The organism is Pseudorhizobium marinum (genome assembly GCF_000705355.1).
In the GTDB taxonomy this organism is placed as follows: domain Bacteria; phylum Pseudomonadota; class Alphaproteobacteria; order Rhizobiales; family Rhizobiaceae; genus Neorhizobium; species Neorhizobium pelagicum.
The window spans coordinates 111,599-336,632 of sequence record NZ_JMQK01000001.1; the positions used below are offsets into that span (position 1 = coordinate 111,599).

General features: G+C 63.9%; 217 protein-coding genes, 3 tRNA genes, 1 other RNA gene and 2 pseudogenes (2 of these 223 cut by a window edge). 117 read left to right on the forward strand and 106 right to left on the reverse strand.

All coding sequences use genetic code 11. The features are described 5' to 3' along the window. From EO99_RS0100560 to EO99_RS0100570, 3 genes are all read right to left on the reverse strand, one after another. On the reverse strand, positions 1–183 hold the 5' end (the start) of the coding sequence (locus EO99_RS0100560; RefSeq protein ID WP_029616705.1) for a transglutaminase family protein. The gene continues 693 nt to the left of window position 1, outside the view; only the first 183 of its 876 coding nucleotides appear in the window; the start codon lies at positions 181–183; the stop codon falls past the left edge of the window. Positions 184–188: 5 nt separating this feature from the next. Further along, positions 189–2,603, reverse strand: a complete 2,415-nt coding sequence (locus tag EO99_RS0100565) for a circularly permuted type 2 ATP-grasp protein (RefSeq protein WP_029616706.1) — start codon at positions 2,601–2,603, stop codon at positions 189–191. A gap of 191 nt (positions 2,604–2,794) precedes the next feature. Next, entirely contained in the window at positions 2,795–4,222 is a 1,428-nt protein-coding gene (locus tag EO99_RS0100570; protein ID WP_029616707.1) for a mannose-1-phosphate guanylyltransferase/mannose-6-phosphate isomerase, read from the reverse strand. Positions 4,223–4,418: 196 nt separating this feature from the next. Between EO99_RS0100570 and EO99_RS0100575 the strand changes: the two genes are divergently transcribed. Further along, positions 4,419–5,153: a DUF1003 domain-containing protein gene (locus EO99_RS0100575; RefSeq protein ID WP_029616708.1), complete on the forward strand. Its 735-nt coding sequence runs from the start codon at positions 4,419–4,421 to the stop codon at positions 5,151–5,153. Positions 5,154–5,238: 85 nt separating this feature from the next. On the opposite strand, the gene EO99_RS0100580 is transcribed toward EO99_RS0100575, so the two are convergent. Both EO99_RS0100580 and cpdR1 read right to left on the reverse strand, forming a co-directional pair. Then, a tRNA-Val gene (locus EO99_RS0100580) sits at positions 5,239–5,313 on the reverse strand. Between the two features lie 102 nt (positions 5,314–5,415). Then, complete coding sequence (cpdR1, locus tag EO99_RS0100585) at positions 5,416–5,781, reverse strand: response regulator CpdR1 (RefSeq protein ID WP_029616709.1); 366 nt, start codon at positions 5,779–5,781, stop codon at positions 5,416–5,418. 174 nt (positions 5,782–5,955) lie between these two features. Here cpdR1 and EO99_RS0100590 point away from each other — a divergent pair, with 174 nt between their 5' ends. Both EO99_RS0100590 and hisN read left to right on the forward strand, forming a co-directional pair. Then, entirely contained in the window at positions 5,956–6,840 is an 885-nt protein-coding gene (locus EO99_RS0100590) for an N-formylglutamate amidohydrolase (RefSeq protein WP_029616710.1), read from the forward strand. Positions 6,841–7,091: 251 nt separating this feature from the next. Further along, positions 7,092–7,868, forward strand: a complete 777-nt coding sequence (gene hisN / locus EO99_RS0100595; protein WP_029616711.1) for a histidinol-phosphatase — start codon at positions 7,092–7,094, stop codon at positions 7,866–7,868. A 3-nt stretch (positions 7,869–7,871) separates the two neighbouring features. Here hisN and EO99_RS0100600 read toward each other — a convergent pair whose 3' ends face one another. Next, entirely contained in the window at positions 7,872–8,840 is a 969-nt protein-coding gene (locus EO99_RS0100600) for an alpha/beta fold hydrolase (RefSeq protein ID WP_029616712.1), read from the reverse strand. Positions 8,841–9,230: 390 nt separating this feature from the next. Between EO99_RS0100600 and EO99_RS0100605 the strand changes: the two genes are divergently transcribed. Continuing rightward, positions 9,231–9,713: an Hsp20 family protein gene (locus EO99_RS0100605; RefSeq protein ID WP_029616713.1), complete on the forward strand. Its 483-nt coding sequence runs from the start codon at positions 9,231–9,233 to the stop codon at positions 9,711–9,713. Between the two features lie 70 nt (positions 9,714–9,783). Here the strand turns inward: EO99_RS0100605 and EO99_RS0100610 are convergent, their stop codons facing one another. Then, positions 9,784–10,830 carry a threonine aldolase family protein gene (locus EO99_RS0100610; protein ID WP_029616714.1) on the reverse strand — a complete coding sequence of 349 codons (1,047 nt, stop codon included), beginning with the start codon at positions 10,828–10,830 and terminating at the stop codon, positions 9,784–9,786. A gap of 386 nt (positions 10,831–11,216) precedes the next feature. On the opposite strand from EO99_RS0100610, the gene gltB reads away from it, so the two are divergent. The 3 genes from gltB (at position 11,217) to EO99_RS0100630 (ending at position 18,198) form a co-directional block, all read left to right on the forward strand. After that, positions 11,217–15,941, forward strand: a complete 4,725-nt coding sequence (gltB, locus tag EO99_RS0100615) for a glutamate synthase large subunit (RefSeq protein ID WP_029616715.1) — start codon at positions 11,217–11,219, stop codon at positions 15,939–15,941. Between the two features lie 177 nt (positions 15,942–16,118). Next, positions 16,119–17,573: a glutamate synthase subunit beta gene (locus EO99_RS0100625; protein WP_029616716.1), complete on the forward strand. Its 1,455-nt coding sequence runs from the start codon at positions 16,119–16,121 to the stop codon at positions 17,571–17,573. A 106-nt stretch (positions 17,574–17,679) separates the two neighbouring features. Continuing rightward, positions 17,680–18,198, forward strand: a complete 519-nt coding sequence (locus tag EO99_RS0100630) for a hypothetical protein (protein ID WP_037110852.1) — start codon at positions 17,680–17,682, stop codon at positions 18,196–18,198. Here EO99_RS0100630 and EO99_RS0100635 read toward each other — a convergent pair. Both EO99_RS0100635 and EO99_RS0100640 read right to left on the reverse strand, forming a co-directional pair. Next, on the reverse strand, positions 18,174–19,394 hold the full coding sequence (locus EO99_RS0100635) for an SGNH/GDSL hydrolase family protein (protein WP_235776730.1): 1,221 nt from the start codon (positions 19,392–19,394) through the stop codon (positions 18,174–18,176). The two genes, EO99_RS0100630 and EO99_RS0100635, sit on opposite strands and share 25 nt — an antisense overlap. Before the next feature lie 66 nt (positions 19,395–19,460). Further along, positions 19,461–20,681: a lytic murein transglycosylase gene (locus EO99_RS0100640; protein ID WP_029616719.1), complete on the reverse strand. Its 1,221-nt coding sequence runs from the start codon at positions 20,679–20,681 to the stop codon at positions 19,461–19,463. A 199-nt stretch (positions 20,682–20,880) separates the two neighbouring features. Between EO99_RS0100640 and galU the strand changes: the two genes are divergently transcribed. Further along, positions 20,881–21,765 (forward strand): UTP--glucose-1-phosphate uridylyltransferase GalU, encoded by an 885-nt coding sequence (galU, locus tag EO99_RS0100645; RefSeq protein ID WP_029616720.1) that lies wholly within the window; start codon positions 20,881–20,883, stop codon positions 21,763–21,765. A gap of 54 nt (positions 21,766–21,819) precedes the next feature. Here the strand turns inward: galU and EO99_RS0100650 are convergent, their stop codons facing one another. Beyond that, on the reverse strand, positions 21,820–23,445 hold the full coding sequence (locus EO99_RS0100650) for an outer membrane beta-barrel protein (RefSeq protein ID WP_051679629.1): 1,626 nt from the start codon (positions 23,443–23,445) through the stop codon (positions 21,820–21,822). 133 nt (positions 23,446–23,578) lie between these two features. Between EO99_RS0100650 and EO99_RS0100655 the strand changes: the two genes are divergently transcribed. After that, positions 23,579–24,574: a KpsF/GutQ family sugar-phosphate isomerase gene (locus tag EO99_RS0100655; protein WP_029616722.1), complete on the forward strand. Its 996-nt coding sequence runs from the start codon at positions 23,579–23,581 to the stop codon at positions 24,572–24,574. On the opposite strand, the gene EO99_RS0100660 is transcribed toward EO99_RS0100655, so the two are convergent. From EO99_RS0100660 to EO99_RS0100695, 7 genes are all read right to left on the reverse strand, one after another. Then, positions 24,575–25,030, reverse strand: a complete 456-nt coding sequence (locus EO99_RS0100660; protein WP_029616723.1) for an NfeD family protein — start codon at positions 25,028–25,030, stop codon at positions 24,575–24,577. A 3-nt stretch (positions 25,031–25,033) separates the two neighbouring features. Next, positions 25,034–26,089, reverse strand: a complete 1,056-nt coding sequence (locus tag EO99_RS0100665; RefSeq protein WP_029616724.1) for an SPFH domain-containing protein — start codon at positions 26,087–26,089, stop codon at positions 25,034–25,036. Positions 26,090–26,170: 81 nt separating this feature from the next. Then, complete coding sequence (hemH, locus tag EO99_RS0100670) at positions 26,171–27,205, reverse strand: ferrochelatase (protein WP_029616725.1); 1,035 nt, start codon at positions 27,203–27,205, stop codon at positions 26,171–26,173. 121 nt (positions 27,206–27,326) lie between these two features. Beyond that, positions 27,327–29,357: a 5'-nucleotidase C-terminal domain-containing protein gene (locus tag EO99_RS0100675; RefSeq protein ID WP_029616726.1), complete on the reverse strand. Its 2,031-nt coding sequence runs from the start codon at positions 29,355–29,357 to the stop codon at positions 27,327–27,329. Between the two features lie 216 nt (positions 29,358–29,573). Further along, the gene (omp10, locus tag EO99_RS0100680; RefSeq protein ID WP_029616727.1) at positions 29,574–29,942 is read right to left on the reverse strand and encodes an outer membrane lipoprotein Omp10; all 369 of its coding nucleotides are present in this window, start codon (positions 29,940–29,942) and stop codon (positions 29,574–29,576) included. Between the two features lie 157 nt (positions 29,943–30,099). Continuing rightward, a complete protein-coding gene (locus EO99_RS0100685) occupies positions 30,100–31,542 on the reverse strand; it encodes a homospermidine synthase (RefSeq protein ID WP_029616728.1) in 1,443 nt (480 codons plus the stop codon). Between the two features lie 136 nt (positions 31,543–31,678). Then, a complete protein-coding gene (locus tag EO99_RS0100695) occupies positions 31,679–32,575 on the reverse strand; it encodes a LysR family transcriptional regulator (protein WP_029616729.1) in 897 nt (298 codons plus the stop codon). A gap of 109 nt (positions 32,576–32,684) precedes the next feature. On the opposite strand from EO99_RS0100695, the gene EO99_RS0100700 reads away from it, so the two are divergent. Then, positions 32,685–33,407, forward strand: a complete 723-nt coding sequence (locus tag EO99_RS0100700) for an SDR family oxidoreductase (protein WP_029616730.1) — start codon at positions 32,685–32,687, stop codon at positions 33,405–33,407. Between the two features lie 11 nt (positions 33,408–33,418). After that, complete coding sequence (locus EO99_RS0100705) at positions 33,419–33,760, forward strand: Atu4866 domain-containing protein (protein WP_029616731.1); 342 nt, start codon at positions 33,419–33,421, stop codon at positions 33,758–33,760. A 7-nt stretch (positions 33,761–33,767) separates the two neighbouring features. Here EO99_RS0100705 and EO99_RS0100710 read toward each other — a convergent pair whose 3' ends face one another. The 3 genes from EO99_RS0100710 to EO99_RS0100720 all read right to left on the reverse strand — a co-directional run bounded on the left by EO99_RS0100710 (position 33,768) and on the right by EO99_RS0100720 (position 37,570). Then, positions 33,768–34,427, reverse strand: coding sequence for an aminotransferase class IV family protein (locus EO99_RS0100710; RefSeq protein WP_029616732.1), 660 nt, complete (start codon positions 34,425–34,427; stop codon positions 33,768–33,770). Continuing rightward, positions 34,376–35,536 carry an aminodeoxychorismate synthase component I gene (locus tag EO99_RS0100715; protein WP_029616733.1) on the reverse strand — a complete coding sequence of 387 codons (1,161 nt, stop codon included), beginning with the start codon at positions 35,534–35,536 and terminating at the stop codon, positions 34,376–34,378. Before EO99_RS0100715 ends, EO99_RS0100710 begins: the two co-directional genes overlap by 52 nt. Positions 35,537–35,716: 180 nt before the next feature. Beyond that, positions 35,717–37,570 carry a M3 family oligoendopeptidase gene (locus tag EO99_RS0100720; RefSeq protein ID WP_029616734.1) on the reverse strand — a complete coding sequence of 618 codons (1,854 nt, stop codon included), beginning with the start codon at positions 37,568–37,570 and terminating at the stop codon, positions 35,717–35,719. 163 nt (positions 37,571–37,733) lie between these two features. On the opposite strand from EO99_RS0100720, the gene EO99_RS0100725 reads away from it, so the two are divergent. Next, positions 37,734–39,311, forward strand: coding sequence for a sigma-54-dependent transcriptional regulator (locus EO99_RS0100725; protein WP_029616735.1), 1,578 nt, complete (start codon positions 37,734–37,736; stop codon positions 39,309–39,311). 189 nt (positions 39,312–39,500) lie between these two features. Beyond that, positions 39,501–41,348, forward strand: a complete 1,848-nt coding sequence (locus EO99_RS0100730) for a DUF882 domain-containing protein (protein WP_408002854.1) — start codon at positions 39,501–39,503, stop codon at positions 41,346–41,348. 70 nt (positions 41,349–41,418) lie between these two features. On the opposite strand, the gene EO99_RS0100735 is transcribed toward EO99_RS0100730, so the two are convergent. The 3 genes from EO99_RS0100735 to EO99_RS0100745 all read right to left on the reverse strand — a co-directional run bounded on the left by EO99_RS0100735 (position 41,419) and on the right by EO99_RS0100745 (position 42,906). Then, the gene (locus EO99_RS0100735; RefSeq protein WP_029616737.1) at positions 41,419–41,697 is read right to left on the reverse strand and encodes a DUF2312 domain-containing protein; all 279 of its coding nucleotides are present in this window, start codon (positions 41,695–41,697) and stop codon (positions 41,419–41,421) included. A gap of 85 nt (positions 41,698–41,782) precedes the next feature. Further along, complete coding sequence (locus EO99_RS0100740; protein ID WP_029616738.1) at positions 41,783–42,091, reverse strand: DUF1244 domain-containing protein; 309 nt, start codon at positions 42,089–42,091, stop codon at positions 41,783–41,785. Further along, the gene (locus tag EO99_RS0100745; protein WP_029616739.1) at positions 42,091–42,906 is read right to left on the reverse strand and encodes an N-formylglutamate amidohydrolase; all 816 of its coding nucleotides are present in this window, start codon (positions 42,904–42,906) and stop codon (positions 42,091–42,093) included. The genes EO99_RS0100740 and EO99_RS0100745 overlap by 1 nt, the downstream gene beginning before the upstream one ends. Before the next feature lie 270 nt (positions 42,907–43,176). Here EO99_RS0100745 and EO99_RS0100750 point away from each other — a divergent pair. Next, positions 43,177–43,569: pseudogene (locus tag EO99_RS0100750) on the forward strand (DUF1036 domain-containing protein); the annotation flags it as partial. After that, positions 43,569–45,008: a pyruvate kinase gene (pyk, locus tag EO99_RS0100755; protein WP_029616741.1), complete on the forward strand. Its 1,440-nt coding sequence runs from the start codon at positions 43,569–43,571 to the stop codon at positions 45,006–45,008. The pseudogene EO99_RS0100750 and the gene pyk, both read left to right, overlap by 1 nt. Positions 45,009–45,042: 34 nt before the next feature. Here the strand turns inward: pyk and EO99_RS0100760 are convergent, their stop codons facing one another. The 6 genes from EO99_RS0100760 to EO99_RS0100785 all read right to left on the reverse strand — a co-directional run bounded on the left by EO99_RS0100760 (position 45,043) and on the right by EO99_RS0100785 (position 48,803). After that, a complete protein-coding gene (locus tag EO99_RS0100760) occupies positions 45,043–46,041 on the reverse strand; it encodes an alpha/beta fold hydrolase (RefSeq protein WP_051679660.1) in 999 nt (332 codons plus the stop codon). A 14-nt stretch (positions 46,042–46,055) separates the two neighbouring features. Then, positions 46,056–46,649, reverse strand: a complete 594-nt coding sequence (locus EO99_RS0100765; protein WP_029616743.1) for a tetratricopeptide repeat protein — start codon at positions 46,647–46,649, stop codon at positions 46,056–46,058. Positions 46,650–46,753: 104 nt separating this feature from the next. Beyond that, on the reverse strand, positions 46,754–46,879 hold the full coding sequence (gene ykgO / locus EO99_RS0100770; protein ID WP_007607121.1) for a type B 50S ribosomal protein L36: 126 nt from the start codon (positions 46,877–46,879) through the stop codon (positions 46,754–46,756). A gap of 130 nt (positions 46,880–47,009) precedes the next feature. Then, positions 47,010–48,089 carry a 5-(carboxyamino)imidazole ribonucleotide synthase gene (locus tag EO99_RS0100775; protein ID WP_029616744.1) on the reverse strand — a complete coding sequence of 360 codons (1,080 nt, stop codon included), beginning with the start codon at positions 48,087–48,089 and terminating at the stop codon, positions 47,010–47,012. Next, positions 48,089–48,586, reverse strand: coding sequence for a 5-(carboxyamino)imidazole ribonucleotide mutase (gene purE, locus EO99_RS0100780; protein WP_029616745.1), 498 nt, complete (start codon positions 48,584–48,586; stop codon positions 48,089–48,091). Before purE ends, EO99_RS0100775 begins: the two co-directional genes overlap by 1 nt. A gap of 13 nt (positions 48,587–48,599) precedes the next feature. Then, a complete protein-coding gene (locus tag EO99_RS0100785) occupies positions 48,600–48,803 on the reverse strand; it encodes a YdcH family protein (RefSeq protein ID WP_029616746.1) in 204 nt (67 codons plus the stop codon). 230 nt (positions 48,804–49,033) lie between these two features. On the opposite strand from EO99_RS0100785, the gene EO99_RS26520 reads away from it, so the two are divergent. Further along, on the forward strand, positions 49,034–49,210 hold the full coding sequence (locus EO99_RS26520; protein ID WP_037110801.1) for a YdcH family protein: 177 nt from the start codon (positions 49,034–49,036) through the stop codon (positions 49,208–49,210). A 101-nt stretch (positions 49,211–49,311) separates the two neighbouring features. On the opposite strand, the gene EO99_RS0100795 is transcribed toward EO99_RS26520, so the two are convergent. Further along, complete coding sequence (locus tag EO99_RS0100795; RefSeq protein WP_029616747.1) at positions 49,312–49,572, reverse strand: ArsR/SmtB family transcription factor; 261 nt, start codon at positions 49,570–49,572, stop codon at positions 49,312–49,314. An 81-nt stretch (positions 49,573–49,653) separates the two neighbouring features. Then, positions 49,654–50,415, reverse strand: coding sequence for a sulfite exporter TauE/SafE family protein (locus EO99_RS0100800; protein ID WP_029616748.1), 762 nt, complete (start codon positions 50,413–50,415; stop codon positions 49,654–49,656). A 93-nt stretch (positions 50,416–50,508) separates the two neighbouring features. On the opposite strand from EO99_RS0100800, the gene EO99_RS0100805 reads away from it, so the two are divergent. From EO99_RS0100805 to EO99_RS0100825, 5 genes are all read left to right on the forward strand, one after another. After that, a complete protein-coding gene (locus EO99_RS0100805; RefSeq protein ID WP_029616749.1) occupies positions 50,509–51,162 on the forward strand; it encodes a thiamine phosphate synthase in 654 nt (217 codons plus the stop codon). A gap of 8 nt (positions 51,163–51,170) precedes the next feature. Next, the gene (locus EO99_RS0100810; RefSeq protein WP_408002855.1) at positions 51,171–52,277 is read left to right on the forward strand and encodes a tetratricopeptide repeat protein; all 1,107 of its coding nucleotides are present in this window, start codon (positions 51,171–51,173) and stop codon (positions 52,275–52,277) included. A gap of 216 nt (positions 52,278–52,493) precedes the next feature. Then, on the forward strand, positions 52,494–53,294 hold the full coding sequence (locus EO99_RS0100815) for an inositol monophosphatase family protein (RefSeq protein ID WP_029616751.1): 801 nt from the start codon (positions 52,494–52,496) through the stop codon (positions 53,292–53,294). Between the two features lie 107 nt (positions 53,295–53,401). Continuing rightward, positions 53,402–54,451 (forward strand): hypothetical protein, encoded by a 1,050-nt coding sequence (locus tag EO99_RS0100820; RefSeq protein WP_029616752.1) that lies wholly within the window; start codon positions 53,402–53,404, stop codon positions 54,449–54,451. Between the two features lie 3 nt (positions 54,452–54,454). Next, positions 54,455–55,486, forward strand: a complete 1,032-nt coding sequence (locus EO99_RS0100825; RefSeq protein ID WP_029616753.1) for a peptidoglycan -binding protein — start codon at positions 54,455–54,457, stop codon at positions 55,484–55,486. On the opposite strand, the gene EO99_RS0100830 is transcribed toward EO99_RS0100825, so the two are convergent. Then, positions 55,473–57,269, reverse strand: coding sequence for an ABC transporter transmembrane domain-containing protein (locus tag EO99_RS0100830; protein WP_029616754.1), 1,797 nt, complete (start codon positions 57,267–57,269; stop codon positions 55,473–55,475). The genes EO99_RS0100825 and EO99_RS0100830 overlap by 14 nt on opposite strands. Before the next feature lie 182 nt (positions 57,270–57,451). Between EO99_RS0100830 and rpmE the strand changes: the two genes are divergently transcribed. Beyond that, positions 57,452–57,673, forward strand: coding sequence for a 50S ribosomal protein L31 (gene rpmE / locus EO99_RS0100835; protein ID WP_029616755.1), 222 nt, complete (start codon positions 57,452–57,454; stop codon positions 57,671–57,673). Between the two features lie 138 nt (positions 57,674–57,811). On the opposite strand, the gene rcdA is transcribed toward rpmE, so the two are convergent. The 3 genes from rcdA to EO99_RS0100850 form a co-directional block, all read right to left on the reverse strand. Next, positions 57,812–58,324 (reverse strand): protease adaptor protein RcdA, encoded by a 513-nt coding sequence (gene rcdA / locus EO99_RS0100840; protein ID WP_029616756.1) that lies wholly within the window; start codon positions 58,322–58,324, stop codon positions 57,812–57,814. A 339-nt stretch (positions 58,325–58,663) separates the two neighbouring features. Next, positions 58,664–58,852: a DUF1192 domain-containing protein gene (locus tag EO99_RS0100845; protein ID WP_081851946.1), complete on the reverse strand. Its 189-nt coding sequence runs from the start codon at positions 58,850–58,852 to the stop codon at positions 58,664–58,666. After that, entirely contained in the window at positions 58,852–60,129 is a 1,278-nt protein-coding gene (locus EO99_RS0100850; protein WP_029616757.1) for an MFS transporter, read from the reverse strand. The genes EO99_RS0100845 and EO99_RS0100850 overlap by 1 nt, the downstream gene beginning before the upstream one ends. Before the next feature lie 198 nt (positions 60,130–60,327). Between EO99_RS0100850 and EO99_RS27965 the strand changes: the two genes are divergently transcribed. Then, positions 60,328–60,489, forward strand: coding sequence for a hypothetical protein (locus EO99_RS27965; RefSeq protein ID WP_173425131.1), 162 nt, complete (start codon positions 60,328–60,330; stop codon positions 60,487–60,489). 121 nt (positions 60,490–60,610) lie between these two features. On the opposite strand, the gene EO99_RS0100865 is transcribed toward EO99_RS27965, so the two are convergent. The 5 genes from EO99_RS0100865 to tkt form a co-directional block, all read right to left on the reverse strand. Next, positions 60,611–61,507: a fructose bisphosphate aldolase gene (locus EO99_RS0100865; RefSeq protein ID WP_029616758.1), complete on the reverse strand. Its 897-nt coding sequence runs from the start codon at positions 61,505–61,507 to the stop codon at positions 60,611–60,613. A gap of 294 nt (positions 61,508–61,801) precedes the next feature. Beyond that, entirely contained in the window at positions 61,802–63,001 is a 1,200-nt protein-coding gene (locus EO99_RS0100870; RefSeq protein ID WP_029616759.1) for a phosphoglycerate kinase, read from the reverse strand. Between the two features lie 108 nt (positions 63,002–63,109). After that, positions 63,110–64,954 (reverse strand): potassium/proton antiporter, encoded by a 1,845-nt coding sequence (locus tag EO99_RS0100875; protein ID WP_173425132.1) that lies wholly within the window; start codon positions 64,952–64,954, stop codon positions 63,110–63,112. Positions 64,955–65,188: 234 nt separating this feature from the next. Further along, the gene (gene gap, locus EO99_RS0100880) at positions 65,189–66,193 is read right to left on the reverse strand and encodes a type I glyceraldehyde-3-phosphate dehydrogenase (protein WP_029616761.1); all 1,005 of its coding nucleotides are present in this window, start codon (positions 66,191–66,193) and stop codon (positions 65,189–65,191) included. 66 nt (positions 66,194–66,259) lie between these two features. Then, positions 66,260–68,242 (reverse strand): transketolase, encoded by a 1,983-nt coding sequence (gene tkt / locus EO99_RS0100885; RefSeq protein WP_029616762.1) that lies wholly within the window; start codon positions 68,240–68,242, stop codon positions 66,260–66,262. Positions 68,243–68,551: 309 nt separating this feature from the next. Between tkt and EO99_RS0100890 the strand changes: the two genes are divergently transcribed. The 11 genes from EO99_RS0100890 (at position 68,552) to EO99_RS0100935 (ending at position 77,235) form a co-directional block, all read left to right on the forward strand. After that, a complete protein-coding gene (locus tag EO99_RS0100890) occupies positions 68,552–68,824 on the forward strand; it encodes a DUF4164 domain-containing protein (RefSeq protein WP_029616763.1) in 273 nt (90 codons plus the stop codon). An 18-nt stretch (positions 68,825–68,842) separates the two neighbouring features. Further along, positions 68,843–69,217: a cell division protein ZapA gene (locus tag EO99_RS0100895; protein ID WP_029616764.1), complete on the forward strand. Its 375-nt coding sequence runs from the start codon at positions 68,843–68,845 to the stop codon at positions 69,215–69,217. Positions 69,218–69,272: 55 nt separating this feature from the next. Continuing rightward, positions 69,273–69,431, forward strand: a non-coding RNA gene (ssrS, locus tag EO99_RS26525) — 6S RNA. Positions 69,432–69,522: 91 nt separating this feature from the next. Then, positions 69,523–71,022 carry a sensor histidine kinase gene (locus tag EO99_RS0100900; protein ID WP_029616765.1) on the forward strand — a complete coding sequence of 500 codons (1,500 nt, stop codon included), beginning with the start codon at positions 69,523–69,525 and terminating at the stop codon, positions 71,020–71,022. After that, positions 71,019–71,462 carry a response regulator gene (locus EO99_RS0100905; protein WP_029616766.1) on the forward strand — a complete coding sequence of 148 codons (444 nt, stop codon included), beginning with the start codon at positions 71,019–71,021 and terminating at the stop codon, positions 71,460–71,462. The genes EO99_RS0100900 and EO99_RS0100905 overlap by 4 nt, the downstream gene beginning before the upstream one ends. A 9-nt stretch (positions 71,463–71,471) precedes the next feature. Further along, positions 71,472–72,506 (forward strand): sensor histidine kinase, encoded by a 1,035-nt coding sequence (locus EO99_RS0100910; RefSeq protein WP_029616767.1) that lies wholly within the window; start codon positions 71,472–71,474, stop codon positions 72,504–72,506. Between the two features lie 209 nt (positions 72,507–72,715). Next, positions 72,716–74,005: a hemolysin family protein gene (locus tag EO99_RS0100915; protein WP_029616768.1), complete on the forward strand. Its 1,290-nt coding sequence runs from the start codon at positions 72,716–72,718 to the stop codon at positions 74,003–74,005. Next, positions 74,005–74,592: a 5-formyltetrahydrofolate cyclo-ligase gene (locus EO99_RS0100920; protein WP_029616769.1), complete on the forward strand. Its 588-nt coding sequence runs from the start codon at positions 74,005–74,007 to the stop codon at positions 74,590–74,592. Before EO99_RS0100915 ends, EO99_RS0100920 begins: the two co-directional genes overlap by 1 nt. A gap of 2 nt (positions 74,593–74,594) precedes the next feature. Further along, a complete protein-coding gene (locus EO99_RS0100925; RefSeq protein ID WP_029616770.1) occupies positions 74,595–75,419 on the forward strand; it encodes a TIGR00282 family metallophosphoesterase in 825 nt (274 codons plus the stop codon). A 104-nt stretch (positions 75,420–75,523) separates the two neighbouring features. After that, positions 75,524–76,378 carry an MBL fold metallo-hydrolase gene (locus tag EO99_RS0100930; protein ID WP_029616771.1) on the forward strand — a complete coding sequence of 285 codons (855 nt, stop codon included), beginning with the start codon at positions 75,524–75,526 and terminating at the stop codon, positions 76,376–76,378. A gap of 110 nt (positions 76,379–76,488) precedes the next feature. Further along, positions 76,489–77,235, forward strand: a complete 747-nt coding sequence (locus tag EO99_RS0100935; RefSeq protein WP_029616772.1) for a YebC/PmpR family DNA-binding transcriptional regulator — start codon at positions 76,489–76,491, stop codon at positions 77,233–77,235. A 19-nt stretch (positions 77,236–77,254) separates the two neighbouring features. On the opposite strand, the gene EO99_RS0100940 is transcribed toward EO99_RS0100935, so the two are convergent. Together EO99_RS0100940 and EO99_RS0100945 are read right to left on the reverse strand one after the other, a co-directional pair. Next, positions 77,255–78,253 (reverse strand): LLM class flavin-dependent oxidoreductase, encoded by a 999-nt coding sequence (locus EO99_RS0100940; RefSeq protein ID WP_029616773.1) that lies wholly within the window; start codon positions 78,251–78,253, stop codon positions 77,255–77,257. 91 nt (positions 78,254–78,344) lie between these two features. Continuing rightward, positions 78,345–79,361 (reverse strand): methyl-accepting chemotaxis protein, encoded by a 1,017-nt coding sequence (locus EO99_RS0100945; protein ID WP_029616774.1) that lies wholly within the window; start codon positions 79,359–79,361, stop codon positions 78,345–78,347. A 185-nt stretch (positions 79,362–79,546) separates the two neighbouring features. On the opposite strand from EO99_RS0100945, the gene ruvC reads away from it, so the two are divergent. The 7 genes from ruvC to EO99_RS0100980 all read left to right on the forward strand — a co-directional run bounded on the left by ruvC (position 79,547) and on the right by EO99_RS0100980 (position 83,684). Continuing rightward, positions 79,547–80,059 carry a crossover junction endodeoxyribonuclease RuvC gene (gene ruvC, locus EO99_RS0100950; protein WP_029616775.1) on the forward strand — a complete coding sequence of 171 codons (513 nt, stop codon included), beginning with the start codon at positions 79,547–79,549 and terminating at the stop codon, positions 80,057–80,059. 58 nt (positions 80,060–80,117) lie between these two features. Next, a complete protein-coding gene (locus EO99_RS0100955) occupies positions 80,118–80,369 on the forward strand; it encodes an AbrB/MazE/SpoVT family DNA-binding domain-containing protein (RefSeq protein ID WP_029616776.1) in 252 nt (83 codons plus the stop codon). A 1-nt stretch (position 80,370) separates the two neighbouring features. Then, on the forward strand, positions 80,371–80,784 hold the full coding sequence (locus EO99_RS0100960; protein WP_029616777.1) for a type II toxin-antitoxin system VapC family toxin: 414 nt from the start codon (positions 80,371–80,373) through the stop codon (positions 80,782–80,784). A 10-nt stretch (positions 80,785–80,794) separates the two neighbouring features. After that, positions 80,795–81,412 carry a Holliday junction branch migration protein RuvA gene (gene ruvA, locus EO99_RS0100965; protein ID WP_029616778.1) on the forward strand — a complete coding sequence of 206 codons (618 nt, stop codon included), beginning with the start codon at positions 80,795–80,797 and terminating at the stop codon, positions 81,410–81,412. A 71-nt stretch (positions 81,413–81,483) separates the two neighbouring features. After that, positions 81,484–82,527: a Holliday junction branch migration DNA helicase RuvB gene (ruvB, locus tag EO99_RS0100970; RefSeq protein WP_029616779.1), complete on the forward strand. Its 1,044-nt coding sequence runs from the start codon at positions 81,484–81,486 to the stop codon at positions 82,525–82,527. Further along, the gene (locus EO99_RS0100975; RefSeq protein WP_029616780.1) at positions 82,524–83,438 is read left to right on the forward strand and encodes a metallophosphoesterase; all 915 of its coding nucleotides are present in this window, start codon (positions 82,524–82,526) and stop codon (positions 83,436–83,438) included. Before ruvB ends, EO99_RS0100975 begins: the two co-directional genes overlap by 4 nt. Positions 83,439–83,468: 30 nt before the next feature. Next, entirely contained in the window at positions 83,469–83,684 is a 216-nt protein-coding gene (locus tag EO99_RS0100980) for a hypervirulence associated TUDOR domain-containing protein (RefSeq protein ID WP_029616781.1), read from the forward strand. 62 nt (positions 83,685–83,746) lie between these two features. Here EO99_RS0100980 and EO99_RS0100985 read toward each other — a convergent pair whose 3' ends face one another. From EO99_RS0100985 to EO99_RS0101000, 4 genes are all read right to left on the reverse strand, one after another. Then, the gene (locus EO99_RS0100985) at positions 83,747–84,988 is read right to left on the reverse strand and encodes a hypothetical protein (protein WP_162179293.1); all 1,242 of its coding nucleotides are present in this window, start codon (positions 84,986–84,988) and stop codon (positions 83,747–83,749) included. Positions 84,989–85,066: 78 nt separating this feature from the next. After that, complete coding sequence (locus EO99_RS0100990) at positions 85,067–85,963, reverse strand: NAD-dependent epimerase/dehydratase family protein (protein WP_029616783.1); 897 nt, start codon at positions 85,961–85,963, stop codon at positions 85,067–85,069. Further along, positions 85,960–86,823: a glycosyltransferase gene (locus tag EO99_RS0100995; RefSeq protein ID WP_029616784.1), complete on the reverse strand. Its 864-nt coding sequence runs from the start codon at positions 86,821–86,823 to the stop codon at positions 85,960–85,962. Before EO99_RS0100995 ends, EO99_RS0100990 begins: the two co-directional genes overlap by 4 nt. Then, complete coding sequence (locus tag EO99_RS0101000; RefSeq protein ID WP_029616785.1) at positions 86,823–88,043, reverse strand: NAD-dependent epimerase/dehydratase family protein; 1,221 nt, start codon at positions 88,041–88,043, stop codon at positions 86,823–86,825. Before EO99_RS0101000 ends, EO99_RS0100995 begins: the two co-directional genes overlap by 1 nt. A gap of 123 nt (positions 88,044–88,166) precedes the next feature. Between EO99_RS0101000 and ybgC the strand changes: the two genes are divergently transcribed. The 14 genes from ybgC to EO99_RS0101070 all read left to right on the forward strand — a co-directional run bounded on the left by ybgC (position 88,167) and on the right by EO99_RS0101070 (position 104,572). Beyond that, on the forward strand, positions 88,167–88,616 hold the full coding sequence (gene ybgC / locus EO99_RS0101005; protein ID WP_029616786.1) for a tol-pal system-associated acyl-CoA thioesterase: 450 nt from the start codon (positions 88,167–88,169) through the stop codon (positions 88,614–88,616). A 232-nt stretch (positions 88,617–88,848) separates the two neighbouring features. After that, complete coding sequence (gene tolQ, locus EO99_RS0101010; protein ID WP_029616787.1) at positions 88,849–89,568, forward strand: protein TolQ; 720 nt, start codon at positions 88,849–88,851, stop codon at positions 89,566–89,568. 24 nt (positions 89,569–89,592) lie between these two features. Next, positions 89,593–90,048 (forward strand): protein TolR, encoded by a 456-nt coding sequence (gene tolR / locus EO99_RS0101015; RefSeq protein ID WP_029616788.1) that lies wholly within the window; start codon positions 89,593–89,595, stop codon positions 90,046–90,048. Between the two features lie 10 nt (positions 90,049–90,058). Continuing rightward, positions 90,059–91,180, forward strand: coding sequence for a hypothetical protein (locus EO99_RS0101020; protein ID WP_029616789.1), 1,122 nt, complete (start codon positions 90,059–90,061; stop codon positions 91,178–91,180). 20 nt (positions 91,181–91,200) lie between these two features. Beyond that, positions 91,201–92,505, forward strand: coding sequence for a Tol-Pal system beta propeller repeat protein TolB (gene tolB / locus EO99_RS0101025; RefSeq protein WP_029616790.1), 1,305 nt, complete (start codon positions 91,201–91,203; stop codon positions 92,503–92,505). 171 nt (positions 92,506–92,676) lie between these two features. Further along, positions 92,677–93,219, forward strand: coding sequence for a peptidoglycan-associated lipoprotein Pal (pal, locus tag EO99_RS0101030; RefSeq protein ID WP_029616791.1), 543 nt, complete (start codon positions 92,677–92,679; stop codon positions 93,217–93,219). A gap of 175 nt (positions 93,220–93,394) precedes the next feature. After that, complete coding sequence (ybgF, locus tag EO99_RS0101035) at positions 93,395–94,402, forward strand: tol-pal system protein YbgF (protein ID WP_029616792.1); 1,008 nt, start codon at positions 93,395–93,397, stop codon at positions 94,400–94,402. Between the two features lie 10 nt (positions 94,403–94,412). Then, a complete protein-coding gene (gene tilS, locus EO99_RS0101040) occupies positions 94,413–95,714 on the forward strand; it encodes a tRNA lysidine(34) synthetase TilS (protein WP_077067021.1) in 1,302 nt (433 codons plus the stop codon). A 99-nt stretch (positions 95,715–95,813) separates the two neighbouring features. After that, positions 95,814–97,751, forward strand: a complete 1,938-nt coding sequence (gene ftsH, locus EO99_RS0101045) for an ATP-dependent zinc metalloprotease FtsH (RefSeq protein ID WP_029616794.1) — start codon at positions 95,814–95,816, stop codon at positions 97,749–97,751. A 208-nt stretch (positions 97,752–97,959) separates the two neighbouring features. After that, entirely contained in the window at positions 97,960–99,312 is a 1,353-nt protein-coding gene (glmM, locus tag EO99_RS0101050; RefSeq protein WP_029616795.1) for a phosphoglucosamine mutase, read from the forward strand. Positions 99,313–99,482: 170 nt separating this feature from the next. Beyond that, on the forward strand, positions 99,483–100,322 hold the full coding sequence (locus EO99_RS0101055) for an outer membrane protein (protein WP_029616796.1): 840 nt from the start codon (positions 99,483–99,485) through the stop codon (positions 100,320–100,322). Positions 100,323–100,507: 185 nt separating this feature from the next. Beyond that, a complete protein-coding gene (locus tag EO99_RS0101060) occupies positions 100,508–101,686 on the forward strand; it encodes a phosphoserine transaminase (protein WP_029616797.1) in 1,179 nt (392 codons plus the stop codon). 78 nt (positions 101,687–101,764) lie between these two features. Next, positions 101,765–103,360, forward strand: a complete 1,596-nt coding sequence (gene serA, locus EO99_RS0101065) for a phosphoglycerate dehydrogenase (protein WP_029616798.1) — start codon at positions 101,765–101,767, stop codon at positions 103,358–103,360. A gap of 207 nt (positions 103,361–103,567) precedes the next feature. Next, on the forward strand, positions 103,568–104,572 hold the full coding sequence (locus EO99_RS0101070; RefSeq protein ID WP_029616799.1) for a TIM44-like domain-containing protein: 1,005 nt from the start codon (positions 103,568–103,570) through the stop codon (positions 104,570–104,572). Here EO99_RS0101070 and EO99_RS0101075 read toward each other — a convergent pair. Continuing rightward, positions 104,569–105,000, reverse strand: a complete 432-nt coding sequence (locus EO99_RS0101075) for a DUF1810 domain-containing protein (RefSeq protein WP_029616800.1) — start codon at positions 104,998–105,000, stop codon at positions 104,569–104,571. The genes EO99_RS0101070 and EO99_RS0101075 overlap by 4 nt on opposite strands. A gap of 105 nt (positions 105,001–105,105) precedes the next feature. Here EO99_RS0101075 and EO99_RS0101080 point away from each other — a divergent pair, with 105 nt between their 5' ends. From EO99_RS0101080 to EO99_RS0101095, 4 genes are all read left to right on the forward strand, one after another. Further along, positions 105,106–106,233, forward strand: coding sequence for a mechanosensitive ion channel family protein (locus tag EO99_RS0101080; protein ID WP_037110807.1), 1,128 nt, complete (start codon positions 105,106–105,108; stop codon positions 106,231–106,233). A gap of 133 nt (positions 106,234–106,366) precedes the next feature. After that, positions 106,367–107,563 carry a tRNA 2-thiouridine(34) synthase MnmA gene (mnmA, locus tag EO99_RS0101085; RefSeq protein ID WP_029616802.1) on the forward strand — a complete coding sequence of 399 codons (1,197 nt, stop codon included), beginning with the start codon at positions 106,367–106,369 and terminating at the stop codon, positions 107,561–107,563. A gap of 145 nt (positions 107,564–107,708) precedes the next feature. Continuing rightward, positions 107,709–107,785 (forward strand) — tRNA-Met (locus EO99_RS0101090). A 312-nt stretch (positions 107,786–108,097) separates the two neighbouring features. After that, positions 108,098–109,066, forward strand: coding sequence for a FecR domain-containing protein (locus EO99_RS0101095; RefSeq protein ID WP_029616803.1), 969 nt, complete (start codon positions 108,098–108,100; stop codon positions 109,064–109,066). Between the two features lie 408 nt (positions 109,067–109,474). Here EO99_RS0101095 and EO99_RS0101105 read toward each other — a convergent pair whose 3' ends face one another. From EO99_RS0101105 to EO99_RS26530, 3 genes and pseudogenes are all read right to left on the reverse strand, one after another. After that, the gene (locus EO99_RS0101105) at positions 109,475–109,960 is read right to left on the reverse strand and encodes a DUF421 domain-containing protein (protein WP_029616804.1); all 486 of its coding nucleotides are present in this window, start codon (positions 109,958–109,960) and stop codon (positions 109,475–109,477) included. Positions 109,961–110,143: 183 nt separating this feature from the next. Continuing rightward, complete coding sequence (locus EO99_RS25515; RefSeq protein WP_037110809.1) at positions 110,144–110,353, reverse strand: hypothetical protein; 210 nt, start codon at positions 110,351–110,353, stop codon at positions 110,144–110,146. 135 nt (positions 110,354–110,488) lie between these two features. Further along, a pseudogene (locus tag EO99_RS26530) lies at positions 110,489–111,285 on the reverse strand (CBS domain-containing protein). A gap of 223 nt (positions 111,286–111,508) precedes the next feature. Between EO99_RS26530 and EO99_RS0101120 the strand changes: the two are divergent. Beyond that, a complete protein-coding gene (locus EO99_RS0101120; RefSeq protein ID WP_077067022.1) occupies positions 111,509–112,450 on the forward strand; it encodes an NAD(P)/FAD-dependent oxidoreductase in 942 nt (313 codons plus the stop codon). Between the two features lie 66 nt (positions 112,451–112,516). Beyond that, entirely contained in the window at positions 112,517–112,798 is a 282-nt protein-coding gene (locus tag EO99_RS0101125) for a hypothetical protein (RefSeq protein ID WP_029616806.1), read from the forward strand. Between the two features lie 39 nt (positions 112,799–112,837). Here the strand turns inward: EO99_RS0101125 and EO99_RS0101130 are convergent, their stop codons facing one another. Then, positions 112,838–113,635, reverse strand: coding sequence for an SDR family NAD(P)-dependent oxidoreductase (locus EO99_RS0101130; RefSeq protein WP_029616807.1), 798 nt, complete (start codon positions 113,633–113,635; stop codon positions 112,838–112,840). A gap of 173 nt (positions 113,636–113,808) precedes the next feature. Between EO99_RS0101130 and EO99_RS0101135 the strand changes: the two genes are divergently transcribed. Then, the gene (locus EO99_RS0101135; RefSeq protein ID WP_029616808.1) at positions 113,809–114,243 is read left to right on the forward strand and encodes a DUF983 domain-containing protein; all 435 of its coding nucleotides are present in this window, start codon (positions 113,809–113,811) and stop codon (positions 114,241–114,243) included. A 54-nt stretch (positions 114,244–114,297) separates the two neighbouring features. Next, positions 114,298–114,549 carry a hypothetical protein gene (locus EO99_RS0101140; protein ID WP_029616809.1) on the forward strand — a complete coding sequence of 84 codons (252 nt, stop codon included), beginning with the start codon at positions 114,298–114,300 and terminating at the stop codon, positions 114,547–114,549. 77 nt (positions 114,550–114,626) lie between these two features. Here the strand turns inward: EO99_RS0101140 and EO99_RS0101145 are convergent, their stop codons facing one another. After that, on the reverse strand, positions 114,627–116,006 hold the full coding sequence (locus tag EO99_RS0101145; protein WP_051679632.1) for a UDP-glucose dehydrogenase family protein: 1,380 nt from the start codon (positions 116,004–116,006) through the stop codon (positions 114,627–114,629). 224 nt (positions 116,007–116,230) lie between these two features. Here EO99_RS0101145 and EO99_RS0101150 point away from each other — a divergent pair, with 224 nt between their 5' ends. Further along, positions 116,231–117,091, forward strand: a complete 861-nt coding sequence (locus EO99_RS0101150; RefSeq protein WP_029616811.1) for an SDR family oxidoreductase — start codon at positions 116,231–116,233, stop codon at positions 117,089–117,091. A gap of 18 nt (positions 117,092–117,109) precedes the next feature. Here EO99_RS0101150 and EO99_RS0101155 read toward each other — a convergent pair whose 3' ends face one another. From EO99_RS0101155 to EO99_RS0101195, 9 genes are all read right to left on the reverse strand, one after another. After that, positions 117,110–118,384, reverse strand: coding sequence for a cytochrome P450 (locus EO99_RS0101155; RefSeq protein WP_029616812.1), 1,275 nt, complete (start codon positions 118,382–118,384; stop codon positions 117,110–117,112). Positions 118,385–118,393: 9 nt separating this feature from the next. Continuing rightward, positions 118,394–118,678 (reverse strand): hypothetical protein, encoded by a 285-nt coding sequence (locus EO99_RS0101160; RefSeq protein WP_029616813.1) that lies wholly within the window; start codon positions 118,676–118,678, stop codon positions 118,394–118,396. Next, entirely contained in the window at positions 118,675–119,997 is a 1,323-nt protein-coding gene (locus tag EO99_RS0101165; protein WP_051679633.1) for an NAD(P)/FAD-dependent oxidoreductase, read from the reverse strand. Before EO99_RS0101165 ends, EO99_RS0101160 begins: the two co-directional genes overlap by 4 nt. A gap of 398 nt (positions 119,998–120,395) precedes the next feature. After that, a complete protein-coding gene (gene treY / locus EO99_RS0101170) occupies positions 120,396–122,930 on the reverse strand; it encodes a malto-oligosyltrehalose synthase (RefSeq protein WP_029616815.1) in 2,535 nt (844 codons plus the stop codon). Then, positions 122,927–124,756 carry a malto-oligosyltrehalose trehalohydrolase gene (gene treZ / locus EO99_RS0101175; protein WP_037110813.1) on the reverse strand — a complete coding sequence of 610 codons (1,830 nt, stop codon included), beginning with the start codon at positions 124,754–124,756 and terminating at the stop codon, positions 122,927–122,929. Before treZ ends, treY begins: the two co-directional genes overlap by 4 nt. A gap of 127 nt (positions 124,757–124,883) precedes the next feature. Continuing rightward, a complete protein-coding gene (locus EO99_RS27280) occupies positions 124,884–125,024 on the reverse strand; it encodes a hypothetical protein (RefSeq protein ID WP_156034591.1) in 141 nt (46 codons plus the stop codon). Between the two features lie 50 nt (positions 125,025–125,074). Further along, a complete protein-coding gene (locus tag EO99_RS0101185; RefSeq protein WP_029616817.1) occupies positions 125,075–125,761 on the reverse strand; it encodes a metallophosphoesterase family protein in 687 nt (228 codons plus the stop codon). 65 nt (positions 125,762–125,826) lie between these two features. Continuing rightward, positions 125,827–126,621: a nucleotidyltransferase family protein gene (locus EO99_RS0101190; RefSeq protein WP_051679663.1), complete on the reverse strand. Its 795-nt coding sequence runs from the start codon at positions 126,619–126,621 to the stop codon at positions 125,827–125,829. 168 nt (positions 126,622–126,789) lie between these two features. Continuing rightward, positions 126,790–127,050: a hypothetical protein gene (locus EO99_RS0101195; RefSeq protein ID WP_029616819.1), complete on the reverse strand. Its 261-nt coding sequence runs from the start codon at positions 127,048–127,050 to the stop codon at positions 126,790–126,792. Between the two features lie 125 nt (positions 127,051–127,175). Here EO99_RS0101195 and EO99_RS0101200 point away from each other — a divergent pair, with 125 nt between their 5' ends. Next, entirely contained in the window at positions 127,176–127,361 is a 186-nt protein-coding gene (locus EO99_RS0101200; RefSeq protein WP_029616820.1) for a DUF3008 family protein, read from the forward strand. 126 nt (positions 127,362–127,487) lie between these two features. Next, positions 127,488–127,718 (forward strand): hypothetical protein, encoded by a 231-nt coding sequence (locus tag EO99_RS0101205; RefSeq protein WP_029616821.1) that lies wholly within the window; start codon positions 127,488–127,490, stop codon positions 127,716–127,718. A gap of 33 nt (positions 127,719–127,751) precedes the next feature. Here EO99_RS0101205 and hutX read toward each other — a convergent pair whose 3' ends face one another. Continuing rightward, complete coding sequence (hutX, locus tag EO99_RS0101210) at positions 127,752–128,273, reverse strand: heme utilization cystosolic carrier protein HutX (RefSeq protein WP_029616822.1); 522 nt, start codon at positions 128,271–128,273, stop codon at positions 127,752–127,754. A 7-nt stretch (positions 128,274–128,280) separates the two neighbouring features. Then, entirely contained in the window at positions 128,281–128,628 is a 348-nt protein-coding gene (locus tag EO99_RS0101215) for an antibiotic biosynthesis monooxygenase family protein (RefSeq protein WP_029616823.1), read from the reverse strand. A 198-nt stretch (positions 128,629–128,826) separates the two neighbouring features. On the opposite strand from EO99_RS0101215, the gene EO99_RS0101220 reads away from it, so the two are divergent. From EO99_RS0101220 to EO99_RS0101230, 3 genes are read left to right on the forward strand one after another with little or no spacing between them, the layout of a single operon-like run. Continuing rightward, a complete protein-coding gene (locus tag EO99_RS0101220) occupies positions 128,827–129,648 on the forward strand; it encodes a heme/hemin ABC transporter substrate-binding protein (RefSeq protein ID WP_235776740.1) in 822 nt (273 codons plus the stop codon). Continuing rightward, complete coding sequence (locus EO99_RS0101225) at positions 129,645–130,733, forward strand: FecCD family ABC transporter permease (protein WP_051679635.1); 1,089 nt, start codon at positions 129,645–129,647, stop codon at positions 130,731–130,733. The genes EO99_RS0101220 and EO99_RS0101225 overlap by 4 nt, the downstream gene beginning before the upstream one ends. Beyond that, positions 130,730–131,512 (forward strand): heme ABC transporter ATP-binding protein, encoded by a 783-nt coding sequence (locus EO99_RS0101230; RefSeq protein ID WP_029616826.1) that lies wholly within the window; start codon positions 130,730–130,732, stop codon positions 131,510–131,512. The genes EO99_RS0101225 and EO99_RS0101230 overlap by 4 nt, the downstream gene beginning before the upstream one ends. A gap of 7 nt (positions 131,513–131,519) precedes the next feature. Here the strand turns inward: EO99_RS0101230 and EO99_RS0101235 are convergent, their stop codons facing one another. After that, on the reverse strand, positions 131,520–131,882 hold the full coding sequence (locus EO99_RS0101235) for a YbaN family protein (RefSeq protein ID WP_029616827.1): 363 nt from the start codon (positions 131,880–131,882) through the stop codon (positions 131,520–131,522). A 211-nt stretch (positions 131,883–132,093) separates the two neighbouring features. Here EO99_RS0101235 and EO99_RS0101240 point away from each other — a divergent pair, with 211 nt between their 5' ends. From EO99_RS0101240 to EO99_RS0101255, 4 genes are all read left to right on the forward strand, one after another. Then, entirely contained in the window at positions 132,094–132,489 is a 396-nt protein-coding gene (locus tag EO99_RS0101240; protein WP_029616828.1) for a VOC family protein, read from the forward strand. Between the two features lie 10 nt (positions 132,490–132,499). Further along, the gene (gene ung / locus EO99_RS0101245) at positions 132,500–133,189 is read left to right on the forward strand and encodes a uracil-DNA glycosylase (protein WP_029616829.1); all 690 of its coding nucleotides are present in this window, start codon (positions 132,500–132,502) and stop codon (positions 133,187–133,189) included. Between the two features lie 132 nt (positions 133,190–133,321). Next, complete coding sequence (locus tag EO99_RS0101250; RefSeq protein WP_029616830.1) at positions 133,322–134,254, forward strand: VOC family protein; 933 nt, start codon at positions 133,322–133,324, stop codon at positions 134,252–134,254. A gap of 27 nt (positions 134,255–134,281) precedes the next feature. Next, positions 134,282–134,893 (forward strand): alpha/beta hydrolase, encoded by a 612-nt coding sequence (locus tag EO99_RS0101255; RefSeq protein WP_029616831.1) that lies wholly within the window; start codon positions 134,282–134,284, stop codon positions 134,891–134,893. A 112-nt stretch (positions 134,894–135,005) separates the two neighbouring features. Here EO99_RS0101255 and EO99_RS0101260 read toward each other — a convergent pair whose 3' ends face one another. Continuing rightward, the gene (locus EO99_RS0101260) at positions 135,006–136,532 is read right to left on the reverse strand and encodes a pyruvate kinase (protein WP_051679636.1); all 1,527 of its coding nucleotides are present in this window, start codon (positions 136,530–136,532) and stop codon (positions 135,006–135,008) included. A gap of 150 nt (positions 136,533–136,682) precedes the next feature. After that, complete coding sequence (locus EO99_RS0101265; protein ID WP_029616833.1) at positions 136,683–137,255, reverse strand: transglycosylase SLT domain-containing protein; 573 nt, start codon at positions 137,253–137,255, stop codon at positions 136,683–136,685. 285 nt (positions 137,256–137,540) lie between these two features. Between EO99_RS0101265 and EO99_RS0101270 the strand changes: the two genes are divergently transcribed. Continuing rightward, entirely contained in the window at positions 137,541–138,104 is a 564-nt protein-coding gene (locus EO99_RS0101270; protein ID WP_162179294.1) for a transglutaminase-like cysteine peptidase, read from the forward strand. Between the two features lie 30 nt (positions 138,105–138,134). On the opposite strand, the gene EO99_RS0101275 is transcribed toward EO99_RS0101270, so the two are convergent. Beyond that, positions 138,135–139,022, reverse strand: a complete 888-nt coding sequence (locus tag EO99_RS0101275; RefSeq protein ID WP_029616835.1) for a DMT family transporter — start codon at positions 139,020–139,022, stop codon at positions 138,135–138,137. Between the two features lie 186 nt (positions 139,023–139,208). On the opposite strand from EO99_RS0101275, the gene EO99_RS0101280 reads away from it, so the two are divergent. Together EO99_RS0101280 and EO99_RS0101285 are read left to right on the forward strand one after the other, a co-directional pair. After that, positions 139,209–140,507: an adenylosuccinate synthase gene (locus EO99_RS0101280; protein ID WP_029616836.1), complete on the forward strand. Its 1,299-nt coding sequence runs from the start codon at positions 139,209–139,211 to the stop codon at positions 140,505–140,507. 59 nt (positions 140,508–140,566) lie between these two features. Beyond that, complete coding sequence (locus EO99_RS0101285) at positions 140,567–142,930, forward strand: hypothetical protein (RefSeq protein ID WP_029616837.1); 2,364 nt, start codon at positions 140,567–140,569, stop codon at positions 142,928–142,930. A 58-nt stretch (positions 142,931–142,988) separates the two neighbouring features. Here the strand turns inward: EO99_RS0101285 and rpoH are convergent, their stop codons facing one another. Together rpoH and EO99_RS0101295 are read right to left on the reverse strand one after the other, a co-directional pair. After that, positions 142,989–143,891 (reverse strand): RNA polymerase sigma factor RpoH, encoded by a 903-nt coding sequence (gene rpoH, locus EO99_RS0101290; RefSeq protein ID WP_029616838.1) that lies wholly within the window; start codon positions 143,889–143,891, stop codon positions 142,989–142,991. Positions 143,892–144,103: 212 nt separating this feature from the next. Continuing rightward, positions 144,104–145,126: an RluA family pseudouridine synthase gene (locus tag EO99_RS0101295; RefSeq protein WP_029616839.1), complete on the reverse strand. Its 1,023-nt coding sequence runs from the start codon at positions 145,124–145,126 to the stop codon at positions 144,104–144,106. Positions 145,127–145,159: 33 nt separating this feature from the next. Between EO99_RS0101295 and EO99_RS0101300 the strand changes: the two genes are divergently transcribed. Both EO99_RS0101300 and EO99_RS0101305 read left to right on the forward strand, forming a co-directional pair. Continuing rightward, the gene (locus EO99_RS0101300) at positions 145,160–145,540 is read left to right on the forward strand and encodes a hypothetical protein (protein WP_029616840.1); all 381 of its coding nucleotides are present in this window, start codon (positions 145,160–145,162) and stop codon (positions 145,538–145,540) included. Next, positions 145,541–146,404, forward strand: coding sequence for a TrmH family RNA methyltransferase (locus EO99_RS0101305; protein ID WP_029616841.1), 864 nt, complete (start codon positions 145,541–145,543; stop codon positions 146,402–146,404). It begins immediately after the preceding gene. Here the strand turns inward: EO99_RS0101305 and EO99_RS0101310 are convergent. Further along, positions 146,377–147,588, reverse strand: a complete 1,212-nt coding sequence (locus tag EO99_RS0101310) for a coiled-coil domain-containing protein (RefSeq protein ID WP_051679638.1) — start codon at positions 147,586–147,588, stop codon at positions 146,377–146,379. The two genes, EO99_RS0101305 and EO99_RS0101310, sit on opposite strands and share 28 nt — an antisense overlap. A 151-nt stretch (positions 147,589–147,739) precedes the next feature. After that, positions 147,740–148,330, reverse strand: a complete 591-nt coding sequence (locus tag EO99_RS0101315) for a DUF1134 domain-containing protein (RefSeq protein ID WP_029616843.1) — start codon at positions 148,328–148,330, stop codon at positions 147,740–147,742. 168 nt (positions 148,331–148,498) lie between these two features. Here EO99_RS0101315 and chpT point away from each other — a divergent pair, with 168 nt between their 5' ends. Beyond that, positions 148,499–149,155 carry a histidine phosphotransferase ChpT gene (gene chpT / locus EO99_RS0101320; RefSeq protein WP_029616844.1) on the forward strand — a complete coding sequence of 219 codons (657 nt, stop codon included), beginning with the start codon at positions 148,499–148,501 and terminating at the stop codon, positions 149,153–149,155. 94 nt (positions 149,156–149,249) lie between these two features. Next, a complete protein-coding gene (locus tag EO99_RS0101325) occupies positions 149,250–149,615 on the forward strand; it encodes a response regulator (RefSeq protein WP_029616845.1) in 366 nt (121 codons plus the stop codon). A 136-nt stretch (positions 149,616–149,751) separates the two neighbouring features. Here EO99_RS0101325 and ctrA read toward each other — a convergent pair whose 3' ends face one another. Then, a complete protein-coding gene (gene ctrA, locus EO99_RS0101330; protein ID WP_029616846.1) occupies positions 149,752–150,450 on the reverse strand; it encodes a response regulator transcription factor CtrA in 699 nt (232 codons plus the stop codon). 419 nt (positions 150,451–150,869) lie between these two features. Here ctrA and EO99_RS0101335 point away from each other — a divergent pair, with 419 nt between their 5' ends. Continuing rightward, positions 150,870–151,220, forward strand: coding sequence for a hypothetical protein (locus EO99_RS0101335; protein ID WP_029616847.1), 351 nt, complete (start codon positions 150,870–150,872; stop codon positions 151,218–151,220). Positions 151,221–151,305: 85 nt separating this feature from the next. On the opposite strand, the gene EO99_RS0101340 is transcribed toward EO99_RS0101335, so the two are convergent. The 4 genes from EO99_RS0101340 to EO99_RS0101355 form a co-directional block, all read right to left on the reverse strand. Beyond that, entirely contained in the window at positions 151,306–151,587 is a 282-nt protein-coding gene (locus EO99_RS0101340; RefSeq protein WP_029616848.1) for a GNAT family N-acetyltransferase, read from the reverse strand. Positions 151,588–151,805: 218 nt separating this feature from the next. Further along, positions 151,806–152,081: a CtrA inhibitor SciP gene (gene sciP, locus EO99_RS0101345; RefSeq protein ID WP_018327815.1), complete on the reverse strand. Its 276-nt coding sequence runs from the start codon at positions 152,079–152,081 to the stop codon at positions 151,806–151,808. Between the two features lie 163 nt (positions 152,082–152,244). After that, entirely contained in the window at positions 152,245–152,964 is a 720-nt protein-coding gene (locus tag EO99_RS0101350; RefSeq protein ID WP_081851949.1) for a sugar transferase, read from the reverse strand. 139 nt (positions 152,965–153,103) lie between these two features. Beyond that, on the reverse strand, positions 153,104–154,120 hold the full coding sequence (locus tag EO99_RS0101355) for a DUF2793 domain-containing protein (protein WP_029616850.1): 1,017 nt from the start codon (positions 154,118–154,120) through the stop codon (positions 153,104–153,106). Positions 154,121–154,542: 422 nt separating this feature from the next. Here EO99_RS0101355 and EO99_RS0101360 point away from each other — a divergent pair, with 422 nt between their 5' ends. From EO99_RS0101360 to EO99_RS0101390, 7 genes are all read left to right on the forward strand, one after another. Continuing rightward, complete coding sequence (locus tag EO99_RS0101360; protein ID WP_029616851.1) at positions 154,543–155,445, forward strand: branched-chain amino acid ABC transporter permease; 903 nt, start codon at positions 154,543–154,545, stop codon at positions 155,443–155,445. 1 nt (position 155,446) lies between these two features. Continuing rightward, positions 155,447–156,829, forward strand: coding sequence for a high-affinity branched-chain amino acid ABC transporter permease LivM (livM, locus tag EO99_RS0101365; protein WP_029616852.1), 1,383 nt, complete (start codon positions 155,447–155,449; stop codon positions 156,827–156,829). After that, positions 156,829–157,695 carry an ABC transporter ATP-binding protein gene (locus EO99_RS0101370; protein WP_029616853.1) on the forward strand — a complete coding sequence of 289 codons (867 nt, stop codon included), beginning with the start codon at positions 156,829–156,831 and terminating at the stop codon, positions 157,693–157,695. The genes livM and EO99_RS0101370 overlap by 1 nt, the downstream gene beginning before the upstream one ends. Next, positions 157,695–158,423: an ABC transporter ATP-binding protein gene (locus EO99_RS0101375; RefSeq protein ID WP_029616854.1), complete on the forward strand. Its 729-nt coding sequence runs from the start codon at positions 157,695–157,697 to the stop codon at positions 158,421–158,423. Before EO99_RS0101370 ends, EO99_RS0101375 begins: the two co-directional genes overlap by 1 nt. 24 nt (positions 158,424–158,447) lie before the next feature. Further along, positions 158,448–158,801 carry a DUF6867 family protein gene (locus EO99_RS0101380; RefSeq protein ID WP_029616855.1) on the forward strand — a complete coding sequence of 118 codons (354 nt, stop codon included), beginning with the start codon at positions 158,448–158,450 and terminating at the stop codon, positions 158,799–158,801. A 139-nt stretch (positions 158,802–158,940) separates the two neighbouring features. Then, the gene (locus EO99_RS0101385; RefSeq protein ID WP_029616856.1) at positions 158,941–160,059 is read left to right on the forward strand and encodes a branched-chain amino acid ABC transporter substrate-binding protein; all 1,119 of its coding nucleotides are present in this window, start codon (positions 158,941–158,943) and stop codon (positions 160,057–160,059) included. Positions 160,060–160,245: 186 nt separating this feature from the next. Further along, complete coding sequence (locus EO99_RS0101390) at positions 160,246–161,538, forward strand: MFS transporter (RefSeq protein WP_029616857.1); 1,293 nt, start codon at positions 160,246–160,248, stop codon at positions 161,536–161,538. A gap of 80 nt (positions 161,539–161,618) precedes the next feature. Here EO99_RS0101390 and EO99_RS0101395 read toward each other — a convergent pair whose 3' ends face one another. The 3 genes from EO99_RS0101395 to EO99_RS0101405 all read right to left on the reverse strand — a co-directional run bounded on the left by EO99_RS0101395 (position 161,619) and on the right by EO99_RS0101405 (position 166,439). After that, positions 161,619–162,542, reverse strand: coding sequence for a response regulator transcription factor (locus tag EO99_RS0101395; RefSeq protein ID WP_029616858.1), 924 nt, complete (start codon positions 162,540–162,542; stop codon positions 161,619–161,621). Beyond that, positions 162,535–165,912 carry a hybrid sensor histidine kinase/response regulator gene (locus tag EO99_RS0101400; protein WP_029616859.1) on the reverse strand — a complete coding sequence of 1,126 codons (3,378 nt, stop codon included), beginning with the start codon at positions 165,910–165,912 and terminating at the stop codon, positions 162,535–162,537. The genes EO99_RS0101395 and EO99_RS0101400 overlap by 8 nt, the downstream gene beginning before the upstream one ends. A gap of 89 nt (positions 165,913–166,001) precedes the next feature. After that, positions 166,002–166,439: a DUF488 domain-containing protein gene (locus EO99_RS0101405; protein ID WP_029616860.1), complete on the reverse strand. Its 438-nt coding sequence runs from the start codon at positions 166,437–166,439 to the stop codon at positions 166,002–166,004. Positions 166,440–166,648: 209 nt separating this feature from the next. On the opposite strand from EO99_RS0101405, the gene urtA reads away from it, so the two are divergent. The 15 genes from urtA to ureG all read left to right on the forward strand — a co-directional run bounded on the left by urtA (position 166,649) and on the right by ureG (position 179,791). Continuing rightward, positions 166,649–167,938, forward strand: coding sequence for an urea ABC transporter substrate-binding protein (gene urtA, locus EO99_RS0101410; protein ID WP_029616861.1), 1,290 nt, complete (start codon positions 166,649–166,651; stop codon positions 167,936–167,938). Positions 167,939–168,162: 224 nt separating this feature from the next. Next, positions 168,163–169,776: an urea ABC transporter permease subunit UrtB gene (urtB, locus tag EO99_RS0101415; RefSeq protein WP_029616862.1), complete on the forward strand. Its 1,614-nt coding sequence runs from the start codon at positions 168,163–168,165 to the stop codon at positions 169,774–169,776. Then, positions 169,773–170,933: an urea ABC transporter permease subunit UrtC gene (gene urtC / locus EO99_RS0101420; protein ID WP_029616863.1), complete on the forward strand. Its 1,161-nt coding sequence runs from the start codon at positions 169,773–169,775 to the stop codon at positions 170,931–170,933. The genes urtB and urtC overlap by 4 nt, the downstream gene beginning before the upstream one ends. 4 nt (positions 170,934–170,937) lie before the next feature. Beyond that, a complete protein-coding gene (gene urtD, locus EO99_RS0101425; protein ID WP_029616864.1) occupies positions 170,938–171,699 on the forward strand; it encodes an urea ABC transporter ATP-binding protein UrtD in 762 nt (253 codons plus the stop codon). Between the two features lie 2 nt (positions 171,700–171,701). Further along, entirely contained in the window at positions 171,702–172,397 is a 696-nt protein-coding gene (urtE, locus tag EO99_RS0101430; RefSeq protein WP_029616865.1) for an urea ABC transporter ATP-binding subunit UrtE, read from the forward strand. Between the two features lie 131 nt (positions 172,398–172,528). Further along, positions 172,529–173,728 carry an alpha/beta hydrolase family esterase gene (locus EO99_RS25525; protein WP_051679639.1) on the forward strand — a complete coding sequence of 400 codons (1,200 nt, stop codon included), beginning with the start codon at positions 172,529–172,531 and terminating at the stop codon, positions 173,726–173,728. Then, a complete protein-coding gene (locus tag EO99_RS0101440) occupies positions 173,662–174,489 on the forward strand; it encodes an urease accessory protein UreD (protein WP_029616867.1) in 828 nt (275 codons plus the stop codon). The genes EO99_RS25525 and EO99_RS0101440 overlap by 67 nt, the downstream gene beginning before the upstream one ends. Before the next feature lie 16 nt (positions 174,490–174,505). Beyond that, the gene (locus tag EO99_RS0101445; RefSeq protein WP_029616868.1) at positions 174,506–174,808 is read left to right on the forward strand and encodes an urease subunit gamma; all 303 of its coding nucleotides are present in this window, start codon (positions 174,506–174,508) and stop codon (positions 174,806–174,808) included. Positions 174,809–174,827: 19 nt separating this feature from the next. Then, a complete protein-coding gene (locus EO99_RS0101450; protein WP_029616869.1) occupies positions 174,828–175,133 on the forward strand; it encodes an urease subunit beta in 306 nt (101 codons plus the stop codon). 17 nt (positions 175,134–175,150) lie between these two features. Next, complete coding sequence (locus EO99_RS0101455; RefSeq protein WP_029616870.1) at positions 175,151–175,537, forward strand: lysozyme inhibitor LprI family protein; 387 nt, start codon at positions 175,151–175,153, stop codon at positions 175,535–175,537. Positions 175,538–175,591: 54 nt separating this feature from the next. After that, positions 175,592–177,298, forward strand: coding sequence for an urease subunit alpha (gene ureC, locus EO99_RS0101460; RefSeq protein ID WP_029616871.1), 1,707 nt, complete (start codon positions 175,592–175,594; stop codon positions 177,296–177,298). A gap of 28 nt (positions 177,299–177,326) precedes the next feature. Further along, positions 177,327–177,998 carry a TIGR02117 family protein gene (locus tag EO99_RS0101465; protein ID WP_029616872.1) on the forward strand — a complete coding sequence of 224 codons (672 nt, stop codon included), beginning with the start codon at positions 177,327–177,329 and terminating at the stop codon, positions 177,996–177,998. Between the two features lie 12 nt (positions 177,999–178,010). Further along, positions 178,011–178,472 carry an urease accessory protein UreE gene (ureE, locus tag EO99_RS0101470; RefSeq protein ID WP_029616873.1) on the forward strand — a complete coding sequence of 154 codons (462 nt, stop codon included), beginning with the start codon at positions 178,011–178,013 and terminating at the stop codon, positions 178,470–178,472. 5 nt (positions 178,473–178,477) lie between these two features. After that, positions 178,478–179,149: an urease accessory protein UreF gene (locus EO99_RS0101475; RefSeq protein ID WP_029616874.1), complete on the forward strand. Its 672-nt coding sequence runs from the start codon at positions 178,478–178,480 to the stop codon at positions 179,147–179,149. A gap of 30 nt (positions 179,150–179,179) precedes the next feature. Next, entirely contained in the window at positions 179,180–179,791 is a 612-nt protein-coding gene (gene ureG, locus EO99_RS0101480) for an urease accessory protein UreG (protein WP_029616875.1), read from the forward strand. A gap of 9 nt (positions 179,792–179,800) precedes the next feature. Here ureG and EO99_RS0101485 read toward each other — a convergent pair whose 3' ends face one another. The 8 genes from EO99_RS0101485 to EO99_RS0101520 all read right to left on the reverse strand — a co-directional run bounded on the left by EO99_RS0101485 (position 179,801) and on the right by EO99_RS0101520 (position 189,887). Then, positions 179,801–180,505: a Crp/Fnr family transcriptional regulator gene (locus tag EO99_RS0101485; RefSeq protein WP_235776731.1), complete on the reverse strand. Its 705-nt coding sequence runs from the start codon at positions 180,503–180,505 to the stop codon at positions 179,801–179,803. 162 nt (positions 180,506–180,667) lie between these two features. Beyond that, a complete protein-coding gene (locus EO99_RS0101490; RefSeq protein WP_029616877.1) occupies positions 180,668–184,009 on the reverse strand; it encodes an efflux RND transporter permease subunit in 3,342 nt (1,113 codons plus the stop codon). 13 nt (positions 184,010–184,022) lie between these two features. Continuing rightward, on the reverse strand, positions 184,023–185,204 hold the full coding sequence (locus EO99_RS0101495; RefSeq protein ID WP_029616878.1) for an efflux RND transporter periplasmic adaptor subunit: 1,182 nt from the start codon (positions 185,202–185,204) through the stop codon (positions 184,023–184,025). A 274-nt stretch (positions 185,205–185,478) separates the two neighbouring features. Beyond that, positions 185,479–186,450 (reverse strand): ABC transporter substrate-binding protein, encoded by a 972-nt coding sequence (locus tag EO99_RS0101500; protein WP_029616879.1) that lies wholly within the window; start codon positions 186,448–186,450, stop codon positions 185,479–185,481. 60 nt (positions 186,451–186,510) lie between these two features. After that, complete coding sequence (locus EO99_RS0101505) at positions 186,511–187,638, reverse strand: ABC transporter permease (RefSeq protein ID WP_029616880.1); 1,128 nt, start codon at positions 187,636–187,638, stop codon at positions 186,511–186,513. Beyond that, entirely contained in the window at positions 187,635–188,519 is an 885-nt protein-coding gene (locus EO99_RS0101510; RefSeq protein ID WP_029616881.1) for an ABC transporter permease, read from the reverse strand. The genes EO99_RS0101505 and EO99_RS0101510 overlap by 4 nt, the downstream gene beginning before the upstream one ends. Further along, the gene (locus EO99_RS0101515; protein ID WP_037110822.1) at positions 188,516–188,896 is read right to left on the reverse strand and encodes an endonuclease domain-containing protein; all 381 of its coding nucleotides are present in this window, start codon (positions 188,894–188,896) and stop codon (positions 188,516–188,518) included. The genes EO99_RS0101510 and EO99_RS0101515 overlap by 4 nt, the downstream gene beginning before the upstream one ends. Positions 188,897–189,095: 199 nt before the next feature. Further along, the gene (locus tag EO99_RS0101520; protein ID WP_029616883.1) at positions 189,096–189,887 is read right to left on the reverse strand and encodes an ABC transporter ATP-binding protein; all 792 of its coding nucleotides are present in this window, start codon (positions 189,885–189,887) and stop codon (positions 189,096–189,098) included. Positions 189,888–190,011: 124 nt separating this feature from the next. Between EO99_RS0101520 and EO99_RS0101525 the strand changes: the two genes are divergently transcribed. Further along, positions 190,012–190,425, forward strand: coding sequence for a cupin domain-containing protein (locus EO99_RS0101525; RefSeq protein ID WP_029616884.1), 414 nt, complete (start codon positions 190,012–190,014; stop codon positions 190,423–190,425). 158 nt (positions 190,426–190,583) lie between these two features. Here EO99_RS0101525 and hydA read toward each other — a convergent pair whose 3' ends face one another. The 4 genes from hydA to EO99_RS0101545 all read right to left on the reverse strand — a co-directional run bounded on the left by hydA (position 190,584) and on the right by EO99_RS0101545 (position 193,978). Continuing rightward, positions 190,584–192,038, reverse strand: a complete 1,455-nt coding sequence (hydA, locus tag EO99_RS0101530) for a dihydropyrimidinase (protein WP_029616885.1) — start codon at positions 192,036–192,038, stop codon at positions 190,584–190,586. Between the two features lie 104 nt (positions 192,039–192,142). Continuing rightward, positions 192,143–192,370, reverse strand: coding sequence for a hypothetical protein (locus EO99_RS0101535; protein WP_029616886.1), 228 nt, complete (start codon positions 192,368–192,370; stop codon positions 192,143–192,145). A gap of 101 nt (positions 192,371–192,471) precedes the next feature. After that, positions 192,472–192,675: a hypothetical protein gene (locus tag EO99_RS0101540; protein WP_029616887.1), complete on the reverse strand. Its 204-nt coding sequence runs from the start codon at positions 192,673–192,675 to the stop codon at positions 192,472–192,474. Positions 192,676–192,724: 49 nt separating this feature from the next. Continuing rightward, entirely contained in the window at positions 192,725–193,978 is a 1,254-nt protein-coding gene (locus EO99_RS0101545; RefSeq protein WP_029616888.1) for a Zn-dependent hydrolase, read from the reverse strand. A gap of 265 nt (positions 193,979–194,243) precedes the next feature. On the opposite strand from EO99_RS0101545, the gene EO99_RS0101550 reads away from it, so the two are divergent. Further along, complete coding sequence (locus EO99_RS0101550) at positions 194,244–194,888, forward strand: TetR family transcriptional regulator C-terminal domain-containing protein (RefSeq protein ID WP_029616889.1); 645 nt, start codon at positions 194,244–194,246, stop codon at positions 194,886–194,888. Positions 194,889–194,895: 7 nt separating this feature from the next. On the opposite strand, the gene EO99_RS0101555 is transcribed toward EO99_RS0101550, so the two are convergent. Then, the gene (locus tag EO99_RS0101555) at positions 194,896–195,921 is read right to left on the reverse strand and encodes a YeiH family protein (protein WP_051679642.1); all 1,026 of its coding nucleotides are present in this window, start codon (positions 195,919–195,921) and stop codon (positions 194,896–194,898) included. Between the two features lie 106 nt (positions 195,922–196,027). Between EO99_RS0101555 and EO99_RS0101560 the strand changes: the two genes are divergently transcribed. Continuing rightward, positions 196,028–196,924, forward strand: a complete 897-nt coding sequence (locus EO99_RS0101560; RefSeq protein WP_029616891.1) for a LysR family transcriptional regulator — start codon at positions 196,028–196,030, stop codon at positions 196,922–196,924. Positions 196,925–196,930: 6 nt separating this feature from the next. Here the strand turns inward: EO99_RS0101560 and EO99_RS0101565 are convergent, their stop codons facing one another. From EO99_RS0101565 to EO99_RS0101580, 4 genes are all read right to left on the reverse strand, one after another. Then, entirely contained in the window at positions 196,931–198,592 is a 1,662-nt protein-coding gene (locus EO99_RS0101565) for an alpha-amylase family protein (RefSeq protein ID WP_029616892.1), read from the reverse strand. 172 nt (positions 198,593–198,764) lie between these two features. Continuing rightward, positions 198,765–200,672, reverse strand: a complete 1,908-nt coding sequence (locus EO99_RS0101570; protein WP_051679643.1) for a methyl-accepting chemotaxis protein — start codon at positions 200,670–200,672, stop codon at positions 198,765–198,767. Between the two features lie 207 nt (positions 200,673–200,879). After that, positions 200,880–202,196: an NAD-dependent dihydropyrimidine dehydrogenase subunit PreA gene (gene preA, locus EO99_RS0101575; RefSeq protein WP_029616894.1), complete on the reverse strand. Its 1,317-nt coding sequence runs from the start codon at positions 202,194–202,196 to the stop codon at positions 200,880–200,882. 12 nt (positions 202,197–202,208) lie between these two features. Then, positions 202,209–203,570, reverse strand: a complete 1,362-nt coding sequence (locus tag EO99_RS0101580) for an NAD(P)-dependent oxidoreductase (protein ID WP_029616895.1) — start codon at positions 203,568–203,570, stop codon at positions 202,209–202,211. Positions 203,571–203,822: 252 nt separating this feature from the next. Between EO99_RS0101580 and EO99_RS0101585 the strand changes: the two genes are divergently transcribed. The 4 genes from EO99_RS0101585 (at position 203,823) to EO99_RS25530 (ending at position 205,570) form a co-directional block, all read left to right on the forward strand. After that, complete coding sequence (locus tag EO99_RS0101585; RefSeq protein WP_029616896.1) at positions 203,823–204,257, forward strand: hypothetical protein; 435 nt, start codon at positions 203,823–203,825, stop codon at positions 204,255–204,257. Positions 204,258–204,393: 136 nt separating this feature from the next. Next, complete coding sequence (locus tag EO99_RS0101590; RefSeq protein WP_081851950.1) at positions 204,394–204,837, forward strand: FliM/FliN family flagellar motor switch protein; 444 nt, start codon at positions 204,394–204,396, stop codon at positions 204,835–204,837. Between the two features lie 123 nt (positions 204,838–204,960). Further along, positions 204,961–205,374, forward strand: coding sequence for a DUF2325 domain-containing protein (locus EO99_RS0101595; RefSeq protein WP_029616898.1), 414 nt, complete (start codon positions 204,961–204,963; stop codon positions 205,372–205,374). Further along, on the forward strand, positions 205,355–205,570 hold the full coding sequence (locus EO99_RS25530) for a hypothetical protein (protein WP_037110827.1): 216 nt from the start codon (positions 205,355–205,357) through the stop codon (positions 205,568–205,570). Before EO99_RS0101595 ends, EO99_RS25530 begins: the two co-directional genes overlap by 20 nt. Positions 205,571–205,573: 3 nt before the next feature. Here EO99_RS25530 and EO99_RS0101605 read toward each other — a convergent pair whose 3' ends face one another. From EO99_RS0101605 to EO99_RS0101615, 3 genes are all read right to left on the reverse strand, one after another. Further along, a complete protein-coding gene (locus EO99_RS0101605) occupies positions 205,574–205,951 on the reverse strand; it encodes a DUF423 domain-containing protein (RefSeq protein ID WP_029616899.1) in 378 nt (125 codons plus the stop codon). Positions 205,952–205,955: 4 nt separating this feature from the next. Next, on the reverse strand, positions 205,956–206,345 hold the full coding sequence (locus tag EO99_RS0101610; protein WP_029616900.1) for a group II truncated hemoglobin: 390 nt from the start codon (positions 206,343–206,345) through the stop codon (positions 205,956–205,958). A gap of 75 nt (positions 206,346–206,420) precedes the next feature. Next, complete coding sequence (locus EO99_RS0101615) at positions 206,421–206,612, reverse strand: hypothetical protein (RefSeq protein WP_029616901.1); 192 nt, start codon at positions 206,610–206,612, stop codon at positions 206,421–206,423. Between the two features lie 255 nt (positions 206,613–206,867). Here EO99_RS0101615 and EO99_RS0101620 point away from each other — a divergent pair, with 255 nt between their 5' ends. Both EO99_RS0101620 and EO99_RS0101625 read left to right on the forward strand, forming a co-directional pair. Further along, positions 206,868–207,233, forward strand: coding sequence for a response regulator (locus tag EO99_RS0101620; RefSeq protein WP_029616902.1), 366 nt, complete (start codon positions 206,868–206,870; stop codon positions 207,231–207,233). Positions 207,234–207,437: 204 nt separating this feature from the next. Next, positions 207,438–209,399, forward strand: coding sequence for a putative bifunctional diguanylate cyclase/phosphodiesterase (locus EO99_RS0101625; protein ID WP_051679645.1), 1,962 nt, complete (start codon positions 207,438–207,440; stop codon positions 209,397–209,399). Positions 209,400–209,442: 43 nt separating this feature from the next. Here the strand turns inward: EO99_RS0101625 and EO99_RS0101630 are convergent, their stop codons facing one another. Next, the gene (locus EO99_RS0101630) at positions 209,443–211,491 is read right to left on the reverse strand and encodes an O-linked N-acetylglucosamine transferase, SPINDLY family protein (RefSeq protein WP_029616904.1); all 2,049 of its coding nucleotides are present in this window, start codon (positions 211,489–211,491) and stop codon (positions 209,443–209,445) included. A gap of 880 nt (positions 211,492–212,371) precedes the next feature. Here EO99_RS0101630 and EO99_RS0101635 point away from each other — a divergent pair. After that, positions 212,372–216,694: a beta strand repeat-containing protein gene (locus EO99_RS0101635; protein WP_051679646.1), complete on the forward strand. Its 4,323-nt coding sequence runs from the start codon at positions 212,372–212,374 to the stop codon at positions 216,692–216,694. 152 nt (positions 216,695–216,846) lie between these two features. Here the strand turns inward: EO99_RS0101635 and EO99_RS0101640 are convergent, their stop codons facing one another. Continuing rightward, positions 216,847–217,272 carry a VOC family protein gene (locus tag EO99_RS0101640; protein WP_029616906.1) on the reverse strand — a complete coding sequence of 142 codons (426 nt, stop codon included), beginning with the start codon at positions 217,270–217,272 and terminating at the stop codon, positions 216,847–216,849. A 425-nt stretch (positions 217,273–217,697) separates the two neighbouring features. Here EO99_RS0101640 and EO99_RS0101645 point away from each other — a divergent pair, with 425 nt between their 5' ends. Further along, a complete protein-coding gene (locus tag EO99_RS0101645) occupies positions 217,698–218,165 on the forward strand; it encodes a hypothetical protein (protein ID WP_029616907.1) in 468 nt (155 codons plus the stop codon). A 166-nt stretch (positions 218,166–218,331) separates the two neighbouring features. Here EO99_RS0101645 and EO99_RS0101650 read toward each other — a convergent pair whose 3' ends face one another. Then, entirely contained in the window at positions 218,332–219,075 is a 744-nt protein-coding gene (locus EO99_RS0101650) for an SDR family oxidoreductase (RefSeq protein WP_029616908.1), read from the reverse strand. Positions 219,076–219,173: 98 nt separating this feature from the next. Here EO99_RS0101650 and EO99_RS0101655 point away from each other — a divergent pair, with 98 nt between their 5' ends. Further along, positions 219,174–220,094 carry an AraC family transcriptional regulator gene (locus EO99_RS0101655; RefSeq protein ID WP_051679647.1) on the forward strand — a complete coding sequence of 307 codons (921 nt, stop codon included), beginning with the start codon at positions 219,174–219,176 and terminating at the stop codon, positions 220,092–220,094. A gap of 21 nt (positions 220,095–220,115) precedes the next feature. On the opposite strand, the gene EO99_RS0101660 is transcribed toward EO99_RS0101655, so the two are convergent. Beyond that, a tRNA-Arg gene (locus EO99_RS0101660) sits at positions 220,116–220,192 on the reverse strand. A 169-nt stretch (positions 220,193–220,361) separates the two neighbouring features. On the opposite strand from EO99_RS0101660, the gene EO99_RS0101665 reads away from it, so the two are divergent. Next, a complete protein-coding gene (locus EO99_RS0101665) occupies positions 220,362–221,060 on the forward strand; it encodes an SDR family NAD(P)-dependent oxidoreductase (protein WP_029616910.1) in 699 nt (232 codons plus the stop codon). A 66-nt stretch (positions 221,061–221,126) separates the two neighbouring features. Here the strand turns inward: EO99_RS0101665 and EO99_RS0101670 are convergent, their stop codons facing one another. From EO99_RS0101670 to xylF, 3 genes are all read right to left on the reverse strand, one after another. Continuing rightward, on the reverse strand, positions 221,127–221,912 hold the full coding sequence (locus EO99_RS0101670; protein ID WP_029616911.1) for an ATP-binding cassette domain-containing protein: 786 nt from the start codon (positions 221,910–221,912) through the stop codon (positions 221,127–221,129). Between the two features lie 14 nt (positions 221,913–221,926). Continuing rightward, positions 221,927–223,240, reverse strand: coding sequence for a sugar ABC transporter permease (locus EO99_RS0101675; protein ID WP_029616912.1), 1,314 nt, complete (start codon positions 223,238–223,240; stop codon positions 221,927–221,929). A gap of 170 nt (positions 223,241–223,410) precedes the next feature. Continuing rightward, positions 223,411–224,451, reverse strand: a complete 1,041-nt coding sequence (xylF, locus tag EO99_RS0101680; RefSeq protein ID WP_029616913.1) for a D-xylose ABC transporter substrate-binding protein — start codon at positions 224,449–224,451, stop codon at positions 223,411–223,413. 204 nt (positions 224,452–224,655) lie between these two features. Here xylF and EO99_RS0101685 point away from each other — a divergent pair, with 204 nt between their 5' ends. Then, positions 224,656–225,034, forward strand: partial view of an ROK family transcriptional regulator gene (locus EO99_RS0101685; RefSeq protein ID WP_029616914.1) — the 5' portion only. 839 nt of this gene lie beyond the right edge of the window; 379 of the gene's 1,218 nt are visible here — the first part of the coding sequence; its start codon is at positions 224,656–224,658; the stop codon falls past the right edge of the window.

Here is a 225,034-nt window from a genome sequence, read left to right on the forward strand (position 1 = left end):
CGGCTGCCCGAAGAAATCGGCGAAGGTGTTGCGTTCCTCGGGCGATGGCGTGAAGTCCAGCGAGCCCGCGATCAGCTCCTGGCGGCCGGGGATGGCGAGCGGCATCAGCCGGATCACATGCCGGGCGTTGGAGGCCGGGGCATCATAGGCGTAGAGCATGTGGAGCGAGATGTCGTAGAGCATGTGGTTTACGCCAGATACGTGCGGGCGAGCGTTTCGGACAGATGCCCCAGATCCCGCTCGAGCTTCAGGTAGACCGCCGGGGTCATATCCTCGGCGGTCATGACGACGAGGCCGGACTGGAGCCGCATGACCTCGCGAAACAGTGGCGACATCTGCCCGTCCGCATAGGCATTCGGCAGTTGCTCTACCTCGGTGCGCAGTTCGTTCAGCTGGAACAGGATGGAGCGCGGGTTCATCGGGTCGAGCGCCAGCAGGTCGGTCACCGTCAGCCGGGTCGTGTTGACGTTGTAGCGGCGGCGATGGGTCATGACGTTGTCGCCGATCTCCAGCAGCATGTCGAAGGCGCCATCGGGGGGCTCGCGCCCGGACATGTGACCGAGCAGCCGCGTCATGTGCAGGGCGCGCTCGATGTAGCGACCGATCGACAGGAAGCGCCAGCCGGTGAAGCGGTACATGTTCTCGTGGACGAGGCCCGCAAAGCCCGCAAGCTTGCGCAGGAGGACGGTCATGGCATGGGCGGCGTCATCTCCGGGATTGACGGTGTCGTGAAAGCGGCGGGCGGTCTTGGCGAGATCGTTCAGCGCCAGCCAGCCATCGGGGGAAAAGCGGTCGCGGATGTTGCCGGCCGCATAGGTGGCGCTTTCGATGCTGCGCAGCAGCGGCGCGGGAATGCCGGCGGCCGGGTCCATGCCGACGCCTTCATGGAGATAGCGCGCGACATCGGCCAGTAGCGGCTGGTTGGGATCGGCGGCCTCGGCGTAGCGCTGGTGCCAGGCGCGGGTGATGCGCAGGGCGCCCTCGGCCCGTTCCGTGTAGCGGCCGAGCCAGAACAGGTTGTCGGCGGCACGGCTCGGCAGGCTGCCGGCCGCCGCGCGGGCGAAGGTCCCCTCCGGCGACAGCAGCGTCGGCGTTGCCACCGGCTGCTGGCTGACGACCCAGACGTCGGCGGCGGTTCCGCCCGCCTGCATGGCGATTGCCGCCACGTCGTCTCCCGCGCCGATCCGGGCAAAGCCGCCGGGCATGATCTGCCAGCCGCTTTCGGTACGGGCTGCGAAGACGCGCAGCGACATGGGCCGGGGCACCAGCTTTCCATCGACATAGGCCGGCGTCGTCGACAGCGTCACGACCTCCTGGCCGACGAGTTTGGCGCCGTCGCTGGCAAGCCATGTGCTGATCGAGTCGCGGGCGGAATCGCGCAGCGACAGGCCGAGCACGGACTGGCTGTCGTCGTCGAAGAAGGGGCGGGTGGAGAAGGCCGGTCCGATGACCATGCGCTCGATGTTGCGCGTCACATGCTCGCGCTCGGCGCCCTGGCCGCACCACCAGGTGGCGATCGAGGGCAGTTTCAGCTTCTCGCCGAGCAGGTGTCGCGCGATGGCGGGCGTGAAGGCGAGGAGCGCGCGGGTTTCCAGAATGCCGGAGCCCAGGGCGTTGACGAGCGTGACGGAGCCGGACCGCAGTGCCTCGACCATGCCGGGCGTGCCGATGTGGGAGGTCTGGTCGAGCTCGAGGGGATCGGCATAGGAGGAGTCCAGGCGGCGCCAGAGCACGCCGAGCGGCTTCAGGCCGGCGACCGTGCGCACCATCAGCTGCCGGTCCACCACCGCCAGATCCTCGCCCTCCAGAAGCATGAAGCCGAGGTAGCGGGCGATATAGGCGTGCTCAAAATAGGTTTCGTTGGCAGGACCCGGGGTGAGGACGGCGATGCGGTCGTCCGGCGACTTCCGGCGTGCCTGCAGCGCGTCGCGGAAGCTGCCGAAGAAGGAGGCCAGCCGATGGACGTGCATCTCGGCGTAGATGTCGGAGAAGGAACGGGTCGTGGCGACGCGGTTTTCCAGCGCGAAACCGGCGCCCGAGGGCGCCTGGGTGCGGTCCGCCAGCACCCACCAGGTGCCGTCCGGGCCGCGGCCGATCTCGAAGGCGCAGAAGTGCAGGTAATGGCCGCCCGCCGGCCTGACGCCGACCAGCGGCCGCAGGAACTCCGGATTGGAGGCGATCAGGGCCGGCGGCACGAAGCCTTCCGTCACCAGCCGGTTCTCGCCGTAAATGTCGGCCAGGACCGCTTCCATCAGATCGGCGCGCTGGACGAGGCCTTCGGAGACCTCCGCCCACTCCTTCTCGTCGATCAGCACCGGAATATGGGAGAGCGGCCAGCTGCGCTCTGCGGTTTCCCCGGATGCATAGGATCGGTAAAAGACGCCGGCGTCGCGCAGATAGCGGGAGGCGCGGGAAAAACGTTCCTGCAGCTCGCCGTCGGGCATGCCCCGCAAGGCTGCAACGAACTGCTGCCAGACCGGACGGATGTTGCCGTCGGCGTCCACCATCTCGTCGGCGATGCCGGGGAGGGCGCTGTAGCCCAGGAGCGGATCGACGCCGCCCGGTGCTGCCTGCCCGAGGTTCGCTGCCGGTGCCTTTGCCATATCCTCTTTCAGCTCCTTGCTGCCGGCGCAGAATGAACGCGTCGGAGTGTGTGCAATGCAGAAGGGGAAAGCAAGGTGGCGCCGGCACATTCGCCCGGCAATCGGCAGTCAGCCGGAAGCGACGGCGTCAGGCGTCTTGGGGAAGGCCGGCTGCCGCAGGGGCGCCGGCCTTCAAACCCGGTGTTGCCGGATCAGCTGCGGCCGAACTCATCGACGATGCGGATGATGTCGTCCTCGCCGAGATAGGAACCGGTCTGCACCTCGATCATCTCCAGGAGGATCTTGCCGGGGTTGGCCAGGCGATGGACCTCGCCCTGCGGGATGTAGACGGATTCGTTTTCGCGCACCGTCTTCACCTCGTCGCCGACGGTCACTTCGGCGGTGCCCTTGACGCAGATCCAGTGCTCGGAGCGATGATGGTGCTTCTGCAGCGAGAGCTTCTTGCCGGGCAGCACGAAGAGACGCTTCACCTGGAAGCGGTCGCCGTTCAGCACCGAGGTGTAGCCGCCCCAGGGGCGGTAGGACGTGGGATGCGTCTTCGTCAGCGCCGAGGTCGCCTTGCCCGCAGCAAGCAGTTTGACCAGCTGGCCGACGTTCTGGCTGTCTTCCAGGCGGCCGATGTAGACGGCGTCTTCGCTGGCGATCACCGCGACATTGTCCAGGCCCTGGACCGCCAGATGGCTGGTGCGCGACATCACCAGCGAGTTGCGGGTGTCGATAAGCGTGGCATTGCCGGAGACGACGTTGCCGGCCTCGTCGCGGGTGCCGAGCTTCCACACGGCGTCCCAGCTGCCGAGGTCGGACCAGGTGAAGGAGGCGGGAACGACCGCGGCCTTCTTCGTCTTTTCCATGATCGCGTAGTCGATGGAGATGTCCGGGCTTCTGGCGAAGGCGCCGGCGTCGAGGCGGACGAAGTCGAGATCGGCGACCGCCTTGTCGACCGATTCGCGCGCTGCCGCGGCGACGTCAGGCGCAAATGTCTCCATCTCGCTCAGCACCTGGCTCGCCACGAACATGAAGATGCCGGAGTTCCAGTAGAAGCCACCGGCGGCCAGCATGCGCTCGGCTTCGGCCAGGACCGGCTTCTCGACGAAGCGCTTGACGGCGTGGGCGCCGGTCGGAAGGGCGTCGCCGCTCTCGATGTAGCCGTAGCCGGTGGCGGGCTCCGATGGGTTGATGCCGAAGGTGACGAGCTTTCCGGCAAGGGCAGTCTCGCGGGCGATCCGGATCGCGTCGAAGTAGCGCTCGTCTGCAACGATCTCATGGTCGGAGGCGAGAACCTGCAGGATCGCGTCCTCACCGGCGCGATCGGCCACGAAGGCTGCCGCTGCCGCAACCGCTGCCGCGGTGTTGCGCGCCATGGGCTCCAGCAGCGTGGCCGCCAGCGTGATGCCGAGCTCGCGTGCCTGCTCGGCGACGAGGAAGCGGAAGTCTTCATTGGTAACGACAACCGGCGGTTCGTAGAGATCCGGGTTGGAGACGCGCGACAGTGTCGCCTGGAACAGCGTCTGGTCGCCGACGAACTGGATGAACTGCTTCGGCGCACTTGCCCGTGACAGGGGCCACAGACGCGTGCCCTTGCCGCCCGCCATGATCACGGGAGTAATCTTCTGAACCATATCCGTCCGCCCCTGAAAAACGCTTGTCGATCGACCAATTTGCCGCCTTCGCAACCCTATAGCGGCTCATTTCAACAGCGAGAAGTCAGACGATGAAAATCTAGAAAAATCAAGTGGGGAGGAAGGCGCTGGAAGTCGATTCCGACAGTCGGCGCAATTATACTCCGTGATCAGAAATCAAAGAAAGTCGCATTCCATGAATACTTCATCTGTCGATGATACGTCTTCTGCCGTCCGCTGTGTCGTCTGCGGAAAGTCTTATCCGGCCCGAAAAATGCACAAGGTGGAGGATCTGAAGCCTTCGCTCCGGGCGATGATCGCCGAGGATGTAAGCGGGATCACGGATCCAATGATCTGCGATGACGATCTTGCGCGCTGCCGGCGCAGTTATGTGGAGAAGCTTCTGAACGACGAGCGGGGAGAGCTTTCCGAACTCGACCGCCGGGTGCTCGACAGCATCGAGAAGGGGGCCTCGACGGTGCAGTCGAGCGCCGAGCTGGCGCTGGAGCCGTCGCGATCCTTCGGCGAACGGGCGGCCGATGCGGTCGCCTCCTTCGGTGGCTCCTGGAGCTTCATCGGCACGTTCGGCGTCGTCCTTATCCTCTGGATGCTCGTCAATGCGTCCGGGATGCTGTCCACGGCGTTCGATCCCTATCCGTTCATCCTGCTCAATCTCGTGCTTTCCTGCATCGCCGCCCTGCAGGCGCCGATCATCATGATGAGCCAGAAGCGGCAGGAATATAAGGACCGGCAACGGGCCGAAAGCGACTATATGGTCAACCTTCGGGCGGAACTGGAGATCCGCCAGCTGCACGAAAAGATCGACCACCAGATGGCGCGCCAGTGGAACCGGCTGGCCGAGCTGCAGCAGATCCAGATCGAACTTCTGGAGCGTAACGGCGGATGGAGGGACGATGGCGGGAAATCATGAGGCGGCGCGAACCGGCCGAAGAGCTGCCCAGACATGAAAAAGGCTCCCTGCGGAGCCTCAACATCTTGATAAACAAGGGATCGGATGGTGGGCGTGACAGGGATTGAACCTGTGACCCCTACGATGTCAACGTAGTGCTCTCCCGCTGAGCTACACGCCCATCCGACGACGGCGCATAGACCACAAGGTCGCGGGGTCGTCAACTGGTTTTGCGGCCGAATGCGAAGCTTTTTTGAACAGCTCCGCGTCCGGCCCTTGTGGGTCAGGCGGCGGCGAGCATCTTGTTGACCTCATTGACGAGATCACGCAGGTGGAAGGGCTTGGAAAGCACCTTGGCGTCCTTGGGAGCCTTCGAATCAGCGTTGAGGGCAACGGCCGCAAAACCGGTAATGAACATCACCTTGAGGTCGGGATCGAGTTCGGTGGCGCGGCGTGCGAGTTCGATGCCGTCCATCTCGGGCATGACGATATCGGTCAAGAGCAGCGAGAAGGGCTCTTCGCGCAGCCGATCGTAGGCGCTGGCGCCGTTGTCGAAGGACGAGACCTGATAGCCCGCCTTTTCCAGCGCCTTCACCAGAAATCGGCGCATGTCGTTGTCATCTTCAGCGAGAAGAATTTTTTGTATCATCCGGGGTCGTCATCCATCACGAGAAATTTCAAGCGTCCAGCCTAGCCAAAATGCGTTAAGGGCCCATTTAATGGCGGCGGACGCAGATCCTTATAACACACAGATAGTATGGACTTCACCATGGGCAACTGGCAACATGCCGCTTATGGAAGTTCGTGACATGGTAAAGGCTAGATGGATTGCGTGACGGGCGATTTCGAGCACTTCGAGATAAGGGAACCGACCGCTCACACCATCCCATTCGTCTACAATTCGCCCCATAGCGGCAACCGGTACCCACCCTCATTTCTCAATGATGCACGGCTTGATTCGGTCGCCATACGGCGCTCTGCCGATCATTATGTGGACGAGCTCTTCGCCGCGGCGCCGGAGCTCGGCGCGCCGCTTCTGGCGGCCCATTTCCCGCGCGCCTATCTCGACGTCAACCGCGAGCCCTACGAACTGGATCCGAAGATGTTCGACGGGGCCTTGCCGCCCTTTGCCAACATCAATTCGCTGCGGGTGGCCGGCGGGCTCGGCACCATTCCCCGGATTGTCGCGGAGAACATGGAGATCTACCGGCGGCGGCTCAGTGTCGAGGAGGGGCTGTCGCGCATCGACGCGCTCTACAAGCCCTACCACGCCGCTTTGCGCAGGCTGATTGCCCGCACGCATACGCGCTTCGGTTTCAGCATCCTGATCGACTGCCATTCGATGCCCGGCAACATCCGGATCGCCGGATCGGAGATCCGGCCGGACTTCATCATCGGCGACCGATTCGGCACGAGTGCTTCGGCGGATCTGTCGCGCGCGGCCATCAGCTTCCTCACCGACCTCGGCTTCTCGGCGGCGCGCAACAAGCCCTATGCGGGCGGCTTCATTACCGAGCATTATGGACGGCCGGTGCGGGGTCTGCATGCACTGCAGATCGAGATCAACCGGGCGCTCTATGTGGACGAGGTGACGCTCGAGAAGCGGCCGGAGTTCGAGGCCGTTGCCGGCGCGCTGTCCTGCTTCATGCGGCTGATGGCGGAATTTGCCGATGAATTCGGCAGCACCACCGCGCTGGCGGCGGAATGACCTCTCGAATCACCCGCAACGTTTCGGCTTTCCCTCGGGCAAAAAAAACCGCGCCGAAGCGCGGCTAGTCTAGGGAGGAAACACCCAAGGAGGGCATTACAGTCAAAGACTGCACTGTCACGCTACTTTCACATTGCACAAACGTCAAGCATGGTCCTCCGCTGGCTAAATATTGAACAGTTGTGTTGCATCTCTCCCACATTGCCTCGTGAGCCGGCTGAGTGCCCCGAGGTTTCCATTCCGAGGTTTCCATGCTTCCCGATCGCGCCTTCTTCAACACACTCGCCGATGCCGCAAAGGCGGAGACACTGCCGCGGTTTCGCACCGGCGCCTCCATCACCAACAAGCTGGCAGGCGGCTTCGATCCGGTCACGGAGGGCGACCGTGCAGCCGAGAGCGCCATCCGGGCGCTGATCGAGGCGCGGTTTCCGGGGCACGGCATTCTCGGCGAAGAACACGACGACATCGGTCTCGACCGCGAGCACATCTGGGTCATCGATCCGATCGACGGTACGCGCGCCTTCATCTCGGGCGTGCCGATGTGGGGAACGCTGATCGGCTTCCAGAGCGGCGGCCGGTCGGTCATGGGAATGATGGACCAGCCATTTACCGGAGAGCGCTATTTCGCCGACGGCGAGCGCGCCTGGTACAGCGGTCCGGACGGGAAGCGGCAGATTGCGACGCGGGCCTGCAAGGATCTTTCCGACGCGATCCTCTTCACCACCTCGCCGCACATCTTCCTCGAAGAGGAGGCGGAGCGTTATCATGCGGTTGAGCGGCACGTGCGGCTCTTCCGCTACGGGACGGACTGCTACGCCTATGCGCTTCTCGCTGCCGGGCATGTGGATCTGGTGATCGAAAGCAGTCTCAAGCCCTACGACGTCGGGGCGCTGATCCCGCTGATCGAACAGGCGGGCGGCATCATCACCACCTGGGACGGCGGGAGACCCGAATCAGGCGGCAACATCGTTGCTGCCGGCACGGCCGAACTGCATGCGCAGGCGATCAGCATCCTGGGCAATAGCTGACGGTCAGGCTGCGCTTTCCGAAAGGTCCATGCCGCCGTCGAGACCGGGCATGAAGGCCTCGATGGCGGCCAGTGCCTGCGCACGGTAGATATCGCGTTCCTGGAAGAGCTCGTGGCGGGCGCCGTTGATCGTCACCAGCTGGCCGGCGCGGAAGTTGCGCGACAGCTCTTCCTGCGCGGCATAGGGGATCACGCCGTCGAGAACCGGCGCCAGGATCAGCGTCGGGATGTGGATGCGCGTCAGGTGGTCCTGAGTAGATACACGTGTGGCCGCCCGCAGCGTCTCGTGCAGCCAGCGGAAGGTGGGCGCCCCGACCGTCAGCTCCGGATGCGCCGCGATGATGTTGGCGTTGCGGGCGAAGCGTTCAGCCGAGGATGTCAGGGGATTGCCGGCGAAGGGGCGGGCGCTGCGGTCGCCGCCGGTGGACACTCGACCGAAGCCGGTCCAACTGGCAACCGCCGCAAGTGGGCGGATGATCCCGGTCGGGAGCCGTTCATGGCGCAGCCCGACGTAAGGGGCGGCGAGCGCCATGCGGCTGACGCGGTTGGCCAGCCGTGGCGCGGCCGACAGCGCGACGAGCGCGCCGGTGGAATGGGCGACGAGGAAGAAGGGCAGGCGGGTATCGGGCAGGACGATGTGCTCGAGGAAGATTTCCAGGTCGCGCTCGTAGTCGGGCAGGCGCCGGACATGGCCCTTGCGGCTGTTCTTCAGGAGGCGATCCGAGCCGCCCTGGCCGCGCAGGTCGAAGGTGGCGACCCAGAGACCCATGGCGTTGAGGTCGCGGATCGTCTCGAAATACTTCTCGATGAACTCGTTGCGGCCCTGGACCAGCACGACCGTCCCCCTGGCGGGCGAAATCTCCGACCGGAAGATCGCGTAGCGCAGGCGCGCGCCCTTGTGGCCGGTGAAGTAGCCTGCGGTGCAATTGGCGGGCGGCGGATTGTCCGGCGTGAGGTGAAGGATGTCGTCCATCGGTCCGAGAAGGGCAGGAGGGATTTTCTCCAGCGATAGGCCCTGGGGCTGCAAGGTCAAGGAAAAAAGCCGGAGCAGGGGGCCGATTGGCCCTCTGCTCCGGCAGTCTGACTGAAGAGAAGGGACGTGGCTCCAGTCAGCGACGGACTTGCGTCCGCCGGTGAGCGAGGGTTTATCCGCCGGGGCGTGAACCCCACCGGAACCGCGCATTCATGCGGTGTTCAGCAGCCTGTCAGGCGTGCGCGACCGCAGGTCTTGACGCGGAAAAATCCAGTTCCCATCTAATTCCTGCGGGCGCCAGAACGGGCCCGTTGACCGGCCGCCGCATCGCCGAACGGGGTGCGGACGGCCATCTGAAAAATCGCAACGTCGCTTCCCAGGAGGACACACATGCGTAACGTCGACTTCGCCCCCCTTTATCGCTCGACCGTCGGTTTCGACCGTCTCTTCAATCTTCTCGACACCCGCGGACAGCCGGAGCAGGCCCAGACCTATCCGCCCTACAACATCGAACGCACCGGCGATAACACCTACCGGATTACCATGGCCGTCGCCGGCTTCGACGAGCAGGAGCTCAGCATCGAAGCGCATGCCCATGTGCTGACGGTGAAGGGTGAAAAGAACGAGGAAGAGAGCGCCGGCGAGAGCGAATATCTCTACCGCGGCATCGCCAAGCGTGCCTTCGAGCGCCGCTTCCAGCTGGCCGACCACGTCGAGGTCCAGACCGCCTCGCTGAAGAACGGGCTGCTGCACATCGACCTTCTCCGGAACATCCCTGAAGCCATGAAGCCGCGCCGCATCGCGATCGCTGCCGAGGGCAACGACACGGCGAAGACCATCGAGGCGCAGGTCGCCCCGCAGCAGATCAACTAACGGTCTCGATTCTGCCCAGAGATCAGGCGGCTCCTCCTTGCGGAGGGGCCGCCTTTCGTTTGCGTGGCGCCTAGGCGATCGCGTCTAGGAAGGCGTCGACGTCTTCCGCGGTGGTCGCGAAGCTGGTGACGAGGCGGATCAGGGTTTCATCGTCGGAAACCGTATCCTGCATGTTGCTCGGCTGCAGCCAGTCGTAGAACTTCGCGCCCTTGTCAGCGGCGGCCTTCGCGGATGCTTTCGGGACGATGGCGAAGACCTCGTTCGATTGCGTCGGCCATGCCTGGCGGGCGCTGTTGGAGGCGCGCAGGCCCTCGCGCAGGCGGTCGGCCATGGCGTTGGCATGGGCGGCGAGTTCCAGCCACAGGCCATCCTTCAGGTAGGCATCGAACTGGGCGGCGATGAAGCGGGACTTGGAAAAGAGCTGCGCCGTCCGCTTGCGGATGAAGGGCAGTTCTTTCGCCATGGCCGGATCGAAGAAGACGATCGCCTCGGCGCACCAGCAGCCGTTCTTGGTGCCGCCGAAGGAGAGGATGTCGACGCCGCGTTGCCACGTCATGTCCGCCGGCGTCGTGTCGAGCCCGATCAGGGCATTGGCGAAGCGGGCGCCATCCATGTGCAGCGGCAGGCTTCCGGCCTTGGCAATGCTGGAAATGGCCTTGATCTCGTCGAGGCTGTAGATGCTGCCGACCTCGGTTGCCTGGGTCAGGGTGATGGCCGCGGCACGGCCGTGATGGACCGCGTCCTGGGGGTAGCGCGCCATCCGGGCCTTCAGGTTGAGGGGGTTCATCTTTCCCTCGCCGCCGTCCACTGGTATCATGCGCATGCCGCTGAAGAAGTCGGGAGCGCCACATTCGTCTTCGATGACGTGCGCTTCGGTATGGGCGAAGACGACGCCCCCCGGCCGTTCGACGCTGGCAAGCGCCAGCGAGTTTGCCGCCGTACCGGTGGCGACGAAGAAGACGGCGACTTCACGCTCGAAGAGGTCGTTGAAGCGCTGCTCAATGGAGCGGTCGAGTTCGCTCGTTCCATAGGCAGCCGCAAATCGGGTCGACTCACGCATGAGCCGCTCGTTGATGGCGGGATGGGCACCGGCCCAGTTGTCTGACGCGAAGAACATGGATGCTTCCTTAGGCTTGGGAGAGAGGCGACCTTAGTGGTTTTGCCTTCAGGATCAATCCGGGGCTCGCGATGTTGGGTGGTGAGCAAGAAGCGGGCAGCGCCAGCGCGCGATCCGGACATAAAATGTCTGCTCAAGCGACATGGGCGGCAATCTTCTGTCGGCGTTGACTTGCAAGGTGTTAACGCGGCCCCTTGCGGCGGGGTGAGAACTATGCGATAGAAAACGCAGGAATAGGTCATATATGTTGTCCTATTTTGCTCGATAACGCGTTTAATCCGCCGTGCCGTTCCGAACAGGGAAGGCAGAGGCGGTGTCCGCGCGGCGGGTATCGAGCCAACCGATTGCCAACCACCTTGTCCTGCGGGACCAAAGGAGGAAAGACGATGACGAAGACTGTCGAGACGCATGCTGCCGGCATCCTGGATGACGCGAGCAAGACTGCGGAAACGCGCCCAGCCTTCGTGGCGTCCGGCCTGCCGGCGGCGCAGGGGCTTTATGATCCGCGCAACGAGCACGATGCCTGCGGCGTCGGCTTCATCGCCCACATGAAGGGCCAGAAGTCGCACCAGATCGTCAAGGACGGCCTCTTCATCCTCGAGAACCTGACCCATCGCGGCGCCGTCGGTGCCGATCCGCTGATGGGCGACGGCGCGGGCCTGCTGGTGCAGATCCCGGACCGCTTCTTCCGCGAGGAGATGGCGAAGCAGGGCGTGACGCTGCCGAAGGCCGGGGAATATGCCGCCGGCCACATCTTCATGCCGCGCGACCCGGCGCAGATCGAGCATTTCAAGAAGGTGATCGTCGAGGTGATCGCGGAGGAGGGACAGCAGTTCCTCGGCTTCCGCGACGTGCCGGTCGACAATTCGTCGCTGTCGAAGGCGCCCGAGATTGCCGCCACCGAGCCGCATCACGTGCAGGTCTTCATCGGCGCGGGACGCGACGCTGCGACCAACCATGATTTCGAGCGCAAGCTGTTTACCCTGCGCAAGGTGATCTCGAACCGCATCTACGACGCCTTCGGCGGCCAGGAGACCGGCTTCTATCCCGTGTCGCTGTCGTCCTCGACGATCGTCTACAAGGGCATGTTCCTCGCCTATCAGGTCGGCGCCTACTACAAGGACCTGTCCGATCCGCGGTTTGAATCGGCGGTCGCGCTGGTACACCAGCGCTTCTCCACCAATACCTTCCCGTCCTGGAAGCTCGCCCACCCGTACCGGATGGTCGCCCATAACGGCGAGATCAACACGCTGCGCGGCAACGTCAACTGGATGGCTGCACGCCAGGCGTCGGTGTCTTCGCCGCTCTTCGGCGAGGACATTTCCAAGCTCTGGCCGATTTCCTACGAGGGCCAGTCGGACACCGCCTGCTTCGACAACGCGCTCGAATTCCTGACGCGCGGCGGCTATTCGCTGGCGCATGCGGTGATGATGTTGATCCCGGAGGCCTGGGCCGGCAACCAGTCGATGTCGCCTGAGCGCAAGGCATTCTACGAATACCACGCGGCCCTGATGGAGCCGTGGGACGGCCCGGCGGCTGTCGCCTTCACCGACGGCAAGCAGATCGGCGCGACGCTCGACCGCAACGGCCTGCGCCCGGCCCGCTACGTCGTGACCTCGGACGACCGCGTCATCATGGCCTCGGAAGCCGGCGTGCTGCCCGTGCCGGAAGAGACGATCATCAAGAAGTGGCGCCTGCAGCCGGGCAAGATGCTGCTGATCGACATGGAAAAGGGCCGCATCGTCTCCGACGAGGAGGTCAAGCGCGAGCTGGCCACCAAGCATCCCTACCGCAGGTGGCTCAACAACACGCAGCTGATCCTGGAAGAGCTGAAGCCGGTGGAGCCGCGGGCGCTGCGCCGCGACGTGTCGCTGCTCGACCGCCAGCAGGCCTTCGGCTACACCTCGGAAGATACCCGCATCCTGATGTCGCCGATGGCCACCACCGGCCAGGAGGCAATCGGTTCGATGGGCACGGACACGCCGATTTCGGCGATGTCGATGAAGTCGAAGCTGCTCTACACCTATTTCAAGCAGAATTTCGCGCAGGTGACCAACCCGCCGATCGATCCGATCCGCGAAGAACTGGTGATGAGCCTCGTCTCCTTCATCGGACCGCGGCCGAACATCCTCGACCACGAGGGTGCTGCGCGGGCCAAGCGGCTGGAAGTGCGCCAGCCGATCCTGACGAACGGCGACCTGGAGAAGATCCGCTCCATCGGTCACACGGAGGACCTGTTCGACACCAAGACGCTCGACTTCACCTATGACATCGAGCGCGGTGCCGAAGGCATGCCGGAAATGCTCGATCGCCTCTGCGAGCGGGCGGAAGCAGCCGTCAAGGGCGGCTACAACATCATCGTGCTGTCCGACCGCCAGGTCGGGCCGGACCGCATCGCCATTCCGGCGCTGCTGGCGACGGCGGCCGTCCACCACCACCTGATCCGCAAGGGGCTTCGCACCTCCGTCGGCCTCGTCGTGGAGACGGGCGAGCCGCGCGAAATCCACCATTTCTGCTGTCTCGCCGGTTTCGGCGCGGAAGCCATCAACCCCTATCTCGCCTTCGATACGCTCATCGACATGCACACCCGTGGCGAGTTCCCGAAGGAAGTCGATGCCAGCGAGGTCGTGACCCGCTACATCAAGGCGGTCGGCAAGGGCATGCTGAAGGTCATGTCCAAGATGGGCATCTCGACCTACCAGTCCTATTGCGGCGCGCAGATCTTCGACGCCATCGGCCTGTCGACCGAGCTCGTCAACAAGTACTTCTTCGGCACGGCGACCACCATCGAGGGCGTCGGCCTGGCCGAGATCGCCCAGGAGACGGTGACACGTCACCGGGCCGCCTTCGGCAAGGATCCGGTGCTGGCCCGCACGCTCGACATCGGCGGCGAATATGCCTACCGCATCCGCGGCGAAAGCCATGCCTGGACGCCGGATGCGGTGGCCTCGCTGCAGCACGCCGTGCGCGGCAACAGCCAGGAGCGCTACCGCGAATTCTCGGCGATGGTCAACGAGACCGCGATCCGGATGAACACCATCCGCGGCCTGTTCAAGATCAAGTCGGCAGAGGATATCGGTCGCAAGCCGGTGTCTGTCGACGAGGTCGAGTCTGCGGTCGACATCGTCAAGCGCTTCTCGACGGGCGCCATGTCCTTCGGCTCGATCAGCCGCGAGGCGCATACGACGCTCGCCATCGCCATGAACCGGATCGGCGGCAAGTCGAACACCGGCGAGGGCGGCGAGGAGAGCGACCGCTACTTCCCGCTGCCGGACGGCTCGCAGAACCCCGAGCGTTCGGCCATCAAGCAGATCGCCTCGGGCCGCTTCGGCGTGACGACCGAATACCTGGTCAATGCCGACATGCTGCAGATCAAGGTGGCGCAGGGTGCCAAGCCCGGCGAGGGCGGCCAGCTGCCCGGCCACAAGGTGGATGCGACGGTTGCCAAGACCCGGCATTCGACGCCGGGCGTCGGCCTGATCTCGCCGCCGCCGCACCATGACATCTATTCGATCGAGGATCTGGCACAGCTGATCTACGACCTGAAGAACGTCAATCCGGAAGCGGATGTCTCGGTCAAGCTCGTCTCGGAAGTCGGCGTCGGCACGGTGGCCGCGGGCGTCGCCAAGGCGCGCGCCGATCACATCACGATCGCCGGCTTCGACGGCGGCACGGGTGCCTCGCCGCTGACGTCGCTGAAGCACGCCGGTTCCCCCTGGGAGATCGGCCTTGCGGAGACGCAGCAGACGCTGGTGCTGAACGGGCTGCGGTCGCGCATCGCGCTGCAGGTCGACGGCGGCCTGAAGACCGGCCGCGACGTCATCATCGGGGCGCTGCTCGGTGCCGACGAGTTCGGCTTCGCGACGGCCCCGCTGATTGCCGCCGGCTGCATCATGATGCGCAAGTGCCACCTCAACACCTGTCCGGTGGGCGTGGCGACGCAGGATCCGGTCCTGCGCAAGCGCTTCAAGGGTACGCCGGAGCATGTCATCAACTACTTCTTCTTCGTGGCGGAAGAAGTGCGCGAGATGCTGGCAGCCCTCGGCTACACCAGGCTCGATGACATCATCGGCATGTCGGAGCTTCTCTCCAAGGACGAGATGATCGCCCACTGGAAGTCCGAGGGTCTCGACTTCTCCAAGATCTTCCACAAGGTGGATGCACCGAAGGAAGCGACTTACTGGACCGAGCGGCAGAAGCACCCGATCGACGACGTCCTCGACCGCAAGCTGATCGAGAAGTCGATGCCGGCCCTGGAAAACAAGGAGCCGGTGGTCTTCGAAGTGCCGATCAAGAACGTCGACCGGTCCGCGGGCGCGATGCTCTCGGGTGCGCTGGCCAAGCGCTGGGGCCACAAGGGGCTGAAGGACGACACCATCCACGTGACGCTGCGCGGCACGGCCGGCCAGTCGTTCGGGGCCTTCCTTGCCCGCGGCATCACCTTCGATCTGGTGGGTGACGGCAACGACTACGTCGGCAAGGGCCTGTCGGGCGGCCGCATCATCGTGCGCCCGCCGGAAAACTCGAGGCTGAAGGCGGAAGAGGCGATCATCGTCGGCAATACCGTGCTCTACGGCGCCATCACCGGGGAATGCTACTTCCGCGGCGTGGCCGGCGAACGCTTTGCCGTGCGCAACTCCGGGGCGCTGGCCGTCGTCGAGGGCGTCGGCGACCATGGCTGCGAGTACATGACCGGCGGCATCGTCGTCGTGCTCGGCGAGACGGGCCGCAACTTCGCGGCCGGCATGTCGGGCGGCGTGGCCTATGTGCTCGACGAGATCGGCGATTTCGCCAAGCGCTGCAATATGGCGATGGTCGAGCTCGAGCCGGTTCCGGAAGAGGACGACATGCTGGAGAAACTGCACCACCACGGCGGCGACCTCATGCACAAGGGACGCGTCGACGTGTCCGAGGACATGACGCGCCACGACGAGGAGCGGCTCTACCAGATGATCTCCAACCATCTGCATTACACGGGTTCGGAGCGGGCCAAGGAGATCCTCGACCGCTGGACCGAATTCCGGCCGAAGTTCCGCAAGGTCATGCCGGTGGAATACCGGCGTGCGCTGGAGGAGATGGAGCGGATGCGCATGGGCGTTGCCGCGGAGTGAACCGCCTGCGCCTCATTCATCGGCTGCTTGCCGTGGGTATAGCGGTCGCCGTTCCGGCGGCTGCCTTCGTCGCAAGTGGTATTATCGGAATCGAATTGTTTGTACTGGGGGCGGCCTTGGGCTTCGCCTACTGGTACTGGGGGCCGACAGGCACCCTGCTTTAATAGGGGACGACACATGGGCAAGGTTACAGGTTTCATGGAAATCGACCGGCAGGTGATGAAATACCAGCCAGCGTCGGACCGTATCCGCCATTTCCGTGAATTCACCATTCCGATGTCGGATGCCGAGGTCACCAAGCAGGCGGCGCGCTGCATGGATTGCGGCATTCCCTATTGCCATGGGCCGACTGGCTGCCCGGTTCACAACCAGATTCCGGACTGGAACGACCTCGTCTACAGCGGCAAGTGGGAAGAGGCGATCCGCAACCTGCATTCGACCAACAACTTCCCCGAGTTCACCGGCCGCGTCTGCCCGGCCCCTTGCGAGGAAGCCTGCACGCTGAACCTCGAGGACTCGCCGGTCGCGATCAAGACGATCGAGCAGGCGATTGCCGACAAGGCCTATGAACTTGGCCTGGTCGGCCCGCAACCGGCGACGGAAAAGACCGGCCGCAAGGTCGCCGTCATCGGATCCGGTCCCGCCGGCCTGGCCGCGGCGCAGCAGCTTGGCCGCGCCGGCCACGACGTGCATGTCTACGAGCGCGAGAGCAAGCCCGGCGGGCTGCTGCGTTACGGCATCCCGGACTTCAAGCTGGAGAAGAACTTCATCGACCGCCGCGTCGAGCAGATGAAGGGCGAGGGCGTCACCTTCCATTGCGGCGTCAACGTCGGCGTCGACATGCCGGTCGAGCAGATGCTCGCCGAGCATGATGCGGTGCTCTACTGCGGCGGGTCGGAAACGCCTCGCGCCGCCGGCATTCCCGGCGTCGACCTGCAGGGCGTCCATGACGCCATGCCCTATCTGGTGCAGCAGAACCGTCGCGTCGGGCGCGAGAACATCGACAGCGTCGGCTGGCCGGCCGACCCGATCCTGGCGGGCGCCAAGCACGTGGTGGTCGTCGGTGGCGGCGACACGGCCTCCGACTGCGTCGGCACCGCCTTTCGCCAGGGGGCCGTCAAGGTCACCCAGCTCGACATCCGCCCGCAGCCGCCGGAGAAGGAAGACAAGCTCGCCGTCTGGCCGTTCTGGGCCACCAAGATGCGCACCTCGTCGAGCCAGGCCGAAGGCGCGATGCGCGAATTCCAAGTCGCGACGCTGGAGTTCGTTGGCGAGGACGGGCATCTGACCGGCGTACGCTGCTGCGAGGTCGACGACCGCCGCCAGCCGATCGCGGGGACCGACTTCATCATCAAGGCGGATCTCGCCTTCATCGCCATCGGCTTCTCCGGGCCGCTGCAGGAGGGTCCCCTCAGCGAGCTCGACGGCAAGCTGACGCTCAACGTCGACCGCCGCGGCTCGACCAACGTCGTTGCCAACGACCGCGACTACAAGACCTCGGTGGAGAAGTTCTGGGTGGCCGGCGATGTGCGTCGCGGCCAGTCGCTGGTGGTCTGGGCGATCCGCGAAGGCCGCCAGGCGGCGCGCGCCATCGACGAGGCGCTGATGGGCGCCTCGGTGCTGCCGGCCTGACGATACAAGGCTTAGGATGTGCCCTTTCCCATGATGGATGGGGGAGAGGGCACATCGTCATCATCGCTGTTTGACGTGCATGTGGAATCGGATCAAGCATGCCTCAATGTACATCCTGAAGCACGGTATCAAAAAAGATCCGGTAAGGCGCTGGGCGCTGCCTGATCGTATCTTCTTCGGCTATGGTGCATGTCACATCCTCGCCGGTGTGTTTCTACGGCAGCCGCCCTTGCCCGGCTTTTACGCTGAGCGGATCATTCCGGCCGAGGGGTTTTCCGGTGGACATGCATATGTCACGAACGGGATAATCACCTTCGACTTCCACGGGTACAGCAGCCGGGAAAACTTGCTAGCGCACCATTGCAAGGGCTGGGCCGGACGGAGTCCGGGTTGGCATTGTAGTCTAGAACGAGTGGATTTCGATCTGCTCGATACGGCTGCACTCAATCAACGCAAGATGCTTGGGCCGGACCAGTATCTTCAGGATGTACGTCCGAGAGCGCAGAACTTCATTGATCGCATCGACCACCATACGGCCGCGGAAAGAGCCTTCAAGACCGTGTTTTGGAAAGGCTGCCGGCCTGACGGCAGCACCATCGGTCACTGGGTTGATGGCAGAGCGTAGTCGTCGATCCGGCCCTTGGGCGCCGGCGGAAGTTCGCCGCGCCGGACGAGCATGTCGCGCGGTGTCTCGATGAGCTGAGCGGGCGGCGGGGCGCCGCCCAGGAGCACGCTGCCGCCATCCAGCTCCGGATCCGTCAGGCTGATCGGCTGAACGGGGACGGCAGCGCTCGGCGAAGGCGGCAGGATCTGCAGTTCCGGCAGGCTGCTGGCGTCGAGCGTCACCAGTTCGGGGCTTGCCATCTCGCCGAGGTGGCGACGGGCGTATTTCTCCACATAGAAGGCCAGCTTGCGCTTGCCGGCGGTGGTGAAATTGATGCCGTCGGAGCCGCGCAGGCGCGCCTGCTGGCCGTTCATGTCGGAACCGGTGACGATGAATTTGCCGTCCTCGTCGACGAAGCCATCCCAGATGTCGACGAATTCGCCGCCGATCTTGGCGATCTCGGAGCGATAGACACCGTTCAGCTTGACGGCGTCCCGCATCAGGGATGGTGACTGGAAGGACGGCAGGCCGACCCACAGCAGCGGTATCTTGCGGCTGGTGACGATCGTGCCGAAGTCGCGCACGCGCTTCTCGTATTCCTTGAACCAGGCGTCACTTGGGAAATCGACGCGCCCGCTGCCGGTCTGCATCTCCTGCCGGTCGTTGGCGCCGATCATGACCACCACAAGCGCCGGCTTGACCTCGTCGATGAGAGCGGGAAGCTGGCCGGGCCAGTTGTAGTAATCCTGGCGCACCAGACCGGAGGAGCCGTTGCTCCGCTCGGTGATGGCAACGCCTGGGGATTCTTCGAAGGCGGTCTTCAGCTCGTCTCCGAGGCCACCGGCAAGGAAGTCGCCCACCACGAGGATCTGACGGGCGTTCTCGAGCTTTGCGACCGGATCGGGTTTGGCGGGAGCGGCAGGCGCTGCCGGGCGGGGGGCGGAGGCGCGGGCCGTCGGCGCGCGATTGCGCCGCGGCTGCGACTGTTCGCGCTGCCGCTGACGCGGGCGCCGGGGTGCGACTTCCCGGACCGGAGGCGGCGGATCGATATAGCGCCGACCGCCGCCGAAGATCATGTCGAGGAGGTTGCGGCGCGGAAGGGGTTCCTGTGCGGCCGCCGGGGCCCACTGCAGGGGCCATGCCAGCAGCAGGGTGAGGATCATCACCGTGCACCGGCTGAATAAGCGTCCGCCGCCCATGGTCTGCAAAACCTTCATGCTTTTGCCGTGTGCTCTCGCCCCAAGCCGTTCAGAAGAGCGATTTGGGGCGAGAGACTGTTCTTGTCAACGAAGCGCCCGCAAAAGGTTGTGCGAGGGTTCGCCGTCCGCCGGCATGCCGAGCCTTTGCTGGATGGCCTGGACGGCGGCCTTGGAGCCTGAACCGAAGTTGCCGTCGATCTCGCCCTCGTAATAGCCGAGCTGCTTGAGCTTCGTCTGCAGCTCGAACTTTTCCACCATGTCGAGCGTGCCGTCCGGCCGCGGCCAGCGCTGCTGCATGCCGCCGTAGCCGGCGATCTGGTCCGCGAGCAGGCCAACGCCGAGGGCATAGCTGTCTGCGGCGTTATACCGCTTGGTGACGAAGAAGTTGCGCATCATCAGGAACGCCGGGCCATTGGCACCCGCCATCAGCTTCAGCTCCGCCCGGTCGCCCGGGCGCGGGAAGGGCTTGCCGTTCGGCCGCGAGAAGCCGAGAGCGGCCCACTGCGCAAGCGTCTTCGTCTGACCATCGTATTTGGCTGCTCCGCCCGGCAGGACGGCCTCATAGCCCCATGTCTTGCCGGTCTGCCAGCCGTTCTTGGCCAAGAGGTTGGCGGCGGTCGCCAGGGCATCGGGGATGGAATCCCAGATGTCGGCATTGCCGTTGCCGTCGGCGTCGACCTTGTAGAGAAGATAGCTCGACGGGATGAACTGCGTGTGGCCCATGGCGCCGGCCCAGGAGCCGGTGAGGTGATCCGGCGTGATTTCCCCCGACTGGAGGATCTTCAGGGCCGAGATCAACTGGGTGCGGGCGAATTTGCCCCGCTTGGGGTCGCCCCAGGCAAGCGTCGCCAGGGCCTGCGGCACATGGTGCAGGCGATCCCGCTTTTCCAGAACCGCGCCGTAGTTGGACTCCATCGACCAGATGGCCAGCAGGACGTGCTTGTCGACGCCGAAATGATTTTCCAGCGCGGACAGGGTGCGGCCGTGTTTCGACAGCATCTCCTGGCCGATCTTGACGGTATAGGGGTTCACGCGGGAATCCAGGTAGTCCCAGATCTGCGACTTGAACTCCGGCTGGTAGGCGGCCTTTTCGAGGACCCGCTTGTCGGGGCCGTCGACACCGGCGAAGGCCTTCTGGTAGGTCGAGCGGCTGATGCCACTTTTAGCGGCGGTGGCGTAGAAATCTGCAACCCAAGTCTTGAAACCCGTGTCGGCACGGGCATTTATCGGGTTGGTCGCGAGGGCTGCCCCTGCGATCAGGGCAAAGGCAAATCCGCGAAAGCGATTGATGGTGGATATTGTCATCGGCAGTCGTGTCCGTTGCTCTTAAAGTTCATACTTCACCGAGCATGGTGTCCGGCTTAACGAATGGATAATACATCAGAGTCAACAAACTCTTTACCATATCGAGGCAGGCGACGTCACCGGTTGTTAAACGGTAGCAAATCAGGGTTAAATAACCGCATTGTGATTGGCACCATGATGTGTGCTTCAGGAGGTGTGCGTGGCACAGACGAAAATTCGTAAGGCTGTATTTCCCGTTGCTGGACTTGGGACCCGGTTCCTGCCGGCAACGAAGGCGGTGCCGAAGGAAATGCTGACGGTGGTCGACAAGCCCGTCATCCAATACGTCGTCGACGAGGCGGCGGAAGCGGGGATCGAGCACTTCGTGTTCGTCACCGGACGCGGCAAGGGCGTCATCGAGGACTATTTCGATATCCAGTTCGAGCTGGAGCAGATGCTGCGCGAGCGCAACAAGAACGCCGAGCTCAGCCTGCTGGCGGACCTCCTGCCGACAGCCGGCACGGCGAGCTTCACGCGCCAGCAGGTGCCGCTGGGTCTTGGCCACGCGATCTGGTGTGCCCGCGACATAGTCGGCAACGAGCCCTTCGCCGTGCTCCTGCCCGACATGATCATGTCGTCGGAGAAGAGCTGCCTGAAGGGCATGATCGAGATCTACGAGGAAACCGGCGGAAACGTGTTGGCCGTCGAGGAATGCGACCCGGAGATGGCCCACAAGTACGGGATCGTCGGTGTCGGCGACAAGGTCGGCGAAGGCTTCAAGGTGACCGAGATGGTGGAGAAGCCGGCCAAGGGCACGGCGCCTTCCAACTTCTACATCAACGGCCGCTACATCCTGCAGCCGGAGATCTTCGGCATCCTGGAGACGCAGGAACGCGGAGCCGGCAACGAGATCCAGCTCACCGACGGCATGCTGGCGCTTGCCAAGCAACAGGAATTTGCCGCCTACCACTTCAAGGGCGAGACCTTCGACTGCGGCGCCAAGGACGGCTTCATCCTCGCCAACCTGGCTTTTGCCCTGCAGCGTGGCGACATTCGCCCCGCGATCGAAGGGCCGCTGCGGGAGATGGTCGCAAAGCTCAGCTGAGGTCCCGATCGGGAACGGCAAACACAAGCGCCCGGGTACAGCCCGGGCGTTCTGCTATCTGCGCAGCGTCAGGCCGAGACCTGCCCGCAGGGTCTTCGTGTCGGTGCCGGTGCGGTCGGTGTATTCGTATTCGACGGCACCGGTCAGATCGAGATAGCGGCTGAGGCTCCAGGTGAGGCCGACGCCGCTGATCCAGGTGGTCTCGTCGGAGGCCTGCGGAAAGACGCGTTCTGTCGCGCCACCGGTCAGGCGGCCGACGAGATTGTGTCGCAGCTGGTGCGTCAGTGTCGCCGCCAGATTGTATTCCACCCAGCCGCTTGCTCCCGCTGCGGTGGCATCCTGCAGCGTCGTCCGCAGGGCCAGCTCCAGCTCCGTGCCGCGCTGTGGCGACCAGACGGTGCGGCCGTCGACGGTCAGGCCGTCGAGCGCCGCGAGACGGCTGTCGTCGTACTCCACCCGTTCGTAGCCCAGCCCCAGTTCGCCCCTCAGCTTCTCGCTGAGATCGAATTCCACGCCGCCGCGACCGCCATAGGTCCATGAGGAGCGCTCGTAGCCTGCGGAATCCTGCGTCCGGTCGTAGAAATTGCGGCCGCCCCGGACTTCGACGAAGGGAATGAGGGCCGGCGAGAGTTCGTAGCCGAGGCGCAGGCGCCCGTCGACCAGGGTGTGGTCGCGGTCGCCGAGGTCGAGGCTGGAGCCGTCCTGGAGTTCGGCATCGCCGTAGATCTCGCGGCTGATGCCGAGACCGGCCAGTCCGCGAAGGATGCCGGCGTCCCGTTCCAGGGTGAGGCCGCCGTTGAACTGGTGCACGCCGGACTGAGCCGAGGCGCCGCCGATGGCGTTCGGGTCGCTGTTGTCCTCGCGCTCGAAGTCGTAGCCGGCGGAGATATTGGCGATGGTCTCGTCGGCAAGGTCGAGCCGCAGGTTGGCGTCGATCTGCCCTTCCGGCTTCGGCTGCTCGCCGCCGCCGAGGTTGCGCTCGATGACGGTTTCGCCGGTCACGGAGAGCTGGTGGCGCGCCCAGTCGGAGGTCAGCGTGCCGCGGATGGTGGTGCCCAGATAGTTGCGCTTCGTCTCCGTGTCGCCGTCGCGAATGGTCTCGCGGTTGATCGACTGGCCGATCGAGGGACGCAGGAGGAGGGTGCCGAGCCGGATGCCGGTTGGATCGCCGGGAAGCGCCGCCGCCTCCTCTGTGGCCGGATCGTCGGCGGGCGGATCGAGCAGGTCCGGATAGGGCTGGTTCAGATCCTCCACATAGGGCGGGTCGTTGACCGGCGTGCTGTTGCCGGAGGTCACCGCGCCGGTGGTCAGCGATGCAGGGTCGGTGGCATCGGTTATGTCCGTGGCAGCCGCGGTCGGGTCAGTGGAGGTGCCCGAGAGGAGCGCTGATGCTGGCTCTGCGGAGGCGTTGGAGGACGTTGCGGGCATGGCCGGGCGGGTCCGCAAGGGCGTGACGCCGATGGCCGGCGCCGTCGCCCAGGTTCCCTCGCGACCGTCGTTGTTCACCGGGTTCGTCGGGCTGTAGATGTTGCGCTCCTGCGGCTCAGCCGGGGCGGCATAGAGTGTCTGCGCAAGGGCCATTGCCGGGGCGGACAGCGTCGAGCAGGCAAGCAGGATCGCGACGGCCTGCCGATGCAGCGCCTGACGTCCGCCTTGCTGTTTCATCACTGTCATCTGCATGCCCGGGTCTTGCGATCGTTACGCAAAGGTAAAGCCATGTGGTTAACACTTGGTGTGGGCAGGGGACGGAGGGGGCGTTTCCGCCCGCTTCATGTTTGTGGACATCATTTGAAGAAGGCGCTACATGCCGCTGATGACCAAGAGCGCACCCCAGCCGGTCGAGGCGGACGTGATCGAATCCGCCCTTCGCACCATCAGCATCGAGAGAAACGGTCTCGAGTCGCTCGAGCGCGCGCTGCAAAACGGGCTCGGGAAATCCTTCCAGCGCGCCGTCGAGCTGGTGCTCGGACTGTCCGGCCGGGTGATCATTACCGGCGTCGGCAAGAGCGGGCACATCGGCGCCAAACTGGCCGCATCGCTTGCCTCCACCGGAACGCCGGCTTCCTTCGTGCATGCCGCCGAAGCGAGCCACGGCGACCTCGGGATGATCTCGCGCGACGACGCCGTGCTGGCGGTGTCCTGGAGCGGGGAGACCGCGGAGCTGCAGACCATCGTTGCCTACTGCCGGCGGTTTTCCATTCCGCTGATCGCGCTGACGGCGGGTGAAATCTCGACGCTGGCGCGCGAATCCGATGTGGTGTTGCTGTTGCCGAAGGAGCAGGAGGCCTGCCCGCACGGGCTGGCGCCGACCACCTCGACGCTGATGCAGCTGGCACTGGGCGATGCGCTGACGGTCGCGCTCCTGGAGGCGCGCGGCTTTACGGCGCTCGACTTCCGCATCTTCCACCCGGGCGGCAAGCTCGGCGCGATGCTGAGCTACATCGGCGACATCATGCACACCGGCGACACCATTCCTCTGGTGGCCAAGGGCACGCCACTGCCGCAGGCCGTCATGGTGCTGTCGGAGCGGCGCTTCGGCTGCGTCGGCGTGCTGGACGAGGACGGCCGGCTCTGCGGCATCGTCACCGACGGCGACCTGGCGCGCGGCCTCAACCTCAATCTCGGCGCCATGATGGTCGACGACATCATGACGCGTTCGCCGAAGACGGTGAGCGAGAAGACGCTTGCGACCGCCGCCATGGCGATCCTCAACAAGCACAATATCTCCTCGCTGATGGTGACCGATGACGACGGACATCCGGTCGGCATCGTCCACTTCCACGATCTGTTGCGCGTCGGCGTCGCCTGATCAGACGGCCTCGACGCTCAGCTTTCCTCCGTCCGCGGACGTGATCCTGACCTGGGTTCCGGCCGGCAGGTCCGGACCTCTGACCGACCACCAGGTGTCATCGAGATGCACCCGACCGCGGCCCTCGCGGATCGGTTCCCGGAGCGTCGCCGTGCGCCCGACGAGAGTTTCGCCGCGCCGGTTGAGAAGCGGCTCGTCGGTCTCACGGTTGTTGGAGTAAAAGCGCCGACCGAAAAGGGCGAGCACGGCGGCGAGTGCCGCAAACAGCACGAACTGCAGTTGCCAGGACCAGAAGCCTGCTTCCCAGAAGAGCAGCGACAGCGCGCCGACGATGATGGCCGAGGCGCCGATCCAGATCAGAAAGACGCCGGGGACGAGGAGTTCGGCTGCGAGCAGCAGAAGTCCGAAGATCCACCAGCTCCATGGGCCGAGGCTGGACGCGAGGGACTGCAGCATGGCTCAGGTCTCGTTGCGCGGCGCGAAGGGATTGATCGGACGGGCCGGGGAGGCAGGTGCCGGCGGCGTCGTGCGTGGCGGTGTCGCGGGTGCCGGCGGCTGCGGCGGAACGGTCGGGCGGCTGCGTGTCGGTCCGTCGCCATCGCCGAAGACTTCCTTGGCAATGGCGCCGATGCCGGCCAGCGAACCGATCAGCGACGAGGCTTCCATCGGCATCAGCACGATCTTGGAGTTGGGCGCCTTGCCGATTTCCGCCAGTGCTTCGGTGTAGCGCTGGGCGACGAAGTAGTTGATCGCCTGGACATCGCCCGAAGCGATCGCCTGAGAGACGACCATGGTGGCCTTGGCCTCGGCTTCGGCCAGACGCTCGCGCGCCTCGGCCTCGCGGAAGGCCGCTTCCCGCTCGCCTTCCGCCTGCAGCACGGCGGCCTGTTTGGCACCTTCGGCGCGCAGGATCTGCGCATTGCGCGAGCCTTCCGCTTCCAGCACCTGGGCGCGCTTCTCGCGCTCGGCCTTCATCTGCCGGCCCATGGATTCCACGAGGTCGCGGGGCGGCTGGATGTCCTTGATCTCGACGCGCGTCACCTTGATGCCCCAGGGGCCGACGGCCTCGTCGACGACCCGCAGCAGCCGCTCGTTGATCACCTCGCGGTTCGACAGGAGCTCGTCGAGATCCATGGAGCCCATGACGGACCGGATGTTGGTCATCGTCAGGTTCTGGATGGCGTTCTCCAGGTTGGAGATCTGGTAGGCAGCCTGGGCGGGGTTCAGGATCTGGTAGAAGGCCACGGCGTCGGCGGAGACGCTGGCATTGTCCTTGGTGATGACCTCCTGGGTCGGAATGTCGAGCACCTGCTCCATGACGTTCATCCTGGCGCCGATGCGCTCGATGAAAGGCGTGATCAGGTTGAGGCCGGGATCAAGCGTACGCGTGTAGCGGCCAAACCGCTCGACGGTATAGCGAGTGCCCTGCGGAACGGTCTTGATCCCCGCAAACAGGACGAGGATCACCAGCACTACGATCGCGATGACTACGATGTCGAAGCCGCCAAGAAACATGTTCAATCCTCCAACTCAATTCGAGAGGAGTGGAGTACCATGTTCCCCCCGAAGAGGGAAATGGCGGCTTCGGACAAGAGGTTAGACCCAGCCCTGCAGTTCCCGCCGCACGACGGTCTCCAGCACCCGCATGCCCTCGGGGCTGTCGTTGAGGCAGGGGATGTGCAGGAACTTCTCGCCGCCGGCGTGTTCGAAGATCTCTGCGGCCTCGCCGGCGATTTCCTCGAGCGTCTCCAGGCAGTCGGAGACGAAGCCGGGGTTCATCACCGCGATGCGCTTGACGCCTTCGCTCGCCAGCTTCTCCATGGTCTTGTCGGTGTAGGGCTGCAGCCATTCCTCCGGCCCGAAGCGGGACTGGAAGGTGACCATGAACTTTTCCTTCGGCAGGCCGAGGCGTTCGCGCAGCAGCCGGCCGGTCTTCTGGCAATGGCAGTGGTAGGGATCGCCCTTCTTGAAATAGGACTGCGGGATGCCGTGGAAGGAGGCAACCAGCATTTCCGGCTCCCAGTCGATCTTCGCCAGCGCCTTCTCCACCGAGACGGCAAGGGAGTCGATGTAGGTCGGGTCGTCGTGGTAGCGCGGCACGGTGCGCAGGGCCGGCTGCCATCGCATCGTCATCAGGTGCTCGAAGGCCTTGTCGTTGACGGTTGCCGTCGTCGAGGCGGCGTACTGCGGGTAGAGCGGGAACAGCAGGATCTTTTCGCAGCCCTGCGCATAGAGCTCGTCGATCTTGGAGGCGATCGAGGGATTGCCGTAGCGCATGCCCCAGTCGACCACGACGTTCGGCAGGTCCTTCATCGAGGCCGCCATCAGTTCCGCCTGGTTGCGGGTGTAGGTGCGCAGGTAGCTTTCGTTAAGATCCTTGTTCCAGATCTCCTCATAGGCCTTGCCGACCTTCTGCGGGCGCTTGTTGAGGACGATGCCGTAGAGGATCGGATACCAGTAGAGCCGCGACCACTCGATGACGCGCTTGTCGGACAGGAATTCCGCCAGGTAGCGCCGCATCGGCCAGTAGTCGGTGCCGTCGGGCGTGCCGAGGTTGACGAGAAGGACGCCGACCTTTCCGAATTTGACCTGCGGATGACCGGGCGGAATGTGGGGGGCAGTGGCGTCCATCTGAATAATCCGATTGCTGTTTCAGCGGCTACTACGGTGCCGCGAGAGGTTTGGTTCTATCTAGAAATAAAAAGCGGCCCGGGAAAGTCCCGGGCCGCTTCGTTCGACGGGACAAATCGTCTTAGTTGGCCGGCAGTTCCAGCTCCTGGCCGATGATCAGCAGGTCCGGGTTGCGGATGCCGTTGGTCTCGGCAAGCCGCGTCCACATCGCACCGTCGCCATAGGTGGCCACTGCGATATCCCAGAGGGAATCGCCGACCACGACCACATAGGTGCGCGGCGTGCCGGTCTCGGCGGCAGGAGCCGCAGACTGTTCGGAGGAGGCCGCCGGGGCCGGGGTCGCTTCGGCTGCCGGGGCAGGAGCCTGTGTTGCTGGTGCCGGGGTCGTCGGGGCCGGGGCAGCCGGTGCCGGAGTGGCAGCTGGCGTGGACGGCGCCGGGGCCGGTGTGGTTGCCGGGGCCGGTGTGGCCGCCGGGGCCGGTGTGGCCGCCGGGGCCGGTGTGGCCGCCGGGGCCTCTTCTTGGGCAGGAGCCGTGTAGTCGGCCGGCGTCACATCGGTGATGCGGCCGTCGGTATAGGGGGTGTACGGGTTGTTGGCCGTCAGGTAGTCGGCAACGGCCTGTTCCAAGTTGGGGCCGAAGTCATAGGGGTTGACGGCATTGGTCGCGAAGACCTTGTAGCCATCGCCGCCGCCGCGGACGTAGTTGTTGGTGACGACGCCGTAGGTCTTCTCCGGATCGAGCGGCACGAAGCCTTCGCCTTCCTTGACCTGGATGTCGGTGATGCGCTCACCGGGCGGCTTGGACCGGTCGAAGGAGTATTTCATTCCGGCGACCTGCGGGAAGCGACCGGCAACATCCTCGATCTGGCTAACGCCGTTCTCGAGTGCGGCGGCGAGATCGGAGCCCTTGAGCTGGAAGGTCGCGACCGTGTTCTGGAACGGCAGGACCGTCAGGACCTCGCCCATGGTGACATCGCCGGAATCGATGGAGGCGCGCAGGCCGCCGCTGTTGGCGATCGAGATGGTGATGCCCTGGTCCTGGACGCGTGCGAGCTGGGCGTCGGCCACGAGATTGCCCATGGAGCACTCTTCGACACGGCAGACATCGCGGTCGCCGACGATGGTGTCTTCGGCCGAGCCGACCACCTTCTGCTTCAATTCCTGGAGCGGCTGCCCGAGTTCCTCGACCTTGGCAGCGAAGCCCGCGTCGGCGACGACGGACGAATCGAGCAGCTGCGGCGCGCCTTCAGCGGATGTGACGACGCCGTTGTCGTCGAAGACCACCTTGAGGTCGCCGAGATACTTGGAATAGGCATAGGCCTGGACGATCGGGACTTCCGTGCCGGCCGGGTTGGCGACCATGGTCGGATAGGGACCGGCGGCCTTCTCGTCGGTGCTCGACAGCAGCGTATGGCTGTGGCCGCCGACGATGACGTCGATGCCTTCCACGGCGGCTGCGATCTCCTTGTCGCGTCCGTAACCGACGTGCGAGAGCAGGATGATCTTGTCGACGCCCTGCGCCTCGATATCCTGAACCGCCGTCTTCAGGTATTCGATCTCGTCCTGAAAGCTGATCTGGTCGCCCGGAGAGGAGGTCTCATCGGTGTCGGTGGCCAGCACCGAGACGACGGCCACCTTCTCCCCACCCATCTCCTTGATGATGTAGGGCTCGTACTTGCCGGTCAGGATGCTGCCTTCCGCGGCCTTGGTGTTGCCGGAAATGATCGGGAATTCGGCGGCGTCGATGAACTTCAGGAGTTCCTGCGGGCCGTCGTCAAACTCGTGGTTGCCGATCGCCATGGCATCGAAGCGAATGCCGTTCATGAAGTCTGCGACCGGGCCGCTCTTGAACATGCTGTAGAACAGCGAGCCCTGGAACTGGTCGCCTGCGTCCAGCACCAGGAGGTTGGCGTCACCAAGCTCGCCGCGGCGCGTGTCGATGGCGGTCTTCACCCGGGCGATGCCGCCGAAGCACTCGTTCTTGGCGGCTTCGTCCGCCGAGCAGGTGGAATCGTATTTGTTGATCGCCTCGATGCGGGAATGGAGATCGTTGATGTGCAGGATATTGAGTTCGTAATCGGCAAGCGCCGTGCCGGCAAAGAGAGCCATTGCCGAAGCCGTCATCAGCCCCAGTCTCAAGGTCTTCATCATCGTGTTCTCTCCTGTTTCGTTCCACCGGCCGCTTCTACTGGCGACGAGGCATGGCCCGCCTGGGGCGGGCGACCTATCCCGGGGCCTTTAGCATGTTTCCATCAAGGCCATGCGACATCAAGGAAAATGTGCAGCGCAGAAGGGAAGTCCCGCCTTGCCTGCGGGCAATAAAAAACCCCGCCGAAGCGGGGCTTTGCTGGATCAGACCGGTTCGCCTCAGAGGCGGCGGGTCAGCGAGAACTGCGCGCCGCTGTCCTGGGTGCAGTTCAGCTGGCTTGGCGTCACCAGCGAGCAGTTGACGCGCGACTGGGTGTTGCGCACCAGCGAGGTCATGCTGATCTCGACCAGCGTCGGCGACAGATTGGTGTAGGTGCCGGAAGCGAGCAGCGCATTGCTGTCGGTGGAGCGGGTGCTGAATGTGCCGCCCTGGAAGGTCGAGACGATGCCGTTCGGATCCGCCCAGGTCCCTTCGACGCCCTGCGGCGCAAGAGAGGCCTGTTGCGGCGGAAGACGCCGCGGCGCAGACGATACGCAGGCGCTCAGCGTGGCGACGGCGATGAGCACGAGGCTCGCTTTGAATTTCATGGTCAGTGTCTCCCGCAGTTCTACACGGCGGAGGCCGTGGCAACACGATCTCCTATCTAGCGCAGAGTAAAAGGTTTCACAGCCTCTTTTCGCAGCTTTCAACAGGGGAAACGTCCGAATTCGGGACAGTTTCCCCTGCCGAGCGATGGAGACCGGTTCAGCGAACGAGAATGTTGCGGAACTGCCACGGGTCGGAGGTGTCGAGGTCTTCCGGGAAGAGGCCAGGGCGGCCTTCGAGCGGCGTCCAGTCGGTGTAGTGGCCTTCGACGGGCCCGAGATAGGGCATCTGGATCTCGAGGCAGCGCTTGTAGTCGACTTCGTCGGCCTCGACGATGCCGGCCTCCGGATTCTCCAGGGCCCAGACCATGCCGGCCAGTACCGCCGAAGTGACCTGCAGGCCGGTGGCGTTCTGGTAGGGCGCGATCTTGCGGGTTTCCTCGAGCGACAGGCGCGAGCCGTACCAATAGGCGTTCTTCTCGTGGCCGTAGAGCAGGACGCCGAGCTCGTCGATGCCCTCCTCAAGCTCGTCCTCGTCCAGCACGTGCAGGACGGGCTGCTGGTTGCCGCCGTTGCCGAACATCTCGTGCAGCGACAGGACGGCGTCGTTGGCCGGATGGTAGGCGTAGTGGCAGGTCGGGCGGTAGACGACCTCGCCATCCTTCTCGACGGTGAAGTAGTCGGCGATCGAGATGGATTCGTTGTGGGTGACGAGGAAGCCGTACTGCGGGCCGGGCGTCGGGCACCAGGTGCGCACGCGGGTGTTGGCGCCCGGCTGCTCCAGGTAGATGGCCGCCTGGCAGCCCTTCTTGTGCTTCTTGGCGTTCTTCGGCATCCATTTCTCATGGGTGCCCCAGCCGAGTTCGGCCGGCTGCAGGCCTTCGGAGATGAAGCCCTCGACCGACCAGGTGTTCCAGAAGACGTTGAGCGGCTTGGGGTGCTTGGTCAGCTGCGTGTCGCGCTCGGCGATATGGACGCCCTTGACGCCGAGCTTCTTCATCAGCTTGGCCCAGCCTTCGCGATCGTTCTGGTCCGGCTCGTCGAACTTCAGGCCGGTGTCATTGGCCAGGTTGACCAGTGCCTGCTTGACGAACCAGGAGACCATGCCGGGGTTTGCGCCGCAGGTGGAGACGGCCGTCGTGCCGCCCGGGTTCTTCTTCTTCTCGTGGCGCACGGTTTCGCGCAGCGCATAGTTGGTGCGCTCGGAATTCTTCATGCTCTTGTCGAAGTAGAAGCCGAGCCAGGGCTCGACGACCGTGTCGATGTAGAGGACGTTCAGCTTGCGGCAGAGCTTCATCAGGTCCAGCGAGCCGGTGTCGACCGAGAGGTTGACGCAGAAGCCCTGGCCGTCGCCCTTGGTCAGGAGCGGCTTCAGGAGCTTCTTGTAGTTCTCCAGCGTGACGTGTTCCTTGATGTGCTTGACGCCGTGCTTCTCCAGGATGCCGGTCTCGTCGTCGCGGGGATCGATGACGACCATCCGGCTCTTGTCGAACTTGAAGTGGCGTTCGATGAGCGGCAGCGTGCCGCGGCCGATGGAACCGAAGCCGATCATCACGATCGGTCCGGTGATTTCGGCATGTACCGGATAAGTCGTTTCACTCATATGCTTCTCCTTCAGAGCCGCGGCATCGCGCCGCTGCGCCACAAGGCCGACAGGGAACGGATGAGAGCGCTCGATCGCTAATTTTCGCGCTCTAGATCATAGAATCACGTCACAATAAAGAGGCTGCAAATCGATCTCACGCCGATCGATGACGGCGCAGATGGTCCACCAGTGCCCGCAGCTTCGGAGCGAGGTTGCGGCGGCTCGGGTAGTACAGGTAAAAGCCCGGAAAGCGCGGGCAATAGGCATCGAGAAGGGGCACCAGATCGCCGCGCTCGATATGCGTGCGAAAGCTTTCCTCCATGCCGAAGGTGATGCCGGCGCCGGCAACCGCCAGGCGGATCATCAGGGCCATGTCCGTGGTGGTGATCTCGTCGCCAACGGCCACGGAAAATTCCTTGCCGTCTTCGGCGAACTCCCAGCGGTAGGAGGCGGTGCCGGGTGCAGTGCGCCAGCCGATGCAGCGGTGCGCCGTCAGCTCGCGCGGATGGCTCGGCGCTCCGAAGCGCTCGATGTAGGCGGGAGAGGCGACCGCAATCTGCCGCTGGTCGCCCGAGACGGGCAGCGCGATCATGTCCTGATCGATCACCTCGCCGAGCCGCACGCCGGCGTCATAGCCTTCCGCGACGATGTCGAACTCCTCGTCGGTGACGGTGACATGGATCTTCACCTGCGGGTTCTCCTCGGCAAAGCGCGCGAGCAGGGGACCGGAGAGGAAACTCTCGGCAATCGAGGAGACGGCCAGCCGCAGCTGTCCGCGGGGACTGCCGCGCAGGCTGCCCGCAGCCTCAATGGCGGTGCGGATGTTGGCAAGCGCCGGCGATGCGTCGGCGTAGAGCTGCTCGCCCGCTTCCGTCAGCGCCACGCTGCGGGTCGTGCGGCTCACCAGGGCAATGCCAAGCCCTTCCTCCAGCTTGCGGATCGTCTGGCTGACGGCCGCGCGGGTCACCCCCATGCGGTCGGCGGCGGCGCGGAAATTCTTCTCTTCGGCAACCACGGCGAAGATGGCGAGAGCATTGAGATCATGAGCCATTGGTTAGCTTTCGTTGCCAATCTGGTAAGAAGCGGGCGGATTTCATATACAATGGCCGGGGTCTATCTTGTTGGCAACCGCAATCATGCGGGCCAACAAGGAGAGAGACATGGACAAGGTCATTCTGATCACGGGCGCTTCCAGCGGCATCGGCGCGGGCATTGCGCGAGAACTGGCCAGGGCGGGTGCGACGCTCGTTCTGGGTGCGCGCCGGACCGAGCGGCTCGAGGCGCTGGCAGACGAAATCCGCGGAGAGGCCGGCGGGGTGCTGACCCGCCGGCTGGACGTGACGGACCGGGCGGACATGGCGGCCTTTGCCGAGGCGGCACGCCAGGAATTCGGGCGCGTCGACGTGATCGTCAACAATGCCGGCATCATGCCGCTGTCGCCCATGGCCTCGATGAAGGTCGAGGAATGGGACCGCATGGTCGACGTCAACATCAAGGGCGTGCTGCATGGCATTGCGGCGGTGCTGCCGGAGATGACGGCGCGGGGTTCGGGACACATCATCAACATCGCCTCTATCGGGGCGCTGCGGGTGGTGCCGACCGCTGCCGTCTATTGCGCCACCAAATATGCGGTGCGGGCGATTTCCGACGGCCTGCGGCAGGAGCGCGAGGATATCCGCGTCACCTGCATCCATCCCGGTGTGGTGGAGAGCGAACTTGCCGACACGATCAGCGATCCGGTCACTGCCGAGGCCATGAAGGCCTACCGCGCCATTGCGCTTCAGCCCGATGCGATCGGCCGCGCCGTGCGGTTTGCCATCGAGCAGCCGGCCGATGTGGACATCAACGAGATCGTCGTGCGCCCCACACGGTCGGCGAACTGAGGAAGGTGACGATGGCTGTTCGTCTTTCCACTTTCGTTGTTGCCGCGTCGATTGGCGCAGCCCTTGTTCAACCCGCCCATGCGGAGACCGACATGACCCTTCAGACTGCCGCCCAGAATCACCCCTATGTCGGCATGTGGGTGACCGGGGACGGCCGCATCCGCCAGGAACTCCTGGCGAACGGGCGCTATGACGAGGCGCGCGGCAGTCGCGCCAGCGCCTACCAGGGACGCTATGCCGTCACCGGCAACCACATCGACTACTGGGACGATACCGGCTTCACGGCGGACGGGGAGTTTGTCGACAACGACACGCTGCACCACGGCGGCATGGTGTTCTACCGGGAGAAATAGCCGGCCGTCAGTCGTTCACCAGCTCCGCAGGGACCAGCCCGCGCAGGGAGTTGCCGACGAAAAGCCGGCGGTTCTGGAGGGCCGCCGGCTGCAGCACCTCGGCGCGGGCCTGGCCCTCGCGGATGAGTTCGGCGCGCAGCACGCCCGGAAGGAGGCCGCTCGAGAGGGCAGGGGTCAGCAACCGGCCGTCCGCGTCCTCGACGAAGATGTTCGTCATCGTGCCCTCGCAGAGTTCGCCGCGCTCGTTGAGCATCAGGACCTCGTCGGCGTCCTTCGGCGCAAACTCGGCGCGGGCGGCCTCGTAGACGTCGCGCCGGGTGGTCTTGTGGCGAAGGAAGGCATCGTCGGACGACAGCCGCTGGTTAGCGATCCGCAGCCGCCAGACCTTGCTCTCGGGCTCCGGTTCAAAGGGGGTGGTGGTGACTTCCAGCTTGCCGCGATAGGTGACGCTCAGGCGGATCCGGAGCGGGGTTTCGCCGCCAACGGCCAGCTGCAGCGCCATGGCGGGATCGGCCGGTGCCAGAAAGCCCAAAGCATCGGCGGAGCGGGAAAGCCGGCGCATATGCTGGTCGAGGCGCAGGAAGCCGTGATCGGGCTCCCAGCGCATGGTCTCGATCAGCGAGAGATCGCCTGACTGCCGAGTGCGAACCGTGCTTTGAGAAGACATTCTTCGTATTCCGCCTCTGCTGTCGAATCGAACACGATGCCACCGCCGACATTGAAGACCGCCTTGCCGGTCTTGAAAAGGGTCAAGGTCCGGATGGCCACCGAAAAACGCATCGGCCCCTTCGGATCACAGTAGCCGATCGCGCCGCAATAGACATCACGTGGGCCGGCTTCCAGTGCGGCGAGGATGCGCATCGCCCACATCTTCGGGGCGCCGGTGATCGACCCACAGGGGAAGAGGGCGGCGAGGATTTCCGGCAGGCCGATCTCCGGCCGCAGCCTGGCCCGCACGTGGCTGACCAGCTGGTGGACCGTCGGGTACGTCTCGACCGCAAAGAGCTTCGGTACGGAGAGCGTGCCGACCTCGCTGATCATCGAGATGTCGTTGCGCAGGAGGTCGACGATCATGCGGTTCTCGGCCTGGGTCTTCTCGTCGGCCAGCATGGCGGCAACGATCGCCGCGTCCTCTTCCGGCGTTGCACCGCGCGGCGCGGTGCCCTTCATCGGATGCGTCTCGATCCAGCAGTCGTCATCGACCTTGAAGAAGAGTTCCGGAGACCGCGACAGGATGATCGGACCGCCAAAATCGATCAGCGCGCCGTAATGGACCGGCTGGCGGGAGACGAGCGACCAGAAGGCGGCGCGCGGATCGCCGCTCCATCTGGCGGTCACCGGCATGGTCAGGTTGGCCTGGTAGCAATCGCCGCGGCGCAGGTGCTCGTGCAGGCGCTCGAAGCGGGTGCGATAGGCTTCCAGATCCCAGGCGGCGCGGGGCTCGGTCAGGAGTGGCGCCGTCGGCAGTTCATCGGGCGGTGCGGCGAGCGGGTGGTCGGCCGGTGCCGGCGCGTCGAAGATGCCGATCGCGATCAGCGGCGTCTCGCGCTCCGCGACGATCAGCGGCCGCAGTTTCTCCTCGAAGACATAGCCGGCCTCGTAGGACAGGAAGCCGGCGAGCCAGAAGCCGTCGCGGCGCGCCTTTTCCAGGCGGGCGAGCGCCGGCAGCACCTCGTCGGCGGTGCGGGCCGTGACGATCTCGCGCGGATCGGCGAACACGCGGCTTTCGCCGCGCTTGTCGTCGCGAAACAGGGCGTAGGGCTGGTGGTCTTGCATCGTCTTCTCAGGTTCCAGCTGCCCCTCGTCCGGCTGCCGCCAGCTTCTCCCGGTTGGCGGGGAGAAGGGATCCGCTGCGCGGCCTCATGACCGCACGGTTTCCACTATCCGCGAAGGCCGAGCATGCCAAGCGCCCCCGTCCTCGAAATGGCAGGGGCGTCATGTCTGCGCAGGTGGGCCTCAGGCCTTGTCCAGCGCTTCCAGTTCGTCGATCAGGCTCTCGATCATCGACAGGCCCTTCGACCAGAAGGCGGGGTCGGTCGCGTCGAGGCCGAAGGGCTTCAGGAGTTCCGAATGGTGCTTGGTGCCGCCGGCCTTCAGCAGTTCGAAATACTTGTCCTGGAAGCCCGGCGCGGCATTCTGGTAGACCGCGTAGAGCGAGTTCACGAGGCAATCACCGAAGGCATAGGCGTAGACGTAAAAGGGTGAATGGATGAAGTGAGGGATATAGGCCCACCACGTCTCATAGCCCTCGGAGATGCGGATCGACGGTCCGAGGCTTTCCGCCTGGACGGAGAGCCAGAGTTCGCCGATCTGCTCGGACGTCAGTTCGCCCTCCTGGCGCGCCGTGTGGAGCTTGCGCTCGAATTCGTAGAAGGCGATCTGGCGCACGACCGTGTTGATCATGTCCTCGACCTTCTGGGCGAGCATGGCCTTGCGCTCGCGCTTGTCCTTCGTCTTGTCGAGAAGGGCGCGGAAGGTCAGCATCTCGCCGAAGACGGAGGCGGTCTCGGCCAAGGTCAGGGGCGTCTGGGACATCAGCGCGCCCTGGCTGCCGGCCAGCACCTGGTGGACGCCGTGGCCGAGCTCGTGGGCGAGCGTCATCACGTCGCGCGGCTTGCCCATGTAGTTGACGAGGACATAGGGGTGCGCGGAGGGGACGGTCGGATGGGCGAATGCGCCGGGTGCCTTGCCGGGCCGCACCGGCGCGTCGATCCACTCCTCGTCGAAGAAGCGGCGGGCGATATCGGCCATCTCGGGCGCAAAGCCGTCATAGGCCGACAGAACGGTGTCGCGGGCGTCCGACCAGGAAATCAACGCATTGGGGGTTTCCGGCAGCGGCGCGTTGCGGTCCCAGAAGTTCATCTGCTCCATGCCCAGCCATTTGGCCTTCATCGTGTAGTAGCGATGCGAGAGGCGCGGGTAGGCGTCGCGGACGGCGGCGGCGAGAGCGTCGACCACCTCGCGCTCGACGCGGTTGGCGAGGTGGCGCGAGTCGGCGATGTCGTCGAAGCCGCGCCAGCGGTCGGAGATTTCCTTGTCCTTGGCGAGCGTGTTGGTGATCAGCGTGAAGACGCGGATGTTCTGCTGGAAGGTCTTAGACAGGGCCTCGGCGGCCTTGCGGCGAACAGGCTCTTCGCGTTCCTGCAGCATGTTGAGGGTGAGCTCCAGCGGCAGCTTCTCGCCGTCGATCTCGAAGCGCAGCTCCGCCATGGTCTCGTCGAAGAGGCGATTGAAGGCGGCGGCGCTGGTCATGGACTTCTCGAGGAACAGCTGCTCCAGCCGGTCGTCGAGCTGGTAGGGCTTGTCCTTGCGCAGGTCGAGGATCCAGGGGCGGTAGTGGGCCGCCTGCGGATCGCGGTCGAGCGCTGCGTCCATGGTGGCGTCGTCGATGCGGTTGAGCTCCAGCGCGAAGAACAGGAGGTGGGCGGAGAGATCCGTCAGCTTCGACTGCACGTCGCCGAAGAACTTGCCGTTGGCGGGGCTCGAGGTATCGGAAAAATAGGTGAGGCCGGCAAAGGAGCCGATCCTGCCGAGGAGATCCTCAAGCTCTTCGTATTCGGCGAGCGCCTGTCCGAGGCCGTCGGGGCCTGTCTTTGCGGCCGCCTCGGCCAGCCGGCCCTTCCATTTTGCCTCAAAGGCCGACGACAGCGTTGTGGCCTTTTCCATATCGGCGGTGAAGGCGGGCGAGTCCTTGGCGGGATAGAGGTCCGAAAGCTTCCAGACCGGCAGCAGGCCGAGAGCCGGGTCGGCTGCTGCCGCGTGTTGCGCCGGCGCCTGCAATGCCGGGTTGGATGTCGCGGGCTTGATCATTCACCTTTTCCTTCTCGCTGCGTGCACTTGGCTGGGCTCTGTCTTCCGCGACAGCCGTTAAAATGCAAGCGTTTCTCAAAAGATGATGTTCAAGCCTTTCTGGCACAACCGCCGGCATACCGAAACTCAAGGGGACATTAATGATTGATGTCGGGAGCCGAGCATGATTGCCCAAATCCTTGTAATTGATAGCGACCCCATTCAGCGCCGCCTTCTGAAGAGCGCGCTGGAAGGGTATGACCATGTGGTGCATATGGCCGAAAACGGTCGTGCGGGCCTGGAATTCCTCCGGCTGCACGGCGATCAGATCAACGTGATCGTGCTCGACATGATGATGCCGGGTACGGAGGGCGAGAGCCTTCTGACGGCCATTCAGGAGACGGGTGTCACGGCGCCCGTCATCGTCCAGACGGGCCAGGCGGAAGGCGACGCCCTGGTGCGCGCCATGCAGGCCGGTGCCTTCGACTTCGTCGTCAAGCCGGTGTCGCCCGAGCGGATCGCCGGGTCCGTCGTCAATGCGCTGAAGCTGGAGCAGAAGGATGGCCGCGGCCGGGGCACCCGCAAGGGGCGTGCCGGAACGGTACAGTTCGGCGACATCGTTTCCGCCAGCGCCGACATGATGCGGGTCATCGACCTGGCCCAGCGCGCCGCGCTGTCGCCCATCCCGGTCGTGCTCGAAGGCGAGACCGGCGTCGGCAAGGAACTGGTCGCGCGCGCCATCCAGTGCAGCAGCGATCGCGCAGGCAAGCCCTTCGTCACCGTCAACTGCGGTTCGATTCCGGCCGACCTCATCGAGAGCGTCCTGTTTGGCGACGAGAAGGGAAGTGGCGGGAGCCAGCCCGGCAAGTTCGCCGAGGCCGATGGCGGCACGCTCTTCCTCGACGAGATCGGCAATCTGCCGCTCGACGTGCAGGTGAAGCTGCTGCGCGCCGTGCAGTTCGGCGAGATCGAGGCCGTCGGATCCGACGCGGTTCGAAATGTCGACGTGCGGCTGATCTCGGCGACCAACAAGGACCTCATCGAGGAGGTTCGCGAAAAACGTTTCCGCGAGGATCTCTACTATCGCCTCAACGTCTTTCCGATCACCATTCCCGCCCTGCGCCGGCGCAAGGAGGATATTCCGCATCTCGCCCGGGTGTTCGCCCAGCGCTTCTCCACCGAGCAGCACCTGGCGCGGCCGGTGACGGTCGGCCCAGCCGCGCTGGCGCTGCTGACGGCGCATGACTGGCCGGGCAACGTCCGTGAACTGGAGAACGCCCTGTTCCGCGCCGTCGTGCTGGCGCAGGACGAGCAGCTGACGGAGGCGGATTTTCCGCAGATTGCCGCACAACTGCCGCATTTTCCCAACGCCGAACTAAAGGCGGGCGCGGCGCCGGTTCGGACCGTTGCACGGGCCGTCAGCCCGGCAGACGAGCGTCGCGAGGCCGTGGCCTCGGAGCTCTCGCATCGTCTGGCAGACGGCTTCCTCGGTCGGCCGGCAGGTCCCTCCCGCCCCGATCCGCGGGCTCTGCTCGCAGCTGCCTATCCTGCGTCGGACAATGTGATCCCCACCACGGATGGCACCGGAGACGTGCGGAAGCTGGCGGACGTCGAGGAAGAACTCATTCGTTTTGCACTGAAATTCTATCGCGGCCAGATGAGCCAGGTGGCGCGCAAGCTCGGCATCGGCCGTTCAACGCTCTACCGCAAGCTCAAGGACTACGGCATCGACCCCGACAACCCACTGAAGGAGGCCGCTTGAGGCTTGGCGTATTAGCGTGCGTTAACTTTCGCGCAAGGATGTTCTGTCAGCTTCTGTCAATCTCTTGGTAGCCAATTATTGACTCCAAGTGAGATGCTTGTGATTGTGTGGCAAAATTGCCATTGTCTCACCGCAATTGACAGTCATTTACGGCAACAACGGATGTTGTCGATAGGGACGGGGATCGCCTTGCCGGATCAGAATGCACTAGCCACGCCGTCAGGCGCGAACCAGCACGGGCGGAGGGGCGGCTTTCTCAAGTCCTTCGTCAAAGGTGCTGTTTCCTGCGCCGCGGCGGCCTGTCTTGCCCTGCCGCTGCTGTTTGCATCCTCATCCAGTGCCGCTGCGGAAACGCGCAGCCTGAAGCTCTATTTCGTGCATACGAAGGAGCGCGCCGAGATCGTCTTCAAGCGGAACGGCCGATTCGACTCGCGCGGTCTGCAGCAGATCAACATGCTGCTGCGGGACTGGCGGCGCAACGAGCCCACCAAGATGGATCCGCGCCTGTTCGACCTCGTGTGGGAAGTCTATCGGCGCAGTGGTGCCAGGGACTACATCCACGTCGTATCGGCCTACCGCTCTCCGGCCACTAACGGCATGCTGCGGTCGCGCACCAAAGGCGTGGCGAAGAACAGCCAGCACACGCTCGGTAAGGCCATGGACTTCTACATTCCCGGCGTGAAGATCTCGACCCTGCGATCGCTCGCGATGCAGATGCAGGTGGGTGGCGTCGGCTATTACCCGACATCCGGCTCACCCTTCGTACACCTCGACGTCGGCGGCGTCCGCGCCTGGCCGCGCATGAGCCGCCAGGAACTCGTGAAACTCTTCCCGAACGGCAACACCGTGCACCTGCCGGCAGACGGAAAGCCGCTGCCGGGGTACCAGCAGGCACTTGCGAGCTACAAGAAGCGCGTCAGCAGCGACAGCATCCAGATCGCCAGCACGGCCGGCGGCAGCCGGTCCGGCTCCGACGAAAAGAAGCGTCCGAACCTGTTTGCCATGCTCTTCGGCGGCGGCGACGAGGACGAGGATGCCGATTCCATCGCGGCGCCGGCACCTGCAGAGCGCCCGACGCTCGTTGCTCCTGCTCCGCAGCCGCAGCCGCAGCCGGAGGTCATGGTCGCGGCCGCCGAGCCCGCACCTTCTCTCGAAGCGCTTCCCGGCGTCGAGACGATCGCGGCACCCGTGCCCCTGTCTCGACCTTCCTTCCGGCAGGACGGCGGCCCGGGCGGACTTGCCACTGCACTCTATTCACCGGCCCGCAATGCCGCCCAGGAGGCTCTGCAGGCGGCGCTTCCGCCTGAGCCGCGGCCGGCCGCAAGCCTGCAGACGGCTGAAAGCGAAGCCTTCGCCGACCTGCAGCAGTATGCGATCCCCGTTCCGACCCTGCTTGGCCCCCGCGGCCAGAAGGGCGACAGCGAAGCCTCGATCATGACCGCATCCGTGTCTGCGGATCTCTCCGAGGATGTGCTGGTGACCGTTCCGCTGCCGGCCACGAGGCCGTCTGCGACCGAGCCACTGCTGGCATCGGTCAATGCCGATCCCGAGGCCGAGGCGGATCTCGACGAACAGCAGGAACTGACCCCGGCCGTTGTCGCCGCACTTGCGGAAAGCGGTGCCTATGCCCGATCGACGCTGGCAAAGCCGGCGCCTGTTCCCGCACCGAAGGCGCCGGTCGAGGTCGCTTCCATTCCGCCGCAGGCCGAGCAACCCACCACCGGCACACGGTTCGGCGATGCTTTCGACGTCCCGCAGGTGGCGCCGGAGATGACCGCTCCGACAAAGGGCGGACGCACGCCGAAGGCCGCCGCGCAGGAAGCCGCCCCGGCCCTGACGGGCGATCTGGTCGCAAAGTGGGCGGTCAGCAACAACCGGCTTGCAGAGGTCGCCTCCGTGAAGGCACCCCGCCTCGTGACCCGCACCCTCAACGGCGAGTATTCCGCAGCCTATGCCGCCGGCGCGTTCAAGCCGGTGACCCGTGCCGCCGCGATCGACCTCAACCGGTTCAGCCCGCCTCCGGCAGCCAAGCGCTAGGCTTTCGACACGCGATCAATAAAAAACCCGCCGGAACCGGCGGGTTTTTTCGTTCGTCCGGCAGTCTGCCTCAGGCGGCGTCTGCCTCGGCATCGACGCCGCTGTCGATCATGCCGAGCGCCTGCAGGTAGGTGTCGAGGATCAGATCCTCTTCCATGCGCTCCTGATCGTCCTTCTTGCGCAGCGCGATCACCTTCTTGAGGATCTTGGTGTCGAAGCCGGTCGATTTCGCCTCGCCGTAAACATCCTTGATGTCGTCGGCGATGGTCTTCTTTTCTTCTTCCAGGCGTTCGATGCGCTCGACAAATGCGCGGAGTTGGTCGCGGGCGACGCCATGAGCATCAGACATCGAGGTCTCCTCTAGTTCAGGTTCTGAGATTGACGTGTCACCTGCCGCGAAGGGCTCCGAAGGTCAAGCCCAATCGTTCGCGGAGTCAGTGATCAACAGGCTTGTTGTCGGCGAATGCGGCTTTTTGATCGCTGCTGGCTTCGCTCTGGTGACGGTTTTTCCACTCGTCGTACGGCATGCCGTAGATGATTTCGCGCGACTGGTCCTTGCTCATCTCGAGCCCGGAGGCATTGGCGGCGTCCATGTACCAGTTCGACAGGCAGTTGCGGCAGAAGCCGGCCATGTTCATGAGGTCGATGTTCTGGACGTCGGTCCGCTCGCGCAGGTGCTGCACGAGGCGGCGGAAGGCGGCGGCTTCCAGTTCGGTCTGCTGATCTTTGCTCAGGTCGGTCATCATGCGTGCTCCGATGGGGCGTCCTGGCCGGGGTAGGAGCCGGTGCGCGAGGGGAAGACCCGATACTCGTGCAGGGACGCGTCTTCATTGAGGCGGGAGAAGATCGGCGCCAGACGATCGGCCCATTCGGCGATGCCCGGCTCGTCGGCGATGAGGTCCTGGCGGACTTCGAGGAGGGCGTGCGGCGTTCCGGACGTCATGCAGTGGCGATAGAGCGTGTCGCCGCGCAGCGCGCCGTCATAGGGTTCGTTGTCGCCGATCAGCAGCGCCGGATCCCGGCGCAGATCTTCCAGCAGCGGCGCAACGGCGCGGTGGTCGGTGTCCCACAGCACCGCGGCATGCCAGGGGCGCGGAACGCCTTTCCATGCCGGGGTGAAGGAATGGAGCGAGAGCACCAGCGGCGCGCGGCCCGAGGCGCCGGCCTTGGCAAGCGTCCTCTCGACGGCGCGATGATAGGGGCGGTGATAGGTGTCGAGCCGCCGTTGCGATTCCTCGTCGCTGATCGGGTAGTTGCCGGGGATGATAGCGCCGTCCGAGATCTTCATGATCAGCGTCGGGTCGTCCTCGCCGCGGTTCGGATCGATCAGCAGCCTTGAGAAGCAACCGAGGACGGCGGGCACGTTCAGCCGCGCGGCAAGCTGCCGGGTCAGGGCCTCGACGCCGATGTCGAAGGCGATATGACGGCGAAAGGCGCTCTCCGGCAGGCCGAGGCTGCCGTAGGACGGGGGAAGCCGGTTCATCGCGTGATCGGCAAGCAGGACCATGCCGCCGTCATAATCGCCTTCTATGATCTCGAAAGGGATGAAGTCTGGCATGAGGATGAGGTAATCCTGGTGTTCAGGTGCGTGTAGGCCCGGTGATCGCATGCGGTGGCCGAGGGTGCAAGCGCGAGCTCGTCCCTTCCGGCATGAGGCCGGTATAATCGATTAGAGTTGCGTTGACTTTCTACCCCTGCCGGGCGAAGAAAGTGCTTTGCGAATAACCATGGGGTCCCATCGGAAGCCGTGACGACATCATCCCGATTTTCTCAACTCCGCCCGCTCCGCCTGATGCCCGCATTGGCATTCATGGCCACGCTGAGCGTCCCGCTGTTTGCTGCCGATGCCGCGCGCGCCGACTTCCGAGTCTGCAACGGCACGCAGAACCTTGTGGGCGTCGCAATCGGCTACCGCGCGCAGGAAGGCTGGACGACCGAGGGCTGGTGGCAGGTCCCTGCATCCACATGCGCCACCCTGATCGAGGGTGAGCTGCAGTCCCGCTATTATTACCTCTATGCCGAGGACGCTGCCCGTGGCGGGCGCTGGACCGGCGACGTCAACATGTGCGCCGCCGAGAACGAGTTCAAGATCGTCGGCGTCGAGGATTGTTTTGCCCGCGGCCACCAGCGCATGGGCTTCAAGGAATACGACACCGGGCGCCAGGGCAGCTGGATGGTGCAGCTCTCGGATGCACCGAACACGCAGGAAGGCCAGAATTGATGAAGCGCAACCGCAAAGTGAAGATCCTCGCCACGTTGGGGCCGGCATCTTCCGAAGAGGACATGATCCAGAAACTGCACGAGGCAGGGGCCGATCTGTTCCGCATCAACATGAGCCATTCCAGCCACGAGATGATGCGGACGCTGATCCAGCGCATCCGCTCCGTGGAGGCCCGTTGCGGCCGGCCGATCGGCATCCTCGCCGACCTGCAGGGACCGAAGCTCCGCGTCGGCAAGTTCGCCGAAACGAAGGTGACCCTGGAGCCTGGCCAGACCTTCACGCTCGACAGCAGCGAAGAGCCGGGCGACACCACGCGCGTCTTCCTGCCGCATCCGGAAATTCTCGAAGCGGTAAAGCCTGGCCATCGCCTGCTGATCGACGACGGCAAGCTTCTGCTGCGGGCCGAGAAGACCAACGGGAAGTCGATCGTCTGCACCGTCATCTCGGGCAACAAGATCTCCGACCGCAAGGGCATCAGCCTGCCCGACACGCTGCTGCCGGTCGGCGTCCTGACCGACAAGGACCGCGTCGATCTCGATGCGGTGCTGGCCACCAACGAGGTTGACTGGGTGGCGCTCTCCTTCGTGCAGCGTCCCGAGGATCTGGCGGAAGTGCGCAAGATCGCCCGTGGCCGCGTCGGCCTGATGTCGAAGATCGAGAAGCCGCAGGCCATCGAGCGGATCGAGGAGATCATCGAACTTTCCGACGCGCTGATGGTGGCCCGTGGCGATCTCGGCGTCGAAATGCCGCTCGAAGCGGTTCCCGGGCTGCAGAAGCAGCTGACACGCGCGTGTCGTCGTGCGGGCAAGCCGGTGGTCGTCGCCACCCAGATGCTCGAATCGATGATCACCTCACCGGTGCCGACCCGCGCCGAAGTGTCCGACGTTGCCACCGCCGTCTTCGAAGGCGCTGACGCCATCATGCTGTCGGCCGAATCGGCGTCCGGCGAATATCCGGTGGAAGCGGTCGCCACGATGGCCTCCGTCGCCAGCACCGTCGAGCGCGACCCCTATTATTCCAACATCATCTACGCGCAGCGCCCGACCCCGGAAGCCACCGGAGCCGACGCCATCTCGCTCGCTGCCCGGCAGATTGCCGAGACGCTGCGGCTCTCGGCGATCGTGACCTATACCTCGTCGGGCACGACCGGCCTTCGCGCCGCCCGCGAGCGGCCGCAGGTGCCGATCATCGCGCTGTCGCCGATCGTCCAGACGGCACGACGGCTTTCTGTGGTCTGGGGCCTGCACTGCGTGGTGGCGCAGGATGCCGAGGATCTCGACGACATGGTCAACCGCGCCTGCCGCATCGTGGTGCGCGAAGGCTTCGGCAAGCCGGGCGACCGCATCATCATCTCGGCCGGCGTTCCGCTCGGCACGCCGGGCGCGACCAACATGCTGCGCATCGCCTATATCGGCTCGGACGGGCAGAGCGGCATCTGACGACAGCGGGGCGTGCTTCGACGGTGATCCGGCCCTAGTCGGCCTTCGCCGTTCGCACGTCCAACGTCGCGGCCACAGCATCGAGATTGCGGTCGCGGCCGGCGATCTTCTCGATGGCCGCGACGGCAACCTCGGTTGCGACGTAGTCCGGCTTGTGACCGCATTGGTCGATCCAGACAAGTTCGGATCCCTCGATATCGAGGCTCAGCCCCACGGAGTGGATCTCCTCGGCAACGACACCGTCGCGATTGCCGCTGATGATCACCGTCGGTGCCTTGATCCGGGAATATTCGGGCGCAATGCGCTTGGCATAGCCATTCAGGTTGAAGACATCGATGGCATTGTTGCGGAAGTTGCGCGGCCTCACCGCCAGAGCCGGTGCGCCATGGATCAGATATTCGGACGGCCGCGGATTCGGATCGAAGACTGACTTCGTCGCCTGATCGAGGCGCATCAGCCCGGCAGGGACAAGAATGGTGCGTGTGAAGAGCCAGCCAATGTAGGGCTGCGCCGCAAGCTCGTAGTACCAGTCGACCCCGCCCGGCCATGGATGGGTGGCCGGCGCCAGAAAGACGAGACCGAGCGTCTTGTCGGGGTGACGGAGCCCGAAGCTTGCGACCACCGCACCGCCGAAGGAATGACCGACGATGATCGCCCGGTCGATGCCGCGCGCCTCCAGGAGGCGGGCGATGGCATCGGCCTGTCCATCGGGAAAGCCGTTTTGGTCGCCGCCCCGTTCGGAATATCCGTGGCCAGGCCGATCCAGGAACAGGAGCTCGGCCCGACCCTCCAGCGATGGCCGAAAGGCGGTCTCCTGGTCACGCAGATTACCGCCCGCCCCATGGACAAAGACGATCGGTGGAAGGTCCGCATCGGAGCCGGCCGGCAGGTGGAGGGAGTTCATGCTGTAGCCGCCGACGTCGAGCAGTTCGCCGTGGTTGGGAAACTCCTGCTCGATGGCATGCGCCTTCCAGGCAGAGAAGCCCATGGCAGCCAGCAGGAGGCCGAGGACGGCGAGGGGGACCGTGATCATGACATGAAGCATGGTCAGGTGCGGCTGCCGGCAATCTTTTCGGAAAGCTTGATGGCCGCCTCCTGCGCGTCGCGGTCGGCCGGATAGATGCTGAGATACCGCTGCCAGGCCTTCAGGGCGAGTTCGTCCTGACCGACGTCCGTGAGGATCGCGGCCATCCCGGCAATGGCGCCGAAGTGGCGCGGCTCGCGCTGCAGGACCTGGTTGATGTCGGCCATCGACTTGCGCGTATCGCCCATGGCGTAGTGCAGGCCCGCGCGGCGGTTCCAGCCTTCGGCAAAATCCGGCCGCAGCAGGGTCGCCTGGTCAAGGAAATCGAGAGCGGCGCCGTTGCGTTTCTCGCCGACCGCCGTCGACGCCCATTGCATCAGGAGATTGACCGTGGCACTGCCCGAATCGTTCAGCTCCGACATGATCTCGTTGGCGATGCTGCCGGCTTTTTCAGGGTCCCTCTCGCGCTTCAGCGCATCGTAGAGCGGCTGAAGCTGCCCGTTTCCTCGGGCCTGGGCCGGCGCATCGGGCGCAGCTGCCGGAGGCGTCTGCGAGAGCGCTGGGGAGGCCGCAAGAGCGATGGTGAACAGCAGGTGGGTCAAACGAATTCGGCGCATGCGGATTAAAGTAAGCCGCATGCGCCGAAGGTCAATTCAGAAATCCGTACTTTTCGACAACGTGAACGACAAAGGTCAGAAACCCTGCCGTTAGCGGCTGTCGATCAGCCCTGGCGGGCCTTGAAGCGCGGGTTCATCTTGTTGATGATGTAAACGCGACCCTTGCGGCGAACCAGGCGGTTATCGCGGTGACGGGCCTTCAGCGCTTTCAGCGAATTCTTGATCTTCATTGTTCTCGTCCGCAAAGTTTACGAGCGCCGGGCGCGCGTGGCTTTTACATTGAAAAACGCGCCGCTTGTTCCCGAGAAGAAGGGCGCGCTGTGGGGTTGGGCGTGCAGATAACCCGAGACATGGGGCATGTCAACCATATGACGGAGTTTTAGAGCCCGTCAGTTCGGTGACATGGCCCATTTTCCGGCCTGGTCGTGCTTCCGTCTTGCCGTAGAGGTGGACAAGCGTGTCCGGCCGCTCCAGCCAGGTGGAGAGGTCGCGGATATCGTCGCCGATGAGGTTGGTCATGCGGCAGTCGGAGTGCCGGCGCGGGTTGCCGAGCGGCAGGCCGGCGACAGCGCGGATATGCTGCTCGAACTGCGAAACCACGCAGGCGGCCTCCGTCCAGTGGCCGGTATTGTGGACGCGGGGAGCGATTTCGTTGGCGATCAGCCCGCCATCGGCCATCACGAAGAACTCGATCCCGATGACCCCGACGTAGCCGAGCGCATCGAGAAGGCTCCTGGCTGCCTCGCGTGCCGCAGCGACGGTCGAGTCGGGCGCTGTCGCGGGAACGACGGAGGTGTGCAGGATGCCGTTCCGGTGGACGTTTTCGGCAGGGTCATAGCAGAGAACGGTGCCATCGATGCCGCGCGCGGCAATGATCGAGATCTCGCGCTCGAAGGGCACGAGGCTTTCCAGGATGAGCGGCACGCCGCCAAGCGCCTCGAAGGCGCCGGCCGGATCGTCGGCGGAGGAGCGGAAGACGCGCTGGCCCTTGCCGTCATAGCCGAAGCGGCAGGTCTTCAGCACGCCGCTGCCGCCGAAATCGGCCAGGGCGGCGACGAGGTCATCCTGGCTGTCGACGGCGTGGAATCGGGCCGTGGCGATACCGCAGTCATTGAGGAAGCGTTTTTCCGTCAGCCGGTCCTGGGCCACGTGGAGGGCCTTGGGCGGCGGGAAGACCGGCACAGAGGCCTGCAGCCGCTCGGCGGCGCCGACCGGCACGTTCTCAAACTCATAGGTGACGACGCCGGCGGCCCGCGCCAGTGCCTCGAGGGCCTGCGGGTCATCGTAGGCGGCGACGATCTGCTCGCTGGCAAGCTGCGCCGCCGGGCAGTCGGCCTGCGGTTCCAGGATGATGGTGCGGAAGTTGAGGCGGGCTGCGGCCATGGCCAGCATGCGGCCGAGCTGCCCGCCGCCGATGATGCCGATGGTCGTGACTGTCATTACTCTGCGTCCATGGGGTATTCGGCGACGGCGGCGCTCTGGGCGGCGCGCCATTCGTCCAGGCGTTCGGCAAGATCCTCGTCACCGAGGGCGAGCACGGCGGCGGCCAGAAGGGCGGCATTCACCGCACCGGCCTTGCCGATGGCGAGCGTTCCGACGGGGATGCCGGCCGGCATCTGTACGATCGAGAGCAGGCTGTCCTGGCCGGACAGGGCCTTGGACTGCACCGGCACGCCGAAGACGGGCAGCGGTGTCATGGAGGCCGCCATTCCCGGAAGGTGGGCGGCACCGCCGGCTCCGGCGATGATCACCTTGAAGCCTTCGTCGCGGGCGCCCTTGGCGAAGCTGACGAGGCGGTCCGGTGTGCGGTGGGCGGAAATGATTCGCGCTTCATAGCCGACGTCGAGCTGGTCGAGCATGTCGGCGGCATTCTTCATGGTTTCCCAGTCGGACTGGCTCCCCATGATGATGGCAACGGCGGGCCGATCGGAGGTCATCCTCGTTTCCTCCTCAGGCAATGATATCGGGAAGGATCTGGTCTTCGAGCTGGGTGATCTTGTCCTTGATCACCAGCTTCTTCTTCTTCATGCGCTGAACGCGGAGCGCCTCGCAGCCGACCTGGATCATGGCATTGATGGCGGTGTCGTAGTCCTCGTGCTCCTGACGGAGCCTGGCAAGCGCCAACCGAATATCCGCCTGTTCCTGGTCGGCCATCATTGCAGTCCCCATTCCGATCCACCTCTGCCCCATCGCCGGCAATACGCGCAAGCTCCTACCATCAAACGGCATTAACTGGAAGTTATGCAAGGTCACGAAATTGCCCCGTTCAAAGCACGATTTGACCTTCGACAAACGCCGGTGATCGTGTCACACTTCCTTCGTAAACCTGAAGCCTTCGGCCAAGGAACAGTCGGGGATAGGTTTTCTCAAGGAGGACTTGCCGCATGACCATTCAGGCTCATATTGCATCGCTTGAACAGAAACATGGCGCACTCGAAGACGAGCTGCAGACCGTGCTGTCATCTCCCTCTGCCGATGATCGCGAGATCGTCGACCTCAAGCGCCGCAAGCTCCGGCTCAAGGACGAACTGGAACGTCTGAAGTCATCCACGCGCCACTAAGGTCCGTGGACCATGTCCTGCCGCCGCCCGCAGTAGTTTTGTAAGGCAATAGAGGCGGCCCAATCAATCCAACACAAGCAGTCTGGTCGTGGCTGGAAAGGTTACGACCAGAACTGATCAAGCCAAAGGTTCAACCTGTCGAAGCCCTTGTTGTTGACGGAATAGATCCGTTTCGTTCCGGCATTGCTGACGGTCACCAGATTGCAGGCGAGCAGGGCCTTGAGGTGCTGGGAGACGGCCGGGCGGCTGATCGGCAAGCCTTGGGCCAGTTCGTTGACGGTTCTGGGCGCGCGGCGAAGCTCTTCCAGCAGGTAGCGCCGGTTCGGATCGGCAATCGCCGCAAATGGATCCGTACTCGTCATGCGTTGCAGGCTAGGCCAAAGCCGAAGGTCCGGCAAGGATTATTGTGCGACGCAACATGCCTGCCGGCGTGACCCCAGGTCCTAGATCACCGCATCCCACATCAGCTTGAGACCGGCGACCAGCGCCAACCCATAGGTGAGCGGGTAGAAGACCTCGGCCTTCAGGCGGCGGACGATGGCCGCTCCCATCATGGTTGCCACCAGCGCGAGAGGCAGCAGGGTCGCGGATGCCGTCAGGTTTTCGAGATCCAGCGCGCCGAGCGCGAAATAGGGGATGAGCTTGATGGCGTTGACGAGCGCGAAGAAGCGGACGCTGGCGCCGGTATAGGACTTCGGGTCGAGCCGCAGCGGGAGCACGTAGATCTGGAAGGGCGGGCCGCCGGCATGGGCAACGAAGCTCGCGTAACCGGCGACCGTTCCCCAGAAGGTGGCGGCGACCGGCCTTTGCGGCAGCGGCGGGCGTTCGCCCTGGGAGCGCGGGCCGTAGACCTGGTAGAAGTAGCGGCCGGCAAAAAGGATGGTGGTGAGCGCGATGAGAAAGCGCAGCGCGTCCGGCGGCACCATGGCCGAGGTCGCCCAGCCGAGCGCGATGCCGAAGATGCCGCCCGGCAGGATCATCAGCAGGGTCCGGCGATCGTTGTGGTGGCGCCATGCCCAGAGGGCGACGATGTCCATGACGATCAGGATCGGCAGGAAGATGGCGGCCGCCTTCAGCGGATCGACCACGAGAGCCAGCAGCGGCACGCCCATCAGCGCGAATGCGCCCCCCAGACCTCCCTTCGACAGACCGACAAGAAGCACGGCCGGGACGGCCGCGGCAAAGAACAGGAGATCGAGTTGCATGACGGGCAGTTGATCCAGTTATCGGTCCGGTCTATCGAACGGGGGAGGGGACGAGCGGTATTCGTCTCATAAAGCTGCCGAACAGGAAACACCATGCGCGAAACCGACGACCGTTGCCGACTCGTCCTGATCCTGCCCCCGGCAGACGACATCGAGAAGCAGGCACAGCAACTGGAAGAGGCGCTCGGCGCCGGCGATGTCGCAACCGTCATCCTGCCGCAGTACGGTCGCGACGACCAGCAGTTCCAGATTGCCGCCGAGCACATCGTTCCGATCGCCCAGGCCCATGGTGCCGCCGCGCTGATTGCCGGCGACAGCCGGACGGCCGGGCGCTCGAAGGCCGACGGGCTGCATTTCGAGGGCAGCATCGAGGACCTGCGCGACACGCTTGCCAAGCACACGCCGAAGATGATCGTCGGCGCGGGCGGCGCTTCCGAGCGCCACAAGGCGCTGGAAATCGGCGAGGCGCAGCCGGATTACATCTTCTTCGGCAAGATCGAGGGCGACATCAAGCCGGAGCCGCACCCGAAGAACCTGGCGCTTGCCGAATGGTGGGCGTCGATGGTGGAAATTCCCTGCATCGTCATGGGCGGCAACGAGGGTGCCTCGGTGGTCGCCGCTGCCGAAACGGGTGCGGAGTTCGTGGCGCTGCGGCTCGCCGTCTTCGAGCATCCCGAAGGCCCGGCCGCAGCCATTGCGACGGCCAATGCCCTCTTGGACGAAAAAGCGCCACGGTTTAACGCTTGATGGGCGTCATGCGGTCGATCCCTGTGCGTCACAATCTCGGTGTTCTTCTTGTTGCGGCAGCGCTTGCGGGGCTGATGCCGACGCTTTCGGCTGCCCAGCAGGGGCAGCGCGCGGTGACGCGGCCGCTGGAGCCGGACGCGCAGCCGATCAAGGAAGGTCGTGTCGGTGGCGGCGAGGAGGCCGGCCCGCAGCCGGACGGGATCGTGCCCTCCGGCGGCGTTCAGCTCTACCAGCGGATGGGCGTGACGCTGCCGCCGGCCCCTCCCGAAAAACCCTATGAAGGCCCGGTCGACGAAGCCTATGGCGCCTATCAGCGCGGCATGTACGTCACGGCGCTCGCCAAGGCCCTGCCGCGGGCCGAAGAGGGAGATGCCGCCGCGCAGACGCTCATGGCGGAGATGATGAGCAAGGGACTTGGCATCAAGCGGGACCCGAAGGCTGCGGCCTTCTGGTACGGCCAGGCGGCCGAGGGCGGCGATCCGGCGGCGATGTTCCAATATGCGCTTCTGCTGATGTCGGGGCGGAACGTGGAGCGGGACAAGGACAAGGCCGACGAGTTCATGCGCAAGGCGGCGGAGGCCGGCAATTCGTCGGCGCAGTTCAATTGGGCGCAGATCGTCGTCTCCGACAACCCAGGCGAAAAAGGCCTGAAACTGGCCCTGCCTTTCTACGAGAAGGCGGCGGCGCAGGGGCTGGCCGACGCGCAATATGCCGTCGCGCAGCTCTATGTGGCGATCACCGGCCTGCCGGAAGAGAAGCAGAGGCAGGCGCGGGTCTGGCTGGAGCGTTCCGCGAAGGCCGGCTTCGATACCGCGCAGCTCGACATGGGGCTCTGGCTCGTCAACGGTGTCGGCGGCGAACGGGATTACGATGAAGGGTTCCAGTGGCTGCGCACAGCGGCCATGCGCGGCAATGTCGTGGCGCAGAACAAGCTGGCGCATCTCTACATCAATGCACTCGGCACCCGCCCCGATCCGATCGAGGCGACCAAGTGGTATGTGCTCTCCCGCCGTGCGGGGCTGCAGGATCCGGAGCTCGAGGATTTCTTCCTCGGGATCGACGAGGAGCAGCAGAAGAAGGGCATCGAGGCGGCGAACCGCTTTCGTCGCAGCTGATCAGTCTGCCTGGGTCGGTGCCGCAGTGAGCAAAGCCGTGAAAATCTGCCAGACGCCCGGCCGGCAGACAAGGCAGATCACGCCGCTCCCGGCGCACGACTTGAATTTGCCGCGGATTTGTGGTCTTGAAGCCGCCCATCACTACATTGCTTATGAAATGCGTCCCGCTGCAGACCGATTGCGGGGCAAGCTTCCGCACTTCAAGGATCCTCCCGCATGGCTCGTTCCGCTCTTCTCAACGTCATGGTTCAGGCTGCCGTCAAGGCTGGCAAATCACTGTCTCGCGACTTCGGTGAGGTGCAGAACCTGCAGGTGTCGGTCAAGGGACCGAGCGACTTCGTTTCGCAGGCGGACCTGAAGGCAGAGAAGATCGTCCACGACGAGCTGATGAAGGCGCGCCCGACCTATGGCTTCCTCGGGGAGGAGAGCGAGGAGATCATCGGCACGGATGGCGCGCACCGCTGGATCGTCGATCCGCTCGACGGAACCACCAACTTCCTGCACGGCATCCCGCAGTTCGCCGTCTCCATCGCGCTTGAGCGCAACGGCGAAGTGGTGGCCGGCGTCATCTTCAATCCGGCAACCGACGAACTCTACACCGCCGAGCGGGGCGGTGGCGCCTTCCTCAACGATCGCCGCCTGCGGGTCGCCTCCCGCCGGGTGCTCTCCGATTGCGTCATCGGCTGCGGCGTTCCGCATCTGGGCCGCGGCAACCACGGCAAGTTCCTGGTCGAGCTTCGCCACGTCATGGGCGAAGCCGCCGGCATCCGGCGCATGGGGGCGGCAGCGCTCGATCTCGCCTATGTGGCAGCCGGTCGCCTCGACGGCTTCTGGGAGGTCGAACTGTCGCCATGGGACGTGGCGGCCGGACTGGTGCTGATCCGCGAGGCGGGTGGGTTCATCAGCGACATGAAGGGCTCCACCAACATCTTCGAAAGCCGCAGCGTGGTGGCGGGCAACGAGCATATCCACAAGGCGCTGCTCGAGGTCGCGAACCGGCCGGTACCGACACGATAACCGCAAATGAGCGGTTGCTGCCTGCGGTAGCCAGCGCTTCGGCACTTCAATTCGTCGCATTTTTCCACTAGCCTCCGGCCAAACAGGACCGGAGGCCGAGTCATAATATGGTGGATGCGAAAGTGGACGATCTGGACGAGGCGGAAACGGGCCGCGGTGGCTATGCCCACAAACTCTCCAACCCCGTCCCCTTTCTGTGGACGATGCTGATCTTCCTGATTCTGGTCGGCTTCATCGCTGCCATTCTCTACCGTCAGGCGCATACCGCGTTCATGACAAACCCCGGACTGAATGGCTTCATCCTGGGCGTCCTGATCATCGGGATCGTGCTGGTGTTCAACCAGGTGTTTAGCCTCATTCCAGAGGTGCGCTGGTTCAATTCCTACCGGGCCGCCGGCAGCGCGGACAAGGTCGGGCGGGAGCCACGGCTGCTGGCGCCGATGCGGGCGCTGATCGGCCGCCGGAAGACGATGCTGCTGTCGCCGTCGTCGCAACGCTCCATCCTCGATTCGATCGGCACGCGGCTCGACGAATCGCGGGAGATCTCCCGGTATCTGATCGGGCTTCTCGTCTTCCTCGGACTGCTCGGTACCTTCTGGGGCCTGATCGGCACGATCGCCTCCATCAGCACGGTGATCCAGACCCTCGATCCCAGCGGCGGCGATACCAACGACGTTCTCAATGCCCTGAAGAGCGGCTTGACGGCGCCGCTGGCCGGCATGGGCACGGCCTTTTCGTCGTCGCTGCTCGGCCTTTCCGGCTCGCTGATCCTCGGCTTTCTCGACATCCAGGCCGGCCGCGCCCAGAACCGCTTCTACACGGAACTGGAAAACTGGCTGTCGTCGCTCACCGACGTCGGCTTCGACCTTGCGCCGACTGCGGCGGCTGATGCGACGGCCGGATCGTCGGTCGAGATGAAGGCGCTCACCGACCAGCTGCGCAAGCTGACGGCGGCGCAGTCGAAGGCCTCGGACGGCGGGCAGAGCGAGAAGTCGCTGGCGGCCATGGCCAATCTCGCCGAAGGCATCCAGGGCCTCGTCAAGAACATGCGCAACGAACAGCAGATGCTGCGCGACTGGATCGAGGCGCAGCAGGAAGAATCGAAGGCGATGCGGCGCACGCTCGACAGGCTCTCCGAAAAGATCGGGGGCAAGTAGCCGATGGCGCTCGTCAAGAACCGCCGCCGGGAACGGGGCGTCGACTATTGGCCGGGATTCGTGGATGCGCTCTCCACGCTCCTGCTCGCCATCATGTTCCTGCTCACCGTCTTCGTGCTGGCGCAGTTCATTCTCAGCCGCGAGATCACCGGGCGGGACGAAGTGCTCACCCGGCTGAACAGCCAGATCGCCGAGCTGACGCAGCTGCTGGCGCTCGAAAAGGGCAATGCGCAGGACCTGGAAGATACGCTCGCAAACCTGCAGTCATCGCTTTCGACCTCCGAGAGCGAGAGAAGCCGCCTGCAGTCCCTGCTCGACCAGGGTGCCGGCAGCAGCAGTACCGCCAATACCCGGATCGGCCAGCTGACGGACCAGTTGAACCAGGAACAGCAGGTCAGCGCTCGTGCGATGAATCAGATCGATCTGCTGAACCAGCAGATCGCGGCCCTTCGCGCCCAGATCGCGGCCGTGGAGGAGGCACTACAGGCCTCGGAAGCCAAGGACCAGACCTCGCAGACCCAGATCGCCGATCTCGGGCGCCGCCTCAACGTGGCCCTGGCGCAAAGGGTGCAGGAGCTGAACCGCTACCGGTCCGACTTCTTCGGGCGTCTGCGGGAAATCCTGTCGGACCGCGAAAACATCCGCATCGTCGGCGACCGCTTTGTCTTCCAGTCGGAAGTGCTGTTTCCGGTGGGTGGCGCGGATCTCGACGAGGCGGGACAGGCCGAGATGGCGAAACTGGCGACCGCGGTTCTGGAGCTGGCTCGCGAGATACCCGAGGAGATCAACTGGGTGCTGCGCGTCGACGGACACACCGACGCTTCGCCTTTGACCGGAACCGGCCGCTACCGCGACAACTGGGAGCTTTCCTCGGCGCGCGCCACCTCGGTCGTCAAATACCTGATCTCGCAAGGTGTGCCGGCAAACCGCCTGGTTGCCGCCGGCTTCGGGGAATACCAGCCGATTGCCGAGGGCGATACGCCGGAGGTTCGCAACCAGAACCGCCGTATCGAGCTGAAGCTCACAGAGCGGTGACGGCGTCGCGCTCGATGTCGTGGAACTGCAGGCGCGCGAGGCGGGCATAGAGCCCGCCCTTGGCGATCAGGGTCTGGTGCGTGCCTTCCTCGACGATCCGGCCCTCGTCGATCACCAGGATGCGGTCGGCCTTGAGGACTGTTGCCAGCCTATGGGCGATCACCAGCGTGGTGCGGTCCTTCATCAGGCCGTCGAGCGCCTTCTGCACCAGCGTCTCGCTTTCGGCGTCCAGGGCCGAGGTGGCCTCATCGAGCAGCAGCACGGGGGCGTCGCGCAGGATGGCGCGGGCGATGGCAATCCGCTGCCGCTGGCCACCCGAGAGCGTGATGCCGCGCTCTCCTGCCAGCGTGTCGTAGCCATCCTCCAGTCTGGAGATGAACTCGTCGGCCTGCGCGGCGATGGCGGCCGTGCGCACGGCCTCCCGCGTTGCCCCGGGCGTGCCGAAGGCGATGTTGTCGTGGATGGAGGCGGCGAAGATGGTGACGTCCTGCGGGACGATCGCCAGCCGCTCGCGCAGCTGGTGCAGCGAGGTCTCGCGCAGATCGACGCCGTCGAGGCGAATCGCGCCGGCCACCGGATCGTAGAAGCGCAGAAGCAGGGAGAAGAGCGTGCTCTTGCCGGCCCCCGAGGGGCCGACGAAGGCCACCGTCTCGCCGGGACGGATATGGAAGGAGAGGCGATCCAGGGTAACGGCGTTCTCACGGGTCGGGTAGGCGAAGGAGACGGCATCGAACGCCACGTCGCCACGCGGCGGCGAGGGCAGGGCAACCGGGTTTTCCGGCTCCGTCACTGCCGGCTTTTCGTGAAGCAGTTCCGTCAGCCGCTCGGCGGCGCCGCCTGCCTGCGAGAGTTCGCCCCAGACTTCCGAGAGCTGGCCGAGAGCACTGGCGGCGATGACGGAATAGAGAACGAACTGACCAAGCGTACCCGCGGTCATGGTGCCGGAGAGCACGTTCTGCGCCCCGTACCAGAGAACGCCGACAATGCTGCCGAAGATCATCAGGATGGCAAAGCCGGTGAGGAGGGCCCTCGACCGGATTGCCGTGCGTGCGGCGCCGAAGGCATCCTCGACGGTGCTGGCATAACGGGCGGCGGCGGCGGTCTCGCCATTGAAGGCCTGCACCGTGCGTGCGGCACCGACGGTCTCGGCCGCAAAGGCTGAGGTGCGCGCCAGGGTGTCCTGGGCGGCCCTGGAGCGCTTGCGGACGGAGCGGCCGAAGGCGACCAGCGGAAAGACGATGAAGGGGATGGCGCCCAGTGCCAGGCCCGACAGCTGCGGGCTGGTGTAGACCATCATGCCCATGGCGCCGAGACAGAGGATGGTGTTGCGCAACGCCTGTGAGGCGGCCGAGCCGAAGGCGGACTTGATCTGAACGGTGTCGGCTGTCAGCCGCGAGACGATTTCGCCGGACTGGTTGACGTCGAAGAAGGCAGGCGACAGCGTCGTGACGCGGGCAAACACATCGCGGCGAAGATCGGCGACGACCCGCTCTCCGACCGTGATGACGAAATAGTATCGCATGGCGCTGGCGAGCGCGAGGAGCGCCGCCAGGGCAAACAGCATGCCGAAGTAGTTGTTGATGAAGACGCCGTCGGCTGCTGCAAAGCCGTGATCGATCATGCGCCGGACTGCCAGCGGCAGCGCCAGCGTCGCGGCGGCGGAAAGGGTCAGGGAGAAGAGGGCGCCGATGACGAGGCCACGGTAGCGCGAGAGGTAGGGAAGGAGCCGAGCGAGCGGCCCGATGGCCTTGCCTCTCGACTTTCTGTCTTCTGCGTATTCCACTTTGCCCCCATACTCGACGAACTCTTTCGGAGTGCGTCGGCCCTTGTGCTACCGGCGGCCTTCCTGTATAGGCTCCGCATCGAATTGGGAAGCCGTGGCCGGCCGGTCTGCGGCTTCATTTATTAAAGAGGGTCTGCGTTCGCAATTGCGACATATGGACCCCGGGCAGCAGGAATAGGGCCATGAAGACTGATATTCATCCAGAATACCACACCATCAAGGTCGTGATGACCGATGGTACCGAATACGAAACCCGCTCGACCTGGGGTTCGGAAGGCGCCACCATGAACCTCGAGATCGACCCGAAGTCGCATCCCGCATGGACCGGCGGCAACCAGCAGATGATGGACCGTGGCGGCCGCGTCTCGAAGTTCAACAAGCGCTTCGGCGGTCTCGGCCTCTAAGCCGATCGACCCGCATCGACATCAAGAACCCGGTCCAGGCCGGGTTTTTTCTTGCCCGGAATCAGCACTCAAAGAATCCGCGCACAAAAAAAGCAGGCCGAAGCCTGCTTCTGTCGATGCGTTTGGGGTCAACTCGGATCAGGCGCTGAAAGCGGTCTGCAGCAGGTTGAGCTGCGCGCGCACGCCGTTCTCGTTGTCGGGAGTGACGACAGGATCGCTGGGGCGGTAGATCTCGCGGTCGAGCAGGGCAACACGGTTCTGCAGGCGCAGCGAGCGCTCGACGAGATCACGAAAGCCCTCCGGCAGATCCAGCCAGCCGGGTGCATTCTTGTCGACGTTGAAGCCGTCGAGGCGAACCTTGTTCTTCTCGATGAGAACCTGGTCCTTGCTCATCTCGCCGTTGTTGACGGCGCGCTGCAGGAGAAGCCAGGAGGCCATCTGCATCAGCCGGGTCGTCAGGCGCATCGACTCGGCGGCGTAAAGAACGGACGCGATCCGCGGCAGCACCTTGGAGGCGGCACGACCCGGTCCGTCCAGATAAGCTGCAGTCTCCTCCACCAACGACATTCCTTCAGCATAAAGAGCCTTGAAATGCGATGAGGCAGCGGCTCGACCTGCGAAGTTGACCGTATTCAGTCCCAGTTCCGACATGGAATTCACCTTGCTAACGCATCACTATCAAGCAATGGCGACCGGAGGAAAAGGTTCCGATCCGCCTTTTTGTTGAAGTTAAGATGAGGTTTATAACCGGAATCCGCAAGGCGTTTCTTAAGGAAGGGTTAATACCCACACTTTTGAAAGTTGCCGGTAAAAAAAGAGCCGCAAAAGCGGCTCTCAAGGTAAAACAGGGAGAAAGTCAGACCTCTTCGCCACATGGTGAAACTGTCTGAGTCCGGGAAGCCCGGATGTTTGTTATCATCAGCCAAGATGATTAATATTTAGTTAAAGATAGAATTGATTTACTTTGAATCCAACTGATGATCGACCGGTCTAGCGGAAGAAACTGTCTGCTGCCCGCCGTCCCGCAGACTTCCTTTCCTTCTCTGCCTCGACGCGAAGGATCTCCGCCCGCAGGAGATCGATGCGTTCAGCCAGGTCTTCAACGGAAAGTGAACCGAGATCGCCGCCGATCTCGTGCGCGGCAGGCTTCTTGATCGGTCTGTCCTCGTCTCCAAACATCAGCTCGCCTGCCTTTCCGAGGGATCGTCGGTGCTGTTCTCGTTGGCCCGCGGATTGAGCAGCAGGCTTTCCGGGGTCGTGAGCGAGGGCGCCAGTGCCGGCGAGCCGGCGTAGCTGTCGCGGTCGGCCACCGGCACCGGTGCGCGCCTGCGGCTGCGGAAGATGGCATAGGCGGTGACGAGCAGGTGGCTTGCGGCGGTGACGGCAAAGAGGGCATGCGGGCCGAGCCAGCTCATCACGGGGCCGCCGAGGCTCGGGCCGATGATGGTGCCGATGCCGAAGAGCAGCAGAAGGCCGCCGGAGACCTTCACGAAGTCCTCGGGGGAGGCGTGGTCGTTGGCATGCGCCACGGCGATCGGATAGAGTGCGTTGGACGCGGCGCCATAGATTGCGACCAGGATGAGGATGGCATAGACGCCGCTCGGCTGAAACAGGGCGAGGGCCAGACCTGCCGCGGCGCCGACGGCCGACAATGCCGCCAGGACATAGCGCCTGTCCATGGTGTCCGACAGCCGTCCGGCCGGGAACTGGGCGATGGCGCCGGCAAAGATGGTGATGCTGACCATCAGCGCGATAGTTCCCTCCGGCAATCCCGCGCGCGCACCGAACACGGCAGCCAGCGTGCCATAGGCGCCGTTGGCGGTGCCGATCAGCAGGATGGCGATGAAGGAGACCGGAGAGTTGTGGTAGAGCCCCTTCAGGTCGATCTTCACGCGCTTCAGCGGCTGCGGCGAGGCGGCCCGCGAGACGGCGGTGGGAATGATCGCCAGGCAGTAGAGAATGCCGCAGATCATGAACAGGATAGGCGTCGAAATATCGACAAACGGCACCATCATCTGGCCGCCGACGACGCCGAAGAGCGTGATGGAGATATAGAAGGAGAAGATCGCGCCGCGGCTCTCGTTGGTGGCGCGCTCGTTCAGCCAGCTCTCGATGATCATGCACGTGCCCGCGGTGCAGAAACCGGTGACGGCGCGAAGGATGAGCCAGGCGGTCTGATCGACGAGGATGCCGGTCAGGAGAACGTTGAGGCAGATCAGGGCACCGAAGCCGGCAAAGGCGCGGACATGGCCGATGCGGCGCACCAGATTGGGCGCCACGAAGCAGCCGACGACGAAGCCCGTCGCCCACGTGGTGCCGATCAGGCCGAGAATTTCGTTCGAATAGCCCTCCAGCGAGCCGCGAACAGGCAGAAGCAGGCCCTGGAGGCCGTTGCCGAGGAACAGAAACAGCGTACTGGTCAGAAGAGCCAGGACTGGCAGCAGGTTACGTCGCATGTCTATGACCAACTTCTTCGGTCCGGAGGATGGGCCTTGGCGAGGCATAGCGGAATATATGTTGCCTGTACCGTCAACTGAGGATTAACGACCGGTCTTGATTAAAGCTTCGAACCCGGTCCGATTCGATCAAGCCGCATTGGTGGCCAGCAAAGATGTCCAGCCTGTGACGACGGAGGCGGGCCGAGGGAGAATTTCATGTCGAAGGTGATAGGCGTCCTGCTGCTCCTTGCCATGCTGGTGCATATCATCCGCCCTCTTGGGCTGCCGGGACTGAGACGCCGCGCCGATTGCTGGAAGATCGCCGTCCTGGCTTTCGGTCTGTGGGCGCTGGTTCTACTGGCTCGCGACTTCAGCTAGGGCATCTATGCGATTTGACAATGATAAAGGCCGCCCGTTGCCGGCGCGGCCTTTGTTGTTTCCGACGGGTGATGGACCAGGCGGCCCTTCCAGGTTGCCGCCCCGGGACGGGGAGGCCTGATCAGGCCTTGTTCACGCTGGCAGCGTAGATCTCGTCGATCGTTTCGGCCAGGCTCGCGTTGAACTCTGCGTCGCTCATGGTGACGCGCAGGTTCTCCGTCAGCGCCCGCGAGAAACTCGCGATCATGCCATGGTTGTGCTTCAGCTTTTCGCAGGCTTCCGCGCGGCTGTAGCCGCCGGACAGGGCCACAAGCCGGATGACCGCCTTGTGTTCGATCAGGGGAGCATAGAAGTCGGGCACGGTCGGGATCGTCAATTTCAGCATCACGTTCTCGCCCGACGGGAGCTTGTCGAGCTGCTGCGCGATCTCCTCGCGAAGAATGGCTTCGGCCTCACCCTTCGTCGGGCTCTTGATGGAGACTTCCGGCTCGATGATCGGCATAAGGCCCTGGGCGATGATCTGGCGCGCCACCTCGAACTGCTGCTGCACGACGGCCGCGATGCCGGCCTTGTCGGCCTTAGCGATCACCGAGCGCATCTTGGTGCCGAAAATTCCCTTTTCGCGACCGCGGATGAGGAGCGCGTCCAGATCGGGCATGGACTTCATCACCTGGACGCCGTCCTGCTCGGCTTCGAGACCCTTGTCGACCTTGAGGAAAGGCACGACGCCGCGCTTTTCCCACAGATAGGACGGAACAGGCTGACCGTCGACGTCGCCGTCCATGGTCCGCTCGAAGAGGATCGCGGCGATGACCTTGTCGCCCGTAAACGCAGGCGCACGCATGATGCGGGCACGCATCGCATGCATCAGGCGGAACATCTCCTCGTCACCCTGGTACTCCGACTCGGCAATGCCGTAGAGCTGCAGCGCTTTGGGTGTTGAACCACCACTCTGATCCAGCGCCGCAATGAAACCGGGCGCAGAGCCGATCTTGTTCAACATCTTCGCGTCCACCATATCTCGCTCCTATCCCTCACATGGCGCGGTACGCGCTCACAAACATCGTCGATGTCACGGCCAGCCAGCAAGGCCGGTTTGATCGATCCGCAGATCGATATCCTCAGGCCGTTCGGCTCTTCCGCCCTTCTTTCGAAGGCTTCAAATGGCCGATAACAGATGTAGGGCGGAAGTAAATCCTGGCCTAACTGATTGAAACGATTGAATTCGTTTCAATCGTTTAAAACTTCTAAATGTTTTAAATCCCGTTGACGAAGGCGCAGAACAGCCTATTTTCCGCGCCTTCACCAGATCTCAGACGTGGCGCAGAACGTCGACGCCCGGCAGTTCCTTGCCTTCCATCCATTCCAGGAAGGCGCCACCGGCGGTCGAGATATAGGTGAAGTCTTCGGCCACTCCCGCGTGATGAAGCGCTGCGACCGTGTCGCCGCCGCCGGCAACCGAGATCAGCTTGCCGGCGCGGGTGCGTTCGGCGGCGTGGCGCGCTGCCTCGACCGTTGCGGTGTCGAAGGGTTCGATCTCGAAGGCGCCGAGAGGGCCGTTCCATACGAGCGTCTCGGCCTTGGAGATCCAGTCGTTGATCTTCTCGACGGACTTCGGGCCGACGTCCAGCATCATGGCATCGGCCGGGATGGCGTCGATGGCGACCACCTCGTTCTCGGCACCTGCCTTGAATTCCCGGGCGATTACGCCGTCGACCGGCAGGACGATCGAGCAGCCGGCGGTTTCCGCCTCCGCCATGATCTTGCGGGCGGTTTCGGCCAGGTCGTGTTCGCAGAGCGACTTGCCGACGTCTATGCCCTGTGCCGCCAGGAAGGTATTGGCCATGCCGCCGCCGATCACCAAGGCGTCGACCTTTGTGACGAGGTTCATCAGCAGGTCGATCTTGGTGGAGACCTTGGCGCCGCCGACAATAGCGACCACCGGACGGGTCGGGTTGCCGAGACCTTTCTCCAGCGCCTCGAGCTCTTCCTGCATCGTGCGGCCGGCATAGGCGGGCAGGTGGCGCGCCAGGCCCTCGGTGGAGGCGTGGGCACGGTGGGCGGCGGAGAAGGCGTCATTGACGTAGATGTCGCCGTTCTTCGCAAGCGCTGCGGCGAACTCCGGATCGTTCTTCTCTTCACCCTTGTGAAAGCGGGTGTTCTCCAGGAGCAGGATGTCGCCGTTGTTCATCTTCGCAATCGCCTCTTCCGCGGGCTGCCCGATGCAGTCGGCGGCAAAGAAGACGGCGTGATCGAGCACATCCTCGACGGCCGGGGCAATCAGCGACAGCGACATGTCCGCCACGGGCTCGCCCTTGGGGCGGCCGAAATGAGCCAGCAGAATGACCTTGGCCTGCTTGTTGCTCAGTTCGCGGATCGTCGGGGCGACGCGCTCGATGCGGGTCGCATCGGTTACCCGGCCTTCCGAGACCGGAACGTTCAGGTCAACGCGGACAAGCACGCGCTTTCCAGCGATATCGTTGAGGTCGTCAAGTGTCTTGAAGGCAGGCATGGATGGTCCCCGTCGGCTGGAATATCGCTAGGTCTTTCGGAAGCGGACCATACTATTCCTGATCGGGCGCGCAAGGCGGCGAAGCGGGAATCCGCCGCCGGCCGCTCCTCAATCCGACGGTTTGCCGTCCGGCGCCGATGGAGACGTTGCCTTGCCACGATAGCGCCGCAGGCCGTCGCGCACACGATGGGCGATCTCGCGCATGTTGATGAAGACCGGCAGGGTCGTCGCCGGCTCGACGGGCTCCAGAGAGACGCCGACGGAAAGGATGGCATTGTTCTCGTCGAGGTCGCGGACGATCAGAACGACGGAGCCGAAACGGACGCGGTCGGCATATTCGGCCCGCCCGCCAAGCCGGTGGATCATGAGCTCGGCAATCGTCATGTTCTGCTCGGCGGGGGAGAGAAGCCCCGGGCCGTAGGCGGTATCCAGTTCCTTGGCAGGGCGCGATGGCGAGACGGCGAAGGCGCCGAAGAAGTCCTCGTCGTCGGATTCGACCGGCAGGCGGCTGGCGAACAGGCGGTCGAGCAGGCGGATGTAGGGGGGTGTCACGAAGAGGTAGAGCTGGTCGCCTTCCTGCAGCCGACCGGCATACTGGTAGCGCATGCTGCGGCCGTCGCGGATGACGAGCGACGGCATGGCCCAGCGGGGAATGCGCTCGCCGCGCATGACGGGACTGTCCTTCATGACGCGATAGGAGAGGAGCTCATGGGTGGACTTGCCCGGGAGGTCCAGCTCGACCTTGTCGATCTCGCCGTGCCTGGGGGGGATGATCAGGCCAAGCTTCTGGGCCATGGGCTTGATCGTCCAGCCCTGCAGCAGCAGCGACACCAGCACGATGATGAAGGCGGTGTTGAAGAAGAGGAGGCCGTTCTCCAGGCCGCCGAGCAGGGGCATGATGGCGAGCAGGATGGAGACGGCACCGCGCAGCCCCACCCATGCGACGAAGCCGGTTTCCTGCTGCGTCATCTGGAAGGGCAGGAGGCTCAGCCAGACGGCGAGCGGACGGGCGATGAAGACCAGGAACAGGGCCAGACCCACAGCCGGCAGGGCGATCGAGGGGAACTGCGACGGTGTCGCCAGCAGCCCGAGAACGATGAACATGATGATCTGGGCGAGCCAAGTCAGTCCGGCGTGGAAGCGGGCGATGGATTCGCGGGCAAACATCTTGCGGTTGCCGGCATAGATGCCGGCCACATAGACCGCCAGGAAGCCGCTGCCGCCGATGGCGCCGGTGAAGGCGAAGACCAGGAGGGCGAGCGCCAGCACGAAGATCGGCGCCAGGCTCCTGTCCTTGGTGAAGCGGTTGAGAACCCAGACGATCATCATCCCGCCGAGGAAGCCGAAGAGGACGCCGAGCGCCATCTGCTGGACGAAGAGCAGCAGGAACTGCGCGTCCAGTCCGGCAAAGCCCTCGCCGCTGGCAATCACCTCGACGAGTGCGATGGTCAGGAAGATCGCCATCGGGTCGTTGGTGCCGGATTCGACCTCGAGCGTCGAGCGGACCTGGTCGCGGATGTTGATGCCGCCGATGCGCAGCAGGAAGAAAACGGCGGCCGCATCGGTCGATCCGACGATGGAGCCAAGGAGCAGCCCTTCCAGCCAGGTAAAATCGAGGAGCAGCATGGCGGCAAAGGCGAAGATCGAGGCGGTGACGAGAACGCCGACGGAGGCCAGTGTCAGTGCCGGCCAGGCGGCGACGCGGAAGGAGTGGATGGAGGTGCCGAAGCCGGAATCAAAGAGGATGATGGCCAGCGCCAGGGAGCCCAGCATATAGGCGAGCGAGAAGTTGTCGAAGGCGATCCCCAGGCCATCGACGCCGGCAATGAGGCCGATCGACAGGAAGACAAGCAGCAGCGGTGCGCCGAAGCGGAAGGCGATGAGGCTGGAAAATGCGGCCGCCAGCACGAGGATCGTGCCGACCAGCAGGAAAATGTAAAACGCATCCACCATCGCGGTTTCTTCCTATCCTTCTGGGGCCGGCCGACCCACCGGTCGCCCATGCCTACGGCTGTGCACCGCGACCCGCTGGATCCACGCAATTTGGGATTTCTGCAGAACGGACGATTCGAAACAAGATATTGTAGAGGCGGGAACAAATCCGGCAACAGAAGGGCAGAAGAGAAATAAAAAGAAAAGGCGGGCCGAAATCCGGCCCGCCTTTCCAGTACTTCGATATCTGGTTTTTTAGATCAGCTTGCCCATCACGACGGCCGTGTCGGACATGCGGTTCGAGAAGCCCCACTCGTTGTCGTACCAGGTGAGGATACGCACGAGATTGCCTTCCAGGACCTTGGTCTGGTCCGCCGCGAAGTTCGACGAATGCGGGTCATGGTTGAAGTCGATCGAGACGAGCGGATCCGTTACATAGTCCAGGATGCCCTTCAGTTCGCCTTCGGCAGCGGCCTTGATCGCCTCGTTGACCTCTGCCTTCGTGACGCTGCGCGAAGGAATGAACTTCAGGTCGACGACCGAGACGTTCGGCGTGGGAACGCGGATGGCCGAACCGTCGAGCTTGCCCTTCAGTTCCGGCAGCACGAGGCCGACGGCCTTGGCGGCGCCCGTCGAGGTCGGGATCATCGACATGGCCGCGGCGCGGGCGCGGTAGAGGTCCTTGTGCATGGTGTCGAGCGTCGGCTGGTCGCCGGTGTAGGAGTGCACCGTCGTCATGTAGCCCTTCTCGATGCCGAAGGCCTTGTGCAGGACATAGGCGACCGGAGCGAGGCAGTTGGTGGTGCAGGAGGCGTTGGAGACGACGAGGTCGTCCTTGGTCAGGGCGCTGTGGTTGACGCCGTAGACGATCGTCTTGTCGGCGCCCTCGGCCGGAGCCGAAACCAGCACGCGCTTGGAGCCGTTCGACAGGTGCAGGCTGGCCTTCTCCTTGGAGGTGAAGATGCCGGTGCATTCCATGGCGATATCGACGTCGGCCCATGGCAGGTCCTTGGGATCGCGCACCGCGGTCACCTTGATCGGCTTGCCGCCATCGATGATGATGGTGTCGCCGTCGACCCGGACGTTGGCCGGGAACTTGCCGTGGACGCTATCGTAGCGAAGCAGATGCGCGTTGGTTTCGACCGGGCCGAGATCGTTGATGGCGACGACCTCGATGTCGGTGCGGCCGGACTCCACGATGGCGCGCAGAACGTTGCGCCCAATACGGCCGAAGCCGTTGATACCCACTTTAACTGTCATTTTCACATACTCCCGCTGGTCTGTCGTAGCGTGTTGGTCAACCTTGCTGACGCGAGGAGAACGGCTTTACGAAAGTCGCTTCTCGGCCGATTCCACCACGGCTTCCGCCGTGATGCCGAAGTGCTTGTAGAGTTCTTTCGCCGGGCCCGATGCCCCAAAGGACTTCATGCCGATGAAGATGCCGTCGGAGCCGATGATGGCGTCCCAGCCTTCGCGCACGGCCGCTTCCACCGCGATCTTGACCGGCGAAGTGCCGATGATGGCAGCGCGATAGTCGTCGGGCTGCCCCATGAAGAGTTCGACGCAGGGAACGGAGACGACACGGCTGGCAATACCACGCTGCTGCAGCATCTCGTTGGCCTTCAGGGCGATCTCGACTTCCGAACCGGAGGCGAAGATCGTCACCTGCGCATCGCTGGAAGAGACCAGCTCGTAGGCACCATAGGCGCAGAGGTTCTTCTCTTCGTATTCCTTGCGGGCCGGTGCGAGGTTCTGGCGGGTGAGCGCCAGGCCGGACGGGCGATGCTTTTCCTTCAGCGCCAGCTGCCAGCACTCGGCCGTCTCGGTTTCGTCCGCCGGACGGAAGACGAGGAGGTTAGGGATCGCACGCAGCGCGGCCAGATGCTCGACCGGCTGGTGGGTTGGGCCATCTTCGCCGACGCCGATGGAGTCATGCGTCCAGACATGGATGACGCGGATACCCATGAGGGCGGCAAGGCGGACCGAGGGGCGGCAGTAGTCGGAGAAGATCAGGAAGCCGCCGGCATAGGGGATGAGGCCGCCGTGCAGGGCAATGCCGTTCATGGCCGCGGCCATGGCATGCTCGCGGATGCCGTAGTGAAGGTAGCGGCCGGAGAAGTCAGCTGGCGTGATCGCCTGCATCTGGGTCGTCTTGGTGTTGTTGGATGGCGTCAGATCGGCCGAACCGCCGAGCGTCTCCGGCAGCAGGCCGTTGATGATCTCCAGCACGTCTTCCGATGCCTTGCGTGTGGCAACGGTCGGATTGTTGGCGGCCACCTTCTTCTTGAAGGCGTCGATCGTGCTGTCGAAGTCGCCGGGCAGGTCGCCTGCGAAGCGGCGCACGAATTCGGCGCGCGTCTCGTTTGCGGTGGCGCCCAGCCGGTCTTCCCACTCCATGCGGACCTTGGTGGAGCGCAGGCCGGCGAGGCGCCAGGCGTCCAGAACGTCGGCCGGTACGCTGAAGGCTTCTGCATCCCAGTTGAGCGACTTGCGGGCAGCTGCGATTTCCTCGGCGCCGAGCGGGCTGCCGTGAACCTTGTGGGTACCCTGCTTGTTGGGCGCGCCGAAGCCGATCACGGTCTTGCAGGCGATCAGGGTCGGCTTGTCGGACAGGTGAGCGGCTTCGATGGCAGCCGCGATCGCATCGGGATCATGGCCGTCGACGGAGATGGTGTTCCAGTTGACGGACTTGAAGCGGGCGATCTGATCGGTGGAGTCCGACAGGGAGACCGCGCCGTCGATGGTGATCGAGTTGTTGTCCCAGAAGACGATGAGCTTGTTGAGCTTCAGGTGGCCGGCAAGGGCGATGGCTTCCTGGCTGATGCCTTCCATCAGGCAACCGTCGCCGACGAGCGCATAGGTGTGGTGGTTCTGGAGGTCGGAACCGAATTCCTCGGAAAGCTTGCGCTCGGCGATCGCCATCCCCACGGCGTTGGACACGCCCTGGCCGAGCGGACCCGTGGTCGTCTCGATGCCGGAGATGTGGCCGTATTCCGGATGGCCGGCGGTCTTGGACCCCAGCTGGCGGAACTGCTTGATGTCTTCGATGGTGATGTCTTCGTAGCCCGTCAGGTAGAGGAGCGAGTACAGAAGCATCGAGCCGTGGCCGGCCGACAGCACGAAACGGTCGCGGTCGGGCCAGAGCGGGTTCTTCGGGTCGAAGTTCATGAAGCGGCTGAACAGAACCGTCGCCACATCGGCGGCTCCCATCGGGAGACCGGGGTGGCCGGAGTTGGCCTTCTCCACGGCGTCCATGGAAAGGAAGCGGATCGCATTGGCCATCCGGTCGTGTTTTTCGCGAGAGATCATGACTGTTCCGCTGTGTTCCGGGTGTCGTTCACGGTCTTCAGACGGACCGCGTGAAAGCGGCTGATCCATATCAGGTGCAACGCGCAAGTCAACAAAACTGGCCCGGATCAGCCGTCCATTTGGGCAGGTGCGAGACGCTTTGCCTCATCGGCGGGCACATCGAGCCAAGGCCGCCGTCCTCTGGATTCACAAGATACACGTGGGCTGTCGCGGCGGCTTTGTTGACCCGTGTCGGAGGGCTGAATAGTCTGCCGTCGAAGTCAGATCGGCGCGAGAGCCGATTCGGCAAGGTTCACACGGAAGATTCGGATGCCGGCGGAAAAGACGTTGGATCAGGCACTTGCCGAGCTCGCGGCTGCCATTGGCGGTCTCGAGAATGCGGTCGACATGCGTATCGAGCATCAGCGCCAGAGCGCCGATGCCGAGGGCGAGGTGCGCCGCGTTCATGCGGATCGAGCCCGGCTCGCCCAGGAACTCGACCAGTCACAGTTTCGCGCCAATCGGCTGGAAGAGGTCAACCGCGAGGTTTCGCGTCGTCTGGTCACGGCGATGGAGACCATCCGCGCGGTCCTCGACCGATAGCGCAGCGAAGGACAAGCCATGGCTCAGGTGACGGTAACGATCGACGGCAAGGCCTACCGCATGGCCTGCGAAGAGGGCCAGGAAGACCACCTGACCGACCTTGCAGCCGGTTTCGACCAGTATGTCGGGCACCTGAAGAGCCAGTTCGGGGAGATCGGCGACCTGCGGCTGACTGTCATGGCCGGCATCATGGTGATGGACGAGCTGTCGGAATTGAAGCGGAAGCTGGCCGCCTGCGAGGCCGATATCGCCGCGCTGAGATCTGCCCGCGACGGCGACAGCGAACACCATCAGCAGCATGAGCAGCTTCTGGTCTCGACGCTCGGCGACCTCGCCGGCCGCATCGAGTCGCTGACCGGAAAGCTGACCGGGCGAAATGCGCCCGTGAACTGACGCAAAAGCGTTTTCAGCCACTGGCGGACGGCAGAGAATAGGCCTATATCTGAGTTGCGATCTGCGCCTCACGACAGGAACCACAATCCCTGGGGCCATACTCGATCCAAAGGGAGCTGTCCCTGGCCAGGCCCGTGGGCTTGGACATATGGCGCCCACCTACGTTTGTAGGCACCCAGGATCGTAAACCTCCATCGGTTGCCGTGGATCGCACTTACCAAACTCACCTGCCGAACGCCGGCGCCGGCTTGACTTTGAAGCCGCGGGGAACAAGTTTCCCCCGTCATCCATCATGCCGGGATCCCATGCCGCACAAGACAAACACATTTGCCCGCTCGTCGATCCTGATGCTTCTGATCGGCGCAGCTATCCTCGTGGGAATCGTCCTGTCGTCCCTGTTTCAGGCGCGGATGACGCAATCCTATTTCACGACCGTCGTCGAGCTTCGCAATGCGCGCGCCGCCTCCGCCGACATGCTGGTGCTGCTGCAGGCGGCGGAAACCGGGCAGCGCGGTTTTCTTCTGACGCAGAACGAGAACTTCCTGGAGCCCTACCAGCGGTCCATGGACGAGCTCGGCATACGCATGGAACGCCTGAAGGCGACGCTGGACGCTGAGGATTCCGTTGTCGATTCCGTTTCCCGCATCGAGTACCTGATCACCGAGAAGCTCACGGAACTCCGCGAGACGGTGGCGATGGCCCAGGCCGGCGACGTTGCCGGGGCCGTTGCCGTGGTTCGTGCCGAATATGGCCGACAGGTTATGGAAGAAGCACAGGATCTGCTTCGCAGCCTCATCGCCGCGCTGGACCTGCGCTTGAACGAAGGGGTGGAGGAGCTCTCCAGCTCGGCGGTTTCGATGCAGTGGTTCGCCATCGGTGGTGGCATCGTCATCATTGCTGTGGTCGGAGGAGCGATCCTGATCGTCATGCAGCACGTCCGCGCGCTGTCCCGTGCCCAGAGCGCCGTCGAGGAGTTGAACGCCAGCCTCGAAGAGCGGGTGGAGGAGCGGACGGAGGACCTGATGCAGGCCAACCGCGAGATCCAGCGCTATGCCTATATCGTCTCCCACGACCTGCGCGCGCCGCTCGTCAACATCATGGGCTTTACCAGCGAGCTCGATACGACGCTGAGCACCGTACGCACCTATATCCTGTCGGATGGTGACAGGCTGACGGAGGATGAAATCCGCGAGGCGCGGGTGGCGGTCGAGGAAGACCTTCCCGAAGCCATCGGCTTCATCCGGTCGTCCACCAAGAAAATGGACGGGCTGATCAACGCCATCCTGAAGATTTCCAGGGACGGACGACGGGAGCTGAAGCCGGAGCCGATCGATCTTTCGGAGCTTCTGGAGAACACGGCAGCCAGCATCTATCATCAGGTGGACGAGGCGGGCGGCGAGATCAGGATCGCCGTCGGCGGCGCCAAGGGGTTGATATCGGACCGCTTCTCGCTCGAGCAGATCTTCGGCAATCTCTTCGACAATGCGGTGAAATATCGCCATCCCGATCGGCCGCTGCATCTGGCGGTGCGCGCCATGCCCGCCAAACGCAACGGCGTGCGCATCGAGGTGGAGGACAACGGCCGGGGGGTCGCGCCGGAAGATCACGAACGTATCTTTGAACTTTTCCGCAGATCGGGCGTGCAAGACAAGACCGGAGAGGGTATAGGCCTTGCCCATGTCCGATCGTTAGTCAGAAATTTAGGCGGCGAGATTACCGTGACATCGACTCTGGGGGGAGGATCAACGTTCATCATTCGCCTCCCAGGTGATTTGTCCCAGTATGTCAGGAGTAACGGGTCATGAAAGCGGCAGCAAAAGAAGTCACCATCGTGATGGTCGAAGACGATGAGGGCCATGCGCGACTCATCGAAAAGAATGTCCGGCGGGCGGGCGTCAGCAACGAGATCGTTCCCTTCACGGACGGCAATTCCGCGCTCGATTTCATCCTCGGCAGCGACCGCACGGGCGTCTCCACTCAGGACCGCCACCTGCTGATTCTGCTCGACCTCAACCTTCCCGACATGTCCGGCATTGACATCCTGGAGAAGGTGAAGTCCAACCCACATGCGAAGCGCCTGCCGGTCGTCATCCTGACGACCACTGACGATGAGCGGGAAATCCAGCGTTGCTACGATCTTGGCGCAAACGTCTACATCACGAAGCCCGTCGACTATGACAGCTTCGCCCATGCCATCCGTCAGCTCGGCCTGTTTTTCTCTGTGATGCAAGTGCCGGGGCAGTAACGGAAGCAGATGCCGCAAACCGTTCTTTATGTCGACGACGATCTTGCGCTGGCCCGTCTGGCGCAGAAGTATCTGGGGCGTGCCGGCTACGATGTGGTCCACGCGGCGGATTCCGTGTCGGCATTGGCGGCCCTGGAGAACGGCTCGTTCGCCGCGATCGTGCTCGACCACTACCTGCGCGTGGAAACCGGACTGCAGATCCTCGGCATGCTGAAGGAGCGCCAGATCGTCCTTCCGGTCATCTATGTCACGGGGTCCAGCGAAGCGACCATCGCGATCGAGGCCCTGAAGAACGGTGCCTCCGACTATGTGATCAAGACCGTCGGCGGGGAATTCTGGCCGCTGATGGAAAGCGCGCTCCGGCAGGCCATCGCCAATGCCGAGCTGCGCATGGCCAAGGAAAAGGCGGATCAGGAGATCAGGCTCGGCAAGGAACGCGCCGAAGTGCTGCTGGCGGAGGTCAACCACCGGGTCGCCAACAGTCTCGCTCTCGTTGCCGCGCTCATCCGCCTCCAGGCGTCCAACAGCAAGAGCGACGACGTGAAGGATGCGCTGACGGAGACGCAGGCGCGGATCACCGCCATCGCCGGCATGCACCGCAGCCTCTATACCTCCGACGACGTCCGGCATGTGGAGATGGACAAATACCTCGGTACGCTGGTCAAGGAGGTGCAGAATTCGGTCAACATGGACCAGCAGGGGCCGGTCATCCAGCTCCAGGCGGACCAGGTGTCCCTGACATCGGACCGGGCCGTCTCGGTCGGGATGATCGTCACCGAACTCCTTACCAATGCGATCAAATATGCCTATCCGGACGGTGGCGAAGGCGAAGTCCGTGTCGCCTTCATGCTGCAGGGTTCGGAGCAGGTGCTTCTGGTCGTGGAAGACGACGGTATCGGCTGGGTTGAGGGCGACACGCCGAAGGGCACCGGTCTCGGCAGCCGGATCGTCAAGTCCATGGCTGCGACCCTCGGCTCCACCATCGACTACAAGCCCCGGCCTAGCGGTACTCGCGCCGAGCTCGTCCTGACGCTCCAGCCCTAGCCGTCCTTCCGTGAACGACGCGACCATTGCCATGGGCGTGGCCCCACCGTATCATTCAGGAGCCTGAATGCCTGCGCCTGGCAATGAGCCCTCCTGGCCCATGTCACGCCGACCCTCAGGGCGGAAACCTGCCGGGTGGACTGCATTTCGATCCTGTCTCGAGCGGATCGGCCACGCAGATCCGTTTTCGTCCCAACCGAGAGATTCTCTTGTTTACTGAAATCTTCATCGTCGTGGCCCTCACCGTCCTCAACGGCGTGCTTGCCATGTCCGAGCTGGCGGTCGTGTCGGCCCGCCCCGTCCGGCTCAAGATCATGGCGGAGCAGGGAAGCCGGGGGGCAAGGCAGGCGCTGCGGCTGGCCGAGGATCCGGGGCGGTTCCTGTCATCGGTCCAGATCGGGATCACCCTGGTCGGCATCCTTTCCGGCGCCTTCTCCGGCGCGACCCTCGGTGCGCGGTTCGCCAATTGGCTTGAACTGCAGGGGCTGCCGGACAACTGGTCGGATGCAATGGGCGTCGGCACCGTCGTCGTCGCCATCACCTATCTGGCGCTGATCGTCGGCGAGCTGGTGCCGAAGCAGATCGCGCTGCGGGCTCCCGAAACGGTCGCCGCCCGCGTGGCGCCGGCCATGGTCCTGGTCGCCAAGATCGGAGCGCCGCTCGTCTGGCTCCTGGACGTGTCCGGCAAGCTGGTGCTCGGGCTGCTCGGCCAGAAGGGCGATACGGGCGAGCGGGTCACGGACGAGGAAATCCGCACGGTGCTTGCGGAGGCCCATAACGCCGGTGTCATCGAGACCGAGGAATCGGCGATGATCTCGGGCGTCATGCGCCTTGCCGACCGCACCGCCCGCGGCCTGATGACGCCGCGACGGGACGTCGAGGTGGTGGATATCGAGGACGACGCCGCCGAAATCCGCGCGCAGCTGCGCCGCACGCAGCGCACAAGGCTGCCGATCCGAAACGGCTCATCCGACGAGATCCTGGGCGTCCTGTTCGTCAAGGACGCCTTCGACTACGTCGCATCCGGCACGGGTGACGACATCCGCAAGCTGATGCGCGAAGCGCCGGTCGTCTCGGACCTGACCGGCGCGCTCGACGTCATCCAGGCGCTGCGCAAGACGCCGGCGCACATGGTGCTCGTCTACGACGAATACGGCCACTTCGAGGGCATCATCACCTCGGCGGACATCCTAGAGGCGATCACCGGCGTCTTCCAGGAAGACGAAACCGACGAACCTGCCATCGTGGCGCGTGAGGACGGGTCGTTCCTGGTGGCCGGCTGGATGCCGATCGACGAGTTCTCCCATGAGATGCGGCTGCGGCTCAAAGCGGATCCCGACTATGAAACCGTTGCGGGCTTCGTGCTCGACGAACTCAAGCATCTTCCGGAGCTCGGGGAATGCTTCGAGCGGCAGGGATGGGTGTTCGAGGTCATCGACCTCGACGGCCGGCGGATCGACAAGCTGCTCGTGCGCAGGGCCCAACGGGACCAGGACTGATGGCAGCGCAGGGGTCAAAGGCAGAGCTGCGAGCGGGGCGACTGACGGCGCGGGACGCCATTCCGGTCGCCGAGCGGATCGAGAAGAGCCTGCAGCTGGCCGACCACGGGCTGGCGGAGCTTCAGTTCGATCCGGGAACCGTCATCTCCGGCTTCCTCCCCATCCGTTCCGAGATGGACCTGCGGCCGCTGATGGCCGGGCTGCGCGGTCGCGGTGCGCGGATCTGCGTGCCGGTGATCCTCGACAAGCAGCAGATCGTGTTTCGCGAGCTGGTCCCCGGCGCGCCCCTGGTCGACTGCGGCTTCGGGACGATGGCGCCCGGACCGGAGGCCGAGGTGCTCGACCCGGAGATCATGCTGGTGCCCCTTTCGGCCTTCGACGCGAGAGGCCAGCGGATCGGCTATGGCGGCGGCTATTACGACCGCGCCATCGCCCGCCTGCATGCCCTGGGGCGCAGGCCGCAGCTGATCGGGATTGCCTTCGACTGCCAGGAAGTGGCATCAGTCCCAACCGAACCTCACGACATTGGACTGCAGGCCCTGCTCAGCGAAAGCGGCCTTCGGATCTTCGACACGCAGATTGGATAAGAATGCGACTTCTCTTCTTGGGTGACATGGTGGGCAAGACTGGCCGGACGGCGGTCTGGGAGCGGCTGCCGGGCCTGATCTCCGACCTGAAGCTCGACTTCGTCATCGTCAACGGCGAAAATGCGGCCGGCGGCTTCGGCATCACGGAAGACATCTTCCTGGAAACGATCAACGCCGGCGCCGACGTGGTGACCACGGGCAATCACGTCTGGGACCAGAAGGATGCCGTCGGCTTTGCCGGGCGGCACGAACAGTTCCTGCGGCCGGCGAACTATCCTGCTGGCACGCCGGGCCGCGGGTCCAGCGTCTACTACGCGCGCAATGGCGCCCGCATTCTGGTGGCCAACATCATGGGACGGGTGTTCATGCACCCGGAGCTCGATGACCCCTTCAATTCGGCCGAGGCCATTCTTTCCGCCTGCCCGCTGAAGGAGCAGGTGGATGCGGTGGTCTTCGACTTTCACGCGGAAGCGACGAGCGAGAAGCAGTGCTTCGGCCATTTCGTCGACGGTCGGGCAAGCCTCGTCGTCGGCACCCACACGCATGTGCCGACCGCCGACTGCCAGATCCTCAACGGCGGCACCGGCTACATGTCGGATGCCGGCATGTGCGGCGACTATGATTCCTCGCTTGGGATGGACAAGGAAGAGCCGCTGAACCGCTTCATCTCGAAGATGCCGAAGGGCCGCTTCGAGGCCGCCACCGGACCGGCAACGATCTGCGGCCTCGGGATCGAGATCTCCGATTCGAGCGGCCTTGCCGAGAAGATCGCGCCGCTGCGGATAGGCCCGCGTCTCCAGGAGACCGTGCCGCCGTTCTGGGCGTAACCTCCTTCCGGAATGACAGAAATGTGAGACCGGCGGCTGAGGAAGCCGCTGGACCCTCCTGCTGCCTTGCCGCATCCTGCCGTCACAACGGATCAGGGAGTGGCATGATGCTGCGGACTGTCGCCTTCGTTCTCTTCTGCCTGTGCGCTCCGGCCATGCAGGTGCTGGCGCAGGACGCGCCGATGGCGGTCAGCCAGTGCCAGGCAATCGCCCAGGCGGTGCCGAGTGCTACCTTTGCCAGTTATTCCCCCTCCGGCGGTGTCCCGCTGGTGCTGGCGCAGAACAGCCGCTCGGCGGATCTCTCCGCCCGCGAAGAGGTCAGGATTACCTATGTCGGGCATTCCACCTATTTCATCGAGACGCCGGGCGGTGTCGGCATCGCCACCGACTACAGCGGCGTCTACCGGCCGTCGCGCCTGCCCGACGTGGTGACGATGAACAAGGCGCATTCGACCCATTTCACGCTCAACCCCGATGCCGGCATCGAGCAGGTGCTGCAGGGATGGAGCGATGTGCCGGGCGAGAAGATCCAGCACAATGTCGTGGTCGGCGATGCCTATATCCGCAATGTTGCGACCGATATCCGCTCCTGGGGCGGAGATATGGAGGAGAACGGCAATTCGATCTTCATCTTCGAGATCGCCGGCCTCTGCATCGGCCATCTCGGGCACCTGCATCACGAACTGACCGAGAGCCACTATACGGAGATCGGCCGCCTCGACATGCTGATGGTGCCGGTGGACGGTGGCCTGACCCTCGGCGCCGACAGCATGAGCCGGGTGGTCGACCGGTTGCGGTCCTCGGTGATCCTGCCGATGCACCGGCCCGGCGGGCTCGACCGCTTCATCGGCATGCTCGGCGGCAAGTTCGATGTGGCCTATGCGCGCGAGCCGACGATCGTGGTGTCGATGCGCAGCCTGCCGAAGCGGCCGACCATTCTCGTGCCGCAGGGGATGTAAGCCACGGTTGCCGACCCGATTGCACGCGAAACGCCGCTCGTGGCTTGAACCTTCGCGCCTTCGAACCTATAACGCGGCCATTCCACGAAATAGACGTGATCAGGGGTGCCATGGCCGGCCATTCACAGTTCAAAAACATCATGCACCGCAAGGGTCGCCAGGACGCGATCCGGTCGAAGATGTTCTCAAAGCTTGCACGCGAGATAACCGTCGCCGCGAAATCGGGTCTGCCCGATCCCGACGCCAACTCGGCGCTGCGCCTGGCGATCCAGAACGCCAAGGCACAATCGATGCCGAAGGACAACATCGACCGGGCGATCAAGAAGGCCTCGGGCGCCGACGCGGAAAACTATGATGCCGTGCGCTACGAAGGCTACGGCCCGGGTGGCGTTGCCGTCATCGTCGAGGCGCTGACGGACAACCGCAACCGCACGGCCTCCTCCGTCCGTTCGACCTTCAGCAAGGCCGGCGGGGCGCTCGGCGAAACGGGCTCCGTCTCCTTCTCCTTCGACCATGTCGGCGAGATCACCTACAAGCTTTCCGTCGGCGACGCGGATGCGGTGATGGAAGCGGCGATCGAGGCAGGTGCCGACGACGTCGTGACCGACGAAGAGGGACACGTCATCACCTGCGCCTTCGAGAGCCTTGGCGAAGTCACCAAGGCGCTGGAAGCAAGCCTCGGTGAAGCCGAGACGGTCAAGACCGTCTGGAAGCCGCAGAACACGGTTCCGGTGGATGAGGAAAAGGCGCAGTCGCTGATGAAGCTCATCGACACGCTGGAAGACGACGACGACGTGCAGAACGTCTACTCGAACTTCGAAGTCTCCGACGAGGTCATGGCCAAGCTCTCGGCCTGATCAGGGAAGGGAGAAGGCGCTAGTGCGCCTTCTCCATCATCGGCAGTCCGGCGAAAAGCTCGACGGACTTCAGCCGCGCCTCGATGTCGTGAATCGGCATCGACACGATCAGCTCGTCGGCCTCGGTCTCGGCGAGGAAGCGGGACAGGGTTTCCCCAACGGTGGCCGGTGAACCGACGGCCGCAAAACGCAGCGTATGCTCCACCGTCATCCGCTCCATATCGGTCCAATGGCCGTCCATGCTGGCCACCGGACGCGGGAACTGGCCGCGGACATTCTTTCTCAGATTGACGAACTGCTGCTGCGCCGATGTAAACAGGCGGGCCGCCTCTTCGTCCGTGTCGGCTGCCACGCCCATGACACCGACCATGACATAGGGCTTGTCGAGCGTTTCGGACGGCTGGAACCGATCGCGGTAGATATCGAGCGCCTCCATGAGCATGTCGGGCGCAAAATGCGAGGCAAAGGCGTAAGGCAGACCAAGCGCGGCGGCGAGATGGGCGCTGTAGACGCTCGATCCCAGCAGCCAGAGCGGCACGTTCGTATTCGCGCCCGGGACAGCCAGGATTGCCTGGTCTTCAGAGGGGCTGCCGAGCAGTCGCTGCAACTCGACGATGTCGTGGGGGAAGTTTTCGGCGCCGGCGTCGAGATTGCGGCGGAGCGCGCGGGCGGTGCGCATGTCGGTTCCCGGTGCCCGGCCGAGGCCGAGATCGATGCGGTCGGGGAAGAGGGCGGCCAGCGTGCCGAACTGCTCGGCAATCACCAGCGGCGAATGGTTGGGCAGCATGACGCCGCCGGAGCCGACGCGGATGCGCTTCGTGGCGGCCGCAACATGGCCGATGACAATGGATGTCGCAGCACTGGCAATGCCTGGCATGCCGTGATGTTCGGCCAGCCAGAGACGGTTGTAGCCCTGTTCTTCGGCCTTGATGGCCATCAGGCGGGACTGGTTCAGAGCGTCGCGGACGGTCAGCCCTTCAGGCACCGGCGAAAGATCGAGAATGGAAAAGGGAATCATGATTGAAGTCCTGGAGGAAATGTCGGTTTCCCCCATGTAGGTATTCCGGCCGCGGTTGCGAGGCCGGAATACCGAAGGTGCAGATCCAGACTTACGTCTTCACGAGCCGCAGATGCGAGCGCCGGCCGTTGCCCGGAGCAGGGCCTGCCGGTGGGGTGACGATCCGAACTTCCGTGTAGCGGCTTGCCTGTCGCTCGATGTCGGCAATGGCGCGTTCCATGTTGCCGAGCTGGATGTCCGGGGGCAGGGCTGTTTCGTCGGCCGGTCGCTTTGAGCGTACCAGGCTGATCAGATCCGAACGAAGAGCATCGACCACACCGGCGTGACGGCGGGAGGATTCGCCCAACGACGTCAGCTGCGAGTCCAGTGCCTCGGTGTAGACGTCGATGGCATCGAATTCGCGGGTCACCTGCGTCGCGGCATTGGAGGTGGCTTTGGCCTGGGCAACGACGGCGTCCGTCGCTTCCGTCAGCGCCTCCACCGTGGACCCGACCTGTTGCGTCAGAGCGTGCAGGTTCTTGGCGATGTCCAGGGCCTCCTGTCCGTCTACGCCGGCATGAGCGGCGTTGACGCCGCCGTTCAGCGACAGCAGTGCCGTCTCGCGCACAAGCGTGCGAACCTCTTCCGTCATCGTCTTCAGGGCTGCGAGCGACTGGCAGGTCCGCTGGGCGGCCGTGACGGCCTCGGCGGCTGCGTCCTTCGGGCGGCGGATGTCCAGCCGGGCGTTGTGAAGAATGGTCGCCACGTGCTCGACGTGGGCCGACTGGCTGCGGGCCGTTTCCGCCGCGCTGCCAGCGTCAGCGGCCAGGCCGGTCATCGCGCTCGCGCGAGCGGCCTGTTCGTCGGTCGTCCGCTTGAGGCTTTCGCGAACCTCTCCGCAGTCCAGATGGGCTTCGCGGGCGCGGGTCAGCACGGTGTCGATGGTGGCGCTGACGGAGGCAAGGCCGCGGTTGAAATCCTTGCGCATGCCGTCATAGCCGCGCGGCAGGGGCTGTTCGATCTGTTGATGCAGATCTCCCATCGCGAGCCGGCGGAGACTGCCATCGAAGGCGTCCACGACAGTTCGCAGTTCCTGCAGTTCATTCTCGAGCTTATCTCGATCCTGCATAACGGTCTCCTCATGATTCCGGATGCGATGTTTCTGGCGTGGCAACGCGCCAATCAAAAGGCCGTTGCCGCCGTTGCCCATGTTTTACACCGAAGTTGGCAAACAGGGTTAACAGAACTGTCGACGTTTCTCTTTTGTTCACATTCCCGTGGCAGTGCTACCTGCTCCAAGATAGAGTGATCGACATGACAGAGACGATTCGCATCATCGGCATCGACCCCGGCCTGCGCCGCACGGGCTGGGGCGTCATCGAGACGCTCGGCAACAGCCTTCGATTCGTCGCTTCGGGCACGGTGATGTCGGACGGCGACCTGGACCTCGCCTCGCGGCTCTGCCAGTTGCACGATGGGCTGGCGGAGGTGGTGCATTCCTATCAGCCGCAGGAGGCGGCGGTGGAGCAGACTTTCGTCAACAAGGATGCGGTGGCGACGCTGAAGCTCGGGCAGGCGCGCGGCGTGGTGATGCTGGTGCCGGCGCGGGCGGGACTGCGGGTTTCCGAATACGCCCCCAACGCGGTGAAGAAGGCGGTGATCGGCGTCGGTCATGGCGACAAGAAGCAGATCCACATGATGCTGAAGATCCTCATGCCGAAGGCGACCTTCGTCGGCAACGATGCCGCCGATGCGCTGGCGATCGCCATCTGCCATGCACACAATCGCGGTGGCGAGCGGCTGCGGAAGATGCTGGCTTCGGCTTAGGCGTGTTCTTGACTTGTTCCGGTAGTTGGAATAAGTATTACCCAATAGGAGCACGGCCATGCGCGTTACATCGAAGGGACAGGTTACCATTCCGCGCGATCTTCGCGAGCTTGCGGGCATCGAACCCAATTCGGAGGTGGTCTTCACCATCGAGGACGGGAAACTGATCGTGGCGCCGAAGAAGGATCCTTCGCGCCAGCAGGAACGGCAGCGGCTGGATGGCTTCATGGCGACCCTGAAGCGCCTGGAAGGAACCGGCGACCCGGCGATAGATGCCGAGACCCTGATGGGCATGACGCGGGATCGTTGAGATGGCCGTTCTGGTCGACACCAATGTGCTGGTCGATATTGCCGTTCGGGATCCTGTCTGGCTGGAATGGTCGCGCAATGCCTTGTCCAGGCTCGCCGGCCATGTGCCGCTGACGATCAATCCGATCATCTACGCCGAGTTTTCCGTCCGATACGACGACATCGACGAGGTCGAAGCTCTGCTGCCTTCGGACGAGTTCCGGCGCGAGAGCCTGCCCTGGGCGGCGGCCTTTGCGGCCGGTGCCGCGTTCCGCCTATACCGAAAGGCGGGCGGCGGACGAGAACGCGTGCTGCCGGACTTCCTGATCGGGGCGCATGCGCTGATCCGCGGCCATTCCATCCTGACGCGCGATCCGAAAGGCTACCGCACCTACTTCCCCGACGTCCCCCTCATTACCCCCGAAACCCATCCCTGACGGACATCCCATGATCGGCAAGCTCAAAGGCACCATTGACGAGATCGGCGAGGACTACGTGCTCGTCGATGTGCACGGCGTCTGCTACGAGGCCTTCTGCTCGGCGCGCACACTGTCGCGCATGGGCTCTGCCGGCGAGGCGGTGGTGCTGTTCATCGAGACCTATGTGCGCGAGGACCAGCTGAAGCTTTACGGCTTCATCACCGCGCTCGAGCGGGAATGGTTCAACCTCCTGCAGAGCGTCCAGGGGGTGGGGGCCAAGGTGGCACTGGCGGTGCTGTCGACGCTGACGCCTTCGGAGCTCGCCAATGCGATCGCGCTGCAGGACAAGACGGCCATCTCGCGGGCGCCCGGCGTCGGGCCCAAGGTCGCCATCCGGCTCGTCACGGAGCTGAAGAACAAGGCGCCGGCCTTTGCCGGAGAGGCGACGGCCGGCATAGGGTTCAAGCAGGAACTGGGCGAAGGCGTTGCCGCCGCCCCGGTGTCGGATGCCGTGTCGGCGCTGACCAACCTCGGCTATTCGCGCGACCAGGCGGCCAATGCCGTCGCGGCTGCCATGAAGACGGCGGGCGAGGGGGCCGACAGCGCCAAGCTGATCCGCTTCGGCCTGAAGGAACTGGCGCGCTAACCACGGCAACGGTGTCAAACCGGCTGCCCTTCGTGTAATGAACGACAACGGTCTTGAACGGAAATGCCCTCATGAGTGAAGCCTCCCGCCTGATATCGCCGGACAAGCGGGGCGAGGACCTCGATGTCACGCTGCGCCCGCAGACGCTGGACGACTTCACCGGCCAGGCGGAGGCGCGCGCCAACCTGAAGGTCTTCATCGAGGCGGCCAAGAATCGCGGCGAGGCGCTGGACCATGTGCTCTTCGTGGGCCCGCCGGGGCTGGGCAAGACGACGCTGGCACAGATCATGGCGAAGGAACTCGGCGTCAACTTCCGCTCGACCTCCGGGCCGGTGATCGCCAAGGCGGGCGATCTTGCGGCGCTGCTCACCAATCTCGAAGAGCGCGACGTGCTGTTCATCGACGAGATCCATAGGCTCAGCCCGGCGGTGGAGGAAATCCTCTATCCGGCCATGGAGGATTTCCAGCTCGACCTTATCATCGGCGAGGGACCGGCAGCGCGTTCCGTCAAGATCGACCTGTCGAAGTTCACGCTGGTGGCGGCCACCACGCGGCTCGGCCTGCTGACGACGCCGCTGCGCGACCGCTTCGGCATTCCGGTGCGGCTCTCCTTCTACACCGTCGAGGAGCTGGAGTTCATCGTGCGCCGCGGTGCGCGGCTGATGGGGCTCGGGATGACCGACGACGGTGCTCGCGAGATCGCACGGCGCGCCCGCGGCACGCCGCGCATCGCCGGCCGGCTGTTGCGCCGGGTGCGCGACTTTGCCGAAGTCGCGCGTGCCGACGCAGTGACCCGGGAGATCGCCGACGAGGCGCTGACGCGGCTCCTCGTCGACAACATGGGCCTCGACCAGCTCGACATGCGTTATCTGACGATGATCGGCGTCAACTTCGGCGGCGGGCCGGTCGGAATCGAGACGATCGCCGCCGGACTCTCGGAGCCGCGCGACGCGATCGAGGACATCATCGAGCCCTATATGATCCAGCAGGGGTTCATCCAGCGGACGCCGCGGGGACGCGTGCTGACCGCCAGCGCCTGGAAACACCTCGGCCTGCAGCCGCCCAAGGATCTCGAGGCGGCGCAGTTCCGCCTGACGCTCGAGGGTGACGATTGATCACGCGCCGAGGCTTGCTGAAGCTGGCCGGCGTTGGCTTTGCGAGCCTTGCCGCGGCGGTTGCCTATCCCTTCAGCGAGGTGTTCGCGCGGCCCCGCATCACGCACTACCGGCTGACGCCCAATGGCTGGCCAGAAGGTCTCAAGCTGCGTGCCTGCGTGGTGGCCGATATCCATGCCTGCGAGCCCTGGATGAACCGCAGGCGGATCGAAGGGATCTGCAATCAGGTCCAGGACCTGAAGCCGGATATCATCCTGCTGCTCGGCGACTATCTTTCGGGGATGACTCTCGCCAGTGATCCCCTCGGGCCATCGGAATGGGCCCCGGTGCTGGGAGGCCTCTCAGCACCTCTGGGCGTGCACGCGGTTCTGGGCAATCATGACTATTGGGAAGACCCCGCCTTCCAGCAGGATCCGACTACGGTGCCGGTCGTGCTGCGGGCGCTGGACGGTGCGGGCATTGCGGTTCACGTCAACCGTGCCGTGCGGATCGAGAAGGACGGGCGACACTTCTGGCTGGCGGGCCTGGGAGATCAGATGGCACTGCTGCCGGATGCGAGGCAGGGACGTTCCCGCATGCGGGGCATCGATGATCTGCAGGCGACCCTCGCTGATGTGCAGGATGATGCGCCGGTCGTCCTGCTCGCGCATGAGCCGGACATCTTTCACGCCGTTGACGACCGGGTGGCACTCACCCTGAGTGGCCACACCCATGGCGGACAGATCAACCTTTTCGGCTGGCGCCCGTTTTCCGCCTCGCCGGGGTCGGCGCGCTATCCTGCGGGCGTGTATCAGGCGGGTTCACGCCACCTCGTGGTCTCCCGGGGCCTCGGATGCTCGGCCATTCCGGTGCGCGTCGGCAACCGTCCGGAACTGGTTCTTCTGGAGTTGGGGAACGAGCGCTCGTCCTAGTGGTTTTGCCATCGGCTCAAGGAGAACGAGATGGCGAAGATCAAGGTCGGCGACGATGTGCAGTGGAGATGGGGTGCGAACAAGGCCGAGGGGACGGCGAAGGAGCGGTTTACCAGCGATGTCGAACGCACCATCAAGGGCACCAAGGTGAAGCGCAAGGCGGACAAAGGCGAGCCGGCCTTCCTGATCAAGCAGGAGGATGGCGACCGGGTTCTGAAGAGCCAGTCGGAATTGAAGAAGAATTAGATAAACGGTTGGATGGAAAGTGGCGGAGCGGACCTGACAGGCCGCTCCGCCTTCTGGTTGGATTACTGGCTGGAAAGAAGGATTTCCTGGGCCGCCTTGGCCAGATTGGGATCTACCTCATAATCGTCACTCAGATGAAGTACCCCGTCTGCGCATTGAAACCACTCCCCGGACGAGGTCGTGGCCTTCTGAATGCGCGTCATGAGGTTCGGCCCGACTTTCCCCGCGGTCAGCGGATGAATTCTCTGGGCGAGAAAATCCTCCAGCCAACGCATGTTCGCCGGCGAGACCGCCGCCGCGGCAACCGCAGGGTGGTCCGAGAAATAGCCTGCGAAGGCGGCGTTGGTGGGTGCCGTCACCAGCAGTTGTACCGTGCTGTCGCCAAAACCGCGCGCGGCTCCCGAGCGTTGGAGGGCTGCCAGGAAGGTGTCGGAACGTCCCGGTTCGCCCTCATGGGAGCCGAGCTCCGCCAGACGTTCCAGGATCGTCGGGAGCTTTTCTTCCCGGGTTGCCGCAACGCCATCCGGCTGGAAATGCAGCGGAATGACGTCGTTAAAGCCCCGCGCGCGTATCCCGCGCGTCCAGTTATACTCGAAATCGACTACGAAATCGCCTTCAAGTGCCGGGAAGGCCCCTTGAGGAACCTCGAAGATGACGGCGGGGTTCCACAGGTACCCGGCGTAGGAGGGCTCGGCAGGATTGGGCGGCGTCGCCGGACCGAGCCATCCGACGCCCGGAAGGCTGGTGCGCCATGAAATGGAATTCGTCGACGGGCGGGAGGCGAAGGAGACTTCCGATGCCGTAAAGCTTACGCCCACGCTGGCGCTGAGCGAGGCACCGCCCTTGCCTCCCTCCGTTCCAGCCTCGCCGCTCAGCTCGCCACCGATCGAGAAGCTGACGGTCGCCTGTTCCACCGAGCTATTGGGCCCGAACGTCATCACCCGTGCGCCCGGTGTTCTGCAGCGAATGTCGAGCGTCATGTAGTTGGCGTAGAAGCCCACCGAAACCCAGTTTGCAGAGGGATCAACGGGCGACCCCTGGATGCCATGGTAGACGTCGCCCGCGACGAGATAATAGTCCCGGAGCCTGCTTTGGTCCCCTTGCATCAGCTTGTAGACCGGCAAGACCGCCGCTGCCGTCAGTTTCTGATTTTCCGTGGGCACGCTTCCCCAGCCGAAATTCGGACCTCCTGTACGGGTTCGAGTGCCGTCCATGTGACCGACCAGTTTCCAAACTTCCGGGTTTAAAGATTCAATGGGCATCGATGCTTCTCCCTGTTGGTGGACAAGCCGGGCATCAGCCACGGCGTGCATGTGCAACTGCACGCAGGGAGTGTAATCACAATTTCAGAAATGCAACCAGAGATATTTTTGCCGCTGTGTTCACATCTTCAGGATGTTTCCGGTCGGTGGGTCGTCTATCCACGAACGGTGAAGCCTTGCCAGCGTTTCCTGCGGCAATAGGTCGCCGCCCGGCGTCCACCCGAGCGCCGATATTCTTCGGGTGTCCATTCGTCTCGGGCTCGGTGCCTCTTTCGAATTTTCGAGTATGCCGCCGAAAACCAGTTGTGCGGTGTGCAGGATGATATCGGACACGTTGAAGGACAGCCCGTTTATCCGGCTCGTCTCCGTTTCCAGCATCAGTTGCACCGCAGCCGCCACGTCGCGGCCGTGCACCTCGGTGCCGGCGCGGGGTGCAATGCCGCGTCCCGCAAGGTGGTCCGCATAGAGCGCGTCCCATTTGTTGGGTCGAAGGTCGCCGTAGACGCCGGTCAGGCGCAGGCTGGCGGTGATGAAATCCGGGCTGGAGAGCTTTGCCAGCGCCAATTCGGCCGCAAGTTTCACTTCGCCATAGAGGGAGGTCGGCGCGAGGTCGGCGGTTTCTTCGAGGGGAATGCCCTCGGCCAGGCCGTCGTAGACGGCGCGGCTGGAGAGGAAGACGCAGCGGCGGACGCCGAAGGCTTTGGCCGTCTCGAACAGGCGGACCGTGCCGTCTAGATTCAGGCGGCGGAAGCGGGTGGCATCATCGCCTTCACCGCCCCGGTATTTTCCGGGCAGATGGTCGAAGGCGGCATGCACGAAGGCGTCCACACCTGCGAAAGCCGCTCGCTGGTCCTCGTTCGGCTCCAGCGTCAGTGGAATGAAGCTGACGGGGTCTGTGAACCAGTTTTCCGGCGGCGGCGTGCGGCCGCCGACCAGGAGGTCGTATCCCGCCTTCGCGAGGCCGTTGACGATGTAGCGCCCCACCAGGCCGGTTCCGCCGGAGACGAGAACCCTCATTTTAGAATTCCGGGGCCTGGCAGCGACGAGATATCGGGTATGTCGCGGCCCTCATGGAAACGGTGCCAGAGATCGAGCAGCGGTCGCAGTTGATCCGCCTTCGGGTGGTTTTCTTCCCAAGGCTTCTCGTACTGGTAGTGCAGGATGGCGATGCTGTTCCAGTCCCACAGGTCGGGCATGTTGAACCAGACATATTGCAGCATGTTCATGAAGACCGGCAGGCCGTGCCAGTCGGGGAAGAAGGTCTCCAGAAAGGTCTGGTCGGTGCGCCGCCAGAAGGCGTCGGGCTCGTCCAGCCGCTCCAGCATCCGCTCGAAGGTGGCCAGCGCGGGGTGGGCGACGAAGACGCCCGAGTTCAGCCGGTGGAAATCGGCGAGGCTCTCGTAGACATTCGGCGCGGCGGAAAATTCCGGGTAGTCGAAGAGCTTGTCGACGTTTCTCAGAACGATGGCATCGGCGTCGATGAAGACGCAGGCGCGGTATTCCTCCAGCTGCCAGAGGCGCAGCTTGCAGAAATTGTCGAGTGGCGTGTGGAAATCGGGCTTTCTGCCCTTGGTGAAGGGGGCGGCGCCATGCAGGTTGCGGCGGGCATGGCGCTCGGAAAAGGCTTCTGAGAGCGGCAGGTGGTCGACCTCGACGAGTCGGCAGCCCTGGGCTGCGAGCGGTGCAAGAGCCCCTGGCTCGACGCCGCCGGTGTGGAGGATGACGATGTCGGCCGTCGTGCCGGTCCGCCGCAGCGAATGGGCAAGCGCCGTTGCCCCCATCGCATAGTCGGCGTTGGTGACCAGCGTCACGAAGGCGCGGTCGCTGCCGGCAGGCGTGGCGGGGCGAATGCCCCGCGCACCGGTTTCGGTCGGCATCAGGAGACCGACTTCAGCCGCTTGCCTTCCGGGTCGCGCTCGACCTTGGCGGCAATATCCTTCGTCCAGGCGGAGACGGCGGGAACGCGCGAGCGGTCGACGCGGTAGGCGAACTTCTTCGCCACTTCGACGATCTCGTCGAGCAGACCTTCGCCGAGCGTCGTCGGATCAAGGCCGAGGCCGAGGAACTTCTCGTTGCGCACGATGAGGTCGTTTTCGGCCGCCTCCTTGCGCGGGTTCGGCAGCCAGGCGATTTCGGCGCCGGTCATCTTCGAGATCATCTCGGCCAGATCGCGGACCCGGTGGGTCTCGGTCATCTGGTTGAAGATCTCGACACGACCGCCCCGCTGCGGCGGGTTCTTCAGCGCGATCTCGATGCAGCGGACCGAATCCTGGATGTGGATGAAGGCGCGGGTCTGGCCGCCGGTGCCGTGGACGGTCAGCGGGTAGCCGATCGCCGCCTGGATCAGGAAACGGTTCAGCACAGTGCCGTAGTCGCCGTCGTAGTCGAAGCGGTTGACGAGCTGTGCATGGCGGCGCGTCTGCTCCGTGTGGGTGCCCCAGACTATGCCCTGGTGCAGATCGGTGATCCGCAGCGCATCGTTCTTGGCGTAGAACTGGAAGAGCTGCTGATCGAGGCACTTGGTCATGTGGTAGATCGAGCCGGGATTGCTCGGGTAGAGGATTTCCTGGCTGACGGTGCGGCCGTCAACGGTCTCGATGCCGACCGGCAGATAGCCCTCCGGAATGGCGGCGCCGACCGTCGAATAGCCGTAGACGCCCATGGTGCCGAGATGCACGAGATGCGCATCGAGATCGAGCTCGACCATGGCATTAAGCAGGTTGTGGGTGGCATTGACGTTGTTGCTGACCGTGTAGTTCTTGTGACGGTCGCTCTTCATCGAATAGGGAGCAGCCCGCTGCTCGGCGAAATGGATGATGGCGTCCGGACGATGCTTGGCGAGCCATCCCTTCAGAAGCTCGTAGTCCTTGGCAAGATCGATCAGGTGGAAGTGGATCCGGCGCCCGGTTTCCGCATGCCAGACCCGGGTGCGTTCCTGGATCGAGTCCATCGGCGTCAGCGACTGGACCCCCAGTTCCGTGTCGATCCAGCGGCGCGACAGGTTGTCGAGGATGTGGATCTCGTGACCCTGGTCGGACAGGTGGAGGGACGTTGGCCAGCCGACAAAACCGTCGCCGCCGAGAACTGCAATCTTCATGAATCGACTCCGCTGGTTGATGGACCGGATTTCCTGATAGGGAGGTTTTGTGACAGAAACAACAATAGCCGATGCCCGCTGCAATGGCATCCGGTCATCACAACCATCCACCAAGGCATGACGATGACAGCTGAAAACTTTCTTCTTTCCGGCCAGTTGACGGAGGCGGGCCACCGGCTGGTGCAAAGGGCCTATTACGAGGATACCGATTTTTCGGGCCTCATCTATCACGCCCGCTACCTGCATTTCCTGGAGCGCGGCCGGACCGACTACCTGCGCTGCCTGGGCTGCCAGCAGAGCGAGCTTCTGGAAGCGGACGAGGAGGGGCTGGTCTTCGTCGTCCACCGCATGGAGATCGACTTCAAGCTTCCCGCCAGGATGGACGACGTGCTGACGATCCTGACGGCGACGGAAAAGGCAGGCGGCGCGAAGATGGTGCTGAACCAGGAAATCCGCCGCGGCGAGACGCTGCTGATTGCGGCCAAGGTGGTGATTGCGGTGATCAACCGGCACGGCCGTCCCCGCCGCCTGCCGGAGACCGTGGCGGAGAAATTCCTCGGCGGTCGGCAGTAGCCCAAGTCACGCTACAGTAACGTATCGTTAACCCTAATGAGGTGTACTGCGAGACAAGGAATTTGTGCGGCGCACGCCTTCCTTTAACCAAATTTGAAAGCGAGAAGCCAATGCTGAAAGCTCAGGGCACCTTGGGGTAACGAGCGCTTCCGGCGGCCAGGTAAATCTCGCGAGAGCGCTTTTGAACCCGCCCGGTCCTGTGCCGGGCGTTTGGATTCGGGGATATAGGTAGATGGAAGATGTAGGTTTGGCTGCGGCGACCCACGACGTCAGTCTCTGGGCGCTGTTCATGCAGGCTGGGATCATCGTCAAGCTGGTCATGCTTGGATTGATGGGTGCCTCTGTCTGGACATGGGCCATCGTCATCGACAAGTACGTCAGCTTCGGCAAGGCAAGGCGCCAGTTCGACCAGTTCGAGCAGGTGTTCTGGTCCGGCCAGTCGCTGGAGGAATTGTACCGGACGCTGGCGGAGCGCCAGAACACCGGTCTCTCGGCGATCTTCGTCGCCGCCATGCGCGAGTGGAAGAAGAGCTTCGAGCGGGGCGCCCGTTCGCCGATCGGCCTGCAGATGCGCATCGACCGGGCCATGGACGTGACCATGGCGCGCGAGAGCGAAACCTTTGAGGGTCGCCTCGGGTCGCTGGCGACGATCGGCTCTGCCGCTCCGTTCATCGGCCTCTTCGGCACCGTGGTCGGGATCATGACCTCGTTCCAGGCGATCGCCGGATCGAAGTCCACCAACCTTGCGGTCGTTGCGCCCGGTATTGCCGAAGCGCTTCTGGCCACCGCGATCGGCCTAGTCGCCGCCATTCCGGCGGTCATCGCCTACAACAAGTTCTCTGCCGATGCCGGCAAGCTTTCCGCCCGCATGGAAGGCTTTGCCGACGAGTTCTCCGGGATCCTGTCGCGGCAGATCGACGAGAAACTGCAGCCGCGCCAGGCGGCGCAGTAACGCGGTCGAGAAGGAGTCTCCCTCATGGGCATGTCAGCCGGTGGTGCAAAGAATTCAGGTGGCGGTCGCAGACGGCGCGGCGGCCGCAGGAATGCACCCGTCAGCGAGATCAACGTCACGCCGCTCGTCGACGTGATGCTGGTGCTCCTGATCATCTTCATGGTGGCAGCACCGATGATGACCGTCGGCGTGCCGATCGACCTGCCGGAAACGCAGGCGACGGCGATGAATTCGGACACCCAGCCGATCACCGTTTCCGTCAATCCTGCCGGGGAAATCTACCTGCAGGAAACGGCCATCGGGCTCGACGAAGTGGTGCCGAAGCTCGAGGCGATCGCCACCACGGGCTACAGCGAACGCATCTATGTGCGCGGCGATACCGCCGCCGCCTACGGCGTCGTCATGCAGGTCATGGCGCGGATTTCATCGGCAGGGTTCAAGAACATCGGTCTTGTGACCCTCCAGGAACAGGAGCAGTGATCGGTTCGCGATGAAGGCTAGTCTCGGGACATCGCTGGTTCTACACACCGTGGCGCTCGGCTTCGCGCTGGTGTCGCTCGGCACGCCCGCGTCCTTCGACGTGGCCGACGTGGAGGCGTTGCCCGTCGACATCATTCCGGTGGAATCGATCACCCAGATCCAGCAGGGCGACAAGAAGGCTCCGCTCGCGGAGACGGCGGCGCCCGTGCCGACGACAAAGCCGAATATCGTCCAGGATGCCGAGAATGCCGGCGACAACGAGGTCGATCTGAAGGCACCGCCGACGCCGGTTCAACGGCCGATCGAGACGGAAGTCGCGGCCGCTCCCGAAAAGACCGACAATCCGCTTCCGAACCCGACGACCGAAACCAATACGATCAAGGAGATCGTGCCGGAGGAGACGGCGCCGAAGCCGACCGAGGTTGCCGCCCTGCCGGAGACCAAGCCGGAGATCGCACCCGAGCCGACGCCGGAACCGACGCCAGAGCCTGCGCCGGAAGCGGCTGTTGCCGAAGAACTCCCCCTTCCGGACACCATTCCCGTGCCCACCGCACGCCCGCGGCCGGAACCTCCGAAGGAACAGGCAAAGCCTGCCGAGAAGCCTGCGGAGAAGAAGCCCGAGACGCCGAAGGCTGCCGAAAAGCCGAGCGACAAGAAGGTTGCCGACAAGAAGCAGGAAACCGCAAAGTCGACATCATCCAAGGATAGCGACTTCAACGCCGACGAGATCGCGGCGCTGCTCAACAAGCAGGAGGCCTCCGGCGGTGGGGCGAAGCGCTCGACCGAGACGGCCGCACTGGGCGGCAAGAAGACCACCAGCGGTTCTTCGCTCAGCCAGAGCGAGATGGATGCACTGCGCGGTCAGATCCAGAACAACTGGTCGATCATCGCCGGCATCGAGGGTGCCGACGGCGTGATCATCACCGTTTCCATGAAACTGGACGAAACCGGCGCGATCATCGGTCGTCCGGAAGTCACAGCGACCGGCGGTTCCGATACCGCCCGCCGTACCCTCGAAGGAAGCGCGCTCCGTGCCGTGATGCGCTCGGCTCCCTTCAAGAACCTTCCTGTCGAAAAATACGATGCCTGGAGCGAGGTTGTCGTGAATTTCGACCCCAGCGAAATGCTGTAATAGCTGAAAGGCTGAACACTATGATGAAACGCATTTTCATCCGCCTGATGATCGCGTTTGCCGGGATGGCGATGTCCTTCGCACCGGCTTATGCCCTGGTGGAGATCAACATCAACAGGGGCAATGTCGAGCCTCTGCCGATCGCGGTCACCGACTTCATGTCCGGAAACGAACTTGGCGCCCAGATCAGCCAGGTGATCGCCGCCGACCTGCAGCGCTCCGGCCTGTTTGCGCCGGTCAACAAGGCTGCCTTCATCGAGAAGATCAGCAATCCGGATCAGCAGCCGCGCTTCGAGGACTGGAAGGTCATCAATGCGCAGGCACTGGTGACGGGCCGGGTGACGCGCGAGAGCGACGGCCGCCTGCGCGCCGAGTTCCGTCTCTGGGACACGTTCGCCGGCCAGCAGATGACCGGCCAGCAGTTCTTCACGCAGCCGGAAAACTGGCGCCGCGTGGCCCACATCATCGCCGATGCGATCTATGAGCGCGTCACCGGCGAGAAGGGCTACTTCGACACCCGCGTCGTCTTCGTCTCCGAAAGCGGCCCGAAGACTGCCCGCCAGCGCCAGCTCGCGATCATGGACCAGGACGGCTTCAACGTCCGGCAGCTGACCAACGGCAAGGACATCGTGCTGACGCCGCGCTTCTCGCCGAGCCGCCAGGAGGTCACCTATATGTCCTTCGAGGGCGATCAGCCGCGCGTCTACCTGCTGCAGCTGGAAACCGGGCAGCGCGAAGTGGTCGGCAACTTCCCCGGCATGACGTTCTCGCCGCGGTTTTCGCCGGACGGCCAGAAGGTGATCATGAGCCTTCAGCAGGAGGGTAACTCCAACATCTACACTATGGACCTGCGGTCGCGGACGACGACGCGGCTGACGAGCACGGCCGCGATCGACACCTCGCCCTCCTATTCGCCGGATGGATCCCGCATCGTCTTCGAAAGCGATCGCGGCGGACGCCAGCAGCTCTATGTCATGGGGGCCGACGGCTCCGGCCAGACCCGCATCTCCTTCGGCGACGGCTCCTATTCGACGCCGGTCTGGTCGCCGCGCGGCGACCTGATCGCCTTCACCAAGCAGTCGGGCGGCAAGTTCTCGATCGGCGTCATGAAGCCGGATGGCTCGGGCGAGCGCATCCTGACGACCGGCTTCCACAACGAAGGCCCCACCTGGGCGCCGAACGGTCGCGTGCTGATGTTCTTCCGGCAGAACGCCGGGGCAGGGGGACCGCAGCTCTATTCCATCGACCTGACGGGTTACAACGAGCAGCTGGTCAAGACACCGTCCTATGGTTCTGACCCGGCCTGGTCGCCGCTTCTCGAATGATGGCAGAATGCGGACAGGGGCAGCATGCCGCCTCTTTGCCGCCCCAATCTCCTGAAAAGGAGCGGTTGAGGAACACCGAAACGGTTCGTTAACCATATGTATTTCACGTTGATTAACTGCCTCCGGTTAGAATCCGGCAACTCTATTACTTGATCTGAGGAGAGACCGGCTATGAGCCGTACCTACACCCCGGCAATCAGCCGAATGCAGACCCTCGCCCGCAACCCGGCCGTCATCGCGCTGACGCTCGCACTGGCGTTGGCCGGTTGCGCCAACAAGAAGAACCTGCCGAACAATGCCGGCGATCTCGGTCTCGGTGGCGCCGCTGGCGCAGGGGCCTCGACACCCGGTTCGAGCCAGGACTTCACCGTCAACGTCGGCGACCGGATCTTCTTCGACACCGATTCGACGTCGATCCGCGCGGATGCACAGCAGACGCTCGATCGCCAGGCGCAGTGGCTTGCCCGCTATCCGAACTATGCAATCACCGTCGAAGGCCACGCCGACGAACGCGGCACCCGCGAGTACAACCTTGCGCTTGGCGCACGCCGTGCTTCCGCCACGAAGGAATATCTGGCTGCCCGCGGCGTTCCGGCCAACCGTATCCGGACGATCTCCTACGGCAAGGAAAAGCCGGTCGCCGTTTGCGACGACATCTCCTGCTGGTCGCAGAATCGCCGCGCCGTCACGGTGCTCGGCGGCGCCGGCATGTAACGCTGCGATCATCTAACGATATCGTGAAGGCGGTCCTGGGGGCCGCCTTTTTCGTTTCTCCATAGTTTGGCCGAACTTGAGTTGATTTTAGGGGCGGGCTTAGTTGCTTTTTGGCGTGGATTGACAAAATCTGCAGTCGCGCCAAATCGGCGCAGATCAAAGCAGGACGGACGATATGAAGAAAATTGTCTTGGCAGCAATGCTGGGGCTGATGGCGGCGGGCGGCCCCGCCGGGGCATTCTCGTTGCCGGAGCTTTTCCCGCAGCGCGGACAGGTATCGCAGGCGCCGCGCGCGCCGGAGGCACCGATGGTGCTGGCGCAAGCCACCGACGGGCCGATCCGTATCCAGCAGCTGGAGGAGGAAATTCGCCAGCTGAACGGACGTATCGAGGAAATGAGCTTCCAGCTTCTGCAGATGCAGGAGCAGATGCGAAAGACCCAGGAAGACAACGAGTTCCGTTTCCAGGAACTCGAGAAGAGCGAAAACGGAGCGGCCGGGAGACCGGCCGCTACCGCGGCGACGCCGCAGCCCGCAGCGCCGGCCGACGATGTTGCGCGCATCATCGAAACGCCGCCGGTGGGGCAGTCGGGTGCTGCCGAAACGCCGGGGGCACCGGAAACGGTCCTCGGCGCGATCGACTTCGACCAGAACGGCAATCCGCGCAACGTCAGCCGCAATGACGTCGACAATTCCTCCGGCCTGCCGGGCGTCGATCCAGGTCCGGGACTGCCCGCCCAGGGGCAGGCGAACGGAACAAACCCCGGCCAGGTGCCGGATACCCAGCAGACGGCTTCGCTCGGCAGCGAGAGCGACACCTATCAGGTCGCCTACAACCACGTGCTGACCGGCGACTATGCGCTGGCGGAGCAGGGGTTCACCCAGTATCTGAGCGAGTTTCCCGAGGGCGAGCGGGCTGCGGACGCAAGCTTCTGGCTTGGCGAAGCGCAATACTCGCAGGCCAAATACACCGAGTCCGCCAAGACCTTCCTGAACGCCCACCAGACCTACGACAAATCGCCCAAGGCCCCGGAAATGCTCTTGAAGCTCGGCATGTCGCTTGCCGCGCTCGACAATTCCGAAACCGCCTGTGCAACCCTGAGCGAGGTCAAGAAGCGCTACCCGAACGCGCAGCGCCCCGTGCTGGCGAAGGTGTCGTCCGAGCAGAAGCGCCTCGGCTGCTGATCGGCCGCCGGTGTTGACCGCCGCCGATCCTTCCATTCTTTCCGCACCAGAGGCTGTCCGCGTCTTCCTGCAGACGCTTCCTAAGCCCGTGCGCCTTCTCGTTGCAGTTTCCGGCGGCAGCGATTCGACCGGCCTGCTGGTGGCGCTCGCAGCGCATGCAGGCCGGGATGTGGCGCTGACTGCCGTCACCGTCGACCACCGGCTCCGTCCGGAATCCGCCGCCGAGGCTGCGGCCGTCGGAAAGCTCTGTGCCCAGCTCGATATTCCCTATGTGATTCTCGCCTGGACCGACGAGAAGCCGCGCAGCGGCATCTCCGCGGCCGCGCGGGAAGCGCGCTACACCCTGTTGTGCCGTGCCGCCGTGGACATGGGGGCCACGGCGATCGTCACCGGCCACACGCTCGACGACCAGCTGGAGACGGTTGCCATGCGCCGGACCCGCGGAGACGGCTGGGTTCCGGGGCACGCCGGAATGGCGGACGCGGTGCTCCTGCACCGTCGCCACTGGTTGCTGCGGCCTTTTCTGCGGACATGGCGCGAGGACATCCGCGGCTTTCTGCGCGCGGCGGGGCAGGGCTGGAGCGATGATCCTTCCAACGGCGATCTGCGCTACGAGCGGGTCAGGACGAGGGCGAGGCTCCAATCCGCAGATGCCACCGACCTTAGCGATATCGCGGCGGCGGGGGAGCGGCGGCGGGCGCTTTCAGACTGTGCGGCGGCTCTGCTCGCGGAGCAGGCGCAGGTGCATCATGGCGTCCTGATGCATATCCGTCCGTCTGCGCTGGCGGAAGATGCGGCGGTGTTGCGCTATGCGCTGGCGGCCTCGGCTGCCGTGATCGGCGGGCGCGAGCATGGCCCGGCTTCGCAGAGCATGGACCGGGTGATGGACATGGTGGCGGCCCACCGCCTCGACCGCCTGACGGCGGGACGAGTGGTGTTCGATAACCGCCGCAACGGTCTTTTCCTCTGCCGGGAGAACCGCGAACTGCCCGAGATCCAGGCCGCGGCGGGGGAGACGCGCGACTGGGACGGCCGCTTCCGCGTGACGAACAGTGCTGCGGAACCCATGACGATCGGTCCGGCGCGGGTCGACCGACAGGAGGCGCAGGCGCTGTTTCCCGGTGTGCCGGCTTCCATCGCGCTGCGCGCTGCCCGAGGCATGGTGGCGGCACCCGGCGCAGTCTCAATCCTTGCGCCATACGACCGGTTTCTGCCGCAGTTCGACTATAAACTGGCGACGACGTTGGCGGAGCTTTTCGGATGCGACACTTTCCCACCGGTTCCATGGAACGATTCCTCGCGGAAAAGGTAACCAGTCGATCCGGTTCGCCTTGGCAAGCAGTGGGCGGAACCCTATGTTAAGCCGCAAGCAAGGTGGCTTTAGAGCTGCCATACAGTTCCGGGGAGTTCGATGAACCCAAACTTTAGAAATTTTGCCCTCTGGGCAATCATAGCGCTTCTTCTGATTGCGCTGTTCAGCATGTTTCAGACAGCGCCATCGCAGTCGAGCTCCCGAGAAATTCCATACTCGAAGTTCCTGAGTGATGTGGATGCCGGTCTCGTGCGTGAAGTCGTGGTCACGGGCAATCGGGTGATGGGGACCTATGCCGAAAACGGCACCGGGTTTCAGACCTATTCCCCGGTGATCGATGATTCGCTGATCGAGCGCCTTCAGTCGAGGGACGTAACGATCGTGGCGCGCCCCGAGACGGACGGATCCTCCGGCTTCCTCAGCTATCTTGGCACGCTTTTGCCGATGCTGCTGATCCTCGGCGTCTGGCTTTTCTTCATGCGCCAGATGCAGGGCGGCGGCCGTGGCGGCGCGATGGGCTTCGGCAAGTCCAAGGCCAAGCTTCTGACCGAGGCGCACGGACGGGTGACGTTCGAAGACGTTGCCGGTGTCGACGAAGCCAAGCAGGACCTCGAGGAAATCGTCGAATTCCTGCGCGATCCGCAGAAGTTCCAGCGCCTTGGCGGTCGCATTCCGCGGGGCGTGCTGCTGGTCGGCCCTCCGGGAACAGGTAAAACCCTGCTCGCCCGTTCGGTCGCCGGCGAAGCCAATGTACCCTTCTTCACCATCTCCGGTTCGGACTTCGTCGAAATGTTCGTCGGCGTCGGTGCATCTCGCGTGCGCGACATGTTCGAGCAGGCCAAGAAGAACGCGCCCTGCATCATCTTCATCGACGAAATCGATGCCGTCGGTCGGCACCGTGGCGCAGGCCTCGGCGGTGGCAACGACGAGCGTGAGCAGACGCTGAACCAGCTGCTCGTCGAGATGGACGGTTTCGAAGCCAACGAAGGTGTCATCCTGATCGCCGCGACCAACCGTCCCGACGTTCTCGACCCGGCGCTTCTGCGTCCGGGCCGCTTCGACCGCCAGGTCGTCGTCCCGAACCCGGACATCGTCGGCCGCGAGCGCATCCTCAAGGTGCATGCCCGCAACGTTCCGCTGGCACCCAACGTCGACCTCAAGGTGCTGGCTCGCGGAACGCCCGGTTTCTCCGGTGCCGACCTGATGAACCTCGTCAATGAAGCTGCCCTGATGGCTGCGCGCCGCAACAAGCGCATCGTCACCATGGCCGAGTTCGAAGACGCCAAGGACAAGATCATGATGGGCGCGGAACGTCGTTCCTCCGCCATGACCGAAGCCGAAAAGAAGTTGACCGCCTACCACGAGGCCGGCCATGCGATCACCGCACTCAACGTGCCGGTGGCCGATCCCCTGCACAAGGCGACCATCATTCCGCGCGGCCGTTCGCTCGGCATGGTCATGCAGTTGCCGGAAGGCGACCGCTACTCGATGAGCTACAAGTGGATGGTCTCGCGTCTCGTCATCATGATGGGCGGCCGCGTGGCCGAAGAACTGACCTTCGGCAAGGAGAACATCACCTCCGGTGCATCCTCCGATATCGAGCAGGCCACCAAGCTTGCCCGCGCCATGGTCACCCAGTGGGGCTTCTCCGACATCCTCGGACAGGTGGCCTATGGCGAGAACCAGCAGGAGGTCTTCCTCGGCCATTCCGTGTCGCAGTCTAAGAATGTGTCGGAATCGACGGCACAGAAGATCGATACCGAAGTGCGCCGGCTGATCGACGAGGCCTATACGGAAGCCCGTCGCATCCTGACGGAAAAGCATGACGAGTTCGTCATCCTCGCCGAAGGACTTCTCGAGTACGAGACGCTCTCGGGCGAAGAGATCAAGTCCTTGATCAAGGGGCAGAAACCTTCGCGGGATACGGGCGACGACACGTCGCCGCCGCGCGGATCGGCCGTCCCCAGTGCCGGCGTCAAGAAGGACGAGACCAAGGGCGGCGAGCCTGAAGGCGGCCTTGAGCCCCAGCCGCACTGACATCGGCGCAGCACCGAACAAAAAGGCCATCCGCGAAAGCGGGTGGCCTTTGTCCGTTGGTAACGGGATGTAATCGGTTTTGACGCTAATTTAAGTGTCTCGATGGGGAAACTGTGGCATGACCGCAGCCCCTGGGGACATTGTCTCTCCCAGACCGCGGCGCATGCCGCGATGACGCGCCATGAGGCGCGGTGACGAAGGAGCATGTATGACACGCCGATATTTTGGCACCGATGGAATTCGCGGACATTCCAACACCTTCCCGATGACGCCGGACCTCGCCATGCGCGTCGGTATCGCCGTCGGGACGATCTTTCGCAACGGCAGCCACCGCCATCGGGTGGTGATCGGCAAGGACACGCGTCTCTCCGGCTACATGCTGGAAAATGCGATGGTTGCCGGCTTCACCGCCGCCGGCCTCGACGCCTTCATCCTCGGACCCATCCCGACGCCGGCCGTCGCCATGTTGACCCGCTCGCTGCGGGCCGATGTCGGCGTGATGATCTCGGCCTCCCACAATCCCTATCAGGACAACGGCATCAAGCTCTTCGGCCCCGACGGCTACAAGCTTTCCGACGAACTGGAGATGCAGATCGAGGACCTGATCGACAAGGACCTGACGCAGCAGCTTGCGAAGTCCGCCGATATCGGCCGGGCGAAACGCATCGACGGTGTCGACGACCGCTATGTGGAGCATGCCAAGCGGACGCTGCCGCGCGACGTCACCCTGCAGGGTCTGCGGGTGGTCGTCGATTGCGCCAATGGCGCTGCCTACAAGGTCGCCCCGACGGCACTCTGGGAGATGGGTGCCGACGTCGTGACGATGGGCAACGAGCCGAACGGCCGAAACATCAACCTCGACTGCGGTTCGACCAGCCCGGGCGCGCTTCAGAAGAAGGTTCACGAGGTGAGGGCGGATATCGGCATCGCCCTCGATGGGGATGCCGACCGGGTCATCATCGTCGACGAGACCGGCGCGGTCGTCGATGGCGACCAGCTGATGGCGGTGATCGCCGAAAGCTGGGCGGCGGAGGACAAGCTTCGCGGCGGCGGGATCGTCGCAACCGTCATGTCGAACCTCGGCCTCGAGCGCTTTCTCACGTCCAAGGGCCTGAACCTCGCCCGCACCAAGGTCGGCGACCGCTATGTGGTCGAGCATATGCGCAGCCATGATTTCAACGTCGGGGGCGAGCAGTCCGGCCACATCGTCATGTCGGATTTCGGTACCACCGGCGACGGCCTCGTCGCGGCGCTGCAGATCCTGGCGCGGGTGAAGCGGCTGGGCATTCCAGTCAGCGAACTCTGCCGGCGGTTCGAACCGGTGCCGCAGCTACTGAAGAACGTACGTTTCCAGGGCGGCAAGCCGCTCGACGACATTATCGTGCAGCAGGCGATCGCCGATGCCGAGTCGGAGCTTGCGGGCAGGGGACGCCTCGTCATCCGTCCGTCGGGCACCGAGCCGCTGATCCGCGTCATGGCGGAAGGCGACGACGAAAGACAGATCCACCGGATCGTCAACGAGCTGATCGGCGTCATTTCGAACGTACGCAGCGTCGCCTGACACGAGCGAAATTCTACTAAGAAAAGCCGGCCTTGCGCCGGCTTTTTGTTTCGGTCTTGGTAAATTAGTATAGTTAAGCGGCTCTTTACCTTTCCGGCTCATTATCCATCCAGGATCAACCGATTGGCGCGTGCGCGACAGCCAATGATGACGAGCTTGGAGATGAAGCCATGAAAAAGAGCCTGCTGGGCGCAGCCACGTTGTTGCTGACGGTCGGTGCCGCCCATTCTGCCGATGTGTACCAGCCCGAACCGCTCCCCTTCATGGATGCTCCTGAAATCACCGTGAAGGAGGCCAGTGGCTGGTATCTTCGCGGCGATGTCGGCTATTCGTTCAACAAGACCCGCGGCGCCGAGTTCATGCAGGGCGGCGATCCGTCCCAGTATGTGGACTTCAATACCACTTCGCTGAAGGACAGCTTCCTGATCGGTGGCGGTGTCGGTTACCAGATCAACAACTATCTGCGCACCGACCTGACCTTCGACTACATGAAGTCGGACTTCGAAGGATCGACAATCGGCGGTGGCGCGGACTTTGGCGCCTGCGTCGGACCCTGCACATCGCGGGATCTCTCCACAATGCATGCCTATTCGCTGCTTGCCAACGCCTATGTGGATCTCGGGACCTATGGCTCCGTCACACCCTATGTAGGTGCCGGTATCGGTGGTACCTATGTGGACTGGAAGAACCTGCGCAACACCTCCTGCGCCGATGATGGCAGTAGCTGTGACGACACGGTCGAGCACGACGGGCACGGCAGCTGGCGCTTCACCTACGCTCTGATGGCCGGCGCGACCGTCGACATTACCTGCGCCGTCAAGGCCGACGTCGGCTATCGCTTCCGTCACGTCACCGGCGGCGATATGTTTGGCTACAACGAAGGCGGCGGCCCCGGTCGGGACAAGGGCTTCTACAGCCACGAGGCCCGTGTTGGCGCTCGCTACGTCTTCGGTGGCTGCGATACCCCGGTGGCCTACGAGCCTCCGCTGGAGCCGATCGTCTACAAGTAAGCTTCTCGACTATTTGCAAAAGCCGTCCGGTTCCACCGGGCGGCTTTTGCTTTGGCCGGAGGAAATGCGACCGCAACCGGCTCGCGCGCGACATTTGTCGCTTGACTAAGACAGTGCTCAGGACTACCCAAGCGAGTGGGACACCCTTCCCCAACGAAGGGCTTTCTATCTGGAAGGATAGCCACATGAGCGATATCACCAAGCCGGACCTGCGTCCGGAAAACACCCATTTTTCTTCTGGCCCATGCTCGAAGCGCCCCGGTTGGACGCTTGAAGCTCTCTCCGATGCACCGCTCGGTCGTTCGCACCGCGCCAAGGTCGGCAAGGCGAAGCTGAAGCAGGCCATCGATCTCACCCGTGAAATTCTGAACGTGCCGGCGGACTACCGCATCGGCATCGTGCCCGCTTCCGATACCGGCGCGGTCGAGATGGCGCTCTGGTCGCTGCTCGGCGAGCGCGGCGTCGATATGCTGTCCTGGGAAAGCTTCGGCGCCGGCTGGGTGACGGATGTCGTCAAGCAGCTGAAGCTCAAGGACGTGCGCAAGTTCGAGGCCGACTACGGCCTGCTGCCGAACCTGGCAGAGGTGGACTTCGATCGCGATGTCGTCTTCACCTGGAACGGCACCACCTCCGGCGTCCGCGTTCCCAATGCCGATTTCATTCCGGCCGACCGCAAGGGCCTGACGATCTGCGACGCCACCTCGGCCGCGTTCGCGCAGGACATGGACTTCTCCAAGCTCGACGTCGTCACCTTCTCCTGGCAGAAGGTGCTGGGCGGCGAGGGCGGCCACGGCATGCTGATCCTGTCGCCGCGCGCCGTCGAACGCCTGGAAAGCTATGTCCCGGCCTGGCCGCTGCCGAAGATCTTCCGCATGACCAAGGGCGGCAAGCTGATCGAGGGCATCTTCACCGGTGAGACGATCAACACGCCGTCGATGCTCTGCGTCGAGGACTATCTCGATGCGCTGGCCTGGGCCAAGTCGCTCGGCGGCCTCAAGGCCCTGATCGCCCGCGCCGATGCCAACGCCAAGGTCATCTTCGACTTCGTCGCGAAGAACGACTGGATCGCCAATCTCGCCGTCAAGGACGAGACGCGGTCGAACACGTCGGTGTGCCTCAAGATCGTCGATCCCGACATCGCCGCGCTTGATGCCGATGCACAGGCGGCCTTCGCCAAGGGCATGGTCTCCATGCTCGAGAAGGAGGGCGTCGCTCTCGACATCGGCGCCTATCGCGACGCACCGTCCGGTCTGCGGATCTGGGCCGGTGCCACGATCGAGACGGCGGACATGCAGGCTCTGATGCCGTGGCTCGGCTGGGCGTTCGAGACGCAGAAGGCCGCGCTTTCGAAGGCTGCCGCCTGACCCCTGCTGCGTGAGGCTCCGCCGCAAGGGCGGAGCCTGCATTTCCATTCACCGTTGAACCTATTCAGGAGGCCTCACATGGCACCTCGCGTTCTCGTATCCGACGAACTGTCGGAAACCGCCGTCCAGATCTTCCGTGATCGCGGCGTCGATGTCGATTTCCAGCCGCAGCTCGGCAAGGACAAGGAAAAGCTCGCCGAAATCATCGGCAACTACGACGGTCTGGCCATCCGCTCCGCCACCAAGGCGACGGAAAAGCTGATCGCTGCTGCGACCAACCTCAAGGTCATCGGCCGCGCCGGCATCGGCGTCGACAATGTCGACATCCAGGCCGCCTCGCGCCGCGGCATCATTGTCATGAACACGCCCTTCGGCAATTCGATCACGACGGCCGAGCACGCCATCGCGCTGATGTTTGCCGTTGCCCGCCAGCTGCCGGCCGCCGATGCCTCCACCCAGGCCGGCAAGTGGGAGAAGTCGAAGTTCATGGGCGTCGAGATCACCGGCAAGACGCTCGGCGTCATCGGCGCCGGCAACATCGGCGGCATCGTCTGCCGCAAGGCGATCGGGCTGGGCATGCATGTGCTGGCTTATGACCCCTTCCTGTCGGCCGAGCGGGCCCAGGAGATGGGCGTCACCAAGGTCGAGCTCGACGATCTGCTGGCGAAAGCCGACTTCATCACCCTGCATGTGCCGATGACCGACAAGACGCGCGGCATCCTCGGCAAGGAAGCGCTCGCCAAGACCAAGCCCGGCGTGCGCATCATCAACTGCGCCCGCGGCGGGCTGGTCGACGAGGCAGCGCTTGCCGACGCCATCAAGTCGGGCCACGTGGCCGGTGCCGGCTTCGACGTCTTCGAGGTCGAGCCCGCGACGGAAAGCCCGCTCTTCGGTCTGCCGAACGTCGTCTGCACGCCGCATCTGGGCGCCGCGACCACGGAAGCGCAGGAGAATGTCGCATTGCAGGTGGCCGAGCAGATGTCGGACTATCTGATCAAGGGCGCCGTCTCCAACGCCATCAACATGCCTTCGATCACGGCGGAAGAAGCACCGATCCTGAAGCCCTTCATCCGCCTGGCGGATGTTCTGGGCGCCTTCGTCGGTCAGGTGACCGAGAGCGCGATCAAGGAAATCGAGATCCTCTACGACGGCTCGACGGCCGAGATGAACACCAAGGCGCTGACCAGCGCGCTTCTGGCGGGTCTCATCCGCAACCAGGTGTCGGACGTCAACATGGTTTCAGCGCCGATCATGATCAAGGAAAAGGGCATCGTGCTTTCCGAGGTCAAGCGCGACAAGACGGGCGTCTACGACGGCTACATCAAGCTGACGGTGACGACGCAGAACCAGACGCGTTCGATTGCCGGTACCGTGTTCTCCGACGGCAAGCCGCGCTTCATCCAGATCAAGGGCATCAACATGGATGCCGATGTCGGTCAGAACATGATCTACATCTCCAACACCGACGTTCCCGGCATGATCGGCTTCATGGGCACGACGCTTGGCGAGGGCGGCGTCAACATCGCCAACTTCCAGCTCGGCCGCGACCAGCAGGGCGGTGACGCTATTGCGCTGCTCTATGTGGACGCGCCGGTGAAGCAGGAGGTTCTCGACAAGCTGACGGCGAACCCGGCCATCCGCCAGGCAAAGCCGCTGGTGTTCAACGTCGACTGATCCGTTTTTCATGGACAAGAGAAAGGCCCGGCAGAGTTGCGCCGGGCCTTCTTTCATTTTGGGCTGTGGCACGCGGCTGACGATCCGAGAAAAACCACAAAAGGACCGGTCACTTCTGCGCCAGTTGCCGAAACGCTCTTAAAAAGCAGGGCAACAATCGCTATATGCCTCCCAGTCCGCGCGCTTGCGGATCGTGAGGAGATCAGAATGTTTTCATCCATCCGCCGCTTCAAGAGCGTGTTTGCCATCGCGGCCCTTGCGATGGCCTTCTCTTTGGCGGCCGTCGATTTCGCGGAAGCCCGCCGTGGCGGTGGTTTTGGCAGCCGTGGCAGCCGTACCTTCAACACGCCCGCCGTTACCCGGACTGCGCCGAATCCGGCTGCACCGGTCGATCGCACCATGACGCCCGGCACGCAGCGCAACGCCGCGACGCCGAATGCCGCTGGACAGGCTGCGCCGCAGAGCCGCGGACTTTTCGGCGGTCTCGCCGGCGGCCTTCTGGGCGGCCTCTTCCTCGGCGGCCTCTTCGGCATGCTGATGGGCTCGGGCTTCGGCGGTGCCGCAGGCTTCCTCGGCATGCTGCTGCAGGTCGCGCTGATTGCGGGTCTGGCCATGCTCGCCATGCGCTTCTTCGCGCGCCGTCAGCAGACGGCCAATGGTCCGGCCGGAACGAGTGCACGCAATTCCTATGAGGCGCCCCAGCAGCAGGGCGGCTCGTCGTTCCAGATCCCGAAGATGGGTTCGCTCAGCGGCGGCGCTGCCGCAGGTGCCGCATCCGCGCCGCGCCAGGCATCCGATGCCACCGACGAGATCGGCGTGACCAGCCGCGACCTCGCGCTTTTCGAGAAGCTTCTGGAGCAGGTTCAGGCGGCCTATGCCGCCGAGGACTACGCGGCCTTGCGGGCGATCACCACGCCGGAAGCCATGTCCTATCTTGCCGAGGAACTGGGCGAGAACGCCACCAACGGTCTCAAGAACGAGGTTCGCGACGTGACGCTGCTGCAGGGCGACCTCTCCGAGGCATGGCGCGAAAACGGCATGGAGTATGCCACCGTCGCGATGCGCTACTCGAGCATCGACGTCATGCGTGACCGCGATACCGGTGCGGTAACGAAGGGCGATCCCGATGTCGCCACGGAGACCGTCGAAATCTGGACCTTCGTGCGCAAGCCGGCGCAGGAGTGGAAACTCTCGGCGATCCAGACGGCCTAGTCACCCAGGCGCGCGACGGTCTTTTCGTCGCGGTTGCCTCCATAGAACACCGCAAGGGCTCGCTCGAAAGGCGAGCCCTTTTCGCTGACGGCTGCAAAGAGCGTCATGCAGCTCCTGAACTTCATGTCGTCCGGAGAGCCGAGAATGGCATTCGCGCTCGTGCCTTCATGCTGCAGCATCAGCTGCGTGCATTCGACAAGTCTCGGACCCAGCACCGGGTGACGCAGGTAGGCTTCGGCTTCGGCGCGCGAGCCGATCGCGTATCGCTCGGCAATCGGGGAAGAGCCCAGCCCTTCCACCTGCGGAAAGACGAACCACATCCAGTGGGAGCGCTTAGCGCCCTGCTGCAATTCGGCCAGCACCTGCCTGTAGACGGGCGCCTGCGCCTGCGTGAAGCGCTCCAGATCGAAGCCGTTCGACGGTCGCATCCTGTTCCTCCCTGGCTTGTTATGCTGCTACGTCAAAAGTCGCCAGGCGTGAAAATGTTGCAACAGGCCTTTTCGCTGCTGCGTTGCACCCTACCATTAGGCTGCATGGAAGCACGACTGGAACAATACATTCACGCGTTCGTCCGCTGGGTGCCCGACCCGATCCTGAGCATGCTGATCCTGCTCCTGTCGTTCGTGCTCGGGCTGCTCATCCACAAGATCGTCTTCAGGATCTCGACCCGGGTGGCGGAAAAACGCGATCTGTTCTGGCGCTCCCTCGTGCAGCGCACGCGGCGGCCTGTGAGGCTGGCGATCCTGACCTGGACACTGTCGCTCGGCGTCGTGGTGGCGCCCTTGAGCGCAAACGCGGAGAGTGTGCTGCGGCACATCCTGTTACTCTGCTTCATCGTGGTGATCGGCTGGATGGCGCGCACCGCCCTGCATATCTGGACGACGGTCTACCTCAGGCGCTTCAAGCTCGACGCGGAAGACAATCTGCTGGCCCGCAAGCATGTGACGCAGTCGCGGATCCTGGAGCGGGTCGCGGTGACCGTCATCATCGCCTTCACCATTTCGGCGGCGCTGATGAGTTTTCCGGGCGTTCGCCAGTACGGCGTGTCGCTGATGGCCTCTGCCGGTGTCGCCGGTATCGTTCTCGGCTTGGCGCTGCAGCCGGTGCTGAAGAACCTCTTTGCCGGCATCCAGCTGGCGATCACGCAGCCGATCCGCATCGACGATGCGCTGCTGGTCGAAGGGGAGTGGGGCAATGTCGAAGAGATCACCTCCACCTATGTCGTCGTCAAGCTCTGGGACTGGCGTCGCCTCATCCTGCCGCTCGGCTACTTCATCGATACGCCGTTCCAGAACTGGACGCGCGAGGGATCGGCACTGATCGGCACGGTGATCATCTACCTGGACTACAGCGTGCCGGTGGCCGAGGTCCGCCGCAAGGTGGAGGAGATCGCAGCCAATTCGGCGCTCTGGGACCGCGATGTCGTCAACGTCGCCGTCACCGACTTCAAGGAAAGCGTCATGGAGGTCCGCATCCTTGTCTCCGCCAGCAATGCGGGGCGTGCGTTCGACCTGCGCTGCGAGGTGCGCGAGAAGCTGATCGACTTCATCCAGCAGACCTATCCGTCCGGCCTGCCGAAGGTGCGCGCGGAGGGATCGGCCGATGCGAGGGGGCAGGCGGTGGCCGCGGAGGCTTCACAGGCGACCGCGCCGACACTGTGAGAACAGCCGCGCTTGCACGGGCGGCCAATCCTTTCTATATCCGGGGCAAGAACAGCCTGGCGCGGCCGAACCCGCCCCAGGCAATGCCGCCGCTTTCATGCAGGCCGGCGCCCGAGCGACTGAGAGAGTTCCTGTGAATACGCTGGATTTTGACAAGAGGCCGGAAGACACGCGCATCGTCGTCGCCATGTCGGGCGGCGTGGATTCCTCCGTTGTGGCGGGGCTCCTGAAGCGCCAGGGCTATGACGTGCTCGGCATCACGCTGCAGCTCTACGACCATGGCGCGGCCGTTCATCGCGCCGGCTCCTGCTGTGCCGGCCAGGACATCGACGATGCCCGCCGCGTCTCCGAGACGCTCGGCATTCCCCATTACGTGCTCGACTACGAGAAGCGTTTTCGCGATGCGGTGATCAACCCGTTCGCCGAGGCCTATGCGATGGGCGAGACGCCGATCCCTTGCGTGGCCTGCAACCAGACCGTCAAATTCGCCGACCTGCTGGCGACGGCGAAGGAACTCGGCGCCGACGCGCTGGCGACCGGCCACTACATCCGCTCGCGGCCGAACCCGATCCCCGGCAATCCCGGCCGCCGCGCGCTCTACCGGCCGATCGACAGCGACCGCGACCAGAGCTGGTTCCTGTTTGCCACGACGCAGGAACAGATCGACTACCTGCGCTTTCCGCTCGGCGGCATGTCGAAGGCAGAGGTGAGGGCGCTTGCCGAGGACATGGGCCTCGTTGTCGCCAAGAAGGCCGACAGCCAGGACATCTGCTTCGTGCCGCAGGGGCGCTATACGGACATCATCAACAAGGTCCGACCGAATTCGGCGCTCGGCGGCGACATCGTGCATATGGACGGGCGCGTGCTCGGACAGCACGAGGGCATCCTTCACTACACGATCGGCCAGCGCCGCGGCATTGGCGTGGCCACCGGTGATCCGCTCTACGTGGTCTATCTCGATGCCCGCGGACGCCGGGTCATCGTCGGGCCGAAGGAGGCGCTGGATACGCGGCGCGTCTACCTGCGCGACGTAAACTGGCTGGGCGATGGTTCGCTCGAGGAGGATGCTGCCGGCGGCTTCTCCTGCTTTGCCAAGGTGCGCTCCACGCGTCCGCCGACGCCGGTAACGCTGCGCTGCGACGACCGGGGTGTCTATGTCGACCTGACGATCGGCGAAGCCGGCGTGGCACCCGGCCAGGCCTGCGTCCTCTATTCGGCGGAAGGCCCCGATTCCCGCGTCTGGGGCGGCGGCTTCATCGAACGGTCCGAACGGGCACCGGAAGCGGAAGCCGCGCTGAAGGCCCTGCTTTCCACACCCGTCGCCGCCTGACCTGTGCACGGGCGGCAGGCGCGGGTTTTCATTCGCGAAATTGAAAAGACCGCGCTTGACACTGCCACGACGCGGGTTTTATAAGCCGCACATCCAAACGGGCCCGCCCTTCAGCACGCTGAAATTCAAGGCAGGTTTTCCGTGTGGCGGGGTAGCTCAGGTGGTTAGAGCAGCGGAATCATAATCCGCGTGTCGGGGGTTCGAGTCCCTCTCCCGCTACCATTTTTCCCATACAGACCCAGGCACATATCTAAGGTTTTTCACCTGACACATGGGTGCCAGCCTCCTGATTGGCGATGGGCTGCGTGTGCTCTGCTCCAGAGCGATCTGCCCAAATCGCTGCGCATGAAGCCGGAGCTTCCTGCGGTGGTTTTTCATTTCAGTGGGCAATGTCGCCTGCGTCTTCAGCGGCAGATGCAGGCGCTGGGGACGTGAAAGCTGGGCGGCTATCACATTTGATAAAATACAATTTCGTAAATCAAGAGATTCTTAAATGGGGAGCTTGTAAATTAGCATTCATTAATAGGAGTTTTCATGCATTACGTTCGCTCTCTTGTCCTTCTTTTCGTCCTCTCCCTTTGTCCTACCATCGCCATCGCAAAGGACTGGGTCGTGGCCAAGACCACCACCCAGGTCAGTTATACGATCGACAAGGCGACCTGGGACGCTGTTGCTGTCGGCATGGTGATCCCGAGCAAGGCATGGATCTCCACCGGTCCGCGCGGCCGGGTGACGCTGACCAGGGGCGAAGAGAGCCTGTCGCTCAGCCCCAATACCCTGGGCTCGGTGGTCACGCATGAAGGCCTGTTCTCGCGCAAGACGGAAGTTGTTCAGCAGACCGGGGAGATTGCCCTCGATATCGAGAAGCGCAGCAGTCCCCATACCTATGTTCACACGCCCTTCCTGGCGGCCGTGGTGAAGGGAACGACCTTTACCGTCACGGTGACGCCGCAGGATGCCTCCGTCTCTGTCGAGACCGGCTTGGTGCAGGTGTCTTCCTTCACAGGTGGGGAAAGCGCCGATGTGGGGCCGGGCCAGCAGGCAACGGTGGACCAGAACCAGACGATGTCGGTTGCAGGCGTCGATGCCGCGCCTTCCGTCACCGCGGTTGAGCCGACTCGCGCCAATGTTCCGGCGGTCAATCAGGCTGCTCCGCTCGGAGCCGACCTCGGGCTCAGCGCCTTCGGCGACCAGAGCGCGCAAAGCGAAGATGTCGGTACCAACGGCGTCGCGGGCGAGAGCAGTGGTGGCGACAACAGCTTCAATGAAAGCGGCTTCAGCAAGGGCAATGAGGGCCAGGGCCTCGGCAATGCCGGCGGCAACAGCAGCGACCGGGCCGACAATGCTGGAAACAGTGGCAACGGAAAAGGCAATGGCAACGGTCCCGGGAACGGGAACGGTCCCGGGCATGGCAAAGGCCATGGACAGGGACAGGGACAGGGACATGGTAAGGGCCACGGACATGGCCACGGAAACGGGCATGACCACGATGACGATGACTGATGCCTGATGCTTGGGGGGCGGGGCCCCCTAAGCCGGCCATGCCACTTAGCCGTCGATCACGGCCGCCCTTTACGAGACGGCAAGAGCATCAAGACCACCTTTTCAACCGACACCAGCCAGACATAAATATGGAGAGAATTCCGTGAGACTTATCATCCTGTTCGCCGTCGTCACCCTGGTCGGCTGTGCCACCACCGAGCCTTCCTATTATGAACCGCCAACGACGACGCCGATCTACAAATAGGCATCAGCGGCGGCTCGTCCGCTGAAGGGCGGACATCTTCCGAATCGTCCATATTGGCGGGGCAGGGCCTCACCCGGGGACCTGCCACCAGGTACGACGATCGGTAGGGCGATTTTGAGGTTGTGCGCCCCTGCCACGGGCGCCGCGGATGTCGCCCCTGTCGATCACCCCTTGCGTGGAATGACGCTGAGAGAACCGTCGCTTTCGAGGATCACCGCTTCCACCTGGTCGAGGTCATCGAGGCCCTGCGAGCGCACGGCGGAAAGGACCTCGTCTTCGGTCAGCCGCTGGTCGAGGAGGGCGGCGCTGCAGTAGCTTCCGCTGCGGGCCAGCAGTGTCGGTTGCGACCGCACCAGCTTGGCGAAGTCCTTGGATCGCACCGACAGAAAGGTGACGAGATACTGGAGCGCGATAAGAAGGCCGAGCGCGGTGGCGCCTTCCGCCAGCGCAATCGCTTCCTGGAGCAGGACGGCCGACAGGGTGGAGCCAAGGGCAACTGTCACCACCAGGTCAAAGGCATTCATCTTGGCCAGTGTCCGCTTGCCCGAGATGCGCACGAACAGGACCAGCACGACATAGGCGAGCGTCCCGACGATCAAGGTTCGGATGATGCCTGACCACCCTTGGAAAAACAGTTCACTCCAGTCCACGGACTTCCCTCCATTCAAGCAACGGGAACCGCAGAGGTGCCGGAAGGTTCCGCGAGCGTCGACCAATGGAGGGTGGGGGTGCAGTTCGCACTGCCGAAGGACCACGGACGGCCCTTCGGCCGTGCCTTCCGTGAGCATGTCGCGCGACAGGACCGGCTCATCTGTCCCGTGGTGGCGGTCGCCTCACAGCGAGAGGCCCGACTCCCGGCGCAGCTTGAGGGCAATCGTCAGGATTGTTCTGGTTCTGAAGGCGACGAAGGGTACAGGCTCGTGGCGAGCCTCCGCAGTGCGGATCTTCATTTCCATATAGTCGATGGCAGCGGCAATCTCGTCGCTGTCCACCGTGTCATCCTGAGCAAGCGTATTTGCCATGGCCGCAAGTTTGTTTCGCATGGCACCCCCTAACTCGCTTCCTAAGAGTAGCTTCCTTAAGCGATGCGCCATTCTGGACCGATGTTGCGCTGCATTCAACTATGAGCAGCAATAATTTTAGTCCTTGGTAAACTGCTGGGACCTGCCTGGCAGGCCCTATCCAGCTGCGACAACGGTTGTCGTTCCGTCGGGTGCGAAAGGCGTCCGCTGGCTTTGGAAAAGCGCCGCAATGAGATCCGACTGCGTGATGATGCCGACGACATGATTGCAGTGATTGACGACAGGCATGTGATGCAGGCCCATGTCAGCCATGGGCGGCACGAGCTTGGCGATCATCGTTTCCGGCAGTGCCGATTGAACGCGCCGCGTCATGACGTCCGCGACACTGCGCGGGGCACCCTTGCCCGGGAGTATGCGCCCCGCCCTGGCGCGCAGGCTCAAGGCTCCGTGCTCGTTCAAAACGGACATGCGCATGAAGTCGGTCTGCGTCACGATCCCCACGAGCTGGCCGTCCGCGTCCACCACCGGAAGGGCCTTGTGCGGGCTCCGCATCAGCTGCTGCCACGCCCGGCGCAGGCTCGTCTGCGGTGCGATGGTGACGACATCGCGGGACATGATCTGCTCGCAGGTGAGGACACGGCGATCGCGGTGCTGGCGGCAATCACCGGATCCTCGATCAGCAGCGCACAGGTGACGCCAACGGTCGCCGAGACGATGTTGCCGCCGAGGATCGACCACGGCTGCGCCAGGGGGCTGCTTGGGGCGGCAAACAGCAGGACGGCGGAAGCTCCCATGGGCGCGATCAGAAGCGGGAAGGCACCGCTGTCGCCGATCGCCAGCCGGCTCAGCAGACCGGTCAGCAGAATGCCGAGCAGCGCGCCGACGGAGGCGCGGATACGCTCGGCAGGGCTTACGGGGACGATCGATGGATTGAGGCGTCGGAGAAAGGACATGGACCCTGTCGCGGTGCTGGAGACCGTGGACTAGCAGAGGATCTGCCGACATAATAGGCATGTTGCCCTAAAGCTCGTCTGTCGCTTGGAAAATCCGTCCGGCGATGGGTGGTGCGAGGCGACTTCATGCAGAGATGCCGCAGGCGTGCCGCCGAGCTGGAACTTCCGGCCGTCTCCCCTCGTTAACGGCGCTTGCCGACGATCGAATCCGAGGAGACCACACATGCTTGGCAGAGGCTCGGACGAGCTCGCCGTTTCCGACAGTCCGTTCGACTGTATCATCCTGGGCGGCGGTCCGGGCGGAATGACGGCTGCGATCTACCTGGCGCGGATGAACCGGAAGACCCTGCTGGTCGACGGCGGGCGCAGCCGGGCGCGCCTCATCCCGCGTTCCTACAACCATCCCGGCTTTCCCGGCGGCGTCATCGGCCGCGATCTGCTTGCCCGGATGCGCGAGCAGATCGAGGAACTGGGGGTGCCGGTGGTCGAGGGAGAGGCTGCGCAGTTCGAACGCACGGCAGACGGTTTCTTCAAGGCAGATATCAGGGGGCGGCTCGTCCTGGGCCAGAACGTCATCTTCGCCACGGGACTGGAAGACAACATGCCGCCTCTCGATCATGCCCATGATCTGGTGGCGGAGGGATATCTGCGCATCTGCCCGATTTGCGACGGCTACGAGATCGCCGGGCGGCCGGCGGTGGTCATCGGTGCAACCATGCGTGCGGTGGCGGAGGCGCGCTTCCTGAAGGCCTTCACCCCCACCATTGCGATCGCTACGCTCGGCGAGGCGCCGCAGTGGGACGAGGAGACGCAGGCTGCCTTGCGGGAAGAGAACATCGAGGTCGTCGTCGAACCTCTTTCGTCGTTCACAAAGACGGGCGAAGACGACATGGACATGATGTTTGGCAACGGTAAGCTGTTCAGGGGCGTCGTCGTCTATGCCGCGCTCGGCGTCAGGCCCCGTTCGCAGGTGGCGGCACAGCTCGGGGTCCGGCTCGAGGAGGACGGTCGCATCAACACCGGAGCGCATCAGGAAACCAATGTCGAGGGTTGCTTCGGCGTCGGAGATGTGGTGACGGGCCTGAACCAGATCGGTGTCGCCATGGCGCATGGCGAGGTCGCGGCCGTCGCCGTTCACAACCGGCTGCGTACCGGAAGCAGATGAGCGCTGGAACTCCCCTATCCGCGCCGTGTTGAAGCCTTGCTGAACAGAAGAAAGGTCAGGTGCCTCTTGAAACAGTTATTTCCCCTCGTCGGGCTGGCGATCGCGCTGGCTGCCTGCACCTCGGTTTCGCCCGATGCGCCGGGGCTCGAACCCATTCCCGGCAGCATCACCTATGGCGGCCAGCCGCGGACGCGTTTGACGAAGGCGCCGATCGGAAGTCCCGTCAACCATCAGTTCCGCAACGAGTTCGGCCAGAGGGTCGAGGAACGCTACGTCATCCAGCCGGACCGCAGCCTGAAGCTCGTCACCCGCCGTGTCTATCGCGGCTGGCCGTTCAGCGACGACTGAATGCAAGAAGAGCCCCGCGACCAACGGGGCTCTTGAGGTTCAGGTGCCGCTGCCGGGCTCGGCCATCTTGCGATGCTGCCCGGCGAGCATGCCGGCCGGCGTGACGTTGGCGACGGCGGACATCACCTTGTTTTTCCAGCCGGCGACAACGTCGCCCTCGCCATCCATCATCGCCTTGAAGCCGGCCTTGGCCACGAAGGCCGGATCGTCCTTCTTGCCCTGGCCCACGGCCGTGTCGAGCAGGTCGGCGCGTTCGAAGAATTCGGTATCGGTCGGACCCGGCATCAGACAGGTCACGGTGACGCCGCTATCCTTCAACTCGTCACGCAGCGCAAACGAGAAGCTGTTGATGAAGGATTTGGTGGCATTGTAGACGGCCTGGTAGGCGCCCGGCATGAAGCCGGCGATCGAGCCGGTAAAGAGGATGCGGCCTTCACCCCGTCCCCGCATCCGGTTGCCGATGGCATGCACCAGGCGGATAGTCCCCGTGACATTCGTGTCGACTACCCGCTGCGCCTCGTCCAGATCCTGATCGAGGAAGCCGTGGCCGAGGCCGACGCCGGCATTGGCCATCAGGAGATCGACAGGCCCGCCGAGGGCGGACACCGCGTCGACGAAGCGACGGACGCCGTCCGGCGTCGCAAGGTCCACCTGCAGCGCTTCCACCTGCACGCCGAATTCTTTCAGCTTTGTGGCCGCTTCCAGGATTTCAGGCTCGTTGGCGGCAATGGCGAGGTCGTAGCCGTTTTCCGCGGCGCATCGGGCCAGTTCATAGCCGATGCCGCTCGAGGCGCCGGTGACGACTGCCAGGCCTTTTCCGGTTGGTACGGGGTTCATCATCTTCTCCTTGAGGGGGCAGGACTCTCCTGCGCCGAACCGGGGCCGGAGCGGAAATGTTCCTGGTGATTCCATGACGAATGGCAGGTCAGATTGACGCGCAGCGGAGGAAACCCTTGCTGCCGGGGTGTGTTCGGCAGTATCGCAAGGCCAGTTTATGAAAAGGACCAGGCATGACATCCGACGCGCAATGGGCTCCCCTGTCTCCCTACAGCACCGGCCTGCGGGGCCGCTGCCCCCGGTGCGGGCAGGGGCACCTCTTCGACGGGTTCCTGAAGCTGCGGCCGAACTGCGAGGTCTGCGGTCTCGACTATTCGTTTGCCGATCCCGCCGACGGCCCCGCCTTCTTCGTCATCTGCTTTGCCTGCGTGCCGAGCGTGGCCCTTGCCGTCTGGATCGAAGTGGTATTCCAGCCGCCCTTCTGGGTGCATGCGCTGACGTCCCTGCCGTTCATGCTCCTGACCTGCATTCCGCCGCTGCGGCCCCTGAAGGGCTGGCTTGTGGCCAGCCAGTATTTCTACAAGGCCGAGCAGGGCACGATCGATCGTTCGACCGCGGTCGATGCGGCCTCGCCGGAAGCCGAAGCGCGTCGGCAGACCGAGGAATAGTCGGAACCTTTTCTTCGCCAATCAATTCGTCAGGTAGCCAGCAGGGAGCCTGACATGCTTGAAAACGAAAACGAAAAAGACAAGGAAAGCCACCGCAGGGCTCTGGCCCTGGAAGGGGTCATGCTGCTCTTGATCGACGGTCTTGCGGCCCGCGGGACCATCTCGGCAGACGAGGCAGAGGACATGCTGCGGATCTTGTCGAAAAGCTCCGATTTCTCCGCCGCACGTGCCTCCGGGTCGCTTCGCATCGTCAACCAGTTGCGGCGCCTGCGCGGCGGCGACGGGCTTGCAACGCCCGGCGCATAGCCGGCCGGCAGTTCACCGATAAAGAAAGGGCCCGGTACAGACCGGGCCCTTTCTTTATGCCTGTCTCCACCTGCCGATCAGACGGGTGCTGCGGCAATCTCGTTCCACTTGCCGTTTCCTGCACCGGCGCGCTTGCTGTTGATCTTCAGGATCGGAGCGGCGGCACTGCGGCCGATGCTGATGTATTTCAGGCCGTGGCGGGTGACGTCCTGCGGCTTGAAGAGGTTGCGGCAATCGATGACCGACCGGCCGGCCATGGACCGGGACAGGCGCTCCAGGTCCAGCCTGGCATAGTCGTCCCATTCCGTCAGGATCACCACCACGTCCGCGCCCCGGGTGGCCTCATAGGGGCAATTCGACCAGGAGATGCCCTTCACATGGCGCTCCGTCACATGACGAGCCTTCGGGTCATGGGCGGTCACCGTCACTCCCGCTTCCACCAGAAGCGGTATGATCGTCAGCGCAGCAGAATCCCGCACGTCGTCGGTATTGGCCTTGAAGGCCGTTCCCAGCACGGTGGCGCGCCGACCGCTTCCCTTGAGCTCGGCAAGGATCCGGTTGGCGAACGCGGCCTTGCGGGCCTCGTTGCGGCTGATCAGTGTTTCGACGATCGCCTGCGGCTGTCCCAGGCGGCGACCGGTGGCGGCAAAGGCACGGGTGTCCTTGGGAAAGCAGGAGCCGCCGAAGCCGGGTCCTGCATTGAGGAAGGCGCGGCCGATGCGGCGGTCGAGGCCGATGCCGTCCGCCACGGCCGAAACATCGCCGCCTGCGGCTTCGCAGAGATCGGCCACCTCGTTGATGAAGCCGATCTTCAGCGCCAGAAAGGCGTTCGCGGCATATTTGATCATTTCCGCGTTGATGGTGCTCGTCGTCACGAAGGGGACGCCCTTGCTGCGCAGGGGCTCGTAGAGCCGTGCCAGAAGCTCGGCAGCCCGGCTGTCGTCGGCGCCTGCGACAATGCGGTCGGCCTCCAGGAAGTCCCGGATGGCGGAGCCCTCCCTTAGGAACTCGGGGTTGGAGGCGACGGAGACGTCCTTGCGGCCTCGGATGGTCTCAACCCGTTCGCTGACCATCCGTGCAGTCCCGGCGACCACCGTGGACTTGATGACGATGACCGCCTCCTTCTTGAGGAGCAGCGCCACGCCAGCGGCGGCATCCTTGACATAGGAGAGATCGATGTCGCCATCCGGTGCCGAGGGTGTTCCCACCGCGATGAACAGGGCATCTGCGCCAGGGGCGGTGGAGGCGGGGTCGTCGGAGAAGGAGAGGCGGCCTGCGTCCACGTGCTTGCGGATCAGCTCCGACAGGCCGGGCTCATAGATCGGAACTTCGGCACGTTTCAACCCGGCGATCTTCTGCGGATCATTATCGACACAGGTGACGGTGTGGCCAAGTTCGGCAAGGCAGGCTCCGGTGGTCAGCCCGACATATCCGGCTCCAATTATGACAACGTCCATACTGTCCTCTCTTTCGCAGGTAATCAGTCGCAGGCGGCCGACGAGGGCTGCTGCAGATGGCCGTCGAACAAAGTTATGCGCCCACTGTTCCTGAAGAAGACATTGTTGTTGATGTTATTCATGAAGATGCAGCCGGCGGGCCATGCATCGGAAATCTCAAGGGAACATAGACCAGCGGCTGCTGTTGGACAGGTCTCGTTACACCGACAGCACAAGAGGTTTCCATGAGCCATTATCCCAAGCCGCCTTTCGAAGAGCAGCAGCCGATCCCGATGCCCGGTCGCACCCGGGATATGAAGCCCGTTCCCGACCACGGCGAGAAAAGCTACCGCGGCTCCGGCCGGCTGGCTGGCCTGAAGGCGGTCATCACCGGCGCCGACAGCGGCATCGGCCGCGCCGTGGCGATCGCCTATGCCCGGGAAGGCGCCGATGTCCTTGTGTCCTATCTCGACGAGGACGAGGACGCCCAGGAGACGAAGCGCCATATCGAAGAGGCCGGTCGCAAGGCAGTTCTCGTTGCCGGCGACATCCAGTCGGCCGATCACTGCCGCAGCATCATCGAGACTGCCGTCAGCGAGCTCGGCGGCATCGACATCCTGGTCAACAACGCCGCCCACCAGGCGACCTTCTCGTCGATCGATGACATTTCCGATGAGGAATGGGAGCTGACCTTCCGGGTCAACATCCACGCGATGTTCTACCTGACGAAGGCGGCCGTAGCGCACATGAAGCCGGGCAGCGCGATCATCAATACTGCGTCGATCAATTCTGATTCGCCAAGCCCGAGCCTGCTCGCCTATGCGACCACCAAGGGTGCCATCCAGAACTTCACGGGCGGCCTGGCGCAGCTTCTGGCGGAGAAGGAAATCCGGGCCAACTGCGTCGCGCCGGGTCCGATCTGGACGCCGCTGATCCCGTCGACGATGACCGGTGACCGGTTGAAGCAGTTCGGGACGCAGGTTCCGATGCAGCGGCCGGGGCAGCCGGCAGAGCTGGCAACCGCCTATGTGATGCTGGCCGATCCGCTTTCGAGCTATGTGTCCGGGGCAACGATTGCGGTGACCGGCGGCAAGCCGATCATCTGATGAGCGAAAGGCGCGGCCTTAACGGGACCGCGCCTTTACTTCCGCCATGATGAAGCCGCTCTCCGGCAGCGCCGGGACGCGGTTCATCTTCACCGACAGGTCCTGTGGCGGCACCCGGTAGCACATCTCCCGGCAGATCAACCGGATGGATTCCTTCAGCAGCTCCACCGTGATCATCTCGCCGGGACAGCGGTGCGTCGTCGCGACCGCTCCGGCTCCCTGGGGAATGAAGTCGAAGCCCTGATCCCGCCAGGAGATCTGTCTCTCCGGATCGAACTCCTGCGGCCGAGAAAACAGCTGGGAGTCATGGGTCGTGCCGTAAAGATCGAGCAGCAGCCATTGCCCCTTGGCAAGGACATGGCCCTGCCATTCGATGTCCTGCTTCACGCGGGCGCCGACAAAGGGGAAGAAGGGGCTCGAGCGCCGCACTTCCTCCGCAAAGCCCTCCAGCCGATCGTCGCCACCGTCGCGGAAGGTCGCCGCCCACTGCGGTTTCTGGTGCAGCCGGAGCGCGGCAAAGACGATGAAGCGGCCGATGGCCACCACCGGCCGCAGCATGTTGAGGATCTCCACGGCCGCGACCTCCGCCTTCAGGCGTTGCCCGTCGAGATCGGGGAAGGTGGCAACCCGGTGGAAGGGGCTGTCCGGATCGATGGAGAGATGGCCTGACCGGACGTCTTCGACCATGTGCCGGATGCGGCGCTCTATGCGCCGCCTTCGCCACAGGGCAGCGATGGTGCCTGGACGGAAATGACCGGCATATTCGACCATGCCCGCCAGTTCCGTGGTTCTCTCGTCACTGTCGCCGATCGGTATTCCCGCCCATTGGCACACTGCGCGCGTCAGAATCCGGTTCACCTCGTCGATCAGAACGATCTGGTCCCGCTCCTGCCAGTGCCGCAGCTGCGTGCGCCACTCGCTGCGGAAGATGCCCGTCAGCCGCTCGACCTCGCCCGGCGCCATGAGGATGGCGACGAAGAGCCCCTTGCGGTGACGATGGGCATCGCCATCCTGCTGCTGGACGCTGCCCTTGTCCTGCAGCAGCCGGAGCACCGTCTGCGGCATCGACCCCTGGCGGGTAAGGGTGGCATTGCCGTAGAAGAGTTCGGCCGCACGCGGGCCCTGCATGCAGATCACCTCGGTCAACGTCAGGCGGGTGCGGAAGATCTCGCTCTCCAGCCGCAGGCACCGGTTGGGGATGAAGTGATAGCCTTCGCGGAGCAGCGAGAGGGTGGCGTCCCAAGCGCCGTCGGCAGGAATGATTGCAGCCTGTGGAGGTTTTGTGCCGGTCATGTTGCCTCGTCAGGTGCGGCGGCCCACCTCGCGGGCGAGATCCTTGAAATCGAAGGTGTCGCCCCGCTCCGACGCCTCGTTTGCGAGCAGCAGGACGCGGATCGGGAAGGCGACAGCCATCTGATGAGAGCCAGAGATGTCGAGCAGATGGGTGTCGTCCAGCACCGCACGTTCGACATTCTGCAGTGCCTTCTGAATCTCGCCGTGGGTCACCAGACCCTTGTCCACGAGCAGCCTGTTGATGGACGCGAACGCGAGATAGAGGCCTTCCAGCTGCGGATTGGCGGTGTTCATGTCTCTGTCCTTTCAGTCGATGACGGAACCTCGAGGGCTGCATTCTCGTCGATCAGCCGGGCGCCGCGCTGGCGCGTGACATAGCGCCAGATCCACTGGATGCTGACGAGCAGGCGCTTCTCGAAGTTGACGAGCAGGTAGACGTGGACGATCGCCCACAGCAGCCATGCCAGCCGACCCTTGAGCCGCCAGCGCCCGAAGTCGAAGATCGCCGCGTTTCGGCCTATTACCGCCGTATTGCCGCGGTTGTTGAAACGGAAGGGCTCCGGCTGGCGGTCCTCCAGGATCCTCCCGCGCAGTGACCGACCGAGGTATTGTCCCTGCTGCTTGGCCACCTGCGCCAGTGCCGGGAGCGGCTTTCCTTCCTCTCCGAGGCCAAGGGCGGTATCTCCGATCGCATGGATGCCGGGAAAGCCGGTGACGGAGAGATCCGGCTCGACGGGAATACGCCCACCGGCCTTCCCTTCGATCCCCAGCCAGCCGGCTGCGGGCGAGGCCTTCACGCCGGCGCCCCAGACGATGCAGCCGGTGCGGAAGGTGTTCGAGCCGGCAACGACCTCATCCTTGGTGATCCTGTCCACCGGTGTGTTCGTCAGAACCTGGACACCCGCCTTGGCCAGGGTGCGTTCCGCGTAGCCGGCCAGTTCCTCCGGAAATGCCCCGAGGATGCGCGGCGCGGCTTCGATCAGGATCACCCGAAAATCCGCGGGTGAGAGGTCACGAAAATCCCGCGTGATCATGAAGTGCCCGAGTTCGGCAATGGCACCGGCCATCTCGACGCCGGTCGGGCCGCCGCCGATCACGATGCTGGTCAGTAGCGCCTTCTTCTCCTCCGGGTCCTGCGAGAGCTCCGCCCTTTCGAAGGCGAGCAGCAGCCGCTGGCGGATCAGCCGCGCTTCATGGATGGTCTTGAGGCCCGGAGCCCAGGCGCGCCAGTCGTCGTGACCGAAGTAATTGTACTCCGAACCCGTGGCGATCACGAGGTGATCGTAGGAGAGGCTGCCGCCGTCTTCAAAGCGGATCGACTTCGAGGCCGGATCCACGCCGGCAACCTCGGCGAGGACGACCCTGATGTTGCGGTAGCGTCCCAGCGTGCGGCGGATCGGTTCGGAGATGTCCGCAGGGGAGAGGGCCGCAGTGGCGACCTGATAGAGGAGCGGCTGGAAGAGGTTGTGGTTGCGGCGATCGACGACGATGACATCGAGATCGGTGTTGCCGAGTTCACGGGCGCAGGCAAGTCCGGCAAAGCCTGCGCCGACGATGACGATGCGGGCAGGAGCTGCCTGCGATCGTGACTGCTGGAAATTCTGTTCTGCCATACCCACCCCCATGGTTCTCTGCTGCAAAATTCACCACAGCATCTGGTGAACACCGCCCCGCGGACGATTGTTCCCGCTGCATCCCGTTGGAACCTTTTCGGCGCCTTGCCGTTCACCTTGCCGAGAGCCACAGGAGAAAGCCATGTACAGCATCGTTTGGTTGGTCGGCGCCGTCGTCATCGTCATCGCCGTTCTGAACCTGGTTGGTTTCGCTTAATTCGTAATGTCAGCATTCATAAGGAGAGAGACATGAACAGCATCGTATGGCTTGTTGGAGCAGTTGTAATCGTTCTCGCTATCCTGTCCTTCGTTGGCCTCGGCTAACGAAGAACAGCCTCCAACCGGAGAGAAAAAGGCCGCCAATCATGATGATTGGCGGCCTTTTTTCATGTTTCCTCTTACTCCGAGACCAAGAGCGCGAACGAGTGATCCGCGAAGGCCCAGCCAACCGAGAGGCTGGTGGAAGGCTCAAAGACCCGTCCGCTGAAGATCTCCCGATAGCGGCGGCCCTGCAGGTCTTCCGGAAGCGGCAGCTCCGTACCCGCCCATTTGTCCGAGACCGACATCTCGCCCTGGCGGAAAGCGCTCAGTACCAGCCGGGGGGCGACCAGCAGGAGTGACGCGTCTCCTTCCTGGCGCGCGAAGCAGACCAGGTGGTCGGCACGTTTGCCGCGGGGCTGAAGCGCGATGTAGCTGCCGGACGCGAAGAGTTCCGGCCGCTGCTGGCGGAGGTTCAGGACCCTGGCGATCACCGCCTGTTTCAACCGGCCGCTGCGCCAGGTTTCCTCGTCGACCGACTGCAGCCCGTCGTCCCCTGCACCCGTCAGCAGCGCGAAGTCGGGCGCCCGGCGGTTGTCGGGATCGACGAGGCTGAGGTCCAGACGTTCGCTCCCCTGGTAGATGTCCGGCACACCCGGCGCCACGAGCTTGATCAGCGTCTGGCTGATGCCGTTGACGAGACCGGCGCGGAAGAAGGGGTCCAGCGTGCCGACGAAATCGGCAAGGAAGTTGCCGTTCTCCGGATCAAGAAGGCGGGCGGCATAGTCCTTGACGGCCGTTTCGTAGGGTTCGTTCACCTCGTTCCAGCTCGTCCTCTGCTTGGCCTCGCGCAGTGCCTTTTCGACATAGGCGAGATACCGCTCTTCGAGAGCCTTCAGTCCTGCCGTGTCTTCCGGACGCAGGTCCGTCGGCCATGCGCCTGCCAGCGCCTGGTAGAGCATCCATTCCATGGCCGGTTCCGGCGCAGGTCCGTCCTTCAGTGTGACCACCTGCGCGGTGTTCATGCCGCGCCAGCGGGCGACGGCTTCCGCCCAGGTCTCCGGCGCCTCGCTGAGGGTATAGAGGCGGGCGCGGGCATCCTCGCCGCGCTTGGTATCGTGCGTGGAGGTTCCCGAGAGCGCGTGGGGCTGGTGCTTGAGGCGGGTGCGCATCTCCTCGTGGAAGTGCGTAAGCGATGCCGCCGGCGGCGCGGCCTCGCTGCCGACCTCGTTCAGCGCCAGCAGACGGTGATGGCGGAAGAACAGCGTGTCTTCGAGCGACTTGGCCATCAGCGGCCCGGTGAGCTGCTGGAAGCGCGTGCGGAAGAGGCTGGCCTTGTCCGCCTGTTCGGCGCCGACTTCTCCGAGCAGGATGCGCCGGATGAAGGCTAGAGCCTCCTTGTCCGGCGCATGAGGGCCGCTTTCAACCGATGAGACGATGGCGCCGAGGCGGGTCTTGTCGGCCTCCGGCATGCCGTCTGCGGTGCCATAGGTGCGGTAGACGGGAAAGGCGACTAGCAGCTCGCGCAGCGCGTTGTGCATGGTGTCGGCATCGATGGCGCTCGAATCGTCCTCGACTTCATGAAGTGCGAGAGCCAGTTTTTGCAGCGCAGCAACTTCGCCCTCGAAGTTGTTGTTTGCCATCGAAAGTTTCGCGTCGCGCAGATCTTCCATCGGGTCCGTCTGCCGGCCGGAGACGGCTTCGTAGGCGCGAGTCAGAGCATCCGTCTTGCTGCCGTCCACCAGGGCATTGCTCAGCGCGCCGATGAACTCGTAGCCCGTGGTGCCGGAGATCGGCCAGTCGTCCGGGAGCTGCTCGCCTTCGCCCAGGATCTTCTCGACGACGATATAGGTGTCGGGGCCTGCCGCCTCCCGAAGCTGCTCCAGGTAGGCCTTCGGATCTGCCAGCCCGTCGACGTGGTCGATCCGCAGGCCGTGGACGCGGCCCTCCCGCACCAGGTCGAGCACCAGGCGGTGGGCGTCGGCGAAGACCTCCGGATCCTCGACCCTGAGGCCAACCAGTCCGGTGATCTCGAAGAACCGGCGATAGCTCAGCTCGCGCGGCGCATCGCGCCACGACATCAGCCGCCACGGCTGCTGGTCGTGAAGTGCGGCGATCTCCGCTTTCGCGGTCATCGACAGCACGGCCTGTTCGCGACCGTCGTAGGTCGAGGGCTTCAGCGGGTAGAAGGTGTCGTAATAGGCGAGCGCCGGCTTGCCCATCTCCGGATCCTGTTTGACTGACAGGTCGCCGGCCTCGAGAACCTTCTCGAAGGTGTCGCCGAGGAAGGGGAGCGTCAGTCGCCGGCTCCAGTCGATGTCGAAATAATGGGCATAGCGGCTGTCTTCGCCATGCTCCACGACATCCCGCCACCATGGGTTCTCCAGCGAGGAGGCCATATGGTTGGGCACGATGTCGAGGATCAGGCCGAGCCCGTGCTGCTGCAGGGCCTGCGACATCCGGTCGAAGCCTTCGCGGCCGCCGAGGACCGGGTCGAACTCGTTGGCATTGGTGACGTCATAGCCGTGGGTGGAGCCGGTCGTTGCGGTGAAGATCGGCGAGGCGTAGAAATGGCTGATGCCGAGGCGCTTCAGGTAGGGCACCAGCGCGGCGGCACGATCAAACGTCATCCCGTCGCGAAACTGGATGCGGTAGGTGGAGGAGGGGATCTTCATGCCCGGCCTCCGGTCGTGGCGGTCACGACGACCGAATTGACGTCGAGGCGATTACCGGTGCCGGCTTCCGGCGGATAGCTGTGGATCGGCGTGCCGGGCAAGTCGGGGAGCGACTTTGCTTCGGACCCGAGGTTGATCGCCATTCCGAGCTCTCCGTCGGGGAAGCTCCAGCGGACGGCGACCAGGCCATCCGCCGCTTCCAGAATCGTGCCGCCGGATTCGCGCGCGGTGCGGATCATCGGAACGATGATCTTGCGGCGAAGCGTGAGAAGCTGCCTGGTCAGCGCCATCCAGTCGGCACCCTCAGCGGCCCGGGGCTTCGCCCAGTCGAGCCTGCAGTCGGTGAAGGTGGTCTCGGCATTGGGATCCGGGATTTCCTCTTCCTCGTGTCCATGGCCGGCATGACCTTCGAATTCCCTGCGTCGTCCGTCGCGCACAGCTTTGGCGAGTTCGCCGTGGAAGTCGGTGAAGAACTGGAAGGGGCGGGTCTCGCCGAATTCCTCGCCCATGAAGAGAAGCGGGATATGCGGCGACAGGAGGAGCATCGACAGAAGCGCCTTCACCTTCTCCGGACCGGCGAGCGTCAGCAGGCGATCGCCGAAGGCCCGGTTGCCGACCTGGTCATGGTTCTGGATGAAGTCGACGAAAGCCACCGGCGGCTGGCCGGTGCTGGTCACGCCCCGGGCCTCGCCGCTCTGTTTGGACATTTCGCCCTGATAGGCGAAGCCTTCCGCCAGCGTGCGCGCCACGAGATATTCGGTCTTGTCGGCGAAATCCTGGTAATAGCCGTCGGTCTCGCCGGTCGCATAGACGTGAATGGCATTGTGGAGGTCGTCGTTCCACTCCGCGGTGAAGCGGGGCACACCGCCATCGGCATCGCGCTCGTGCAGGGAGGTGATGTTGCGGGCATCCTCGGTGGTCAGATGGATGTGACGGTCGGGCAGCTCGGAGCGGATGCGTTCGGCAATTTCCACCAGAATGTGCTTTTCCGACTCGTCGTCGCCGATCTGGTCGATGGCATCGAAGCGCAACCCGTCGATCTGATACTCCTCCAGCCAGTAGAGCGCATTCTCGATGAAGAAGCGCCGTACCGCGTCCGTTTCGTAGGCGATGGCCGCGCCCCAGGGCGTGTGTTTTTCGGGATGGAAGAAGCTCGGCGCCACCAGCGGCAGATAGTTTCCGTCCGGGCCGAAGTGATTGTAGACGACGTCGAGGAGGACCATGAGGCCGTGGCCGTGCGCGGCATCGATGAAGGCCTTCATGTCCTCGGGCGCACCGAAGGCGCTGTGCGGTGCATAAAGCAGCACGCCGTCATAGCCCCAGCCGCGGTTTCCGGCGAATTGGGCGACCGGCATGATTTCGACGGCGGTAATGCCGAGTTCGGCCAGATGCGGCAGCTTCTCGATGGCAGCGCGGAAGGTGCCTTCCTGCGTGAAGGTCCCGACGTGGAATTCGTAAACGACCGCTTCTTCCCACGGCCGGCCTTTCCAGGCGGCATTCTGCCACTCGTAGTTGGTCGGATCGATGACGAGGGAGGTGCCGTTGACCTCACTCTTCTGGCCACGCGAGGCGGGATCGGGAATGGTCATGCCGTCCGACAGGACGAAGCAGTATTCGGCACCGGCCGATACGCCTGTCGCCAAAAGCTCGAACCAGCCGTCGTCGCTGCGGCTCATCGGTGTTTCGCTGGTGCCGAGGCGAAGGACGACCTCCTTCTGGCCCGGCGCCCACAGCCGGAAGCGGACCTCGCCGGCGGCGACGAATTCCGCCCCCCAGGTCTTTGGAAAGGCGCGAAACTCGCTTGCGGCTTGGATGGCAGACGTCATGAAGTACCCCTGATGATGAGACGGGTCAAACGAGCGAGGAAGCCCCTTGTTCCAGAGCTTCCCGCCGAGGGCATAACTTAAGATCAGTTTGCGGATTTCTGGGGCAGCGCCTTCATCGGAACGCTTCTCAGCGCTTCGTTTCGCCGTCGTCCTTGACCTTGCGACCGTTCTCCTGCGCCTTCTGGTCCTGACGAGCGAGTTCGCGTTCGATGGTTTCGCGGGAGCCTTCTGCCGGATCCTGCTCTGGGTGGTTCTTCTGGTCTGTCATGATCAATCCTCCTGATGCGCATCGAACTGCTGGCAGGGCCCGATGTTCCGCTAGAGGTCCAGCAGGGCATAGGGCCGGCCCGTCGGCTTCTCGATGTGGGAGGCGACGTTGTAGACGGGGGCACCGCCCGGCGTGCGGCCTTCGTAGGTTCCGCGGTGGGCGTGGCCGTGAACGACGGCCGACACGGGAAAGCGGTCGATCGTCTCCGCCAGCCGCGAAGAGCCGAGGAAGGCATAGATCTCCTGCGGTTCGCCGACGACAGTGTCGGGGATCGGCGCGTAATGCAGCACCACCATCGCGCGCTCGGAGCGAACCTGGCGCAGGGCATTCTCCAGCCGCATGGTTTCTTCCACGCTTTCGGCGACCATCGCCTTGATCGCCGGCTCGCCGAAGGACCCCAGCATGTAGCGGCCGAAGCCGCCGGCAAAGCCCTTGACGCCGGCAAAGCCGACACCGTTGATCTCCACGGCCTGACCTTCCAGCAGGTGAACGCCTGCGTCCTTGAAGATCGCCGCGACCTCTTCGACATGGCCGCATTCGTAGTCGTGGTTGCCCAGCACTGCGACGACCGGGATCGTGCAGGCGCGCAGGTCGGCGGCCAACAGCTCTGCCTCCTTCGGCTTGCCGAGATCGGTGAGGTCGCCTGTGAGAACAAGAATATCAGCGGCCTGGGAGATTTCCGTGAACAGGTCCTTGAAGGAGGCCGTGCCGGTTTCCTTGACATGGAGGTCGCCCATGGCTGCGATCCGCTGCTTGTCGTCGGCCTTCCTCGTTCCGCTTTCGCCCTTGCCAGTTGACTTGCTCACGCCGAACCTCCTTCCGTCCTCTCTTTCTCGATGCCCTCGCGCGGCTCTCCTTCACCGCCCACATCGGCAAAGCCCCATTCCTTCACGTCGATCTCGAAATCGACGCGGCTGAACATGCGGCCACGGCAGATCTTCATCTGCGGCAGCGGCAGCTGGCGCTGTGCCTGCAGGCGGTCCAGAAGTTCGTCGAGAAGCCATTCCGGCACCTTGTCGCGCTCGGTCGGGTAGATCCAACGGAAGTTGAGGAGGTGGATCAGCAGCACCTCCCAGTGGACTTCCATGTGGTTGAGCAGCCGATGCCAGTCGATCTGGTCGTGGGCGCGCAGCATGACATGCACGACGTCGCCGCCATCATAGCGGTGGCGAAGCTGGACGAAGCATTTGGACCAGACGAGTTCGGTAGGGGCAATGATCCGAACCTGGTGGCCGTTCAGCTCCATCTGGCGGGCGTGGTCGAACCAGGCATCGCCGATCGGCATGGTGCCGTTGGAGCCGGCAAAGATCACGTCGAAGAAATGATCCCCCCTGATAACCTTGCCGAGCCAGCGGTCATCCTCGACCTCGATCTCGTATCCCTTCGCCTTGAAGTGCGCGAGGATGCGGGCGTAGTCGCCGGCGCGGCAGAAGATGTCGAGATCCTTGGTGGGGCGGGAAATGCCGGTATAGGCGCTGACGGCGAAGGTCCCGGCCAGCAGGAAGGGGATGCCGCAGGCCACGAGCTCATCGATCGCCTCGCGGACGAAGGCTTCGGCGCTGGCATCCGTCAGGGTCGGCGCGGCCTTGGCTTCCATGTGGGGCATGGTTTCAATGCGATTGCGCGGCTGGTCGATCTGGGGCGGCAAGGCTTCGGCTTCCATATGATCTCGCGATAAACGGCAGGGCAACCCAGTCTGGCGGTCGTTCCTCCGGAGCGGCCATTGTCCGGAAAGGGCGATGCCGCGACCCGGAGGAAAGGTTTTTTAGCGTTCCTGGTTTCCGGCGTTTGCCAGGGCGCTGATGCTGCCGTCCTCGTTCTCGACGCCTTCGCTCTCGTCGGCCTCCTCGAGATCGGTCTCCACCAGATAGGTGTCGCCGCCGCCCAGCCGGGAGGCTTCCTTGACCGCCTTCTGGCTGGTCATGTCCGTCTGTGCGTGCAGCGCATCGTCGACACGTTCGCGACCTTCCTGCTCGAAGCGGGTGGACGGGTTTGTGGTGTCGGCAACTTTATCCTTGGCATCCATGATGATGTCCTTCCTTTCAGAATCTGCCAGCCCAACGGAAGCGCAAGCCAGTTGGTTCCGCGGGCAGGCTGGAACCCGCCGGCACGTTGGCTGTTGAACATAGGACGCAAAGCAAGGAGGCGATGATGCCGGCAAAATCCAAAGCACAGCAGAAGGCCGCAGGCGCGGCGCTGGCCGCCAAGCGCGGCGACATGAAGAAGAGCGAGCTTCAGGGGGCTTCAAAGAGCATGGAAAAGTCCATGAGCGAGAAGGAGCTTCACGACATGGCCTCCACCAAGCGGAAGGGCAAGCCGCAGCATGCGTCCGAATAGAGATCGGCCGGTCGGCAGCCAGCAGGTGCATTCGCGGGAGCGTGCCGCTATGCTGCCGCCCGGGACCCCTGCATAGAACGCAGGCGACAGGAGTGCCGGAGACAAGGCTCATCACGGAGGAACATCATGCCGCCCGAAGAACTCGACAAGACACTGACCGCCATGCCGCTTCGGGTCGGGACCTATATCCCGGACGATCTGCTGGAGGACTGGTTTGCGCCCGGCACCGGCATGAACCCGGTGAGCGCGGAGGCGCTGACGGCGGCGGAAGCCTATGGGCGCCGCTTCGAATGCGAGTTCAAATATTACCCGGAGCGTCAGGAAGGCGTGTTCTGGAAGTGGGTCCCGGCCATCTGATCCGGCCGGAACCTGTTGAAGCGCGCTGTTCCGCTACGTCCGATAGCTGTCGCGCAGGGCCTCGAACCGGGCGAGCTGGTCCGCGATCAGTTCGCGCTGCTCGTCGCGGCGGACGAAGACCTTGAACATCGGCGCGCCCTTCTCGTTCATGAACCAGACGGAGCAGGAACGGCGCCCGTGGAAGGGGCGGTCGACGAAGGTGATCGAGGCGCAGTTCTCCTTGCGGATATGACCGCCGATCGGGCTGTCACCGTGGATGTTGAACCAGCCGTGGCCTTCCGACCCCTGCGGCAGGCTGCCTTCCGCTTCCAGCACGATGTCGTCCGTATGCACGATGAAGAGCACTTCGCCCCAGGTCGTCATGTCGGTCCAGATGTCAGCGAAGGCCTCCCGGGCGGCCACCACCGCGGCACCCTGCGGCAGGATGTCGAGGATCTCGGCAGCGGTCACCTCGGCGGAGGCGGCGATTGCCTCGACCACGCCATCGGGCTTTGCGGCAAGGGCTACAAGTGCCCGTTCGCGGCGATCGTCGGCGGTTTCAACAGCAAGGCTCATGACGACCTCACGCCGCGTCGGCGTTGCGGACGCCCTTGCGGTCTTCATGGATGATGACCTCGAAGCCTTCGAAGTGCGGACCCGACAGATATTCGATCTTGCCGCGGTTCTCGCCCGCCTTTGCGTGGGCGGCGCGGAACTGCTCCGACTTCGTCCATGCCTGGAAATGCTCGAAGCTCTCCCAAACCGTATGCGAGGCGTAGAGGGTGTGGTCTTCGGCCTTGGGGCCTTTCAGCATGTGGAATTCCACATAGCCCGGCATTTCGGCCAGCCGGCCCTCACGGCCGCGCCACATGGCCTCGAAGGCCTCCTCATAGCCAGGCACGACACGAAAACGGTTCATCGCAATGTACATTTACAGGTCCCTCTCAAATCTTTCACTTACCACTCAAGATATCGAGTGGCCCCTGTCTTGAAAAGCCGAAAAAACTTGTCTAGTCAACTCAAGTTATAGCCGCCGCTTGAGGCGGAGACTGGTAGGGGCCTCATGTTCAGATCGTATTTCTCTCGCATCGCCATCGCGTCTTCCCTGGTTGTCACGGGGCTCGGGGTCATGCCCGCGCAGGCCTCGGATGCCGGCAATCCCGAGGCGCAGCGGATCGTTTCCGTCGGTGGCACGATCACCGAAATCCTCTATGCGCTCGGTGCCCAGGACCGGGTCGTCGCCGTCGATTCGACGAGCTTCTATCCGGCGGATGCCACCTCCAAACCGGATGTCGGCTATATGCGGGCACTGTCGGCAGAAGGCATCCTAGCACAGAAACCGGATCTGATCCTCGCCGAAGAAGGGTCAGGCCCGCCGCCGGTGCTCGACATCCTTCGGGCCAGCGCCGTCCCCATGGTTACGGTGCCGACGCCGGCGACCGCTGACGGCATCCTCCAGAAGATACGCGACGTCGGAGCCGCCGTCGGCCTCGCCAAGGAATCGGCCGAGCTGGCGGAGAAGACGGGCGAGGACCTGAAGGCCGTGACGGACGAGATCGCTGCTTTCGATGGGACGAAGAAGCGGGTGCTGTTCGTGCTGTCGCTCTCGAACGGCCGGATCATGGCCAGCGGTTCGGGCACGGAAGCCGCCGCCATCATCGAAATGGCCGGCGGCATCAATGCCGCTCCTGAGATCTCCGGCTACAAGCCGCTCAGCGACGAAGCCGTCATTGCGGCCAAGCCCGACGTGATCGTTGCCATGGAGCGCGGCGATCACAGGCTGACGCCCGAGCAGGTCTTTGCGGTTCCGGCCCTGCAGACGAGCCCGGCCGCGGCCAATCAGGCGCTAATCAGCATGGACGGGTTGTTCCTTCTCGGGTTCGGCCCGCGTACGCCGGAAGCAGTCCGCGCGCTGGCAAGCCAGCTCTATCCCGGAGCCTTTGGCGGATGAGAGCCCTGACCTTGCCCTGGCGCGCCGACAAGGCCGAAGGCGACCGCTCGCTCCAGGGGATCGTTGCCCTGGTGGCCCTGGTCCTGCTGGTGGTCGCCGCCAGCCTCGTCTCGCTCAGCAGCGGCCCGACGGGCGTCGGCCTCCCCGAACTCTGGGCCTATGCGACGGGCCATGGCGACAGCCTGGCTGCGCAGGACCGCGTGGTGCTGGAGGCGGTGCGCCTGCCGCGCACCGCGCTCGGCCTCCTGGTGGGGGCGGGACTGGCCGTGTCCGGGGCGATGATGCAGGGCCTGTTCCGTAACCCGCTGGCCGATCCCGGCATCGTCGGCGTGACGTCCGGGGCGGCATTGGCGGCAGTCGTCGCGATCGTGCTCGGCCCGACGGTTCTCCTGCCGCTCACCCTTCTCTTCGGCAACCAGTTCCTGCCGCTGATGGCGTTCTGCGGCGCGCTGGTGAACACCTGGGTTCTCTATCTGATCGCCACGCAGGATGGGCGAACCTCGACGACGACGCTGATCCTCTCGGGCATTGCCATCGGCGCGTTGAGTGCGGCCCTGATGGGGATGCTGATCTTCATGGCCGACGACCGGCAGCTGCGCGACATTACCTTCTGGAGCCTCGGGTCGCTCGGCGGCGCCACCTATGGGCGGGTGCTGTCCATCCTGCCCTTCGTCGCCGTGGTGATCGCCATCATCCCGTTCGTGGCGCGCGGGCTCGACGCGCTGGTGCTCGGCGATGCGGCGGCCTTCCACATGGGCATTCCGGTGCAGCGGCTGAAGAAGATCGTCATCATCGCGGTCGCGGCCGCCTGCGGCTCGACGGTCGCGGTCGCCGGCTCGATCGGCTTCGTCGGCATCGTCGTGCCGCATCTGCTGCGCCTGGTGATGGGGCCGTCCCACCGCTTCCTGCTGCTCGGCTCGGCGCTTGGCGGCGGAGCGCTGCTGCTGATCGCCGACAGTGTCGCCCGCACGGTGGCGGCGCCGGCGGAGCTGCCGATCGGCGTGATCACGGCGCTCTTCGGCGCCCCGGTCTTTCTCTTCCTGCTGCTCGGCAAGGGCGGTATCCGCATGAGGGACATGCCATGATCTCGGCTGGCAACATCACCGTCACGCGATCGGACCGCAAGCTGCTCGATGACGTCGGCATCGACCTCCATCCCGGCCGCTTCACGGTGGTGATCGGCCCGAATGGCGCGGGCAAGTCGACGCTGATGAAGGTGCTGTCGGGCGAGATGGCACCGGACGAGGGCAGCGTCTCCTATGTCGGCACCGAGGCCCGGCTGCATGCGCCGGCGGAGCTGGCGAAGCGCCGGGCCGTGCTGCCGCAGGCGGTGCAGCTGTCCTTTCCCTTCACTGCGCTGGAGATCGTGCGCATGGGGGCGGTGGCGCAGGGAGCGCTGCAGCCGACGGAACAGGCGCGCAAGGCGCTGACGCGCGTCGGACTGCGCGGCTTCGAAGCGCGTCCCTATCCGTCGCTCTCGGGCGGTGAGCAGCAGCGGGTGCAGTTCGCCCGGGCGCTGGCGCAGGTGCCGGCCGCCGTCGTCGATGGCATACCGCGGGCGCTCTTCCTCGACGAGCCGACCGCCAGCCTTGATCTCGGGCATCAGATCTCGGTGCTGGAGATCGCCCGCGATTTCGCCGCTGCCGGCGGCATCGTGCTGGCGATCCTCCACGACCTCAACCTTGCTGCGGAATTCGCCGATCATCTGGTGGTGCTCGACCAGGGCAGGGTGGTGGACGAGGGCGCCTCCATGGAAACGGTCAACGATCGGACGATCGGCAGCGTCTACGGCATCGCCGGGGCTGTCGGGCGACTGCCGGCCGCGCATATTCCCTTCGTCCTGCCGCAGTCGCGGCATCGGTGATGTGTGATCAGGCGCCGGGTTCGGGCCGGGTGACGACGAAGATCGCCGGAGCGATCATGATGGCCGCGACAAGCACAGCCCGCCAGAAGGGCGGCGAGCTTCCGAACCAGAAGATCGCATAGCTTGCCGTCATCATGGTGACGGCGGCAATCTTTGCCTTGCGCGGTACGGCACCCTTTTCCCGCCAGTCGCGAAGCGGCCTGCCGAATTTCGGATGATCCAGTAGCCAGGCCTCCAGGCGCGGCGAGGAGCGGGCAAAGCAGGCGACCGCCAGGATCAGGAAGGGGGTGGTCGGGAGCACCGGCAGAAAGGCGCCGATGACGCCGATGGTGACAAGCAGCCAGCCGAGACCGAGATAGACGACGCGCATGGAAACCTTCCGGACAGGGCTGGGGTGCGGCCGACGATTTTTCGGCGGCGGCTGCAGATCTCGCAGCCATATGATCACCTGCCGCCTGGAATTCAATCGTGCGACGGACGCAGCCGGATGTGAATAGCGTACCCGATCTCCACGGCTGGTACTGGCAATCCCTTCGAGATTGCCGATAAATAGGGGAAATTTTCCGAAGAAGGAGTTCTCCGTGGCAAAGCTGATCCATTCGATGATCCGGGTGCTCGACGAGCAGCGCTCACTCGATTTCTACCAGAAGGCCTTCGGGCTTGCCGTTGCCGAGCGCGTCCCCTTCGACGGCTTCACTCTGATCTACCTCGCCAACGCGGAGACAGGTTTTGAGCTCGAGCTGACGGTGAATGCCGGGCGGGACACGCCCTACGATCTTGGCGACGGCTATGGCCATCTGGCGGTCTCGGTGGAGGATGCAGCGGCGGAGCACCGGCGCTTCACGGACCTTGGCCTGACCGTCGGCAAGCTTGTCGAGATGCCGCATGACGGCAAGCCGTTTGCCCGTTTCTTCTTCGCCACCGATCCGGACGGCTACAAGATCGAGGTGCTGGAACGCGGCGGGCGCTTCAAATAGGGGACGGGTGATGGTCGAGGGCGTGAAGCTGGAGGAGAGCTGGCGGGAGGCGCTGGCGCCGGAGTTCGCCAATCCGTACATGAGCGACCTGCGCCGCTTCCTGATGGAGGAGAAGAGCGCCGGCAAGCGCATCTTCCCCAAGGGCGGCGAATACTTCCGGGCGCTGGACCTGACGCCGCTCGATGCGGTCAAGGTCGTCATCCTCGGGCAGGATCCCTACCACGGTCTCGGGCAGGCACATGGCCTCTGCTTTTCCGTGCAGCCCGGCGTGCGCATTCCGCCGTCGCTCGTCAACATCTACAAGGAGCTGCAGAGCGACCTCGGCATCGCGCCGGCCCGCCACGGGTTTCTGGAGCATTGGGCGCGGCAGGGCGTGCTGCTCCTCAACAGCGTCCTTACGGTGGAAGAGGCACGTGCCGCCTCGCATCAAGGCAAGGGCTGGGAGAGGTTCACCGATGCGGTGATCCGCGCCGTCAACGAGGAGTGCGATGGCGTCGTCTTCCTGCTGTGGGGCTCCTATGCGCAGAAGAAGGCATCCTTCGTCGACCAGACGCGCCATCTTGTGCTCAAGAGCCCGCACCCTTCGCCGCTCTCGGCGCACAATGGCTTCTTCGGCTCCAGGCCTTTTTCACAGACCAATGCCTTTCTGGTTTCCAGGGGGAAGGAGCCGATCGACTGGGAACTGCCGCCGCAGACATGATCGTTGAACGGTGCCGGGGGATCAGTCTTCAAATGGTGAACGATGCGTTCGGGTGTGCTTCCCTATGCAAAAGACGCGGCACTCGCCAATTATGATCCCAGAACAGGCTCATAGAGCCAGAAAGGGTTTCAGATGATCGACCAGATCAAGGGGCTGCATCACGTCACGTCGATGGCCGCGAGCGCCCGGACCAACAACAAGTTCTTCACCGATACTCTTGGCCTTCGCCGGGTGAAGAAGACCGTCAACTTCGACGCTCCCGATGTCTACCATCTCTACTATGGGGACGAAGTCGGGACGCCCGGTTCGGTGATGACCTATTTTCCGTTTCCGCATATTGCCCGCGGCCGGCCTGGTACGGGTGAGGTGGGCACGACCCTCTTCTCCGTCCCGGAAGGCTCGTTCGGCTACTGGACCGAACGGCTGACCGCTGCCGGCGCCGAAGGGCTGAAGACCGAGACCGCGTTTGGCGAGAACCGCCTGCATTTCGCAGGCCCCGATGGCGACGGCTTTGCGCTCGTCGAGGTGAAGGATGATGCGCGCGCCCCCTGGACCGGCAATGGCGTCGGCGAGGACCATGCGATCCGCGGCTTCCATTCCGCCTCGCTTCGTTTGCGCGACGAGGGTGCGACGGCCGAGCTCCTGAAGTACATGGGCTACCAGCAGATCGACAGCCGCGACGGGGTGCTGCGGCTTGGCGTTCCGGGCGGCAATGGCGCCGATGTCATCGACATCGAGACCATGCCGAACATCAGCGACGCCCGGCTTGGGGCAGGCTCCGTCCACCACATCGCCTTTGCCGTCGAGAACCGGGAAAAGCAGCTGGAGGTCCGCAAGGCCCTGATGGACACGGGCTACCAGGTGACGCCGGTCATCGACCGCGACTATTTCTGGGCGATCTACTTCCGGACCCCGGGCGGCGTGTTGTTCGAAATCGCCACCAACGAGCCGGGATTCGACCGCGACGAGGATACGGCACATCTGGGCGAAGCCCTGAAGCTTCCGCAGCAGCACGCACATTTGAGGTCCACTCTCGAACAGCATCTCGAACCGCTGGAGGCCTGAGGCGTTAGGTCTTCGAAGGAGTATGTCATGAGTTACGACAGTTACATTCATCGTGCCAAGCCCGGCGAAGCCGGGGCGCCGATCCTCTTCGTCTTCCACGGGACCGGCGGCGACGAGAACCAGTTCTTCGATTTCGGCAGCTGCCTGCTGCCGAACGCGACCGTGATCTCGCCGCGCGGCGACATCTCGGAGCATGGCGCGGCGCGGTTCTTCCGGCGCAAGGCGGAAGGGGTCTACGACTGCGAGGATCTTGCCCGCGCGACCCATCGCATGAGCGAGTTCGTCGCCGCCAATCGGGAACGGCATCAGGCCGGGCCGGTGATCGGCGTCGGCTTCTCGAATGGCGCCAATATCCTGGCGAACATCCTGATCGAGAACCCGGGGCTGTTTGAATCGGCGGTGCTGATGCATCCGCTGATCCCCTTCGAGCCGAACGACAGGACGGGAAAGGCCAGCAGCCGGATCCTGATCACCGCCGGCGAGCGCGATCCGATCTCGCCGGTCGACCTCACCAACCAGCTTGCCGACTATTTCCGGCGGCAGGGAGACAGCGTCGATCTCGAATGGCATCCCGGCGGGCATGAACTGCGCCCGAACGAGATCCAGGCGGCCAAGACGTTTCTGTCCCAGTATCGCTGACCATCGCGTACGGTCGGCGGAGCTACGTCAGCGGCAAGGCTGAAGCAGTTTTTCGCGCCAATCAAGAATGTCGCCGGCCTCTGCCGGCGACCTGGTGCTGAATCCCTTCGGGTCAAACCGCCGGAACGGGATAGGTCCAGGATTTCAGCGCCCGCAGCGTCGGCGTCTTCTTGGTCATGTGCTCGTCCATGCGCGACATCAGGTGATCGAGGACATTGACGGCCTCGGCGACGGCGGCACCCTTGTTGAGCATCACGCATTCGGCCCGCGCCGCCATCGCGGCATCGGTCATCTCGCCACGGGTCGGGATGCCGGTCTTGACCAGATCCTCCAGGACCTGGGTCGCCCAGATCGTCGGCACCGAGGCGGCTTCGCAGAGCCAGAGGATTTCCTCCTGCATCTCGGCCAAGCGCTCGAACCCGATCTCTGCTGCCAGATCGCCGCGGGCGATCATCACCCCGAAGGGCCGGCGGTGGCGAAAGGCGACGGCGATGAGTGCCGGCAGGTTCGCCAGGGCCTCGGGCTGCTCGATCTTGGCAACCAGCCCCAGTGGGCGGTTGCGGGGCGGCAGGCCGGCAAGCGTGCCTTCGAGCGATTCGATGTCGTCGGGGCGGCTGACGAAGGAGTAGCCCAGCATGTCGGCATGATCCATGACGACCGCGAGATCGGCATGATCCTTGGTGGTCAGGGGCGACAGGCCCAGCACCGTATCGGGAAGGTTCAGGCCTTTTTCCACCTTCAGTTTCGTGCCGCCAGTCTTGGTGCGTGTGACGCGGACCAGCGCTTCCTCGGGCGACGTTTCCTCGACGATGCCCTCCAGCTTGCCGTCGTCGTAGCGGATCCGGTCACCGATCTTCAGACGCGTGACGATCTCCGGAACGGAGACAGCCGCGGAGAAGGGGGCGATGTCATCGACGCGCGGCAGAGCGCCGGCGCACAGGCGGATGTGATCGCCGACCTGCGCCTTGGTGGAGGGCGGTGTCAGCACGTTGCCGGTACGGATCTTGGGGCCGGCGATATCCATCAGGATGGTCAACCGGCGGCCAAGCGTCTTGCCCGCTGCCCGCACATGCTTTGCCATGTCCTCCCAGATCGACTTGTCGTCATGGGCGCAGTTGATGCGGGCAATGTCCATGCCGCGGCGGGCGAGGTCCAGGATGAAATCGGGATCGTCGGCGGAGGCTTCGGGCAGCGTCACCATGATCCGGCCACGCCGGTTCGGCCGTCCGCCGCCGAGAAGCGCTTCCGTTTCTTCGGCGAGGGCGAACTCGCCACGGAAAAACGTTTGTTCCGTGGGTGGGGGATAGGGTGCGGGAGAGCCCTGGATTGCCGCCAGTGCCCCAAGGACCGCATCGAAGGTCGGCAGGACGCGACCTTCCAGCCTGCCGAGAGAGGACAGCCCGTGCTGCATCAGCTGGCGCTGGAGCGGGCGCAGGTCGTGCCGTCGCAGGGCCAGATAATGACACAGGTTTTCGAGCCGGATGCGATCGCTGTCTTCGAAGCCGTCGGTGCCGCCCAGTTCCAGCAACAGGTCGGCGGCATCCGCGACCACCTGGACCCGGACAGCCATCAGGTCCTTGAACAGGGCTGCTGACCAGGAAGTGTCAACGTCCTTCACGTCCATGTCGTTCTGCATCATCGAGAATCTCCGCCAGTTGCAGGACCCTAGGCGTGTCAAGCCACAGGTTCATGACGCTCAGATGGCAGACAGGCGCGACATGACGCCTCATCCGCGCTGCCGGGAAGGGCAGGGCTGACGCACCGCCGCCGGCGCCGGCGTTTTCCCGGATCAGTAGCCGCAGGAGCGCAGCTGCGCCTCGTACTTGGAGGCGATGCCGGCGGAGCGCTGCGCCCCTTTTCGGGCCGTCGCGGTGAAGGAGCCGCGCGAATAGCCTGCATGGCCGGTGTAGTAGGCGAGATAGAGGTTGTAGCTGTCGTTGCGGGGGATGCCGTTCCTGACATGGCTGCGGTTGTGGTACCAGCCGATGAAATGGATGGCGTCGCCGAAGTCGCTGCGGCGGGCCGACCAGCGTCCCGTGGCGCGCTGGTATTCAGTCCAGGTGCCGTCCAGCGCCTGGGCATAGCCATAGGCGGTCGATTGCCGCTTCCAGGGGATGAACCCGAGCAGCTTGGTGCGCGGCGGACGGGCGCGGGCACGGAAACTGGATTCGGTGTAGACCGTGGCCATCAGGATGGGGACCGGGACCCCGAACTCCCGCTCGACCTTCCTGGCATCGCGGGCCCAGTTGTTGAACAGCCCGTCGCGCTGCTCGAAGATCGCACAGGCATTGGTGACCCGGCTCGGGGCGGACGCGCAGGCTGACAGCAGCAGCAGGAGCGCGATGGAGAACGCAATACGCATCGCTAGACCTCTTGTTTCCAAGAGATTCATGAGCCCTAAAATTTAATGAAAAGTTTAGGGATCGCCTGGAGCGGGAAGACTCTTCGGCGACCGCCGGTGCGCAGCCTGTGTCATCGCGGGAAAAAAATGGATTTCAGTAAATTTGAATCTTTCCGTTTAAGCGGGCTGCAAAGGTGTTTTCGTATGGTTGGCCATAGACGGCATGAGGCCAATGACGACCGAGATGAATTCGGGAAGCCACGCGAGACGGCGATCAACGCTGTCCGATCAAACAGGGTCTCGAAGATGTCGACAAAGATTCTCGCTGCTGCGGCTTTTCTGGCCGCCCTCGTTTCGGGTCACGCTGCACAGGCAGCCGGTCCCGGCGGTTTTGCACGCACGTTTGCCGCTTCCCCGGCACTCGAATACAAGATGGCGGACGTTCGCCCGGCCGCAAAGGCCGAGGCTGCCGATAGAACGTTTTCACTGACCCGCGACAAGGCGCAGGAGCTTGTGCGTGTCAATCGGACGGTCAACAAGACGATCGACGCCTTGGACAGCTATTTCGACGGCTTCCAGACGGACCTGGTCGTCGCCGCTCCATCAGGCGCCTGCTTTGACTGCGCCGACCTGAAGCGAGACCGCCTCGTGGCGCTCGGATGGCCGGATGACCGCATGCACGTCACCTATGCCCTGACGGACACGGGCCGGGTCCAGCGGGTGCTGGTGGTTTCCACCGACCGCGGCCAGATCGTGCTCGGGGAGAAGGTCAGCGTCGTGCGGGGCTGGCGCAACGACCAGGCCGAAGCGGCGGCCGAGGCGCTGTCGCAGACAGCCTCCAAGGCGCCGGCGGCCTATTACGACATCTGAAGGTTTTTCATTTCTATCGGAAAGCCCGTCTCAGGGTGAGGCGGGCTTTCCGCGTTCCGCAATGGCGATACCGCCCAGCGCCAGCACCAGTGCCGCGATGTGGAACAGCTGCAGGTCCTCGCCGATGATGGCCACCGATAGAAGCGTGCCGAAGACCGGGATCAGGTTGATGAACAGGCTGGCCCGGTTCGGACCGATCCCCTCGACGCCCTTGATGTACAGGACCTGCGACACGAGCGAGGCGAAGAGCGCGGTGTAGAGGACAATGACCCAGCCCCGCGTATCGGGCCAGATGGCCTGGTCGCTCGCCTGTTCCCAAAGGACCAGCGGCACTGTCGTCAGCAGTGCGAAGAGAGCGGGGATCGCCATCAGCGTGCGCCAGTCGACGATCGGCTTCCAGCGCAGCGAAACGGTGTAGACGGCATAGGCCACCACCGCGATCAGCATCAGCGCGTCTCCGAAATTCACCGTCAGCTCCAGAAGCGTGCCGAGGTCGCCATGGGCCGCCGTCAGCGCCACGCCCAGCAGGGTCAGGGAGAAGCCGAAAATCTGGGCGAGCGACACCCGCATCCGAAACAGGATGAAGTTGATGATGAAGATGAGCATCGGGATGCCGGCCTGCTCGATGGCGACGTTGATCGCCGTCGTGTATTTCAGCGCCGTATAGAGCGTCGCGTTGAAGGTCGTATAGCCGACGACGCCATAGAGAATCAGGATCGGCAGGCGCTTTCGCACGATCGGCCAGTCGCGGATCAATTGCGGCACCGAGATCGCGAAGATGATGGCGACTGCGAAGGTCCAGCGCCAGAACGTCAGCATCATCGGGCTGACATGGCCGACGGCAAGCTTGCCTGCCACCGCATTGCCACCCCAGCACAGCGTGGCGATGACGAGACACAGATAGGCCTTTTTGTGCAAGGGGATCTCCACTGGAGAAAAGGAAGGAATCTGGTCGGACCAAGCGCTGATAAACCGGTGGTTCGGCGCTTGTCACGCAAAAACCGCTTTTTTCGCGACAAACGGTTCGCTTTCCGCGCGTCATGGTTTTATAGATGCGCCGGTTTGAGTGGGCGCAACAGCCTGTGCGGAATAGGAAAGCAAAATATGACGAACGTCGTGGTGGTCGGTTCCCAGTGGGGCGACGAGGGCAAGGGCAAGATTGTTGACTGGCTTTCCGAGCGCGCCGACATTGTCGTCCGGTTCCAGGGTGGGCACAATGCCGGCCATACGCTCGTCATCGATGGCGTCAGCTACAAGCTGTCGCTGCTGCCGTCGGGCGTCGTGCGTCCCGGCAAGATGGCCGTCATCGGCAATGGCGTTGTCGTCGATCCGCACGCGCTGATCGCGGAAATCGAGAAGCTGGCGAAGCAGGGCGTGTCGATCACGCCGGAAAACCTGCGCGTCGCCGACAACGCCACCCTGATCCTGTCGCTGCACCGCGAGCTGGACGGAATGCGCGAAGACGCAGCTTCCAACAGCGGCACGAAGATCGGCACCACCCGCCGCGGTATCGGACCTGCCTATGAGGACAAGGTCGGCCGCCGTGCGATTCGCGTGATGGATCTCGCCGATCTCGACACGCTGGGCGGCAAGGTCGACCGCATCCTCACCCATCACAATGCCATCCGCCGCGGTCTCGGTGCACCGGAAGTCTCCCATGAAACGATCATGGAAGAGCTGACGTCGGTTGCAGAGCGCATCCTGCCGTTCCGCGAGACGGTCTGGCTGCTGCTCGACAAGCAGCGCCGCAAGGGTGCGCGCATCCTGTTCGAAGGCGCGCAGGGTTCGCTTCTCGACATCGATCACGGCACCTATCCGTTCGTCACCTCGTCCAACACCGTCGCCGGCCAGGCCGCTGCCGGTTCGGGCATGGGACCGGGCGCGCTGGGTTATATCCTCGGCATCACCAAGGCCTATACGACCCGCGTCGGCGAAGGTCCGTTCCCGACCGAGCTCAACGACGAGATCGGCCAGTTTCTCGGCGAGAAGGGCCATGAGTTCGGCACCGTCACGGGCCGCAAGCGCCGCTGCGGCTGGTTCGACGCCGCCCTCGTTCGCCAGTCGGTGGCGACCAACGGCATCACCGGCATCGCGCTGACCAAGCTCGACGTGCTCGACGGGCTGGACGAGCTGAAGATCTGCGTCGGCTACAAGCTGGACGGTCAGGAAATCGATCACCTGCCGGCGAGCCAGGCGGCCCAGGCGCGCGTCGAGCCGGTCTATATCACCCTGGAAGGGTGGAAGGAATCGACCGTCGGCGCCCGCAAGTGGGCCGATCTGCCGGCACAGGCGATCAAGTATGTTCGTCAGGTCGAGGAGTTGATCGGCGCGCCGGTCGCCCTACTTTCCACCAGCCCGGAGCGGGAGGACACGATACTTGTGACTGACCCGTTTGAGGACTAATGTTCATCATTGATTAATTATCAATCGATGGACGACCCAATGACCATGAGAAAGTACTGATGGCAGATTTTGTTGCGGTGATCCGCCGCGCCGTCGACGGTCTGGCGAAAAATACGCCAGAGATGCGCGAAAAGGTGTACGACAAGGCGCGTGGCGCCGTTCGGCGGCAGCTCGAGAACATGAAGCCGGTACCGCCGGAAACGATGATCCATCGACAGATGGAGAAGCTCGAGTCGGCGATCGTTTCGGTCGAGGCGGAGCACGCGGAAGCGTTGCCGGCGGAGGAACCGGTCGCGGCTGCACCGCTGTTTGTGCCCGACGCTGATACGCGGCCCGAGCCTGAGGACGTTGCAACGGCCGATTCCGCTCGCGATCCCGAGCCGGAGACGTCCGTTGCCGCCCAGTGGCCGCAGCAGGAGGAGGTTGTCCGCGCTCCGGAGGAGGACGGCTACAGCGCTCCCCCAGAGCCGTCGCAAGCTGCGTCTCCGGAAGAGGAGGCCCACGTCGAGCCTGCCTCGGAGCCGCCGTATGAGGCGCCTGCCTACCGTGATGAGCCTGTCAACGAGGAGCCTGCCTATCAGGAGCCCGTTCATCAGGAGTATTCCGCGCCGGTCGGCATGCCCGACGAGAGCTGGCCGCCCCGCGAGGAAGCGGAAAGCCATGCGCCGGACGTCGCAGACCATTCGGTCGAGCGCCAGACGGATCATTGGTCCGGTGAAGAGACCCGCGCAAGTGAGGTCGCCCCGGAGCCTATCGGCATGTGGCCGGCACCGGAACAGCATCCGGACGCCGACGATCTGCATGCCGACGCCGGACCGGCCGTCGAGCCCGATCCCTATGCTTCGCCGGAACCCACCCCTGCGGAGGCGGAGCATTCTGATTTTGCCTGGCAGGGCGAGCCGGCACCTGCCGCTGCGCCGGCCGAGGACGGCTGGCTTTGGCCGGAAGCCCATCAGCCACCTGAGGCTCCCAAGCAGACCGAAGCCGCCTGGCAGGATGTGCCAGACCTGACGGCTGCAGCGCCTCACGCTGCGGATGCATCCGCTGCGCCTGTGGCTTCCGAACCCTTCGAGGCACATTTCAGCGACGAGACGCATGTCGGCGCTTCCTCCGTTCGCATGCCGTCCACGGATGATTTTCCCGCCTTCGCACCGCCGCTTGCAGCAGCAGGCGCCGGCGGGCATGACGCATTCGAGGATGCGCTGCGCACGCAGCAGCCGGCAGCTTCAGCGCCGAAGGACGCCAGCGACCCCTGGAACGACCTTGAGGAACTGATCGGTTACAACCAGAATGCCATGCCTGCAGCGGGTGCCGGTGGCCCGCCGACGGACATGGAGGCGAATGCCGACGCCGACATGGTGCCGCCGCCGCGGCCCTACCGCGTTGCGCCCAAGAAGCGCAATTATGCCGGACCGATCCTGGCGCTGATCGGCGTGATCATCATTGCTGCCGGAGGTTATGCGCTCTGGCTGAACCGCGAGTCGCTGACGGAAGTGGTCGGCTTGAGCGGGACGCCGGTCGCAACCGAAGGCGCGATCGAGGGACTTGTCGAGCCGACGCCCGAGGCGGCGGAAGCTCCTGCGACCGAAGAAGCCGCGACCGCCGCGCCGGATGCGGCGGCACCTGCCGCCGAGGACATCGCCGCCACGTCCAAGTTCACGCAGCGGCTCCTCACCGACGGTACGGAAGTGGATGAGGGCCCTGGTCCGGGTGACGGTACCGGCGCAGGCCAGTCGGTGGCGCAGCTCAACGCCCCGCCGGCGACGCCGGCCGAGGTCGCGGCAAGTGCTCCGGCAGGGGAGGCCACGCCATCCGCGGCTCCCGCAGATGCAGCCGCCCTCGCGGGTGAGAAGATGTTCCTCTACGAGGAGCGCGTCGGGCAGACGGCACCCACGGCCATCGAAGGGGCGGTGTCCTGGTCGCTGCAGCAGGAGGCCGGTGCCAACGGCGTGCAGGAACCGGTCGTCCAGGGACGGGTCAACATCCCCGGTCGCGGTCTGACGGCGCTGATCACCTTCAAGCGCAACACCGACAGCTCGCTGCCGGCAAGCCATCTGGTCGAAGTCGTCTTCGCCGTTCCTCCCGGTTTCGAGGGTGGCGCGATCGACAGTGTCCAGCGGATTGCCATGAAGCAGACGGAGCAGGATCGCGGCGACGCGCTGATTGCCGTGCCGGCCAAGATCACGGACGACTTCCACATGATCGCGCTGAACGACTTTCCGGATGCACGGGCGACAAACCTCGAGCTCCTGCGCAGCCGCAACTGGATGGACATCCCGCTTGCCTACCGCAATGGACGTCGTGCGCTCATGACGTTGCAGAAGGGGGAGGCCGGAACCCAGGCCTTCAACGAAGCCATCCGCGAGTGGCAGGCAATGAGCAACAACGCAACCAGCGGCACGACCGGAAACACCGGTCAGTAAGCAACAAAAAAGCCGGCGGAGTGATCCGCCGGCTTTTTTAGTATGGGTTTGGGTGGGCTCAGGCGTCGACGACGCGCAGGGCCTGCGCCTGCGCCAGCGCTTCCTTCTGCACCGAATCCTGGACCTTTTCGAAGGCTCTCACCTCGATCTGGCGCACACGTTCGCGGCTGATGTCGAACTCCGAGGACAGCTCTTCGAGCGTGATCGGATTGTCCGCGAGGCGCCGGGCTTCGAAAATCCGCCGTTCGCGATCGTTCAGAACGCTCATCGCCTTCGACAGCATGCGCCGGCGGGTTTCCAGTTCGTCCTGCTCGATGAGCACGTCTTCCTGGCTCTCGTGATCGTCCACGAGCCAATCCTGCCACTGGCCGGATTCGCCCTCGGTGGCGCGGATCGGAGCGTTGAGCGAGGCGTCGCCGGACAGGCGCCGGTTCATCGACACCACTTCTTCTTCCGAAACCTTCAGCTTGGTCGCGATCTCGGCCACCTGGTTGGGCTTCAGATCGCCCTCGTCGATGGCCTGGATCTTGCCCTTCATGCGGCGCAGGTTGAAGAACAGCCGCTTCTGATTGGCGGTGGTGCCCATCTTCACGAGCGACCACGAGCGCAGGATGTATTCCTGGATCGAGGCCTTGATCCACCACATGGCATAGGTCGCCAGGCGGAAGCCGCGTTCCGGATCGAATTTCTTGACCGCCTGCATCAGGCCGACGTTGCCTTCGGAGACCACTTCGCCGATCGGCAGGCCATAGCCGCGATAGCCCATGGCGATCTTTGCCACCAGGCGCAGGTGGCTGGTTACGAGCTGATGGGCGGCATCGCGGTCGCCGTGCTCGGCGTAGCGCTTCGCAAGCATGTATTCCTGCTGCGGCTCCAGCATCGGGAACTTGCGGATTTCATCGAGGTAGCGGTTGAGACCGGCTTCCCCGGCAGTGATTGACGGCAGTGAATTGCGGGCCATGAAAGCACCCCCTTCTGATCGATATTCCTGGCTCCCTCTTCACGAGCGACAAGCGCTGAGGCGAGCCAAACGGCGCGGGTCAATCTCGACCCCGCACCGACCCAGCTACCAGATAAGTGCGGCATAAGAGTGGTTCAAGTGAACGCAGCGTTCACCTGTGCGTTATAGCATTACATTTGCGTAATGATATCCCGACGCCGCGTCGCCTGCCGCTATAGCCGCAGCGATGCGACCAGAGCCTCCATATCCTTTGGCATTGGCGCCCTGAACTCCATCACCTCCCCGGTCCGCGGATGCTCGAAAGCGAGAAGGAAGGCGTGCAGGGCCTGGCGATGGAAGCCGCTGACGACGGTCTTCGCCTGCTCCGGCAGCAGATTGACCTTGGTCCTGAAGCCGGCGCTATAGTCCGGGTCGCCGACCAGCGGGCAGCCGATGTGGGCCATGTGGACACGGATCTGGTGCGTGCGCCCGGTCTCCAGGCGGCACTCGATCAGGGCGGCGAGTGCCGTTGCATCCGGCTTCTCGTGAAAACGCTCCATGACTTCGTAATGGGTCACCGCCTCGCGGGCGTCGTCGCTGCCCTCGCGCTTGACTGCCCGCTTGATGCGGTCGCCGGCGCGGCCGAGCGGGGCGTCGATGGTGCCGCGCAATTGCCTGGGTCTGCTCCAGACGACGGCCTGATAGGCGCGCTCCAGCGGTCCGGTCCGGCCATGGTCGGCAAACTGCGCGGCGAGATGGCGATGGGCGGCATCGTTCTTGGCGGCGACGAGCACGCCGCTGGTGTCCTTGTCGAGGCGATGGACGATCCCCGGCCGGCGCACGCCGCCGATGCCCGAGAGGGTGTCGCCACAATGGTAGATCAGCGCGTTGACGAGGGTACCCGTCCAGTTTCCGGCGCCGGGATGGACGACGAGCCCTGCCGGCTTGGCAATGACGATGACGTCCAGGTCCTCGTAGAGCACCTCCAGCGGGATATCCTCGCCCTTCGGTTCTGGATCTTCCGGCTCCGGGAGGACGATCTCCACCTGGTCGCCGGGTGCGACCTTGCGCTTCGGTTCGGTGCAGACGACACCCTTGAGCAGAACGGCACCCTGTTCGATCAGCGCCTTGATGCGGTTGCGCGAAAATTCGCCGTCCAGCGTTGCCGTCAGCCATGCGTCCAGCCGGCCTTCGGCGTCTTCGTCGGCCACCAGCACTTTCCTTGGCGCCTCGGCTTGTTTAAAGGGATCGTTCATTCATTCAACCTGACAGCAGCAAGGACATTCGCAATGGCAAATCCTGATTCCGTGGAACAGGAAGAACCGCTTGATCCGGCAATGGAAAGGGTCCGCCGGAAGATGGTGCTGCTGCAACTCGTTTCGGGCGGCATCTTGTTTGTCTGCTTTATGGCGGTCCTCGCCGCGGTTGTCTACAAGGTGACGCAGACGCCGACGAGCGCGCCGGTCGCCGCGAGCGGCTTCTCTGTTCCGGCCGACCAGCCGCTGATGTCCTCGGTCACCCTGCCGGCCGGGTTCCAGGTGCAGTCCGTGTCACTGTCCGGCAGCCAGATCCTGTTCTACGGATCGATCGGCGGCGCGCAGAAGGCACTGGTGTTTGACGCGTCGGTCGGTCGTATCGTCGCCGATGTGGCGGTCGGAACCGCACCCTGAATGGCGGCGGGCGGCGAAGCCCGGATCATCCGGATCGATGATCCCGATGATCCGCGCATCCTGGAATTCCATGCCATCCGCGAGCGGGACCTGACCGGACGACAGAACCGCTTCATTGCCGAGGGGACGGTCGTGCTGCGGATGCTTGCCGCCGCGCATGCGGGCGGCGGAGGCTTCGTCGCGGAAAAGATCCTGCTGCTGGAGAACCGGGTGGCGGGCCTGCAGGCGGAGCTCGCCGCCTTTCCGGCGGATGTGCCGGTCTATGTGGCCAGCTCGACAGTGCTCGACGCGATCGCCGGTTTTCACCTGCACCGCGGCGTCCTCGCCCTCGGGTACCGGAGCCATCAGCCAGACGCTGCGGAACTGCTCGAGACCTTGCCGGACACCGCGCTGGTGGTGTGCGCCGCCGGCATCTCCAACCACGACAATATCGGCTCGATCTTTCGCAACGCCGCAGCCTTCGGCGCGGATGCCGTGCTTCTGGACGAGACCTGCTGCGATCCCCTCTATCGCAAGGCGCTTCGTGTCTCGGTGGGTGCGGTGTTGAAGGTGCCCTATGCCAGGGGCGGCAGCATCGAGGCCAATCTTGCGGCGCTCGTTCAACGCGGCTTCGACGTCTGGGCGCTTTCCCCCTCCGGGAAAACCGAGATGGGCAGCCTAAGCGCTGCGCCGCGCATGGCGCTGGTGACCGGCACGGAGGGAAGCGGTCTTCCCGCCGCTATCCTCGACCGGTTCAACACGGCGCGAATCGCACAGGCGCCGGGGCTCGACAGCCTCAATGCGGCAACGGCGACCGGTATCGCCCTCTATCTGCTGGCCAGTGCCCAGGGGAGGCTTCAGACGGACGGGACCGCCGGCTCCTGAGCGGCCTCAAGTTCCGCGCGCGTGCGCGCGGCGAGGCTTCTACGGGTGCCTTTGGCCGCGCCGTCCGGCTCCAGCATGGCATGAATGGGCGAGGCGGGACCTTCGGCCCGGGCCGTGAGCGTTACCATGGCTGCGGCAATCGCCGCCAGTTCCTCGCGGATGGCAGGATCATTGCCATCGCTCCTGGCCTTCAGAAGCCGCTCGGAGAGGGCTGATGCGCGATTGTGGACATTGTCTGCCAGCTCGGAGAGCGCCGGAGAGGCGGCGATGACCGCGGCGATGTCGGCAGGTCCGGTCGTTTCGACGGGAGCAAGCGGCACGCTGGCCGTGGTGGCCTGCGTGGCCATGCTGCCGGCGGCTGGCTGCTTGGAGCCCGACTTGCTTGCGGAGCGTGCGGCATCGCGTGCTTCGGCGTTCGCCGCCTTCAGCTTGTCCTTCAGGAGAGCGATTTCCTGAAGGCGTCGCTCCAGCGCGTTTTCCTTGTCCGTCCGCACGGAGATTTCACGCGAAAGCTTGTCCTCAAGCCGCAGCGCCCGGTGTTCTTCCTGTGCGAGCCTGTTTTCGGCATCCTTGGCCCGCGAGGTCTGCAGCTTGATGTCGCTGCGGATGGCTTCGCGTTCGTCCCGAAGTGCGGCAATGCGAAACTTGAGGTTTTCGATTTCGGTATCGCGGGCGGAGAGGTCGATCCGGAAATTGTCGCCGTCTGCCGTGAGCTTGGCGACCCGCCGCTGCAAGTCCTCGATCTGGACGCCCTTGGCGGCATCCGCTTCCTCGGCCGCTTCGACTGCCGCCTTCAGCTGCTGGATATAGCTGTCTTCCTGGCGCAGGCGGGAGCGGAGGTCGGCCGCCTCGACGTCCATGTCGTTGATCTGCATCTGCAGGTCATGATTGTCCGACTGCAGGCGCCGCGCTTCCTCGGCCAGCTTGTCGTAGCGCAGCTTCAGGCCGACGGTCTGGTCACGCTCCTGTACCAGTTCCTGCTTGGTGCGGGCATTTTCCGCGGCGTAGACGGCGCGCGCCATGTCGCGCTGGGCGCGAACCTCCTGCGGACTGATCGGCAAAGTGGCCTGAATGCGCTTTTCGGTGTAGCGGACGATGCGGCCGTGGATCGCGGGGGCGATCAACATGACCAGTAGCGAGGCGCTCAGGAAGCCCAGGCCGAAAAGGAGAGCGAATTGGATCACGACAGGGCCATCTCGCCGGATTGGACGTGTTCTGGGGCAGTTCGACGTTTAAGCACAACCCGTAGGCTGCGGCAAGCAATGCCATGATGCCGTTCTGCCAAGCGTGCCAATGCCACCCCCTGTTGATGCCCCGGGGCTATAATTCAACAGTTCAGAAAGGGTTCCAGGTCGGCGTGGGGGTCAGCTTCAGGTAGCCGATGTTGATGCCGAGACGGGCGCCGAGGCCGGTGCGGATCGGCACAAGGATGACGTCGTTGTTGCGCATGACGGTCATCCCGACGCCGGCGACGACGAAGGCAGACCCTGAAACGCCCCCGAAGCGGGCATAGAGGCTCGGAATGGCCGGCAGGTCGTAAACGAGCATCATGGCGCGGGAGCCCTGGCCGCCGTAGTCGATGCCGAGCGATGGACCCTGCCAGAAGACCGGGTGCTGGCCGGCGTTCTTCGTGTAAAGCTCCCCTTCGCCGTAGGTCAGACCGGCGATGAAGGCCCCGGAACCTTCCTGGCCGAGGATATAGCCGTTCGGCAGGCCGTATTGCTCGAAGGCCTTTTCGACCACCTTGGCCAGGCCGCCGCTCGTGGAGCCGAAGAAGCCGTGACCGGCATCTATGATTTCCTGCGCCGTATACTGGGCGCTGTTCTGGGCCTGTGCCGGCTTGCCCCAGCCGAAGCCTGCCAGCGTCAGCACCGCGACGGCGATTGCGGCAAAGCGGGCGAGGGGAGAAGTCTGGTACATGCGCATCAATCGGGTCCGTCTTGTTCTTTGGTGCGGGTGAGCTTCACATATTGCGGGGATCGCCTTAACAATCGGTTTACCAAATATGGTGTCTTTATGACCGACGAAACGGCACCATCTTCGCACAATGCTAAGACCATACAGATGCTGGCATGACAGCAGCAGGAGAACCGAATGGCCAAGAACCCCAATCTCACCCTTGAGGGGCCAGATCTTGCGGCTCTGCTGTGCAGCCGTGTCTGCCATGACGTGATCTCTCCCGTCGGTGCGATCAACAATGGCCTGGAACTGCTGGATGAGGGCGGTCCCGGCGCGTCGGACGCCGATGCCCTCGACCTGATCCGGACATCCGCGCTCAATGCTGCCGTCCGCCTCAAGTTTGCCCGGCTTGCTTTCGGTGCCTCTGGATCGGTCGGCGCCTCGATCGACACAGGCGAGGCCGAAAAGGCCGCGAAGGATTATGCGGCTGCCGAGAAGAAGACGGAAGTCACCTGGAGCGGCCCGAGGGCGATCGTCGCGAAGAATCGGGTGAAGCTGCTCCTCAACCTCTTCCTCGTCGCCTATGGCGGCATTCCACGCGGCGGCTCTGTCGACGTCATGCTCGAGAACCCGGAGCACCACGCGAAGTTCACGATCACCATCAAGGGACGGATGATGCGCGTGCCGGCGAAGTTCGTGGAGATCTGCTCCGGAACGCTGGATGAGTCGATCGATGCCCATACCATCCAGCCCTATTATACGGTGCTCCTGGCGGATGAATGCGGCATGGAGCTCCGGTACGTCGTGTCCGAGGACAAGATCGTCTTCACCGCCGAAACCACAGCTGCCTGAGCATTTTCCCGACGTAACCATTCGTTAGCTGACTTGGCTCTATCCTTGCCGAGGCTTTTCCTGAACGGGGAGGCCTTGGAGCAGGGAGTGAGCTATGCAGCGTCTGATGATTGCCGACGGTTCGGATGTCGTCCGCAAGGTCGGAAAGCGCATCCTGTCCGAGATCGGCTTTCTCGTTGCCGAGGCCGCCAGCGCCGACGAGGCCATGAGCCGCTGCGAGACCGATCTGCCGGCCATCCTGATCGTGGATGCGGGGCTGGAAGGCGCGCTCGGGCTGATCCAGAATGTCCGTGCCTTGCCGAACGGCAAGGGCGTGCGGATCTTCTACTGCGTCATCGAGGCCGATCTGAAGAAGATGATGCTCGGCAAGCGCGCCGGTGCCAATGACTTCCTGCTGAAGCCGTTCGATCGCAAGATCCTGACGGCCGTCTTCGGCGCATTTGTCGCCGCCCCGGCCTGAAGGCGATCTCTCCCAAAGCGAATCAGTCGTCGCTGACCTGACCGGCTCACGGGACGTTCATGCATGCCTGCTGCAACGCAAAACGCCCGCGTCGGACGCGGGCGTTTGCAAGGAGGGAAATGCGCGGGTGTTGAAGTTATGCGCTTTCGGCCAGGTCGCCTTCCGGTTCGCGCAGCACGTAGCCGCGGCCCCAGACGGTTTCGATGTAGTTGGCGCCGCCGGCAGCATTGGCGAGCTTCTTGCGCAGCTTGCAGATGAAGACGTCGATGATCTTCAGTTCAGGCTCGTCCATCCCGCCGTAGAGGTGGTTGAGGAACATTTCCTTCGTCAGCGTCGTGCCCTTGCGCAGCGAGAGCAGCTCGAGCATCTGGTATTCCTTGCCCGTCAGGTGAACGCGCTGGCCACCGACTTCGACCGTCTTGGCGTCGAGATTGACGATCAGTTCACCGGTGATGATGATCGACTGGGCGTGGCCCTTGGAGCGCCGGACGATCGCATGGATGCGAGCAACCAGTTCGTCCTTGTGGAAGGGCTTGGTCATGTAGTCGTCGGCGCCGAAGCCGAGGCCGCGAACCTTGTCCTCGATGCCGGCCATGCCCGACAGGATCAGGATCGGGGTCTTGACCTTGGACAGGCGCAGTGTCCGGAGAACCTCGTAACCCGACATGTCGGGCAGGTTGAGATCCAAAAGGATAATGTCGTAGTCGTAGAGCTTCCCGAGGTCGACGCCTTCTTCCCCGAGATCGGTCGTATAAACGTTGAAGCTCTCCGACTTCAGCATCAGCTCGATGCTCTGCGCTGTTGCGCTGTCATCTTCGATGAGTAGAACCCGCATAATTTTCCCCTTTGCCGCCGCTAGGTAGTCCGTGCCCCTAGGCGTAACGGATCCAGACTGAGCCTGATTTGGAGGCTGCCACCAAATGGTTAACAAATTCTGATTCACTTAGGCAAGCGGTATCGTAATTATTAAGCATGTGAAGACACCCGTCTGATTTTCAAAGAGGATCGGCCATCGCCTGACTTAAACCACCGCATGAGGAAACCTCGTTAAGTGATTCATGCGACTCTCACATTGTCGCGCCAAATAGGCCTTGGCATTTACCGACCCTTAAATGATCACCCGTATTGTTAATGATGCCCGTAAACGAAAGGTTAACGCGGAGGGGAATTGCATTAACGCGTACGGGTTTTTTGGCCCGAAGTGTAACAATCGGGTTACAGCGGACAGGTGCCGCTTCCCACGGAGTATTGCGTATGAAGTCGCGTGACAGCCTAGTTCGCCTGAAGGAATTTCAGGTTAATGAGAAACGCCGCCAGCTGCAGCAGCTGCAGATGATGATGGCGGAATTCGAGCGCATGGCAAAGGAGCTCGAATATCAGATCGGCGTCGAGGAGAAAAAATCGGGAATCACCGATCCGAATCACTTCGCCTATCCGACCTTTGCCAAGGCGGCCCGCCAGCGGGCCGACAATCTTCAGGTCTCGATCCGCGATCTTCGCGTTCAGCAGGAAACCGCTGAACTCGCCGTCGAGGAGGCTCAGGCCGAGTTTTCCAAGGCTGCGGCTCTGGAAGAGCGGGACGGAGCCATGCGCGCCAGGGCCTGACACCCTGCCGCCTTAAAAGAAAAGATGCCGCAGGCCGACTGGCCATGCGGCCCTTCGCGTTTGACCCCAAGATTTGTGCGGCGGCCTAGTCGCTGATGACGTCCTGCCATTCCGGGTGCCGCAGTGCCTGGCTCCTGAAGAATGGGCATAGCGGCATGATCTTCCATCCGCCCCGGCGTGCCTCTTCGACCGCATGGGCGGCGAGCGCCTGACCGACGCCCTGGCCGCGCAACTCGTCGGGAACGCCGGTATGGTCGACGATCACCAGCCGCGGTGACGTCCGCGAGTAGGTGAGCTCAGCCTCATGTCCATCCAGCGTGGCCGAATAGCGCCCGCCCGATTTTGATTCCTGGTGGCTGATGTCCATGTCGCTCTCCGTTGCCGCTCGAGATGTCATGCATAGGACATCTTCGGCCACTGCGGAACCATGGCAAGTCTGGCAGTCTGGATGTGGTGGGATCGGCAGGGCTTAAAGGCCGGCGGGGGCAGGGGCTGTGCAGGAGCCGTTGCCTCAATGCCAGAAGGCGCCGCGGTGTGGTCTCCCGAGCGGCGCCTTGCGGCATGGACTAGATTGTCAGCGGAACGCTAGTGGCGATACTGCTGGATACGCGTGGTGCGCAGGCCGGCAAGGCCGTGGTCATTGATCGATGACTGCCAGGAGAGGAATTCCTCCACCGTCAGCGTATAGCGCTCGCACGCTTCTTCCAGGCTCAGCAAGCCGCCCCGGACGGCTGCGACGACTTCCGCCTTGCGGCGAATGACCCAGCGGCGGGTATTGGCCGGCGGAAGGTCGGCTATCGTCAACGGACTGCCATCGGGGCCGATGACGTATTTCACTCGGGGCCGTATCATTTCGGTCATGGAACTCTCTACACAAACACAAGACCACAAGGCGAAGGCTAGCGCCGCAGATTTAACATTTACCTAAATGTGGCGAAGCATTTGTTCCAAAGGCATCCACAAGCCCGGAAAAGAGGAGATGCAGCGGTGCGGCAGCCAATTAAGGCAGCAAACCCGGGCTTTCTCAGAAACCGTTTCCGCCGCGCAACTCGTTCCACACGGTCAGCACCATGATCTTGAGGTCGAGCCGGAGGTTGAAATTGTCGATGTAGTAGAGGTCGCAGGCAATTCGCGCCCGGGCCTTGGCGGCTCTGTCCGTCGGACCACGAAGGCCGCGCATTTGCGCAAGGCCCGTCATTCCGGGCTTCACCAGGTGGCGGCGGTGATAGTGAGGGACCAGATCCTCGTAGGGGATGCCCGCGGCCAGCATGCCGATCGCATGGCAACGCGGCCCGACAAGCGACATGTCGCCCTTGAGCACATTCAGGAGCTGCGGCAGTTCATCGATATTGGTGCGCCGAATGATGGCACCGATCCGCGTGATCCGGGGGGCGTTCAGCTTTGTCTGCAGAACGCCGGTGACGTCGCAGTTGTCGATGCGCATCGAGCGGAATTTGTAGACCTTGATCTTGCGGCAGTCCTTGCCCCAGCGGACCTGGGTGAAAAGGACAGGGCCGGGGCTGTCAAGCCGGATCATGATGGCCACCGCCAATAAAAGCGGGAAGAGCGCAATAAGCGCCATGATGGAGACGGCGACGTCGATCACCCTCTTGGCGACAGCCTGCTCGGCCCGAATTGGCCCGGTCAACTGGAAGGGATAGTGATCGACATAGGTCTGCAGAGCAGGCGATGCCGACAGGACATCGGCAGCTGCATAGACGGTATTTTTTTGAAAATCCGACATACTCACAGAGCCACCCCGACAGGAAGTACGCATCGCCACACCCATTTCAACAATAGAACAGTATTTTCCGGCTGTCATCCTCAAAGTTAATCATTGGTTAACTACAAGCAGATGTCAGAGGCGATTAATTCAATCGCCTCTAAAGTAGAGCCAAGGATAGTGTTGTGCCGTCGGGTCCGGCGCGCAGCTGCGCCGTTCCGTCGTGCCTAAGGGTGAGGGTGTCGCCAGCCGCAAGGGCTGCCATCGTGCTGGCCGATTGAAAGCCCGCGCTTCCGGGGAGCGTTAGCAGATCCGAGGTGTCGTTGACGCGCAGGCCGGTCGTGTGTCCGCTGGAGGTGGCGACGGCCACGTGCAGGCAGATCAGGTAGATGCCGGCCGCAGGCACCAGGATCTCGTTGCCGCCGCCGGGAACTGCACTCGCGAGCTGAAAGCCGCCCTGGACCAGCGAGAAACCTGTGAATCCGCTCCGGGTGTTATCGGCCGGTGCAAACGTCGTTCCGGCTCGATAGGCCCGTGCCACGGGCTGGTTTGGTCGATGGACCCGGCCGGCCGGATCGAGGGAGAGGCCGGTCCTCCAGGTGCTGCCGTCGCTGACCTTCAGCGAAAGCGCATTGTCGCCCGTCAGGCCGAGTTCCGCGTAGCCGGTCCATCCGGACTGGAACAGCAGCGATGCGGTGTCTCCGCCGGTCGCCTTGTTGATCTTCAACTGATGGCCAGCGCCGGCATGGGAGAAGAGACTGGAAGGGGAGGAGAGGGCGAGCCTGTTCGTTTCATCGGCGGAGGCTGCGATCCCGAGACGGGCAAATTCTGCCTCGGCGGGAAGAGCGTTGCGCCAGTCTCCACCGGAGAAGACCTTCAGAGAAAGATCAGACGCGAACCAGGCGCGCCAGCCGTCCTGTGGTTGCAGGAACGCCCACGCTCCGTCCTGCCAGGCCGCCAGCTGTCCCCGGCGACCTGCCCATGGTCCGAATGGTTCGGTGCCGATCAGGAAGACCACGCCTTCCATCGGGGAGACGGGTGGGGTGGATGTCTCTGCGAGGATGGCAAGGTGTACCAGCGCATCCAGCGTCAGCAGGGCCTCGTTGTGGGTGACGTGCTTCTGAGCCTGGGATGGAAGGATGAAGGGCAGGTTCAGCTTCGTGGTGGTGTCGGCCATGATCTCTCTCCTGTTTGCCAGAGAGTAGGCGCGGATTTTCGGGAGGTGAATCTGAACCGGGGTAAGCTGTTGTTTCGATTGATATGACTGTGCGGTTCCGGCGCGTGTGAGGGGCGCAGCTGCAGGCGCCGCACATCGCTTTTCCTTCTTCCGTCGCGGTGTGGGCGCAACCCTGGCGCGGCGGATCGATGTGTCGGCAAACCACAAAGGCGCGGATTTCGGCAGGGCCCTGCGTATTTTTTGGCGTTCCGGCTTCGTCTGTGTGCAGACTGTTGAAAACCGAATGCTTTTCGCCGTGCTCCCGGCTTTTTGTCTTCACATTTATGCCAAAAACGGTAATGGATGCGCCTGAAGTCTGGGGACCCGCAAGGGTCAAGAATAAAAGAGATGCGGCCGATGGGATCGCATCCGGGGGAAATTATATGGAGTACTTCGTCCAGCAGCTCGCCAACGGGCTGACTCTTGGATCCATCTACGGCCTTATCGCAATCGGCTACACGATGGTCTACGGCATCATCGGCATGATCAATTTTGCCCATGGTGACATTTTCATGCTCGGCGCCTTCGCGGCCCTGATCGTCTTCCTCATTCTCACATCGTTCTTCGCAGGCATTCCCGTGGCGCTGGCGCTGCTGGTGATGCTGATTGCGGCGATGCTGATGACGAGCCTGTGGAACTGGACGATCGAGCGAGTCGCCTACCGGCCGCTGCGCGGGTCGTTCCGCCTGGCGCCGCTGATCACCGCGATCGGCATGTCGATCGTGCTGTCGAACTTCATCCAGGTGACGCAGGGTCCGCGCAACAAGCCGATCCCGTCGCTCGTGACGGACGTGTACCACTTCGGCAACATCACCATCTCCTTGAAGCAGATCATCATCGTCGCGGTCACCGCGGTGCTGCTGACGGTCTTCTGGTACATCGTCAACAAGACGCCGCTCGGACGCGCCCAGCGCGCAACCGAGCAGGACCGCAAGATGGCGGCACTGCTCGGCGTCGACGTCGACCGGACGATCTCGATCACCTTCATCATGGGCGCGGCACTCGCTGCCGTCGCCGGCACGATGTATCTGATGTATTATGGCGTCGCGACGTTCAACGACGGCTTCATTCCGGGCGTCAAGGCGTTCACCGCAGCCGTTCTCGGCGGCATCGGCTCGCTGCCGGGCGCGGTTCTCGGCGGGCTGCTGATCGGCCTCATCGAGTCGCTCTGGTCGGCCTATTTCACGATTGCCTACAAGGATGTGGCCACCTTCGCGCTGCTCGCCTTCGTGCTGATCTTCAAACCGACCGGCATCCTTGGCCGTCCGGAAGTGGAGAAAGTCTGACATGGCGCAGTCGTCTGACAACAACAGCCTGATGGCTCAGGCTGCCAAGGAGGCCCTGGTCGCGGCCGCCGTCTCCTTCGGCCTCTTCATCCTTTACGTCGGCATCGAGACCTACCAGGACATCAACAACGCCCTTGTCTGGCGCACGCGCTGGGGCCTGCTTGCGGTCTTCGTCGTGATCGCGGCCGTCAGCCGCTTCCTGGTCGTCGGCTTCATCAAGCCGCATCTGGACAAGCGCAAGCGGGACAAGGCCAAGGCCGGCATCCCGGAGGTCTCCGACGGGAAGAACTTCTTTCAGCGGAATTTCCTGAAGATCGCCCTCATCGGTCTTCTGATCTACCCGCCGCTGTCGGTCATGCTGGCGGGAACGCAGGGGTCGCTGAAATACGTCGACAACTTCGGCATCCAGATCCTGATCTACGTCATGCTCGCCTGGGGGCTGAACATCGTCGTCGGGCTCGCCGGTCTCCTCGATCTCGGCTATGTGGCCTTCTATGCCGTCGGCGCCTATTCCTATGCGCTGCTGTCCCAGCAGTTCGGCCTGTCCTTCTGGGTCCTCTTGCCGCTGTCGGGCATTCTGGCCGCCTTCTGGGGCGTCATCCTCGGCTTTCCGGTGCTGCGCCTGCGGGGCGATTATCTGGCGATCGTCACACTGGCGTTCGGCGAGATCATCCGTCTCGTGCTGATCAACTGGACCGCCGTGACGAAGGGCACCTTCGGCATCTCGGGCATTCCCAAGGCTTCCTTCTTCGGCATCTGGTCGTTCGACGTGGGGGCCGCGAACAACTTCACGAAGGCATGGGGTCTCTCGATGTCCTCGGCCTACTACAAGATCTTCCTGTTCTACCTGATCCTCGCGCTCTGCATGCTGACGGCCTATGTGACGATCAAGCTTCGCCGCATGCCGATCGGCCGCGCCTGGGAAGCCCTGCGCGAAGACGAAATCGCCTGCCGCTCGCTCGGCATCAATACGGTCACCACCAAGCTGACGGCCTTTGCCATCGGCGCGATGATCGGCGGCTTTGCCGGCGCGTTCTTCGCCACCCGGCAGGGTTTCGTCTCTCCGGAAAGCTTCGTCTTCCTGGAATCGGCCGTCATCCTGGCGATCGTCGTCCTCGGCGGCATGGGCTCGCTGACCGGGATTGCCATCGCCGCCATCGTCATGGTCGGCGGCACCGAGCTGCTGCGCGAGATGGAATTCCTGAAGCATGTCTTCGGCCCCGACTTCACGCCGGAGCTCTACCGCATGCTGCTGTTCGGCCTGGCGATGATCGTCGTCATGGTCTTCAAGCCGCGCGGCTTCGTGGGCTCGCGTGAGCCCACGGCCTTCCTCAAGGAGCGTAAGGCCGTCGCCGGCAGCTTTACCAAGGAGGGCCACGGCTGATGACCCCCGGAACGAATACGATGAACAACAACGACACGATCCTGAAGGTCGAGCACCTGTCGATGCGCTTCGGCGGCCTGATGGCCATCGACGACTTCTCCTTCGAAGCCAGGCGCGGCAACATCACCGCGCTGATCGGCCCGAACGGTGCCGGCAAGACGACCGTCTTCAACTGCATCACCGGCTTCTACAAGCCGACAATGGGCATGATCACCCTGAAGCAACGGGATGGCGACCACTATCTGCTGGAACGGCTTCGCGACTTCGAGATCACCAAGATCGCCAAGGTGTCGCGGACCTTCCAGAACATCCGGTTGTTCTCGGGACTGACGGTTCTGGAGAACCTTCTGGTCGCCCAGCACAATGCGCTGATGAAGGCCTCCGGCTATACGATCCTCGGTCTTCTCGGCATGCCCGCCTACACGAAGGCATCGGCAGCCGCGATCGACAAGGCAAAATACTGGCTGGACAAGGCCAATCTGACGGAACGGGCCGACGATCCGGCGGGCGACCTTCCCTATGGTGGGCAGCGCCGTCTCGAGATCGCCCGGGCGATGTGCACGGGGCCGGAGCTTCTGTGCCTCGACGAGCCGGCCGCCGGCCTCAATCCGCGCGAGTCGGCTGCGCTGAACACGCTTCTGCACTCCATCCGCGACGATGGCGCCTCGATCCTCTTGATCGAGCACGACATGTCGGTGGTGATGGAGATCTCCGACCATGTCGTGGTGCTGGAATACGGCCAGAAGATTTCCGACGGCACGCCCGACCACGTGAAGAACGACCCGAAGGTGATCGCTGCCTATCTCGGCGTCGAGGATGACGAAGTTGAACAAATCGAGGAACAACTCGACGAGGGGAGGATCTGATGTCCGTTGAACCCCTCCTGAAAGTCCAGGGCGTGCAGACGTTCTACGGCAATATCCGGGCGCTCGACGGCGTCGACGTGCACGTCAACCGCGGCGAGATCGTCAGCCTGATCGGTGCCAATGGCGCCGGAAAGTCGACGCTGATGATGACCATCTGCGGCAGCCCGCAGGCGCGCCACGGCTCGATCATCTTCGACGGCGAGGACATCACCCAGCAGCCGACGCACCTTATCGCGCGGCGCCGGATCGCCCAGTCGCCGGAAGGTCGCCGCATCTTCCCGCGCATGACCGTCTACGAGAACCTCCAGATGGGTGCCGGCCTCGACAAGATGAAGCACTTCGACGAGGACGTGGAGAAGATCTTCACTCTGTTCCCGCGCCTGAAGGAACGGCAAAGCCAGCGCGGCGGGACACTGTCCGGCGGCGAGCAGCAGATGCTGTCGATCGGGCGTGCCCTGATGTCACGGCCGAAGCTCCTGCTGCTCGACGAGCCGTCGCTTGGCCTCGCGCCGCTGATCGTCAAGGGCATCTTCGAGGCGATCAAGAAGCTCAACGAGGAAGAAGGCCTGACCGTCTTCCTGGTGGAGCAGAACGCGTTCGCCGCACTGCGCCTGTCGCATCGTGCCTACGTCATGGTCAACGGCAAGGTGACGATGACGGGAACGGGCAGGGAGCTTCTGACCAATCCGGAAGTGCGCGCCGCCTACCTCGAAGGGGGCCGGCATTGAGCCGCGCGTCAGGGAGAGATTGAGATGCAGGGTTTATTCTTCGAAACCGACACCGGCGTCCGCTATGTGCTGCGCGTCCTCGTGTTGCTGATCGGCTTCTGGACGGCGTGGCGCACCGGCAGGGCCGTCGCGGAAGGCTGGCAAGGCTATGTCACCGTGGTGATCTATACCGCGCTGCTCGCCTTCGTGATGCGCTTCCTGCATTTTTCGCTGTTCGAGGGACCGTTCGTCAGCCCCTTCTACTACCTCATCGACTTCGTGCTTCTGCTGGTGCTGTCGACGATCGGATTCCGGATGCGCCGGACACGGCAGATGGTCGACAACTACTACTGGCTCTACGAACAAACCTCCGCTTTCTCATGGAAGAAGAAAGATTGACAGTCGCGAAAATCTGTCCTCAGATTGGGCAAAGGTTCAAAGCGACGAAACCTTAGAGTGGAACAGTTTCCGACGCGACAACAGTGGGTATCGCGGCCGGCTCGAAATCCAACCCGCTTATAAAACTGGGAGTAACATAATGAAGAAGTCTCTTCTTTCCGCCGTCGCACTGACAGCCGTCGTCGCCTTCGGCGGCAGCGCCTGGGCAGAGGTGCTGGTTGGCGTGGCAGGTCCTCTGACGGGCCCGAACGCAGCTTTCGGAGCGCAGCTTCAGAAGGGCGCCGAGCAGGCAGCTGCCGACATCAACGCGGCTGGCGGCCTCAACGGCGAGCAGATCCGCATCGTGCTCGGCGACGACGTGTCCGACCCGAAGCAGGGCATTTCGGTCGCCAACAAGTTCGTGTCTGACGGCGTGCAGTTCGTCATCGGCCACTTCAACTCCGGCGTTTCCATTCCGGCCTCGGAAGTCTACGCAGAGAACGGCATCCTGCAGATCACGCCGGCATCGACCAACCCGGTCTTCACCGAGCGCGGCCTGTGGAACACCTTCCGCACCTGCGGCCGCGACGACGAACAGGGCGGCATTGCCGGCGCCTATCTCGCCGAAAACTTCAAGGACGCGAAGATTGCGGTCATCGACGACAAGACGCCTTACGGCCAAGGTCTTGCCGAAGAAACCAAGAAGGCGATGAATGCCGCCGGCGTCACGGAAGTGATCCGCGAAGGCGTCAACACCGGCGACAAGGACTTCTCCGCCCTCATCGCCAAGATGAAGGAAGCCGGCGTCTCGATCATCTACTGGGGTGGCCTCCACACGGAAGCCGGCCTGATCATCCGCCAGGCTGCCGACCAGGGTCTCGATGCAACGCTCGTTTCGGGTGACGGTATCGTTTCCAACGAACTGGCCTCGATCGCCGGCGACGCCGTCGAAGGCACGCTCAACACCTTCGGCCCGGACCCGCGTCTGGCGCCGCAGAACAAGGAGCTCGTTGAGAAGTTCCGCGCAGCCGGCTTCGAGCCGGAAGCCTACACGCTGTACTCCTACGCTGCGATGCAGGTGCTGGATGGCGCCACGAAGGCTGCCGGATCGAACGACCCGCAGGCCGTTGCCGAAGCGATGAAGGCCAACACCTTCCCGACCGCGCTCGGCGACATGGGCTTCAACGAAAAGGGCGACCCGAAGCTGCCGGGCTACGTCATGTACGAGTGGAAGAAGGGTGCCGACGGCAACTTCACCTACGTCCAGATGGCTGACTAAGGTTTGCCGCAAGGCAGTCTGAATTGAGAAAAGCCCGGCTTCGGCCGGGCTTTTTTTGTTCTGCATGCCTGCATTCAATTCGATGCCGCGATCTGGTATCGCCCCAGTCGGCGCAGAAGCGCGTGGGATCGGTCCTGATCCACCTTTGGCATTGTGCATGGTGGCAGAAATGTCGATGTTGCAAACATGGCAACAGAAACAGAGTTTTCCTTCGTAGCGCTAACCCGTTCGGCACGACGGCACATTCGGGTGTTTCAGATACACCAGTTTCTTGATCGTCTTGCGATGGGTCTGACGGTTGCCGTTGTTGCTCTGGCGTTAACCGACCGAGGCATGGACCTCTTTCAAATATCGCTTCTCTTCGGGGTGTATTCGCTCACGACTATGGCGATGGAGCTGCCGTTCGGTGGCTTGGCAGACAGTATTGGACGCAAGCCGGTCTTTCTGATGGCAGTCGTCGCCAGCTTGATTTCGCTCGGGCTCTTTCTCGCAACCAGCGATTTCTATGTTCTCGCAGTTTCATTTGCGTTCATCGGTTTCGGACGTGCGCTTCGGTCGGGGACGCTTGATGCGTGGTTTGTCGAAACCTTCAAAGCCGCCGCGCCAAATGTGGATCTCCAGCCCGCGCTGGCCAAAGCGCAATGGGCCAATGCTGTCGGGTTGGCCACTGGCGCGGTCCTCGGTGGCCTTCTGCCCGATATTTTCGGCTCGGTCGCGGAAAGCATCGGTTTCAGCATCTATGATGTGTCCTATGCAGCAAGCTTTGGTGTGATGCTGGGCGTGTTTGTTTTCACGGTGTTGGCCATTGTCGAAAAACCACGTTCGGCGGACCCCGGTGCACTCAGGCAGGGGTTCGCAAACGTTCCGTTGGTGATCAAAGACGCGGGCGTTCTTGCTCTGAAACATCCTGCACTATCGGTTCTATTGGCAACGCTGGCGTTCTTCTTGATGGCCACCAACCCAGTCGAGGTGATCTGGCCAACCCACGCAAAGCCGATGGTGGACGCGGGCTATGCAAACACCGTCATTGGTGTCGTGACCGCGACCTATTTCTTCTCCATCGCTTTTGGCGCATCTCTGTCTCCGTACATCAGCCGGATCTTCAAGCGGCAGCACGCAATGACGCTGGCAGCGACTTTTGCATGCCTGGCAGGCGTTCAGATCGCATTGGCACTCCAGGACAATATCCTGGGCTTTGTGACCGTTTTTGTCCTGTATTCCGTGTTGCTTGGCGTCAGCGAGACACCTGCGAGCAGCATTCTGCATCGTTGCGTAGAAGACCGTCAGCGGTCGACCATGCTGTCTTTGAGATCGCTTGTACAGCAGTTGGGGGCCGCATTGGGTCTGGTGTTGGCCGGAAGTGTCGCCGAGATTTACTCGACACCCATCGCATGGATTGTCGGTGCGGTGTTTCTATTCATTGCTGCGATACTGTCCTTGGTTCTGGTCAAAAAACTGGCCGTGGAAGCCGATCGCTGACGTTCGTGCACCCGGCTCTGGCACAGTGGCATGACCGCGGCACCGGAGTTCCTCCTCACGCGGGCCTGAACCGGTCGTGGTCACGCCAGATAAATCACCTGCGCCGCCTTCACCGCAGCGGAGGCGCGGTTCTCGACGCCGAGCTTCACGTAGATCTGCTCCAGGTGCTTGTTCACCGTGCGGGCCGACAGGCCGAGGATGTCGCCGATGTCGCGGTTCGACTTGCCCTTGGCGATCCATTCGAGAACCTCCGATTCCCGCAAAGTCAGCGAAAAATGCTGGCGCAGCACGTCGGCGCCGGCGCGTTGGCTGGAGCCGGTCAGCCGGAACAGGAACTCGTCGGCGCCGATGGCGCCGAGGAAGGTGAAATGCAGGCCCGCCTCGTCCTTGAGGCTGAGCGAGAAGCTGCCGTCGCGCGAGGCGCCGGCCTGTTCGCGGGCGCCGAGCCAGGAGGCGATGTGGTGGGCGACCGCTTCCAGCCCGTCGTCGCTGCCGGTGGCCGCATTCACGAGCCGCGTCGCCTGCGGCGTCGACCAGTGGATGCTGCCGTCGCCCTTGACCGCCAGCAGATGGCGACCGGCGGCGTCGAGCGCCACGCGGGCGCTCTGGGCGGAGCGGGCATTGGCGAGATGGACGCGGATGCGGGCCCGCAGTTCGTCGATGTTGATCGGCTTCGTCAGGTAGTCCACGCCGCCGCAATCCAGCGCATTCACCACATGTTCGGTTTCCGTCAGGCCGGTCATGAAGATCACCGGGACCTGCGACACGGCCGGATTGCCCTTCAGCCGTCGGCATGTGGCAAAGCCGTCCATGGCGGGCATGATCGCGTCCAGCAGGATCAGATCGGGCGTGATGCGCTCGACGATGTTGAGCGCTGCCTGTCCGGAGGTCGCGATCAGCACGGAAAAGCCGGACTGCTCCAGCGCCTCGGTCAGGAAACCGAGGGCTTCGGGACTGTCGTCGACCAAAAGGACGATGTCGCGGGGCAGGGCTGCGTCAGCCATCGGTTGCGTGTTCTCCGCTGAATCGGTTGAGGAATGTCCTGTAGCCGTCGAAGTCGAAGGCCTGCACGTAGACCCCCAGCTCGGCGACGAAGGGGCGGTTGGCCTCCGACTGCGCAAGGTCGGCGAGCTTGCTTTCGATCCCCCGGACGTAACCGATCTCGCCGAGCCGCAACAGGTCCTGCAGGTGATTTTCTCCGGGACTAATGAGGGCGCTCCGCGCAGGGGGGGCAATCGTCTGCAGTTCGTCCTCGTAGATCCAGGTCAGGCCGAGGTGGGCGGCTAGGCGATCGCTCAGCTGGCGCATGTCTACCGGCTTGCCGATGGCGTCGTTATGACCTTCCGCCTTGGCCGCCGTACCATCGCCGATATTGGCCGACAGCATGACGATCGGGGCCGTCTGTCCGCCCTCGCGCAAGCGCGTCACCAGGTCCCAGCCGCTCATGCCGGGCATCGAAATGTCGACGAGGAAGAGATCGGGCTTCACGCCCTCGATCAGCGTCAGGCAGTCCGGCCCGCTCGCGGCGGTCAGCACGACGAAATCCATCGGCGCCAGCGCCTCCTGCATCAGGTCGCGGTGGTCCTCGTTGTCGTCAACGACCATGATCGTGCGGCGCGGGCCGGTATAGGAAACGATGCGGCGCTCCGGTGCCGCTGCCGTACTGGGCCTGTCGACGGCCGACAGCATCAGCCGGACCCGGAAGGTCGAGCCTTCGTCCTTGACGCTTTCCACCGATATGTCACCGCCCAGCGTGTTGGTCAAAAGCCGGGTGATCGTCAGGCCGAGGCCGAGGCCCGGCATGGGCTTGATCGTCTCCGCCTCGCCGCGCTGGAAGGGCTCGTAGATCCGTCCGAGGTCGTTTTCGGCGATGCCGCGGCCGGTATCGCCGACGGTGAAGGTGGCCACCTGGCTGCGATAGGTGACGTCAAAGCGGACCGTGCCGGTATCGGTGAACTTGATGGCATTGGACAAGAGGTTGACGAGGATCTGGCGCAGGCGCTTTTCGTCGGTGCGCACATATTGCGGCAGCGCCCGAGCCCGCTCGTGCTCGAAGCGCAAACCCTTCGCCTGTGCCTGAAGGCCGAACATCTCGACGATCTGGTCGAGGAAATCCTGGATGTTGATCTCGTTCGAATAGACCTGCAGCCGCCCGGCCTCGATCTTGGATATGTCGAGAAGCCCGTCGATCAGACCGGAGAGATGGTCGGCGGAGCGTCGGATGACCTTGATCGCCGACTGGCGCGGTGCAGGAATGCTGGCGTCGCGCTCGAGGATCTGGGCATAGCCCATCACGGCGTTGAGCGGCGTGCGCAGTTCATGCGACAGGCCGACGACGTAGCGGCTTTTGGCGCGGTTCGCCGCTTCTGCCGTTTCCTTGGCCTGCTGCAGGGCGGCATCCGTCTTCTTGTGGGCGGCGATTTCGCGCAGCAGCAGGGTGTTCTGGCGCGAGGATTCCTCCTCCGCCACCACCCGGCTGTCGTGGGCCAGCACATAGAACCAGGAGACGATGCCGGCAATGACGGCGAAGACGAAGAAGACGATGAAGATCGTGCTGTAGATCACCTCGGCATTGGCCGGCGCCGCAAGGCCTGCCTGATAGCCGATCATCGCGAGGATCACGCCGATCACCGAGATCGACAGGACGGCGGCGATCGCATAGCGGCCAAGCCTTGTCGTCAGCTTCGTTACCACCGTCAGCGGAAGGAGCGTGCGGGCAACGACGCCAACCTGCGCGTGGAGGCGCGCCTTCGGCTTGCACATGTCGTGGCAGCGGCTGTCGAGCGAGCAGCAGAGCGAGCAGATCGGTGCCGCATAGGCGGGGCACCAGGCCATGTCCTCCGGTTCAAAGGGGTGTTCGCAGATCGAGCAGGTGATCGAGGTGAGGTTCTTCCAGCTGTGGCGCGGCTTGCGAGCCAGGTAGAATTTGCCCTTGGTTGCAAAGGCCAGCGCCGGCGACAGCAGAAAGGCGATCAGCGTCAGATAGGTGGAGAGCGAGGCCATGACCGAGCCGAAGAGGCCGAAATGGGCGGCGAGCGCGATCGCCGCCGATCCGGTCATGGCGCCGAGCCCAACCGGGTTGATGTCGTAGAGATGCGCCCGCTTGAACTCGATGCCGGGCGGCGAGAGGCCGAGCGGCTTGTTGATGAAGAGATCAGCGGAAATGGTGCAGAGCCAGGCCATGGCGATGATCGAGAAGATCCCGAGCGTCGCTTCGAGCAGCCGGTAGATGCCGAGCTCCATCAGCAGCAGCGCGATGGCGACGTTGAAGATCAGCCAGACCACGCGTCCCGGATGGCTGTGGGTCAGACGCGAGAAGAAGTTCGACCAGGCGAGCGACCCGGCATAGGCGTTCATCACGTTGATCTTCAGCTGCGAGACGACGACGAAGGCCGCCATCAGGAGCAGTGCCGCGGTCTCGTTGGGGATCATATAGCCGAAGGCGGCAAGATACATATGGGCCGGATCGGCGGCCTCGCGAGCGGGAAAGCCGGTCGACAGCGTCAACACGGCGAGGAAGGAGCCGGCCAGCAGCTTCGGCACGCCGACGACCACCCAGCCGGGACCGGCCAGGAAGACAGCCAGCCGGTGGCGCCACTTGCGCTGGCCTTCGGCCGGCAGGAAGCGCAGAAAATCCACCTGCTCGCCGATCTGAGGCATCAAAGCCAGGATGACCGCCGAGGCGGCGCCGAATTCCAGCAGGTTGAAGGGGGCAACGCCGGAGGCTTGCGCATTGGAATGGTCGATGCCGGCGAAGGCGCGCCAGAGGTCGAATTTTTCCCAGTCGAGGAAGGCGATGAAGATGAACGGCAGGATGTTGAGGACGATCCAGAAGGGCTGCGTCACCAGCTGGAAGCGGGAGATCAGCCGGACGCCGTAGATCACCAGGGGGATGACGACGGCGGCGCTGATGATGTAGCCGATCCAGGGTGGTATGCCGAAGGCAAGCTCCAGCGCGCCGGTCATGATCGAGGCCTCGATCGCAAACAGCATGAAGGTGAAGCTGGCGTAGATCAGCGAGGTGATCGTCGAGCCGATGTAGCCGAAGCTTGCGCCGCGGGTCAGCAGGTCGATGTCGACGCCGTGGCGGATCGCATAGCGGCTGATCGGCAGGCCGACGACCAGCATGACGACCGCGGCGACGATGATGGCGTAGATGGCATTCGTGGTGCCGTAGGAGAGGGTGATCGTGCCGCCGATCGCTTCCAGCGCCAGGAAGGAGATGGCACCGATTGCCGTGTGCGAGATGCGGTTCGACGAAAAGCGCCGCGCGCTCTTGGCCGTAAAGCGCAGCGCGTAGTCCTCCAGCGTCTGGTCGGCGACCCAGCGGTTATACTCCCGACGGACCGGTATGATGCGTTGCCGTGCGGCCATGCCTAATATCTAGCGCTCGTTGTGATGTGACTGCCGTTTGGGCACTCTCCTGCGGGCGCCTTGGATTTGCAAGCCCTTCGGACGGAGGATCAGAGGTGCCGGACGGAAAGGCTCCCGCCCCACTTTCCGTTCAGGTAGTCGCAGATCAGGCTGCGGTGGCAGTGGTGCGGCTTGTCTTCCGAGCAGAGAAGGCAGGCGCCCGCCAACTCCTCCGCCTTGTATCGGTTTTCGATCCTGCGATCGGACATCAAGTTCAGAAAGTCGCGCTGGAAGACCTCCCAGTCCCCCTTCTGCTTCTTGAAGCGGGTCATGATGTCTTCCGTCGGCGCCAGGTCGGGCTCATGCACGTAGCCGGTGCCGCAAATCTCGCGCAGGAAGTAGGCAAGGTCCTCGGACTTCGCGAAGCCTGCCAGCTGTGACGTGTTGTGCAGGCGCACGTCGATCACTTTCCTGACCCCCGCATTGCGGAGCCGGCCGAAGAAACCCTCGGCATTGGTCTTGGTGAAGCCGATCGTCATGACGTCCATCTGTCCCTCCCGCGTCGACGCCATTTCACGCCGCGCACGCCGGCTGTCAACACGTCCGCGTCGGGCTGTGCGTCCCGCCTTTCCCCCTTCTCCCCCTCTGGTACGTCAAACGACGTATACGGTTTTGCGGTGCAGCACCCGATAGTCCGTTCAGCAACCGTTAAGGTTTTCACTTCCGGCTGCAAACGAACAAGAAGAGGGGTTCGATCATGAAGATTTCCGCAAAATTCGGCGGCGCATTGCTCGCTGCCGCGCTGTCGACGACCGCGTTCCACGGTGCGCTTGCGCAGGAAGACACGATCAAGATCGGTGTCCTGCATTCGCTGTCCGGCACCATGGCCATTTCCGAGACGACGCTCAAGGACGCCATGCTGATGCTGGTCGAGGAGCAGAACAAGAAGGGTGGCGTGCTCGGCAAGCAGATCGAGGCGGTCGTCGTCGATCCGGCGTCCGACTGGCCGCTGTTTGCCGAAAAGGCCCGCCAGCTGATCTCCCAGGACAAGGTCGCCGCCGTGTTCGGTTGCTGGACCTCGTCGTCGCGCAAGTCGGTCCTGCCGGTGTTCGAGGAGCTGAACTCGATCCTGTTCTACCCGGTCCAGTACGAGGGTGAGGAATCCTCGCGCAACATCTTCTACACGGGTGCCGCTCCCAACCAGCAGGCCATTCCGGCGGTCGACTATCTCGCCGAGACGGAAGGCGTCGAGCGCTGGGTTCTGGCCGGCACCGACTACGTCTATCCGCAGACGACCAACAAGATCCTCAAGGCCTACCTGATGTCGAAGGGCGTGGCCGAGGAAGACATCATGATCAACTACACGCCGTTCGGTCATTCCGACTGGCAGACGATCGTGACGGACATCAAGAACTTCGGCTCCGCCGGCAAGAAGACCGCCGTCGTCTCCACCATCAACGGCGATGCCAACGTTCCCTTCTACAAGGAGCTCGGCAACCAGGGCATCAAGGCGGAAGACATTCCGGTCGTCGCCTTCTCGGTCGGTGAAGAAGAGCTCGCCGGTCTCGACACCACGCCGCTCGTCGGCCATCTGGCCGCCTGGAACTACTTCCAGTCCGTCGATGCGGATGTGAATGCCGAGTTCATAGAAACCTGGCACGCCTTCACCAAGGACGAGAAGCGCGTCACCAACGATCCGATGGAAGCCGCCTACATCGGCTTCAACGCCTGGATCAAGGCCGTGGAAGCCGCCGGCACCACCGACACCGACGCCGTTCTCGACGCCATCATCGGCGTCTCCGTGCCGAACCTGTCGGGCGGCACCTCCACCGTCATGCCGAACCACCACATCACCAAGCCGGTGCTGATCGGCGAGATCCAGTCCGACGGCCAGTTCGAGATCGTCCAGGAAACGGCCGCCGTCGTCGGTGACGAATGGTCCGACTACCTGCCGGACTCCAAGGACCTGATCTCCGATTGGCGCAAGCCGATGGAGTGCGGCAACTTCAACGTCGCCACCGGCAAGTGCGGCGGCAAGGGCAGCTGATCTCAAACCCCTCCCCAACCCCTCCCCACAAGGGGGAGGGGTTTTGTTGCCGCGGCCGTTCTGCCTGAATTCGACGTTCCGGGGGGGCGATGCGGTGCCGCAACTCCTCTCCCCCTTGTGGGGGAGATGGCCGGCAGGCCAGAGGGGGTAACTTGCGCGATGCCTCTCACAGGTGGCGCCGTCTCCATCACGACGACGCGAACAAGACGGACAAGGGCGCTGTCATGATCTTCAAATCTCTGCTTCGGGCATGTCTCGCCTGTCTCTTTCTCTCCCTTTGCACACCAGCGTTCGCGCAGGCCGACAGCAAGGCGCTCCTCGACTCGCTTGCGGACGCCAACTTCAAGCAGGCGGAAGAGATCGTCGGGCAGCTGGCGGCCTCCGGAGATCCCCGCGTGGTGGCGGCGCTCGAGGCTTTTGCGGAAGGGGATCTCTACGCCCGCAAGTCCGACGACGCCGTGTTCATCACCCAGGCGGCCGGCTCCAAGCTCGCGCTGATCGATCCGCTGACGGGCGAAAGTGCCGGTGAGGTCGCCAAGGGCGCCATGAGCAAGATCCGGGTCAACAACAACCTGCGGCGCGTGATCCGCTCAGCGCTCGGCGGGCTGACGCTGCTCAGCCCCGATCGCAACACGCGCCTGCAGGCGGCGAGCGCCGTGCTTGCCTCCCCGAGCGCCGAAAACCTCGATCTGGTCGAGGCGGCGCTGGAGCGCGAGACCGATCCCGAGGTCAAGGCCCGCATGGTCGAGGCCCGTGCCGTCTCGCTCCTCTCCTCCGACCGCCCGCCGGAGGCCAAGCGCGAAGCCATCGAGACGATTGCCAGCCTCGGCGGACGCAATGCGATCGGCATCCTGATGTCGTCCGCCGGTACGATCGATCCGTCCCTCCAGGAGGATCTCGATGCGGCGATCGCAAGGCTTGAGAGCAAGCTTGCGTTCTGGGACATGGCGCAGAACGTCTGGTACGGCGTGTCGCTCGGCTCCGTCCTGCTGCTCGCGGCCATCGGGCTTGCCATCACCTTCGGCGTCATGGGCATCATCAACATGGCGCATGGCGAGATGGTGATGCTCGGCGCCTATTCCACCTTCGTCGTCCAGGACGTCATCCGATCCAATGCGCCGCAGCTGTTCGACTGGTCGCTGCCGATCGCCCTGCCGGTCGCCTTCCTCGTCACGGCGCTTGTCGGCCTTGCCATCGAGCGCGGCGTCATCCGCTTCCTCTACGGCCGGCCGCTCGAGACGCTGCTCGCCACCTGGGGCATCTCGCTGATCCTGCAGCAGGCGATCCGCTCGATCTTCGGCCCGACCAACCAGGAGGTCGGCAATCCGTCGTGGATGTCCGGCTCGTTTGCGCTCGGCGGCATGACCGTCACCTGGAACCGCATGTGGATCATCGTCTTCTCGCTGACGATCTTCTTCGCGTTGCTGGCGCTGATGAAGCGCTCGGCCTTCGGCCTGCAGATGCGCGCCGTGACGCAGAACCGGCGCATGGCGTCCTCCATGGGCATCCGCACCCCCTGGGTCGATGCCTTCACCTTCGCGCTGGGGTCCGGCATTGCCGGGATCGCCGGCGTCGCCCTCTCCCAGATCGACAACGTCTCGCCGAACCTCGGGCAGAGCTACATCATCGACAGCTTCATGGTCGTGGTCTTCGGCGGCGTCGGCAATCTCTGGGGCACGCTGGTCGGGGCCCTGACGCTCGGGGTCCTCAACAAGTTCCTCGAACCGTCGGTCGGCGCGGTGCTCGGCAAGATCCTCGTGCTGGTGCTGATCATCCTGTTCATCCAGAAGCGGCCGCGCGGTCTCTTTGCACTCAAGGGAAGGGCGGTGGAAGCATGATCACCGGCTTTATTCTTCGCGCCCTCGAAGGCAAGATCATCGTTGCCATCGGCGTTCTGCTGGCGGTCGCCGTGCTGGTGCCGGTGCTCAACCTGCTGGTACCACCGGACAGTGCCTTCCATATCCCGACCTACGTCGTGTCGCTGATGGGCAAATACCTCTGCTACGCGATCCTGGCGCTGGCGCTTGATCTTGTCTGGGGCTACTGCGGCATCCTCTCGCTCGGCCACGGCGCCTTCTTCGCACTCGGCGGCTATGCCATGGGCATGTATCTGATGCGCCAGATCGGCAGCCGCGGCGTCTACGGCAATCCGGTGCTGCCCGACTTCATGGTCTTCCTGAACTGGAACGAACTGCCGTGGTTCTGGTACGGCTTCGACATGTTCCCCTTCGCCATGCTGATGGTGCTCGTGGTGCCGGGGCTGCTCGCTTTCCTGTTCGGCTGGTTCGCCTTCCGCTCGCGCGTCAACGGCGTCTATCTGTCGATCATCACCCAGGCGATGACCTATGCGCTGATGCTCGCCTTTTTCCGCAACGACATGGGGTTTGGCGGCAACAACGGCCTGACGGACTACAAGGACATCCTGGGCTTCTCGGTCCAGGCCGACGGGACGCGCGCCGTGCTGTTTGCGCTGTCGGCGCTCATGCTGTCGCTCTGCCTGCTGATTGCCTCGGCCATCGTCCGCTCGAAGTTCGGCAAGGTGCTGGTCGGCGTGCGGGACGCGGAAAGCCGCGTGCGCTTCCTCGGGTTTCGGGTGGAAAACATCAAGCTCTTCACCTTCGTGGTGTCCGCCATGATGGCGGGGATCGCCGGGGCGCTCTTCGTGCCGCAGGTCGGCATCATCAACCCGGGCGAATTTGCGCCGGCCAACTCCATCGAAGTGGTGGTCTGGACGGCGGTCGGCGGGCGCGGCACGCTGATCGGACCGATCATCGGCGCCATCCTCGTCAACGCCGGCAAGAGCTTCTTCACCGGCGCCTTTCCGGAGTTCTGGCTCTATGCGCTGGGCGGGCTGTTTATCGCCGTGACGCTCTTCCTGCCGAAAGGGATCGTGGGAACCATCCAGCATGGCTGGAACGGCCGCAAGGCGATGAAGGCGGCTGCCGACCGGGAAAAGGGCAGGGACGATACCGTCCTGCCGCAGGCTGCGGAGTGACGTAATGGCGACAATTGCAGAGACCAGATCCAAAAGCCTGCTCTATCTCGACGGCGTCTCCGTCTCCTTCGACGGCTTCAAGGCGCTGAACTCGCTCTCCTTCGTCGTCGAGCCCGGCGAACTGCGGGCCATCATCGGCCCCAACGGGGCGGGCAAGACGACGATGATGGACATCATCACCGGCAAGACGCGGCCCGACAGCGGCACGGTGCTGTTTGAGGATTCGATCGATCTGACCAAGCGTGACGAGGCGGACATCGCCCAACTCGGCATCGGCCGCAAGTTCCAGAAGCCGACGGTGTTCGAGAGTCATACCGTCTGGGACAATCTGGAGCTGGCGCTCAACCGCTCGCGCGGCGTCTTCGCGACGCTGTTCTACCGGTTGTCGGGCGAGGATCGCGACCGGATCGAGGAGATCCTCTCCACCATCCGGCTCACCCACCGCAAGACCGAGCTTGCCGCCAACCTGTCGCACGGCCAGAAGCAGTGGCTGGAGATCGGCATGCTGCTCGCCCAGGAACCGAAGCTGCTGCTGGTCGACGAGCCGGTGGCCGGCATGACGGATGCGGAGACGGCCGAAACCGCCATCCTGCTGCGCGACATCGCAAAAATCCGCTCCGTCGTCGTCGTCGAGCACGACATGGGCTTCATCCGCGATCTCGGCGTCAAGGTGACGTGTCTGGCGGAAGGATCGGTGCTCGCCGAAGGGTCGATCGATTTCGTGTCGAACGATCCGAAGGTGATCGAGAATTATCTGGGGCGGTGATCATGCTGACTGTCGACAACATCAACCTTCATTATGGCGCGGCCCAGGCGCTGCGGGGCGTATCGCTGACGGCGGAGATGGGGAAGATCACCTGCGTGCTCGGCCGCAACGGCGTCGGCAAGAGTTCGCTGCTGCGCGCCATCACCGGTCAGCATCCGGTGAGCGCCGGCCGGATCTCCTTCGGCGATGCTTCGCTCGACGGCATGGCGCCCTATGCACGGGCGAAGAAGGGGATCGGCTATGTGCCGCAGGGCAGGGAGATCTTCCCGCTCCTGACAGTCCAGGAAAACCTCGAAAGCGGGTTTGCACCGCTCGACCGCAAGGATCGATTCATTCCGGACGAGATCTTCAGCCTGTTTCCCGTCCTCGGCAGCATGCTGACGCGACGTGGCGGCGATCTGTCGGGCGGGCAGCAGCAGCAGCTGGCGATCGGTCGGGCGATGGTGATGCGGCCAAGGATCCTCGTGCTCGACGAGCCCACGGAAGGCATCCAGCCGTCGATCATCAAGGATATCGGCCGGGCCATCCGCTACCTGCGGGATTCGACCGGCATGGCGATCCTGCTGGTGGAGCAATACCTCGACTTCTGCCGGGAACTCGCGGATCAAGTCTATATCATGGATCGTGGCGAGATTGTGCACCAGGGACTTGCCGAAACGCTAGATACGGCAGAAGCAAGGCGCCATCTTACTGTTTAGGGTCGATAGTCGCATAGCTTCTATTCGTTTGAATCGTTTTAAGCTTTACCGGCTTATGCTATCACCGCTGCGGTTTCAGAGCATACCGCAGACCGTGAGACTCTCCTGCACCCCACTTTTTGAGGCGCTAGATGGCATTTGCCCGCATTGCTGGTTTTCATCCCCTGATCGCTCTTACTCGCATGATCGGAGTCGGGGCCTTTTTCTTGGGCGCCGGTTCCGGTGCGGCCCTGGCTGCAGGATGCGGCCAGCCCCTGGAGCCCGGCCGTCACGCGTTCAGCATCCCTTCCACGGATGAGACCCGCTCCGGCGTCTATTTCGTTCCCGCCTCCTATACGGGCGAGGAAAAGCTGCCGGTGGTGTTCGACTTCCACGGCAGCGACAGCAACCCGCAGGGGCAGCTGAACCGGAGTTCGTGGGATACGGTTGCAGAGAAGAACGGTTTTCTGGTCGTTGCGCTGCAAGGCAGCCTGCCGGGCAACATGGAAGGGACCTACGCCTGGAACGTGCCGCTCGTCACGCAGGCGCAAGGCGGGCTCGACGAGGTCGGCTTCATCACCTCGGCGCTCACCAAGGTGAAGCAGGATTTCTGTGTCGATCCCGATCGCATCTACGCCTCCGGCTATTCCGGCGGCGGGCGCATGCTCTCCCATTACATCTGCAGCGGTCACGGTGATTTTGCCGCTGCCGGCTTCGTGCACTCGCTGCGGGCAGGGGCACCCGTCGAGATCGACGGCCAGTGGCGGCCGGGCAGCTGTTCGCCGGCGCGCCCGATCTCGATCATGGCCTTTGCCGGCGAGAAGGACACCGCCAACCCCTATGCGGGCGGCGGCAAGGCCTACTGGCAGTATGGTTTCAAGACGGCCGTGCAGCGCTGGAGCGAACTTGTGGGCTGCAACGGCGGCGCCAAGGTCGAAAGTGCCGACGGCGTCAGCTACGGCATCTACGACACCTGCAAGAACGGCGCACGCATCGCCTCCTACGTGTTTGCGAACGGCACGCATGCCTGGCCGAAGCCCAGCCCGAAGGACGCCGTGATGGCGGCCAATGCCGATGCGCAGGCCGGCATCGTCAAGGTCGCCTCCGCCAAGCAGCCTTCGTTCAATCCAAGTGTTGATCCTGCCGCCCGAATGTGGGACTTCTTCCAGAAGGCCGACAGGTCGGACATGGTTGCCACGGTCGCGCCCGCCGCGGCCAAGGCGATCGAGCCCTGCACGGCCGCCGCAACGAGCGCGCTGGACGGCGCCGATCCACAGGGGACGACGTGCAGCAGCAAAGAGCAGCCAATCCAGGCGCGCCGCAGCGGGCAAGGGGCAAAGGGCGCCTTGTAACCAAGCTCTTCGACGGCCGCACACGGCTTGCCGAGTTCTACCAGGAGGGTTGCGCGAAGATTCGCCTGCCTGAGACCTTTTCGCCCGAGATGGAGGTGATCCTCATCAACACGTCAGGGGGACTGACAGGCGGCGACGTGATCGAATGGTCCGTCGCCGCCTCTGAATCCACCCGGCTGACGGTGACGACGCAGGCGAACGAGAAGGTCTACAGGGCCTCCGCCGATACCGCCTCCCTGAGCACCCGGATCACCGTCGGCCATCAGGCTGCCGTGCACTGGATGCCGCAGGAAACCATCCTCTTCGACCAGTCCGCCCTCAGCCGCCGCCTGGACGTGGATCTCCAGGAGACATCCGAGTTCCTGGCTGTCGAAGCCGTGCTGATGGGACGCCGGGCCATGGGGGAGACGCTGAAGCGCGGCCTCTTCCGCGACCGCTGGCGGATCCGGCGCGGCCAACACCTCGTGCACGCCGAGGACATGCGGCTCGACGGCGAGATCGATCTCCTGTCGGGCCTCCCGGCGACGCTCGGTGGCCAGTCCGCCTTCGCGACGCTCCTCTACATCGGCCCCATGGCCGAGGCCCTGCTGCCGAGAGTGCGTGAGAGCCTGGGCAGTGCGGTCGGCGGGGCAAGCCACTGGCAAGGGAAGCTCGTGGTGCGGCTCGTGGCCTCCAGCGGCTTTGAGCTCAGAAAACTGCTGGTACCGGCAATTGCCGTATTGCGTAATGGCGCCGCGGTGCCGAAGGTCTGGAACATCTGATTTTATTGGGACGAACATGAACCTCACGCCGAGAGAAAAAGACAAGCTGCTGATATCCATGGCCGCCATGGTCGCGCGGCGCAGGCTGGAGCGGGGCGTCAAGCTCAACCATCCGGAAGCGATTGCTCTGATCACCGATTACGTCGTCGAGGGGGCCCGCGACGGGCGCTCGGTTGCCGACCTGATGGAGGCGGGCGCCCATGTTATCACCCGCGATCAGGTGATGGAGGGCATCGCCGAGATGATCCACGACGTGCAGGTGGAGGCCACCTTCCCGGACGGGACGAAGCTCGTCACCGTCCATGAACCGATACGTTAAGAGATTGGGAGATCGATTCATGATCCCGGGCGAAGTCATTGCCGCAGAAGGCGAAATCGAGCTGAACGTCGGCCGGCCGACGATCGTGATCGAGGTCGCCAACACCGGCGACCGGCCGATCCAGGTCGGCAGCCACTACCATTTCTTCGAGACCAACGAGGGGCTTGCCTTCGACCGGGACATGGCCCGCGGCATGCGCCTCGACATTCCGGCCGGGACTGCTGTCCGCTTCGAGCCGGGGCAGACGCGGCAGGTGACGCTCATCCCGTTCGGCGGCGACCGCCGGGTCTACGGCTTCCAGCAGAAGATCATGGGTGCGCTGTGAGATCTCTCCTGATTGCTATGGCCACTCTGCTTCTGCCCTTCGCCGTGCAGGCGCAGGACCCCGAGGTCAACTGCGAGGACGCGCAGACGCAGATGGAGATGACCTACTGCGCGGAGCAGGATTTCGCCGCTGCCGATGAGCTTCTGAACGCGCAGTACAAGCAGTCGCGTCAGGCGACGAAGGCTGCCGACGCGGATGCTATGGCGGATCTTCGGGGCGCCGATGCAGCGCTGGTTGCGGCGCAGCGCGCCTGGGTGGCGTTTCGCGATGCCCATTGCGCTTCCTACGGCTACCAGGCCCGCGGTGGCTCGATGGAGCCGATGCTGATCTACGCCTGTCAGGCGGATCTGACGCGCCAGCGCACCGAGCAACTGAAGGAACTCACGGATCTGACGGACAACTGACGCCGCCTTATCGCTTCGTTTCGACCGTCTCCGATTTCACAAGGTCTATTTGCCATGCCCCACAAGATGTCCCGCGCCAGCTATGCCTCGATGTTCGGCCCGACCGTCGGCGACAAGGTGCGCCTTGCCGATACGGAGCTCTTCATCGAGGTGGAGAAGGATTTCACCACCTATGGCGAAGAGGTGAAGTTCGGCGGCGGCAAGGTCATCCGCGACGGCATGGGCCAGAGCCAGGCAACCCGCGCCGAGGGTGCCGTCGATACCGTCATCACCAATGCGCTGATCGTCGATCACACCGGCATCTACAAGGCCGACGTCGGCCTCAAGGACGGCCGCATCCATGCGATCGGCAAGGCCGGCAATCCGGACACGCAGCCGGGCGTGACAATCATCGTCGGCCCCTCGACGGAGGCGATTGCCGGCGAGGGCAAGATCCTGACAGCCGGCGGCATGGATGCGCATATCCACTACATCTGCCCGCAGCAGATCGAGGAAGCGCTGATGAGCGGGATCACCTGCATGCTGGGCGGCGGTTCCGGCCCGGCACACGGCACGCTTGCCACCACCTGCACCGGCGCCTGGCACATCGAGCGGATGATCGAGAGCTTCGACGGCTTTCCGATGAATCTGGCGCTTGCCGGCAAGGGGAACGCCTCGCTGCCGGCGCCGCTGGAGGAGATGATCCTTTCGGGCGCCTCCTCGCTGAAGCTCCACGAGGACTGGGGCACGACGCCGGCCGCGATCGACAACTGCCTGACGGTCGCCGACGAATACGACGTGCAGGTGATGATCCACACGGATACGCTGAACGAGTCCGGCTTCGTGGAGAACACCGTGGCAGCCATCAAGGGCCGCACCATCCATGCCTTCCACACGGAAGGCGCGGGCGGCGGTCATGCGCCCGACATCATCAAGGTCTGCGGCTTGCCGAACGTCATCCCGTCGTCGACCAACCCGACGCGGCCCTATACGATCAACACGTTGGCCGAACATCTTGACATGCTGATGGTCTGCCATCACCTGTCGCCGTCGATCCCGGAAGACATCGCGTTTGCCGAAAGCCGCATCCGCAAGGAAACGATTGCGGCCGAGGACATCCTGCACGATATCGGTGCCTTCTCGATCATCTCGTCGGACAGCCAGGCCATGGGCCGCGTCGGCGAGGTGGCGATCCGCACCTGGCAGACCGCCGACAAGATGAAGCGCCAGCGCGGGCGGCTGGCCGAGGAAAAGGGCGAGAACGATAACTTCCGCGTCCGCCGCTACATCGCCAAATACACGATCAATCCGGCGATCGCTCACGGTCTTTCGCACGAGATTGGCTCGGTGGAAGTCGGCAAGCGCGCCGATCTGGTGCTGTGGAACCCGGCCTTCTTCGGCGTCAAGCCGGAGATGATCCTGATGGGTGGATCGATTGCGGCAGCCCCCATGGGCGATCCGAACGCCTCGATCCCGACGCCGCAGCCGATGCACTACCGGCCGATGTTTGCGGCCTACGGCAAGCTGCGCACCAATTCCTCGGTCACCTTCGTCAGCCAGGCCTCGCTCGATGCCGGGCTGGCGCAGCGCCTCGGCGTCGCCAAGAAACTGCTGGCGGTGAAGAACACGCGGTCCATCTCCAAGGCCTCGATGATCCACAATTCGCTGACGCCGCATATCGAGGTCGATCCGGAAACCTACGAGGTGCGCGCCGACGGCGAGCTTCTAACCTGCGAACCGGCCACCGTTCTGCCGATGGCGCAGCGCTACTTCCTGTTCTGAGGTGGCACCGAGAGATCAAGGCAACCGCATGATGAGAGTGCTGCGGCGGCTGCTGGCGGTGATCCTGATCATCGTCGGTGCAGTCGCCGCCGGTGCCCTGATCCCATTGCCTTTGTGGTCGCAGGCGGCGGAAGACACAGGTGGTGAGACCCGGCGGATTCTCGTCTTGTCCAATCCGATCCACACCGATATCGCCATCCCGCTCGATGCCGACACGCGCGCCGCCTTCGCCTTCCTCGAACGGTCCGGCGTCCCTGTCGCGGAACCGGGCGCCCGGTGGATGATCATCGGCTGGGGCGGGCGGGCCTTCTATCTCGAAACGCCGACCTGGGGCGATCTGAAACCGATGCCCGTCTTTCGGGCGCTGACCGTCGACAGTTCCGTGCTCCATGTCGACGTCACCGGCGAACTCGACGAAGGGCATCCTGCGGTCACCGCGCTCGAACTTGGATTGGAGGAGTTCGAACAGCTGCAGGTGTTCATCCGCGAAAGCTTTGCGCAGGCGCCGGATGCCGTTGCCGCGATCCCGGACGCGGGATATGGACCGTATGACCGCTTCTTCGAGGCGAAGGGTGCCTTCAATGCGCTGCTCGGCTGCAACACCTGGACGGCGCAGGCGCTGAGGGCTTCCGGGGTGCGCACCGGCCTCTGGAACCCCTTGCCGCAGACGCTTACCTTCTCGCTCACGCTTTTCAACTGACCGGAGTTCCTGATGCAGTACATCCATTCCCATCACAAGGCGGGCGTCATCACCGATCCGCCGGTCGATACAATCTCGCTGCCGCACGACCTGCGCCATCTGCGCCGCAAGGTGCTGCATCTGTCGAACGGCGGGATGGTGATGCTCGACCTGAAGGAGGCGGTGCTGTTTGCCGACGGCGACCGGCTGATCCTCGACGACGGCAGCAACGTCGCGATCGCGGCCGCTTCCGAGAAGCTCTTCGAGATCAAGCCGCGCGACCCGCTGCACCTGATCGAGCTCGCCTGGCATCTCGGCAACCGCCATCTGTCGGCACAGATCGAGGAGGGACGCATTCTCATCCTGCGCGACCACGTGATCCGGCAGATGCTGGAGGGGCTGGGTGCCACGGTCGCCGAAGTGGAGGAGCCCTTCCACCCGGTGCGCGGTGCCTATCACGCCCATGGCGGCCATGACCATCATGCGCATGGCTGACGCGCATGGGTGAAGGGCTTGCCACGCAGGCGCTGCTCCGGCTGATGGCCTGGATGTCGCCGGCCTTTCCGATCGGCGGCTTTGCCTATTCCGGCGGGCTGGAGCGGGCGGTGCATGATCGGATGGTGGCGGATGCGACCGGCCTGCAGGGCTGGATTGCGACGCTCCTGCGCCACGGGGCGCTCTGGAACGATGCGGTGCTGTTCTGCCATGCCTGGCGCAGTCAAGAGAGCGAGGCCGATCTTCGTGAGGCGGCCGACCTCGGGCTGGCGCTGGCCGGCTCGGCCGAACGATACCTGGAAACACTGTCGCTGGGGCGGGCCTTCGTCGGTGCCGCGAAAGCCTGGCCCAATGGCGTCTTCACGCGCCTGCCGGACGACCTGCCGTTTCCGGTTGCGGTCGGCAGCGTCGCCGGGGCCCAGGCGGTGCCGGCAGAGGATGCGATGGCGGCCTATCTGCATGCGGCAGTGTCCCAGATGACATCGGCCGGCATCCGGCTCGGCGTCTGCGGCCAGTCCGAGGGCGTGGCGGTCCTGGCGGCCCTGGAGGAGGAGATCGTCACGGTGGCGTCGCGTGCCGCCTCCACCACGCTCGACGACCTCGGCACCTCCTGCATCCAGGCGGAGATCGCTTCGCTTCGCCACGAGACACAGCATTCCAGGCTCTTCCGCTCCTGAGGGACGAGCCTTCTGACGAAAGGAAACACCATGAAATCCCAGAACGGTCCCTTGCGCGTCGGCATCGGCGGCCCGGTTGGCTCCGGCAAGACAGCGCTCACCGAGAAGCTCTGCAAGGCGATGCGCGACGAGTATTCGGTCGCCGTTGTGACCAACGACATCTACACCCGCGAGGACGCCGAGGCGCTGGTGCGGATGCAGGCGCTTTCGTCGGACCGGATCGTTGGTGTAGAGACGGGCGGCTGCCCGCACACCGCCATCCGCGAGGACGCGACGATCAACCTGCAGGCGATAGCCGGGCTCAACGAACGCTTCCCGGACCTCGACATCGTCTTCATCGAATCGGGTGGCGACAATCTGGCGGCCACCTTCTCTCCGGACCTCGCCGACATCACCATCTATGTGATTTCCACCTGCCAGGGCGAGGAGATCCCGAGGAAGGGCGGACCGGGCATCACCCGCTCCGATCTGCTGGTGATCAACAAGAAGGATCTGGCGCCCTATGTCGACGTCGATCTCGACGTCATGGATCGCGATGCGCACCGGATGCGGGAGGCCAAGCCGCATCTCTTCACCGACCTCAAGCGCGGCGAGGGCGTCGATCATGTCGTCCGTTTCCTGAAGGAGAACGGCGGCCTCTGAGGCTGCTGGCTAGATGTCCCGCAGGGCCCTGACGTCACCGATCTGCACGACGCGGCCGCGGACGGTGACGCCGATGCGGCGAAGCGAGGAGAAGGCCCGTGACAGTGCCTCGGGTGCGAGACCCAGCATGCCGGCGAGCAGGTTCTTCTGGAAGGGCAGGCGGAGCGAGGCCGGGCCGCCGCTGACGGGGCAATTCTTCAGGAGGTATTCCGCGACCCGCTGCTGTGCCGTGTGCAGCCGGTCGTTGGCGACGCAGTCCATGGTCGTCAGCAGGTGCTGCGAAAGGCAGGCCATGATGGCCTTGGCGATGTCCGGCTCCTGCTCGGCAAGTGTCCGCACCGTGCGGATGTCGAAACGGGCAAAGGTGGTGTTCTCGGCGGTCTGGGCGTTGAAGCGGTAGGTATCGTCGCCGAAGATCTGGCATTCGGCAAAGGTGTCGCCGGGGCCGCAGACGCGGATGTCGGCCTCGCGTCCCTCCCGGTTCAGACGGTAGAGGCGCACGTAGCCGCCAAGCACGCAGTAGAAGTGATCGGCAGGGGTTCCTTCACGGAAGACCACGTGGCGGGCCGGCAGGCTGCTTATCGTGGCGGCATTCAGCATCTTGAGCAGAGCCTCGTTGCTCAACGCCGACATGAACGGTGTTCGCACCAGGAGCGCCTTGTCGCGGCTGTTCACTTTGAGGCTCTTGTTCATCTGGACCGTCGGATCTTCCATCGTCACATCCGGCTGCTGGAGACACCGGTGAAGATCGAAATCTAGCAGCAGCAGCGCCGGAGCCTTTTGACTTCGATCAAATGTGACGCGGGACGACGCGCATGAAAAAGGCCGGGACGGACCCGGCCTTCGATGTACTGGGGATGCAGGCTTTACCGCCGTCTACTCCGCCGCCCAGGGCGTCAGCCTCAGGACATTGGAGCCGGGGGAGCCAGGCTCGCCCTTGTCGCGGTCGTCGTTGGCGCCGTTCTGCTTCTCGATGGAGGCAACGCGCTCCTCGAGCGTGGTGATCGACTGCGAGGCTTCCTGCGCGTGGCGGCTGAGCACCTCGGAGGAGAATGCCGCATCTTCCTCTTCCTTCTTCCCGAACATGCCGCCGAAGAGGCGTCCGAGCAGGAGCGAGATGTCATCCATGATCAGGAAGAAGGCCGGAACGACGACCAGCGAGAGCACGGTCGAGACGATGATGCCACCGATCACCGCAATCGCCATGGGTGCGCGGAAGGAGCCGCCTTCGCCGACGCCGAGCGCCGAGGGCAGCATGCCCGCCGACATGGCGATCGAGGTCATGATGATCGGACGGGCACGCTTGCGGCCGGCTTCGACCATGGCATGAACGCGTTCCATGCCGTGGCGGCGCATCTCGATGGCGAAGTCCACCAGCAGGATGGCGTTCTTGGTGACGATACCCATCAGCATCAGGATGCCGATCAGCACGGGCATGGAGAGCGAATTCTGCGTGATGATCAGTGCGATCGCGACACCGCCGATGGCCAGCGGCAGCGAGAGCAGGATGGTGAAGGGCTGGATCACGTCCTTGAAGAGCAGGATCAGCACCACCAGCACCAGCAGGAGGCCGAGCAGCATGGCGTTGGCGAAGCCTGCCGTCATTTCCGCCTGCACCTTGGCGTCGCCACTTTCGGCCAGCCGGACAGAAGGGGGAAGCTCCGTCTCGCTGACGATGCGCTTGAATTCCTCCGTGGAGGTGTCGAGCGCGGTGCCGAAGGGGACGTCGGAACCGATGGAGACGACGCGGCTACGGTCGTTGCGCCGGATGGAGCTCGGACCTTCCGCATAGTCGACGTCGGCGACGCTGTAGAGCGGCACGGTCTCGCCGGTCGCGGTCTTGATCTGCAGGGCCCGGATCGCCGAGAGGTCGCGCCGGAAGTCGAGCGAGGCCTGGACGCGGATCGGGATCTGCCGGTCGTCGATCGACATCTTCGGCAGCTGCGCATCGACATCGCCGATGGTGGCGACGCGGATCGTTTCGGAGATCTGCTGAGGCGTGATCCCGAGGCGGGCAGCTTCATCCGTGCGCGGCCGGATCTGCAGTTCCGGACGGGGCAGCGCGCCTTCCGAGCTGACGTTGGCAAGGATCGGCGATGCGCGCAGCTTGGATTCCAGCGTGCTGACGGCTTCGTTCAGGTCTTCCTCATTTGAGGACAGGAAGTTGAAGCTGAGCTCGCGCTCGGCGCGGTCGTTGAGCTTGGAGATGCGCACGTCCGGGATGGACTGCAGCTTGGCCAGCAGCTCCCTCTCGATTTCCCACTGCGGGCGCGTGCGTCCGTGATCGGGAACCTTCGGGATCATGTCGCCGAGCAACGGAATGGAGCCGAGCCCCTTGTTGACGAGCGTCTTGAACAGCGAGTGATCGATGTTCCCGAGGATGACGCGCACGGTGGCGCGGCGAAGCTCGAGGTCGCCCTTCGGTGATGCGCCGCCCAGGATGAAGACGCCCTCGACGCCCTCCAGGTCCCGCGTCACCTCGTAGATGCGATCGGTCGTCTCTGCCGTCTCGTCCAGCGTCGCATTCGGCGGCAGTTCGACCGAAAGCACGATGCGCGAGGAGTCCTCCGGCGGCAGGAAGCTGCCGGGGACCTGGGCCAAAAGCGCAAGCGACCCCACGAGGAATGCGATTGCGCCGAGCAGCGTCGCATAGCGCATGTACCACTTCCGCGTGGTGCCGGTCACCATCCAAGTATAGGCCCGCATCAGGCGGCCATCGTTGTCCTGGTGGTCATCCATCGCGTCTTCGGCGCGCATCCAGTAGGCCGCCATCAGCGGCGTGATGAGGCGCGCCACCAGCAGCGAGAAGACGACCGAGAAGGCCACCGTCAGGCCGAACTGGATGAAATACTGGCCGGGAATGCCCGGCATGAAGGACACGGGCACGAAGACGGCGATGATCGTGAAGCTCGTCGCGATGACCGCCAGCCCGATTTCGTCGGCGGCTTCCAGGGCGGCGCGATAGGGCGTCTTGCCCATCTTGATGTGCCGCGCGATGTTCTCGACCTCGACGATCGCGTCGTCGACGAGGATCCCGGTGGCGAGCGTCAGGGCGAGGAAGCTGACGAGGTTCAGAGAGAACCCGAGCAGCTCCATGACCCAGAAGGTCGGGATCGCCGAAAGCGGCAGGGCGACGGCGGCAATGACGGTCGCGCGCCAGTTCTTCAGGAACAGCATGACCACGACGATGGCCAGCAGCGCGCCTTCGATCAGCGTGTGCAGCGCCGCCTCGTAGTTGCCGTAGGTAAAGTAGACGGAATCGTCGACCATCTCGATGTTGACGTCCGGATAGGCGGCGCGGACGGTTGCGAGGCTTTCCCCGACCGTCTCCGCCACCGAGACTTCGCTGGCGCCCTTGGCGCGGAAGACGGCGAAGGTGACGGAAGGGACGCCGTTGAAGCGCGAGAAGGACTTCTGCTCCTCGTAGGTGTCGTCGATGGTGCCGATTTCCGCCAGTCTGACGAAGCGTCCGCCCGAGAGCGCGATCGTCGTGTCGGCCAGCTGCTCCACTGTGCGGGCGTCGCCCAGCGTACGGATCGTCTGCTCGTTGCCTGCCACCTGTCCGCGGCCCGAGCCGAGATCGACGTTGGTGCCGCGCAGCTGATTGTTCACGTCGACGGCGGTGATGCCATAGGCGTCGAGCTTGTCCGGGTTGAGGGCAATGCGGATTTCACGGTCGGCACCGCCGTAGCGGTCGATCCGGCCGATGCCGGGCTGGCCCTGCAGTTCGCGCTTGATGGTGTCGTCGACGAACCAGGAGAGCTCCTCGAGGGTCATGTTGGGCGATGAGACGGCAAAGGTCTGGATGGCCTGGCCCTCGACGTCGATCTTCGAAACGACCGGCTCCTCGGCGCTGGCCGGCAGGTCGCTGCGGATGCGGTCGATTGCGTCCTTGGTGTCCTGAACCGCCTCGTCGGTCGGCTTCTCGATGCGGAACATCACGACGGTCTGCGACTGGCCGTCCACCACGGTCGAGGAGATTTCGTCGACGCCGCTGATCGAGGCGACAGCGTCCTCGACCTCTCTCGTGACCTGCATTTCCAGTTCGGCGGGCGAGGCGCCGCTCTGCACCACCGTGATCGAAACCACCGGCACGTCGATATTCGGGAAGCGGGTGATCGGCAGCGAATAGAAGGACTGCACACCCATGAAGAGCAGCAGTGCGAAGCCGAGCAGCGGTGCAATCGGGTTGCGGATCGACCAGGCTGAGAAGTTCATCGTACGTCCTCGATCAATTCGATGCGGCGGCTTCTTTGAAGACCGGCGCGATCCGGTCCCCGTCACGCACGAAGGCACCAGCCTTCTCGACAACCACGTCGCCGGCCGCCAGGCCGCTGACGATTTCCACGAAACCGCCATCCTGGATGCCGATCTGAATGTCCGCCTGCTTCACGACGCCATCCTCCACCTTTCGGGCGAAAGAGCCGTCGCGTCCCGTGGTGACGGCAGACAGCGGCAGGGCGAGCGCCGTCTTCTCGTCGATGATGATCTGTGCGCTGCCATACATGCCGGCGCGGACGCCGTTCTTCTCGTCGATATCGATGCGCACGTAGCCGAGGCGGCTCACGGCGTCCACGGTCGGCGACACGAGGCGGACCACACCCTCGATCGTCGTGGTCCCGCCGGCAATCGTCACAAGCGCCTTCTGGCCGGGCTCGACCTTCTGGATATTGGTTTCCGAAAGGTCGGCAACCAGTTCCAGCGCGCCGTCGCGGATCACCGTGAACAACGGCTCTCCGGCGCCGCTTGCGATCGCGCCGACCTTGGCATTGCGGGCTGAAACGACGCCGGCGACCGGAGTCTTGACGCTGGTGCGCGCGAGCCTCAGGTCGATGTCGGCAATCTGGCTGTCCACCACTTCGATGTCGGCCTCGCCGACGGCGACCGCCTGCCGCGCGGCCTGAAGCCGCGCTTCTGCAACCTCGACAGCGGAACTTGCCTGTTCGACCTGCGAGGTGGTGGCAGTTCCCGTTTCCTGCAGGCGGACCAGACGGTCGCGCTGGCGGACGGTATCGTCGCGATTGGCCTGCGCCTCGATCACTTGCGCCCTGTACTGCGCCAGCCCTGCCTCTGCCTTGGCCCTGTTTGCCTGCAACTGGCTCTTTTGCAGAACCAGCGTGTCGTCGTTCAGGGTCGCAAGCACCTCGTCGGCGGCCACGGTATCGCCGGCATCCACATTGAGAGCGCGGACGGAAAGGCCATCGACGAGCGGCTGGACATAGACCTCCTGCACCGGCTGGATCGTTCCCGTCGCGTTTACCCGGTCAACCAGCGGCTTTTGCACGGCTTCCGAAACCACGATTGCGGGCAGCGTCGGCTCGCGGACCTCGGTTTCTTCCTGCGCGGATACGGGAGCTGCCGTCAGCAGGGCAGCCGATATGAAGGCGGCAAGAAGAGAAGACTTGCGGAGCATGCGACTAATCCAAATGAACGGTGGGCTTGTCAGGTCCGCACTTTGCGACGAACGATTTCGTGCGCCCTCGAAGCTTGTATCAATGCACAGTTGGGAACCGGGTCAGGCCGTTGCAAGACGGCTGCCGAAGTTTCAACTGTCACAGCTTTTGTACGTGCGCAGGGCAGACAAATCAATCCTGAGCGGAGATGCCACCGATTAGTTTTGCTGATGATTTACGTAAAACGCGCAGCCGAAGCCGCGCGTTCTGTGCGTGTCGAAAGTATACCGCAGATCACTGCGCTGCTGCGTCGGTAATCTCCGTTGTATAGGCGCCCTCCGGTTCCGTGGTGATGATCTTCTGGTCAAGCAGGGCATTGGTCGTCCGCTCGTAGACTGCCGTGTCGAGCTTGCCCGTTGCGTCGCCGATCAGCTTGGCCACTTCGCCCATCATCCGCACCTGGTGGTTCTCGTCCTGGCCGCCGTTGTCCATGACGATCTCGGCCGCTTCCTCCGGATTTGCGATGGCGTACTCCCAGCCCTTCATCGAGGCGCGGACGAATTTCACCATGTTTTCCTTGAAGGCCGGGTCAGCGAGCTTGTCCTCGAGAACATAAAGCCCGTCCTCGAGCAGGTCGTTGCCCATCTCGCTGTAGTTGAAGACGGTCAGGTCCTCCGGCTTGAAGCCGGCGTCGATCGCCTGCCAGTACTCGTTGTAGGTCATCACCGAGATGCAATCCGCCTGCTTCTGGACGAGCGGTTGTACGTCAAAACTCTGCTTCAGGACCGTGACGCCGTCGGCGCCGCCTTCGGTCGAAAGGCCGAGCTTGTTCATCCAGGCGAAGAAGGGATATTCGTTGCCGAAGAACCAGACGCCGAGCGTATGGCCCTTGAAATCTGCCTCGGTCTTGATCGGCCCGTCCTTGGGGCAGATCAGCTGCAGGCCGGACTTCTGGTAGGGCTGGGCGATGTTGACGAGCGGCACGCCCTTTTCGCGGGCGACCAGCGCGCCGCCCATCCAGGCGACGATCACGTCGGCGCCGCCGCCGGCGATCACCTGCTCCGGCGCAATGTCCGGGCCGCCGGCCTTGATCTCGACGTCGAGGTCTTCCTCTTCGTAGAAGCCCTTGTCCTTGGCGACATAGTAGCCGGCGAACTGGGACTGGGCCACCCACTTCAGCTGCAGCACGATCTCGTCGGCAGCCGATGCCTGGCTTGCTGCGAGCGACATCGCGCTCGCCATCAATGCAATCAGGATGTTTCTCATTTTTCTTATCCTTCCCTCTGAGGTTTTGCCGCCGCCCGTCGTTGCGGGTGGCGAAAACGCCTAGCCACCACGGTTAGACGGATGCCAGAACGTCGTGGCCCGCTCGGCGAGCGCCACGACGCCATAAAAGACCGATCCAATGACCGCCGCAACCGCGATTTCCGCCCAGACCATGTCGACGTTCATGCGGCCGATCTCGGTGGAAATGCGAAAGCCCATGCCGACGATCGGCGTGCCGAAGAACTCGGCGACGATGGCGCCGATCAGGGCGAGCGTCGAGTTGATCTTCAGCGCATTGAAGACGAAGGGCATGGCGGCGGGCAGGCGCAGCTTGACCAGCGTCTGCCAGTAATCCGACGCATAGGAGCGCATCAGGTCACGCTCCATGGCGCCTGCAGCACCCAGGCCGGCAATGGTGTTCACCAGCATCGGGAAGAAGGTCATGACGATGACGACGGCAGCCTTCGACTGCCAGTCGAAACCGAACCACATGACCATGATCGGCGCCACGCCGATGATCGGCAGGGCCGACATCAGGTTGGCGATCGGCAGCACGCCGCGCCGCAGGAAGACGATGCGGTCGGCGAGGATCGCCATCGCGAAGCCCGCGGCGCAGCCGACGACATAGCCGAACAGCACGGCCTTGAAGATCGTCTGGCGCACGTCGGCGGCAAGGATCGGAAGGGAGTTGCCGATCCTCTCCCAGATCGCCGAGGGCGGCGGCAGCAGGATGAAGGGAACGCCGGCACCGCGCGTGACCGCTTCCCAGAGGATCAGGATCCAGGCGCCGAAGATTGCCGGGATGAGCAGGCGCAGAAAGGTCTCCACCGCCCGGCTGTCCGGTTCGATGTCCGCCAGCACCGTGATGCAGCGCCAGCCGAGCAGCCAGCTGGCCGCGACGAGCAGGAAGAAGGCGCTCCCGGCATGTCCCTCGTTGCCGTCGATGCCGCCGATCAGCAGCCAGGCCGCGCCATGCGCAGCAACAAACAGGATGGCTGCCAACGCCGCGGTCGGGATCGGCAGGAAGGAGGCGAGGGCGCCGCCGGCGATGAGCAGCAGGATCACGCTCGTGGCGCCGGACCCGACGGGAAGCGGGGCCTCCGGGCCGAGCAGCGGCAGCTGGCTGAGTGCCAGAAGGCAGAGGAGGAGGGCGACGGCACCCTGCCAGGAGCGAAGGAGGAGACTCATGCGGGCTTCACTCCCATTCTGCGGTCGACCAGGCGCGACCCGATGCCGACGATCGTCACCAGGATCGCGGCGAGCACCGAACCGGCGATCAGCGCCGCCCACATGTCGATCGTCTGGCTGTAGTAGGAGCCGGCCAGGAGCTTGGAGCCGATGCCTGCGACCGCGCCGGTCGGCAGTTCCGCCACGATGGCGCCGACGAGGCTTGCCGCGACCGCCACCTTCATGGAGGTGAACAGGAAGGGCATGGCGGCGGGCATCCGCAGCTTCCAGAAGGTCTGCCAGGAACTGGCGCTATAGGTGCGCATCAGGTCGAGATGCATGAGCTCGGGCGAGCGCAGGCCCTTCACCATGCCGACAGCGACGGGGAAGAAGGAGAGGTAGGTGGAGATCAGCGCCTTGGGGATCAGCCCTGAGACATTGATCGCCGAGAGCACCACCACCACCATCGGCGCGATCGCCAGGATCGGCACCGTCTGCGAGGCGATGATCCAGGGCATCAGGCTGCGGTCGAGCGCCTTCACATGGACGATGCCGACGGCGATCAGGATTCCGAGCAAGGTGCCCATGCCAAAACCGGCAAGCGTCGAGGAGAGCGTCACCCAGGAATGATAGACAAGGCTGCGGTTGCTCGTCACCTTGCGCAGGAAGGTGTTCTCGAAGACGTTCACCACCACCTGATGCGGCGCCGGCACGATCGGCTTCGGCTGCGAGAGCGTCTTGCCGATGAACTCCATGGTGGTCGAGGTGACATCGCCGCGGCGGTCGAGATCGCGCTGGAAGGGGGCGTTCATCAGCACGGCGGCGAGATACCAGGCGGCGATGATGGCGGCGACGACGGTGAGGACGGGGAGAGCGCGGGTTTTAAGGGAGTCGGTGGTCATGCCGGAACCCCTTTCAGGAAGGGCGCGGCATGGGTCTGGATCGTCACGAAGACGACGTCCGGGCCGCTGAGGACCTGTTCGTTTTCGAAGCGGAGGACGGTGAAACCCTGGCCAGTCAGGAAAGCGTCCCGCCGTCGATCGTGCCGGCGCCCCTGGTCCGTTTCATGCGTGTCTCCGTCAACCTCGACCACAATGCGGGCCGAGAGCCAGGCAAAGTCGGCGATGTAAGGGCCGATTGGCGTCTCCCGTCGAAACCGGGGACCGTAGGGGCGCAGATCGCGCAGCATGCTCCACATGGCGGCTTCCGCCTTGGTGAGTTCGCGACGGAGGGCTTTTGCCCGGGTTCTGGTCTTGGGATCGATGTTGGAATGCGGCATGCCAATTCCTCCGTCGATGGCAAGGACCCCTCCCCAACCCCTCCCCACAAGGGGGAGGGGCTTAACCTGCCGCATCGTCTTCTTCCCCAAGTTAAGGAGCGTGCAGCATCTGGTCGCTGCACTGTCTTTCGCAACGGGGCTGCGGATCAAGCCCCTCCTCCTTGTGGGGAGGGGTTGGGGAGGGGTTTCTTGAAACACACTACTCCTCATAACTATGCCCCGCTCTCAAGCCCTCGCGCACTCGGTGGGCGATCTCCAGGAATTCCGGCGTCTCGCGGATGTCCAGCGGGCGCTCCCGGGGCAGGGTATTCTCGATCACGTCGGTCACCCGGCCCGGGCGGGGGCTCATCACCACGATCCTGGTCGAGAGATAGACCGCTTCGGGGATGGAGTGAGTGACGAAGCAGATGGTCTTCCGGGTCGCAGCCCAGAGTTTCAGGAGCTGCTCGTTCAGATGATCGCGGACGATCTCGTCTAGCGCGCCGAAGGGCTCGTCCATCAGGAGCAGGTCGGCGTCGAAGGCGAGCGCGCGCGCGATCGAGGCGCGCTGCTGCATGCCGCCGGAGAGCTGCCAGGGGTATTTCTTGCCGAAGCCGGAGAGGTTGACGAGATCGAGCGTGCGTTCGATGCGCTCTGCGCGTTCGGCCGGCGCATGGCCCATGATCTCCAGCGGCAGGGCGATGTTCTTCTCGATCGTGCGCCACGGGTAGAGCGCCGGGGCCTGGAAGACATAGCCGTAGGCACGGGCCTTGCGGGCCTCCTCCGGCGTCATGCCGTTGACGGTGATCTCGCCGGAGGTGTTCTTCTCGAGGTCGGCGACGACGCGCAGAAAGGTCGTCTTGCCGCAGCCCGAGGGGCCGATGAAGGAGACGAAATCGCCCTTGGCCACCTCCAGGTCGACATCCGAGAGGGCATGCACCGGCCCATCGCCTGTCTGGAAGGTGAGACCGAGCTTGCGGGCGGACACGACGGGCGAGGGAGAGGATGTCATGGGGCTTTGCCAATGCTGTGTTCTAAGGATGCCGGGGCCGGCAGGCATGCTATGATCGGGACTTGCGGCATCAGGGGCCGATCGGGCCGGGCCGCATCGTGGCACAGGACGGAGGACGGATGACATGGACGCATCATCGAAGCCCACCTGCCGGATCGTCAAACCCGGCGCGACCTATGACGGCAAGCAGGGGCTGAGCTATTTCGAGGGCATTGCCGCCGAGACGGTCGGCTCGACCGGCATCTGCATGCATCTTTTGACCATACCGCCCGGCGGCCGCGCCAAGGCGCATCTGCACGCAAGCCACGAGACGGCGATCTACATGCTGTCGGGCTCGGCGCACACCTGGTACGGCGACCGGCTGGAACACCATGTCGTCGTGCATGCGGGCGAACTCTTCTACATTCCCGCGGGCGTGCCGCACCTGCCGGCGAACCTCTCCAACACGCCCTGCACGGCGATCATCGCGCGGACGGATCCGAACGAGCAGGAGAGCGTCGTGCTGCTGCCGGAGCTGGACGGACTGGTGGAGATCTAAGAACCATCCGTACCCAATGCCCTCTCTGCCCTGCCGGGCATCTCCCCCACAAGGGGGGAGAGGACCTGCGGCGGCGCCTCGCCTAAGCCCCTCCCCCTTGTGGGGAGGGGTTGGGGAGGGGAATGGACAGAGGCATGACGGCGAATGAACGTCGCGCATCACACCCCGCTCGCCGGTATCCCGCTGCGTTCCACCTTGCGCGGTGCGGTGACTTCCTTCCAGGTGGAGAGTGCCGTGCTGACGGCCGGATAGGGCTCGCGGCTGACGAACTGGCCGTGGCCCTCTTCAGTCTTCACCACACCGTCGTCGATCGCCACCTTGCCGCGGGTCAGCGTGTAGCGCGGCAGGCCCTTAACCTGTTTGCCCTCGAAGACGTTGTAATCGATCGCCGATTGCTGGGTGCTCGCGGCAATCGTCTTTTCCTTGCTCGGATCCCAGACGACGATATCGGCATCGGCGCCGACGAGGATGGCGCCCTTCCGAGGGTAGACGTTGAGGATCTTGGCGATGTTCGTGGAGGTCACCGCGACGAACTCGTTCATGGTGATGCGGCCGGTGGCGACGCCATGGGTCCAGAGCATCGGCATGCGGTCTTCCAGACCGCCGGTGCCGTTCGGGATCTTGCGGAAATCGCCGACGCCAGTGCGCTTCTGGTCGGTGGTGAAGGCGCAGTGGTCGGTCGCGACCACCTGCAGCGAGCCTGACGCAAGGCCGGCCCAGAGCGAGTCCTGGTGGGTCTTGTTGCGGAAGGGCGGGCTCATCACCCGGCGGGCGGAGTGGTCCCAGTCCTTGTCGAAATACTCGCTCTCGTCGAGCGTCAGATGCTGGATCAGCGGCTCGCCATAGACGCGCATGCCGTTACTCCGGGCGCGGCGGATGGCTTCATGGGCCTGTTCGCAGGAGGTGTGGACGACATAGAGCGGCGCGCCGGCCATGTCGGCGATGATGATCGCCCGGTTGGTGGCTTCCCCTTCGACGGATGCGGGCCTCGAATAGGCATGCGCCTCGGGGCCGTTGTTGCCGGCATCCATCAGCTTCTGCTGCATGGCGGCAACGACATCGCCGTTTTCCGCATGGACCAGCGGCAGCGCGCCGAGCTCGGCGCAGCGCGAGAACGAGGCGAACATCTCGTCGTCGTTGACCATCAGCGCGCCTTTGTAGGCCATGAAGTGCTTGAAGGTGTTGATGCCCTTGTCCTGCACGACGGTCTTCATCTCGTCAAAGACCTGCTCGCCCCACCAGGTCACCGCCATGTGAAAGGAATAGTCGCAGTTGGCGCGGGTCGCCTTGTTGTCCCATCGCTTCAGCGCGTCGAGCAGCGACTGGCCGGGGTCGGGCAGGCAGAAGTCCACCACCATGGTGGTGCCGCCGGCAAGGGCTGCGCGCGTGCCGCTTTCGAAGTCGTCGGCGGAATAGGTGCCCATGAACGGCATTTCGAGGTGCACATGCGGATCGATGCCGCCCGGCATCACATAGCAGCCGGTCGCATCCAGCACCGTGTCGCCCGAGAGGTCCGGGCCAATCTCGACGATCCTGCTGCCGTCGATCTTCACGTCCGCCTTGTAGGTCAGGTCGGCGGTGACGATGGTTCCGTGTTTGATGACTGTGGTCATGGGTCCCGTTCCCTCTGTTTTTATGTCGGGGACCACCGGCCGCATCGGAGCCGGAGGCCCGATGCTATCGTCGTAATGTTCGTCTGCTGTGGTTGCTGTGCTGCTCAAGCCTCGACGAGGTCGAGGCGTTTTTCGATGCGTGTAAGCCGCTCGTCGACAGGGTCCAAGCGTTTGGAAATGCTGGCGTACTGGGCTGTGATGCCACCCATCTGATATTCGACCAGTCCCAGCCGCTCCTTGGTCTCAAGATGGTACTGCGTGTGCAGGGAAAGCGCTTTCTGCATGCGCTTGAGCGTCTCGTAGATGAGCTCGTTGGTGACCTTGTCCGACATCGCGACATCCTCTCGACGCCGGAATATAGCGGTTTCGTCTTCATCCCACAATCTCCGCCGTCTCCACCACCGCGTGGAACAGCACGTCGTCTCTGTGGTAGTTATACTTCGACGAGATCGAGGCGCTTTTCGATGCGCAGGACGCGAAGGTCCAATCTATCAAGCCTTGTCGAGATGCTGGCGTATTGCTGCTCAAGAAAGCCGAGCCGCTCCTTGATCTCCAGGAGGTCGTCCGAGTGCTTTTCTTGAGTCGCACGGATTGCACGCAGCATCTCAAGGACAAGATTCTCAGTGGATGGCGCCATGACACTCTCTCCGAGGATGCGCTATGTGCCCAATGTAACGCGAACACGTTCACCCTACAATCTCCGCCGTCTCCACCACCGCGTGGAACAGCACGTCGGCGCCCGCCGCGGCCCACTCCCTGGAGATCTCCTCGGCCTCATTGTGGGACAGGCCGTCGACGCAGGGGCACATGATCATGGTGGAGGGTGCCACACGGGCCGCCCAGCAGGCGTCGTGGCCGGCGCCGGAGATGATGTTCATGTGGCTGTGCCCAAGCCTTTCCGCCGCCTCGCGGACGCGACCGACAAGCACAGGGTCGAAGGTCACCGGGTCAAAATGCCCGACGGCCTCGACGGAACAGCCGACGCCGAGGGCCTCGCAGATCTCCGCCGCCTGCGCTTCGATCCTCGCCCGCATGCGGTCGAGCTTCTCCTGGCTCGGCGTGCGGATGTCGACGGTGAAGACCACCTTGCCGGGCAGGACGTTGCGGGAGTTCGGCGAGAAGAACACCTGGCCGACGCCGCCGACGGCGCCCGGCTGTTCGGCCATCGCCACCGCCTGGACCATCTCCAGGATGCGACCCAGGGCGAGACCGGCATTGACGCGCAGGGTCATCGGCGTCGAACCGGTGTGCGCCTCCTTGCCGGTCAGCGTGAATTCCAGCCACCAGAGGCCCTGGCAGTGGGTGACGACGCCGATCTGTTTTTCCTCGGCTTCGAGGATCGGGCCCTGCTCGATGTGATACTCGAAGTAGGCGTGCATCTTGCGGGCGCCGACCTCTTCCTCGCCAAGCCAGCCGATGCGCTTCAGTTCGTCGCCGAAGGTCTTGCCGTCGGGGTCCTTGCGGGCATAGGCATAGTCGAGATCATGGACGCCGGCGAAGACGCCGGAGGCGAGCATGGCCGGCGCAAAGCGGGCGCCTTCCTCGTTGGTCCAGTTGACGACGGTGATCGGATGCTTGGTCTGGATGCCGAGGTCGTTCATCGTGCGGACGACCTCGAGGCCTGCAAGAACGCCAAGCACGCCGTCGTACTTGCCGCCGGTCGGCTGGGTGTCGAGATGCGAGCCGATGAAGACCGGCAGCGCGTCGGGGTCGGTGCCGGGGCGGGTGGCAAACATGGTGCCCATCTTGTCGACGCCCATCGTCAGGCCCGCCTCGTCGCACCAGGCCTTGAAGAGATCGCGGCCTTCCGCATCGGCATCCGTCAGGGTCTGGCGATTGTTGCCGCCGGCGACGCCGGGGCCAATCTTGGCCATATCCATCAGCATGTCCCACAACCTGTCGCCGTTGATGCGCAGGTTCTCTCCGGGTGCTGCCACCATGAGTTCAGTCCTCACCTGTTCTGTGGCCGCAACGGTGCGGCCGTGCTGTTCCCGTCGGTCGTTCCCGCCGTTTGTCGGCAGTGAAACTCAGCATTGCCTTTGTTGGACTTGTCGCTGATAATTTGACCGGTTGGTAAAACATTACAATTTCCGCGCCGCCACTCAAGACGAAAATCACGAAAAGTCACCGGCAAATGTCGAAGCCGGTCGCTTCGCGAAAATCTGGTGGTGGCCGGGTGCAGGGACGGAAAGGTCAGGCGAGGGGATGACGGTACCACGTGCGGCGAAGACGCAGCGGCGGACGCGGATCCAGGAGGAGAAGGAGGAGCGCATTCTCGACGCGGCCCTCGATGTCTTCTCATCAAACGGTTTTAGGGGCGCCACGATCGATCAGATCGCCGAGGCGGCCGGCATGTCGAAGCCCAACCTCCTCTACTACTTCCGCACCAAGGAGGCGATCCACCGCACGCTCCTGGAGCGGATGCTGTTTACCTGGCTTGAGCCGCTCCAGGCCTTCGATGCCGACGGCGATCCGGAATCGGAGATCCGCTCCTACATCCGCCGAAAACTGGAAATGTCGCGGGATTTTCCGCGCGAAAGCCGGCTCTTCGCCAACGAGATCCTGCAGGGCGCGCCGCATATCGAGGACGAGATCAACGGGCCGCTGAAAGCCCTCGTCGACGAGAAGGCGGAGGTCATCCGCACGTGGATCAAGGCGGGCAAGCTTGCCCGATGCGATCCCTATCACCTGATCTTCTCGATCTGGGCGACGACGCAGCATTATGCCGATTTCGACGTGCAGGTGCGCGCCGTGCTGGGCGAGAACCGGGCCGGCGAGGGGCGCTTCGAGGATGCGGCACGCTTCCTGGAGCAGCTGTTCATGCGCGGGCTCGGGATCAGCGCCGCCTGAGCGGCCTTCAGAAGCCGGTGAGCTTCACCATCATCAGCCCGAAGACCGAGATGAACAGCCAGCCGAAGGCGCCCAGCGCCAGCGGTCGCGTGCCCTGCATCTTCAGCCGCCCGATCGTGGTGTGCAGCCCCATGGCAGCCAGTCCCATCGACAGCAGGAAGCTCGACAGCAGGGCGCCCGCCTGATGGGCAACAGCCGGAATGTCGATGCTGCTGTTGATCAGCACCATGGCCAGGAAGCCGAAGACGAACCAGGGCATGGGGCTCGACGCCGCTGAGCCGCCGCTCTGTCCGCGTCGGGCGGCATAGGCCATGGCCATGACGAGGGGAGCCAGCAGCATCACCCGCGCAAGCTTTGCGATCGTGCCCGACTGGCCTGCCACGTCACCGCCCTGGAAGGCGGCCGCAACCACCTGCGCCACTTCATGGATGGTCGAGCCGGTCCACACGCCATAGGCCTGCGGGTCGAGCGCGAGCGGGGTGGCCAGCAGCGGAAACAGCAGCATGGAAACCGAGCCGAAGATCGTCACGCAGGCAACGGCGTAGGCGACCTGCTCGTCGCGACCGCCGGCGACGGTGTTTGCCGCGATCACCGCCGAGGCGCCGCAGACGGAGGTGCCGGCGGCGATCAGATCGGTCAATGCGGGGTCGACTCCCATGGCGCGTCCGACGAACCGGATCGCCAGGAAGGTGGCGACGAGGGTTGCGGTCACGGCCACGAGGCCGCCGAACCCGAGCGAGAGGATCTGGCCAAGCGTCACCTGCAGTCCGAGCAGGATGATGCCGAGGCGCAACAGGCGCCGCATGGCAAATGCGATTCCGGGCGCGGCGGTGGCAGGCAGTTTCACGACATTGCCGATCACCATGCCGATCACGATCGAGAGGATCAGCGGGCTCAGCCACAACCACTCCGTCAGCGTCCGGAAACCGAGGGCCGCAACTGCTATGCCACCGGTGAGGAGGAGCCCGGTTGCCAGCGGAGTGAAACGAGGCTCAGGATGTATTTGCTCTGCGGAAGATGTGGCTTGGGTCATTGTTCTAGAACTGCTTGTTATTGCGCAAATCCATCCTCCGGTACTTCCAAAGACAAATCCAACGCGTAATATCGGTTGATCTGATCGAAAATAGCGAACGATAGCCATGACCCTTGACCAGTTGCGCGTGTTCATCGAGGTGGCGGAGCGGCAGCATGTGACCCGCGCCGCCGCTGCGCTCAACATGACGCAGTCGGCTGCCAGCGCTGCCATCTCGGTGCTCGAGCGCCGGCATGATGTGGTGCTCTTCGACCGCATCGGCCGCAGGATCGAGCTGACGGAGGCGGGTCGGCTGTTCCTGCCTGAGGCGAGGGCACTCCTGGAACGCGCCGCCTCGGCCGAACACATGCTGGCGGATCTCGGCGGAACGGCGTCGGGGACCTTGCGGGTGCACGCCAGCCAGACGGTCGCCAGCTACTGGCTGCCGTCACGGCTCGTCGCCTATCATGAGCGCTTTCCGCGCGTCGACCTGCATCTCACCGTCGGCAACACCCGAAGCGCGGCAGAAGCCGTGCTGGCCGGCCGGGCGGAGCTCAGCGTCGTCGAGGGCGAGGTCGAATTTCCGGACCTCGTGCGGACGCAGGTCGCCGCCGACCGCCTGCTCCTCGTGGTTGGCAATCGCCATCCCTGGCTGGAGCAGCGTCGTATCGAGGCTGCTGACCTGACGGACACCACATGGGTGATGCGCGAGGTGGGCTCGGGCACACGCTCGGCCTTCGAACGCGAACTGCAGGCGCTCGACATCGATCCGGCGGGTCTGTCGGTCGTCCTGGAACTTCCCTCCAACGAGGCGGTGATCGCCGCCGTGGAGGCCGGCCTCAGCGCCACCGTCATCTCGAGCAGGGCGGTCGACTGGCATCATGCGTCCGGCCGGGTGCGGGCGGTCGACTTTCCGATGCCGCTGCGGGCCTTCTCGGTGCTGCATCACAGGGAACGGCATGTGACGCGGGCGATGCAGGCGATGCTGGATGCGCTGCAGGAGCCGGACAAACCGGCTTCGTGACGAGTGCTAGATCTCCGTGCGCCGCAGGAGGTAGTCGAGCCCACCGACCCGGAACCAGCGGTAGGCATGCGCCTCCAGCAACAGCCGGTGGCGCCCCTTGTCGTCGGCCTCGCTGCTTTCGCTGTCGACGATGTCGATCAGCAGATTGCTGTGCTCGCCACAGCCGGGGTCGACGAAAATCTCGACCGGCTCCGGGTAGAGGTTGTGGACGATCAGCACCGAATTGTTGCGCCAGTCGTAGCGCAGGACCAGCACGCCGGGCTTGCCCGTGTCGATGACCCGGTAGTCGCCCCAGCCGATCTCCGGGACCTCCTTGCGCATGCGGATCAGCCGCTCCATCCAGTTGAGGAGAGAGGTCGGCAGGCGCCGCTGTTCGGCGACATTGATGTGATCGTAGGAGAAGGGACCCTTCGAAATTACCGGCAGGACCGGCGTATCGCTCCTGGTGAAGCCGCCCTGCGGCTCGTCGGACCACTGCATCGGGGTTCTGGCGCAATTACGTTCGGGGAGTTCGAGGTCGTCGCCCATGCCGATCTCGTCGCCGTAGCGGATGACCGGCGTGCCGGGCATCGAGAACATCAGGCTGTAGGCGAGCTCGAGGCGGCGCTGGTCGCCGCCCAGCATGGGGGCGAGGCGACGGCGGATGCCGCGGCCGTAGAGCTGCATGTTCTTCTCCGGCCCAAACGCCTCGAACACCGTCTGGCGCTGCTCCTTGCTCAGCCGGCCCAGGTCGAGTTCGTCGTGATTGCGCAGGAACTGGCCGAACTGTGCCGTCTGCGGCTTCTCCCTTGTCTCGTCGAGCGCCTTGACCAGCAGCCCCGTGTCCCCTGATGCGAGCGCGTAGAAGAGGCTCTGGTTGACCGGGAAGTTGAACATCATCTGGATGCGGTCGCCGTCATCGCCGAAGTACTGGATGTTGTCCTCCGGCAGGATGTTGGCCTCGCCGAGGATGATGCTGTCGCCCTGGCGCCACTGCAGGAATTCCCGGAAGGTCCGCAGCATGGCGAACTGCGCCTTCGGCTTCTTGATCTCCGCCCCCTTGTCGGCGATGACGAAAGGGACCGCATCCATCCGGAAGCCGCTGACGCCGAGCTGGATCCAGAAGCCCATGATCTTCAGGATTTCCTCCTGCACCATGGGGTTGGCGGTATTGAGGTCCGGCTGGAACTTGTAGAAGCGGTGGAAATAATACTCGCCCGCCTTCTCGTCGCGGGTCCAGGTGCTTTCCTGCACGCCCGGAAAGACGACGCCCTTGTCGGCATCGGCGGGCTTTGTCTTCGACCAGATGTACCAGTCGCGATAGGGCGATTTCGGGTCGCTGCGGGCGGACTGGAACCAGGGGTGCTGGTCCGACGTGTGGTTGACCACCAGATCGATCAGGACCCGGATGCCGCGCTGCTTGCAGCCATGGGTGAAGTCGACGAAGTCGCCGAGGGTACCGAAGCGGGGATCGACACTGTAGTAATCGGAGACGTCGTAGCCGTCGTCCTTGCCGGGAGAGGGCTGGAAGGGCATCAGCCAGATCGCCGTCACGCCGAGGCCGGCGATATAGTCGAGACGCCGGGACAGGCCCTCGAAGTCGCCGACACCATCGCCATTGGCGTCCATGAAGGTCTCGACAGAAAGACAGTAGACGACGGCGTTCTTGTACCAGAGGTCGCTGATCACGGATCGGTTCTCCTGCTTGCTCCCTGCGGGCAATGAGATGAACTGGTATTTGTTCCGATGGTCAGCATCCGTGGCAGTGCGCCTTTCCTGAGAACCTGCGTCCCTGCGACCAAAGAAAAAGGCCCGGAAGCAGATGCTTCCGGGCCTTTCTGTTTCAAAGACGGGAGGTGGATCAGGCTGCGGCGCGAATGCCGCGGCCGGATGTCTGACGATCGCCGTCGAGCTTGAAGTTCTGCAGCATGGTCTGCAGCTGGAAGCTCTCCTGGGCAAGCGTGGTGCTCGCTGCCGTGGTTTCCTCGACCATGGCGGCGTTCTTCTGGGTCATCTGGTCCATCTGGTTGACGGACGAGTTGATCTCGGCCAGCGCCGTCGACTGTTCGCGGGCAGCCGTGGCGATCGACTCCACGTGGCCGTTGACGCGGTTGACGAGGCTTTCGATCTCCAGAAGCGCGTCGCCCGTGGAACGGACCAGCGATACGCCGCCGTCGACTTCCGACGCCGAGGCCGTGATCAGCGTCTTGATCTCCTTGGCGGCATTGGCCGAGCGCTGTGCAAGCTCGCGGACTTCCTGGGCAACGACGGCAAAGCCGCGACCGGCTTCACCGGCACGAGCGGCCTCGACGCCGGCGTTCAGGGCCAGCAGGTTGGTCTGGAAAGCGATCTCGTCGATCACCGAGATGATCTGGCTGATCTTGTTGGAGGAGTCCTCGATCCGGCCCATGGCGTCGACCGCACTGCGGACGATCTCGCCCGACTTCGCGGCGCTCTGGCGGGTCTCGTGAACCATGTCGCGGGCTTCGTTGGCACGCGAGGAGGAGGCGCGGACCGTTGCGGTGATCTCGTCGAGGGCCGCAGCGGTTTCTTCGAGCGCCGCAGCCTGCTGTTCGGTGCGCTTGGAGAGGTCATTGGCCGCCGAGCTCAGTTCGGCAGAGTTGTCGTTGATCGTGCTGGCCGCGCTGCGGACGTTGTTCATCGTGGCGCGCAGCGTCACCATGGTCGCATTGACGTTGCCCTGAAGCTCCGCGAAGGCGCCCTGGAACTGGCCGTTCATCGTCTGGGTCAGGTCGGCGTCGGCCAGTGCGGCGATGACGCGGCGGATTTCGGTGACGGCGCTATCGACGCTGCCGACGAGTTCGTTGACGCTCTTGGCAAACCTGTTGAGGTCCTCGTTGCGGTAGTCCTTGGTGATGCGGCCGGAGAAATCGCCCGCGACGGCGGATGCGACGACGGCGGCGATGCTGGACTGCAGGTCACTGCTGCGCTCGTGGAGGGCGGCTTCCTGGGACTTGAGCTCCTGCATGGCCAGCGCATTGTTGCGGAAGACCTCGACGGCACGGGCCATCTCACCGATTTCGTCCTTGCGGGTGGAATCGATGCCGCCGCCTTCCATGTCGCCCTGGGCCAGTCGGCTCATGGCCTGCGTCAGCGAGCGGATCGGCAGGACGATGCCCTTGCGGGCGACAATCGTGCTGATGGCGGCGCCGATGAGGATGAAGGCGAGAGCCGAGACGGCTGCCACGATCATCGCCATGGTCGAGGAGGAGAGGGCATTGGCGCGGGCTTCTGCCAGCGCGTTGCCGGAATAGGTGCTGTAGACCTTGACGGTATCCGTGACGACCTTCTGGCCGGCGAGCGCCTTGCCCAGTGCCGCGGACATGGCCGCTGCATCCCCGGGGGTCTGTTCGGCGACCGTCACCATGGCACGAATGTCATTGAAATAGCTGTCGAGCGCAGCCTTGATCGTCTTCAGCTGCTCGGTTTCCGTCGCATCGGCCGTCGCCTGGATCTTGGGGATCCGGCCAAGCATTTCGGCGGCCCGCTTTTCGGTCTCGGCGCGGAAGTCGGCTGCCTTTTCAGGAGCTGCAGCCAGCTGATATGTCATACGGCTGATGGCGATGATGTCGACGCGCAGGTCCATTGCCTCGCGTGCAACCTCTTCTCTGGCTCCCACCGACGTCATCGCCTTCTGGAGTCCGTAAAGGCCGCTGCCGGAGATGGCGGCGATGATCAGGGATGAAATTCCCATCACGACGACAAGAAGACCAATCTTCTTGGATATGCCCATATTCTTAAAAGTCATGGCCCGAATCCTAGTTGAATACGCGAGTGCGTTTGCGGCGCAGGTGATCAACGCCGGAATAACTCCCGCTCAACACTTTGCAGACTTGCGCTAATTCCAGGTTAAAATCCGAACGGATCTGTCGCACTGCAGCACGGGCGTGCGTTTCTGTGGGCTTTTGTATCCGGGAAGGAAAGGGGCGCGGCCACCGGCGCCCCTTTCCCGCAGTTACTCGGCGGCCACGGGAGCGGCCATCGGATTGTTGGGATGCGTGGTCCAATTGGCATAGGCGGGGTCGACGACCTTGCCTGTGCGTTCATCGAGTGCGCCGGCGGGCAGTGCTTCCAGCGTAATGCAATCCTCGACGGGACAGACGTTGACGCAGAGATTGCAGCCGACGCATTCGTCCTCCATCACCTCAAAATGCCGTATCCCGTTGACGACGCTGGTGATTGCCTGATGCGACGTGTCTTCGCAGGCGATGTGGCAGCGGCCGCATTTGATGCAGAGGTCCTGGTCGATGCGGGCCTTGGCGATGTAGTTCAGGTTCAGGTACTGCCAGTCGGTGACGTTGCCGACGGCGCGGCCGCAGATGTCGTCGAGGCTCCGGTGGCCCTTGGCGTCCATCCAGTCGGAGAGGCCGGTGATCATCTCCTCGACGATCTTGAAGCCGTAGGTCATGGCGGCGGTACAGACCTGCACGTTGCCGGCACCGAGCGCCAGGAATTCCGCCGCATCCCGCCAGGTGGTGACGCCGCCGATGCCGGAGATGGGCAGTCCGTAGGTTTCCGGATCGCGGGCGATTTCCGCCACCATGTTCAGCGCGATCGGCTTCACTGCCGGGCCGCAGTAGCCGCCATGGCTGCCCTTGCCGCCAATCGAAGGGTTGGGCGAGAAGCTGTCGAGGTCGACGGAGACGATCGACGAGATGGTGTTGATCAGCGAGACCGCATCGGTGCCGCCGCGCTTGGCGGCGCGGGCCGGGTAGCGGACGTCGGTGATGTTGGGCGTCAGCTTGGTGATGACGGGCATGCGCGTGTATTGCTTGCACCAGCGCACCACCATCTCGATGTATTCCGGAACCTGGCCGACGGCCGACCCCATGCCGCGCTCGGACATGCCGTGCGGACAGCCGAAGTTCAGCTCGATGCCGTCGACCTCGGTTTCCTCCACGAGCGGCAGGATCGCCTTCCAGGCTTCCTCCTCGCAGGGCACCATGATGGAGGCGACGATGGCACGGTCGGGCCAGTTCTTCTTGACCTCCTTCATCTCGCGCAGGTTGACGTAGAGGTCGCGGTCGGTGATCAGCTCGATGTTGTTCAAGCCGAGCAGCCGGCGGTCGGCGCCCCAGATGGCGCCGTAGCGCGGGCCGTTGACGTTGACTACCGGCGGGCCTTCCTCGCCGAGCGTCTTCCAGACGACGCCGCCCCAGCCAGCCCTGAAGGCGCGCTCGACGTTGTAGGCCTTGTCGGTCGGCGGGGCAGAGGCCAGCCAGAAGGGGTTGGGCGACTTGATGCCGACGAAGTCGTTGCGGATATCAGCCATGTCCGTTCTCCCTCAGGCGACCGCAGCGGCGGGGGAAACCCCGGCAGCCAGCAGCGTGTTGATGCTTTCGGCGGCGTCGCGACCCTGCGCCACGGCCGTAACGGTGAGGTCCTCGCCGGTGCCGACGCAGTCGCCGCCGGCCCAGACCCTTTCCATGGACGTACGGCCTGTCGCATCGGTGACGATCCTGCCGGCCTCGATGCGCAGGTTGCCGAGACCGTTTGCGGCAAAGCTCTGGCCGATCGCCTTCATCACCTGGTCGGCGGCAATTACGCCGGTCTCGCCGGTGCCGGTCAGCTTGCCGTCGACCATGGCGGTATATTCCAGCTCGATGCCGGCGGCGGCGCCGTCCTTGCCGACGATCCGCTTGGGCGCCAGCCAATGGCGGATGATGACGCCGTTAGAGGCGGCCAGATCCTGCTCATAGCCGGAGGCGTTCATGTTTTCCTTGCCGCGGCGGTAGCAGATGGTCACCTCCTCGGCGCCGAGCAGCTTTGCCTGGATCGCGGCATCGATGGCCGTCATGCCGCCGCCGAGCACCACGACCCGACGTCCGACCGGAACCGCGGCCTTGTCGGTGGCCTGGCGCAGGGCGGCAATGAACTCGACGGCATCGTCGACACCTGCCAGGTCTTCGCCCTCGATGCCGAGGGCGTTGACGCCCGAGAGGCCGATGCCGAGGAAGACGGCATCGAATTCTTCCGTCAGGTCCGGCAGCGTGAAGTTGCGCCCCAGCATCTGGCCGGTGCGGATCTCGATTCCGCCGATGGCGGTGACGTAGTCGACCTCGCGCTGCGCGAAGTCGTCGGTCGCCTTGTAGGTGGCGATGCCATATTCGTTGAGGCCGCCCGGCTTTTGGCGGGCGTCGAAGATCACCACGTCATGGCCGTGCATGGAGAGCCGGTGGGCGCAGGCGAGGCCCGCGGGACCGGCACCGATAACGGCGACGCGGCGGCCACTCGGGGCTGGCCGCGTGTAGAACTGCCGACCGGTTTCCATGGCGATATCCGTCGCGTAGCGCTGCAGGTTGCCGATCTCGACCGGGCGGTCCTCTGCAGTGTTGCGCACGCAGGCCTGCTCGCACAGCGTCTCGGTGGGACAGACGCGGGCGCACATGCCGCCAAGGATGTTCTGGTCGAAGATGGTCTTGGCCGAACCCAGCGGGTTGCCCGTCGATATCTGCCGGATGAACAGCGGGATATCGATGGCGGTGGGACAGGCAGTCATGCAGGGCGCGTCGTAGCAGAAGTAGCAGCGGTCGGCGGCCACCAGCGCCTCATGCTTGTCGAGGCGCGGATGAAGGTCTGAAAAATTGGATGCGTAGCGTTCGGGAGACAGGCGTCCGGCCCGAATCCCGCTTCCCAGTCGTTCCATCTGAGTTCCCTCTTTTATGGCTTATGGACAACTATTGAGGCAGGCTAGCACAAGCCAAAAATTTATCAAACGGTAAAACTTTGGTGCTTCCACGGCACGGAAACCAGGCGGACAGGCGCTTTCGCCGCCTCGATCGCTCCTCCGCCGCGCCCGCGTTAACGCTGTCCACAGGTGCTGCGGAGCGGCGCTTGAATCTGAATTAAGATCAGATTAAGCAGTTAACGTCCTATTAACGTTTACTGGCCGTTACCCATGCTCAACCAACAGAAGAGCCGCCATTACCTGGCGCAGTTCTACGGCGCGAACAACGGCCCGGTGGGGCAGCCGCGCAAGTGCAACATCGTGGCACGGGCGCTCTATCCGAAGGCGGGTGTGAAGTCGTTCGCGGGCCTGCAGGTGCGGATCGTGAGCATCCACGAAGAGGGCGCGCTCATCCAGTCCAGCATGATCGCCTTTCTGCCCGATCACTTCTACATCTGCCTCGGCGAGGGCGAGATCTTCCTGACCTGCGCCAAGAAGGACGTCGTCCAGGCCGAGATGCTGGTTTCGTTCACCTCTCCGCTCGACACGCCGTTCGTCGAAGCGCTCGCGCGGATCAATTTTCCGCTCAGCACGCTGAGGCGGATGAGCGGCCATTTTCCCGCCGCCATCGAATCCCGGATTCTCCAGTCGCGGCGCAAGCAGTAATCCGGGCATTCCGCAGACTGACCGTCCCGAAATCGGGCGTCTGCTGTGAATTTTAACCCGCCGCTAACCTCCAAAAGCTGATCGACGTCAACTTCTCGTCCGACGCACTAGAGTGTCGGCAGAGGTGATTCCTGTCATGCAAAAAGAGATCATAGCGTTGAGCGGCAATACCGAGACCCAAACTCCGACTGGCACCTGGCCGTCGTCCTTTTCGCCGGGAACCGTTTCCTATGGGGTGACCGCCAATGGCGGCGCCAGGACGCTGGAAAGCGTGCTCCCCAGGTTCGATCAGCCGGCCGGGGCGCTTGCCCGATCCGCCGACCTGCACCACAGGCATGGGGAGCAGGCGAAGGTTCAAGAAATTCCGATCGAGATCGATGTCGTCATAGGGAGGACGAAGGTCTCCGTGGCGAAATTGATGGAAGCGGGCCAGGGGGATCGCTTCCTTCTCGACCGACGGTTTGGCGAGCCGGTGGAACTGCAGGTGAACGGCCGTGTCATCGGCCACGGGGAACTGGTGTCGGACGACCAGGACAATTTCATCGGTATCCGGATCACCACGATCGAGCGCGACCGATAGCAGTGCTGCGGCCGAGTTCAGGCTCTCGGATTTAATCTTTACTATTACACTCATGTTTCATAAGGTCGCCGCGAATCTGAGAGGGGCGGTCGAGATCGACTGCCCGCCAAGCAGGAGACAAGCATGGCGAAGAAGGGCAAGAAGGCCGGCCGGCAGACAAGGCAGCCAACGGCGGATCCCGCAGAGGCAGTCCAGAAGTCCGAGCGCCCGGAGCCCATCCGCAGCTTCCTGTACGTCGGTGGTCGCGACTGCCAGGTCGCCCATCTTCGGCAGATCGCCAGCAACCACGGCGCCGAACTCATCCACCACGACGGCGGCTTGCGCGAGGCGGTGTCACGGATCGACACCGTGCTGCCTTCGGTCGACTGCGTCTTCTGCCCCATCGACTGTATCAGCCACGATGCGTGTCTGAGGGTGAAGACCGGCTGCAAGAAGTTCGGAAAGACCTTCATCCCCCTGCGCAACGGCTCCAAATCCAGCCTGGACAGGGCGCTGCAGACCATGAAGGAACAAAGCGATGACAGAAGAACGTCCTGACGCGAGCCTGTTGATCGGGCTGCACAAGCTCGCCGAGCAGAATGGCGATGGGTTCGTGCCGGAGCTCTATGCCCTGCTGGCGGCGCAGCCGCAGGCCGATCGGGTGAACGTCGTGCCGTTTCCGGCGGAGCGCCGGGTAGCGTCGAGCCATTACACCCGCGATGGACCGGGTGAGGTGGTCGCCTTCCGCCGCTAGCGGTCAGATCCCGGCGGGTCGGCTTCGAAAGAAGGCGCCGGCCGCCACCACCAGCCAGCCGAGGATCATCGTCGTGCCGCCGATCGGCGCGGCCATCGGGAACAGACCCGTTGCCAGGAAATGGCGGGCGAGCAGATCGCCGGTGAAGAGAACGGTGCCAAGGCCGATCACCAGGGCCGCCAGTGTCGCCGTCCGCACCAGGCGGTGTCCGGCATGCAGCGCCAGAAGCGCCGGCGCATGGGCGAGGCACATCGTCGAGGCCGAGCCCAGCAGGCGCATGTCGCCGCCGTGGCTGGCCGCCGCCGCCAGCGCCACGCCGGCAGCGCCCAGAAGGCCGCTCACAAAGAGAATCAACGGCCGCAGATTATCGAGTCTTTCCATGGGCCTATTCCCTGTTCTGCATATGAAATGCGAGCCGCTCGATGGGCGGCCAGATGATCTCGCGCAGCTTCGGGTTCTCGATCGTCTCGTCCAGCGCACGACGGAAGCAGAGCAGCCATTCGGCGGTTTCCGCCGGGCCGATTGCCGCTGCGAAGTGCCGGGACCTCAGCCGCGGGTGTCCGTATTTCTCGACATAGACGGGCGGGCCGCCGAGGTAGCCGGTCAGATAGTCGTAAAGCTTGGCCTCGCTGCCCTCGAGGGTCGGCGGATGCACGGCGCGACAGCGGGCGGCTTCCGGAAGCGTGTCCATCAGCGCATAGAAGCGCTTCGTCAGAGCCCGCACGGTCGGGTCGCCGCCGATCGCTTCGTACAAGGTAATGGTGTCCGCTGCCATTCAGTCTTCCCCGACGCCGTCCTCCTGTCGCTCTAGAACCCTCGGATGCGGCTGGCAAGCGCCACGGCGTCGCAGTCAGTCCGGGCCCACATCGGCATCGTCGCCGCTCTCGTCGGCAAGCGAGCCCGTACCAGGGGTCTTTTCCGGATCGGTCAGCTTGTCCTTGGCGTGCGGGCCGGCCGGCTTGGTGTCGCTCGGTGTCTCCGGGGTCTGTTCGCGGTTCTCGACAGCCTCCTGGGCTTTTCGGTCGCTGTTCTCGTCACTCATGGCGTGGCTCCTTCGTTGATAAGATAACACGGGCGGGTCGAGGCAGGTTCCGCACACCTCTTCCGGCCGTCTTCAGACACCGGCGACGGCAGCAGTGACTGGTGGAACCTGTCGCCGCCGCGGACTTCCGTCACGCGCTTGTCACGTTTGCGTTCGGCGTCGGAAAATCGGGGAACGTTCGCGCATCTGGCCTGTTCTTATGCAGGACGAGCAGCAGCCCGTCCGTTCTACGCAATGAGCATAAGATCATGATCCATGAGTGAAAGTATCCCGGTTCTCGTCGTCGAGGACGAGCCCTTGCTGCGGCTCGACATTGCCGACAGCCTTCAGGACGCGGGGTTTCTCGTGTTCGAGGCCGGCAATTCTGCCGATGCGATCGCTATCCTGATGGAGCACCACGAGATCCGGCTCGTGTTCACGGATGTGGACATGCCCGGGGGCATGGACGGTATCAAGCTCGCCGCCTACATCCGCGACCGCTGGCCGCCTCTCAAGATCATCGTGACGTCCGGCTATCGCCGCGTGACCCAGGACGACATCCCAGCGGAAAGCCGGTTCTTCAGCAAGCCTTACGACATCCGGAAAGTGGTGCGCTCGATGCACGAGATGCTCGCTGCCTGAGAACCCGCCGCCTCCGGCAGGCTATCTCTCTATTTCTTTATTAATGATTTGCTGAAACACTAGGGTTGTCGGGCTATTGTGAGCCATGATGGCCGGCAGAAGCCCATCTGCCACGCCCGACATGCGTCTTTTGGCGACCAACCCCCTCTTTTTGTGCTGGCACGATGCTGCCGCCCAGCGGCTGCGACGCGCCAGGAGGTGATCATGCAAATCTCCCGCTGGGTAGCAAAAGTCTTTGGCGACGGATCCGACGTTCCGGAATTTCGGCGGGCGCAATACAGCGAGCTCTCGCGCCAGGTCCCGTTGATGTATGCCATCATCATCATCAACATGGTGATGCTCGCGCTGACCTATGTGGGCAAGGCACCCGCCATTCTCTCCATCTGGCTTCCCGCCGTCTTCGTTGCGGTCTGCCTTGTACGGGCGCTCCGCATGGCCTACGGGCGCCATCATGTGCCGTCCGACGAGGCGATGGGACGGGCGCTGCGCACGGTGGTCGTACTCGCCTGCGTGCTGGGATTTGCCGTCTCCACCTGGTCGCTGGCGCTCTTCAGCTATGGTGACGTCTTTACCCAAGGCCAGAACATCTTCTTCACCGCCATCACCATCATCACGGTCATGACATGCCTGCGCCCCCTGCATCAGGTGGCACCGGCGCTCTTCATTCTGGTGATCGTGCCGACGGCGGTCTTCCTGGCCCTCCAGGACAATAATGTCTTCCCGGCTGTCGCCATCAACATGGTGCTTGCCATTGGCGGGATGATCCTCGTCATGCAGCGCTCGCACTCGGATTTCCGCGACCGCATCTACAAGCAGATCGAGCTCGACAGCCAGCGCACGCAACTGGAGTCGCTGAACGGAGCCATAAGCTTGCTTGCAAACCAGGACAGCCTCACCGGGCTGGCCAACCGTCGCAGTTTTCTGAATGCCCTGGATCAGCGGATCGCCGACTTCAAAGGCGATGGAAAGACGGCGGGATTTGCCGTGGGCATTCTCGACCTCGACGGGTTCAAGCCGGTCAACGATGTCTTCGGGCACGTCGTCGGCGATCGGTTGCTGCAGGAGGTCGCCAGGCGGCTGCCGGCCAGCCTACCGCCGGAGACGCTCGTGGCCCGTCTCGGTGGGGATGAGTTTGCCCTGATCCTGCCGCCCGCCGGCGTGGAGGAGCTCCAGGAGATCTGCCGCCGCGCACTGGCGGCGCTTGCCCATCCCTTCACGTTCCCGGAGGGCAGCGTGACGATCTCGGCGACCTGCGGCATTGCCTGCTTCCCATGTGCCGCGGAAACGGGATGCGAACTCTTCGAAAAGGCGGATTTTGCGCTCTGCTATTCCAAGCAGCACGACAGGGGAAGCGTCACCGTCTTCTCGGAACTGCACGAGGCCGGGATCAAGAAGGCGGCGGCCGTGGCGCAGCGGCTTCGCAGCGTGGTGGTCGAACAGGCCTTCCACCTGGATTACCAGCCGATCGTCGACCGCAACGGCATGCCCCTCGGCTTCGAGGCGCTGGCACGCTGGCGCGATCCGGTGCTCGGGGACGTGCGACCGGATGTCTTCATCCGCGTCGCCGAACAGGCGGGCCTCATCGGCAAGATCACCGTGCCGCTGTTTCGCAGCGCCCTTCGTGCCGCACGGTCGTGGCCTGACGATCTGCGCCTGTCCTTCAACCTGTCCGCCTTCGATGTCTGCAGCGAGACCACGATGACAGCCATCCTGGCGGAGATCGATGCCGCGAATTTCCCGCCGCAGCGCCTGATGTTCGAGATCACGGAATCGGCGATCATGCAGGATTTCTCCCGCGCGGTGGATGCGCTCAGCCTGCTGCGGTCGAAGGGGGCGATGGTGGCGCTCGACGACTTCGGCACCGGCTATTCCAGCCTCAGTTACATGCGCCGGTTGCCGATCGACCGGATCAAGGTCGATCGCTCCTTCATCCTTGATCTGGAGAACGAGGCGACCGCGCGAGACATCGTGCGGGCCATTTCCTCCATGTGTCAGAGCCTCGGGCTGGAGTGCATCGTCGAGGGCGTGGAAACGCATGCTCAGCTGCATTTCCTCGCCACCAGCGGATGCACCGGCTATCAGGGATATTTCTTCTCCAGGCCGATGCCGCAGGCGGCGATCGCCGGCTACCTCGGCGAGCAGGAGCAACTCCGGAAGACGGCGTAGCGACCCGATCCTTCTTGGACCGGGTCATGCCTGCGAGCCGGCGTCAGGCCGCCGGATCCCGCCACAGCCGCTTGTCGTAGGGGAGCGGTGAATAGTCGTGCAGCTTGGCCAGCGCGTCGATGTAGCGCTTCCGGTAGGTCCCTTCGTCCTCAAATTCCACATGCTGCTGCAGAAGTTCGGCGCCGACCTCGTAGTAGACGTCGAGATTGGTAAAGTCGGGCAGGGGCGTCTCGCCGCGCTCGCGCTCGCCCTGCATCTGCCAGAACAGCTCCTCCAGCCGCCGGACGAAGGCGGGCGTGTCCTGCAGGACGCTGGTGGTGCGCTGGTTCTCCAGCGAGGTGCGGACGGCGGCAAGGCTCTCGCGGTCCCGTTCGAAGGCGATCGCCCGCTCTACGTATTCGTCCGGCGTGGTGCAGATGAGTTCGGGAATGCCGGCCGCGGCCACGATGCTGGTGCAGACCCGCGGTGCGAAGCCGGCGCCCGAGATGGTCAGCACCGGCAGGCCGGCGGAAAGGGCGTCGGTGGCCGTCGCATGGGCGCCGTAGGGCGAGGTGTCGAGGAAGAGATCGGCAAGCGCCATTCGGGCGATGTGCCCGGAGTGGTCGGCGACCGGGGTCGCAAAGATCAGCCGGTTCGCATCGACGCCGCTTTGTGCCGCCAGCTTGCACAGGCGGTCCTGGGCGACCGCGTCGCCGCTGCGAAGCCACAGCACGCTTGCCGGGGTTGCCGAGAGGATCTGCATCCAGCGGCCGAAGCAGTTGGCGTTGATCTTCTGCATGCCGTTGAAGCAGGCGTAGACGAAGGCGTCTTCCGGAAGACCGCTTTCTGCGCGGCTCGGCGGCGTGGTGAGCTGCCGGGTGCGGTCGATGGCGAGATAGCAGGAGAGCCGCAGCACCTTCTCCGTGAAGTAGATCTCCTGTTCTGGCGGAATGATGTGCCCGTCGGCGATGATATACTGATGCGCAGCACTGGCCATGGACCCGGGGAAACCACAGAAGTTCACGATCACTGGTGCCGGACGGTAGACGAAGATCTTCGTGCGGGCATTCTTGGTGTAGCCGTTGAGGTCGATCAGGATGTCGATCTCGTCGGCGGAGATCAGCTTGGCAGCGTCGACATCGCTCAGCGCCGTGATGTCGCGCCAGCAATCGACGGCAGCGCGGATGCGGCCCTGTGTCTCGTCGTTCGGGCGGATCGCTCCGGAGTAATAGGCGAAGATCTCGACGCCCGTCTTGTCGTGCAGCTCGAACGCCTCGCTGAGGGCAAAGCCGACGGCATGCTCGCGGAAATCGGATGAGACATAGCCGACGCGCAGCCGCTCACCCGTCCCCACCTTCTTCTTCGGCTGCTTGCGCGGGAAGGCGCTCAGATCCGGCCGTCCGGCCTGCGCCTTGCTGAAGCGATAGGCCTTGGCCAGCTGGAACATCGGATCGTCGGCATGGAAGGCGAGCGTCAGCGGCGACATCGAGTCGAGCAGCTGGCGGTAGGTCACGTGCTCCGAGGGAGCGAGAACGGGCCACTTGCATTGCCGCTGGCGCGCCGCCGTCCAGTGCTGGCCGGCCTCCGTCCGGTCCGGCTGGAGCTCGATCGCCTGCCAGAGAGCCGCCTCGGCCTCTTCCAGCCGTCCAGCGCCTTCCAGAACCCGGCCGATATGCTGCAGGCTCATCAGGCGATGGCCGATCCTTTCCGGCGTGATGTCCGAGGTCTCTTCGACGAAATCGCGCCATTGCTGGATGGCCTGTCCGGGCAGGCCGCTGTCTTCCAGGGCGCGGCCGAGGTTGATGTAGCCGGCGCCGAAGCGTGGATTGGCCTTGATGCAGGCGCGCAGGGCCTGCACCGCCCCTGCGGTATCGCCCATCTGCCCCAGCGTCACGCCGTAGTTGAAGTAGGCGATGTGGAGGAGGGGGCTGGTGTCGTTGTAGGCGATCCAGGTCTTGAAGAATTCCGCCGCCTGCGCACGCTGTCCCGTCGCGTTGAAGCTCTCCGTGATCTTGAAAAGGTCGACCAGTGGAAGGGTCCCTGTTCGAGCTCGATCCAGCAGGCCGATCAGTGGGGAGGCGGGGTCTGAGGCGAAAGCATTGTTGATCAGCATGGGGATCCCAGAAGCAGGTGGCCGGATGGCAGACGACGTTGTGACACAGGCAGTTGACCGTCTGTAGCGCCGCTAGCTTGCGTTGGACTTGCTTGACTGGGGAATGATTTCGCTGAAAGCCACCTATTCCTGACAATACATGGGCTCAAGTCCGGATGTCGCGGGAGGAAAGTCGCCATGAGAAGAGAACATGCATGAAAGAGAGAGTTTGCTTACAGTTCCGTGGCGGCGGCCGAAATTTCAAGTCGATATCCGATATTTTTATGCGTCGTCGTGTTGCCGACATCTTTTTTTCTCGGATGGGCCGCGCGCGACTGAGCCTTTTCTGCATAGGCTCCCGGTTTCTGTATCAACCGGCCGCCTATCCAGTGAAGGTGGATTTAGATTTCCTAGTATAGGGGAGTGCGAACTTGCCTGTTCTGGTCTTCACTGACGGGACACAATAGAGAGTTTGTCTCTATTTGCTAAAATGAAACACAAGATCCGGGCGTTAACCCAAAGTTAGGAAGTGCGGCGTAACCATGCATCCAAGACTTCTGCCAGCAAGCCCATCCCGCGATGGGCGCAGGCAGATCGGTGCGACAGCCTAGCGGAAGCGGGATGTTCAAACCTACAGGCGGGGGAGTCGGGACGCGCTAGCGGCCTGAACGCATGATGCCTTCCCACGCTGCGGCTCCTGTCAGCCATGATCCCAACATATCGATTCGTCCGAAAGGACACCCATGGTTGGTGCCGTGCTGGCATTCGCTACGGGTAGGTTGCCAGCATGGCGCAGGATGCGCCTGAGGCCGCAGCGTGGAGTTTGGAAGTGCCCACGCACGATCTCTGGCAGGTGAGATGAAATTTGCTTTCCAGCTTAACTAGATAGGCGGCCCCATCTATGACATCGATCATCTCTTCTCTGAGCGTGAACCAGATCCGCTCCCTCTCCACGACCACCGTCGCTTCGTTGACGACGGAAGACGTCCAGGCGCTGACCACCGCGCAGATCAAGGTGCTGTCCTCGTCGCAGATCTCGGCTCTGGACACGGATGACATCGCAGCTCTGAGCACCGACCAGCTCAGCGCGATCACCACCACCGGCGTCAAGGGCCTGACCCTCAGCCAGATGGAAGCGCTGGACACCACACAGGTCGGCAGCCTCGGCACCGGCCAGCTCTCTGCTCTCAGCGCGGCTCAGTTCGGTGCGCTCGACTCCGAGCAGCTCGACGCGCTGAACACGACGCAGATCGCATCCCTGACATCGGCCGCCATTTCCGCGCTCTCCAGCGACGATCTGGCAGCCTTCTCCAGCAGTGAAATCACCGCCATCAGCGCCAAGGCGCTTGCCGGCCTCACCACTGCCAACTTTGCCGCGCTTTCGACCGACGTCGTCGCTGCTCTCACCACCGCCCAGGTCGCTGCCCTCAACACAGCCCAGATCGCCGCCCTGACCACAGACCAGATGGGTGCGCTGACCTCCAGCCAGATCGGTGCCCTCTCCGGCGCACAGATCGCAGCGCTGACCACCACCAATATCGCTGCCATCTCCACGGACAACATCGCGACGCTCGGCACCAAGGCGATTGCCGCCCTGACCACAGCCCAGCTCAATGCCCTGACGTCCGACCAGATCGAGGCGCTCACCTCGGCTCAGATCGGATCGCTTGCCGCCGACGACATCGCGGTCATGCAGGCTGACGACATCGCTCAGTTCACGACCAGCGAATTTGCCGCCATCAACCCGAAGGCGATCGCAGGGCTGGCAACGGCCGTCATCGCTACCCTCGACACCGACATGGTTCAGGCTCTGACCTCCTCTCAGGTTGCAGCCCTCAGCACGGCGCAGATCAGCGCCCTGACGTCCGACCAGGTCGCAGTGCTTGGCACGGCGCAGGTTTCGGCCCTCAGCGCTGCCCAGATCGGCGCCTTCAGCAGCGACAACATCGCTGCACTGACCACCACCCAGGTGCCGGCGCTGTCCTTGAAGGCACTGTCTGCACTTTCGTCGGCACAGGCCGATGCCATGACCTCCGACCAGTTCGGCGCCCTGACGACCACCCAGATCGCCGCCCTCAGCTCCTCGGCCATCTCGGCTCTTTCCACCGACGACCTCGCAACCTTCGATACCGCTGACATCGCAGCCATCACTGCAAAGTCGCTGGTCGGTCTGACCTCCGGCAACTTCGCAGCGCTGTCGACCACGCAGGTTGCCGCCCTGACCTCCGGCCAGGTTGCTGCGCTGACGTCTTCGCAGATCGGCGCCCTGACCTCCGACCAGCTTGGCGCGCTGGGGACCGACAAGATTGCGGTTCTCTCCGCAACCCAGGTTGCTGCCCTGACGACGGACAACATCGCTGCGCTGGAAACCGACCAGGTAACGGCCCTCAACGAAAAGGTCATCCGCGCCCTGACGACGACGCAGGTCGCTGCGCTGACGTCGGACCAGATCGACGTGCTGACCACCGGCCAGATCGCCAACCTCAGCTCGGCGGCCATCTCCGCCCTGACCACCGACGACATCGGCACATTCTCGACCACAGAGATCCAGGCAATTTCCGCCCGGTCGCTCTCGGGACTGTCGACTGACGCCTTCGCCCTGCTGGCCACCGACCGCGTCGCTGCCCTGACGACGGCTCAGGTCGCTGCGCTGACCACCGGCCAGATCGCCGCCCTGACGAGCGACCAGACCCAGGCCCTGACCTCGTCGCAGATCGGCGCGCTGACCGCGACACAGGTTGCTGCCGTCACCACCGACAACATCGCGGCGCTGACCACCACCCAGGTCTCGACCCTCAGCGCCAAGGCGATTGCCGCCCTGACGTCCAGCCAGATCGGTGCCCTGAGCTCGTCGCAGACGGAAGCTCTCACCACGGCACAGGTCGCCTCGATGAGTGCGGCCGCCCTGACGGCCCTGGAAGGTGAAGACATCGTCGCCTTCTCGACCGCCGACATCGCTGCCATCAACGTTCGGTCGCTGTCCGGTCTGTCGACCGACAACGTTGCCCTGCTCACCACCAACCAGGTCGGCGCCCTGACCACCGCGCAGTTGGCCGCCATGTCGTCTGCCCAGATCGGCGCTCTGACGAGCGAGCAGGTGGAAGCCCTGTCCTCGACGCAGATCGCAGCTCTGAGCTCGGCTGGTCTGAGTGCAATGTCCACGGAAGACCTTGCGACCTTCGACACCGCCGACATCGCCGCCATCAACGTCAAGTCGCTGGCAGGCCTCTCCACCACCAATGTCGCTGCCCTGTCCACTTCGCAGGTTGCTGCTCTGACGACCGCGCAGGTCGCGGTCCTCACCACGGCCCAGATTGGCGCCATGGACACCGAACAGGTTGAAGCTCTGACGACGACGCAGGTCAGTGTCCTCAGTGCTGTCCAGATCGGCACGATGTCCACGACCAACGTCGCGGCCCTCACCACCGATCAGGTTGCTGCCCTGAGCACCAAGGCCGTCGCTGCGCTGACATCCGCGCAGATCGGCGCTCTCGACTCCAGCCAGCTGGAAGCCCTCACGTCGACCCAGGTTGCTGCACTGACCCCGGCGGCCGTCGCAGGGCTCACCACCGAGGACATCGTCGCCTTTTCGACCGACGACATCGCAGCCCTCAACGCGAAGGCGGTTCCGAGCCTCTCCACCGACAATATTGCGGCTCTGACCACCACCCAGATCGGCGCTCTGACGACCTCGCAGCTTGCCGCGATGACGTCCTCGCAGATCAGCGCGCTGACCTCGGATCAGGTCGACCAGCTCACCACCACGCAGATCGCATCGCTGACATCGGCAGCTCTCGGTGCCATGTCGACGGAAGATATGGCGACCTTCGACACCGCAGACATCGCCGCGATCAACGTGAAGGCCCTGGCTGGCCTCTCCACCACTAACATCGCGGCCCTGGACACCACGCAGGTCGCCGCTCTGACGACCGGCCAGGTGGCTGCCCTCAAGACGACGCAGATTGCCGCCCTGACGACGGATCAGATCACGGCCCTGACGACCAGTCAGGTCCAGACGCTGAGCCCGACGCAGGTCACGGCCATCTCCACCGCCAACGTCGCGCTGCTCACCAGTGACCAGCTCGGCGCACTCTCCACGGCGCAGGTCGCCATCCTGTCTTCTGCACAGGTCAGCGCCCTGACCAGCGACCAGATCGACGAGCTGAACACCACCCAGATCGCCGCACTGAGCGCTGCCGCACTCTCCGCCATGGGGACGGAAGATCTGGCAACCTTCGATACCTCGGATATCGCTGCCATCAGCGCCAAGGCACTGGCCGGTCTTTCGACCACCAATGTCGCCGCGCTTGATACGGACCAGGTTGCCGCCCTGACGACGACCCAGATTGCAGGCATGACGTCGGCCCAGTTCGGCGCTCTCACCTCCGATCAGGTTGCCGCGCTGACGACCACCCAGGTCAGCTCCCTCAGGGCAACGCAGATCGCCGCACTTTCGACCACCAATGTCGCGGCTCTGACCACGACCCAGGTCGGTGTGCTGTCGACTGCCCAGCTGGTCGGCATGAACTCCGCCCAGATCGGTGCGCTGACCTCGGACCAGGTCGGAGCGCTGAACACCACGCAGATCGGCGCACTGAGCGCAGAAGATCTGAGCGCCATGTCGACGGACGATCTCGCGACCTTCGACAGCTCCGATATCGCTGCCATCAACGCCAAGTCGATCTCCGGCCTCTCCACCACCACCGTGGCGGCGCTGTCCAGCACCCAGATCGGCGCTCTCACCACGGCGCAGATCGCAGGTCTCAATGCGACCCAGATCGGGGTACTGTCCACCGATCAGGTCGAAGGTCTGAGCACTGCCCAGGTGGCCGCGCTGTCTGCCAGCCAGGTCTCCTCGCTGAGCACGACCAACGTGGCATCGCTCTCCACCGACCAGGTGGTGGCGCTGAGCACCGCGGCGATCTCGGCCCTGACATCGGCCCAGATTGACGCCATGGACAGCGACCAGATCGAGGCACTGACCTCGAACCAGGTCGCAGCCCTGACGTCGGCCTCGATCGCCGCCATGTCCAGCACGGATATCGTGACCTTCACGACCGACGAGATCGCAGCGATCAGCGTCAAGGCCATCTCCGGTCTTGCCGCCGAGGACATCCTCGGACTGGAAACCGACCAGCTGCAGGCCCTGACGACCTCTCAGGTCCAGGCACTGACCGCTCAGGACCAGATCGACGCGATCATCCTGGCCTACCAGAACCTCTAACACCAAAAGGCGCGGCCTTCGGGCCGCGCCCTTTCCACCCATTCAAGGACGGCCGGTGTCAGGCGAGGGCAGGAATGTCCGACGTTGATGCCGGCCGTCCTGCTTTTGCTCAAGGTGTGTATCCTGCCGGGTGGGTCGCGTCGCACGACTCCTCAGTCTTCCGCCGGAAGCAACTGCGGGTTCCAGACGATCTCCCAGAGGTGCCCGTCCGGATCGCGAAAATACCCGGCATAGCCGCCGTAGAACGTCTCCTGCGCGGGTTTGACGATTTCAGCCCCGCCGCGACGGGCAGCGTCCATGACCGCGGCGACGTCTTCCTTGTGCATGACGTTGTGGCCGATGGTGAAGGCGGTCGGACTGACCGGCGTCTTCGGCAGGCCGGTATCGTGGCAAATGTCGTCCTGCACCCAGATCGCGAGCTTCAGTCCCCCTGAGAGGTCGAAGAAGGCGACGGCGCCATGTTCGAATTCGCGGCCGACGATGCCCTGCGTGGGCAGCCCGAGGCCGTCACGGTAGAAGGCCAGCGACCGCTCGAGATCGGCAACGCCGAGCGTCACAACAGAAATTCTGGGTTTCATCGTCGATACCCTTTCTATCGGTGCCCACACGACGCGCGCACCTCGATAGTCTTGGGCCGTTGGCATGCAACGGAAGGACCCACCGGGTGGGGTCGCCACCGGGTGAGGGCCGGGCCAACCGTCCCGGGCCTAACCTGTTTCAGACGGAGCAAGGATAGGCCTCCCGGTCAACACCGTCAACGCTCCGGCCGACCTCCGGTCGAGCCGCATGCGCTTGCCCCGGGAATCGATGCAGCTGGGAACCATCGCGACGTGCCAACGTTCGCAAGTCATGCGGATGTCAGACCTTGCAGACCGTCCACCATCTCTCGTGGCTGTCGCCGCGTCGGTCGTTCGATCCTGGAGCCGGCGCGGCAGCCATTGCGAAGCCAGACATCAAGACACAAATCAACGCTCGACTCGTCATTCACGGAGGTCACGACACGATGGGTAAAAGGCTGACGGAACTCTGCACACTGGCGCTCCTCGCCGCGCTGACGCCGGCTCTTCCCGCCATGGCGCAGTCTGGGCCTCCCTTGGAGGAGGATCCCGCGGATCTCTTCGGCTATAGCGTCGACGTCACCGAGCCTGAGAGCGGCGACGTTGCGGCAAAGGTACGCGACGCCGTGGAGCGATCAGACGCCACGGCGGAAGAGATCAAGATGGTCTTCAGCGTCGACAACTTCCGCTTCGTGTCGCTCGATCCCGAGCTCGTGAAAGACATGGAGCCGACGCTCGCGCGGCAGCAGCAGGGCCTGACCAACCTGCGCACGGCCCTCTCGGCCAGCGCACTCTTTCACACCGCGATGCAGAGCGAGAGGATCGACACCAATTCCGTGGTCGCCGTTGCTCTCGCCCCGGGGGACAGCGGCCTGCCGTCAGACAAGCAGGCGGTGATCTACGTGGCGGAGTAGGGGACGCGGACTGGGAGTGCCGGCTTGGTGTCCGGGCCGGATTCCCGGTCGAATGGCTTGGTGGAGTGGATGACGCCGGCACCTGCTACACGGTTTTAGTCCTTGGAACGCAGGCAAGCTCGCCGCGCCAGCCTCGCCATGGATCGAGGCCGGCGCCAGGCAATGGTTATGCGGCTTGTGATAGCGCGACAGCATCCGCCCCTGCAGGGAAACGCAGTTTGCCGGTGTCATCGTGGACCGCCAGCCACACCGCTTCGGCGACATCGATTTCCCTCGTGGTCAGGGCCGGCCGCGCGAAGGATTGGAAGATCGGCGCTGCGAAGTCCGCGTAAGCCTCCGGGATAAGGTCTTCGATCCGCACGGATGTATTCCTGGCGAAGCTTGTGGTCGGTGCATAGCCAGGTTCCACAAGCTTGGCTTGGATGTTGAAGTACCCAAGCTCGTGAGCGAGAGAGCCTGTGAAGCCCTCGATGGCCTGTTTGCTGGCGGTGTAGGCAGCTGCCATTGGCATGGGGGCCAGGGTTGCGCTCGACGTCACGTTGACGATCACCCCGGATCGGCGCTCGCGCATCTGCGGGATGACCGCATGCGTCATGGCCAGGACGCCGAAGGTGTTTGTGTCAAAGACCTTGCGGATGTGAGACATGGGCGTCGCTTCGAATGCGCCGACGACGCCGATACCCGCGTTGTTGACCAGCACATCGATAGGCCCGGCGGCTTTGATGGTCTGAGCGATGCCGGCTTCGCTCGTGACGTCCAACGGCAGAATGCGCAGGTTTTCCGAGCGCGGCAGGATGTCTTCGCGCGGGGTGCGCATGGTCGCGATGACGTTCCACTGCTTCGAAAGGAAATAGCGAGCCATCTCAAGTCCATAGCCTGAGGAGCAGCCGGTGATCAGTATGGTTCTCATGGTTCATCTCTTTGTTGGGTACGATGAATCCATGCTAGCCTGACTGCGCAGGACTATCTGCGATTGAGCGTCCAAATTTAGTTTGTTATAGTCCAAAGATGGTCGATCCTCTCTCCGACGTTATAGGGCTGCTGCGTCCGCAGACCGTCTTCACCAAGGGCATCAGCGGCGCCGGGCGCTGGGGCGTTCGCTATGGCGATTTCGGCCACCCCAGCTTCGCCATCGTGATCGAGGGCTCCTGCCGTCTGGTGGTCGACGGGCAGCCTGAGTTGATGCTCCAGGCGGGAGATTTCGTTCTGCTGCCGACAACGCCGGGCTTCACGATGTCCGGCTTAGAGCCCGCCACTCCCGAGTTCATTGATCCCCATATCGCGGCAACGGCGACCGGCGAGGTCCGCCATGGCAGGCAGGAGGGCCCACCAGCCGTTCGCATTCTGGGGGGCTATTTCATCTTCGGCAAGGAGGATTCCGGCCTTCTCCTGTCGCTGCTCCCGGACCAGATTCATGTCAGAGGTGTGGAGAGACTATCGACGTTGGTGAAGCTTCTGATCGAGGAGGCTGCGTCGGATCACTCCGGGCGCACGCTGGTGCTCACCCGGCTCGTCGAGATCTTGCTGGTGGAGGCGCTACGACTGACACAAACGACCGATGCCCCTGCGGGATTGCTGCGCGGCCTGGGCGATGCCCGGCTGGCGGAAGCAATCAGGCAGATGCATTCCGACCCCGCGCGTCCCTGGACGATGGCCGATCTGGCGAAAAAGGCGGCTCTCTCCCGCTCCGCGTTCTTTGATCGCTTTGCACGCAATGTCGGCGTGCCGCCTATGGAATATCTGTTGGCGTGGCGCATGGCGCTGGCAAAGAACCTTCTGCGCCAACAGGAAATAGACATTGCCGAAGTCGCCGAACGGGTCGGCTACGGCTCGGCAAGTACGTTCAGCACCGCCTTCAGCCGTTACGTCGGACAGCCGCCCGGCCGATATGCCCGCAGCTTCGCGAACCAAAACGCGGCCAGTTCCTAGTTCTGTTCAATAGGTTGTAAATGGCGCACCCGACAGGATTCGAACCTGTGACCTTTGGAATCGGAATCCAACACTCTATCCAGCTGAGCTACGGGTGCTAACCGATGGGCGAAGGCTACTTCGCCGCTCCGATGGCAGCTACTTACCTCAGGATGAGGCCCGCTTCAATGGCAATCACGGTGCGGTCGGCGGAAAGTTGTGAGGGGCGCTGAACTGCGGTCACCCGTGCGGCGTAGATCCTTGCAGCAACGGGCAAGGAGGATCGCGATGCAGTCTTTGAGGCAGGGATACCGGGCACTGGTCGTTGGCGCGAGCGGCGGAATCGGCGGGGCACTGGTGGCCGCCCTTCGCGACGATCCGGCCTGCGGGGCGGTCGAGACGCTGTCGCGGGCGACGATGCCGCAGTTCGATCTCACCGACGAGACATCGGTCGAGGCGGCCGCTGCGGCGCTCGGGGAGGGCGGGGCGTTCGACCTCGTCTTCGATGCGACCGGGGCGCTGACGATCGACGGCATCGGGCCGGAGAAGACGATCCGGGCGCTCGATCCTGGCGCCATGGCGCGGCAGTTTTCGGTCAATGCCATCGGGCCGGCGCTGCTGTTGAAGCATTTCCTGCCGCTCCTGAACCGCAGCGAGCGGGCGATCTTCGCCACGCTGTCGGCCCGGGTCGGGTCGATCGGCGACAACCGGCTGGGCGGCTGGATCTCCTATAGGGCCGCCAAGGCGGCACTCAACCAGATCGTCCGGACGGTCGCCGTCGAGGCGGCGCGCACGCGGCCGCAGGCGGTCATCGCGGCGCTGCATCCGGGCACCGTGGCGACGTCCTTGTCGGAGGCCTATGGCGCGGGGCACGCGCGGATCTTGCCGGGGCAGTCGGCGCAGATGCTGCTCGAGGTGCTCGACCGGCTGCAGCCGGATCAGACCGGCGGCTTCTTCGCCTATGACGGCAGTCCGATCGAATGGTGAGCCGACCTCAGGCATGAGGGCAAAGAAAAGGGCCCGCGGGGCCCTTTTTCGTCGTCGTGGTGCGGTTCAGGCCGCCACCATGGCCCCCGGGCCGGGGATCGCGCCGGGCGGGCATTTGCCGAGGATGATCATGCCCAGCACCTCGTCCTTCGTCACGTCGCTGGTGCGGGCGTGGCCGACGACCTGGCCGTTCTTCATCACGAAGACGCGGTCGGCGAGGTCGAAGACGTCGTGGATGTCGTGGCTGATCAGGAAGATGCCGATGCCGTCGAGCTTCAGCTGCTTGATCAGGTCGCCGACCTGCGCCGTCTCCTGGGGGCCGAGCGCTGCCGTCGGCTCGTCCATGATCAGGATGCGGGCGTCGAAGAGGATGGCGCGGGCGATCGCCACCGACTGCCGCTGGCCGCCCGACAGCGCCTTCACCGGCTCCTTGAAGCGCTTGAAGTTGGGGTTCAGCCGGCCCATGACCTTGCGGGCATTGGCCTCCATGGCAACGTCGTCGAGCGTGCCCCAGGGCGTCTGCAGCTCGCGGCCGAGGTAGAGGTTGGCGGCGGCGTCGACGTTGTCGGCAACGGCCAGCGTCTGGTAGATCGTCTCGATGCCATGGCCCTTGGCGTCGCGCGGGTTGCGGATGTCGGCCGGCTCGCCGTTGATCAGGATGTCGCCGGCGTCGCGGCGGTAGGCGCCCGAGAGGATCTTGATCAGCGTCGACTTGCCGGCACCGTTGTGGCCGAGGAGCGCCACGACTTCTCCGGGGAAGAGGTCGATGCTGGCGTTTTCCACCGCGTGGATGCCACCGAAGGAGATGGAAATATTCTTCATTTCCACGAGCGGAGTGTTTTGGTCCGTCACGATGAAAACTCCTGTTACTTGGCTCTGGCGCGATAGACGGTGTCGAGCCATACGGCCAACACGAGAACCGCCCCGACGACGATGCGCTGCAGTGGCGTGTCGATGCCGAGCAGCACCATGCCCGACTGCAGCGACTGCATGACGAGCGCGCCGAGCATGGCGCCGGCGATGGTGCCGACGCCGCCGGCCAGCGAAGTTCCGCCGATCACGGCGGCCGCGATCGTGTAGAGCTCGTCGAGTTCGCCCTGGGCGTTGGTCGCGGCGTTCAGGCGGGCGGTGGAGATCGCCGCGGCGATGGCGCAGAGCATGCCCATCAGCGCGAAGATGCGCACCGTCACCCAGCGGGTCTTGATGCCGGCAAGCTCGGCAGCCTCGGGGTTGCCGCCGATGGCGAAGACATAGCGGCCGAAGCGCAACCGGGTGGCGATGAAGGTCATGACGATGCCGGCGCCGATGGCGATCAGTACCGGGATGGCGATGCCGTGGGCGATCTGCAGGCCGCCGTCCGGCCAGGCGATATTGTTGGCCTCGGCGTAGCGGCGAGCGATCGCCACCGGCCAGTAGTAGCTGTTGGCGACGAGCACGAAGCCGAGCACCGTGGCGCAGCCGATGCCGCCGATCACATATTCAGCCCAGACCGGCTTGCGCGGGAAGGAGAAGCGCATGCGCTGGCGGCGGGCGTTGATGATGGCGGCGATGATGGCAAGGCAGGCGACGAGGCCGACGATCCAGCTCCAGGTGGCGCCGATCGAGCCCGTGGTGCCGCCGCCCATCAGGCGGAAGGTCGGATCCATGGGCGCAACCGTCTGGCCGCTCGTCACGAACCAGGTGGCGCCGCGCCAGATGAGGAGGCCGCCGAGCGTCACGATGAAGGAGGGCACGCCGAGGAAGGCAATGACGAGGCCGTGCAAGGCCCCGACCATGGCGCCGACGACAAGACCGCCGGCAAGCGCCAGCGCCCAGATCGCCGGATGTCCGAAACCGAGCCATTCGGGAAGGATCTGCGCCTGCATCACCCCCATCAGCATGCCGGTGAACCCGAGAATGGATCCCACCGACAGGTCGATGTTGCGGGTGACGATCACCAGCACCATGCCTGTCGCCATGACGGCGACGGAGGAGGTCTGGACGGTCAGGTTCCAGAGGTTGCGGGGCGTCAGGAACAGCCCGTCGGTCAGTATGTTGAAGCCGATCCAGATGATCAGCAGGGCGCCGATCATGCCGAGGAGGCGCGTATCGACTTCCGTGGCGCGGAAGAAACGCGTCACGGGATTGGTATCCGCCTTGCGCGGAGTGCTGGTTGTCGTGGTCTGCATTGTATCGGCCATTCCCGCCGTTCCCACCTCTTGGGGCGCGATTGAAGATCGGTCACCGTGGGGGTGATCGCCGCGCCGGCTTCGGCCATCCGCCGCAGCGGAGTGAGCCCTGCCTCTTCACGATGGACCGACGCTGCTGCATTTGCAAAGCAGCGTCGGCACCTCAGGCTGTCGTCTCTTGCTTAGTTGCAAGCCTCGACAGAACCGGACTGGACGCCCTGGCAGGCCTCTTCCTTGCTGATCCAGCCGGCGTCGATGACCACGCCAAGGTTGTCCTTGGTGATGGGCAGCGGGGCCAGGAAGACGGACTTCATCTCGGCGCCCTTCGGGCCGCCGCTGAAGGTCTGCATGTTGGGGATCTCGTCCATGGTCTTGCCGCCGGCAAGGGCGAGGGCGATTTCGGCAGCATTCTTGCCGAGTTCGCGGCTGTCCTTCCAGACGGAAACCGTCTGCGTGCCGCGGGCAACGCGGTTCAGCGCTGCCTTGTCGGCATCCTGGCCGGAGACCGGTACGGAACCGGCAAGGCCCTGGGCGTCGAGCGCAGCGATCGCGCCGCCGGCGGTGCCGTCATTGGAGGCAACCACGGCATCGACGTCGTTGTTGTTGGCCGTCAGGAACTGCTCCATGTTGCGCTGGGCGTTTTCCGGCTTCCAGCCGTCGGTATAGGCTTCGCCGACGTTCTTGATCTTGCCGGCGTCCATGGCTTCCTTCAGCACTTCGATCTGGCCGGAAAACAGGAAGTCCGCGTTCGGATCGGACGAGGAGCCCTTGATGAAGACGTAGTTGCCTTCCGGCGCGACCTTCAGCACTTCGGCAGCCTGCATGCGGCCGACTTCCTTGTTGTCGAAGGTGATGTAGAAGGCTTCCGGGTTCTCGATCAGGCGGTCGTAGCCGACGACGGGAATGCCTTCAGCCGTTGCCTTCTCGATGGCCGGGCCGATGGCGTCCGAATCCTGGGCCAGGACGATCAGGGCGTTGGCACCCTGCGAAATCAGCGATTCGACGTCCGTCAGCTGCTTTGCGGCAGACGACTGGGCATCGGCGGAAATGTACTTTGCGCCGGCGGCTTCGAGCGCCGACTTGATGGCGGCCTCGTCCGTCTTCCAGCGCTCTTCCTGGAAGTTCGACCAGGAAACGCCGACGACGAGTTCCTGCGCCAGGGCAGCCGTCTGCATGGAAACGATGACGGCTGCGCCAGCCATCAGCTTGATGATAGACTTCATGATGTCCTCCCGAGTGACGGCGGATGGCCAAAGCCTCCGTGCTCTCCCCCCCGCCAGATTTGCTGCCCCCAAAAGCCCGAAGGCTTTTTTCTCGACAGTCGAGAAATTAGATGTCAGAGATTTTTGACAGAGTCAATCAGGCTGTTTGAGCATCCTTCGCAGCTGGACTATGAAGGAAAGACTCACGGGAGGAACGGGCAGACAATGCTGGCCAAGTCGAGCACGGAGCTGGTCCGGCAGCAAAACAGCTCGCTCGTTCTGACGGCGCTGCGGCGCCATGGGCCCCTGTCGCACACGCAGCTTTCGGAGGCGACACGGCTGTCCTCGGCGACAGTGTCCGCGATCACCGCCGACCTCGAGCGCCATGCGGTGATCGGCAAGAACGAACAGCAGGCGGCGACCGGCCGCGGGCGGCCGCGCGTGCTGTTCAGCCAGCGCCGCGACTGCGGCTTCCTGATCATCGTCATCGTCTCGTCCGATTCCATCCAGTACTCGCTGGTGGACTATGCCGGCACGCTGCTCGACCGGTTTTCGGAGGAACGCCGGGAGGACGGGGCGCAGGCCTTCATGGGGCGGATGTCGG

Coding starts and splice junctions, on each gene's coding strand:
- EO99_RS0100565 (WP_029616706.1), bottom strand. CDS start 2,603: ATGGCAAAGGCACCGGCAGCGAACCTCGGGCAGGCAGCACCGGGCGGC.
- EO99_RS0100570 (WP_029616707.1), bottom strand. CDS start 4,222: ATGGTTCAGAAGATTACTCCCGTGATCATGGCGGGCGGCAAGGGCACG.
- EO99_RS0100575 (WP_029616708.1), top strand. CDS start 4,419: ATGAATACTTCATCTGTCGATGATACGTCTTCTGCCGTCCGCTGTGTC.
- cpdR1 (WP_029616709.1), bottom strand. CDS start 5,781: ATGATACAAAAAATTCTTCTCGCTGAAGATGACAACGACATGCGCCGA.
- EO99_RS0100590 (WP_029616710.1), top strand. CDS start 5,956: ATGGATTGCGTGACGGGCGATTTCGAGCACTTCGAGATAAGGGAACCG.
- hisN (WP_029616711.1), top strand. CDS start 7,092: ATGCTTCCCGATCGCGCCTTCTTCAACACACTCGCCGATGCCGCAAAG.
- EO99_RS0100600 (WP_029616712.1), bottom strand. CDS start 8,840: ATGGACGACATCCTTCACCTCACGCCGGACAATCCGCCGCCCGCCAAT.
- EO99_RS0100605 (WP_029616713.1), top strand. CDS start 9,231: ATGCGTAACGTCGACTTCGCCCCCCTTTATCGCTCGACCGTCGGTTTC.
- EO99_RS0100610 (WP_029616714.1), bottom strand. CDS start 10,830: ATGTTCTTCGCGTCAGACAACTGGGCCGGTGCCCATCCCGCCATCAAC.
- gltB (WP_029616715.1), top strand. CDS start 11,217: ATGACGAAGACTGTCGAGACGCATGCTGCCGGCATCCTGGATGACGCG.
- EO99_RS0100625 (WP_029616716.1), top strand. CDS start 16,119: ATGGGCAAGGTTACAGGTTTCATGGAAATCGACCGGCAGGTGATGAAA.
- EO99_RS0100630 (WP_037110852.1), top strand. CDS start 17,680: ATGTACATCCTGAAGCACGGTATCAAAAAAGATCCGGTAAGGCGCTGG.
- EO99_RS0100635 (WP_235776730.1), bottom strand. CDS start 19,394: ATGAAGGTTTTGCAGACCATGGGCGGCGGACGCTTATTCAGCCGGTGC.
- EO99_RS0100640 (WP_029616719.1), bottom strand. CDS start 20,681: ATGACAATATCCACCATCAATCGCTTTCGCGGATTTGCCTTTGCCCTG.
- EO99_RS0100650 (WP_051679629.1), bottom strand. CDS start 23,445: ATGCAGATGACAGTGATGAAACAGCAAGGCGGACGTCAGGCGCTGCAT.
- EO99_RS0100655 (WP_029616722.1), top strand. CDS start 23,579: ATGACCAAGAGCGCACCCCAGCCGGTCGAGGCGGACGTGATCGAATCC.
- EO99_RS0100660 (WP_029616723.1), bottom strand. CDS start 25,030: ATGCTGCAGTCCCTCGCGTCCAGCCTCGGCCCATGGAGCTGGTGGATC.
- EO99_RS0100665 (WP_029616724.1), bottom strand. CDS start 26,089: ATGTTTCTTGGCGGCTTCGACATCGTAGTCATCGCGATCGTAGTGCTG.
- hemH (WP_029616725.1), bottom strand. CDS start 27,205: ATGGACGCCACTGCCCCCCACATTCCGCCCGGTCATCCGCAGGTCAAA.
- EO99_RS0100675 (WP_029616726.1), bottom strand. CDS start 29,357: ATGATGAAGACCTTGAGACTGGGGCTGATGACGGCTTCGGCAATGGCT.
- omp10 (WP_029616727.1), bottom strand. CDS start 29,942: ATGAAATTCAAAGCGAGCCTCGTGCTCATCGCCGTCGCCACGCTGAGC.
- EO99_RS0100685 (WP_029616728.1), bottom strand. CDS start 31,542: ATGAGTGAAACGACTTATCCGGTACATGCCGAAATCACCGGACCGATC.
- EO99_RS0100695 (WP_029616729.1), bottom strand. CDS start 32,575: ATGGCTCATGATCTCAATGCTCTCGCCATCTTCGCCGTGGTTGCCGAA.
- EO99_RS0100700 (WP_029616730.1), top strand. CDS start 32,685: ATGGACAAGGTCATTCTGATCACGGGCGCTTCCAGCGGCATCGGCGCG.
- EO99_RS0100705 (WP_029616731.1), top strand. CDS start 33,419: ATGGCTGTTCGTCTTTCCACTTTCGTTGTTGCCGCGTCGATTGGCGCA.
- EO99_RS0100710 (WP_029616732.1), bottom strand. CDS start 34,427: ATGTCTTCTCAAAGCACGGTTCGCACTCGGCAGTCAGGCGATCTCTCG.
- EO99_RS0100715 (WP_029616733.1), bottom strand. CDS start 35,536: ATGCAAGACCACCAGCCCTACGCCCTGTTTCGCGACGACAAGCGCGGC.
- EO99_RS0100720 (WP_029616734.1), bottom strand. CDS start 37,570: ATGATCAAGCCCGCGACATCCAACCCGGCATTGCAGGCGCCGGCGCAA.
- EO99_RS0100725 (WP_029616735.1), top strand. CDS start 37,734: ATGATTGCCCAAATCCTTGTAATTGATAGCGACCCCATTCAGCGCCGC.
- EO99_RS0100735 (WP_029616737.1), bottom strand. CDS start 41,697: ATGTCTGATGCTCATGGCGTCGCCCGCGACCAACTCCGCGCATTTGTC.
- EO99_RS0100740 (WP_029616738.1), bottom strand. CDS start 42,091: ATGACCGACCTGAGCAAAGATCAGCAGACCGAACTGGAAGCCGCCGCC.
- EO99_RS0100745 (WP_029616739.1), bottom strand. CDS start 42,906: ATGCCAGACTTCATCCCTTTCGAGATCATAGAAGGCGATTATGACGGC.
- pyk (WP_029616741.1), top strand. CDS start 43,569: ATGAAGCGCAACCGCAAAGTGAAGATCCTCGCCACGTTGGGGCCGGCA.
- EO99_RS0100760 (WP_051679660.1), bottom strand. CDS start 46,041: ATGATCACGGTCCCCCTCGCCGTCCTCGGCCTCCTGCTGGCTGCCATG.
- EO99_RS0100765 (WP_029616743.1), bottom strand. CDS start 46,649: ATGCGCCGAATTCGTTTGACCCACCTGCTGTTCACCATCGCTCTTGCG.
- ykgO (WP_007607121.1), bottom strand. CDS start 46,879: ATGAAGATCAAGAATTCGCTGAAAGCGCTGAAGGCCCGTCACCGCGAT.
- EO99_RS0100775 (WP_029616744.1), bottom strand. CDS start 48,089: ATGACAGTCACGACCATCGGCATCATCGGCGGCGGGCAGCTCGGCCGC.
- purE (WP_029616745.1), bottom strand. CDS start 48,586: ATGACCTCCGATCGGCCCGCCGTTGCCATCATCATGGGGAGCCAGTCC.
- EO99_RS0100785 (WP_029616746.1), bottom strand. CDS start 48,803: ATGGCCGACCAGGAACAGGCGGATATTCGGTTGGCGCTTGCCAGGCTC.
- EO99_RS26520 (WP_037110801.1), top strand. CDS start 49,034: ATGACCATTCAGGCTCATATTGCATCGCTTGAACAGAAACATGGCGCA.
- EO99_RS0100795 (WP_029616747.1), bottom strand. CDS start 49,572: ATGACGAGTACGGATCCATTTGCGGCGATTGCCGATCCGAACCGGCGC.
- EO99_RS0100800 (WP_029616748.1), bottom strand. CDS start 50,415: ATGCAACTCGATCTCCTGTTCTTTGCCGCGGCCGTCCCGGCCGTGCTT.
- EO99_RS0100805 (WP_029616749.1), top strand. CDS start 50,509: ATGCGCGAAACCGACGACCGTTGCCGACTCGTCCTGATCCTGCCCCCG.
- EO99_RS0100810 (WP_408002855.1), top strand. CDS start 51,171: ATGCGGTCGATCCCTGTGCGTCACAATCTCGGTGTTCTTCTTGTTGCG.
- EO99_RS0100815 (WP_029616751.1), top strand. CDS start 52,494: ATGGCTCGTTCCGCTCTTCTCAACGTCATGGTTCAGGCTGCCGTCAAG.
- EO99_RS0100820 (WP_029616752.1), top strand. CDS start 53,402: ATGGTGGATGCGAAAGTGGACGATCTGGACGAGGCGGAAACGGGCCGC.
- EO99_RS0100825 (WP_029616753.1), top strand. CDS start 54,455: ATGGCGCTCGTCAAGAACCGCCGCCGGGAACGGGGCGTCGACTATTGG.
- rpmE (WP_029616755.1), top strand. CDS start 57,452: ATGAAGACTGATATTCATCCAGAATACCACACCATCAAGGTCGTGATG.
- rcdA (WP_029616756.1), bottom strand. CDS start 58,324: ATGTCGGAACTGGGACTGAATACGGTCAACTTCGCAGGTCGAGCCGCT.
- EO99_RS0100845 (WP_081851946.1), bottom strand. CDS start 58,852: ATGTTTGGAGACGAGGACAGACCGATCAAGAAGCCTGCCGCGCACGAG.
- EO99_RS0100850 (WP_029616757.1), bottom strand. CDS start 60,129: ATGCGACGTAACCTGCTGCCAGTCCTGGCTCTTCTGACCAGTACGCTG.
- EO99_RS27965 (WP_173425131.1), top strand. CDS start 60,328: ATGTCGAAGGTGATAGGCGTCCTGCTGCTCCTTGCCATGCTGGTGCAT.
- EO99_RS0100865 (WP_029616758.1), bottom strand. CDS start 61,507: ATGGTGGACGCGAAGATGTTGAACAAGATCGGCTCTGCGCCCGGTTTC.
- EO99_RS0100870 (WP_029616759.1), bottom strand. CDS start 63,001: ATGCCTGCCTTCAAGACACTTGACGACCTCAACGATATCGCTGGAAAG.
- EO99_RS0100875 (WP_173425132.1), bottom strand. CDS start 64,954: ATGGTGGATGCGTTTTACATTTTCCTGCTGGTCGGCACGATCCTCGTG.
- gap (WP_029616761.1), bottom strand. CDS start 66,193: ATGACAGTTAAAGTGGGTATCAACGGCTTCGGCCGTATTGGGCGCAAC.
- tkt (WP_029616762.1), bottom strand. CDS start 68,242: ATGATCTCTCGCGAAAAACACGACCGGATGGCCAATGCGATCCGCTTC.
- EO99_RS0100890 (WP_029616763.1), top strand. CDS start 68,552: ATGCCGGCGGAAAAGACGTTGGATCAGGCACTTGCCGAGCTCGCGGCT.
- EO99_RS0100895 (WP_029616764.1), top strand. CDS start 68,843: ATGGCTCAGGTGACGGTAACGATCGACGGCAAGGCCTACCGCATGGCC.
- EO99_RS0100900 (WP_029616765.1), top strand. CDS start 69,523: ATGCCGCACAAGACAAACACATTTGCCCGCTCGTCGATCCTGATGCTT.
- EO99_RS0100905 (WP_029616766.1), top strand. CDS start 71,019: ATGAAAGCGGCAGCAAAAGAAGTCACCATCGTGATGGTCGAAGACGAT.
- EO99_RS0100910 (WP_029616767.1), top strand. CDS start 71,472: ATGCCGCAAACCGTTCTTTATGTCGACGACGATCTTGCGCTGGCCCGT.
- EO99_RS0100920 (WP_029616769.1), top strand. CDS start 74,005: ATGGCAGCGCAGGGGTCAAAGGCAGAGCTGCGAGCGGGGCGACTGACG.
- EO99_RS0100925 (WP_029616770.1), top strand. CDS start 74,595: ATGCGACTTCTCTTCTTGGGTGACATGGTGGGCAAGACTGGCCGGACG.
- EO99_RS0100930 (WP_029616771.1), top strand. CDS start 75,524: ATGATGCTGCGGACTGTCGCCTTCGTTCTCTTCTGCCTGTGCGCTCCG.
- EO99_RS0100935 (WP_029616772.1), top strand. CDS start 76,489: ATGGCCGGCCATTCACAGTTCAAAAACATCATGCACCGCAAGGGTCGC.
- EO99_RS0100940 (WP_029616773.1), bottom strand. CDS start 78,253: ATGATTCCCTTTTCCATTCTCGATCTTTCGCCGGTGCCTGAAGGGCTG.
- EO99_RS0100945 (WP_029616774.1), bottom strand. CDS start 79,361: ATGCAGGATCGAGATAAGCTCGAGAATGAACTGCAGGAACTGCGAACT.
- ruvC (WP_029616775.1), top strand. CDS start 79,547: ATGACAGAGACGATTCGCATCATCGGCATCGACCCCGGCCTGCGCCGC.
- EO99_RS0100955 (WP_029616776.1), top strand. CDS start 80,118: ATGCGCGTTACATCGAAGGGACAGGTTACCATTCCGCGCGATCTTCGC.
- EO99_RS0100960 (WP_029616777.1), top strand. CDS start 80,371: ATGGCCGTTCTGGTCGACACCAATGTGCTGGTCGATATTGCCGTTCGG.
- ruvA (WP_029616778.1), top strand. CDS start 80,795: ATGATCGGCAAGCTCAAAGGCACCATTGACGAGATCGGCGAGGACTAC.
- ruvB (WP_029616779.1), top strand. CDS start 81,484: ATGAGTGAAGCCTCCCGCCTGATATCGCCGGACAAGCGGGGCGAGGAC.
- EO99_RS0100980 (WP_029616781.1), top strand. CDS start 83,469: ATGGCGAAGATCAAGGTCGGCGACGATGTGCAGTGGAGATGGGGTGCG.
- EO99_RS0100990 (WP_029616783.1), bottom strand. CDS start 85,963: ATGAGGGTTCTCGTCTCCGGCGGAACCGGCCTGGTGGGGCGCTACATC.
- EO99_RS0100995 (WP_029616784.1), bottom strand. CDS start 86,823: ATGCCGACCGAAACCGGTGCGCGGGGCATTCGCCCCGCCACGCCTGCC.
- EO99_RS0101000 (WP_029616785.1), bottom strand. CDS start 88,043: ATGAAGATTGCAGTTCTCGGCGGCGACGGTTTTGTCGGCTGGCCAACG.
- ybgC (WP_029616786.1), top strand. CDS start 88,167: ATGACAGCTGAAAACTTTCTTCTTTCCGGCCAGTTGACGGAGGCGGGC.
- tolQ (WP_029616787.1), top strand. CDS start 88,849: ATGGAAGATGTAGGTTTGGCTGCGGCGACCCACGACGTCAGTCTCTGG.
- tolR (WP_029616788.1), top strand. CDS start 89,593: ATGGGCATGTCAGCCGGTGGTGCAAAGAATTCAGGTGGCGGTCGCAGA.
- EO99_RS0101020 (WP_029616789.1), top strand. CDS start 90,059: ATGAAGGCTAGTCTCGGGACATCGCTGGTTCTACACACCGTGGCGCTC.
- tolB (WP_029616790.1), top strand. CDS start 91,201: ATGATGAAACGCATTTTCATCCGCCTGATGATCGCGTTTGCCGGGATG.
- pal (WP_029616791.1), top strand. CDS start 92,677: ATGAGCCGTACCTACACCCCGGCAATCAGCCGAATGCAGACCCTCGCC.
- ybgF (WP_029616792.1), top strand. CDS start 93,395: ATGAAGAAAATTGTCTTGGCAGCAATGCTGGGGCTGATGGCGGCGGGC.
- ftsH (WP_029616794.1), top strand. CDS start 95,814: ATGAACCCAAACTTTAGAAATTTTGCCCTCTGGGCAATCATAGCGCTT.
- glmM (WP_029616795.1), top strand. CDS start 97,960: ATGACACGCCGATATTTTGGCACCGATGGAATTCGCGGACATTCCAAC.
- EO99_RS0101055 (WP_029616796.1), top strand. CDS start 99,483: ATGAAAAAGAGCCTGCTGGGCGCAGCCACGTTGTTGCTGACGGTCGGT.
- EO99_RS0101060 (WP_029616797.1), top strand. CDS start 100,508: ATGAGCGATATCACCAAGCCGGACCTGCGTCCGGAAAACACCCATTTT.
- serA (WP_029616798.1), top strand. CDS start 101,765: ATGGCACCTCGCGTTCTCGTATCCGACGAACTGTCGGAAACCGCCGTC.
- EO99_RS0101070 (WP_029616799.1), top strand. CDS start 103,568: ATGTTTTCATCCATCCGCCGCTTCAAGAGCGTGTTTGCCATCGCGGCC.
- EO99_RS0101075 (WP_029616800.1), bottom strand. CDS start 105,000: ATGCGACCGTCGAACGGCTTCGATCTGGAGCGCTTCACGCAGGCGCAG.
- EO99_RS0101080 (WP_037110807.1), top strand. CDS start 105,106: ATGGAAGCACGACTGGAACAATACATTCACGCGTTCGTCCGCTGGGTG.
- EO99_RS0101095 (WP_029616803.1), top strand. CDS start 108,098: ATGCATTACGTTCGCTCTCTTGTCCTTCTTTTCGTCCTCTCCCTTTGT.
- EO99_RS25515 (WP_037110809.1), bottom strand. CDS start 110,353: ATGCGAAACAAACTTGCGGCCATGGCAAATACGCTTGCTCAGGATGAC.
- EO99_RS0101120 (WP_077067022.1), top strand. CDS start 111,509: ATGCTTGGCAGAGGCTCGGACGAGCTCGCCGTTTCCGACAGTCCGTTC.
- EO99_RS0101130 (WP_029616807.1), bottom strand. CDS start 113,635: ATGAACCCCGTACCAACCGGAAAAGGCCTGGCAGTCGTCACCGGCGCC.
- EO99_RS0101135 (WP_029616808.1), top strand. CDS start 113,809: ATGACATCCGACGCGCAATGGGCTCCCCTGTCTCCCTACAGCACCGGC.
- EO99_RS0101140 (WP_029616809.1), top strand. CDS start 114,298: ATGCTTGAAAACGAAAACGAAAAAGACAAGGAAAGCCACCGCAGGGCT.
- EO99_RS0101145 (WP_051679632.1), bottom strand. CDS start 116,006: ATGGACGTTGTCATAATTGGAGCCGGATATGTCGGGCTGACCACCGGA.
- EO99_RS0101150 (WP_029616811.1), top strand. CDS start 116,231: ATGAGCCATTATCCCAAGCCGCCTTTCGAAGAGCAGCAGCCGATCCCG.
- EO99_RS0101155 (WP_029616812.1), bottom strand. CDS start 118,384: ATGACCGGCACAAAACCTCCACAGGCTGCAATCATTCCTGCCGACGGC.
- EO99_RS0101160 (WP_029616813.1), bottom strand. CDS start 118,678: ATGAACACCGCCAATCCGCAGCTGGAAGGCCTCTATCTCGCGTTCGCG.
- EO99_RS0101165 (WP_051679633.1), bottom strand. CDS start 119,997: ATGGCAGAACAGAATTTCCAGCAGTCACGATCGCAGGCAGCTCCTGCC.
- treY (WP_029616815.1), bottom strand. CDS start 122,930: ATGAAGATCCCCTCCTCCACCTACCGCATCCAGTTTCGCGACGGGATG.
- treZ (WP_037110813.1), bottom strand. CDS start 124,756: ATGACGTCTGCCATCCAAGCCGCAAGCGAGTTTCGCGCCTTTCCAAAG.
- EO99_RS27280 (WP_156034591.1), bottom strand. CDS start 125,024: ATGACAGACCAGAAGAACCACCCAGAGCAGGATCCGGCAGAAGGCTCC.
- EO99_RS0101185 (WP_029616817.1), bottom strand. CDS start 125,761: ATGGGCGACCTCCATGTCAAGGAAACCGGCACGGCCTCCTTCAAGGAC.
- EO99_RS0101190 (WP_051679663.1), bottom strand. CDS start 126,621: ATGGAAGCCAAGGCCGCGCCGACCCTGACGGATGCCAGCGCCGAAGCC.
- EO99_RS0101195 (WP_029616819.1), bottom strand. CDS start 127,050: ATGGATGCCAAGGATAAAGTTGCCGACACCACAAACCCGTCCACCCGC.
- EO99_RS0101200 (WP_029616820.1), top strand. CDS start 127,176: ATGCCGGCAAAATCCAAAGCACAGCAGAAGGCCGCAGGCGCGGCGCTG.
- EO99_RS0101205 (WP_029616821.1), top strand. CDS start 127,488: ATGCCGCCCGAAGAACTCGACAAGACACTGACCGCCATGCCGCTTCGG.
- hutX (WP_029616822.1), bottom strand. CDS start 128,273: ATGAGCCTTGCTGTTGAAACCGCCGACGATCGCCGCGAACGGGCACTT.
- EO99_RS0101215 (WP_029616823.1), bottom strand. CDS start 128,628: ATGTACATTGCGATGAACCGTTTTCGTGTCGTGCCTGGCTATGAGGAG.
- EO99_RS0101220 (WP_235776740.1), top strand. CDS start 128,827: ATGCCCGCGCAGGCCTCGGATGCCGGCAATCCCGAGGCGCAGCGGATC.
- EO99_RS0101225 (WP_051679635.1), top strand. CDS start 129,645: ATGAGAGCCCTGACCTTGCCCTGGCGCGCCGACAAGGCCGAAGGCGAC.
- EO99_RS0101230 (WP_029616826.1), top strand. CDS start 130,730: ATGATCTCGGCTGGCAACATCACCGTCACGCGATCGGACCGCAAGCTG.
- EO99_RS0101235 (WP_029616827.1), bottom strand. CDS start 131,882: ATGCGCGTCGTCTATCTCGGTCTCGGCTGGCTGCTTGTCACCATCGGC.
- ung (WP_029616829.1), top strand. CDS start 132,500: ATGGTCGAGGGCGTGAAGCTGGAGGAGAGCTGGCGGGAGGCGCTGGCG.
- EO99_RS0101250 (WP_029616830.1), top strand. CDS start 133,322: ATGATCGACCAGATCAAGGGGCTGCATCACGTCACGTCGATGGCCGCG.
- EO99_RS0101255 (WP_029616831.1), top strand. CDS start 134,282: ATGAGTTACGACAGTTACATTCATCGTGCCAAGCCCGGCGAAGCCGGG.
- EO99_RS0101260 (WP_051679636.1), bottom strand. CDS start 136,532: ATGATGCAGAACGACATGGACGTGAAGGACGTTGACACTTCCTGGTCA.
- EO99_RS0101265 (WP_029616833.1), bottom strand. CDS start 137,255: ATGCGTATTGCGTTCTCCATCGCGCTCCTGCTGCTGCTGTCAGCCTGC.
- EO99_RS0101270 (WP_162179294.1), top strand. CDS start 137,541: ATGTCGACAAAGATTCTCGCTGCTGCGGCTTTTCTGGCCGCCCTCGTT.
- EO99_RS0101280 (WP_029616836.1), top strand. CDS start 139,209: ATGACGAACGTCGTGGTGGTCGGTTCCCAGTGGGGCGACGAGGGCAAG.
- EO99_RS0101285 (WP_029616837.1), top strand. CDS start 140,567: ATGGCAGATTTTGTTGCGGTGATCCGCCGCGCCGTCGACGGTCTGGCG.
- rpoH (WP_029616838.1), bottom strand. CDS start 143,891: ATGGCCCGCAATTCACTGCCGTCAATCACTGCCGGGGAAGCCGGTCTC.
- EO99_RS0101295 (WP_029616839.1), bottom strand. CDS start 145,126: ATGAACGATCCCTTTAAACAAGCCGAGGCGCCAAGGAAAGTGCTGGTG.
- EO99_RS0101300 (WP_029616840.1), top strand. CDS start 145,160: ATGGCAAATCCTGATTCCGTGGAACAGGAAGAACCGCTTGATCCGGCA.
- EO99_RS0101305 (WP_029616841.1), top strand. CDS start 145,541: ATGGCGGCGGGCGGCGAAGCCCGGATCATCCGGATCGATGATCCCGAT.
- EO99_RS0101315 (WP_029616843.1), bottom strand. CDS start 148,330: ATGCGCATGTACCAGACTTCTCCCCTCGCCCGCTTTGCCGCAATCGCC.
- chpT (WP_029616844.1), top strand. CDS start 148,499: ATGGCCAAGAACCCCAATCTCACCCTTGAGGGGCCAGATCTTGCGGCT.
- EO99_RS0101325 (WP_029616845.1), top strand. CDS start 149,250: ATGCAGCGTCTGATGATTGCCGACGGTTCGGATGTCGTCCGCAAGGTC.
- ctrA (WP_029616846.1), bottom strand. CDS start 150,450: ATGCGGGTTCTACTCATCGAAGATGACAGCGCAACAGCGCAGAGCATC.
- EO99_RS0101335 (WP_029616847.1), top strand. CDS start 150,870: ATGAAGTCGCGTGACAGCCTAGTTCGCCTGAAGGAATTTCAGGTTAAT.
- EO99_RS0101340 (WP_029616848.1), bottom strand. CDS start 151,587: ATGGACATCAGCCACCAGGAATCAAAATCGGGCGGGCGCTATTCGGCC.
- sciP (WP_018327815.1), bottom strand. CDS start 152,081: ATGACCGAAATGATACGGCCCCGAGTGAAATACGTCATCGGCCCCGAT.
- EO99_RS0101350 (WP_081851949.1), bottom strand. CDS start 152,964: ATGTCGGATTTTCAAAAAAATACCGTCTATGCAGCTGCCGATGTCCTG.
- EO99_RS0101355 (WP_029616850.1), bottom strand. CDS start 154,120: ATGGCCGACACCACCACGAAGCTGAACCTGCCCTTCATCCTTCCATCC.
- EO99_RS0101360 (WP_029616851.1), top strand. CDS start 154,543: ATGGAGTACTTCGTCCAGCAGCTCGCCAACGGGCTGACTCTTGGATCC.
- livM (WP_029616852.1), top strand. CDS start 155,447: ATGGCGCAGTCGTCTGACAACAACAGCCTGATGGCTCAGGCTGCCAAG.
- EO99_RS0101370 (WP_029616853.1), top strand. CDS start 156,829: ATGACCCCCGGAACGAATACGATGAACAACAACGACACGATCCTGAAG.
- EO99_RS0101375 (WP_029616854.1), top strand. CDS start 157,695: ATGTCCGTTGAACCCCTCCTGAAAGTCCAGGGCGTGCAGACGTTCTAC.
- EO99_RS0101380 (WP_029616855.1), top strand. CDS start 158,448: ATGCAGGGTTTATTCTTCGAAACCGACACCGGCGTCCGCTATGTGCTG.
- EO99_RS0101385 (WP_029616856.1), top strand. CDS start 158,941: ATGAAGAAGTCTCTTCTTTCCGCCGTCGCACTGACAGCCGTCGTCGCC.
- EO99_RS0101390 (WP_029616857.1), top strand. CDS start 160,246: ATGGCAACAGAAACAGAGTTTTCCTTCGTAGCGCTAACCCGTTCGGCA.
- EO99_RS0101395 (WP_029616858.1), bottom strand. CDS start 162,542: ATGGCTGACGCAGCCCTGCCCCGCGACATCGTCCTTTTGGTCGACGAC.
- EO99_RS0101400 (WP_029616859.1), bottom strand. CDS start 165,912: ATGGCCGCACGGCAACGCATCATACCGGTCCGTCGGGAGTATAACCGC.
- EO99_RS0101405 (WP_029616860.1), bottom strand. CDS start 166,439: ATGGACGTCATGACGATCGGCTTCACCAAGACCAATGCCGAGGGTTTC.
- urtA (WP_029616861.1), top strand. CDS start 166,649: ATGAAGATTTCCGCAAAATTCGGCGGCGCATTGCTCGCTGCCGCGCTG.
- urtB (WP_029616862.1), top strand. CDS start 168,163: ATGATCTTCAAATCTCTGCTTCGGGCATGTCTCGCCTGTCTCTTTCTC.
- urtC (WP_029616863.1), top strand. CDS start 169,773: ATGATCACCGGCTTTATTCTTCGCGCCCTCGAAGGCAAGATCATCGTT.
- urtD (WP_029616864.1), top strand. CDS start 170,938: ATGGCGACAATTGCAGAGACCAGATCCAAAAGCCTGCTCTATCTCGAC.
- urtE (WP_029616865.1), top strand. CDS start 171,702: ATGCTGACTGTCGACAACATCAACCTTCATTATGGCGCGGCCCAGGCG.
- EO99_RS25525 (WP_051679639.1), top strand. CDS start 172,529: ATGGCATTTGCCCGCATTGCTGGTTTTCATCCCCTGATCGCTCTTACT.
- EO99_RS0101445 (WP_029616868.1), top strand. CDS start 174,506: ATGAACCTCACGCCGAGAGAAAAAGACAAGCTGCTGATATCCATGGCC.
- EO99_RS0101450 (WP_029616869.1), top strand. CDS start 174,828: ATGATCCCGGGCGAAGTCATTGCCGCAGAAGGCGAAATCGAGCTGAAC.
- EO99_RS0101455 (WP_029616870.1), top strand. CDS start 175,151: ATGGCCACTCTGCTTCTGCCCTTCGCCGTGCAGGCGCAGGACCCCGAG.
- ureC (WP_029616871.1), top strand. CDS start 175,592: ATGCCCCACAAGATGTCCCGCGCCAGCTATGCCTCGATGTTCGGCCCG.
- EO99_RS0101465 (WP_029616872.1), top strand. CDS start 177,327: ATGATGAGAGTGCTGCGGCGGCTGCTGGCGGTGATCCTGATCATCGTC.
- ureE (WP_029616873.1), top strand. CDS start 178,011: ATGCAGTACATCCATTCCCATCACAAGGCGGGCGTCATCACCGATCCG.
- EO99_RS0101475 (WP_029616874.1), top strand. CDS start 178,478: ATGGGTGAAGGGCTTGCCACGCAGGCGCTGCTCCGGCTGATGGCCTGG.
- ureG (WP_029616875.1), top strand. CDS start 179,180: ATGAAATCCCAGAACGGTCCCTTGCGCGTCGGCATCGGCGGCCCGGTT.
- EO99_RS0101485 (WP_235776731.1), bottom strand. CDS start 180,505: ATGGAAGATCCGACGGTCCAGATGAACAAGAGCCTCAAAGTGAACAGC.
- EO99_RS0101490 (WP_029616877.1), bottom strand. CDS start 184,009: ATGAACTTCTCAGCCTGGTCGATCCGCAACCCGATTGCACCGCTGCTC.
- EO99_RS0101495 (WP_029616878.1), bottom strand. CDS start 185,204: ATGCTCCGCAAGTCTTCTCTTCTTGCCGCCTTCATATCGGCTGCCCTG.
- EO99_RS0101500 (WP_029616879.1), bottom strand. CDS start 186,450: ATGAGAAACATCCTGATTGCATTGATGGCGAGCGCGATGTCGCTCGCA.
- EO99_RS0101505 (WP_029616880.1), bottom strand. CDS start 187,638: ATGAGTCTCCTCCTTCGCTCCTGGCAGGGTGCCGTCGCCCTCCTCCTC.
- EO99_RS0101510 (WP_029616881.1), bottom strand. CDS start 188,519: ATGACCACCGACTCCCTTAAAACCCGCGCTCTCCCCGTCCTCACCGTC.
- EO99_RS0101515 (WP_037110822.1), bottom strand. CDS start 188,896: ATGCCGCATTCCAACATCGATCCCAAGACCAGAACCCGGGCAAAAGCC.
- EO99_RS0101520 (WP_029616883.1), bottom strand. CDS start 189,887: ATGACATCCTCTCCCTCGCCCGTCGTGTCCGCCCGCAAGCTCGGTCTC.
- EO99_RS0101525 (WP_029616884.1), top strand. CDS start 190,012: ATGGACGCATCATCGAAGCCCACCTGCCGGATCGTCAAACCCGGCGCG.
- hydA (WP_029616885.1), bottom strand. CDS start 192,038: ATGACCACAGTCATCAAACACGGAACCATCGTCACCGCCGACCTGACC.
- EO99_RS0101535 (WP_029616886.1), bottom strand. CDS start 192,370: ATGTCGGACAAGGTCACCAACGAGCTCATCTACGAGACGCTCAAGCGC.
- EO99_RS0101540 (WP_029616887.1), bottom strand. CDS start 192,675: ATGGCGCCATCCACTGAGAATCTTGTCCTTGAGATGCTGCGTGCAATC.
- EO99_RS0101545 (WP_029616888.1), bottom strand. CDS start 193,978: ATGGTGGCAGCACCCGGAGAGAACCTGCGCATCAACGGCGACAGGTTG.
- EO99_RS0101550 (WP_029616889.1), top strand. CDS start 194,244: ATGACGGTACCACGTGCGGCGAAGACGCAGCGGCGGACGCGGATCCAG.
- EO99_RS0101555 (WP_051679642.1), bottom strand. CDS start 195,921: ATGACCCAAGCCACATCTTCCGCAGAGCAAATACATCCTGAGCCTCGT.
- EO99_RS0101560 (WP_029616891.1), top strand. CDS start 196,028: ATGACCCTTGACCAGTTGCGCGTGTTCATCGAGGTGGCGGAGCGGCAG.
- EO99_RS0101570 (WP_051679643.1), bottom strand. CDS start 200,672: ATGACTTTTAAGAATATGGGCATATCCAAGAAGATTGGTCTTCTTGTC.
- preA (WP_029616894.1), bottom strand. CDS start 202,196: ATGGCTGATATCCGCAACGACTTCGTCGGCATCAAGTCGCCCAACCCC.
- EO99_RS0101580 (WP_029616895.1), bottom strand. CDS start 203,570: ATGGAACGACTGGGAAGCGGGATTCGGGCCGGACGCCTGTCTCCCGAA.
- EO99_RS0101585 (WP_029616896.1), top strand. CDS start 203,823: ATGCTCAACCAACAGAAGAGCCGCCATTACCTGGCGCAGTTCTACGGC.
- EO99_RS0101590 (WP_081851950.1), top strand. CDS start 204,394: ATGCAAAAAGAGATCATAGCGTTGAGCGGCAATACCGAGACCCAAACT.
- EO99_RS0101595 (WP_029616898.1), top strand. CDS start 204,961: ATGGCGAAGAAGGGCAAGAAGGCCGGCCGGCAGACAAGGCAGCCAACG.
- EO99_RS25530 (WP_037110827.1), top strand. CDS start 205,355: ATGACAGAAGAACGTCCTGACGCGAGCCTGTTGATCGGGCTGCACAAG.
- EO99_RS0101605 (WP_029616899.1), bottom strand. CDS start 205,951: ATGGAAAGACTCGATAATCTGCGGCCGTTGATTCTCTTTGTGAGCGGC.
- EO99_RS0101610 (WP_029616900.1), bottom strand. CDS start 206,345: ATGGCAGCGGACACCATTACCTTGTACGAAGCGATCGGCGGCGACCCG.
- EO99_RS0101615 (WP_029616901.1), bottom strand. CDS start 206,612: ATGAGTGACGAGAACAGCGACCGAAAAGCCCAGGAGGCTGTCGAGAAC.
- EO99_RS0101620 (WP_029616902.1), top strand. CDS start 206,868: ATGAGTGAAAGTATCCCGGTTCTCGTCGTCGAGGACGAGCCCTTGCTG.
- EO99_RS0101625 (WP_051679645.1), top strand. CDS start 207,438: ATGCAAATCTCCCGCTGGGTAGCAAAAGTCTTTGGCGACGGATCCGAC.
- EO99_RS0101630 (WP_029616904.1), bottom strand. CDS start 211,491: ATGCTGATCAACAATGCTTTCGCCTCAGACCCCGCCTCCCCACTGATC.
- EO99_RS0101635 (WP_051679646.1), top strand. CDS start 212,372: ATGACATCGATCATCTCTTCTCTGAGCGTGAACCAGATCCGCTCCCTC.
- EO99_RS0101640 (WP_029616906.1), bottom strand. CDS start 217,272: ATGAAACCCAGAATTTCTGTTGTGACGCTCGGCGTTGCCGATCTCGAG.
- EO99_RS0101645 (WP_029616907.1), top strand. CDS start 217,698: ATGGGTAAAAGGCTGACGGAACTCTGCACACTGGCGCTCCTCGCCGCG.
- EO99_RS0101650 (WP_029616908.1), bottom strand. CDS start 219,075: ATGAGAACCATACTGATCACCGGCTGCTCCTCAGGCTATGGACTTGAG.
- EO99_RS0101655 (WP_051679647.1), top strand. CDS start 219,174: ATGGTCGATCCTCTCTCCGACGTTATAGGGCTGCTGCGTCCGCAGACC.
- EO99_RS0101665 (WP_029616910.1), top strand. CDS start 220,362: ATGCAGTCTTTGAGGCAGGGATACCGGGCACTGGTCGTTGGCGCGAGC.
- EO99_RS0101675 (WP_029616912.1), bottom strand. CDS start 223,240: ATGGCCGATACAATGCAGACCACGACAACCAGCACTCCGCGCAAGGCG.
- xylF (WP_029616913.1), bottom strand. CDS start 224,451: ATGAAGTCTATCATCAAGCTGATGGCTGGCGCAGCCGTCATCGTTTCC.